We start from the raw sequence: 230,686 nt of genomic DNA, 5'->3' as shown, positions 1-230,686 counted from the left end.
TCTCCTTTATTACCTTCCCTGTTGACATTATCGGATGTCTACGGTACAGGCTACCATGCAGCATTAATGGGAGGCGTGAACGAGAATACGACAGTGACAGTGATTGGCGATGGGGCTGTGGGGCTGCTTGCTGTTCTGTCAGCCAAGAAGCTCGGCGCCAAAAAAATTATTTTGATGGGACGTCATAAAATCCGGACTGATCTGGGAATTGAATTCGGTGCCACTGATGTTGTTCCTGAACGAGGAGAAGCAGGTATCGCCAAAGTCCGGGAGTTGACGAATGGGGAAGGGACACATGTTGTTCTGGAGTGTGTAGGGCTGATGTCTGCTTACGAAATGAGTCTGGGTGCCGTTCGTGCTGGCGGAGTGATTAGCCGTGTAGGCGTTCCACAGTATGAAGAAGCTCCTGTTGGCTTTGTAAGTCTGTTTGGGCGTAACATCAAGCTTGCGGGAGGACCGGCACCAACACGTGCGTACATGGAAGAGCTATTACCGGATATTCTCGACGGCACACTGGAACCTGGCCGTGTATTTGATGTAACGGTAGATCTTGACGGAGTCCCTGAGGGTTATCGTGCAATGGATACACGTCAAGCACTTAAGGTACTGGTTAGACCTTAATTCACATGTTGAAGTAACAGATCACCAAAAACAACAGAGCGGCGACTCTCCAGTAACGGGAGAATTGCTGCTCTGTTGTTTTTTACGACAAAGAGTGAGATTACGCAAACCCAAAGGAAAAACCGACAATAAATAATGAAACTTTTAGCTACGTCTGAGCGTTAAAGGTTTAGGAAAAGAATGTAATCGTCATTCCAGGAGGGTGAATCTGTGAAGAAGTTATGGATTTCTATTTTAGTGGGCTTATTAGCTTTGCCGATGATGTTTCAAGCTCCGGTGAACGCTGCCAATGTGCCCATCAGCATTATTATTGACGGGGTTAAATTATCCACAGATCGGGCACCGGTGATGGTGAATGGAAGGACGATGGTACCGTTGCGGGCAATTTTTGAAGCCTTTAATGCCACCATCAAGTGGAATCAGAAATCCCAGACGGTAACAGCCACTAAAGATGAGACAACGATTATGTTAAAGATTGGCTCAAAGATAGCCACGATTAACAATAAAGCTGTAACTCTAGATGTGCCTGGACAGAATTTGAGCGGGAGAACGATGGTTCCTACACGATTCATCAGTGAGGCACTGGGTCATAAGGTGGGTTGGAATCAGGTTGCAAAAGTGGTGACCATAACGACTTCAGGTGGCGCAAGCGGGATTGTAACTCCGTCATCGAATGTGCAGGTAAAGGATGTTAGTGATACTGGTGACGGCCGGGATCTTCAGATCAGCTTCAACCAATCCTCTAATGAATCACTGGTGGATCATTACCGGGTAATGATTGTAAAGGCTTGGAATACCTTTAGTCTCTCGTCTGCAGAAAGGGTGCCGTCCTCCAATTACTCCACAGTATTAGCAGGCACGAATCCTACGATTAGACTGACCGCTAATTCAAGGGATGTGGATGGTGAACTTATTAGAAGCAATCAAACCTATGTAGCTTATGTCCTGGCAGTAGGTAAAGGCAGTAACACCAGTGCACTTTCGATTAGTTCGGCGGCGATAACCCTGAACAATAATACTGTAGCTGCTCCAAGCAGCTTACAAGTCTATGATGTGAGTGATTATAGTGACGGCCGGGATTTAGCTGTAAGTTTCAATAAAGTATCGGATGAGTCCAAGATAAGCTCTTACCGGATTTTTGTGGTCAAGGCTTCTAATTATTCCTCATTCACCCTGGGGGCAGCCAATGCTGTTAACAGCTCAAATTATACGCAGGTCAACAAAATGGGCGCTAATATCACCCAAATATTATCATCTGGAGCCAGGGACGTAGATGGGGCTCTGATTAAGACTGGAGTTAGTTACCGTGTGTTTGTTATGGGGGTAGACAGTGCAAGCAATGCAGCCAATAATTTGTTGTCTGCTGCATCATCTGCAATTACGCTGTCCTCGGTCAATATCACTAATTTAAGTGTAAGTGACGTTAGCGACTATGGAGATGGCCGCGATCTAAAAGTATCCTTTAACCACGCTACAGATGAAACGTATATTAGCCAGTACCGAATTCTAATTGTGCCTACCGCCTATTACAACAGCTTTAGTTTATCTGAGGCCAATAATGTCCCCAGCTCTTATTACACAACGGTGAGCACAGCAGGGTCTAGCACCAGTCAAGTGTTAGCCTCGTCAGCAAGAGACGTGCGTGGTGATGTGATTAAGAATGGAACACCATACAGAGTGTATGTGTTAGCGGTTGGAAGCGGGAAAAATTTGGGTACCAATATTCTTTCCACTGAAGCGCCATTCATTACGTTAATTCTAGACTACAGATTATCACCTGTATCGAACTTGGTTGTAAGTGATGTGAATGATTACGAAGACGGGCGTGATTTACAAGTATCCTTTAACCATGCCACAGATGAGACATACATTAACCAATATCGTATCCTGGTGGTCCCGACTTCCTATTACAGCAGCTTCAGCTTATCCCAGGCGAATAATGTTTCCAGCTCCAATTATACTTCGGTAGGCACCTCAGGAAGCAGCACCAGTCAAGTCTTGACTTCGTCAGCGCGGGACGTAAACGGTACAGTAATTAAGAGCGGCACCAGCTACAAAGTATATGTCTTAACAGTTGGAAGCGGGAAGTACTCCGGCACCAATGTGTTGTCTTCAGAGTCAAATGCAGTTACTTTATCCACTAAGCTTCCGGTGAAATCGGTCACCAATGTAACGTATAGTGTAGATGATGGAAAAATACTAATCAGATTCACCCCATCCGCTAACGAGTCCAATATTTCGGAATACCGGGTCCTTGTAGTTCCAGCCAAGCAAGGTTTTGGTTCAGCGGAAGCAATTGCGGTGAAATCCCCGTATTTTACGTCCATAACTCCTAATGGCACGAATCCTGCAATTATAGCCTCGAAAAGGGATGTTAACGGCGCATTAATTGTTAAGGGAGTTAAATATAGAGTGTACGTTCTTGCTGTAGCCAATAACAACGGTTTGCAGAATGGCGGTCTTTCAGTTTCAACGGACGAGTTTGAAATATAAAAATGTATAAGGCTAAAAAACTTCATTGAGCATAACGGCTTGATGAAGTTTTTTGGCCTGAGCTTGAGAGGTTAGCCGCTTGCCGGCGGTTCATGAAATCCAGGAAACTGCTGTTTTCTCCGTAGGCATATCATCCATACCCCTGATAACCTGAAACACAGTTCCCCTACTAAAATGCCCCCAACAATATCTACCACCAGGTGTTGTTTCACTAGCACAGTCGAGAGAATAATAAGAACCGACATGCCTGCAATCAGCCACCTATTGATTTTGCCAAATTCGCGTGCCCCCCGAAGCATTAAGTAGCTGGTTAACACGTGAATGCTTGGAAAACAATTGTAAGGTTGATCTGTACGGTACACCAATTCGATTAAGCGATAGAGAACACCTATTTCATTGTGGACGTCTGGACGCTGAATTGCCGTTTGAAATACAGCAAAGAAGAGATACGAGGCGATTAGACCGCTGCAGAGTGCAATCAAGGTCTGAAAATACATTTTCCTGTTTTTAAAAGCAAGCGCCACTAGTACACCTGTTATGAAGGGATACCATATTAGATAAGGAATTATAAAGACCGGTACAAAGGGGATCAGATGGTCAAGGCTGATTTCAAGATTATAAACATGATCTCCGGCCCGATTCAAAATACCATAGAACGTATTCAGTAGCGGAATGATTAAGAGCCATAAGAGAGATAACCATACCGATTTATAAGATGGCTTATCAAGATGTGCCAAGTCCTCAACCCCTAAAAATTATTAATGAACCCGCCTAATTTTCTTCACGATCTGAATCTGGATTTGGATTAACGCCAACTCTGGAGAGAGGGGACCTTCCCGAATAGGTGTATAGCGGCAACGTCATTTGAAACAAAAAAACATCGCCGGAATGACGGAGTGTTAGGCTGCCTTGATGCAGCTCCGCGATATTCCTTGCAATAGAAAGACCAAGACCGGAACCAACCTGAATGCCTTCACTGCTTCTTGAAAAATCGACCTTATAAAATCTATCGAACAGCTTATTTACTTGATCTTCCGTAAGTGGTGTGCCTTTATTTTGAACCTCAATAGTGATATGTGTACGATGCTTCAGCAATCGAACATGAATCGTTCCGGGCTTGAAGGAATATTTTAAGGCGTTCATCAAAAGGTTGTCGATCGCTCTGGCAATTTTTTCGCTGTCCACAAAAGTGCTTATCGGAGAGGCTCCAATCTCTTTCACAATTTGAATGCTGTTCTCTTGCGCAAGCGGTTCAAATTCAAACAACAATTGCTCTAAAAGCTGGAATAAATCAATTTTCTTCCGGTTCAGTTGGGTATCGTCGACAGAGGTAAGCCGGGTATATTCAAACAAATCGTCAAGCAGCTTTCTCAAATGTACAGCCTTGTTGTATGTGTTCTGAACAAAACGTGCATATTCATCTTGATCTTGGAAGGATTCAGATTTGAGAAGCTGGATATAGCCGATGATACTTGTAAGAGGCGTGCGCAGGTCATGTGAGAGGCCTGTGATCATTTCCATCCGGGATTGCTCAATTTTACGTTCCTTCGCGATTTGTTCTTCTAAACGCTCGGCCATTCTGTTGATGTTCCTTGCAACATTTCCAAGTTCATCTTGACGATTGACAGTTACGCGATAACCCAAATTTCCTTCAGCGATAATTTCTAGTCCATGCTCAAGTTTGATCAGGTCCTGTACAATTTTACGGGTCAAGAATAAAAAAATACTGATGAAGCTAACCATAAACAACGGTGTATTCAGGTAAGGAAAAAAACGAAGATACCAATCAGACTCCATAGCCTTACTAAGTTTAAGTGAAGTCTGAATGAAAACATTGCTGATGTTAATTGTAATTACCAGGCTGATGATCATCCGAATTAGAATATTGACTTGAATTCGTTTTTTATATTTTTGCTTTTGAGCACGCTTAGTCAATTTTATAGCCAACTCCCCATACTGTTTTAATGTATTGAGGTTCCCTTGGAGTTTCCTCTAATTTCTCCCGGAGATTGCGAATATGAACCATAACGGTATTGTCGGAATACCCGTAAGGCTCTTTCCACACGCTTTCGTAGATTTGCTCCGAGCTAAAAACTTGACCAGGCCGGCTCGCTAACAGCAGCAGAATCGCGAACTCCAACGGGGTTAACGAAATCTCATGTCCTTTCAGTTTTACGGAATGCTTATTTTTATCGACCACCAGGTCTTTGATCAGAATCAGCGACTCGAATTCTTCTTTTCCAATTAATGCTTGACGACGGAATTGAGCTTTTACACGAGCGATCAATTCCAAAGGATTAAAGGGCTTGACCATGTAATCATCCGCTCCAGTAGTCAAACCGATAATTTTATCAATATCCTCTTCTTTGGCCGACAGCATAATAATTGGAGTGTTTGAAATTTCTCTTATTTTCATGCATGCAGTGATACCATCCATACGTTGCATCATGACATCCAAAATAACAAGCTGGACAGAACTTGATCGGATGATGTTCAGCGCTTCCTCGCCATCGGCTGCCTCAATCACATGGTATCCTTCATTACGCATATATACATGAATCACATCCCGAATGTCCGGATCGTCGTCTACAACTAAGATTGTATTCATTTATTTCGTATCCTTTCTATTCTTTTTTACGACAAACATAAACGAAAGCGGAAGGAATATTGAGCGGTACAAATTTAATTTTCTCAATAATAAACTTCTCGGAAAGCTGCTTCTTCATCTGTAGCGAATATTGAAAAGCAATAAACAGTCCTTCGGGTTTCAAAGCCTGGTGAATTTGTTCAATCAATGTATCCCTTAATGTACGTTCGAAATTAAAAAAAGGCAAACCGCTAAAAATATAGTCCAATTGTTGTAAGCCTTCGTTCTTCATGGCATCCACCAAAGCAGCAGCGTTCGGGTGACAAGTGAAGTTTGGATAATCGTTTTGTAAATTGCTTCTCATGGTCTGATCCATTTCAAATAACAGCACTTTCGTATTTTCATTTGCATTTGTTTGAACGTACCGGGTAATCGCACCAGTCCCTGACCCAAGCTCTGCAACTGCAGTGCCTTCCTGCCAGATTGCTTCGTTAACCATCGCGTTGGCTAAAAAACGGGAGCTTGGGATAATACTCCCCACACTTTTAGGATTTCTCATAAAGCTTCTCAAAAATAATAGATTATTATTGGTGTTCATTGTAATTTCCTCCAGTATTGATTATTATGATCTGATTCGTTTGCTTCAAAACGCATTGCCGGCCTCCAAAACTCAAGCATGCAGCAATGATAAAATGGGGTTTCCAAAAAAAGTGCCTAAAGCAAAAAAGGTTATCGTCCAGAGCAAGGCACTCGAGTACGTAATAAGAGCAAATTTTTTATAATGAATACCGCTCAGCCCAATCAGCAAAGGCATAAAATAACGTACAACCGGGATGAACATCCCGATACACATCGCTACATCGCCTCTTTTTCTTAAGATGGATTCGGCTTCCAAGTAGTGTTTATTGTTCGACAGCTTTTTCTTAAACCCGTGACCAAATAGCTTACCTGCACAATAAGCAACCGTGACCGCAATTAGAAAACCTGACAGAATACAAATATAAGTAGCCCAGTGATTAATAACGCCTGAGCGGCTTAGAATGGCACCGGTAAGGATGGTTATTTCATTGGGGATCGGGACTCCAAATGGCCCCAAGGAAAAAGCGAGGAAAAAGAATAGATAACCATATTGATGAATAAGGTCTAGCACTGTATTAACGGTCATTCTTATCAGCTCCTCCTGTCGATAGAGGTATCATAACGAGAAAAACTAAGGAATTAAGGAGAGTATTTCTAAAGAAAATCTTAAGAAAACCTGAAGGGAGGGCAGAAGGGGATTTAGCATAAACCATTTCAATTCCTAATTTATTAAAAAAATGAACCTCACGTTCATTGTTGAAGAGACTCAACAATCATCGTGAGGTTCATAATGGATTTTCTATAAGACAATTCGGCTATCGCCCAGCATCAGACCTTCCTCTGTATTCACTTGGAGTTATGCCTACGGATTTTTTGAATTGCCGCATAAAATGTACATCGTTCTCATAACCGCAAATTTCAGAGATATGGCTGATCGTATAGGCTGTGTTCTTCAGTAAATAGGAGGCATATCCTAGTCTGTTAAGGATGATATCGTTAATTACCGATATGCCAAAGATTTGTTTGTATATATGCTGAAAGTAAGACCGGCTCATATTCATCTTGTCCGCCAAGAACTCGACAGTATACCAAGTAGAAGGGGAACTGAAAACTTCGTTTCTCAGGTTCAGGAACGGCTCATAGTATTTACTAATCTGATTATGTGGCTCCAGATGATTTCGAATATCGCTAAGCTTCATGAACAGGCAACGAAGGGTATAATCAATAATCTCATTGTGAAATGTTCCATTCTGCAGATTCTCCCAATGAATATCATTCACTTTTCTGGAGATATACAAGGGGTCATAGGCTTGGATTAATGTATCCAGAGGGAGCTTCAGCCGGTCAAAAAAAGCATCTGCATCCTCCATTTCAAAATGGAACCAGTCATGGACCAGCGGCTGTTCGGCATCCCGGTAGAAATATGGGCTGTTTTTATTAAAAATAATAAAGGTATTAGGCTCAGCAAGCACAGCTTGCGAATGAATCCTAAGCTCCATTTGGCTCCGAAAGAATAAAAAGACGTAATCGCCGGAGCCGTCCGGGCGGTCGACAGTAAAGCCTTCCGGATGAATCACATTATAGCCGCATCGCTTTAGATGTATCAGTGAAGTCCACTCCTCAAAAGGATAATAGATCAGTCTCTAGATAGAATAAATCATTTTCTTTCTCTGAACAAGATAGTAATCTGTGATATGAAATACAGAGGATACTTCAGTAATTAGAGAGAGGGATTGGTGCTAAGATGCCCACGGCAGCTACGAAATTTTATATGAAAAATTATCCGAGACCCCAATTTGTACGGAGCCAGTGGCTGGATCTGAACGGGGAGTGGGATTTCAGTTTCGATGATGAAAAAGCCGGTGTTGCGGAGCGCTGGATGGAGCATTTTCCGGCCGCACACAAAATAACTGTTCCGTTTACCTATGAGACCCGGGCGAGCGGAATCGGTGAGGAGAAATTCCATGCGCAGATCTGGTATCGCAGACAACTGACACTTTCCCCAGAGGCAGCAGGGAAACGAACGATCCTCCATTTCGAAGGTGTGGATTATCAGGCCTACTGCTATGTAAACGGCAGATATGCGGGGGAGCATGAAGGGGCGTATGCCCGGTTTTCCTTGGATATTACTGAACTGCTCAAGCAAGACGCCGAGAATGAAATTGTGCTGAGAGTGGAAGACAGCGATAGCTGTCAACAGCCTCGGGGCAAGCAGCGCTGGGCCGGACGGAATCATGATTCGTTTTATGTGCAGACGACAGGCATTTGGAAAAGCGTCTGGCTCGAGCATGTCCATGAAACCCGCTTGGATAGGGTGAAAATGACACCGGATATTGACCGGCAAATGATCCGCTTTGACTTCCGCTTTAACGGTGCGAACAACAAAAATGATCTCCGGCTGGAAACAGAAATTACATATAAGGGCGAAACGGTAAGGAAGCTTAGCCTTTCGGTGGATAAAGCCTGGCTAACGCTCGAAGCCGGCATGATGAGCGGCATCAACGGGCCTTGGCTGCAAAATCTGTGGTCTCCGGGCAATCCAAATTTGTTTGATGTGGAGTTTGTGCTGTATGAAGGAGACCGAGAGATCGACCGGGTAGGCTCTTATTTCGGTATGCGCAAAATCTCAATCAGAGACGGCCAAATCCTGCTGAACAATATTCCCCTTTACCAACGATTGATTCTGGATCAGGGCTACTGGCCCGAAAGTCATCTGACGCCTCCGTCTGAAGAAGCGCTGATCGAAGATATCGAGGCGATATTCGAGATGGGCTACAACGGTTTGCGCAAGCATATGAAAATTGAAGACGCCCGGTTTCTATACTGGTGTGATGTCAAAGGGTTGCTGGTCTGGTCCGAAATGGCGGCTGCTTATGAATATAACGATGAAGCTGTGGAGCGTTTTACCAGGGAATGGATGGAGGTTGTGCAGCAGCAGTACAATCATCCCTGCATTATTACCTGGGTGCCTTTTAATGAATCCTGGGGCATTCAGAATATTATCCATGACAAGCGGCAGCAAAAATTTACGGAAGGTATTTATGATTTGACCAAGTCTATCGACCCGTATCGTCCAGTCATCACCAATGATGGATGGGAGCACACCATTTCCGATATTCTGACTCTCCATGATTACATGGAACGGGGAGACGATCTGTACGAAACCTATAAGAATAAAGACGCGATTACGGGTAGCTGCGGAACGTACAACGAGTGGAAATTTGCGTTCGCCCAGGGCTACAGTTATAAAGGCCAGCCGATTATCATCAGCGAGTATGGAGGGATTGCTTTCCGGAGTGAGCATGGCTGGGGTTACGGCAACCAGGTGGATAATGAGGAAGCTTTCCTGGAACGCTTTGGCAGATTAACCGCGGCAATTAAAGCCATTCCGTTTATTTCCGGCTACTGTTATACGCAGATTACGGACGTGCAGCATGAGGTTAACGGCCTGCTTACCGAAGACCGAAAACCAAAAGTGGCGCCGGAAAAGATCCGGGAGATTAATTTAGGTCAACTTGTACGATGAAGAATTCCAGTGCAAGGTGCCGGTGCAGCCGGAAGTAACATGTAAGATGATCTTGACAGCGTCAAGATTAAGGGTTATCTTTACATTGTAAAGATGTGGAAAGGAGCGTTCCGGTTGCAGCCTAGACCCTATCATCATGGAGATTTACGTAACACGTTAATTGAAACAGGCATTAAGCTAATTGGCGAGGAGGGTTTAGGAGGCTTCTCCTTGCGTAAAGTTGCCGTCAAATGCGGTGTCAGTCACGCAGCCCCTTATAGTCACTTCAAGGATATACAGGAACTGTTGACGGCAATGGCAAATCATGTTACGGAACAGTTTACAACTTCCCTTCAGGAATCCATTCAAGGGCAAAGCGACCCTATGTCCGCAATGGAGAAGCTTGGAACTGCTTATATTGCCTTTTTCGAGCAGCATCCTGCTTATCTGCCATTTCTCTTTTTTCAGTCGGGTATTATCATTCAGGTGGACGAAGGGGTGGAAGATGCTCCGCCTTACCCGCCATTCGCGGTATTCCGGGCAACGGGCTACCGGCTGTTCCGCAGTTTGGGTCTTCCACCAGAGCTAGATGATAAAATGCTGATGGCCTACTGGTCGCTTGTACACGGCGTGGCATCACTGTTATCCAGCAGCGGCATTCGTTATTCAGGCAATTGGCAAAAGGTTTGGCAAATTATTCTTCAATCGGGGGGAACAGCAAATGAGACTGATTGTCCATGATCTGGCCGACCATGAGTATGATGCTTCGCTAAGCGGCTTCAGTGGGGAAACCGATGAGGTAATCGGAGAAACTGGCTCCATTCGTCCTTGCGTAGGTTGCTTTGGTTGTTGGGTTCGCACTCCGGGGACCTGTGTGATTAAAGACTCCTATATGCACATGGGCGAACGGCTCGCCGCCTGCGATGAGTTCGTACTTATCAGCCGCAACGTATATGGAGGGTACAGCCCGTTCGTCAGTAATGTTTTGAACCGGGCATTATCCTATATCCTACCCTATTTTGTAATCCAAAACGGTAAAACCCACCACCAGCAACGCTACAAACGGCAGTTCAAATTCACAGTCCATTTCTATGGAGAAGGAATAACGGAGACCGAACGCCAGACGGCACAAGCATTGATTCGGGCCAATGCAATGAATCTGGATGTTTCCGAATACAGTGTTTCTTTTCATAACACGCTTCACGGTTTGACGGAGGTGCATAGATGAAAATTGCTCTGATTAACGGCAGTCCCAAGGGTGGACCCAGCAACTCTGGACTTCTGCTGGAAAAGCTCAAGCCATTCATTACCGAAAGCAATGAGCTAACCTCATACCGGGTGAATGTACAGCAGTTGAAGCCTGAGCAATACCGGGAGCTTAACGAAGCCGATGTAATGGTATTAGCATTTCCGCTCTATTTCGATGCCATCCCTTCACATCTATTACGGATGATGGTCGAATTGGAGAATCACCGGCAGAATGAGCCGGGAAATCCGAACCTCATCGTGTATGCGCTAATTAATAATGGATTTTATGAAGGGCATCAGTGCACCATTGCAGCGGATATTGTGAGTAACTGGTGCAGCCGATGCGGCTTCCGTTTTGGAATGGCCGTTGGCAACGGAGCAGGGGAGATGCTCGACATAAAGGTTCCGCTGGGTAAAGGCCCGCTGAAGAATCTTGGCACGGCAATGACCCAGCTCTCCACTGCTATCCTTACCCAAAGTAGTGCGAAATCGCTGTTCATTCAGCCCAATTTCCCGCGTATTCTATGGCGTCTGTCCGCTACCTACTTCTTCTGGCACCGCCAGGCAAAGCAGAATGGACTACGGCCAAAGGATCTGAGGAAGCAGCCGGTTCAGCAAGACCGGTAGCACAGCTACAAGTGTAAGTGAATTGGCTTGAACTTAATATTAAAGAGATAAGAGCGAGACATGGATGAGCATTTAATTGCTTATCCTTTTTTTGATATCCGAAGCTTCAGTAGATGCTGGTCGGCATGGGCTACTTGGATTGGGAAGGGTTTTTGATATAAGATATTAGACGACTTGCAAGAATAGATAAGGAAACGGAGGTCTGACTAATGCCACGAATTTTTCTGGTTGAGGATGATAAGGCAATCGCCAGAAACCTTGAGCTTTTACTCCGTGCGGAGGGATTTACAATCACCCATGCCCCAACGCGGGGCGACGCCATTGCCTCGCTTGCCGGGAATAGATTTGACTTGGCGTTGATTGATATTTCTTTGCCTGACGGAAATGGCTTTACGGTTTGCACGGAAATCAAAGAAACGCAAGATATTCCCGTTATCTTTCTGACGGCTTCCGGCGATGAGGCCAGTGTTGTTACCGGGCTGAACATGGGCGCAGACGACTATATCACCAAGCCTTTTCGTCCCCGTGAATTGATTGCGCGAATTGGAACCGCCCTGCGAAAAAGCGGGCGCGCTCAGTCGGCTTTTGAAATCTGCGGGCTTCATGTCGATACGGCAAGCGGCGTTGTGAAAAAAAACGGCAATGAGGTTTTTCTTTCGGCATTGGAATACCGCTTGTTGCTGGTGTTTATTAACAATCCCAAAAGTATTATCACGAGGGGCAGGCTGCTTGACGAATTATGGGACGCGGCGGGCGAATTTGTTAATGATAATACATTGACCGTGTACATCAAACGCCTGCGGGAGAAGATAGAGAGCGACCCGGCAAGCCCGCAAATCATTCTGACCGTTCGCGGCACGGGATATAGATTGGGTGGCGAATATGCTTCGGAATAGAGAATTTCGGCAATTTGCCGTTTGGTTCTCCTTAATGGCCGCCGCCGCTGTAGTGCTGGGATTTGCACTCCATGCGGCAGCCGGAATTCTTGCCATCGCTTCTTCTGCCGCCTTTGGCACAGCCTTTTTCGTCTTTACCAAAGCCCGATACAAAAGCATTGCACAGATTTCTAATCAAATCGACCTTGTGCTTCATAATGCTGACCATTTGTATATTGCTGAATCGGATGAGGGCGAACTTGCCATTCTACATAGCGAGATAACAAAAATGATGCTGCGTATCCGGGAGCAAAACGGCGCACTGAAAAAAGAAAAAGAACATCTTGCCGATTCGCTGGCCGACATAGCCCACCAACTCCGGACTCCGCTCACATCTGTAAACCTGATTCTAACATTGTTAGAGAATAACCCTGATGAAAACGAGCGGAAAGCCTTTGTGCGGGAGACAGAGGAGTTGCTTGTGCGAATGGATTGGCTGATCACTTCTCTATTGAAATTATCCCGCTTGGACGCGGGCATTGTGGTGTTCCAAAGCGGGCAGATAGATGTTAACAGCTTAATATTGGCTGCGCTTCGCCCGTTCCTGATCGCAATGGAGCTGCACAATATTGATGTGCAAATAGACGCACCGACAGGGATGATGATTCAGGGCGATTCAGCTTGGCTCTCGGAAGCCATTCAGAATATCCTCAAGAATTGCATGGAAAGCGCAGGCGAGAACGGGAAGATTGAAATTGTCTGCAGTGACACCCCGCTGTTTATCGAGATTGCTATCCACGACAGCGGCGCGGGCTTTGAAAATGAAGATTTGCCCTACCTGTTTGACAGGTTTTATCGTGGGAAAAACCCAAACGCTACAGGATACGGGATTGGACTCGCTCTCTGCAGAATGATTATAACAAGGCAGGGGGGGACAATAACCGCAAAAAATCATCCACAAAGCGGTGCGATATTCACCATCCGATTTCCAAAGTGACGAATCTCTCACCTGAAAGTCACAGAGCTGTAAGCTGAAGGTTCTATGATAGGAATGAAGATGAGAAAGGGGATTCACACAATGGAATTTTTAAAAATTGAAAATCTATGCAAGTCCTACGGCAAGGGTGATAACCAAGTTGCCGCGCTTGACCATGTTTCGCTAACCGTCGAAAAAGGGGAGTTTACCGCAATCATCGGCTCCTCCGGCTCCGGCAAATCCACATTGCTGCACATCATCGGCGGAGTGGACATGCCGACAAGCGGACAGGTGTATTTGGACGGACAGGATGTATATGCCCAGAGCAATGAAAAACTCGCCATCTTCCGCCGGCGGCAGGTTGGGCTGATTTACCAGTTCCACAACCTCATTCCCACGCTGAATGTGGTGGAAAACATCACCTTGCCTATCCTGATGGATAAGCGCAAGGTTAACGGGGAACGGCTGAATGATCTTTTGGAAATGCTTGGACTGCAAGACCGCAAAACGCATTTACCCAATCAGCTTTCGGGTGGTCAGCAGCAGCGTGTCTCCATAGGGCGCGCTTTGATGAACGCCCCGGCGGTCATGCTTGCCGACGAACCCACAGGCAGTTTGGACAGCCGAAATGGACATGAAATCATCAAACTGCTGAAAGAAAGCAATAAAAAATATGGGCAGACCCTGCTCCTCGTCACCCATGATGAGAATATCGCCCTGCAAGCAGACCGCATTATCGGCATATCAGACGGCAAAGTAGTGCGGGACGAGAGGGTACGGCCATGAATATTTTCAACAAAGTTACCCTGCAAAGCATGAAAAAGAGCCGCACCCGAACGATTGTCACGATAATCGGAGTTGTGCTGTCCGCCGCCATGATTACGGGCGTAGCCACCTTTGGCGTTTCCCTGCTGAACTATATGGCAGACGGTGCGGCCCAGAAATACGGCAATTGGCACGTAGAATTTGAGGATGTAGATTCTTCTTTCGCAGCAAAACAGGCAAGTAACGACAACGTTGAAAACACCGCAACCTTTGAGAATATCGGCTACGCAACACTTGACGGCGGAGAGAATCCCAACAGACCTTATCTTTTTATTGCCGGGTTCAGCGAGAAAACCTTCGATATGCTGCCCTTCACACTGCTATCCGGCAGGCTGCCGAACAACAGCGGAGAAATTCTTATTTCGGGGAGCATCTTAACCAAGGGCGGTGTTCATTATGCAGTGGGCGATACGCTGTCCCTTGCTGTGGGAAGCCGCATGAATGGACAGGTAAAGCTCGGCCAGAATGATCTGTACACCTCCGGCGGTGAAACTCTTGTGCCGCACAGCAAGAGGACTTACACAGTGGTCGGCATCTGCCAAACGCCCCGCTTCGAGGAGGATTCCGCGCCGGGATACACCGTAATTACAACCTCGGATGCTGCAGATACGGCGGAGGATCTCAGCTTATTGGTCACGCTCAAAAACCCGCGTGAAGTTCATGCTTACGCAAAAAGTACAGCAGAAGGCCATGCCTACATCTTGAATAATGCTGTGCTGCGCTTCATGGGTCTTTCGGATGATTCAGGCGATAAAATATTCAACATGTTTCTGTACTCGGTTGGCGGCATTGTAGTCGCCATCGTCATGATAGGCTCGGTTTTTCTGATTTATAACGCATTCACCATCTCACTGAACGAACGCACACGCCAGTTCGGGATTCTCTCGTCGGTGGGAGCCACTGCGAAGCAGTTGCGAAATTCGGTGCTGTTTGAAGGGCTGTGTATCGGTGCTGTAGGCATACCGATAGGCGTTATCGTTGGCATAGGCGGGGTCGGGCTTGTGATTTCCGTTGTCGCCAGGAATTTCGGGAACATTATGTACAACAACGTCTCCTTAACCTTGACGGTGTCCACCCCTGCGATTATAGGCTCGGCGGCGGTCAGCATGATTACGATTCTGATTTCAGCCTATATCCCGGCCAGAAAGGCCGCAAGCACTTCCGTGATGGAGAGTATTCGCCAGACCAATGAGGTCAAAGTTGAATCCAGAGCCGTGAAGACGTCAAAACTGGCACAGCGGATTTACGGTTTGGAGGGAACCCTTGCGCTAAAGAATTTCAAAAGAAACAAGAAGCGCTATCGCAGCATTGTGCTATCACTTGTGTTAAGCGTAGTGCTATTTATATCGGCCAGTTCGTTTGTAACAGATATGAAACAGGCGTCAGAGCGGGCAGAGGTGTATACTGACTATGACATCGGTTTGGCCACACCGGACATGAACGATGATGAAATGCTGACACTTTATGACAAACTAAAAACCGCCGATGGTGTCTACCAAAGCTCATATCAAGCGATTATGAAGTATTCAAGCACTGTTAAAGCAAGCGATCTTTCAGACATGTACTGGAGATTAGCGGGTTCACATTCGCCGGACGAAACGGTTAATCTGTCAATGGACCTCCAGTTTCTTGATGACAGCGCTTATCTGAAATTAATCAAAGGCTTGGGCTTGTCCGCAGAGGAATATACCGGACAACATGCGAAAATGATCGCCGTGGCCAAAATGCAAGGCCAAAGCAATCAGGTGGAGGAGCCAGACCAATTTAAGGATATGTTCAAGAGTTCTTCCATGAATTTTACCATCGCTCCCGAAATAACCGGCAAGCCGAGGACAGAGCAGGGGCGAAACGTAAGCATTAAGTTTGTCAATGCCGTCCCGCCTGATACACTTCTGACCCTGGAGAAATCCGGGCCGAAGAATCCGTTTTTTTTCAGAGTGCTGGCCCCGTATTCGCTCAAAGAGAATTTTGTAACCCCCAATACCCATGCGGTGGCTAAGGGCCTCACCTTTCAGTCAAAGAACACCTCGGAATCGGTGGCTAAAATGGAAGCGATGATTAAGGGTGCTGGAATTACAGCAGAGTATACCCTGTACAATGTTCATCAAATGCTTGATGAGAGCCGTAATTATATATTTATTGCGAACGTGTTCGCTTATACATTTATCATTATGATTTCGCTTATTGCGGTTGCCAATGTATTCAACACGATTTCCACGAATATCAAGCTGCGCCGGCGGGAGCTTGCTATGCTCCGCTCTGTGGGGATGTCTGAACGCGGTTTCCAAAAGATGATGAATTTCGAGTGTGCCTTTTATGGCATGAGGGCGTTGCTCTACGGGCTTCCCATAGCGGTAATTTCTTCTTGGCTGATTTACAAAGGGATGTCCGGCGGCGGGGCGGACAATATCGGTTTTGTGTTCCCGTGGGGCAGTATCGGAATCAGCGTGTTCAGCGTGCTCTTTATCGTGTTTGTTACCATGCTGTATGCCATTAGCAAGATAAAAAAAGAAAACATCATTGATGCGCTTCGGGATGATATGACTTGATTTATGAAAAAAGCCGTTGAATAATAGTTGAATAATAATAGTATTTAACCCAGGAGCAGTGTAGGGGCTAAATCAACACAGCCGGCTCATGGGGGGCCGGCTGTGTGTTTTTTAACTTAACTTATAATTTCTTAATAAAATATTGTCAGTGCCGGGTCCTTCATAGAATGTTCCTTTTCTCCATCTTTTGATTATTGATCAGCGAGCTTAGCGAAGTGCTCCAGAGTACGAACCAATTGGGCTGTATAAGACATTTCGTTATCGTACCAAGCTGCGGTTTTCACCAATTGCTGGTCACCGACTGTCAGAACTTTCGTCTGCGTGGCGTCGAAGAGCGAACCGAATGTGATGCCTTTGATATCGGAAGATACAATTTCGTCTTCTGTGTAGCCGAAAGTTTCTGGATCGGAAGCTTCTTTCATAGCAGCGTTAACTTGCTCAACCGTTACCTTGGTATTCAGAACGGCAACGAGTTCAGTCACGGAACCTGTTGGTACAGGTACACGTTGAGATGCCCCATCCAGTTTGCCCTTCAGTTCCGGAAGAACCAGGCCAATGGCTTTTGCGGCACCGGTAGAGTAGGGAACGATGTTCTCCGCTGAGGCGCGAGCAGCCCGGAAATCGTTTTTTGGATCTGGAGCGTCAAGCGTTTTTTGGTTACCCGTGTAAGCGTGAACGGTCGTCATCAGCCCGGATTGGATACCAAACTTGTCGTGCAGAGCTTTAGCCATAGGGGCCAGGCAGTTGGTTGTGCAGGAAGCGCCGGAAATGACGGTTTCCGTTCCGTCCAGTATGTCATGGTTCACGTTGTATACGATCGTTTTCATGTCACCTGCAGCAGGGGCGGAAATGACGACCTTCTTCGCTCCGCCTTTCAGGTGAAGCTCGGCCTTTTCTTTCGTGGTAAAGAAGCCTGTACATTCGAGAACAATATCAACGCCAAGCTCTCCCCAAGGAAGCTCTTCAGGATTCCGCTTAGCCAGAACCTTAACCTCTTTTCCGTTTACTTTGAAGGCTCCGTCATAGACTTCAATGTCACCGTGAAAAGTGCCTTGCGTCGTATCATATTTAAGCAGATGTGCTAACATTTTAGCGTTCGTAAGGTCGTTAATCGCTACAACCTCAACGCCCTCCACATCTTGAATCCGGCGAAAAGCGAGTCGTCCGATTCGTCCAAAGCCGTTAATACCTACTTTTACAGTCATTATAAAATCCCCCTATTAAGTTTTATTTGTTCCCACAAGCGAATGCTTGTGATGAAATAAAATGGGCCAGCGCTATTTCATTCTAGAATGGCTTACTGTATAATATGAAAGAGACCGATCGGTATTTTTTATATTAGCATGATATTAGTGAATTGCAAGGCCGAATTGAATAATTCTTTTAAAACAAATGAAATAAAATAAGGTTCATACGGAGGAGCTCATGAAAAAAGGGGACAGAACACGGGAACATATCATTATGAAATCGGCTGAAATTTTTAACCAGAGAGGATATGCCGGTACATCGCTAAACGATATTATTGCCGACACAGGAATTAAGAAGGGGGGCATCTATCGACATTTTGCCAGTAAAGACGAGATAGCGCTTGAAGCTTACAATTATGCTGCCAGTATCGTCACCAGAAAATTTTCTGAAGCGATCGATCAAGAGCAGTTTGCTTCAGGAAAGTTGGTTGCTTTTTTTCGTGTCTATGAGAATGTCGTCAACGATCCACCATTTATTGGCGGATGTCCCATGCAGAATACGGCTGTAGAAAGTGACGATACTCATTTGGAGCTTTGTGGTCGCGCAAGGCAAGGGCTGCATACGTTCTTGGATATGATGAAAGGTATTATTCGTGACGGCATTCAAGCTGGGGAGTTTAGGGAGGATCTGGATGTGGATGCGCTAGCATCATTTGCATTTTCCTTGTTGGAGGGAGGGATTTTACTCAGCAAGTTGGATGGGGATAACAAGCACATGCTAATCAATGTAAAAATCTTCTCGTCCTATTTGCAGCAATGCTGCTTAAAGACCTGTTAATCTGGTGTACTGGAACATCGGAATGGAGCTGGGCATAACATTAGCCGGTGACGTATCCGCCCCAAATTTGGGGCTTTACAGGCAAAGGGACCAAGAACAAAAAAGGCTGAACCCAAAGTCATATCCATTACTTAGGCTCAGGCCTTTTGAAGCTATTTCAAACCCGTTAATCCGGGCAGTTATTTACAAGCATTGGGTCTATTCGGATTCAGAACGAGGAAATCACCGGGCAGCCCGGACAGCTTGGCAACCAGTTCATCCATGCCGGACTCCAGTTTGAATTCCATTTCCTCCTGGTAAATCGGAACCAGGAAATAAACCTGAACCTGATTGCCATCTTTCGTATGGACCGTGCTAACCTCTTCCGGCAAAGCAAACAGGATCACGCCGGACAGCTCAGTGTTAGGCGCATATGGCTCGTAATCCTCCGTGTTGGGGATGGTATGGCCGTATCCAAGCCACGTCTGATACATATGCGGGAACCGGGCAAGCATCTTCATCAGCCGGATCGGCCAGTAGTTCTCCTCCGCTTCAAAATCCTTCTGCGTAAGCGGCCAGTCCGCCGGCACAAACATCATCAGCTCTGCGCGTTCAAGATGCTTGTACTCTTTACGGATCTCCTGTGGGAGTGTCATCGGCAGATCGCTCATCCCATTGGTGTACAGCACTCGGTATGGCTCATCAGGTGTAGCTTCCATAATGTTCACATCAATATGTACGATGTCTGAAATCAGTTCATGGAACACGCCGGTTTCCCGGTTTGGAAAGACTTTATTAAAATGTTCGTTTAATTCTTCCATGTACAAAATTTTGGAGGGAGTCGTAACCTGCCGCTCATCCGGAGCGTCATAGCCGTAAATTGTGGTACCGTCTTCCGATTTGCCCATTTCATTGCCGCCAAACAGTTTTTTGAAAAAGTTCATGTCTTTGCGCTCCTCTGTGCGGGTTTTGAATTTACGTGCGAAATGAAGGATGCTGCGATTAAATTCCTGATTCTAGGAGGTTTGAAACCTCTCTTGGAAGTATAACAAAAGGCATAGCCCCGGAGCGATGGGTCTATAGATTCGAATTACCCGGGATATCCATGCAAAAATGGGATATCTGGACTTGAGCAGGAGACCCAAAATCTCCATTACGCGTGAACGGGAGGTCTTTAGGGCCACAACTGCAGGCTTATGCGGCTGATGAATCTCCTTTGCATCCATCTGTGCAATTTCCAGCATCCATTGACGGATGAAGCTGCTCCGAGAGAAGAAAGGAAAGCAGCAGCAGGTTTAAAAGTTGAGGTGAATGGTGAATAATGAGATGCTGGCTCACACAGGTAAAAGAGTCAGCTCAAAAAACCAGAAAAATAGTGTTTATTAGCAGCGACAAGGGATATAATCAACATATATACATATGTACAAAATACGGGTTTTGTGAATATGTACTTGGGAATAATCAAATAAGGACTTTCGTGCCGGTTGGCAAATTTGTTGTAAACCCAAGGTTCTACTCAAACACAAATCTCCCGCCAAACATTTACTGGCGGGAGATTTGTGTGACGCCCATCCTACTTTACTGTGAAAACGGGATGAGTCGGATGTAATCCAGTTCGGCATAACCTGTGCTTCCTTTGGACAGGCGGATGGTATTGGCCCCATTATTTAAATTGACCGTGGTTGACACTGTACCGAATTGTCCCCATCCCGCCGTGGCCGGATAACTGATGGTCTGTGCCGATCCATTATTAACGTTCAAACTCTGGGTCGACAACGCTCCGGTCCCGTTTGCATAGCGGATTTCCAGCTTATAAGAACCTGCCGCCGCTGCCTGAACAGCGAATTGAACGTAACTGTCCGGATAATCAATCTGACCTATATATTTGCCGGCCGAAGCTCCAGCCGCTTCATTGACGTTAGCATTATTCACTGTCGCGCTTTCCGCTTCGTACATGGCAGCCGGATTCGAAGTATCTCCCAGTTGGAGTGAAAAGGACTTATGATCAGGTGTGCTCATCTCATCATAATCCCTCAGCTTAACTGTAAAATTATAGGTAGACTGCGGCGGCGAAGCCGCAACGGTCCCGCTGATCACTCCGGTAAAGCGGTTTAGCGAAAGGCCGGGCGGCAGACTGCCGCTCTCAAGCGTCCAGTCATAGAACGGCACCCCTCCATTAGCTGTTAGCTGTGCCGCATAGCTTTTCCCTTGAGTTCCGTTCGGGATAGTGCTCGTCGTAATGGAAGGCGCCAGGAATGGAGTCAGATTCTTGTTCAGCTTCCAGCCTGCATTCTCCGCAATCAGCAGGGACAGCTTGGTCGGCAGCCATCTTCTGGTCGGAAAGAGATGGTTCCAGCCTCCGCTCTGTCCGCTAATCCGGTCCCAACTGGCCTGATCACCAGGAATATGATAGCTGGTATCCAGCTTCACTGCATGGCCCTGGTAAGCGATCACCTCCGCATCGTTGGTACCATTGCTGTTGTAGTAAGCAACCATTCCGGGCCAACTGTCGCTGTAAGCGAAGCCGTGACCAAATTCATGCATGATCAGGCCATAGACATCCGTCACCTGGCTGAGGTCCGTCTTATACCAATCGTCATCGTTGATCGAAGTAAAGACGCTGGCATTCGCGTAGAAATCAAGTGCCGTCCCCAGTGAACGGTGCAAATTGCCAGGCGCATTCACCCCATTGATTTTGTGATATTTCCCGTTGTTGGAGGACCAGCCTGTGGAGTAAGGATCATTGATCCCCCGCAGGAAGATCCACTCCCCCTTAAAAGGGGCATTGTTACTTACCGTTGTATTGCCGTTAAAATTGTCGTTCGGTACGATATTCACCTCGTCTCCGGCAGGAACCGTATCAAAGGGCGAAATGTCCAGAAAGTAGAAATAATCCTTGATTGCCCGCTCTGCCGCAGCTCGGATTCCCGGATCGTCAAAGTAATGATTGACAGTGTCATAACGGTAATCAAACACTAGCGGAAACGTGCTGTCTGTGTTGTCGTCCTGATCGAGAACCCGAATGGGCATCGTCTGGGTTCTCATGTTTCCGTTGTTTTCACGGATTTGCAGAGAAAGTGTGTAGTTTTCAATGCTTCCTGCACCCCCTATCCGGTCCGGAGCAATTTCGAGCAGGAAGTTTTTAGCTTCAGCAGCGTTTGCGAACTTCAGCGTCTTGGTCGCGCCACTTGCGGACAAGGTGCTGGGCAAATCCATCATCAGCCGGGAAGAGCCTTCAGCCTGCAGAGTTACCGTAACTGGATATACAGCGTTCGCCGGGGGCTTAACCGTGAGTTTGATATAGGGATTTGCCAGATAACCCTGCCAGTCTACCAGATCAATTCCATATCCGTTCACCTCGCGTCCGAATATATCTATGACTGACAGTTCGCTGGCAGCAGCAGCGCTAACCTTGGTTCCCGGTACTTCATTCACTAATAACAAACCAAGTACCATCGTGGAGCACAACAACAAGCCGACTCCTCTTCGCATACAGGTTACCTCCTCTTGTTTTTTTATTTCATTAATTCCATTTTTTGTTGATTGTTCATTGCTAATAATACAGATTTAATTATGAAAAAAAACAAACAATTCCAACTACATTTTTAATGATTTCAACCAGAAAAAAAACCGCCTCCAAGGACGGTTTTCTTTGCACTTATTTTACTTCTTTCATAAATTCCCGAAAGCTTTCAACGATTTCTTTTGACTTGGTATGGTGTAAATAATGATTTCCTTCAAGGGTTACCACTTTTTCATGTACAGAATTCTTTATTTGCTCTTCATGCAGCGGTATCCATCCTTTAGTTTCTGTATCATTCGCCTGTACAAATAAGATAATGGGAAGATTTTTTGGGAATGTCAAGTTTTTGACTGCTTTGAAATTAGCACTAAAATTTTTCATTTCATTCATGATAGTGGAATTATTCGAGTTTTTATTCGAAATCATTCTCATCTGATCTTTTGTTTCATCATCATAGGGCAGCCCGGCATAGGGGTCACCGCTTACTTTCTTAATTAATCTTAAGAGACCTGATTGTTCGAGAAATTCAATGGACTTTATTGGAAGTTCTTCATCCACACCGCCTTGCGTTGGAACACTGCTGTCGATCCCGGCAAATGCACTCACTTCGTTGGGATATGTATTTACATAATCCAGTCCGTAAATGCCCGCAATGGAATGGCCCATTAGAGTATAGCGATGAATATTAAGCTGCTGCAAGGCTTCATGAATTTCACTCACAATATTCTTTAAGCTTCGTTCTTTGTCGGTTCCATCACTTAATCCATAACCAAAAGGCTCAATTACGACTACCCGGTAAAATGGAGATAACTCCTCTACCAGCGGCTTAAAATCAAGCGCCGGCGCTCCTGTACCATAACCTGGAAGCAGCACGACTGTTTCTTCGCCTTTTCCTTGGATCAGAACATTCATGTTCTTCCCGTCTACAGGTACTAACTGGCCATAGGAATGTATTTTCCCTTGCTCCGATTTGTTACTGATCACATTAACTATAAAAACAGTGGCAAAAAATAATACTATCGCTATAGCTATAACTCCTATGGTTTTAAGTAAAATGGTGAACATTTTCTTCATTCTAGAGCCCGTCCTAATGTTCATTCCCTTGCTCTGTTCCACTCTCATCTTCTCCTGTCCTCATCTGTTTATGGGCTACATTAGCCGTTGATGAAAGCTTATATGAGGAAGATGTACTCCTAATGACTACAATATGAACGGAATATGAATAAGCGAAAAAATGCTACAGCACCACATGCAAGGAAGCTTGCACATAATGCCGTAGCATGGAGATGGCTAATTAATCTGCCCGCGTTGTGACCGGCAGCGTGACTATGACGGCCGTTCCCCGGCCGAGCTCGCTCTCCACTTGAATGTCGCCTTGATGAAGGGAAACAATCTGTTTGACGATAGCAAGTCCCATACCGCTACCGCTGTACTTGCGACTGTGGGAACGATCCGCCTTAAAAAACCGTTCGAATATACGCTTCTGGTCCTCGGGGGAAATACCAATGCCATTGTCGGAGATCGTGACGAGCACATTTTTGACATCCTGCTGGATGCTGACGTTAATAATGCCGCCATCCTTAGAAAATTTGATACTATTGCCGAGCAGGTTCGTCCATACCTGGTTTAATTGATCATAATCCGCCATTACCCGAACAGGCTTCAGATCGAGCTCAAAACTAATGTTGCGGGCCGACCATTGCGGCTGGATTGCAACGATGACTCGTCTGATCTGCTCATCAAGGCTGAACGGAGTGAGCCGCAGTTGCCGGGACTGTGATTCAAGCAGACTCAGCTTGAGCAGACTATCACTCAGCTTGGACATCCGGTTAGCTTCTGCAATGATAATATCGAGATAACGGCTTCGTTCATGCTCCGCAATGTCTACTTGCTTGAGTGCTTGAGCATAACCGGAGATTGAGGTAAGCGGCGACTGCACTTCATGGGATACATTCGATACAAATTCCCTGCGCATCTGCTCAAGCTGCTGCAAATCGTGCATCATTTCTTCGAAGCTGCGGGCCAAAGTCCCTAACTCACCCTTCTGTTTAATATTCAGCTTGACGCTGAAATCCCCATCTGCTATTTGTTTAGTCGCTTTTGTCAGTTTTTTGATCGGTCTTATTAAGAACACCGCAGCAACCAGAATCAGCAGGCTGCCCGCTATCAATGAATAGGTTAAAAAGTTGATAACCCACTTTACCATAAATGAGGAGGAAGAAGGGGGACGCTGCTCCACAAACATCGCTTTCGTTCCCATTTCCGTTTTCAACGGCAGCCCCAAGAGGAGCGGAGTAATTCCATTGGTCCTGACCTGAACAACTCCACCATCGAGTACTTTCTTTAATTGCTCCTTAGTCACTGTGCCAGGATTATGGCCCTTAAGCGCTCCGAAGGACTGCAACCGCCCCGTCCCGTCATACATGCGAATATAAAAGGAATTGAGCTGCTTCATCTCACCTACGAATGAGTCTGCTTCACGCGTCGGTAAAATCTCGTAAATCCGGGAGACGTCCTGGCCAAAATCCAGTAAGGTGATCTGCATATTTTCGTTCAACTGATCATAAAACACCCAAGTGGCCACATAAAAAGCAATAATCGTGCCCCCGATTACGGACACTAGAAATGTCAGGACGACCCGTATATATAAGGATCTGATCATTCATAGACCTCAAGACGATAGCCGAGCCCGCGCATAGTTTCGATACGAAAATCCGGTGTATCCGCAAACCGTTCCCGCAGACGCTTAATATGTACGTCAACCGTTCGATCATCTCCGGCGTAATCAATCCCCCAAATTTCATCAATCAACTGCTCGCGTGTATAGACTTGCCCGGGTGTTCCAGCAAGCTTATACAGCAATTCGAACTCCTTGAGCGGTAATGTGAGCGTCTCCGTCCCATTCTTGACCTTGTAGGTCTGCCGATCCAGAACAACATTGCCGAACTGGATCGACTGTGTGGAGCCAATCCGGTATCGTTTCAATAATGCTCTAACACGAGCTGTCAATTCCAACGGATCGAATGGCTTTGTTAAATAATCATCCGTCCCAAGGTCGAACCCCTTCACTTTCTCCCATGTTTCGCCTCTTGCAGTCAGCATAAGCAACGGAAGATCAGGATTGGCTCTCCGCAGCTCCTTGCATAACGTCCAGCCATCCATAACAGGCATCATAATATCGAGCACAACAAGATCGACATGTGTTGAGGTATACACGGCCAGTGCTTCCTTACCGTCCTCGGCTTCGGCTGTTGTGTATCCGTCATTCCGTAAAAATAAACAGACGAGTTCGCGAATGTTCGCATCGTCGTCAGCAACCAGTATTGTAGGCATCCGCTTCCTCTTCCCCTGTTTTCCAGTCATATTTTCTCACTTCAAAAAAAGCCAATTCTTAGCGGTTATAGGTTCGAGTTCACTTTCATCAATAAATTCATTAAGGTATCCGCTTCTTCTGCAGAAAGGCTCTTAGTAAGGCTATTCTCCACTTCCGTAAAAATCTCATTGAATTCATCGACAAGAACAACCGCCTTGTCCAATAAATAGATTTTTTTCTGCCGTTCATTGTCTTTCGGAATGACCCGTTTAATATACCCTTTTTTCTCTAATCCCTGAAGCATACTGGTGATGCTGGCTTCCTTGCGATTAAAGTGCGCTGCCAAATCCTTTTGGATCAGACCTTTATCCTGATTCTCAAAAATGTAGCCGATCATCTGCCCCTGCTGAGAATTCAGCCCCAGCTCCATTAATCTGGCGTCTCCTATTCTTTTCTGTTTCAAGCCAATCTCCCGAATCAGATTTGAATATGGAGTATTCGAAGCTGGTTTTGCCATACGACCCTCTCCCTTATAGGATTCATAGTTAGGATTCTAATTATAAGGAGATCATAAGCTTTAGGCTGCTGCTAGTCAAATTCGAAGGCATACTCTGCTTGAGAACTCATACTGGTTACGAAATTAAGCAGCAAATGGTGTAAACAAGGCGTCGCTTCGTTACGTTTCTTGATTATTTGACAAATTACATAAATCTCTTGACTCTTCCTAATTTTGTAATATAATAAAAATACTATAATTACATAAATATCCAGTTTTCTTGTCGTGGATTGAAATGTAGTTGTAAAATTCATGTGAAATGGGGGTGTCCTCTCACCTACTCTAATCAAAAGGTTGTCCGTTGCACTTGACTTTACAGCCAGATCGCAGCTTGGGTACAGGCTAGATAAAGGATGTCTACAAGAATTCGGCACAATTAAAAACCAACTATTTTGATTGGAGGAGTATTTTTTATGAAAAAAAGTTTAGCTTCCCTTCTTGCAGGTATTGTAGCATTAGGCTCATTCGCCTCCGTAGGTGCCGCAGCCGAGAGCAATGACCCCAGTAACTCCGGTGAGCTGTTCACAAGCTCTTCCCCCATTTCGCTTACGGATCAAGCCTGGAAAGCACCGGCAGGGGCAAATCCTGAGGATAAGGTATGGGGGTATCTCGAAAGTGTCAAAGGCAATCTGAGCCTGTCCGCCAAGGATAATGTACGCAGCAAATTTCAAATTACAGAACAAAAAACAAACGTCAAGACAGGCAGCCAGCACTACCGGTTAAGCCAATATATCTCCGGTATTCCGGTATACGGTGCAGATCAGACACTTCATATTGATAAAAGCGGCAACGTTACCTCTCTGCTCGGCAGCGTGGTTGAAGATGTCTACCAATCCATCCCGCAGCCGCTCATCCAGCTCAAAACCATTTCGGGAACAGAGGCCATTTCTGCTGCAACCCATGACGCAACGCTTACGTATGGACTGCTTGGGGAGTCCCAAATTGCGCCTGCAGCGCAGCTCTATTATTTTATCGTAGAAGGAGAACCTAAATTAGCGTATAAAACGGAAGTAAATGTGCTTGAGCCTGAACCGCTGCGGATACGGTACTTCATTTCGGCAGAGGATGGAAGTGTGTTGTTCAAGTATAATATTCTGGAGGACCTGACCGGTACAGGGACAGGGGTCAACGGGGATACCAAAACGTTCGAGACCCGACTCTCCGGCTCCACTTATCAGCTCTACGACAGTACCCGGGGCAAGGGAATCGCCACCTACACCGCCAAAAACCGGACCAGTCTTCCCGGAACACTCCTAACCAGCAGCAGCAACGTCTGGACGGACAAAGCCGCCGTTGATGCTCATGCCTATGCGGAGAAAACTTACGATTATTATCTCCAGCATTTTGGCCGCAACAGTCTGGATAACAACGGGCTGCAGATCCGCTCCACCGTCCACTATTACACTTCATACAACAATGCTTTCTGGAATGGAACACAAATTGTCTTCGGAGATGGAGATGGGGTTACATTTAAGGAATTATCCGGTGATTTGGATGTTGTAGGACATGAACTTACGCATGGCGTAACGGAAAATACGGCTAATCTTGAATACTATGGAGAACCTGGAGCGCTGAATGAATCCTTCTCCGATATTATCGGCAATTCGATTGAAGGCGACAACTGGCTGATTGGGGATGATGTGTATACCCCTGGAGTCGCTGGCGACGCCCTTCGTTCACTGGCCAATCCGCCCCTCTACAACCAGCCTGACAAATACAGCAACCGCTATACCGGCACCAGCGATAACGGTGGTGTGCATACGAACAGCGGCATCAATAACAAGGCCTTCTATCTGGCGGCACAAGGCGGTACGTTCAACGGTGTGACGGTCACAGGCATCGGCCGTGAAGATGCTGTACAAATCTATTACAATGCACTCGTATATTATCTCACAACTTCGTCTAACTTCTCTGCTGCGCGCACCGCAGTGATTCAATCTGCAACCGAATTGTTCGGAGCAGGCTCCGCTCAGGTTGCTGCAGTGACTCAAGCCTATAATGCGGTTGGAGTCCACTAAGAGCTGACACAACAGAACAGGCCAATGATCGGAGAAGATCATTGGCCTGTTTTTCGAATTGGCGGCCTCCGGCTTCTCCACAAGGATGAATTTTGTTCCCCCTAAGGATAGCACAGCCACCTGTCTCTGCTAGCGTATATAATTGTCGATCGCCTTGTTCAGATCCTCCAGCACCTTTTCCTCGTTGCCATGATGGACGGCTTTGACCACACAGTTCTCCAGATGGTCCTTCAGCAGCAGCTTCGCAGCCTTGTCCAGCGCTTTCTGCACGGCAGCAATCTGCAGCAATACCTCCGAGCAATCGCGGTCTTCGGCGGTCATTTCTTTGACAGCGCGGACATGGCCTTCAATACGGGCCAGCCGGTTAACGATTTGCTTGCGGTACTTGTGCTCATAATTCTCGTCATGATGATGACCACTTGCTTCCTGAACCATATATTCACACCCCGGCTTCTTTTCTATCATCTGAAGATAGCTTTAGGGGTATTATAGCAAGAATAGATTCCAAGAAACAAACAGGGCTTATTTGAGCAGCCGCAGGCCGCTTAAGATTACAGCCAGCGTACTGCCTTCGTGGCTGACCACACCGGAGGGCAGATTGATGCCGCCCGCGAAGTTGGACACAACCAGGAGCAGAATAACGGCGAGGGCGAACGCAATATTTTGCTTAATGACCCGGCTGGTACGGCTTCCCAGTGAGATGGCATAAGGAATCTTGGCAATATCGTCGGTCATCAGCACCACGCCTGCTGTCTCCAGTGCCACATCGCTCCCGGCGGCTCCCATCGCAATCCCAACGGATGCTGCCGCCAGCGCGGGTGCATCATTCACGCCATCCCCAACCATCGCAACTGCGCCATATTGCTCTGTCAGCTTACGGATCACGTCCAGCTTCCCATCCGGCAGCATCTCGGCGTATATCTCCTCCACTCCGGCTTGTCTGCCAATAGCCTCTGCCGTTGCCTTGGCATCTCCGGTAAGCATGACCACATGTTTGTTCATCGCTTTAAGCCGCAGAATTGCTTCTGAGGCATGAGAACGCAGAACATCCTGCACGGCCAGCATACCGGCATACCTTCCCTCATATTCAACGAAGACGACAGTTTTCCCCTCAGCCTCCAGTTGCTCCGCCTCGGCGATCGGTTCTTGAGCAATGTTAAGGTCCAGCAGCGCTCTTTTGCCAAGCCGGCAGGGCTTGCCGTTCACAAATCCGCTGACACCCATGCCGGTTACCGCCTGCATCGCAGCCGCCGGCTCAAGTATAAGGCTTAATTCCTCAGCCGCTTCGACTACCGCCCTGGCAATCGGATGTCGGGACAGGTTCTCCAGCGATGCCGCAAGGCGCAGCAGCTCCTCTTCCGCGAAGCCGTCCGCCGGACGGATGTCCGTCACCTGCGGCTTGCCCTGCGTGAGTGTCCCGGTTTTGTCGAAAACCACTGCGTTCACGCTCCCGATCTGCTCCAGGTGAATGCCTCCCTTGAACAGAACGCCTTTGCGGGCGGCATTGGAGATGCCGGACAGGATCGCGGGCATAATAGAAGAGACAAGTGCACATGGAGAAGCGACCACAAGGAAGATCATCGCCCGGTAAATCGTATCCTCCCAGGTCCAGCCGAACAGATACGGCGGCAGCACCATTAACAACAGCGCAAGCACAACCACACTTTTGGCATAAATGCCTTCAAACCGCTCCACAAAAAGCTGGCTCGGCGGCAGCTCATTCTTCGCCTCCTGTACCATATGTATAATCCGGGAGAGCAGCGTATCGTCCTCCGCCTTGGTCACAAGCACCCGAAGGGCGCCCTGCCCATTCATCGTCCCGGCAAATACCGCATCGTTCAGCGTTTTGTCCACGGGAATCGGCTCACCGGTAATGGTAGCCTGATCAACGGAGGAGCTGCCTTCGACAATGGTCCCGTCACAAGGGATACGCTCGCCGGGGCGCACCAGCACCAGATCTCCCTTTTGCAGCTCGGAGGCCTTGACCCGCTCTTCTGCCCCCTCACTCAGCCTTACCGCTTCTTCGGGACGGTATTTCAGAATTGCAGCGATATCCTGGTTAGTCTTCTCCATAGAGTAATCTTCCAGCGCTCCGCTAAGGCAAAAAATGAAGATCAGCACCGCACCATCCAGCCAGTAGCCGATGCTTGCCGCGCCAATGGCCGCAACGACCATAAGGAGGTCGACATCGAGATCCTTTTCTTTAAACAGGGTTTCCAGACCTTCCCACGCCTTGCGGTGCCCGCCTACAGCATACGCCATGACGAAGAAAATAATCGACAAGACCCCCTGTCCGCTCCGGTCTAGGCTCCAGGCCAATCCGATCAGCACCAGACAGGCGACAGCGATCAGGATTCCACCGTTCTTTTCCCATGCAGCCTTCCAAGAGAAAGCTTTGGTTTCCTTCGTTCGTATAATTTCTCCCATGCCATTCACTCCTCAAATATAGTGAGAACCGTTCTCATAAATATATCCCCCCTGGGGGCATATGTAAATGACTTTTCCACCTTGAGCTGTGATAAGCAGAAACCGAAGGATAATTTATAACGTGAAACAAATAAGCTTATATTTCAAAAAAAGGACCCCTGATTATAATCAGAGGCCACTTCTGGAGATTTATGGGTTATACGTCTTTCTTAATGTATATCCGCAGCGAAATCAGGTAAGAGCAATACAGAATAATTACATAAGCTAAGCCGGCAATAACCGGTATAAGTATGCTGTCAGTAGTTCCAGTAGCCAGCCACTCCGAAAACGCCGGGAAGCGGTCCTTCAAGCTGGAAAAGCCGGTGACATTGATCATGATCAGCATGATGAAAACAAAATTCACAATCTGCATTCCTTTTTGACCAAGCCAGTAATACAGCGGTAAATAAATGGCTGCAAGCATTGGGAATGTCGCGATGACCAGGAACAATTCTCTCCAGGCTACGGGCTCTGATGTCCAGCCAAGGAGGAAGGCAGTACCGTAGATTAGCAGAGTGCTGATTAGACTAATCAGGCAATAGGGCAGCAGCGCCAAATATTTAGCCAGCACCAATTGCTGCCTGCGCAGTGGAAGATTGACCAGAAACCGCTGATTATTATGCTGCACATCCAATGTGCAGGCGTTCATCATCATCAGCATGGATGGAAACAGCCCAAACATCGTGTAGTAATCTATATTCGTATAAGCCATGATCAAAAAGTAGGGAATCAGCAGCAGCATGAACTTGTGCAGCAGCATGAAATCCTTGCGGATCAAGTGCAGCGAGCTATACATGCGTTTCACTTCCTTTTACGGTAAAATACATAATTTCCTCCAGCGTCGGCGTCTCGCAAATCGCAGTATCCTTGAAATAGCGCTCTCCCTCCACCCGGTTGCCGATCAGTCCTTCAAAACCCAGTCCGCTCTCGCGGATGCCGATGAACCAGCGCCGGACATCCCGGTCAAGCAGCTCCTTCCCGCCTTTCACCAGCAAATACTTCTCCGCCAGTGTCTCCTTCATCTCATTAAAAATAATCCGCCCGTCGTTGATGAACACAATATAATCCGCAATCCGGTCCAGATCGGTAGTGTTATGGGTAGAGAACAGAATCGACTTCTTCTCATCCTGAATGTGCTCGCTGAGCAGCTCCAGCAGCTCCCTGCGGAAAATAGGGTCCAGACCCGACGTCGGCTCATCCATAATCAGCAGATCCGCATGATGCGACAGGGCAACCGCGAGCGAGAACTTGATTTTCATCCCTTTGGACAGATCCTTAATCTTCTTGCCGGGCGGAAGCTTGAACAGCTCCTGATATTTCTGGTATGTATGCTCGTCCCAGCGGCTGTAGAACGGGGCAACGACCCGCTTCATCTGTTTGACGGTAAGATTCTCATAATAGATATTCTCGTCCGATACGTAGCCAATCCGCTCTTTAATTGCCGCCTGATGGCGCAGGTGATTCTGCCCGAACAGCTCAATTTCACCCTGGTCAGGGTAGATCATCGACATCATCATTTTGATCAGGCTTGTTTTACCCGCTCCGTTCGGGCCGATCAGCCCTGTGATATACCCCTCCTTAATCCCGAGAGTAATATCCCGCAATTCAAAGCGGTCAAAGCTTTTGGTTAAGTTGTTCATGTGGATGACTTCACTCATTCCTGTTCCTCCTCATAGAGCAGCTTCAGCATTTCCGCAAGCTCATCGTACTCCATTCCCACAAGTCTGCTCTCTTCAATAATCTCCTTCAGCTTGCTCTCCATAATCCGCAGCCGTTGCTCCCGGATGAACTCCTGATCCGCTCCGGATACAAAAGACCCCTTGCCGACGATAGAGTTGATCAGCCCTTCCCGCTCAAGCTCCTCATACGCGCGTTTGGTGGTGATGACACTGATCTGCAGCTCTTTGGCGAGCAGGCGGATGGACGGCAGCGGTGTGCCGGAGACCAGCTCCCCCTGTAAAATCATTTGCCGGACCTGCCTTACAATCTGGGCATAAATCGGCTCGCCGGAGGTACTAGATATTAATATGTTCATGTTGCGGCACCAGCACCCTTTGTGATTAATGTATTTATTGTATATATGTAATATATACACCATTCCAACCCTTGTCAAGGCTATGCTTTTGTGCGAAAGGGGCAGATGAACAGGTATTACAGGAGGGCTTTAAGGGAAATGGTAATCATGAGGATTTTTATTTACCGTTCATTAACAATGTAGAGATATAATAGGTATAAAAAGGGGTTTATTCATTCCAATGCGAACAAAATGGTTCAAGCTGGGCTATGGGGTGCTGATCGCAGTGGTGGTAGCACTTATGATGCCAAAATATTCTTATAATGACCCGGACACCTTCTGGCATATTGAGCTCGGCCGCTATATGATTGACCACGGTACCATACTGCACCACGCCATACATACCTTTTATGGGGACAAGCTGCCTTATATCCCTCATGAGTTCGGCTTTCAGATATTGGTAGCTCCCTTGTATCAGAAATTCGGATGGCCGGGGATTTATCTGCTGACCGCGCTCTGTCTCTTCTTTTTGGTTATGGGTCTGCTCCGGCTGGGACGCGTTTCCCGCAAAGAGCTGGGCTATACGGAAGAGCATCCGCTGCTGCTGCCCTTCGTGCTGCTGATCACAAGCTGGATCTTCTACAACTATTTCAAAGGCAGACCGCAGATGATCTCCTCCTGGATGATCGTATGGTTCTTCGTCTATTTGCGCGAGTTCCAGCTTCAGACAAGCCTTAAATATGCTGCGGCAATGATCCTGCTCTCCTGCGCTGTAGCGAATATCCACACCGGCGTATGGCTGGTGATTGCGGTGTTCACAGGTATGGCCGCGCTGGAGTCGCTGCTGGAGCGGAAGCTTACCTGGCGGCGGGCTGCTGTGTTTGTACTGGTCTGGCTCTCCGGTCTGCTCAATCCGGGTGGACTAAAAAGCCTGCTGTTCATCTTTACCGTAACCCATAAGAACTTCAACATGCTGATCAATGAATGGCAGCCCATCCAGTATAGCCGTCTGGAGAACTTGCCGATTCTGCTGCTGCTGCTGTTTTTTGCTGTAACCTTGCCCTTTTCCCTGCAAAAGAAACCGTTCCGCTTCTTCCTCATGACCGGCATTCTGTATCTGGGCGTGTCCAATTTCAAGCAGAATTTGTTCATGTGGTTGTTCATCCCTTATTTTGCTGGCGCTTTCTTCGAAGCGGTCCCCTATCTCCGCAACACCACCTTCCGGTTCAGCCGCAGGCTGCTGATGGTTGCGCTGGCTGCCGGTCTGCTATTTAATATCGGCTATATCTTTGCTGTGCCGCCGGTAATCGACGCGAAGGCTTATCCCGTGGATGAAATGGATTATGTCCTGGAGCATTCCGCCCAAGGCACAAGACCCCGGGTCCTCTCCAGCTATGGTTCGTCGGGTTATGTCATGTTCCGTGGAGGAGATGTGCTCTGTGACGGCAGGCAGGACCCTTTTATCACCAAAGAATCTATAGGTGCAATGGGCTGGACTGCGTTTGAGCGCTCGATGTACGGCTTCTCAGAGTATCTCCCGGACATTGTAAAAGCCGATCATCCCGACTATATCATCGTCAAAGATGGAAGCTCGAGCAGGCTCTACCAGGAATGGGTGCAAGCCTTCGGCAGCCCGGTCTATAAAGGAAGCTACGGGAGCGTATTTGCACGCTGAACAGACAGAAGGCTAAGGTAGGCAGCCCTCTATCTGTTCACCCGGTTATTGGCTTAGGCCTGGCTCAGTGTGTTAATCCCGCCGCTCTCAAGAAATGAACGACAATCTCCGTCTGATACCGGACCCGCAGCGGGAAGCTCAGACTCCAGCAGGTCTCTACAGTGACTGCTCTCGCGCCAAGTATGCGCTGCATCGCCATCCGGGACGTCCCTGAACGCTCGCGCAAGTGGATATTGAAAGAATACGCAGGAACAGAAATAGACTCATTCATCCGCTTAACAATTTGCCGCGCCACAGGTGCCGCCTTGCTTCCCGGGCTGATGATCAAGGTTTGCCCCACCCGCTTGCGGTTTTTTTGCGACAGCCCGTTTGCCTCATGCAGGTCCAGGTACCACGAAGGATGATAGCGCCGCGCAAGTTCAAATAGTGCTGCGGCAAGCGGATGACTGGCACGGGACTTAGCGCTTCCCGGAAAGGTGCGGTTAAGATCCGGTACGCCTCGGATACACTTGCGGTATGCCTTCTGATTCACCAAAGGGACGATGATCAGCTTGCCCTTGCGGAGAAGCAGCTCCTTGCGTGTGAACCTTCCGGCCAGACTCTTAGCGGCGCGGATACTGGCCCGCTCGTTTCCATGAATACCGGAGACCACCATAAACACCGGTCCGGGCTGCAGGCTGTTGACTACATAATAGGGTGTGGCAAACGGCGTTCCGGGAGATAGCACACTTTTCTTAACAATCACCGAAGCTCACCTCCGTGTGTAAGCGCCGGATTGGCCCCGGCAGCTTCCGCAAATTATATCTATATGTGTATGCATTATAAGCTTCGCGGCTTGGACGAACACACAGTTGAAGACAATCGTTCATGGATAGCCCGAAAATTGCTGAAAACAGCAATGGTTACGTCAGCCGGAGCAAAAAAAAGCCCTGCATCTCTGCAGGGCATCATGTGGATTTGGAAAACACTGTAAAAGTAAATCGATCAATTTAGAACCACTTTGAATAGAACTGAAAGAAGTGAGTCTTGTAGCGCTCTTCCTGCTCTTTGTCGGCATACTCTCTGAATGATTCAAAAAGAGCTAGCAGCTTTTTGAATGCCGTATTATCTTCAAGCATAATGCTTGCTGTCAAAGCCTCCAAGTTCCTCTCTACTGCATTATGATAATCTCCCTGCTTATACAAATAGAGTGAATACAAGCACAAATATTCCGTGAAGTATCTCGCTGTAGTGGGATTTTGAGGATTGCTTTCAATTTTCTCTAATTCATCTGAAAGATCAGTTAGAACCCATTTTATAGCTAAATCGTTTTTTATTGCATATTCAAATATATTTATCATTCCAGCAATAAGTTCTCTCGGGTTTTGTTTTAAATATTGGATGTAGTCAACAAGAACTTCATGTTTCCCTTCCAATAAATCAACGGTGTATGTATTGCCTAAAGCAAATATATGAAAGTCTTCTACTATATATTGATCTTTTTCTTCAACGCCTTTTATCCTTGAAAGTTCTATATACTTTTGAATACATTCTCTTGACTCTTGATATTGTTTCATTTTTTGATAGGCCACACCCTTACATAGCTGTGAGAATCCGATGTAGTAAATTAAAGGTCTGGTATGAGGGGATATTTTGGTTGGCTGCTGTAACTGATAATAATATTGTACGCTAGACTCTTCATAGAGCCTGTCAGCAATTATAATCATATTATGCCAATCTTCACTAGAGAACACTAGTTTCAACATTTTTGTTAAAGAATCAATGTCGTCTATGTTACCCAAGTCTATTCCCTTCAACCCAAATCCTCCTTATTTGCCATTTTAATACATTATATCCCACATCTATACAATGGTCAAATAATTGATAGTCATAGTATTAGTCTGCAAAAAACGCGTCTTAGTTCATTTGCCTTCCTCGTCGGCCGAAGGACCGTAAAGACCCGGCACCGGAATATCGAGATCGAATTCCGGGTAAACAAAAATCGCAATTTGCCAGTTCAGCAGGTTGATCAGGTGCGTGGCCAGCCCGCTGAGCGTCATAGATTTCACGTGCGGCTTCCACGTCATATGGTCCTCTGGCAAGCGCTCCAGGATTCGGCGCGTAGCGGCAAGCTCAAGCATGGCGTCTCCGATAATCAGTTGTTTCACCATAGTTTTCCTCTCCTCCTTAGTTGCATTTCGGATAGGCCTGATGTAGCCTGACAATAGTGTGTTCCCATAGCAAAAAGGAGGCGTGTCCATGATTCCCGAACACTATCAATTTACTGCCGGCTTCAACCTGCTCCCGGAAGAACAGGACTTTGCCGTCCTGTTCAGCGGGGAAGGCCTTCCTTATCCCGGCCACAAAATTGGACCGTCCGTACATGATTATTATCTGATCCATACCGTTCTGACTGGGGAAGGCTGCTTTCAGAGCAGCACCGTCTCTCATCTGTGCCGCAGTGGAGACACCTTTGTCATCTTCCCCGGCTCACTGTTCAGCTATCAGGCGGACCGGCACTCCCCTTGGCATTATGCCTGGGTAGCACTCCAAGGCACAGCGGTATCCACACTGCTCGCCAGCATTGGCATTACGAAGGATCAGCCGCTGCTGCATTCGGAGAATACCGCCAGCCTTCACAGTCTGTATGAACATATCCGGCTGAGCTTCCAGCAGTCTGCTTACCCGCAGCTCGAAAGTCTTGAGGCCTCCGGCTGGGCAAGACTGCTGCTGCATCATTTCGGGCAGGACAATCTTGACCTGCTGCCTGCAAGACCGGCAGAAATGCCGGAGATTATCGACCGGCAGATTGATCAGGCCATCCGCTGGATCTCGCTGCAGTTCCATCAGCAAATCAGCATTGATCACATGGCATCCACACTCGGCTACCACCGGGCGCATTTGTCCAAGGCTTTTAAGCAGAAGACCGGGCTATCCCCGAAGCAATATCTGCTCAAGACCCGGATGGACAAAGCCAAGGGGCTGCTGAGCGGGCCGCTTACGATTGACCAGGTCGCTTCATCAGTGGGCTTCAACGATGCGCTCTATTTCTCCAGGCAGTTCCGCAAATTCAGCGGCATGTCCCCCAGTGAATACCGGTCGCTTCTGCGGCAGGAATAGGCCATACCGGGAACGGCTACATTGGATTTACCGGGAAAGAAAGGTTTACGGTCGTGCCGAGGCCAGATGTGCTGAAGACCGTAATCTCGCCGCCGTATCTTTTGACCAGCCGTTCTGCAATCGCAAGTCCCAGGCCGCTTCCGCCCTGTTCCCGGCTCCTTGATTTATCGACACGGTAAAAGCGCTGGAATACAAATGGCAAATCCTCCTGAGGTATCCCGATTCCCCGGTCCTCCACACTGATCTGTATCCTATTCGGTTGCAGGGCTCCGCTTACCGTAATAGCCCGCACGGTTCCCGAATACTTTACGGCATTATCCAGCAGTATGAGCAATATCTGTTCCAGATGATTCGGTACAATTTTGATGATCACACCGGCAATGGCATTGAGGTTCTGGGTAAACTGGAAATCGGCATGCAGGAGGGAGAAATTCCGCAGGGTGTACTGGATGGTATCCATCACGAGACAAGGAAACTCACGCTTCTCTGTAGTCTCCTCTTCAGCCCGCGTAAGCTCCAGCAGCTCGTTGACGATACCTTTTAACCGGCTCAGCTCCTGAACCGACACATTCAGCGACTCCTCCAGAATCTGCGGATCATGCTTACCCCAGCGGTTAAGCAGCGAAATATGCCCTTCGATGATGGATATCGGCGTCCGCAGTTCATGAGAGGCGTCCTCAACGAATTGCTTCTGGTTATAGAAGGATCTCTCCAACTGGTCCATCAAGTCATTGAATACTTTTGCGAGCTGCGCCAGCTCATCGTTGCTGCCCGAGATGCTTACCCGTTCCTGGAGCCCTTTTTGCTTAATGCTGATCATTGCATCACTTAAGGATTGAATCGGCCGCAGAAGCTGCCGGGACAGAAAAACCCCGCCCAATCCGCTAAGCACAATAGCCCCGATCCAACCCGCAAGCATAACAGCCAACAGCACGTCGCTCAGCTTGTCAGAGTTCTCCAGGTTATTCACAATTTCAATCGTACCGGTGAACTGTGACATTTGCAGCGGACTTCTGATCAGCAGCAGATGATCCTCCTCATGCCATACACTTTCCATCGTAGTTGTGCCGGAAACCTGCGGTTTGACCCAACCCTCTGGAAGCTGATCCGAAACGGTCAACACCGGATTGCCCTGAGAATCCAGTATCCGGATCATTTGATGACTCACATTGATGCTTTCTATAAAAGCGCGACTGCTCGCGATCCATTTGTCCTTCCCATCCTCTGTTTTGAGATACCCTTGAATTTCCCCCATATTCTTGGTGATGGAGGTTTCCTCCTGATGGAACATCCAACGGTTAATGACAAAATACTGCACACCGTTATACGCCAAAAAAAGCAAACAGAGCAGCACGGAGGCCCAGATAGCCAGCTTCCACCGGATGGAGAGCTTCGAGAACAGCAAGGCGATTCTGCTCATTTACGGATCACGTATCCCAGGCCGCGCAAGGTCTGCACGATGCTGGGCTGGTTCGGTGAATCAATTTTGCTTCTCAAATAGCTGATGTACACATCGACGACCTTCATATCCACATCCGATTCATAACCCCATACCGACTCTAGCAGCATCTCGCGCGTCATTACCCGCCCCATGTTCTGCATCAGCACCAGGAGGATATCAAATTCACGTTTTGTCAGTTCAACAGGTGTCCCATCCTTGGTCATGGTCCGGCCGAGAGCATCCAGCTTGATATCCTGGCACACCAGCAGCTCAGCGTCATTCAAGGAACCCGATCTTCGGAACAGGGATCTCATCCGGGCCAGCAATTCCTCTATTGCAAAAGGTTTGGCGAGGTAATCATCTGCACCGCTGTCCAGCCCGTCAATAGTATCCGATAACCCGTCTCTTGCCGTAATCATTATGACCGGAGTCTGCTTCACCTTGCGTATGCGCCGGCATACCTCGATGCCGTTTAGCCCCGGCAGCATAACGTCCAGCAGAATCATATCCCAGGCTTCCTCCTCCGCCAGCCTCAGACCTGTAAGCCCATCATAAGCCTGTGTCACCGAGTAAGACTCATGCTGCAGCTCAAGCTCTATGAACCGGGCCAAATTCTTCTCATCTTCAATTAACAATATTTTGTTCATAAGTGATCCTCTCGAGAGCCATTCTGATGCAGCTTCATTCATATCACTGCAAGTACAATAAAGTGTACCTCCCGTTCCTTAAAGAATCATTAATTATGGTCATTACCGGCCCGTTTCCCCGACTTTTTCAAAATGGAATTGACTATCTCAGTCTTGCCGTCACAGTAGCTGTCAATGTCATAGCGGAATTGCTCCGCCAGCCGTTGCTTCACTTCCTCATACTTCAAACGCTCCTCTGGATGAGTCCGCAGATAGTCACGGAAGGCGATATGTTCCAAATAACCCTTGCCGTCCTTGGGGCACACGTACAGATGGTATTTCATGAACGGGTCCTCCTGCTCCCGCTTGAACGCCTCCCTGCCCTCAATGCCGAGATTACCTTGATGCACATACCCGTATTGCGCCAGCCTTTCCACAATTTGCGGGAAAATATCGTAGCTCTCCATCACCAGATCAATATCAATGACGGGTTTGGCTGATAGTCCTTCCACAGAGGTACTGCCCACATGTTCAGCGGCAATGATAAGATCCCCGGCGATTTCAAGCATCCAAGCCTCAAGTCTGCTGAATTCCGTTTTCCATGCGGGATCGTAGGATACAACTTCAACAACCTTGGTTTTTTCCGGCATGATTGTCACCTGCTATGCAATATTTAGTACATATAGTATAGCAGTATCTGTCAACCCGAGGATAAATAGTGTCGTAAGCGCTCCAAGCAAGGTGAACGTGCGGAACTGTATCGGATTCTGGGATAAAATGCAAACCGGGGTCTCATACTATGTCCAGAGATGGAGGTGAATGATATGCCTAAAAATAGTGCCGATCCCAAGAAGGACCGCTCCAATAATCGTGCCGATAAGAAAAACAATCAGCGGGATCAGGCCCATTTTACGGAAGAGCCGATGATGGTCAGTAATCAAAAAGCCGCCGACTATGTGCCAAGCTTAAATGGAGTTACCAAAAATGAAACCTAATTGATCAAGCCGGCTGCACGAACGTCGCACCATGACGGGAAGGCAGCTTTTTTAACTTTTCTGAAGGCCGGTAAATAAAGGTGAGGCCATAAACGGAATTTTATAGTAAAATTGAAGAAATACAGGTGATGGGCCACTCTCAGAACAGGAGGTGAACAAGATCGGGGCATCAAGAAGGGGCCTGGACGAACTACATAGAACAGCCGATATAAAAAAGAGCACATCTCCATTTGGCAAATATTATATAATACAATGGAGCGCAGACTAATAAAACTTTTAAAGGAGCTACTACATGAGTTATCAACCCCCACCATTTGGAAATCAGGAGTATTATCCTCCACCTCCCCCGCCAGCCCGGACCAACGGCAAATCTGTTGCCGCTATGGTGCTTGGTATTCTAGCGGTAGTAACACCATATGTCGGCCTCTTATTCGGGATTGTTGCCATCATTCTCTCAGCAATTTCCCTGAAGGAGATCCGTACCCGCTATGAGCAAGGCAAAGGTATGGCGATTGCCGGACTGGTCTGCGGAATTATTGGCACGATCCTTTATGCCATTCTAATTGCTATAATCGTTCTCGCTGTGATTTTCTTTAATGATGGAAGTATTAACAGTATTGACACTTGGAATAGCTTCAACAACATCTAGCCTGATGGAGCAATTCCAATGTATACATCTTTATCCAAAAGGAAGCTGACACCGGTTTTTGAAATCGGCATCAGCTTCTTTTTTAGTTCTTCCGCCATTGCCTTAACACACCCAGCAAACCTGGAACATCCAGTCCGTCGAGTGAAAAAGCTTTGCGCAGCAGGTCATGCGGGATAAATTCGTCATATTTGCCCAGGTAAGGCGCTTCATCCGGTCCCAGCAGAGCTACGGGGTCTGACACGGTTGTTGCTTCAGCGATAATCTCTTCCTCCAGCGTCTCCCAATCCGCCTTTCCGGCGACTACCATGTAATAGGGCTCCATTGGAGTAACAGAACGCAGGCCCAGCCGGTCTTTCAAATTATTTTTGAGCAGACGCTCCAGCGTACGGAACTGCCGGCTTCCCGCCCAAGGCAGAATGAACATGGAGTCGCCGCCTGCGGGAAGGACGGAATGGGTCAGCAGCCCGCTCTCCTTCGCCAGACGGCGGGCACGCTCCAGCCTTGCTGCCGCACTTGGCGCCAGGTATGGGTACAGTGCAGTTGCTCCCAGCACCTCGCGGATTTTGGTCATAATGCGCGTATGCACATCCCCGCCTCCGCCAACCCACAAGGTATCGACCTTGCCGCGCGAGCCCTTGACGTACACTGCCTTGTGGCGGTTGTCCACCTCTTCCACCTTCCACAGCTTACCGGCCAGCGTGAAGCAGTAGCCCGGCGGCGGCACTGTGGTAATCGAACCGATCTCCTCCGTGCCGTTGTAGACCACATGCTCCTCATCGTCTTTAAATACAGCATAGAAGCGGAAGTTATTAACGATCTTCTCGCCGGCCATGCCGATCAGCAGGCCCCCTTCATCCATAACCTCAATATGCCCCATGCCAAGCATATATTCCATGAAGGCATCATAATCCGCAGGGTCGATGCTCTGGAAGGAAGGCAGACTCAGGACGGCCTCCTTCAGGTCCTCAGGTTCGGCTTCGCCCATGCTCTTCAAGATGCTCATCGTCTGATGGTACAGCAGGCCTACGGGCAGTTGCCGTACTACCAGCGGCTCCACCCATTTCTCGCGCACGTACAGCTCGATCACCGCGATTGCCCGCAGCAGCGTCCAAGGCATCCGTGCCGGAAGCTGCGCTTCCTCGTCCTCTTCCTCCGGTGTGACGAAGATCATCTCGGAGGCGGCGTCGCCCCGCCGGCCGGAGCGTCCCAGCCGCTGGACGAAGCTGGCGCAGCTATACGGCGCGCCGATCTGCAGCACCCGCTCCAGCTCGCCAAGGTCAATCCCCAGCTCCAGCGTCAGCGTCGCTGCAGCCACCGCGGGACCGGAGCCTTGCCGGAGCGCGGCCTCCGTCTCTTCACGCAGCATCGCGGAGATGCTCCCGTGATGCACGTAGAACACATCGCGCTCCCCGCGCTTCGCAGCAAGGCGGCGCATCTCCAGAATCGCCTCCTCGGCATCCGAGCGGCTGTTGGTGAAGATTAGCGCCTTCTTCAGGTGCGTGTGGTCATAAATGAAGCCGTGGTAAGCTTGCTTTGCCCGCTCCAGATGCTCCGCCTGCTGCTCGTCCCGCGCATCCGGGAAGGAAAAGTGCTCTACGCTCAGGCGCAGCTTCCGTCCGCCCTGCGGCGCGGAGACCTCCACGCTCTCGCGGGTCCCGGCGGCGAGCCACTCCGTCACGGAAGCGTAATCGCTCAGCGTAGCCGAAAGTCCGATCCGCCGGGGATGGCACCCGGCCATGCGCGAGATCCGTGCAAGCTGGCTCAGGACCTGGATGCCGCGGTCAGCGCCCATGAAGGCGTGCACCTCGTCAATGATGATGAACCGCAGATCATGGAACAGCGCCGGAATGGCGTTCGGCCGGTTCATCAGCAGCCCTTCCAGCGATTCCGGGGTGATCTGCAGCACCCCCGAAGGGTTCTGCACCAGCTTGCTCTTATCCGCCTGGGGCACATCGCCGTGCCAATGCCAGACGGGGATGTGGCCTTCGCGCAGCAGATCATTCAGCCGGGTGAATTGGTCATTGATCAGCGCCTTAAGCGGCGCAATATAGAGAATGCCCACCGAGGCGGACGGCTGTTCATACAGCTCAGTAAGCGCCGGAAAAAAAGCGGCCTCCGTCTTGCCCGAAGCCGTACCCGAGGCGATCAGCAGATGATGCGGGGTATCGAACAGCACCCGGCAGGCATCCACCTGGGCCTCCCGCAAGGTCTCCCAGCGGTTCTTATAGATGAACTCTTTTATAAATGGAGCCAGCCTGTAGAACGGATTGCTGCTCATAGGTCAAACTCCGCAAGGAAGCCGTCCAGTTCATTTGTCTCTGTCCCGGCTGGCTTCGGAGTACGCTCGCCAACGAGCTTCTCGAACGAAATCTCCGGATGCTGGTGCAGGGTATGCAGCAGATCCATGAAATCGCGAACCACCTCGCGCGCGGTGAGCAGCTCATCTGCGCCAAGCCTGCCCACAGCTTCCTCCATGAAATGCACCAGTTGTTCCTGTGTCAGTCTGGCTTCATAGCCGTAATGCAGGGCATGAATCCCCCGCAGCTTTTGCAGCAGCACCAGAATCTCCTCATGGGAGAGCATGTCCAGCGCTATAATCGGCCCGGTGAAATTGTTCAGCCCCGCTCCGCCGTAACGTCCGGCTACCAGACGCGAACGCAACGCTTCATAGCTGAACAATCCGCGCCGGCCATCTTCAACGAACTGTGGCGTTCCCCCGATGAAGATGCCCAGCCGCTCCGCTTTGCCCTGCATCGTATCATTGAACATAGTCAGCAGCTTCTCGTAATTGCTCTGGCGGGAGATGCTGTTGGTGATCTTATAGAGATTCACGCCTTCGTCAATGAACAGCAGCAGCCCTTTATAGCCGATTGCGCCGGTGAATTCGGCCCATAGCTTCATATAATCGTACCAGTTGTCATCATCAATAATGACACCCACATTCAGCGCCTTACGCGCTTCGGTACGGGTTGCGAATTCACCGCGCAGCCAGCGCAGAGAATCCTGCTTCAGATCATCATCCGCAAGCTTATGTCCATTCCAGTAGGATGCCAGCACCTTGGCAAAATCAAACCCGTGCACCAGGCCACGCATCTCCGAAGCTACCGTGTAGATTCGCTGCTCAACCTCTTCTCCGAGCTGCGGGGAGTCCGGTCCATAGCCCTTCTCCTGCATAACGGCCTGCTGAAGCGTAACAATCCACTTCTGCAGCATAATCTCCAGCGCCCCTCCGTCCGGGCGTGTGCGCGTTGACAGGTGACTCATCAGCTCACGGTAGGTGCCCAGCCCCTGGCCTTTGGTGCCCACAAGCCGCCGCTCCGGCGACAGGTCGGCATCGGCAACTACAAAATCCCGGTCCATCGCATAGTTGCGGATGATCTGCAGCAAAAAGCTTTTGCCGCTGCCGAATTTGCCGGTAATCAGCTTGAAGGCGGCTCCACCTTCGGCGATATTGTCCATATCCCGAAGGATCGCCTCCACCTCTGGACGGCGGCCGACGGCGATATGCTCCAGTCCGATACGCGGCACGACTCCCGCAGTCAGTGAGTTCACCAGCGCTGTCGTTATCCGTTTCGGTATTTTCAGTTCATTCATTTATCCTTCACCCCATTAAGTAATGCAGCATTGGCACATACTCCCCGTTCAGCTCTTCACCGTCAATCAGCAAATCCCCGAGCAGATCCATGGCAATTTCATTGATCTCATCAAACAGCAGCTCCGGCATAGTACCTCCGGCAGCAGCCAGATTATGTACTTCTGTGGAACCCTCTCCTGCGGCGAGGGCAAGCACTACAGCCCGCTGCAAGGGGGTCAGCGCAGCCGCGAGTGGCTTCCATAGCGCAGCGGCGCTGTCACCGGGGCTATGAAAATGCTCTTCTGTAGCCGGTACAGCACACTCCAATGATTCAACCGGCGGCTCCCCATCGTCTTCATCACTTACAGCGCCTGCGGCTTCGAGGGTTCCTTCTGCCGACGAACCGGCGCGGGCCCAGGTTTCAGCAGCTTCCGTTTCGTACCCGCTGTCGTCCAGCCCTGTGACCTCTTCTACCGTGAGCATTGTACGCACGATTTCTGAGTCGCTTTGCAGGCGCTCCAGCTTTTGCTGGTCGATGACCACTGCCGGCCCCTTCTCCTCCTGCTCCGCTTTGCGGAATTCGCGCTTCAGAAACCGTGTGACCAGATCCTCCATATCCGCATCGACCCGAACGTCCTTGAGTCTGCCCCGGAAGCCCAGCAGCTCACGCAGCTTATTCTCAGTCAGCCGGAACAGACGTGTGATCAGACTGCGCAGCGGAGGCGATTTGCTGATCCGCACTACTGGCACAAGTACAGAATACCCATATAATGAAATATCATAGACGGCGCTGCGGAACAGGTAACGCTCCCGGGTCACCGCCGGACCCGGCGGGAACATGCCGATCAGATTCGAACCGTGCTTCCGCGCCACATAGGCGTCAATGAGTGCAACCACCTGGGGAATATAACGTTCCGCTGCCGTTTTACCGTCACCGATATAGAATTTGGATTTGCTGATATCATAGTCCGACATTACCGTCAGCACTTCAAAGGTCAACTGCTCCGGGGCAGCCGAGAGACAGCGCATTAATTCCAGCTCGGCCAGATCGCCGGCGAGACCGCGCGTACGGGCAACAATTCCCGAGAGTGGAACCTCCAAATGATGCACAAACGAAAAATCCGCAATCCAGCCGCCAAGATATTGATCCAGACGTTTATACTGATCCCGGTACGCCTCCCAGATCAGATTCAACTGTCTATAGCCCTCCTCAGGGACGTCCCAGCCTACCCCGTTAATAAGCTCATAGACATGCAAGAAGATGTACGAAAGATCGGTCTTCAGGTATCTGCCCTGCCTAACTTCTTCCCGCCAAAAGAAATACCACCGGCTCTGCGCTCCCGTCATATGTCCATAGGTCGGCCAATAGCTTTTAAATGGAACAAATAACGCCGCAGCTTCCTTGCGGTCCACAAGCTCCCTTGCGCGCATTACAAACTCACTCTCTGTTGTCGTCACAGGCTCCTGCGTTTCTTCCATATCCCATAGCTGTAGCTGTACTGTAGTTTCTTCGGGCGCTTTCTTCTTTTCTCTGGCAGCCGGAGATTTGGGTATTGCCGCATCTGCGGAATTCCGGGCTGGAATCGGCAGATTCTGCTCTGTGCTCTCCCATACCAGCTCCGTAAAGTGCAGCCCTTCCCCGTTTCTCTTCATAGCTCTCCCCCCATTCACACGCCGGCAGACTTATTTCCAAGCTGCCGGCCAATCCGGCTTTATGAAAAAACGGTCCTGTTCACAGTTGTGAAGGAACCGTCTTGTTCGTCTCGCATTACGTTATCCAGTCTACAATTCATTACTAATATTAGCATTCTTGCCGGATGAACATCAAGTAGATGACATCTCCGCCAGCTCTTAGGTCAGCTCGGTTCCCTTCGTCTCTTTACCAAGGAAGAGCACCGCAAGCGCACCGATAATAATCGTGGCAAAAAACAGCAAAAAAATTGACCCGATGCCGATAGATTTGCCTACCAGCACACCCACCAGCGAAGGTGCGATAATCCCGCCAATCCGCCCGAAGGAGGCCGCCATGCCCGTTCCCGTCGAGCGGATCGCTGTGGGGTACAGCTCCGGTGTATAGGCGTACATTCCGCCCCAGGCACCCAGATTGAAGAACGACAAGCAGATTCCGGCTGCCATCAGCATTCCCTCGGTAGTCGCATTTCCGAACCAGGCCGCGCTGATCGCCGTAAGCAGCAGATAAATGACAAGGACGAACTTACGGCCGAACTTCTCAATGAAATAGGCGGCTGTAAAATAACCCGGAAGCTGGGCCAGCGTCATAATCAGCACATACTCAAAGCTTCTGACCAGACTGAAGCCTTTGAGGACCATTACCGTAGGCAGCCACAGAAACATGCCGTAATAGGAAAAGACCACCGTAAACCACAGAATCCAGAGCATCAACGTCGAACGGCGGTGTTCCGCTGACCAGACTGAAGCAATACGGCTGCGCAAAGGAACCGTTGTCTTCTTTTTAACCTCAGTGAACCTTGGGGAATCCTCAATAGCACGCCGCAAATATAATGCGTATAAGGCAGGAACGGCCCCGATGGCAAAAGCGATTCTCCAGCCGTAATCCGGAATAATGAAATAAGCGATCAGGGCCGATGCGATCCAGCCTGCCGCCCAGAAGCTTTCGAGCAGCACTACAGCCCGTCCTCTGTCCTTCGCCGGCATACTCTCGGATACCAGCGTCGAAGCAACCGGCAGCTCTCCGCCGAGCCCGACGCCGGCCACAAAACGCAGCACACACAGCACCGCATACCCTGCGGCAAAAGCTGACAATCCGCTTGCTATGGAGAAAATCAGCAACGTCCACAGGAGGACCGATTTACGGCCGAAGCGGTCGGCGAGAATGCCTGCTGCGGCAGCGCCTACGGCCATGCCCACAGAATTTATGCTCGTTAAATATCCTATTCTTTCGGGTCCCAGCCCCCACTCCTTGGCAAGCGCCGCCACCACAAAAGAAATCATTCCCACGTCCATTGCATCGAACATCCAGCTAAGCCCTGCGCTAAACAGCAGCTTTCTTTGCTTCGGATGCTGAAGCAGCGACAACTTATTCATCTTCATACACCTCTTCCTGGCTCTGGCTAATCAATCTGAATCAAAAATCAAGGAATAACGCCGCATTACAGTATTGCCGGGCCAGCGCCTGAAAATAACAGGTTTGCACGGAGATGGCGGCAATCATCAGCATGTTCCGTACCGCATCCCGCTGTGTTCGTGTCAGATGGCTCAAGCGCTGCATCATATTTTCCAGCGACGCCTTCAGCACTCTGTCCGCCTTGGTTGAATATTCCTGCTGGGCACTGCGGTCAGCGAGTCCCTGAACCTGGAGCACCGGAGAGCTTTTGATCTCCTCGAACAGCTCTGCATAGCCATAATATAATTGAGCCGGTTCTACCAAGTCATCATCGTCCCGTTCCGGCGCAAGGAACAGCAGCCTGAAGAGTTGACGGATGCTTTCGAAATCAAGCGCAGCCTTCAGATCATCAATCATAAAGAGCAGCGCAGCCTGATTGACTGAGTACTTCTTGCCCTCCCTGGGCGAGCCCAGATATTCCTTAAAGTCGCGTTTGACCCAGTTCTGCATGGCCGTAACCGACAGTGTAGAGTACTCAATCAAGTGGCCCAATGTGGCAATTTCCCCGAGCGACAGACCTTTAACTCTGCCGCCGTTAATGATCTTTTGCAGGAACGGAGGAATCTCTGTGGACAAAAAGGCAGGCAAAGTAGTGCCCTCCTGTACCTCTTCACGATGAAATTTCGTCCAGGCTTCTTGTAGAATATTCAGCGGTCTCCGCTCCGAAGCTCCGTGTAGGGACAATAGCAATTCGGACATCTCAATCCGGCTCAGTGTGATAGCTTCCATATATGGCACCCCTTCGCCATTTGATTTTCTATATAAAAGTTCGTACAATGAGTTCATGTGAACTCATAATATGAGTATAACCTATTTTAACAACGAAAGGGATGGTAAAGATTTTATGGGTATAGGACTTAGTTTGACGCTTGTGGCAATTTTGATTGTTTTAACCGCATTTTTTGTAGCGACGGAATTTGCATTGGTACGGCTGAGAGGCAGCCAGGTTAGCCAGATGGTGCTTGACGGGAAGAAGAACGCTTTAGCTGTACAAAAAGTGTCCGCCAACCTCGACGGTTACTTGTCTGCGTGCCAGCTTGGGATCACTATTACTGCCCTCGGTATCGGGGCTTTGGCAGAGCCTGCATTCGAGCGGCTGCTGATTCCGGTATTCGATTTGGCGAATATCAGTCACAGTGTCAGTGAGCCTATTGCTTTTGCATTGGCATTTATTATTGCCACATTCCTGCATGTTGTTGTCGGTGAACTTGCCCCGAAGACAGCCGCTATAAACATTCCGGAGAAGATCGGTCAAATTACCTCACCGCTGATTATTTGGTTCTACAGAATTCTGTACCCGCTGATTTGGATCATGAACGGTTCCGCCAATCTGCTGGTCCGCATGTTCGGAATGAAGCCGGCCAGTGAGCATGGAGATGCGCATAGCGAAGATGAGATTCGCCTGATCCTGTCGGAAAGCTATGAAAGCGGCAAAATCAACAAAGCCGAATACGGCTATGTGAACCGGATTTTTAACTTCGACGAAATGCTGGCCAAGGAAATTATGGTGCCGCGGACAGATATGGTGTGCTTATTCAAAGACCATTCTTTGAAGGAAAATATCGAGATCATCCGCAAGGAGCAGTATACCCGTTTCCCTGTAGCAGACGGAAGCAAGGACAACATTATCGGGATGATCAATACCAAGCAGCTCTATCTGAAATATGACAACAACCCGGACTTCGATTTCAAAAGCTTGATCCTGCCGCTCCTGACGGTATCGGAAGTCACTCCGGTTAAGACCCTGCTGACCCGCATGCAGATGGAGCGTGTGCATATCGCACTCCTGCTGGATGAATACGGCGGGACCTCCGGTCTGATCACCATCGAAGATATTCTAGAAGAAATTGTCGGCGAAATCCGCGATGAATTTGACGGTGATGAACGCAAGGACGTGGAGAAACTCAGTGACTCCCATTACCTATTTGACGGCAAGGTATCCGTCCTGGAGGTTAAGCAACTGACAGGTCTTGATCTTGATGACGACGAGGTCACCACCATTGGAGGATGGCTGTACAGCCATCTGGAGGAACCCGCTGTCGGCAAAAGTGTGCTTCATGAGCATGTGACGCTTACCGTCCGCGAGATGAACCGCCACCGCATCCGCAAGGTTGAGATGAAGATTGGTCAACCCAGCACTGTATAGATATGTTGGCATTCTGGCAATCTTAAATATAGCGAAAGGCGCTCCGGTTATGGAGCGCCTTTCTTGCATTTAAGATGAAAATATTCTGCACATGTAATATTCATCCACCCACTCGCCATTCACCTGAAGTGACTTCTTTTTGGTCCCTTCAATCTCAAACCCGTTTTTGCTGTATAACGCCAAAGCACGCTCATTATGTACCATAACTGTTAGCTCCAGACGGACGATTCCCGTTTCCTTTGCCCAATTCTCCATTTCCTTAAACAGGCCGCTGCCAATGCCCATGCCCTGATATTGCTCTAAGATGCCTATAACGATATAAGCGCTGTGGCGGTTGCGTCTTACACTTCCGCCTCTAACGGAAAGATAGCCCGCCAGTCTGCCATCCGTCTCGGCACCGATCAGGATGGAGGTTTCGGCATCCGCGAAGCTCCCGATCATCTCTTCCACCTGCTGAATACCCGTCTGCCGCTCATCAGGCTCGAGCAGCATGAACGAGGATTCTTCATCCAGGCGGTGCTGCAGATTAAGAAGCTCAGCGGCATCAGCCGGGACCAGCTTCCTCAGTGTAACAATCATTCCCATTCCTCCTCCCGCTCTTTTTAATCACTATTGAGGTACCTCTTAAAAAGTCTGCTTCCATCTCCATCATAACCAAGCCGCTCATAGAACCGGTGAGCCTCCGTCCGCCTCATGGCGCTGGAGAGCATCACCTTAAGCGCTCCCCTGGCTGCAGCCGTCTCTTCGGCATGCCTCATCAGTGCGGCTCCGTAACCTTTGCCGCGCGTTTCCGGCGCGGTCACTACCCGTTCAATCACAGCAAAAGGCCGTTCGCCGCTCAGCGCATCCATGCAAAAGTGAAGATGTACCGTTCCAACAACGGCTCCATCCGCTTCATATACATACAGAAAGCTCTCAGGATTGGTTGCGATTTGACCGATTCTTGCAGGCAGAACCTTAATATCCTTCTGGTCAGGCAGCAGTATCCGGTATAGCTGCTCAATGGAGGGCGCATCCTCCGGCACGGCTTCTCTAATCATAAACGAAAGTCTCCTATTTTTAGTTAACATCGTTAATTATCCGAAATAATTAATGACATGAATTATATTTTCATTTCATTTAACATCGGCAAATCATCAATATATTCCCGTCCGGGTCCTTGAAGTTGAACCAGTGATCATTCTCAATGTCTGTCAGAATTTCTGCCCCGGATGCTTTGACAAAATCGTATGCAGCGTCAATATCCTCCGTATTCAGATGGAAAGCCGGCACCTTCAGTACAGCTTCGGCTGTGAAAATTTTGCTGTCCAGCACAATTCCCGGTCCTTGCATCGGCACAACGTAGAGATGTCCGAACAATACTTCTCCGTCAAGCGGTAGCCCAAGCAAGCTGCAATACCAGTCTTTTGACCTCTCAATATCACTGACCGGAATGAAGACGGCACCAATCTGATTCAGAACCGGACTTGTCACTGTCAAAAAGCCTCCCCTATGAAACTGTAGTTAGTACCTTAACCAATTCGATAAAATCTGCTAATTTCCTGCCCCTTTCAGTGGAGGGGTGTAAAGATATGCTATAATCTTGTCAGTTAATCTTCAGACGTCAGGAGAATGAGCTTTGTCTAACTTATCTTTTGGGAACCTCAGGCTGACGCCGCCCAAAATACTATCGCTTGGATTCTTTCTACTAATAGTAGCTGGAACGATTCTGCTGTCCCTGCCTGCGGCTTCCACCGGCGAGCGCCTCTCCTTCATTGACGCTTTATTTATGGCGACCTCCGCCACCTGTGTCACCGGACTGGCGGTCATAGATACCGGAACCCAGCTTACCGAATTTGGGCAAATTGTTCTGCTGGTGCTGTTTCAGTTCGGGGGCCTGGGGTTCGTAACTATGGCTACCGTAATTACACTCGTGCTCAATAAGAGAATCTCGCTGAAAGAGCGTCTTCTGCTGCAGGAATCCATGAATCAGAATTCGATGCAAGGGATCGTTAAGCTGATCCGCAGGGTGCTCCTATACTCGCTTGTCATCCAGCTCAGCGGAGCCATTTTGCTTGCCGCCAGATTTACGGTGGATATGCCGCTTGGCAAAGCAGTATACTACGGGCTGTTCCACAGCATCTCCATTTTTAACAACGCCGGTTTTGATCTTTTCGGAGATATTCACGGTCCGTTCAGCGGGCTTACCCGATATGCGGAGGACTTTATTGTCAATATCACCTCCATGCTGCTGATCTTTCTCGGCGGTATAGGCTTTATCGTTCTATCCGATGTGGTCGATTACCCTAAGCGCAAACGGCTTACACTTCACTCCAAGGTGGTTCTCTCTACCTCCGCTGTGTTAATTGTGGTCGGCGCTGCTATATTCTTCTGGCTGGAGCTGAACTCAACACTGAAGCCCCTGCATCCTGGCGGCAAAATTATGGCCTCGCTTCTGCAGGCAATTACTCCGCGTTCCGGAGGGGTCACTACAATTGAGATTCCGCTGCTGCGGGAATCCACCCAGTTTCTGATGATTCTGCTGATGTTCATCGGAGCGGCTCCCGGCTCGACCGGCGGGGGGATTAAAATTACTACGTTCGCTATTCTGGTCGTCACTGCGTTTGCCAGGCTCCGCGGGAAAGAAGACATCGTCATGTTCCGCAACCGGATCTCCAAAGAGAATGTATACCGCGCAATCACCATGACTCTGCTCTCACTCATGCTTGTTGTCTCTGCCACCATGCTGCTGTCTGTGACAGAGCGCGCGGATTTCCTCACTGTACTGTTTGAAGCGGTTTCGGCTTTCGGTACATCCGGCATTACCATGGGGCTTACTCCAGAGCTGACAACGATAGGTAAAATCCTTGTAATTATTCTTATGTTCGTTGGCCGGACGGGTCCACTGACTCTGGCCTATGCGCTTAAGCCCAAGAACAGCAAGGAGCTCTACCGCTACCCCGAAGGGAACATTACCATCGGCTAGATCCTGACCGCTGCTGCGGTGCTAACCCTTCGCTATACCCTAACATGACAAATGCGACCCTTTTCCGGCAGTTCATGCCAAAAGCGGTCGCATTTGTTGTGTTGCTACGCTTCCTCTTCCGGAAGCTCTTGAGTATCCAGTGCCGCATCGAGCAACTGATTGTAGACATCGTCATCATTTTCCAGAAGCTGGTCGATTTCCAGGAACTGTTCTTCACTGCCCGGCTCGCCGGCGAAGCTCAAGCTATAATCCCATTCCGTGCCGCGCTTGCTGAAGAATGTGATTTCGTAAGGGAAGTTATGGTTCTCCAGCTTGAAGATTGTCCTCCCGATGAAGCTGCGGTCCTCTTCCCGTTTTATTTCCGCTTTAATAATTTCAACATTCATACTCTGATCTTCCTTTCATCTGATCATCCTTGCTTTTACATAGTATATCATTGATATGAATGCAAATCCCTCCCTTTGTACTCTAATTGACTTTTTTCATCCGGCGGTTAATAATTTAATACTAAAGACTACTAATTAGTAAATGGAGGAAATCGTAATGTCTCATTTTGAAGCGCAGCTTAGCAAATATGCGGACTTGGCCGTTCAAATCGGCGTTAACGTTCAACCTGGACAAATCCTGGTCGTAAGCGCGCCGATCTCGGCCGCTGAATTCGTGCGTCTCATTACAGCCAAGGCTTATGCCACCGGTGTAAGTCAGGTTAAGGTCAACTGGAGCGATGAGTTCATTACCCGCCAGCAGTTTGAGCACGCTGCACCGGAAGTTTTCAGCAAGACGCCTACCTGGTTCGCCGGAGAGATGACTGAGTTCGCTGAGAATGGCGCAGCTTTTCTCCATGTCATTGCAGAGGACCCGGATGCGCTTAAAGGCATTGATCCGCAGCGGATTGCCACCTATCAGAAAACCCGCGGTGCCGCACTCACGAAATACCGCGAGTATCAAATGTCCGATAAGGTTAGCTGGAGTATTGTAGCTATCCCTTCGCAGCCTTGGGCCGATAAGGTATTCCCTGATGTTCCCGCAGAAGAACGCGTAGATAAGCTCTGGGAAGCCATCTTCCACACCGTACGACTGGACCGGGAAGATCCTGTTGCCGCCTGGCAGGAGCATTTGGACACCCTTGAACAGAAAGCGAATATCCTGAATGCCAAAAAGTATAGAAGCCTCCATTACATAGCACCCGGCACTGACCTCAGCATTGAGCTGCCAGAGGGCCATTTATGGGCGCAAGGGGACAGCATCAATGCTAAAGGCCATACTTTTGTAGCCAACATGCCGACCGAAGAAGTATTCACTGCCCCACTCAAGACCGGTGTTAATGGAACCGTGAGAAGCACTAAACCTTTAAGTCACGGGGGCCACATTATTGACGGCTTCTCGATTACTTTTGAAGAGGGCCGTATTGTCAGCGTAAGTGCCGAACAAGGGCAGGAAGCGCTGGAACATCTCATTGCAATGGATGAAGGGGCAAAATATCTTGGCGAGGTTGCTCTCGTTCCGCACAAATCCCCTATCTCTGAGTCCAATATCCTCTACTTCAACACACTGTTTGACGAGAATGCTTCCAATCATCTCGCAATCGGTACAGCGTATGCCTTCTGTATTGAAGGCGGCAAGGAAATGACACAGGATGAGCTGATTGCTCATGGTCTGAACACCAGTGTTACCCATGTGGATTTCATGATCGGCTCGTCGGAGATGGACATTTACGGCATTACGGCCGATGGCTCACGGGAAGCGGTATTCCTGAAAGGAAACTGGGCGTTTTAATATTTGAACATAGACAGAGATACGGGGAGGATTAGAAACTATGCTGAGTTTCGAGCAAAAGCTGGAGAATTATGCATTGCTTGCGGTAAAGATTGGAATTAATATTCAGCCCGGGCAAACTCTTGTAGTCAATGCTGATATTGCTTCCGCCGAGCTGGTGCGTCTCGTGGTGCGCCAAGCTTATGAGGCCGGTGCTAAGCTGGTTAAGGTCAATTATTCGGATGAGCTCGTCACACGGGCGCGATATGAGCTGGCGCCTGCTCCCAGCTTTCTGGAGCCGCCAAAATGGCAGGCGGATGAGCTTGAGGATCTGGCCCGGAACGGTGCAGCCTTCCTGACCATCGTCTCGACCAATCCGGATTTGCTGAATGGAATAGATCCTGCAAGAATCGCCGATAATCAGCGCACAGTAGGTCAGGCTACAGCGCCGTACCGCGAAATGCTGATGGGCAACCATGCCAGTTGGAGTATCGTTGCCTTTCCTTCTCCGGTCTGGGCTGCTAAGGTATTCCCGGATGCTCCTTCTGAGGAGCAGGTGGAGCTACTGTGGGATGCTATATTCAAGGCTTCCCGTGCGGACCAGGAGAATCCGGTTGAAGCCTGGACGCTTCATTTGAACGGCTTGAAGCAGCGCTGTGACATCCTGAACGCCAAAAAATACCGCAAGCTGCACTATACCGCTCCAGGTACTGATCTGACAATCGAGCTGCCTGAAGGCCATATCTGGTGCCAGGCGGGTGCCGTGAACGGCCGTGGTGTGCCTTTCCTGGCGAACATTCCAACAGAAGAGGTTTTCACAGCGCCACTAAAGACCGGTGCCAACGGCAAAGTCAGCAGCACCAAGCCGCTCAGCTATAGCGGCAAGATTATTGACCGTTTCACACTTACGCTGGAGAACGGCAAGGTTACAGAATTTACGGCAGAGGAAGGCCATGACGCTTTAGCCACCCTGCTCGCTACGGACGAAGGGTCTGTATATTTTGGCGAAGTCGCTCTGGTTCCTTATCATTCTCCGATCTCGGAAAGCGGCATTCTATATTACACCACCCTTTACGATGAGAATGCCTCCTGCCACTTGGCTCTGGGTGCATCCTACGCATTCACCCTGCAGGAAGGGACCAGGATGTCCAAGGAAGAGCTTCTCGAAAGAGGCATGAACCAAAGCTTGACCCATGTGGACTTCATGATGGGCTCGCCTGAGATGAACATCGACGGAATCACGGATGATGGCATTGCAGAACCGCTTTTCCGCAACGGAAACTGGGCATAAGCTCTTGGATTGAACCTCTTGACAACCTATTAATTCATACAAAACACCCTGTATCTCTTCTGGAAATGGAGAGCTACAGGGTGTTTTTGGGTTTCACAACTATAATTAATCAAATGAATAATTATAATTTAAAGATATGTTCAAATGTTATTCACATAATCGTTGAACCGAGTTCACAATTATGTCACAATACAAATGAGGAATCCGTTTTCAAATCCCCGCAAAACTTAGGATTATGCTTCCATAGCCAGTTATGCCTGATATTGCTTCATGGATGTTCAGACTAACAATACATTTAGGAGGTAATCTGGAGATGAAAGAATCGTTATCCCAGTATACAGAGCCCCTTGAACAGGAACGATCCGAAGGAAAAGCCCCTAAAGACTTAAGTATTGTCGCCTCCAATGCCATCAAATACACTGCCTACATTATGCTAGCATTCGGTTTCTTGTATTTCCTGATCACTTACCTTGCCCCCATGCTGGAATAGCTGCTATATCCGTTGAACTATAGATTTTCATAATGGGTACGATTAGCCGTTTCTATGTTACCAGGACAGTACCTTGCTAAGCCAGGCTATTGCCGCTGGAGTCCAGTTCCCTTCCATACGGGAGCGGAGCCACGATATAGCTTCTTCCCGCGTGCCATTAAATGCTGGAACTCCATTTTCCTCCATCCAATGGCTTGCTGTTTCAAACGAAGTACTGTTCCAGCCATTTTTCTCACCTTCAGCATTATAACGCTCTTTCACACCCGAAATTACAATATCCAGTGTGCCTTGCAGCTCCGTGACGGCATTGTCAAATGCAGTCTTCTTCTCCTTCGCCTTCATCTCAGCCAGCCTGCGCAGCTCGCGTGTCTCAATGCCCTGGTTATGGCGGATGATCTGCAGCAGAGCCAGTGCTTCCCTGGTAGCCAGCCCGCTATTGTAACGCTCTTCAAGGTCCCGCTTGCTGCCCGCTGCCGCTGCATATGCCGGGAACCATTCTCTTGAAACCAGAATTGCTTTTTTCTTGATGAACTTGCCGTATGCAGCATGAGCTTCGCCGGGAAAACGTGCGCGCCACCCCCAAGGGTCTAATTCAGTATCCGTGTGCCAGTTCTCAGCTTTGGTCAAGCCGTTCACGGAAGGATGCTCCGGGATCAGTGAAGCCAGCGGCACAATCCCCAGCCTGTCGATAACAGCTTTCATTTCCTCGTAAGTTGTAACCATTCCTTGCTCTTCAACACTACTCACGTTCGTATTCCTCCCGGCGGTTTGTTATTAGTTAAATTATTCTGCAGTTGCGCTCATGCTGTGAATACCGGCAATAAACATGCTGATCAGCCGGGTTAAGCTCACATCCAGGTCCAGCGGCATACCAAAGCCTCCTTTATTCTCAAGAGCGGCAAAGCCGTGCAGTAAGCTTCGGAACCCCCGGACGGCGTGCAATTCTCCTTCTTCTCCAAGCTCATAGCTTGCGAGCGCTTCAATAATTAACGACAGCAACTGTTCACTCCTCTTCTCCAGCGCTGAATTTCCCTGCTCCGGCGCACGCAGTGTTGTCTCATACAGCCCCGGGCGTTTTCTCGCAAAGTCAACATAGGCATGTCCCATAGCATGTAGAGCTTTATCTCCCCTCAGCCCCGCTGAAGAAGCAGCCATTGCAGCGTATAGCTGCTCCAGGCCGTATACAGCAAGCAATGATCGCAGTCCTTGAAGACCGTTAACATGATTATACAACGATGGTGAACGTACGCCCAGCTTGGCCGCCAGTGCCGCCAGAGTTACTTCTTCAATCCCTTGCTCATCTGCAATTTCAGCCGCGGCGAGTACAAGTGTATGTGTATCTAGTCCAGCTCTCGGTGACATCTCAGCTTTCCACCTTCTTCTGCAGTAATTGTGCTGTGTGAATTGCCTGTTTGATTTGTTCACCTGGAGCCTTCAGCAGGTTGCCGTGACCTACTGCGAGCAGCTTAGGTGAGAGCTCCAGAACTTTTATTGCGCTGCTTAGCGCCTGAGCCTTGTTCCATGTGGCCATGGCCGGAAAAGGGAACCCAGGAACCACTGTCCCCGAAACCGCGGTTCTACGGAAGGTCTGAAAAGCATCGCCCACAATCAGCGCCCCTGTCCGCTCATCCAGAAAAGACATGGAACCCGGCGTATGGCCGGGTGTGCTGATGGCCGTTAATGAGCCGATTGAATCGCCCTCATGCAGCAATACATCAGGCTTCGAAGCTATCTTGGTCGGCACACTGCCCTTAATCGGAGTCTGCGGCTCGTCGGCTCTTAGAGAACGGTCCCCTCTCAGCAGAGCGGCATCCCTCTCGGAGATGTACAGCTTTGCTTCAGGAATCCGCTTCTTCAGCTCATCCAGCGCTCCTACATGATCGCCATGCGCATGAGTCAGAACGATGCGGGTAATCGGTTTGTTCAGCCGGGCCGCAGTATCCATAATCCCTTTAACACTGAACGGCATCGCCGCATCCACTAACGTCAAGCCATCCGCTTCTTCAACGAGGTAACAATTGACGGGGAAAAATCTTGGCATCCAGGTAAGCTGCAGCAAATGGCCTTCTTGAGTTACTCTCATCAAACATCCTCCTCAAAAACTAATATGATTAGTTATAATATAAACTAATTATATTAGTTTTACAAGAGCAACCACAAATTCTCTGCTACAATCAGAAAACCGTGGGAATTCAGCTTTTGATGCTCGGCTGTAAGGCGTTCATCTTTATAGTTCGCTCCAGCACCTTGCAGACGGCGATGCATCCGGATGGACGGATTATATTTGCCGGCCTCAATCAGCCCAATGGTCTGTCTTGTGAACCCTACCGCTTCCGCAAGCTGCTCTTGGGACAGATCCTTCTGAATCCGCGCCAGCTTCAGCTTTATATTCTTGTGCATATTATTGTACAAAAAGGCATCCCGCAGGATGCCCGTAAGTAGTACTGGAACGATAACAATGCTGTATATGTGAGTCGTAAAATCCTAGCCTAACGTCCCGTTCTCCGGGTAGCTGTCTATAACTTGCAGCAGCTTGGCGGCCTCTGTGCGCGGACGGGCGCCGGGAACGGTCTCCGGATATCCGGCATGAACCATGGCAACGATCTTTTCTCCAGGCTTCACACCGATTGCAGTGCGGAAATCCGGCGCATAAATGTATGGATCGGTCTTCCATATTGTGCCGACTCCCTGCTCCCACGCCGCAAGCTGGAAATTCTGCACCAATGCGGAGACAGCGGCGTAGTCCTCATCCCATTCTCTCTGCCGTGGATCTTCAGGCATCACGACAATCAGCGTAAGCGGAATTGAAGCGATATATTCTTTGCGCTTCACTGCGAATTCGGGATCGGAAACTATACGCTTCATTATTGAAAACACGGCATCCCCGAGAAATTTTGCCCCTTCGCCCTGGAAAGCAATGAACCTCCAGGGCTCGCGAAGGCCGTGATTCGGCGCCCAAACAGCGACATTCAGCAGTTCCTCCAGCAGCCCTTCCCGCAGTGGCTCCGGCTTGAATTGCTTGACGGAGCGGCGCTCCTTAATTACAGCGGCGATACTGCCGGAAGATGCGGAATTAGTCTGATTCATTCGTGTCCCCTCCAAAACATTATATGATAATCATTCTCAATGATTGTACATGTTTTAGGAGCTGAATTCAAATTTGATTACTGTTTAGGCATCCATCACCTGTTCCTGTAATGATCATTTACTTATTGTACTTACGAATGATTGGCATACCGCCACCAAGCCAGTGTACCTGCAATGCCAATGCCTCCGGTCAAATATGGAAGGATAAGACTAACCGGCTGCAGATGGTCCACTTCTCCTGAAGCGCCGCTGAGGAGCCCTGGGACTGCCCAAGGAATGTATTGTGCAATTCCCATTCCTCCGCCAAGCTGAGTGATTACTATGGTTAACACAATAAACCCGAGTGGCGACAGATATCCGCGCCCAACGCTGGCGATCCAGGCAACGGGGATACTTAAGCAAATGGTCATAAGAGCGAGCAAAACATACCTCTCGAAGCTCTGGACAATGATCTCAAGGCTCCAATCCTTCAGCCCGACCAACCATCCGGCCATGCCGCCAACACCGAAGAGAATCAATGCCAGAGCCACACACCAAACTGTGGCAACGATTAATTTAGCAGCAGCCACTCCGTAACGCGAAAGCGGAAGCGCCAGCAAATCTTTTACCGTGCCGTCGGAGTACTCCCGGCCAAATATCCAACTGAATACAAACCCAAATCCAATCATCCCTCCAATCGAAACTACAAAACCAAGCTCCTCCATGAACCCCATCGAATCCAATAGGCCTCCACGGTTGTTCTGGGAACCAATTGAGCCGGAAAAGACAAGCCCCAGCATAATTGGCAGCAGAATGCTTACACTCAGTGAAATCCAAAGCAGCCTGGAGCGCCGAATTTTCAAACCCTCTGCCCATATTGCCGTTATCAGCCGATTCATTGATCGTTTCTCCCTTCGTTCTCAATTCTTCTGAGAAAATAAGCTTCCAGATCCTCTTCCTCTACATTCAACTGGATAGGCGGCACATGCGCATTTACCAACAGATTGGCAATGTGGTCTGGATTCTCTATCGCATGCTGATCAGAGATCAACAGCAGCCTATCATCGGTTATCTTCGGCTGGTAGCCTTCCTGCAGCAGCTTTAAGCGGGCCGCTTCAGAATCACGGGTCTTCACAACCAAACGTTTTTGTAAGACATGCTGCAGTTCACTCATATCGCTCTCCTGCAGCAGTCTGCCCTGGTGAATAATTCCGATTCGTGTTGTCAGCTTTACAATTTCGCCCAGAATATGGCTGGAGATGAAAATCGTCACACCGTAGTTGAGCGCAAGCTCGCGTAGCAGTTGCCGGATTTCAGCAATCCCCGCAGGATCAAGTCCGTTCGTCGGCTCATCCAGAATCAGTACTTGCGGATTGTGCAGCAAAGCTTTGGCCAACCCAAGCCTCTGCCTATTGCCAAGTGACAGATTACCGGCCTTGCGGTCCCGGTAGACCGTTAGCTGGAGCTTGTCCATTGTGTTATTAACAGCACTGGGATCAGTTATTCCGCGAAGACGACGGATAATCTCCAGGTTCTCCCGAACGGTAAGTTCAGGATATGAGTAGGGTGTTTCCACCATATATCCAACATCTCCCCATAGCTTATGACTGCCAGCATCTACACGTTGCCCGAATAAATAGGAAGAGCCGGAATCCGGCCGGATCATCCCCAAAAGCATACGTATTGTTGTTGTTTTGCCCGCGCCGTTCAGCCCTAGAAATCCGTAAAGCTCCCCTTTGCCAACATGAAGGGAGAGCCCGTCAACAGCTTGATTGTTCCCATATTTCTTGGTTAGTTCTTCCGTCTGGATAACAGCACTCATCTTTATTCTCTCCTTCGATTAAACTAACTAGTTATTTATAAATGTTGAAAAAAACGGCCATCTTCTAGAGCAAAGATGGCTCCATAATACCATGAATTACGAATTTCGCCGTCTGATCAATTAGCTGATGTGATTCTAGCTTACCCAGCACATTTTCATACCGGGATAATGACTGAAGGGTCGTCGTCGTCACATTTATAATCAGCAGCGGAAAAATTGCCGGATCGAAATCCTGCCGGAGAATTCCATTCTGCTTGGCGGCTACAGCCAGCTCATGCAACTGAGTAATATCGTCTGGGCGATACGTAATCTGATTCCATGTCTTCCAATCTTCCGCAGCCTCCCAGAACATAATTTTCAGATAACGCGGGTTCTCCAAAAGAAATTCATAGGTTTCACGGGTCAGCGTTTCAAGAAACTGCTGAAATACTGCCGGGTCCGTTACCAGGCTCCGGTTCTTCAACAAATCGGCGATTGCGGCTCCTGTAACCTGATTGCTTAGCTGGTCGGCTCGTTTGACTACTTCTGTGTATAGCCCCAGCTTGTCGCCAAAATACTGATAGATCAGGCTTTTGTTATACCCGGAAGCCTTAGCGATAACATCAATCCGCGCTGCCGAGTAACCCAGCTCGGCAAATACCTCTTCCGCAGCGTCAAGGATGCTTCCTTTGGTACGGGTTGCATCGTAAGTCCTTGAACTTTTCTTATTCTCTGTGGGTGCGATTATTTCCGCCTCCTTTATAACTAAATAGTTAGATTTAATTTAGATTATATTATTCAATCCATGTGATGTCAATACGTTTGATAAATTGGATTGTCCCTTAACAAGCAAATATGGTCCCTCCCAATAGGAGGAACCATATTTATTCTGCTAATCAGCCGAAGCGGCCCATGATATACTCTTGAGTCATTTGATTCTCAGGATTGCTGAAGACCTTCTCCGTCTTATCATATTCTACAAGCGAGCCCAGGTAAAAGTATGCCGTATAATCTGAGATGCGCGCCGCTTGCTGCATGTTGTGGGTAACGATTACGATCCGCAGTTCCTCTTTGAGTTCCTTAATCAGCTCTTCAACTTTACCTGTGGATACCGGGTCCAGCGCCGAAGCCGGCTCATCCAGAAGCAGAATCTGCGGATTAACCGATAAAGCCCGTGCGATGCACAGCCGCTGCTGTTGTCCGCCGGAGAGGGCCAGCGCCGAATCCTTCAGCCGGTCCTTGACCTCATCCCACAAGGCGGCGCGGCGCAGGCTGCTCTCAACGATTTCATCCAGCGCTTTTTTGCCTTTAATGCCGTGATATTTCGGCCCAAAGGCGATATTGTCGTAGATGGACTTATAGAACGGGTTGGGCTTCTGCCAGACCATGCCGATCTTTTGCCGCAGTCTGATGACATCTGTACCGGATGCGTTAATGTCTACGCCGTCAATCCAGATGCTCCCCTTCGTTGTCGAGCCGGAGATTTCGTCGTTCATCCGGTTCAGCGAGCGGAGAAATGTCGATTTGCCGCAGCCGGAAGGCCCGATTAGCGCTGTAACCGTATTCTGGGCAAAAGGAAGGCTGATCCCCTTCACTGCCTCATATGTGCCGTAAAATATACTTAGATTCTCCGTTTGAAAAGATTCGCGCACCATTGGTTCTGCAATACCCATCTCATACTCCTCCTATTGATCTATCGTATTCTTGGTTTAGCTCATTCTTTTGGAAGCCGTGAGCTTGCGGTAGATGAATCTGCCGAAATAACGCGCCGCCAGATTGAAAATCAGTACGGTAATCACAAGCACCGCCGAAGCTCCGGCTGCGATTTGTGCGGCGTCAGGCGCCAAGCCTTCGCTGTTGACCTTCCAGATATGCACCGCCAGCGTTTCCGCCGGACGGAAAGGGTTCAGCGGCGAAGAAGGGCTGAGCGGATTCCAATTCGAGAAATCGAGGCGCGGGCTGCTCATACCCGCCGTGAACATGAGCGCAGCCGCTTCACCGAAGACACGGCCTGCGGACAGGATCGTACCGGTGATAATTGTAGGCAAGGCTACCGGAAGCAGCACGGTGGTCACGATTTTCCATTTGGACAATCCAAGGGCAAAACCCGCTTCCTTCTGCTGCTTCGGCACCGTGCGGAACGCCTGCTCCGTGATCCGCACCATCAGCGGCAGGTTGAAGAAGGTAAGCGCAAGTGCGCCGGAGATCAAGGAGAAGCCAAGATCAAAATAATTGACAATTAACAAGAGCCCGAACAAACCGACGATAATTGAAGGGAAAGATGATAATACCTCCACGATCAGACGGATGAAATTCGTAAGCTTGCCGGGACGGGCATACTCCGCCATGAAAATTCCCGCGCCAAGTCCAAGCGGTACCGTAATGATCAAAGTCAGCACCAGCAGGAAAATGGAGTTGAACAACTGCGGCCCAATCCCTCCGCCTGCACGGATCTTTTGCGGTGCTGAAGTCAGGAAATCCCAACTGATATGGCTGAAGCCGCGGATGATAATGTATCCGAGCAATCCAACGAGAATGGCTACAATAAGTAATGCGAAAAATACGATCAGGCCTGTGGCTATTTTATCTGCGGTTCTCGGCTTCATATTTTATTTCTCCTTTCGAGCATTCTTACGAGGAGGACGAATACAAAGGTCATCAACATAAGAACCAGTGCCATGCTCCACAGCGCATTATTATGCGGCGAGCCCATCGTAGTGTTCCCCATGCCCAGCGTAATGACACTGGTCAGGGTCGAGGCCGACTCAAAGAGCGACCGCGGAACGAAAGGCGCATTCCCGATAACCATCTGTACAGCAAGGGCTTCACCGAAGGCGCGGGCCATCCCCAGAACAATCCCCGTCATAATCGCCGGGAAGGTTGTCGGGAGAATCACCCGGGAGATTGTCTGCCACCGAGTGGCACCGAGCGCAAAGGAGGACTCTTTTAAGTTTTGCGGCAAAGAAGCCAGCGCGTCTGCAGCCACGCTTGTAATAGTCGGCAGAATCATAACCGACAAGACAAGCGCGCCTGCAGCAACCCCGATGCCCTGACCAGGGAACGTATTGCGCAGAAAGGGAACAATAACGCTGAGTCCCACGAAGCCGTAAACAACGGATGGAATTCCCGACAGCAATTCAATAACCGGCTGCAGCAGCTTTTTGCCCCAGCCCGGTACAATTTCGGTCATGAACAGAGCGGCGCAGAGACTAAGCGGACTTGCGATAAGCGCTGCGAGCAGCGTAACCAGAAATGACCCGGCAATAAAAGGGAAGGCTCCATAAGAAGGGGTATCTCCTTCAGGCGACCATTTTGTTCCGAACAAGAAATCTGTGATCTTGATGTCGCCGCTGGTAAAGGTCGAAATCCCCTTGGACGCTACAAAATAAACCATTGATACAATGATTACAATCAATAGCAGCACACAAAAGGACATATATGAACGTCCAATGAAATCCTCTATATGATGTTTTTCGATCCGCGTTTTCTTTGGTTTTACCGTCAACATGCTCCCTCTTTCTAAAGTGAAAAGAGAGGCAGAAGAATTCCGCCTCTAATCACATGATGTTCTAATGAATGATTTGTTTGGATGTTGCAAATGAATTACTTAGTGGTAACTTTACCTGCTACATCACGGGAAACCTGCATTTGCGAAGCTGCAATGTATCCCAGATCCACTACGTCGCCTGTTTGTACTTCATCAGTCATGAAGTAGTCAAGGAATGCTTTTACTTGTGCATTAGGTTCGCCGTTAGTGTACATGTGCTCGTAAGCCCATACTGGATATTTACCAGCGATTACATTGTCAACGGAAGGTTCAACACCGTCATACTTCAATGTTTTTACAGAAGAGTCCAGATAGGACAGTGCGAGGTAACCGATAGCTCCCGGAGTTTCGCCGATCATTTTCTTAACCGTACCGGAAGAATCCTCTTGGATGGAACCTTGCAAATCTTCTGTTTTGGTGCCAAGTGCAAAGTTTTCAAAGGTAGCGCGTGTACCGGAGCTGCTTGGACGGTTGATGATCTGGATCTTTTGGTCCTTGCCGCCAACTTCTTTCCAGTTCGTCACTTTACCAGTGAAGATGTCGATAAGCTGTTGTTTGGTCAAAGTATCTACGCCTGCATCCGGGTGAGTAACTGCTGCAATCGCTACAACCGCTACCTGGTGGTCAACGAGCGCTTTTGCTTTATCAGCATCGGCATCCTTCAGCTTTTCTTCGGCAAACACATCGGAGTTACCGATATCCACTTGCTTCTCAGCTACTTGAGTAAGACCAGTGCCGCTGCCTCCGCCTTGAACCTGAATGTCCACGCCTGAGTTCTTTTCCATGAATTTCTCAGCTACTTGCTCAACGAGCGGTTGCAGTGCTGTAGAGCCTGAAGCCAGAATAGATCCGGTTAGATCCGAGCCGCTGCTTGCTTCTGTTGGAGCAGTTGTGGCAGCCGCATTTCCTCCGTTATTGGTTGCTGCATTATTTCCCCCGTTGTTACCGCATGCTGAAAGTGCTACTACACCAGTTAACGCCAAAGCCATGACCCACGATTTTCTGAATTGCATTTTTTTGTCTCCTCCTGAGTGTTTTGTATAGCATTTGCTGCTGCATCTGCTATGTTTTGTGAGTGTCTGCTACATGTTCTCTGTTCGTACAAAACTCACCTTTGGAAGCATCAGACTGTGTTCATGTCACATCTGACTCTTCTTATTCTAGAGCCCGTTCGTCAGGGTAAATTCTTATGTTTGTAAAATAAAAGATAAAAAACATAATAGAAAATGTATATTTATATAGATATAATCTATATTGAGAATACTATTTGTTAACGATTCCCTATTTGCCGGAGGTAAAGTATGAACATTGTTAAATTACAGATCATAGTCCTGATTGAAAAATATAAAAAAGTAACCGATGTCGCCGCTGAAATGGGACTGAAACAGCCGACAGTATCGTTCCATATGAAAAGTCTGGAGGCCGAGCTGGGAACTCCCCTGTTTCAGTTCCGCAGCGGTCGGGTGCTCCTTACTGACGCCGGACGGACTCTTTATCAATACGCGGCCAAAATTGTGGCATTAACAGCCGAGGCAGAGCGCAGCATCAAGCAGTACTCCTCCCTCTCCTCAGGCAATCTGCATCTGGAGGCAAGCTATATACCCGGTACATATCTTCTGCCAAAAACATTCGCGCAATTCACCCTTCAATATCCGGACCTGGACATCTCCCTCTCGGTTCAGCCTGAGGATGTTATACGCGAACGGCTGCGGGGCAGAGAAATTCCGCTGGCGGCTTTACATAGCGCGGCTGGTCAGGACGGTTCATTCCATACACAAAGCATCCTGCGGGATGAAGCTGTACTGGTCTTCGCCCCTAGCCACCCGTTCGCAGAGATTCATGATTTAACAGCGGAGCAACTCGTCCTTGAGCCCTGGCTTCAGCATGAACCGTCCTCTTCCCTGCAGAGGCTTGCCGATCAATGGGCGCAGCGGAACGGGGTAAAAGTGTGGGGACATGCGGTGCTGAACTCGCCGGAGGCGGTGAAGAGAATACTTCGTGAAGGCGGAGGGATCGCGCTCTTCTCCAAGGCGGGAATTATGGAAGAAGTGGCAGCCGGGAGCTTATCCTATGCGGAGCTGCCGGGAGTGCAGCCGGATCATGGCGATTTTGTGCTCGCTTGGCGGAAGGATTCTGCCTTGACTCCCTTGCAGCAGGCTTTTGTGAATCTGGCGGCCCAAGGTGTGACAGAGGAATAAGCAATGGACACAAAAAAAACGGCACAGCCTCAAGTGGCCGCTGAACAAGCGCCACAGGCTATACCGTTTGATTAACAAACTACTTTTTCTCCGCCACCAGGACGAATGTCTTGGGAATTCCTTTGTCGTACACGTCGGAAGACAGATTCGGCTCCTCGGCCAATTCGCGGATCACAAGTCCGCTGCGCGCTGCTGCCGTTACGATCTCACCCAGCGTCCAGCGGCGCCAGTATACGACACTGTGTTTTACATCTTCCGCGATTGAATCTGGCAAGGGTAAATACTTCGAATATGAAACCTTCTTCTCCTCCAGCGCCGTGTCAAAATAATCACCGCTCACCTTATGCTTGCGGACTTTTGCTGTCGTTCCCTTCGAGGTGATCAGCTTGGTCGTGACCGGATGGAAATCACGCAGCACGAACCTCCCGCCGGCTGCCAGCAGCCGGTATGCGATATCCATGAACGGAGCCAGGTCCGTAAAATAATGCACAATCCCCATTTCTGCAAATACGATGTCGTATGAGCCGTCCAGCAGCTCTTGCGGCAGCTTCAAGACATCCGAGACCAGATAATCAAGCTGAACTCCCGCTGCCGCTGCCAGCTCGCCTGCATACCGGGCGTTGGCTTCCGAGAAATCAGCGACGGTTACCCGCGCTCCCAGCAGACTCAGCGCTACGGCTTTCATCCCGTTTGAACCCATGAGATTCATTATCTTTGTACCTCTGACTTCGCCAAGGTAACCGCCGAGCGGGAACAGCTTGACCACAGGCTCCTTCACAAGCTTTGCTGCAGCCTCGGAAGGTGTGCCAAAGCGGCTTGTCCAGGCAGCATATGTATCCTCGTTCCACAGCTCTTCACTGGAGGGAACTGCGCTTTGGTTGACTTCCCGATTCGGATCATGTTCATTCATTCGATTAAGCCCCTTTTTCTAGTCAAAATCTCTGTTATGATGCGTTATGAAGGGCTTCCTTTGCCCTTGCGGCTTTTTTTCTTCCAGCAAATAAATAGACGGCCAGACCGCCCATCACCAGCACGCCGCCGGTCCACTGCAGCCCGGTCAGCGCTTCACCCAGCAGTAGAAATGCCAAAATGCTTGCTCCTACAGGCTCGCCCAGAATGTTCATCGAAACTGTAGTCGCCGAAGCATACTGCAGCAGCCAATTAAACAAAATGTGGCCGAATACCGTCGGTACAACAGCGAGCAGAATAAAGATGCCCCACTCACGCGCCGGATAAACAAAAAACGGAATGCCGGACAGTAAATTGTAGATGGCAAATACCAGCACTGCCGAGATAAAGACGATTAGACTGTACAGATAGGAAGGCATACGGGACACAAGCTTTTGCCCAATCAGCATATGAACGGCCACCGCAACGGTTCCGCCAATGGACAGCAGATCGCCTTTTACATTATCCGGGGACAGTCCAATATCCCCCCAGCCTATAAAGACAACCCCGAAGATTGCGATTGCGAGGCCCAATATGGCCGCAGATGTATTCCGTTCCTTATACAGTATGTATGCGCCCAGCATAATAAATACCGGCTCCAGCGCCATAATCATCGTTGAACTGGCTACGGAGGTATACTTCAGCGAGCCCATCCACAGCAGAAAATGCAGCGCCAGCATCATTCCAGAGCATCCCAGCAGCAGCCAGTCCTTCCGGCGCAGGGCATAAGCTGCTCCACTGTAGGGACGGGCAAAAGGCAGCATCAGGAGTGAAGTAAAGAGCAGCCGGTACATGCCCTGAACCGAGGCCGGAGCCGCTGACCATTTAATAAATATAGAAGAAAAAGAAATAGCCACAATTCCAATCAGCATTAAGAGCGGGACGGGAACGGGCGGTTTTTTTGAATTCACAGCTCTGGTTCCTTTCGGCTTGGATAAAACTAACTATGTAAGCAGCGGTGAATAATAACGCTTGCCCGCGAAAAGTCTCAGCCGTGAGCGCCGGATAGGCTTCATGGCTAATCTGGCGGTCTCCATCAGAATTCCACGTCGTGCGCTTTGCGCAGCTTCGCAAATCTGCCTCCCAGCACGGAGTTATGATGCTTCACAATCTCGCCGCCGCTAAAGTTGGCATTGTTAAAGGTGCTGTGCGCATCCTCCACCAGAATACTGGAGTAGCCCATGCTGAATGCGCGTCTGGTCGTGGTATCCAGACAGAACTCGCTTTGCATTCCGCAGATGACCAGATTACTGATGCCGCGCTCCTGAAGCTCCTCATGCAGCGGTGTCCGGTGAAACGCATCCCAGGTTGGCTTTTCCACAATTAGATCTTCCTCACGCGGAGTGATGCGGCTGCTGATTTGCCAGGTAGGTGTGCCTTTGGTATATTCCTGATCCTCGGTATGCTGAATATACACGACAGGCGTTCCTGCCGAGCGGGCTTTATGCAGCAGTGAAACGATTCTGTCCATCACACCCTCTTCATCATGCAGCTTCATGTCCGGATAAGAAAACATCGCTTCTTGCACATCAATGATCACCAATGCGGTTGAATCATTTGCCACTTCACTCTCTCCCTTCGCCATTGAAAACTCTAACGGACTGTCTGTTCACCTTAAAGATTATAACAGATTTTTTTATAAAAAAACGGACCTCTGCAGCATTGCAGAAGCCCGGCTATAAAGTCCAATCATTTCCCCCGTTTATTATGCCAAATAAGGGCATGTAGCTGCGGGAGCACCCGCGCCCGGTTCATCTCAGGATCGGCAATCACCTGATTGAACAGCCACTCCAGCCGTCCCAGCAGGCGGGCCGAGATGTCCCCCTCTTCCGTCACATTCTCATTACCCGGCTGCAGGAAGAGCGGCACTTCCGGGTATCTTTGATGGATGTTTTTGGCGTACAGGTAATCTTCGTCGTTAAAGACGACAACCTTCAGGCTATGGGCAGATCCGCCCTGCGCCTTCATTTTGCCCATTATACTATCAAGCATTTCCCAATCGGTCTTCATCCCTGAGCTTGGCGGCTTGGGGCTGACTGTAAGCACATCTATGTCGTAGAACCAATCCTGCCACCGGCTGCCCTGGGTCTCAATCGCCGCCTGAATGCCGCGTTCATGCAGCAGCCGGATGAAGGTTCCCATGCCTTCGCCAATCAGAGCGGGGTTCCCCCCTGAAATCGTCACACAGTCATAATTATTCTCGGCAATCGCGTGCAGCTCCGCCAGAATCTCCTCTGGTGCAAGCATCCGCACCTTGTCCTTCGCCGACCCGTCCCAAGTAAAAGCAGAGTCACACCAGCCGCAGCGGTAGTCGCAGCCGTAGGTGCGGACGAACATCGTTTTGACGCCGATGACCGCACCTTCACCCTGAATCGTCGGTCCAAATATTTCAATTACCGGCAGCTTACTCACAGTCACATCCCCCGTGCAGGCGGTAAGACGGCCCTTCTTCTGGGATGTCTGCCGCCAGCACCTCCGCCCAGGAGGTTGGCGTTTCCCACAGCTTGACGGAATACAGCGGCAATGAGGCCAGCTTCAGCTTATATGCTATATATGCCGACATGTTCTCTACCGTTGTGCGGAAAGACAGGTGCGCCACCTTGGAACCCGTATTTACCAGCGTCTCCAGTACAGGCTCATTGCCCATTGCCAGAAAGGCATGATCCAGATGGTCCACCAGACTCTCCTGCACCGTTATTTTAATGTCGCTGAAATCTACTACAAATCCTTCGTCGGAGTGGCCCTCTGCTACCAGCGGCTTGCCCTTTAATACCACTTCCAGCTTATAGGTATGACCATGCAGGTTGCTGCACTTCCCTTTATGCCCGACCAGTTGATGCGCCGCGTCAAAGGTGAAGATTTTACAGACAGATACCTCGCCCAGCATCAGGAACCCACCTCATTTCGTTCTGCTTCGTATTGGTCCAGGCCGCGTTTACGCAGCAGACAAGCCGGGCACGTGCCGCAGCCGCTGCCGACAATCCCGTTATAGCAGGTCAGCGTATGCTCGCGGATATATTCAAAGCAGCCGAGCTCGTCGGCCATTTTCCAGGTTTCTTTTTTATCCAGCCACATCAGCGGTGTATGAATGACGAACTCGTAGTCCATCGACAGATTGAGGGTCACATTCAGTGATTTGACGAACACATCCCGGCAGTCGGGGTATCCGCTGAAGTCGGTCTGGCAGACTCCGGTGATCATATTCGCATACCCAAGCTGCTTCGCCAGAATTGCCGCAAAGGACAAGAACAGCAAATTGCGTCCATCCACGAACGTGCTGGGCAATTCCTCTCCTTCACCCGCAACAATCTCAATATCATCGCGTGTTAATGCATTCGGCGCGAGCTGATTCAGCAGGCCCAGATCGAGAATATGCTGCTTCACCTTGAACTTCTCGGCGATCTCCTTGGCGACTTCAATTTCAGCCGCATGGCGCTGATTATAATTGAAGGTCACCACCTGAACCTCCTCAAATTGCTGCAGCGCCCATACCAGGCATGTTGTGCTGTCTTGGCCGCCGCTGAAGACGACCAGTGCTTTTTTATTCATGATCAGGTTCCTCCTTTTCCTTGCCCCGGATTAACGGTTGTCCACTTTCTCAGGGTACAGGTCATGATTCATTAGCCGATGCTCCGCCATCGCTTCATATTTGCTCCCCGGACGCCCCCAGTTGCAGTAAGGATCAATGGAAATGCCGCCGCGCGGGGTGAATTTGCCCCAGACCTCAATATAACGCGGCTTCATCAGCGAGATCAGATCGTTCATAATAATGTTCACACAGTCCTCATGGAAATCGCCATGATTGCGGAAGCTGAACAAATAGAGCTTCAGTGATTTCGATTCGACCATTTTTTGCTCGGGAATGTACGAGATGTACATCGCCCCGAAATCCGGCTGCCCGGTAACAGGACACAGGCTTGTGAACTCCGGACAGTTGAATTTGACAAAATAATCACGGCCCGGATGCTTGTTGTCGAACACCTCAAGAATATCCGGGTCATAACCGAATTTGTACGTTGTGCCTTGGTTGCCCAGCAGGGTAACCTCCTGCATTTCCTCTTTCATTCTGCCTTCTGACATGACAAAAAACCCCTCTCTTTTCCCCCGGCTGTCCGCCGGAACAGGAAAGAAGAATGAGCTTCGAAAACCTGGCTCTACTAAGAAGCTTAGTTTTTTATAGAGGGAGTTTGCGAACCTCTCCTGCGGGTTCTCCGCAGAATTCTTCTTTATGCATAGTACTGCGAATTGAACTATACCATGTCCGGCCTTCGCTTGACAACCCTCACAGAGGCTCCGAAATCCGTGAACTATGGATTCAATTTCGACGAACAGGGTAACTTAACTTCTATAATCTCCTTGATAAGGATGGGATCATCTGATGGATCAAAACGTACAGAACCTTTTGGATTGGCTGGCCGCCCAGGCGGGCGCAACCATTGTGATTAAGAAACAGGAGATGAACGACCTCGACACCGTCCACTTTAGTCTGGAAACCGTGGCTTACCGCAATGCCGATGATGTTATTGACGATTATTTGGACAGCGCGTTGATCTTGCGGGGCACTGGCAACACCTTGAACAGGGATGGCGAGCCAGTCCCTCTTCCCCAGCAGAATTATGAGATTGCCGTCAGCGGGCTCCGCTTGGATACCGTGGAGGACAGTCAGGTTGAACTGCGGACAGACAGAGGGAAATATTCGATCTCACTGGTTGAATGAAAGCTTGAATACCCGGACAACTCCTGCCCCTTACGCAAAAAAACAGGACGCGGCATTTCTGCCTGCGTCCTATGTCAGCTACTCTTCTCCAATAATTTCGACTTCCGTCTCCAGTTCTACACCAAACTTATCCTTCACCGTTGCCTGAACATGCCGGATCAGCCCGATGTAGTCCTTAGCCGTCGCATGAGCTGTGTTCACAATGAATCCTGCATGCTTGCGCGACACTTCAGCACCGCCAATTCTTGTTCCCTGAAGTCCGCTTTCTTGAATCAACTGCCCGGCAAATCTGCCAGGAGGGCGCTTGAAGACACTTCCGCAGGATGGATACTCCAATGGCTGCTTCGATTCACGCTGATAGGTCAAATCGTCCATTACAGCTTTGATATTCGCTGAATCCCCCGGCTGCAATGCAAAACGGGCTTCCACCACAATGAAATCCCCGCTCGCGAAGACGCTTTTACGGTAGCCCCATTCCAGTTCATCTCCCTGCAAAGTCACCAGCCGCCCAGCTTTGTCAATGGCCAGTGCGCTATGCAGCACATCCTTAACCTCACCGCCGTATGCGCCGGCATTCATGTACAGCGCTCCGCCTACGGTGCCGGGAATTCCACAGGCGAACTCAAGCCCCGCAAGCTGCTTCTCCAAGGCAAATCTGGAGACATCAATAATCCTTGCGCCGCACTGGGCATAGAGCAAATCGTCCCTCAGCCCCATTCCGGTTAATTCAGAGGTCAGCAGAACAATTCCGCGGATACCTCCGTCACGGATAATAACATTCGAACCGTTACCCAGAACTGTAAGCGGAAGTTCATTTACGCGGGCATATGTAACAATGGACTGAAGCTCCTCATATGTCGCTGGCGCCGCCAGGATGTCAGCCTGACCGCCCATACGGGTGAACACATGGCTCTCCAGCACTTCATCGCGCTTAACCACTCCAGCCGGAACCAACTGCTGCAGATCCTCATGTATTTTGCTGATATTCATCTTCTTTGCTCCTTTGACTCTATAAAAATAACCAGGGCAACCACAACTTTAACAACGAACAGGCTCCCTTGTCAATGACGGGAGCCAGGGTCTACTGCATATATAATCATTATGAGTCAGATTTCACGTTTATAACCTATCCATGGGCGTGGGCCGCCTTTTTGCCAAATTCCACCCGCCGTGCCGCCCTCTCCTCTTCTTTCAAGCGGGGGCAGGTGTAGCAGTAGCTTCCACCTTCAGTCCGGTAATAGAGACAGCAGCGGTTACGCATCTGCACGGTCCGCTCCGGGTCGTCCAGCGCTTCTATTCTGCGAACCGTGACATCAAACGGATTTCGTTTCATCCCGAGAATGTCTGCCGGCAGATTGTGCTTCAGATAACGGTAATCGTCCTGCACAGTATCCAGCAGCTTGGAATCCTGAAGACCATCTGCAAACAGCTCTATATAGTAGTTGAATTTGGTTGGCAGTTGTCCCCATAGATCACTCAGGCTCAGACCGCTTGCCTCATGCAGGCTGTGCAGCAACGGAGCTGCGGTATCACGGTAGAATCGGACCAGCACCTCATTGCGCCAAGCCTCGCGCATTTCTTCCTTCGGGCCATTCTCCATCTCCCAGTCCTGCAGGGAAAATGCAATCCGGCAATACCCGCTGGCCGGAATGAGATGGATGGATAAACAAGACAAGCTAATTACCGGAATTGTGGAATACACGGAGAGCGAATATTGCACCGCAAGCGCCAGACTCGAGAACCAGCTTCCCAAATATGCCGCAGCCGCTTTGTCATCCAGCCCCTTCATAAGAGGGCGGTAACAGTCGAGGAAAGCGCGCATTCCCTGTTCATGGACAAGCTCCAGCGCCTTAAAAGAATGCTGAGCCTCGGCAGGTTGTGCGGGATGAAGGTCAAACTTGCTGATCAGCTCTTGACTGAGCGCTTCGTTCATGCTCCTGCCTCCTTACATTCCTGCCGCTTTGTATGCCGCCAATTCATAAGGCAGGCAGAGAGGGACACCTGTACGCGGATCAGGTACAATATCCGCTTCGATGCCGAACACCTCACGCAGCACAGCCGGCGTCATTACCTCGACCGGAGTGCCTTCGCTGATCACACTGCCCGATTTGATCGCCACCATATGCTGGGCATAGCGGGAGGCATGGTTCAAATCATGCACAACCATAATGATCGTGCGGCCTTCCTCCTCATTCAGCTTCTGCAGCAGTTGCAGCACCTCTAATTGGTGTGCCATATCAAGAAAGGTAGTCGGCTCATCGAGGAAAAGAATATCCGTCTGCTGGGCCAAAGCCATAGCAATCCAGGCCCGCTGACGCTGCCCCCCGGAGAGCCGGTCAATCGGGCGGTCATGGAATGCTTCCATCCCGGTAACCGAGATCGCCTTAGCGATAATATCACGGTCTTCCGAAGTCAGGGTACCGAAGCCCTTCTGATGCGGATAGCGTCCATAACCAACCAGCTCAGAGACGGTCAGACCATCCGGAGCGGTAGGGTTCTGCGGCAGAATCGCAAGCTGCCGGGCTACCTCCTTCGTGGACAGATTGTGGATCGACTTGCCGTCCAGCATCACACTGCCGCTCTTGGGCTTCATGATACGCGCCATAGTCTTGAGAATCGTAGATTTCCCGGAGCCGTTGGCTCCAACCAGCGCTGTGATCTTCCCTGTTGGAAGAGACAGGTTCAATCCCTTGACAATCATCGCCTCAGCATATCCTATACTTAATTGTTCTGTGTTTAAACGTTCTGACATGATCTTCACTCCTCAATAACATTCGCTTAAGCTGCATCTTAGTCCCACTCCATTAAATGATATTGATTCTCATTATCTATGTCAATATTATTGTTTAGTTCTTAGCAAAATTCAGATGTTCTATATGGTTCTCAATTGAGATTTTCCACTCTCCATCCCCATATTCCACTTTATGAATACTGGTATGGGCAGCCGGAAATGCTTTGCTGCTTTTGTTTGTCCAATCTAGTAAAAAACTCAAGAGGACTTTCTCCGCCGGGATATCTCTCCTCCATCTGTAAACTTGCGAAATACAAACCAGGATAACGTTCATCTACGATCTCATTGGGCATACCGGCTATGACACCATTGTTTGTCTCTCTCCAATGACCGCTGCTTTCAACCGGCAGTTCCAGAACACTGGCAATCTCATTTGCCGTATCCAAGGCCCGTTGCAAATCGCTGCTAACGATACGATGGATCTTAAAGGCGGATTGATTTTCCTTGAGATAATTGCCAAGCTTCTCCGATTGTCTGTAACCCTGGACTACAAGCCCCCGCTGACTCCACCCGCCGCGAAATCCTTCGTCATCTATGCCATGTCTTATAAAATAAATAGCCATTTCCCATCTCCCCCCTAAATTAATCGTAATACATATAATACCATATTGATGAATTCATTTTTTTCCACAAAAAAAGGCCGCTTCCGAACTTCTCGGAAAACAGCCATGATCATGATGTCCATCTGTCTATTTGTGCAAATGAAAAGGCACGGTTGCTACAACGATGTCTTTTTGATTCATGAGATAAGAACGGATGAACAAGCTGGTCTGATTATGCAGGATGGCCTGCCACCAGTGCTTGGTAATAAACTGCGGAATCAAGACGGTGATATGGTCGGTTGAAGCCGTCTTCCACTCTACGGTATCAATAAACTTGACAAGCGGACGGATAATGCTGCGGTAACGGGAACGGAGCACAATCAGGCGTACCCCCGGATTCCATTCCTCCCATTTCTGCTCCATCTTGTGAATTTCTTCTTCATCAAAACCGACGTACACAGCCACCACATTGTCTGTCAGAGACTTGGCGTAACTGATCGAATGCAGCACCGCACGGGTTACACCCGCGACAGGAACGACCACTGTGCTTCCTTTAATAAGAGGCTTATCCGTTGCCGGGCAAATCCGCAATTGATCTGCTATATTCAGATAATGGCGGTGAATGCGGTGGAACACGAACATAACAACAGGCAGGAAGATAAAAGCCATCCACACACTGGAGAATTTCGTAATAATGAAAATCAGCGTAATTGTCAGAGTTGTGAGCATCCCCACCGTGTTCACAGCAAATTTATTTTGCCAGCCTTTGGGCTTAGTCTTGAACCAGTGCACCATCATGCCGAGCTGAGACAGTGTAAACGGAATAAATACACCTACCGCATACAAAGGAATTAGGCCGCCAGTATCGCCGTGGAATGCGGCTACAAGCAAAGCTGACAGGACCCCGAGAAAAATGATGCCGTTGGAGAAGCCCAGGCGGTCACCGCGGACCATAAATGCATGCGGCAGATACTTATCCTTAGCGAACATGAAGGCGAGCAGCGGAAACGCCGAGTAAGCCGTATTGGCAGCCAGGAACAGGATCACGGCTGTGATGCCTTGAATGAAATAGTACAAAGCGCCGCGGCCAAAGGTGGATTCGGCAATTTGTGAAACAACGGTTGCTTTTTCATCCGGTGTAATTCCATACCAGTAAGCAAGCAGCGTAATTCCCGTAAACATAATCCCGAGGATAATCCCCATCATCATCAAGGTTTTGGCGGCATTTTTCTCTGCCGGGGCTTTGAAGTTCGGAATGGCATTGGATACAGCCTCGACACCCGTCAGCGCAGAACAACCGGAGCTAAAAGCCTTAAGCAGCAGAAACAGGCTGACGTTGGAGACGGCCGATCCAATCTCAGGAACACTCGCATGGGCGCCGCCGGTTATATATTTGAATACTCCGGATATTATCAGCACAAAAATCGAGATCACGAACAGATATACCGGAATGGCAATGAATGAGGCAGACTCCGTAACTCCCCGCAAATTGACAATGGTCAAGAGCGTAATTACGGTAACAGCGATAAGTACACTATGATTATGCAGACTTGGAAAAGCGGATGTGATCGCATCCGTACCCGCCGAGGCGCTTACCGCAACGGTCAAAATGTAATCCACCAACAAAGAGCCCCCTGCGAGCAATCCGGTTGGAATCCCGAGGTTGCTTTTGGCTACGATATACGCGCCGCCGCCTTGAGGATAGGCAAAAATGGTCTGGCGATAGGATAAAATTAAAATAGCCAGCAGGCCCAATACGGCTAATGCAATTGGCAGTGAATACCAGATGGCTGTGAAACCTGCGGCCACCAAGACAATCAGGATCTGTTCCGTCCCATAGGCTACAGACGAGAGCGCATCAGAAGATAGGACAGCCAATGCTTTTACCTTGGATAACTTTTCATGATCGAGTTCGTTCGACTTCATCGGACGCCCGATCAATAGTCGTTTTACCTTGCTTACCATTGTAGTAACAGTTCCTCTCTTTGTTAAGCTGAATCGGTAGTACCGTGCGCTGTTTTCATTGGCGGGTTTCATAAATGCAGGCACAAAAATAAGCATACGGAAATGATCCGCATGCTTATAGCATCGTCATTATCCCACCATTGCTTACGAGGTTAGCTGGCGGATTCGGACTGTGGTAGCCCTACGGTTGAGGTCATTTGACCCGCTCCCGATTCACCCCTTTGGCACATCTGCCAATAATGGTTCCCCCGTTTTCCCTTACGGAAAATTCAGCGCGTATTCAACTTCTCACAAGGTCTAATGATAATCTACAACGCGCCTTCCGTAAAGCGGTGAAAAAAATGAAAAAATAATGAAAAAACATTCAAAAAACGCAAATCCAAGATGAGGGATAACCTGATCTTTCATTCTCTTCAATTATCCCTTCAACACGTGATTTTACAGGATTTCGAATAATAATTGTGTCCAAAAGATCGCTTATTCCGCCTCTTCTTCTTTATGCCCGTTCCAGAGCAGAATTGCGATCAGGGCAAAAGCAATCAGGGCGAGCAGCGGAATGGTAATAAACCCGAAATAATTCAGGTAATCCTTGTTGCAGGGAACACCGATTGTGCAAGGAAGCACCTTGCTGAGGGCGGGAATCTTCTGCTCGGCATAATGATAGAGCGAGATCGAGCCGCCAATCAGGCTTAAGGGAAGCACATAGGGAATAATGCTTTTATCATTCCGGTAGGTGGCAATTCCGAGCAGGATGAGCTGCGGATACATAAAGATGCGCTGGAACCAGCACAGCTTGCAGGGCTCATATTTCAGCACCTCGCTGAGATACAAGCTCCCTGCTACGGCAATTATAGATACGAACCAGGCCAGATAGAGGCAATGGCGGCGGCAGAACCTGGAGAACTTCATCACTGCGCACTCACTGCTGTGGCGGCGGCTTTAACCTGTGCGTCGATCGCTTTCATATTGAAAGGCTCATCCACCTTTACACCATTAACAAAAACTGTAGGTGTGGAGGTTACCCCTGCATCTTTGGCGATCTTAATGTCGCTTTGCAGTTCACTTTCATAGGTGCGGTTCTCAATGTCTTTACGCAGAAGATCAAAGTCGATCGGGAGCTTCTCCTTCTGCGCCAGGCTTACGAGAAAGTCTGCGGTTGCCCATTCCTTGTTCTCGTCACCTTGATTAGCGTACATAGCATCGTAGTAGGTCCAGAAAGCGTCACTGTTCTGATGGTAGACAGACAATGCGGCCAAAGAGGCCGTTACCGAATCCGGGCCGATAAAGGCCATATTTACAAAATAAAGTGCTGCCTTGTCCTGATTCACATAATCCTGAACAATCTGCGGTTTGATTGTACCCGAGAACTGAGCGCACGCCGGACATTTGAAATCACCGAACTCTACGATTTTTACCGGGGCGTCCTCTTTGCCGAGTCTCGGCAGCTCACTGTAATTGAAGTTGAATGTAGAACCTGCTGTTGACGAGGAACTGTCCTTTGAAGCTAACATGAATAACCCTACAAAGATAATAACAACCAATGCTACAGTACTAATAATCAGAATTCTCGTCTTCTGCTTCTGCTTCTCAAGCTCTGCCCTGCGTTTTTCCTGTTTGTTCAATTGGGGAGCCATGACCTTGTTATTTTTCGTTTTGCTCAAAAGAGAGTTCCTTTCCGTCCTATTGCGGACTGGTGTGATGAAGTTCATATGCTTTAAAATTATATAATTAAAACTCTTGCTTTGGCAAACTCTCATTCACAAGTTACGGCAAAAAGGCACAGCGCCGGTACTGAACGCCATGCCTCAAAAGCTTCCTTATGTGATTGCTGTATTAAGCTCCCGCCTCTTCGGATAGGATCTGCATCTTTAACACCTTAATGCGGGAAATTCTTTTGTTATCGGTCTCCTCCACCACGAACAAGTGGCTGTCGAATTCAACCGTCTGGCCATTATGCGGCGGATTCACCTCAAGCTTGGAGTACAGCCAGCCGCCAATGGTGTCATAATCATCGGTCTCCATGTTCAGTCCAAGCCGGTCGTTGATTTCTTCAATCAGCATCAGGCCGTCTATGGAGTATTCATCCTCCCCCAGCTTCTCAACGCCGGGACGCTCTTCATCAAATTCATCCTGAATCTCACCGACAATTTCCTCCATGATGTCTTCCAGCGTTACCATCCCCGACGTGCCGCCATATTCATCAATCAGGATGGCAATCTGCGTCTTGGCGCGCTGCATTACTTTCAGAAGGGCACTGATTTGGATCGACTCCGGTACGGTAAGAATCGGACGGATCAGCTCATCATACTTGAGCGCATTGTCCCGGATCAGATCCTTAATATGAATGAAGCCAAGGATATGATCCTTATCGCCGTCACAGACAGGATAACGCGTCCGCATGCCGTCGAAGGCAACCTCCAGATTGTCTTCTATTGAAAGATGATTGTTCAGACAGATCATTTCGGTGCGGGGGATCATAATCTCCCGGGCCATCGTGTCGGCAAATTCAAAAATATTGTCCACCAAAGTCATTTCCGTATTATCTATAAGTCCGCTCTTGTTGCTCTCCTGCATAATGATGCGAATTTCTTCCTCCGTATGGGCTGTTGCGAGCTCTGAAGCCGGCGCCAGCCGAAAAATACTTAGCAGCCCGCGCGCCATACCGTTGACAACCCAAATAAATGGATACATGATACGGTAAAAAACATTCATCGCACCAGCGGCTAACAGCAGCACAGCTTCGGCTTTATTCACCGCAATCGTCTTGGGAGCAAGCTCACCCAGCACAATATGCAGAACCGTAATGAACAGAAAAGCAATGATTAAAGAGATCACAAAAACGGATGTTTCGCCAAATCCTAGGCTTGTTACAATTGGTCCCACAATCGTTGCAATTGCCGGCTCCCCCAGCCAGCCGAGTGCCAGCGAGGCAAGGGTGATCCCGAGTTGGCAGGCGGACAGAAAGCCGTCGAGATTGTGTACAATTTTACCTGCTGCCACTGCTCTTTTGCTGCCTTCCTCAATCAGAGAATCAATACGGCCGCTGCGTACCTTCACCATCGCATATTCAACCGAAACAAAAAAGCCATTGCACAGCACCAGCAAAATAATAAGACCTACATGTAATATACCGGGTAAAGGGTCGCTCAATTTATACTCCTATCCACCGTGTCCACGAGTCAGGCGGATAGGCCCACCTCCTTCGTTTGTTCAAAATGTCAGCCTGGGCAGCGCCCGTTGTTCCTTTCAGTATCAATTTCCCAAGGTCTTCATCTCCTGACTGAAATCACGGATATAAATATATACATTATTATATTATTACTCGGAGCATAAAAACAGGTATCTATTGGTGTAAAAATATGATCTATTATTACTTGTCACAAAACGCATGGCGAAAATTGTTATATAGACGAGTAGCAAAGGAGGTGATCACTTGGAAGAAGGGAGAACCCTATGAAGAAGGCTGCTGCACAAGGAAGCATACTTAAGAAAACGTCAATCGCCGCCGCACTTGGTCTGGGAATTGTTAGTACCGGCTATATCTCACCCGTAATGGCAGATGCCCTGAGCCAGATTCCTGTAGTCGGCAGTCTCTTCCATGATTCAGTCAATAACGAATTGAGATCCGCTGCCGGCAACGATCAGATTACGAAGCTTGGAATCAGTGATACTCATGAGGGAGCAACCCTGACCGTTGCAGAGGCTTACCACGATGGAAAAAGCCTGTCCATTGCCCTAACGCGCGAAGGATTGATTACAAACGAAGATCGTTTAGTCGGTGAGCCTGTTAAGGGGCAAATGAACCTGCAGCCTATTATCAACTCCGATTACGGTGTGCAAAAAAATGCAGCTCTTCTGCAAATTTCAAGTATTGAAGGTACACAATTGCCGGATCAATTCGAATTGACCATCAAGGCCAAATTGTCCGGAATCAGCAATCCTTTTGAATTTCAGGTTCCGGTAAGCAAGCAATAAATTCATCAGCTTTCATGGCCTCTTCGTGCAAAAACGTAAGGGGCTTGTTCTTAAATAGAACAAACCCTCAGGCCAAAAGCGTCCGGCGGTTCCCGCCAAAAAAAGAAACGACCGCCACCCCACATAGGGCAACTGCCGTCTCTTAAATAGGAATACAGCTTACCGCCAAATGATTAACGACAGTTGCGGGTGGTTGGGGGATTGCCGATTACACCTGGATATTGGTAAATAAGCGGTTCGTCGAAGGTGGCATAATCGAAATTGACCATCAGCAGCACTATCCGCTGTCCGGTAGCTTTGTCGCTGATAATAATATGGTCGCGGCCCGCAGCTTCGAGCACACCTGTATAGATCTTGGCGTTCCAATCTTTGTTGTTTTCGTATGTGAAATAAAAAGTGCCTACTTTGCCAAGATTCAGCCGGAAAATGTTTTCGATGTATGATTGCTCAAATACTGGAGCGGTCGTGGGCACAACAGTTCCGCTGGGAGTCATTGGGCTGCCGCTGGTAACCGGGGGAGGCGTTGAGGGCATAGTGGTCCCCATACCGCCCATTGTTCCCATTGTTCCCATCATTCCCATAGAACCCTTACCACTCATGGGGCTGATGTTGCTCATAGGACCCATGTTATTCATATTGTTCATGTTGTTCATATTACTCATTCCACCTGGTGGCATACTCCCAATCGAATAAGTAACTGGACGGTAGGGTTGAGTTATCATTTTTCAAATACCTCCTAATTGTATTGTTGCTTCAAAATTACCTTTCTTAAAGGGCATTCCTGCATCCTAGAATAATGAAGGACAATCCTCACTGGTTGGCGTAAAGAAGCAGTGCGCTTTGTACCGGCCGGTATTCTGCTGGTTGTACCAGGTCGCCGGGCATTCTCCGACGGGCCGGAAAAACCAGAGCGCGTTCGACGCAGGCCATATTCTCTCTCCCCCAATAACACGTCTGGCCAGGCGGACATCAGCGTCACGGGCACGCTGGTAGAAATACCCCTTCTGCGGTGCTTCGAAGCCGCCCGGGCTTTGAAATACCATATCATCCACACTGCGGATGTTTCTAAAATCCAGGCAGTTGCCAAGTATCCGGTTGACCCCCACGTTGCCGACCATTAGCATGCCTGAATCCCCATCCTCCTCGGCTTCTGCCCTCATCAGCCTTGCAAGCACTCTAGCATCCTGCGAGTTTGCCTTAATAACAGCCACACCTTCTCCTCCTTAGCTGCACTTTTCTCTACTGCTCGCTGTATTGTATGTGCATCCGCCCAAGAGGTGACAGTCCAAACCCAAATTCAGCCTAGTTCTTGTATCGCAGAACACAAACATCCCCTTGCTCCGTTACCCGGAAACAAGGGGATGTTACATGCTGGTATATGCATAAGCAAGCTTACATCTGTACTATTCTGCAGTTGAATAGTGGGGCTGCCGCTGGAATCGGTGGTATCTTGTACCTTGATAAGTCAGTATCCCCCTATCTCCTTCTGCGCTCATGCCGTATTCGCTGCCTTCCACCTTGAACTCCATCCGAGCCCCATTCTCCAACTCATAGGTTAAATAATAGGTTGTGCTGGTGCGGCTGGTTGTACTCTCTTCCTGAAGCTGCTGCTGCCGGACCTCGCTGCGTTTGCTGACAATGCGTGCGGGGAGGGTCAGTATGGGCGAGCTGTTGTTCCGGCCCCACTGTAGCAAACCTCTGCCTGCAGATACAGCGATAATGCCAATCACCAGGGCGATAAAGATTGGTATTACCGTCCCTGTCAGATCAAACATCCAAGATGAATCCGGGCCCATTCCCATGACTTCTTCCCCCTTATTCCCCATGTTATCCTGCTTACAGCATGGATACAGGTGCTTCTGTACATGTATATGCCCCTGCTATTCCATAAAGCATTACAAAAACATTAAATTGGAGTAAACGGCAGTGGTGTTCAAAGAAAATCAACCAACAGGCAGGATAGTTTAATTATGTTTGTTCTATCCTTATTATGATGCCTGCCCATCGTGGTATTATTGAACGTAATAAACATTATATACTTCTGATGGGTCGTGTATCTGAATATGAAAGATTCCTTTAAGCTGAGTAACCTTGATGTAGAAGAAGCAAGTATATGCGAGTTACAAAACGCGATGGAACAAGGTACATTTACTTCAAAAGAGCTTGTGTTCTGCTATTTATCGCGTATCGCGAGATATGATCAGGATGGTCCTCACATAAATTCCATCATGGAAATTAACCCCGACGCCATCTTCATTGCAGAAGCACTCGACTTAGAACGTCAGCGCAAGGGGTGTAGAGGACCTCTTCATGGCATTCCGGTTCTCGTGAAGGATAATATCGAAACCGGTGACAAGATGCGTACTAGTGCAGGAGCTCTAGCACTGGCGCAGCATGTAAGTACGAAGGATGCTTTCCTGATACGTCAACTAAGAGAATCCGGGGCCATCATATTGGGTAAGACGACTTTGACGGAATGGGCGAACGGTGTTTCCTCGACGATGTGGGCAGGTTATAGTTCAAAAGGGGGGCAGGTCGCGCACCCGTACGGTAATTTTTTTGTAGGCGGTTCAAGTACTGGATCGGCAGCGGCGGTTAGCATGAGCTTTGCAGCGGCGGCAGTAGGCACAGAGACCTCCGCTTCAATTCTAAGTCCGGCCATACAAATGTCTATCGTTGGCATTAAACCGACCGTCGGCTTAATCAGCCGCTCAGGAATGATTCCTTTTTCCTATTCACAAGATACAGCAGGGCCGATGGCAAGGACAGTTTCAGATGCGGCAGCTCTGCTTAGCGCATTGGTTGGGAGGGATGAGCACGATCCAGCAACCTGGCGTAATGACCATGCTATACAAGACTACACTGCATTCTTGGACAAGGATGGACTACAGGGAGCGAGAATTGGAGTCTTTGGTGAAGTACCCGATTACGTACGTGAATCTGGTGAATATAATGAGGAGCTATTTCATCAAGTAGTCTCCGAATTGATCAAAGCTGGAGCCACGGTGGTAGAAAATATCGAGATCCCTTCGTTCTATGGGCCATGGAAGTGGAACAAAATGAATTTAGAATTCAATCATGGGGTGGAAAATTATTTACAGCGTCTCCCGGCACACCTGCCGATTCATTCATTGTCCGAACTCATCAATTGGAATGAAGAGCATGCTGATGAAGCCCTAAAATACGGTCAAGATCTGTTGAAATTCCGCGAGGGGTTAACCGATCCCTTGAAAAATAGGGACTATATCTTGGAATCTATTACGGATTTATATCTAGCCCAGAACGAAGGAATTGATTATGCAATACATTGTTATCAGTTGGATGCGATAATGTTTCCTGCTTATATTGGAGCAGATATATGTGCCAAAGCTGGTTACCCGTCAATTGCTGTCCCCGCAGGGTATGGAGCGAACGGCAGACCATTTGGCATTACTTTTGCCGGAAAAGCATTTACCGAACCTGCCTTAATTCGCATAGCTTATTCTTTTGAACAAACAACAAAACATCGCAAAAAGCCTGTATTTAACTAACGAATACATAATTTATTTCTTCGGACAAATGCTACCTGTAACGGTTCAAAGGAGAAGCGATACGCAGACATGTCAAAAAGGCCACAACCGTTCTCTATAATCAGAGATTGGTGTGGCCTTCATTAATATTAATCCGTCCGTTAGATTAAGCGTGTACGAGATCTAATAATTGCTTGGTTTCGTCATTGTCTACAGGAAGCATTCCGCTGTCGGCCCAGCATGCTCTGCATTGTTCTTCTGTCTCACAGAGGTGAGCGTCATCACAGTTATAGCACAATTGCAGCAGGTTTCTAGTTACATAATCCGTTTCGAAAGTTTTCATTAGAATCTCTCCTATTCGGGATGAAAGTTTGTGAAAAAATGAACTTGTTCTCTATGTGTTAAATATATCACACGTTTATTTATTTGTCATGTGATTTTTTTCACACTCATAAATAAAATTTTTATAAAGATTTTTTTGTTTCATTTTTTTATAAAACTGATATCCGTTCAGCCCGCAGAGCCTTACGGATATAAATTCTCCAAGTCCCTGCCATTCAAGCTCTACATCACACGCCAGTTAATTCCGCCATTTGTAGTCTGCAGCAGGATAGATCTGCGGTCTTCTTTCTTCTCAATTAACAGCCAGCCCACTTCACTTGAGATAAACTGCAGCTTCACAATCTCCGGGTACTCCTCAAGCTTCGATTGCAGCACTCTGCTGACCGGAAGCGCAGTCCACGTCTGTCCTTGATTCGTTGTCTTGTACAGCAGGTTCTGCTTCAAAATCCAGCCAAACTGCGAATTGAAAAAGGTTGGAGCGATGTGGCGGTTAATTCCTGTCTGACTGCCCAGTCCAAACGACACAAACTTCCAGTTTTCTCCCCCGTTAGCTGTGAAATAACCATTGTAGGTAATGGCGCTATCTTTTTCCTTTTGGCATCCTGCCGGCATCCATCCGTTCTGATTGCCCTTGTCAAAGAAAACCGGCTCCCCGGTAATCACACGGTCACAGCCCGCTAATTGGTCATTCACCAGAAATTCGGAACCTTGACTCCAGGTTGCTGCGCCGTCTTTGGTCATGTAGATTTTCGGGAGCGCACCGGTCTGCAGGGTTACAAAGCCATGTATGCTGTCCTTAAAAATCATTCCTGTAGTGACCCCGGATATCGGGATCGTATTATTCGGCAGATTGGGATTGTACTGCTCATTTTGCATCACCATACTCCACGTCGCTCCGCCATCGACCGTTGCATAAAGCGCTTTGCTCTCTTTAGTGGCACTGGCATCCCAGGAGGTCATCAGCCAGCCATGAGATGGCGAGTTGAAATAGATGGATGAAATTGTATTCGCATCGGGAAAAGAAGAAACCTTCCAACTGTTTCCCCCATCTGTAGTCCGCAGCACAACTGTTTCCGTAAGCCCGGCGGCACTTCGCAGAATCCAGCCATTGCTCGGGTCCGTGAAGAAGATATCTTTACCGTACACAGGGTTAGCCAAAAACTGCACGTTGGTTGAAGGCGAGATGTTGCTCCACGTCTTGCCGTTATTCTTCGTCATGTAGATACGCAGCTCGTTTTTGGTTACACCCCAGGCCAGCCCCACCGCATCATTCAGCAGCCTGAAATCGGTCAGCCGGGTCTGGATCTGATATTTCGGGGTATTCTCATTGTCGATGTTCTTGGCATCGGGGGTAATCAGTGTAATCGTCTGCCCTACTTCCGGCGCTTCCGTCGGCTGTGGGGGCTGGGAAGGCTCTGGTGGAGGAGAAGAGCAGGCCGAGAGTATAAGCAGGGTCAGGATTACCGTAATTACGGCTGCCGGAACCTTGAAGCCAGGCATTTTAGATGACAATCTTCTCTCTCCTCTTCCTTGTCTATATAAACTGAACGAAAATCTAACAAATCGGCTATGGTCGTGACTGCGGGCAATGTCTGGACTTCCCGTCCGCCACTTCTGTCTTCTGTAATTTTTCTGTTCAGTTTATATCGTTATTTTTTCTTATTCAGGTTACTGCTCTTGTAGCCGTAAAATCCATAGATCACGAGTCCAAAGATCAGCCAGACAATAAAGCCCGTCCAAGTCTCTTTTCCCAAATTATACATCAAATAACCACAGGCCGCCGCACTGAGTAATGGAATTAGCGGAACCCAGGGAACCTTAAAACTTCTTTTCAGGTTAGGATGAGTGTACCGCAGTACAATTACACCAAGGGAAACGACCAGAAAAGCAAACAGTGTGCCGATGCTGGTCAGGTTGGCCAGACGGTCTAGTGGAACAAATCCGGTAAGCAGAGCGATAATGCCGCCTACCATCCAAGTGCTGCGAACTGGAGTATGCGTCTTGGCGTTTACCTTGGACAAGGCCTGTGGCAAAAGCCCATCCCGTGATATGGCGAACAGCAGACGGGACTGGCCGAACAGCAATACCAGCAGAACCGTGGTCATCCCCGCGATAGCCCCCACAGAGATGAGACCGGCAATCATGTTCTGATCCACAAACCGCAGAGCAAATGAAACCGGATCACTGACATTCAGCTTCTGGTAAGGAACAATGCCGGTGAGAACCAGTGAGACAACGATATACAGCACAGTGCAAATCGCAAGGGAAGAGATAATCCCGATCGGCAGATCGCGCTGGGGATTCTTCACTTCTTCCGCTGCGGTGGAGAGTGCATCAAAGCCGATATAGGCAAAGAATACAGTAGCCGCGCCATTCACAACACCATGAAAGCCAAAGGGCATGAAAGGTGTCCAGTTCTCCGGTTTCACATAGAAGATGCCCGTAACTATAAATAAAAGCACCACCGACAGCTTAATTACGACCATAATCGCATTGAAACGGGCCGTTTCCTTGGCCCCCCGGCTCAGCAGGAAGGAAATCAGCAATATGATCACAATTGCGGGCAGGTTGATAAAAGTCCCTTTGTCCGCATTATACGCCCCGGACAGCGCCGTGGGCAAATGCAGGCCAAAGCCGTCAAGCAGACCTTGGAAGTAACCCGACCAGCCGCTGCTCACGGCCGCCGCCGCAACGCCATATTCCAGCACCAAATCCCAGCCGAGAATCCAGGCCAGCAATTCGCCAAAGGCTACGTAGCTGTAAGCATAAGCGCTGCCGGATACCGGGAGTGTGGAAGCGAATTCAGAATAACATAGTGCAGACAGCACACAGGCAATACCCGCCAGTACGAAGGACAGGACCAGGGCCGGTCCCGCATGCTCCGCGGCAGCAACGCCTGTCATTACAAATATTCCAGTGCCGATGATCGCTCCCACACCCAATGTGGTTAGATCCAGAGCACCCAGAGTCTTGCTTAGCTTGTCCGCTTCGGCGATTGCAGGTGCAGCCAGCGGCTTTTTGCGGAATAATTCCATACTTAAGTTCTCTCCTGTCAGTAGATATGACTTCCAATAAATAATAAAATCATGGAAATACTAAACCTTGCAGTTTCAGTTTGTTCCAGCTTCGTTGTCAGCATGCTTGAAAACAATACCCTTTGATATTATGATGGATAAGATTGGACACAGAAAATTCAAAATCAGGAGGAGATGTAGTCATGGCCCCCCCATTCAAACCAAATCGCGTCGTAGTTATCGGCACCGGTGCCGTCGGCACTACAGCCGCCTATACTCTGCTGCTGCGCAGACGCATGCAAGAACTGGTCCTTATCGACGTCAATCATCAGAAAGCGCTCGGTGAAGCGCTTGATATGAACCACGGCATGCCTTTTGTCGGCGGTGTGAAGCTCTGGGCCGGTACCTATGAAGATTGCCGGGAAGCGGACATCATTATTGTGACCGCCGGCGCCTCCCAGAAGCCCGGTGAGACCCGGATTGATCTGCTGCGCAAGAACATTTCGATTTTCAAGGATATTATCCAGAAAATCACGAAATACAACCATCACGCCATTCTGCTGATCGCAACGAACCCCGTGGATATCCTAGCTTATGCCACATTGAAGATCAGCGGCTTCGACCGCAGACGGGTCATCGGCTCCGGTACTGTGCTTGACAGCGCAAGATTCCGTTACCTGATTGGCCGTCATAAGGAGATTGATCCCCGCAGCATTCACGGACAAATCATCGGTGAACACGGCGACTCCGAGCTGCCAGTCTGGAGCCTGGCCAATGTTGCCGGGATTGATCTTGGGTTCGATGATGCGGAACGCAAGGAAATCTTCGAAGATACCAAGAATGCCGCCTACGAAATCATCGACGCCAAGGGTTCTACCTCCTATGCCATTGCCCTTGCCCTGGACCGCATCGTGGCTGCGATTCTGCAGAATGAAGGCGCTGTGCTGAATGTCTCCACGCTGCTGAACAATTACAATGGAGTATCGGATGTATTCCTCGGCGCACCGTGCGTCGTTGACCGCTCCGGTGTTCGCGAAGTGCTGGGCCTTTCGCTCAGCGAAGAAGAACAAGCGCTCTTTCAGAAATCCGCAGAAAAGCTGAAGAGTGAAATCTCCAAGCTGGAGCTATAAGCCGGACCGCATCACTGAACGGACTATCTCGATCTCCCTGCTAAGGGTGTGGGATAGTCCTTTTTGGGCATGCCCTGGCACACCGAAAACAAAAAAACGCCCTTCCGGTGATGGAGAATAACCCCCACTCACTGAAAGGACGGAGCTTCTTGTATCAACAAATATAACATGAATCGTCATGTCTGCCAATGAAATTACTCTTTAACCCCGCCCAGAGTCAGGCCGGTGATAAAGTACTTTTGCAGGAAGGGATAGACGATCACAATTGGTACGGTTGCCACAACAGTAATCGCTGCACGGATGGATGCCGGGGTGACGATGTTGGCCTGAATATTTTTGCTGCTGGCGAAAGCCGATTCGGCTGTGCCGCCGACACTCATATTGGCAGATTGCAGTTTTTTCATCAGCTCGTACTGCAAGGTGCTCAGCTTGATATTCGATGAGTTATACAAAAAAGTATCAAACCAGCTATTCCACTGTCCTACCGCCACGAATAACGCCACAGTAGCAATTACAGGCAAGCTGAGCGGCAGAATAATACGCATGAAGATTGAAAAGTGATTGGCCCCGTCGATCTGTGCCGATTCCACCAGACTCTCCGGCAGTCCCTCCATAAATGAACGCATTACGATTAGATTGAAGGCCCCCACCAGTCCGGGGATGATATACACCCAGAAGGTTCCGTATAAGTGAAGGTTCTTAATCAGCATATAGGCCGGAATCAGCCCTCCGCTGAAATACATGGTGAAGATGAAGATAAATGAAATGAAGCGGCGCAGTAAATATTCCTTACGGCTGATCGTGTAAGCCAGCATCGCTGTGCAAAAGACACTCGTAACCGTCCCCAGTAGGGTTCGGGCCACTGAGATGAAAAAAGCATGATAAATCATCCCGTCCTCAAACAAGGTGCTGTAATTCAGCGTCGAAAATTTGCGCGGCCACAGAAACGTACTGTCCCGCACCGTGTCGGAGGCCTGATTAAAGGAAACCGCCAGCGTATTGATTACCGGGTACAAGGTCACCAACAACAGGAAAACTAACAAGGTTATGTTCGCTATATCAAAAACTAAATCCCCTGCGGAACGTTTCGTTTTGCCGGATGTCATCGTAGTCATAAATTCCCTCCTAGAACAGGCGCTCTTGTCCCAAACGCTTCGACATCCGGTTCGCCGCCAGCAGCAGAATAACGCTGATGACAGTCTTGAAGATACCGGCGGCCGTGGCGAAGGAGAACCGCGACAGGTTAATCCCGTATTTGAGCACAAAAATATCTATCGTTTCCGCATAATCCACCACCATCGGCGTCTGCAGCAAATACTGCTGCTCAAAGCCCGCATCCAGAATATGGCCAATGTTCATGATCAGCAGAATGACGATAATGGAGCTGATGCCAGGAAGCGTGATGTGCCTGATCTTGCGAAACCGTCCCGCCCCATCAATGCTGGCCGCTTCATACAGGGAAGGATCTATCATTGTCATAGCCGCCAGATAGATGATCGCGCTCCAGCCAATCTCTTTCCAGACGTTCGATGCCCCGATGATCCACCAGAAATAATGCTGCTCCGAGAGCCACATCACCGGTTCCTTGACCAGATGAAGACTGACCAGCACCTTATTCACTACCCCGTCAATGGAGAGCACATTCATAATCAGGTTCGCCGCTACGACCCAGGACAGAAAATGCGGCAAATAGCTGATGGTCTGCACCACTCTTTTGAATAGCAGCTTGCGCACTTCATTCAGCATGATCGCCAGCGTAATGGAGCTGACAAAGCCGAATACAAGATTAATCGTGCTCATCGCCAGCGTATTGCGGATCACCCGCAAAAAGTTGTCATCCTGGAACAATTCCCGGAAGTTAGCTAGTCCGACCCACTCATTGTGCAGCATGGAAGAGCCCAGCTTGTAATTCTGAAAGGCCATGATCCAGCCATAGAGCGGCACATAGGCAAAAATAATGACATATATCAGAAAAGGTATTGACATCACCATCAGCGCTTTTTGGCTTCGCAGCTTTCGCCATTTGGATGGTTTTTTGCGCAGCACAGGTTGATTGTTTGCCAGTTCAGCAGTTGCAGACATGGAATTCTCCTTCCTTCTCTAAGAAAAGAAAAGCACCGGCCCCCTGACAGCAAGGCGGCGCTTTCCCGGGTGCCGGATTTACCAATTCGCCTGCCGGTCCTTGACCTTAGTGGTCAGCTCATCCAGCCAGCTCTTCACATCCAGCTTATTCACGGCAGTTGTGTATTCCTTCCAATATTTCTCGAACTCCTCTGCATTCTTGGCTACAACCATTTGGGGCGGATATTTCTTATTAATATCATCCAGCTTCTGATTGAAAACCTTGTTCTTCTCCGTCAGCTCGATACTCCAGAGCGGGAAGTATTTGCGTTTCATATTAGGTCCGTCGAACAGCTCTTCATAGGTAGTAACTCCATAGGCTTTCAGCAGCTCCTTGTCCATGTCATCATAACCGGCGGCGATTTCTTCCGGCTGCTGATACTGCTGGTAGCTGTTGCCGTCAGCCATCGTACCTGAAGAGCCCGGCCAGTACCAGAGAATGTTGCCGCTCGTTTTCAGGCCATTTTTCGGATCGGCGAAGAATGCGCGCTGCTCGTCATTCCGATAGAAGCGTCCGGTGTCGCTGACCGTGTAATCCTCCCCTTTTACCCCCCAGTTGCGCAGCAGTTGCCCTTCATCGCTGGCCATGTAATCGGCATATTTAATCGCGCCTTCAGGGTCCTTGCAGTTCACTGTGATGGAGAAGCCCATGTTGTAGTTCATGGAAGGCACGTCCAGATAGTCCGGCTGAATGCTGTCATCGAAGGTAAGCTGCAGCGGCACGAACATCCGGTTGGCTTTGCCCTGCTGCTTGAGCGAATCGAGTGCGGTCTGGAATTGCCACTTCTGATCGAACATTCCGAGCACACGCCCGCTGGACAGCTTAGCCAGATATTGCTCGTAGTTGCTGACAAAAGCCTCCTTGTCGATCATGCCTGCCCCGAACATTTCATTCAGCTTGGCGTAATAGCGCTTGGTGATATTTTCATCCGTCTGATAAAAGGTCAGCTTGTTCTCCACCGGGTCCACCAGCGCCCGCGAATCATTAGGCCCGCCCGCAAGGAACTGCATCGCTGTAGTCAGCGTAAAGTTGCGGTTGTCATACGTCAGGATTTCAAAGGGAATCGTATCCGCACCGTCGATCTGAGGATGTTTTTGATAATACGCCTTCAGAACATCCACGTACTGGTCAAAGGTTGTGATCTTCGGATAACCGGCCTCTTTCAGCACTTCCTTCTGAATCCAGAAGGCTGCACTGATTCCCTTGATCGGTGTTCCAGTGGGGGCAACCTGCGGCAGCGCATAGATATGTCCATCGGCCGCCTTCAAGCGCTCCCAATACGGGCCATAAATCCGCTTGATGTTCGGCGCATTTTTCTCAATCAGATCCTCCAGCGGCAGCAGCGCCTTGGCATCCTCGAACTTCACGGTCTGATCCGTATTGATCAGGTCCGGATAATCGCCGCCGGCGATCATTACGCCTACCTTCTGCTCCTTCTCACCGACAAGACGTTCATAGACGATCTTTACGCCCGTCTTTTCTTCGATGATGTCCCCAATCTTCGTATGCTCAGGAACGTTATCGCCGGGATCGAATACAAAATAGCTGAAGCTCGTCTGCGCTTTTTGCCCCCCGGAATCGGATTTGCCAGCATCGGCTGGAGTATTGGCGTTATTGCCTGAACTGCAGCCTCCCAGCATCATCGACAGGAGCAGTGTTGTCGAAGCCACTATTGTAAGCGCTCTTTTTTTATTCAAAATGTCTACCACCCTTTCGCTAATGTAATCTAACTGTATCAAACCGTAAGCAGGCTATGTACCCGGTGAACCTTAACATCGTACCCGGCAAATCAAAGGAATTGCTGTAAAAAATAACTATTGTAAACGCTTAATAACTGTTAGAATAAAAGAAGCGAGTCATAATAACAAATTAGATTTGTTATCAACCGTAAGGGGAAATCCAGATGAAGGACAATCTGCATCCGTTCCGCTGGAACGATCTCAGGCTTAGAAACAAGCTGATGATTCTGTATTTTGCAGCGGTCTTTGTTCCAGTACTCTTGACGAACATTTTTTTCTATACAATCACCGCTGATAATGTAAGATCAGACAAGGTGAAGGATCTCAAGCAATCGCTGGAGCGCAACAAGGATAACTTCCGCAAAATGGTTGAGGGAATCATCAGCTTTTCTTCTGTCATTTACAATGACGGGGTGCTGTACAGTGCGCTTGATCAGTCCTACAGCAGCGAGAGTGAAGTACTCTCCGTGTACAGCGAAGTGCTGAACAATTCGATCAACCGGTTTGTACCGCTGAACAAACAATTCTACAATGCTTACCTGTACACGGACAATGACACGCTGATCCATTCAGGCCCGGTGCAATTTATCGACGCGGCAACCAGAGAACAGGGCTGGTATCGGGCAACCACACGCTCAGGCGGCAACCGGAAATGGCTGCTCTACACGAACACTTCGAATGCAACTTGTGAGAATGCCGCTAAGCAGACGCCTGATCGCGACTGTACCTCCTCCTATCTGAGTGTGATTCGCGAGCTGGATTTCTACAAAGCCTACTCCCGTTATCATAAAATCCTGAAGGTGGATATTTTACCGGAGTATTTGGAAAGCACCCTGTTCGACCGCTCCTTTCCAGGGCAGATTTATTTGATCAACCCGGAGGGAAAAGTGATTTATTCGTCAGAGGCGCAGCCTTCGCTGAGGCCGGATGTAACCGTATCCAATAATACAACCCAGATCAGCAGCACTTTTGACGACGTGGATTACCTGAAGGGCTGGCAAATGACCGGGGTGTACCCGAGCCGTATTGTGGATCAAAGTCTGCTGAAATCCCGGAGACTCATCGTGTATCTGACCTGTGCCAATCTGCTTTTTCCCAGTATCATCATCCTCCTGATCTCCCGTTCGCTTAATTCAAGATTGGGTCTCTTGCTTAGCGGGATTAAGCGGGTGAAGAATCAGCGGTTTGAAATTCTGAAAGCAAAACCCGCGAGTGACGAGATCGGCCAGCTTACAGAGGAATTCAACCGGATGACCGAACAGATTGACGGACTGATTCAGGATGTCTATATCGCGGAGCTGGACCGGAGACAGGCACAATTTAATGCACTGCAGAGCCAGATCAACCCGCACTATTTGTTCAATACCCTGGAAGCGATAAGGATGAATTGTCTGATCAAAGGTGAAGATGAAACCGCCTCAGTGATCAAGCTGCTCGGCAGAGGGTTTCGGAGATCGCTTAGCTGGGGGCAGGATTTGATTCCGCTCTATGAGGAGATGGATTTTGTCACCGATTACCTGGATATTCAGCAGTTCCGCTTCGGGCATCGCCTGTCTTACGAGCTTGATCTCGATGATGCGGTGCTGGAGGTTCTGCTTCCGAAGATGAGCATCCTGCCTTTGGTGGAGAATGCCTGCATCCACGGGATTGAACATTCCGAGTGCCCGGGAGCTATCCTAGTCACAGCCAAATGCCCACAAGATCGCGTCATCATCCGTGTGCACAATAATGGGCTTGCCATCGAACCCGGGCAATTGCAGCAGCTAACCGGGAGCCTGGAGAGCCAGGCTATGCAGGGGAAGCACGTCGGACTGAAAAATGTCTACAACCGGCTAAAATGGCATTTTGGCAGCGAATTCGCGTTTTCCATACTGTCCGGCCAAGAAGAAGGAACTACGGTAGAAATCCAAATTCCAGCCATGTTCAGCCCGGAACCGGCACTCTGGAAGGAGAATAGATAATGCTCAAGACGTTGATCGTAGAGGATGAGCCCCGCATGCGGGAAGGTCTGAAACGAATTATATATTGGGAGAAATACGGATTCAATGTGTGTGGTGACGCGGAGAATGGCCAGCAGGCGCTTGAGATGATTGAACGGGAGAATCCGGCGCTGGTGATTACAGACATCCGTCTGCCCGGAATTACCGGACTTGATCTTATGAAGAATGTGACCGGCAGAATGGATACGAGCTTTATCGTGATTTCCGGTTATGATGAATTTGAATATGTAAAAACAGCGCTGGTCTGCGGGGCCGTAGACTATATTCTGAAGCCTGTGGAGGAGGACCAACTGATCGGCGCACTCCTGCGGGCCAAGAAAAGAATGCTAAAGGACGCTCTGCAGGACCTGAGTGAGCTGGATAAGCCTCCAAGCGATCCTGTTGGATTTGTAAAAGAGTATGTGGCTACACATTACCGGGAGCAGATGACGATGAAGGATATCGCAGGCAAAACATATCTTCATCCGATCTATCTGGGACAGTTGTTCCGAAAATCAAGCGGGATGTATTTCAACGATTACGTGCATCAAGTGCGGATCGAAAAAGCCCGGCTGCTGCTGGACGCTACCAGCTTCAAGGTTGCCGAAATTGCCGCAAGCGTCGGCTATCAGGACACAGATTATTTCGTGCAGCAATTCAAGAAAATTGCCGGCTGCACCCCCTCCTGCTACCGGAAGAATCTCCAGGCAACCTGAAGGCCTGAAGGCGGGAGGCCGCAATCTCCATCGTCCGCAGTTATTCCCCGATTCCCGGCAGCCTCTATATAGGAGGCGTATTCATCCGCCCGGCGAAGACCAGAAACGACTCGGACTGGAGCAGCTTTGCATCGTTAGTTAACATAATATAAGTTATGTTATTCTGTGGCGGCTGTCTCTCGTTCGGGCATGCTAATCTGCAGCCGTGACATCGCCTCTTCCTTCTCCCGGCTCGTGATATGCGTGTAGACGGTCGTGGTCTGAATCGACGAGTGGCCCAGCAGCTCCTGCACTGTGCGTAAATCCGCACCCTTGCGCAGCAGCATTGTGGCGAAGGAGTGACGCAGCTTGTGGCTGGAGTACGGACGGCGGTGGGCGGCGGGAACCCCGCTCTGAAAACGCCCGAAGGTATCGGCAGCGATGCCCTGAATTCCGCGGATGGAGAGTCTCCGTCCCTTTTGCGAGATGAACATGGCTTCCTCTTTGGAGCGCCAAGGGTCAAGACGGTCCGTCAGCGCCTGCTCCAAAAAGGGAGCAACATCCGCCGGCACCGGCACATTGCGCCATTTGCGGCCTTTCCCGAAGACACGGAGCGAGCGACGTTCTGCGCTATAATCACTCAGATTCAGGGTATGCACCTCCCCCACCCGCAGCCCCATGTAGGACATGAGCAGAAAAACAGCCAGATTGCGGCTCCGGTATTTTCCTTCTATGGCTGACAAAAACCGCTGCAGATCCTTTTCATCCAGAAACACCGGCTCACGGTTCTTTTCGGTTCTGGACTTCTTGATTCCGGCGGCAGGATTTGCGGACAGCAGCTCCAGCTCCATCAGGGCTTTGAATAAGCAGTTTACCGAAGCATGCTTCCGGTTCCGGGTTGCATCGCTTACTCCGCGTTCCCGGACAGAGGTCAAATAAGAAACGACATGCAGCTTTTTGACCGTCTCCAGCTTTTTCCCGTTCAGACTCGCCAGGAACTCCCGCACATCAGCAAGATAGGATTTCTGTGTGTAGGCGGTAAAACCGGCGTCCTTCATCCAAATGAGAAAGGCATCCAGCTCTTCTTCATAGTCAGGCTCCCAGTCGTTCATGACCTCCAGCTCCCCCTGTATTAATGACAATCTATTGTACCATAGATTAGCTTCATAGAATCAAGTGGTTAAGGCTCTCCATTCCGCCGCATGCTGCTGGACGATTGACAGGAATTCGGCAAGTGCCGGCGATTTCCACTTCTTGCTGTGGTACGCCAGTTGTGTAGCGACCCGCTGCGATTCGTCGTTCCAGTTCAGCCTGGCCAGTTTCCCTTCCGCAAGCTCATTTCTGACTGTAATCAGCGGCAAAAAGGAAATGCCCAGCCCGGCCATAACGCATTGCTTAATCGCCTCAATGCTCCAGAATTCCAGCTTCGGATCGGGAAAGACACCGTGGCTGTTCAAATGACGCTCGAACAATGTCCGGTAGGTGCAGCCGGTTTCCGTATGGAGAATCGTTTCGTTCTTCAGATGAAGCGGCAGCACCTCGTCCAGCTCCAGGAGCGGATGTCCCAGAGGTGCAACCAGCGTCATCGGTTCATGGATCAGCGTCTCGCTGTACATGTCCTTATACTCGGTCTCCGGCTGGAGCAGGAAAACCAAATCCAGCTCCCCGGAGCGCACAAGCTCGGTTAGCTCCCAGCAAATCCCCGGTTTCAGGGTAATCTGCACCTGCGGATATCTCCCGCGGAATTCTTTAATAATCCCCGGCAACCGGAAGGCGGCCAGGGATTCAGGCGCGCCGATCCGCAAAGCTCCTGACAGCCCGGTCTCCGAACGCAGCGCATCCTCCGCCATTGTATGCATTCTGGAAATTTCCTGAGCATAGGGGAGCAAGCGGCGTCCGGCGTCGGTGAGAATGATTTTTTTGCTGATGCGGTCAAACAAAGGCTGGCCCAGCTCGGCTTCGAGCGCCTGAATTTGGGCGGTAATACTCGACTGGGCGTAGTCCAGCTTCAGGGCGGCACGTGTAAAGCTGCCTGCTTCCACCACGGCCAGAAACGTAAATAAGTGCCTTGATTCCATCGAAACATCCCCTTTACAGAGGTATCATCGGTTTTTTGAATGGATACCATTTGATATTTCTGTTTTTCCAATGGGTCTATTATCTGATACTCTATACTTAATTACAAGGAAAGCGGGATTGTTATATGAAGGAAACGAATCATCTTAAGCGAAATATCGGCATGCCGCAGGCCATTGCCCTGTACATTGGGGCTGTACTCGGATCTGGAGTCCTCATTGTGCCCGGTCTTGCTGCGGAAATGGCTGGTCCGGCATCACTATTGGCCTGGGGGTTTATGACACTGCTGATTCTGCCCCTGGCTCTGTCCATGGGCCTGCTTTCCGCCAAATATCCAAATGCCGGCGGTGTCTCCCATTTTGTCACTTTGGCTTTTGGACCTAAGGCCGGAGCATTGGTCGGCTGGTTCTTCCTGATGTCGGTACCCATTGGCGGACCTGTAGCCGCATTAACGGGAGCAGGCTATATGACCGCCGCGATGGGCTGGAATGATACTGCCAGAATTGCTATGGCTGCTGCCATGCTGGGAATCGGGCTGGTTACGAACTGGATCGGCATGCAGGTGGCCGGCAAAGTGCAAATTGCCGTTGTTATCGCAATTATTGCCGTCTTGGTCTTTTCGTTTGCCGCAGCGCTTCCCCGGATGGAAAGTGCGCATTTCACCCCTTTTGTCCCGCATGGATGGATGAGCATCGGTCAGGCCGCTGCGATTCTATTCTGGTGTTTTATCGGCTGGGAGGCTGTGTCCCATCTCTCTGAAGAGTTCAAAGACCCGCAGCGGGCGGCGGTCAAAGGCGTTACCATTGCCGCAATTATCGTGGGTGTGCTGTACTTCCTCTCTGCACTCGCCACCGTTGGAACGCAAAGCTACTTCCGGGGCGGAGCAGACTCTTCTCTGGTCTGGATCATCAGCCAGCCGCTTGGCTCCTGGGGCGGATTCATTGCCGGACTTACCGGATTGTTCATCTGTACGGCGACGATTATCGCTTACACCGGAGCTGCATCACGCGTAGCCTTTGCTCTATCCCGGCAGGGCTATGCTCCAAGCTGGATGGGCCGCTTATCCAGCCGCTTTCAGACTCCGACCGGAGCGATCGGCTTCCTGCTGTTGTGTTTTACCGCTGTATTGTTTCTGTATGGCAGCGGCCTGCTCTCCATTACGACACTGATTCAGTTCCCCAATGCCACCTTCATTCTGACCTACATCGGGGGCTGTGCGGCGGGAATCCGGCTCCTGAAGGGTCATCGGCTAGGCGTAACGATCAGTTGGATCTCCTTCGCAGCCACTGCTGCCGTATTTCCTTTTACCGGCTGGGCTATTGGCTATCCGCTGCTGATCACCGCCCTCTTCTTCCTGATCGTCTACGCGAGACGAAGCCGCAAGAGTCCTCTGCTTGAGCCTGCACCTGGCGAAGCACAGGAGGTTCATCGCAAAGCGCTGTAAAAAGCATCATTCTTCGATCACAGCAGACGGCAACGGCCTTGAGACAAGGGCACTGCCGTCTGATTTTTAGCATTTAGTTAACATAATATTAATTATGTATACCATACTGTGTTTTTTTTCCTCAAAAGTGAAACTTATCTTGCATATAGCGGGTCTAACTAATAAGGACATTTTTCAAGGAGCTGAATCTAATGACAAAACCAGTAGCGATAGCAACCACTCTTCTCTTGGCCTCCCTCCTCACCAGCGGAGCCGCCTTCCCAACTGAAGTTATACAAGCATCCGCAGCAACGGTCAGCAATAGCACAACTGCTGTTAGTTCTCCCTACCTAACGCCCTTATGGCAAGTGAATAAGGATGCTCAGGGATTGTATTCAGAGGGACAACAAACGTCGCAGGGGCGCACCTTTTACACCACAAGGAACGGTCTGATTGCCGCGGACATCACAAGCGGGCGCACCAAATGGACTTATAAGGACGGGACAGCCCCGCAGATCATTACGAACAATTCCGTGTTCTTCATTACCAACCAAGGTGAGCTTGTAAAAGTTGCTGCGGACAGCGGCAAGCTGCTCTGGAAGGTAAAAGCGGCAAAGGCTCCCATTGAAATAGGAGCGCAGGCGAAGCTGATTGATGGAGTGGTGTACTTTGCCAATGAGAGCGGCGGAATGGCAGCTTACAACCCGGCTACAGGAAAAAAAATATGGGCAAACCAGACGATCCCCATGTATGTGGGCAGTCTGATCGGCACATACCAAAATACATTGCTCGTATCCAGCACAGTCAATAACATCCGGTCCCAGTTCTTCGGACTCGATCCTGCTTCAGGCAAGCAGCGTTGGCGAGTCGAGGGACAGTACGCTTACGCCGGCTACAGAGATGGACAGCTAATCCTGCGTGAAAGCAAATACGCTGCGGGTACCGCTTCTTCAACTCCATCCGCACCGGCCTACTTAATGACCCTTACCAGCATAGATGTCAAATCAGGTAAAATCACTTCCCGCAAACAATATCAGCCGCTTGCGGGTGCCGCCGATATTTACAATATCCGCACAATCCTCCAAGGCTCTTCTGTGTATTCTATGGACGAATATACGGAGCAGGGCGGGCCGTTGTTAACCCGGTTTACTATGGGACAACAGGCCGAACAGAGCTCCAAGAGCTACGCTTCCTATGGAGGCTGGCTGGCAGGGCCTGTTGACGGGAGAGTATTCTTCCAGAAAGATCAGCAGATCACAAGTGTTAACCTTACAGACAATACAACCATCTTATTCAAGAATCCCGCAAGTCCAGTGATTCATCTGCAAAAAATCGGCAAAGCCGTCTACGCCGGGTTTGGGAATGGAAAATTTTCAATTATGAACGCAGACACTGGAACGCTGCTTGGCACAATGCAAACGGATGCCGGCGAATACGGGAGCATCTCTGTAGTGAACGGAATTGTGCTAATCCCTACGGAACACAAATTGTTCGCGGTATCACTGCCGAAGGAGCTGAGATAACGCAGCCAGCTAACGCTGTATGGAGCGTATTTCGTGACAACCCCAGCTCCAAGTGGAAACTGAAGGATAATTTATAGCGTGAAACATACAAATTCTGCCCTGAAAATAAAGTTGCTCTAAGGAACCAAAAGTGCGCATACCAAAACAAACCCCATGTTTTTATTTTTTTGAAATTGGCCGTTAGGCCGATTGTTCACTCAGGTTTACTTGATACCCGAGCGATTCCAAGCGTTTTATGGATCGGTTCATTACCATCTCGCGGTTTCGTTGGTCGAAGTAGTCAAACCCTAATTCTTTATATGCTTGTCTTCGCGTTAACAAGACATAGACTATCGCTAAAATGCTGTGCCCGACGGCTACGGCTGCTCTGTTTTTCCCTCGCCTGCCTGCGATCCGGTGATATTGGGCCGACAGGTAGGTGTTCTTTTTTCGTCCTGCCGCTCGCGCCGATTCCACCAGTGCACTTCGCAGCTTTTTATTCCCTTTTCGTGTCCTTGCTGATCGTTTTTTCCCCGCGCTTTCATTGTGACCTGGAGTCATACCTGCCCAAGAGCATAAATGCCCTGCGCTCGGAAACCGTGTCATGTCGGTCCCAATTTCCGCCAGAATTTGTTCGGCGGTTCGTTTACCGACACCGGGAATGGTATCCACTAACTTCAGGTCCTCTGCAAAAGGGGCCATTCGGCGCTCAATCTCTTCATCCAGTTCAGTGATCAACCCATTCAACTGGTCAATATGTCCTAATTGTTTCTCCAGCATGAGCAACTGATGAGGACCTAGGCTTCCCTCTAGTGCCAGCTTTAATTGTTCTTTCTTGGCTTTCAGCTTCTTTTGCGCAAAGTCCGCTAGAATCGAAGGATCCGTTTCGCCCTGAATCATCGCTTCCAACATGTTTCGTCCTGACACTCCAAGCACATTGGATGCCACGGACGAGAGCTTGATATTGCCTCCTTCCAGCACCTTTTGCAATCGGTTCACTTCCCGGCTTCGCTCTTCGATGATACTTCGCCGATACCGGATCACTTCCCGAAGTTCCCGCTGCTCCCGATTCGGAATATAGCTCCCTTGCACCAGCCCATGCCGGAGTAATTTCGCAATCCATTCCGCATCTTTCACATCTGTTTTGCGTCCGGGCACGGCTTTGATATGCTGCGCATTCACGACAACCGGCTTGACGTCTTCCAGTTCAAGCAGGTTATAAATCGGTTTCCAGTAATCTCCGGTGCTCTCCATCGCGACATGGGTGCACCGCTCGCTTTTAATCCAATCCACTAAATCGACTAGCCGGCGAGTCAGCGTTTCAAAGCTTCGAATCTCCTTTCCTTTCGGGGTGATGATACAGGCTGTGATACTCTTCTTGTGTACATCTAATCCACAACAACGTTCAATGAGGATCTCCATCTTTTCTGTCTCCTGCCTGCTGGCGCTTATTAAGGCTGGTGCAAAGACCAATGCTAAGGTTATTCTGCCCTGCGTGCTTCCCCGGAGGGAGCAACAATCTGTGATGCACCGGGTCGTTGGGGTCCGTCTTATATTCGGGTTCGTAACACCAAGAAGTTCCGACCTACCTTCGCCAGCCCAGTAACCAGTATAGACAATATTTTCATTCCTCAGTGATGCCGCGCAGCGGCATGGGTGTCTTATATTTCAAAAAAACACCTGGGCAGCAGTAGCTGCCCAGGAATTGCATACCTTGTTGCGCCCGGCTTACAGCCTCCGCAAATACTCCCCGATTCTCCGCGCAGCTTCCAGCAGCCGCTCCTCGCCCTGTACCAGAGCGATGCGGACAAAGCCTTCGCCCTGCTCTCCAAATGCATCCCCCGGTATTACCGCTACCCCGGTCTTCAGCAGCAGATCACGGGCAAAGGCGCGCGAGCCGCCGCCTTTGCTATTCAGGGTCCATTGCTGCGGCAGCGCGGCCCAGATGAACATCGTCGCCTTCGGCGCCGGCACGCTCCAGCCTTCGCGGGCAAGCTCCGCCACGAATAGATCACGCCTGCGTTCATACAGGGACGCGATCCCACCGCTCTCCAGATCGTCCATCGCCAGCTCCAAAGCAAGTACCGCCGCCTCCTGAATCGGCTCGAACACGCCGAAGTCCATATTGCCCTTCAGCTCGCGCAGCGCTCCCAAAGCTTCGCGGTTGCCGGTCAGGAAGCCGATGCGGCAGCCTGCCATGTTGAAGCTTTTGGAGAAGGAATGGAATTCCACAGCCGTCTCTATCGCACCCGAAATCTCCAGGATGCTCAGCGGCTTGTACCCGTCGAAGCCCATCTCGGAATAGGCCAGATCGTGGATAATCAGCACACCCCATTTGCGGGCCAAGGCCACCAGCTTTTCGAAGAAAACGGCATCCACCGCGGTGGAAATCGGATTCCCCGGAAAGTTCAGCAGAATGAACACCGCATCTCTCCATATATGATCCGGTACTTGATCCAGGTCTGGTACAAAATCATTCTGTTGCAGCAATGGAATATACCACGGCTGCACCCCGGCAATCGCCAGTGATCCGGAATAAATCGGATATCCGGGGTCCGGTACAATGGCCAAATCTCCAGGATTGCAAATCGCGAGCGCCAAATGGGCAAGTCCGTCCTGGGACCCCATTAATGCGAGCACCTCATCCTCTGCATCCACTTTGACTCCAAACCGCTTGTCCATCCAGGCAGCCGCTTGCTTACGGAAAGCCAGGCTTCCCTTGGAGGACGGATACGAATAACAATCTTCGCGCAGTACTGCCGAGCTTAACGCTTCGCGGATTTCAGGCCTTGGCGCACCGTCGGGACTTCCAATTCCCAAATCTATAACCGTTAAGCCCGAACCGTAGGCTTCCGCTTTCCATTCTGCCACTTCAGCGAAAATGGAGGAGCCAAGCTGCGATAGCTTCTCCGCTCTCCAGCTTTTTTTGATGTTACCATGCGTCACCGAAATTCCACCCCGCCTATTTTTGCTTCATTATACCATGAGCTGCCCGAATAGAAGGGACATCATCTGGAATCCCCCAAAACTGCCTCATTTCAAGCTGTCCAATTACCCATTTTCACTTATAAAAATCCATCAGAACAGAAACAGCGTATAATTTATGTTATACGCTGTTTTTTCGAGGTATAATTCCCTTTCTTATCCCCTCTTTTTATTCCACTTTCGTTGTGATTAGCTTTTACTTTTCAATAATAATGAAATTAGATAGAACCCTACGCCGATACCTACTAGAGCAATAGTCGGGATACTTGCCGCAGGTCCAAAATCCGGAGTCCAGACAATGACTGCTACGAATAAGCCAATATGCAGCATACACATCACCCACATTTGCAAGAACTCACGCCATATACTTGTCTTCGCCTTCCTGAAAGTCGATGCCTTGAGCCAATGCATCACGGCCAGGATGAATACATACAGAATTAGTACATCCACGATGAAAATGACGGTGGTTGAGCCTGCTGAGAATTCGGTGGTGCCGCTCCCCAAATCAAACAGATAGTACATTCCAGCCCCTAGTATTCCACTGAAGAAGTTGGTAACCGAGAGGAAAATCAGCGTCATGCGTGCAGCAAACAACATTCGCTTCTTCAGCTTCTCCCGTGGAATCTCCCCGATCAGCTCATCGCAATACGCTTTCGGATTCGCTCCAAATACTTGCTCCGCCGAACGCCCATCTTCCTGAGCCTCCATAACATGGTCCAGCAGCTCCAGCAGCAGCTCTTCTGTCTGCTGCTCCGATCTGCCCGAGCTTAACCGGATATAGAGCAGCATCTCTTCATAATATTCCCGGTTCTTGCCGGTCAGCTTGCTTCGTTTCTCCAGATTCCACTGAATCAGCTCTTGCGCAGTTGCCATTGCCTCATCCCTCTTCTCTCCTAATAATACGGTCTACCGGTTCCTTGACAGACGCCCACTGCTGCTTGAAATCCGCCAGCGCCGCCCGGCCTTGAGCCGTTAAGCTGTAATACTTCCGTTTTGGTCCCGATTCCGATTCCCGCATTTCTCCTGCAATCCAGTCCTCCTTCTGCAGACGCAGCAAAATGGGATAAATCGACCCTTCGCTGATGTCCGACAGACCAAACGCCTGCAGCTTCATCGACAGCTCATATCCATAGGTCGGCTCCTGCCCGATCACCGATAAGATGCATCCTTCCAAAATTCCTTTTAACAATTGACTGCGAAGCGACATTAGATCATCTACCTTGTATAACAATATAGTGAGGCAAGTGCAAGTAGAAACGGCTACGCCGTCCTTATAAGGACGGTATCACTACCTTGCATTACAAATTAGCTTGAGTTCAGTATAGCTTTTTCCAGAAATAATTCAAGTCTTTATGACAAAAATCTTCCTGCAGGAATCCTGCCTTCTCCCTGGGCATAGGATAGCGTATCAAAGGTGAAGGTGGGATCTGCATGTCTAAAAACAAGCGCGGCAAAGCACTATGGCGTACTCCGTCCCGGAGCAGGGGAACTTGCCCGATCTGCGGCAGCACGCGAATCAAGCTTTTGTATTTCGGTAAAAGCTCCTCTGGCGAGAAGCTCACCGTCTGTAAAAAATGCGATGGTAAGCAAGCCGTTTAACAAGGTTCATCCTGGGGCAATCAGCGCAAAAAAGGGAATGCCGCAAACCGCAGCACTCCCTTTTTTCGTATTAACGGCTTTCCTATACTTTTGGAGTACCGAGAGTATAGCAGACTGGATAGAATCAGCATACTCTCAGTGTGCGGGCTTGATCCATAGCTTGGAGATATCCAGGAAACCAAATGAGCCGGCATGCAGACCGAGCAGACTCTGGTTAAGCTGGGCTCTTTTGTTAACATGACAACCAAACAGCAGCCAGCATTGATCCCGGATGATGCCCTCCACTTGATCCAGCAGCTCAGCCCGGCCCTCTCCTGGCAATTGTGCAAAGTCCTCCAGTTCACGGTCCAGCATGGCGCTTTGCTCAGGCTCCAGATAGGCATGCAAATAATTGGCTTCATTCCTAAAATAATTAATCAATCCCCACTGCCAATCATCCTCCAGAATCTCCTCCGCCATGATCAGATCGGCTGAGCTGATGGAGTCATCTTCGTGGGATTGAATGTAGGTCTGCAGTTCAATATTCAGCCCGATCTCTGCTCCGCGCTGCTTAAGCCAGCCTGCTTCTTCCAGGTCTTTAAATATCGTGTATGCAAGAATGATGCGCTCTCCTTGATAACCACTGCTGGCCAGCAGCTCGCGCGCCATTTCCAATGAAGGCTCCTCCCAATCCCTAAGACTGCTCTTCCAAGGCAGGAAGCTGTCTGCCGGTGTAATGCGGTTGCCGCCCAGTTCCCTTACGAGCGCCACTTGATTGTACAGGATTCGTATTGCTTGCCGGAAAGCCAGCTCATGATGTACTCCCTTTTTACGAAAATTAACCAGCATGTACTTGCATCCCCAGGCCGGATAGTCAATGCTGTTCGTCCCGCAGCGATCCGCGGGGAGCTTCATCCGGTCTGCGCCCGGCAGCTCGTAATGACGTTCATTCGCGCCAGAGTCCGGCACAAACCAAATATCCACCCGGTCCAGATGCGGACGGATTCCGTAATACTGGTCAAATGCGCTGAGCACCAGCACATCTTCACTTAAATTACTGATACGGTAGGGCCCTGTCCCGATCAGTTCCGTACGGCTGTCCACATCATAGGGCAGAATACTCATATATATGCAACTGAACAAATGCAGGAAGAATAGATTCGGACGGCGCAGATAGAAGCGGATACAGTGCTCCCCCTCTACGCAAACCTGATCAATATCCTCGTAACTCCGGATAGCCGGGCTGTTCAGATCAAATAACCGCTGCACGGTTTCTTTTACATCCCGGGAAGTCATCACTCTGCCGTGATGGAACCGCACGCTTTTGCGCAAATAGAAAACCCACATTGTATGATCCTCGCTGCTTTCCCACGTGTGAGCCAGCCCCGGAAGAAAAGATTCGGTTGAGGCATCATAGGTGACCAGCGTGCTGCAAATTTGCCCCAGCAAATAGGCTTCAAACGCCGTAAAAATAAAAGCCGGGTCCAGCTTCTCTGGACGGCGTCCACGCATCATGCGCAGCACATCCTGTCCAGAGGCGGTCTCCGCTTCAGTATGAAAGCCCATTTGGATATTCAGCGAGCTGAGCAGCCGTTCCCTTAGTGTTTCGTTGGCTTCGGTGACACCAATCAGCTCAATGGCTTCCTTGATCTTGCCTTTTCCCATCAGCTCCTGAAAGCTGGCCTCAAGAGCCTCATCAATTCCCCTTAAAAAAGTCAATGCCGAAGTATGCCCTCTCCCCCGCCCCGGCTTCCACTGAATGAACCCGTTCTCTTCAAGCCTGCGCAAAATAAATTTCACATTACGGGGAGTACAGCACAGGGCGGCGGATAAGCGGTCAATCGTAACGGGAATAGGCTCCTGAATTCTAAAAGGATGATTAATCGCTCTTGCCAAATCTATATAATGTGCAGTGTTGGTATCCATTGCGGGTGCTCCTTTTTAAAGGTGAAATACATCGGATAATTCTTACACTTTTATTTCCCCCTTTTATCATTACAATTATACACAAGCCGTTTTTAATTTCATAGCAGCTTACATATGCAGTCCCACAAATTCAGCAGTCAGATTAGGAGAACCACAATCACATGAAACAGCATCTGCGGCAAATTCATCCTTTGGCCTGGACCATCATTATCGGCACGATGTTCGGGCGGTTAGTGACCTCAATGAGCATTCCTTTTTTATCCATTTATTTAACGCAAGTCCTTGGCGCTTCACATTCTCAGACTGGTCTAACTGTAGCTGTCAGCTCCTTGGCCGGTGTGCTGATCAGCTTCTACGGGGGATACATATCCGATATCTTTGGCCGCAAAATTGTCATGCTGGTCTCCGTGTTCGGCTGGGCCTGTGTATTCTTCGGCTTCTCGTCAGCCCAGCATCTTTGGGTGTTCTTCCTGGTCAATACACTGAACGGCCTATGCCGTGCTGTATTCGAACCAACCTCGCGCGCGCTGCTCTCGGATATAACGCCGCCCGACCATAAGCTGCTCGTGTTTAATCTGCGGTATGCGGCGGTGAACCTGGGTGTAGTCTTCGGTCCGATCATCGGCCTGCAGCTTGGTTCGGCCAAGTCAACCTTTCCGTTCCTGATTGCAGGAATCGTGTACATTGCTTACGGAGTTGTGCTGTTCATGCAGTTCTCCGCTCACCGCGCCAGCCTGCCCGTTCGTGCGAAAGCCCACGCTCCGCAATTGCGTGAAGCTCTGGCTACAACCGGACGCGACCGCGTCTTTCTCCCGGTACTGCTGGGAACGATCTTCTGTGTGCTGGGCTACGGGCATTTCAGCTCCACGCTGGCGCAATATTTGGCGGTGAACCCTCACTTCTCGAACGGGGGGCGGATTTTTTCCTACATGCTATCGCTTAACGCAGTCACAGTACTGGTCGTCCAGTACCCGATTGTCCGCACGGCCAGCAAATTTCCGCCGCTTGTTCCTTTGATTCTGGGGAATATTTGTGTAGCACTTAGCATGCTGCTGTTCGGGTTAAATGGAGGAGTGGCCCTGCTGATGTTCAGTGTTGTGCTGTTTACGATTGGCGAAGTGCTGCTCTTCACGATGATGGATATGCTGATCGACCGGATTGCCAAACCTGAATGGAAAGGCACTTATTTCGGCACAATCGGCTTCAATAACCTTGGCAATGTCATGGCTCCGATCCTTGGCGGTGTGCTGCTCGATCAGTTCGGCGCCAGCAATGGTCCGGCCGTGTTCGTGCCGCTCGCGCTTACGACTGCGCTTGGACTGCCGTTCCTCATTACCGCGCACCGAAGACTGAAGATACGGGAATCCGCAGAAGCAGCAATTACTTCACAAAGCGCTTAGCTCACGCGGCATATAGCATATGAATTAGAGCCGTAGACGAATGCGGCTCTTTTTATTAGTGGCTTCAGCCAATTGTGTCTGTCCTTTCCTCATTCAAACAATTGCTTATGCTTATTGAAAAACCGGTAAAAAAATTGTACATTGTCCAGCTCAAACCATTCTGCTGTTTGGAGAGGCTTGGCATCCAGATTATAAATCTTTGCATGTAACGTGCCTAAAACAAAGGGAGAATGAGTAGCAATAATAAATTGACTATCAAAATATCGTGCCAGCTCATTGATTTGTTCTGCCATTCTGATTTGATTGACAGGAGAAAGTGACGTTTCCGGCTCGTCCAATAAATACAATTGCCCAGGCAGCAGATATTCCTCAAAAAACTGCATGGACGTTTCTCCATTTGAGTATTTTTCCTGTGAAAATTGGATGTCCTCCAGCTTCTTCTTAAACGCATATGTAGACTCATATTCTGCCGCCTGAGCCTCGCTCATCCCGTTGTTAATCTGCTCATTGATGATTCCCTCACGCAGTACAGAAGATTGCTGTATCTTCTTGATCTCATATAAAATATCCTCAGATTTCATATATCGGCTTCCTTCTGGAAGCTGCCTGATTGCACACTCTCGCTCATCATGTCCAAGCTGATAGCTGCTCAAATCAAGGAACCGCTGAGCATAAACACTTTGCCCGTAGCTTGTCATTCTTTCAGCCCCGGAGATTCCCAGCTTATTGGAGATTACATTGAGTAAAGTGGATTTTCCGCTGCCGTTACTGCCATACAGTACCGTAATCCGGTCAAACAAAAGCACCTCTCCAGCCACATGCTTAAAAACATAATCAGGGTATATGTTGGGATTTCGATCCGTATAATCAGAAAGCTTAAAGCTTCTCAAGTAAATCATTGCCGCACTCCCCTTTCTTTTTTTGCTTCACAAGTAAACCTCCCGCAAGTGCCCAAGCCGCCCCTTAATATACTCTCTAAGCTCCGGGGGATGCAGAATTTCTGCTACATCCAGCAGCTTCATCGCCTGCTCGCAGGCAGATTCATAGCTGTGCAAGTTCACCGTCCAGTCGGTATGCTTATCCGTTTCCCGCATTTCGACAACCTCAAGCTTCTTAATGGGCTCCTGCCGGCCTTTGGCCGTCCGTACAACTGCAGCATAGAACTCTTCTTTCTTGCAGCTTTGCTTGAACGCCTCATTCCCCTCCAGCCAATATTCCTCCAGGGAGAAAGCTGCTGGAATCTCATATGCTCCCTCCGCAGGCATGACTGAAAGTATCCGCTCGCACTTAAAGGTACGCAGTTCTTCCGCCGCCTCGCAATATGCTGCCAGGTACCAGTCCCCTTGCTTCACAATCAGCCCATAGGGATGCAGAATTCGGGTGGTCAGATCCCCGCTCACCTTGCGGTATTTAATCTGAATTGCACGGCATCTCCAGACCGCAGAGCGAAGCTCCTCCAGACAGGGCAGCTCGGCACGTTCATTCCACCACGGCGTATCATCGTAATAGAACCGGGTTTTGGCCTTGCGGATATCCTCCTGATAGGCTGCGGGCAAGGTCTTTTCCAGCTTGAGCAGTGCATTCTTCAGCTTCAGGCCCGATTCGGTTTGACCGCCAAAAGGGATACCCATCCCCGTTAAATACAGGTTGATTACCTCTTCCCCGTGCAGCTTCTGGAGATTCAAGGTATAGCCCTCCATTAGAGATATCCCGCCCTTAGGCCCTGGTGTTGTCACCATAGGAATGCCGGATTCCGCCAGCACATCAATGTCCCTGTAAATGGAACGCACCGAGGTTTCAAGCGCCTCTGCCAGCTCGCTCGCCCTAATTCTCCCCCGGGATTCAATCAGTAACAGTATAGCAATCAAGCGGTGCAGCCTCATGAAAAGCCCTCAATTCTATCATTAGTAGTCATCATTAATTTTGAAAAAACATCTTCCGACACTTCATGATTCTCGCCACTCTGTTGTCAACAATTCCTGTGTATGATGAATGTATCAGAGAGAGGAGCTGCTGTAAATGAATATTGGCATATTGGGAACAGGCTTTGGGGCTTATCATGCAAGCCTATTTGCATCTATGGAGGAGGTCAACCGGATTGTTGTTTTTGGACGAAATGAAGCCAAGCTGCAGGAGCTGAAGGCGGATTTGGGAGTTGATATCACAACGTCCATAGATGAGGTGATAACGGATAGCTCGCTGGACCTGATCGACATCTGTCTGCCTTCCACCCTGCACAGCAAATACGCAGCCGAAGCGCTTAAGGCCGGGAAAAATGTATTTTGTGAAACTCCGGTTTGTCTGAACAGTGAGGATGCCCAGGCGATGCGGCAAGCGGAGAAAACCTACGGAAAACGTATATTTGTCAACCAATTCATCAAACTGGATCATGCTTATTCCTACCTGTACGAGGCGGTACATAGCGGGCAATATGGCAAGCTTCTCCGTGTATGTCTCAAAAGAGAAACCGCACCGTTATGGGGGGACCTCGGACTCAGTAAAATCGCTGCGAATCTCATGATTCACGATTTGGATTTTGTGACCTGGCTGCTGGGTAATCCCTCACTGTCTGCAGTCTGGGGAACAGGCGGCGGGAAAGACGGCCAAGCGCTGGTTGTTGCCGGTTTTAACACATCGGACGTGTCTGCCGAGATCATCGTCTCTTCACAAATGCCCGGGAATTACCCGTTCACCGTCGGCTATGAAGCTTATTTTGAGCAGGCCAAGCTGGTATTTGAGGAGAGCGATTATGCAGACGGCAGTATAGATGCCACGCTGTATGAATACGGGGCTTCCGGCAAACAAGAGATTACGCTGGATAAGCTCAACCCTTATGAAAAAAGCCTGCGCTACGCGCTCCAAACCTTCCACAGCGGCGGGGAGTCCATCATTTCACTGGAGCATGCGGCGAATGCCGCTGAAGCGGCTTTTGAGATTACCCGAAGATTAACTTGATTATGCATAGTCTGTTTACGAGCCGCGCACCTCCATCCTTTTTCCGGGTTATAGTGTCAAAGGATCGGATAAGGGATGGATTGGTTGTGTGGTTGCAGGGGAGCTGGATAGGTTTAGTTTTTCTATTGTGAATTTTTCATATGTTGAAATAAAATGAATAATGTGCAGATTTTTCTCGATTTTCATAGAGCAAATCGTAGCGAAGGTTACATATTAAATATTATGTTAACTTATGCTATTTAGTTAGCTGAATCTTTTAGGATTAAAGGTAGTTATTTGATTAAAATGGGCCTCCTTCATTTCACTGAATAAGAGGAGAAAGAAACCCGTGTCGGCGGATTCTCCGCCTACAGGCTGTCGATCCAGTCAGGTAAGTTATCTATGGATTTTGCCAACGGTTCTTCCATTTCGATTTAAACCTATGGTGCGGATGAACAACAAAATTTTGGCCGCACCGACGCCTAATGACAAAATACTCAATATTAAGGCCAAATGTCCAAGCCCCGGCAAAAACGATAAGACGACGCTCCATGGTGCAAATTGGCTCAGGACATATAAGACGGCAGCAGGCACCGCCAGAATCTTTTATTCCACCGGAACAGGTTGTATACCGACAAACCCAGTAAAATAACGGCCGCCGTGCCGGCAAGGTTGATGATCATGTGAGTTCTGATGACACCGTCCTCCCATTCCGTAGTAACCGCTGGTCGTCGGATCAGGGACAGCAGGCTTGTGCATTTGGGCGATATTGTCGGCGGTTGCCACCCTGGTTACCTAGAACCGATCTTTATTGATTTGCACGAGCAAATAATTCGACATATCCTCGGCTGTGGAGATCAGATAGGCGGAGGCAAGCATGGACGGGTTATCCGTCTGCTCCGTCGTCGTCATAAAACCAAATACAGACTGATAACCCGATGCCAATCCCTTTTTCTTCGCCTCCGCCGTAGAGGTAAAGCTGTTCTTCATACCCAGCGAGTCATAAACATGTTTCTGAATATAATCCGCATATGACACCCCGGTAACGGCCTGAATGATTTCGCCCAATATATTGAAGTTAATGAGAAATGTATAGGTTTTTTTTGATTTTCTAGCTCAAAAGTTCTTCGCTCGCGCTCTAATACATCGGTTTATATATATTCTTTTCCAGAGGGAAGATTTATTACCGTATTATGTGAAAATAATAAAACCTAAACTTAGGCATCTCGTTTACAGTAAAATACAATAGCTACTGTAATAAAGATCAGTGTCCATATCATTGAAATACCTGTCCCTTGCATTGGTGTAAGGACATTTATTTCATCTGAGAAAGGTGGCATATACATATAATATCCTGCCGTATCCGGAAAATAATTTTTAATACTAGGTAGAAAATCTCTAGACAATGGACTGACAATGAAATAATAACCCAGCAATACCACTAAAGCAGGAGTGGTTCGTCTTATTAAAGCACCTATAGCTGCACTGAGAAGTGTGGTTAATGTTAGATAGCCTGTTGCACTTATTAATGTTTCTATCATTGTGTCTATTTCTATCCTTTGTGCTGTGTCTCTCATCATAATAAAAGTATATACTACACCTGATGCAGCAATAATAAATGCCACGGGAACGGTTATAATTGCCAATGCCAAATGCTTCGTGGATAATTGAAACCCACGCCAAGGTATCGTAGTTAAAGTAGATCGAATCTGTCCACCCGTATACTCCGAACAAGTAGCTAAGATACCAAGAATAATAAACCCTGCTTGAAGATATCCCATAGACTCAAGTCCAATCTTCAATATGCTTTGCGTTCCTGCTGTCCCTTGTAGACCAGCAGAAGTAAAAGCTGCGGTTAAAACTAAATTAAGAATGAATGTACCCATAAGAGTGCGCCATATCAATGGTAATGTAACTAATTTATCCAGTTCAGCGCCAAGGATGTGTGTTTTCTTTCCACTAGATGAGACCCTCATGATGCAACGTCCCTCCTATGGAATACAATAGCCGCAAAAATGAAAAGAACGGCTATCCAGCCAAACATGATTAAACCGCCTGTGAACGGAGTATGAATTCTGTCGCTCATTATCATAAACATATCAGTGCCAGCCCGATCTGGTAAGTAAAACGCCAACTTTGTAACCTTAGAAAGCAGGACACTAAATGATACAACGGATGAATTGATCATGAGCACAGCAAGCGGGATCATGGCATTCCTTGTTAGGACAGTAAACCCTAATGCTAAAAGAGCAGTGAATATCCAGTAACAAACTGCACCGATAAGTCTGGACCATTCAATTGCTGGGGCATATTCACCAAGAATAAGATGCGTTGCCGACACAGTTGTTATAATAGCAACTATACAAAGCAGTATGCTGATTACTGTCACAGCGCCTACTTTTGCCAGCAAAACATGAAGCCGGGATGAAACAACAGTTAAACTGGTTGTAATCTGTTGTCCTCCAGCGGATCCAGATTCACTGCTCTCGGCCAAATATTCACTGCTGACAGCAAGCACACCAAGAATAATGACACCTTGCACACCAAGGCTTAATCCAATATAGCCAACTTCGGATAGCCGTGTGCTAACTCCAGCTATAATATCCTCTTTTTGTGCAATACAGTCCAAGGTAGCAATGAATGCCGGGGCAACTGCTCCAATCATGAAGGCCAGCCAAATGCTCGGCAGAGAGAACAATTTAGATAGTTCGGCTTGGAATGCCCTCATATAATATCACCTGCACGTTCAGAGGTCAGGGCAAAAAAGGCTTCCTCCAGTGTGAAATGGTTACCTATGACTTCTGCCAATGTTCCATCCGCCACGACTTTGCCGTGATGAATAATCACCACATCATCCACAGTCTCTGCAAGCTCCCCCATTAGATGACTGGATAGCAACACCGTATTACCGGACGCAGCACGTTCACGTAAAAATGTCCGGATCCAGCGAATTCCTTCCGGGTCGAGCCCGTTTACGGGTTCATCTAAAATCAATATTTCGGGATCCCCAAGCAGTGCAGCCGCCATTCCAAGCCTTTTGCCCATGCCGAGGGAGTAACTCCCAACTCTTTTACCAGCCGCATTAGTAAGACCTACAATCCCCAGTACTTCCTCGACACGTGAGCGGGACAATCCTGCGGCACGGGCCATCCAGCGCAAATGTGCCCGTCCTGTCCGCATCCGATGTGCTCCAGATCCATCAAGTGCGGCTCCTACGGTTGTTAGAGGATTATGTAATTCTGCGAAAGGCTTTCCATTAATTAGCGCACTCCCTGAGGTGGCACGATCTAATCCAAGCAGGATGCGGAGTGTAGAGCTCTTCCCTGCCCCATTCGGACCTAAAAAACCGGTTACTCTACCGGGTCTGGCTGTAAAACTGATCCCTGATAAGATTTCTTGATCTCCGCGACATTTGACTAAGTTATGAATGGTAAGCAACCATAACACTTCCTTTCTGTTATGGTTCTAAGTATAGAGAAGCAAAGTTACATCTCCACTATCCGCCTGTTTAATTCTTGGTTAACTTTAGGTTAATTTTGGCCAATGGCTACGCTTGTGCCATTTTCATTGAATGTAAATTCAGCTTTCAGCTTCATTTTATTCAGCATATAATTTGAAGCCGCTAAACCAATCCCCGCCCCGCGTTCATAAAAAGAGTTATCCATACCCGGACCTCTGTCTGCAACAATGATCAGTTCTTTTTTTAGATCAACCACAATGTTTGCATATTTCCCCTCTGCCGCATGGCGGAGAATATTCTGAAATAAATTATCCAGAACCCGTGTCAACCATTTAGGATCTGCTTCCCAATAAAAAGTTTTCTCTGCCGGTAAATCAACATCGATCTGAAACTCTTGTTCTTCAAATACAGGATACCACGCTGCAACAGATGCTCTTACTAAACGTCCAATATCTGTTGAAGCAGGCTCAAAAGGAAACTTCCCTGATGTAAGCAATGTATAGGAAAGTAAATCATCCATCAGCTCTCCGACTCTTGTAATCGTATGGTCCATCTCTGCTAGTGAGTGTTGTCCTTCTAAACTCATGGATTCTTTATTTAATCGGGTGGCATGTCCTCTCAAAATGGTAAGCGGCGTTCGTAAATCGTGAGATAAATTCGCAATGAGCCGATGCCGTAATAATTCTTCTTCGTATTCCCGCTTGCGGCTGTCTTCAAGCTGCTGAATCATCCAATTAAAAGAACTTCCTAACTGGTCTAATTCATCCATGCGGTCATTTTGAACAGATATGGGTTTAGGGAAGGAATGTTGTTTAGCTGAAAATGACATGATTTCCTGTAAGCGGGTAAGACGTTTGCGAAGCCTCAAGAAGAACAGCCAAGATATTACAACAAATGCAACCATAATAAAACTAAACAAAAGCAGTGTAAAGTAAAATAGATTTAACGTATTCAGATCTTCTTCATGGTTACCCTCAAACTCAAAAAACGTAGAGAAGAAGATAAGCACAATCGGAGGCAAAAAGATAAATAGAAAATGCACTTTTAGAAAACGGCGAAATAATGATCTGGTCTGTTTCATAGCTTCACCCGATAGCCTATTCCCTTCAACGTTTCAATAATCTCCGGGGAATCCGGGTTGCGTTCCAGCTTTTGACGCAGTCTACGGATATGCACCATTAGTGTTTTATCACCAGTGATATAGGCTTCATCCCAAATGGCTTCATAGATTTGCTCTTTGGCTAAAACCTGATTAGGGTGGCGTAAGAAGTACATTAAGATTTGATGTTGCTTCCCAGTCAAAATAATTTCTTCTCCTGTGCGTTTATCAAATACCATTTGGACTTCTGAATCAACTTCAATATGATTTCCTAATGAAATGCGTCCGGGATGTGTTACACCCCTTCGACGGATTAATACTTCTAATCTTGCAACTAATTCATCCGTGTGGAATGGCTTCGTTAAATAGTCATCAGCAAACTGTAAACCATCTACCTTATCATCTATCGATGTCCGGGCAGATAACAGCAAAATCGGAATAGCAGGGGCTGCCTTTTTTAATCGTTTACCCACAGTAAAACCGTCTAAACCAGGTAACATGATATCCAAAATAACGATTTCATGCTGATTTACTACTTTTTCCGCTCCTTCACCAGATAGCAGCCACTGAACTGAAAATCCTCGCTGTTCCAATTCTTCTTTTACCCAACTGCCTATTTTTTCATTATCTTCAATATATAATACGTTTCTTTTCAAATTACATCCCTCTCTCTGAATTGAGTTCACTATTAGACAAATTAACACAATCTAAAAACCAGTAGCACGTTGAATTCTAAACTCCATTTGATTGGTCTTGAATCTCTTATAGAACAAGAACTTCTCACATCGTACTGATTGAGCCGGTCGTTCTACACTCCCGAAAGAACATTACGGAAATCCGCGAGTTCTTTCGAGAACAGTATAGATGAAAGTAAGAAAATCCCATAGTATAAATATGGGAAATGAGAAATGTTGTATTTGACGTTGATATACTTTGACGATAAGAATCAGGTGTGAAAATCTTTTTTGCACCCGTTCTCGCCTTGTCACGAAGATGTTTTACTATAATAATACAAATAAGGAATTGAAGTGGGTCAATATGCAAGATATAGCCTGGTACACAGAAACCATGAACGTAGACACTTTTCACGAAGCATTCGAATGGGTAACAAGCAGTCCTTACAATGAAATTGGCCACCTTTACACCGGTTACAAGACAACGAACTGGATGCTGGCTCATGTTTTGCTATACGGGCTGATACGGAAGAATACGATTTCTCCACCCAGTTTTCATGTGCATACAGATTACGACTTTATTAGCAACGGGCTATTATTCAAAATCTGGGTAACCCCGCTGGCTGCAGACGCTAAAACCGAAACAAAGCCCGGAGGTACCCACCCTTAAACCGGGGATCTCCAGGCTTCTATTGATGCTCGGTAGATTAACATAATAATAGTTATGTCACCCTCCATGAAACCATCCTCTTCCTACTCTTAAAATTAGCAGTATCCTGCCCGTTCGCCTAATCCCGCTCGACCATGAATCCTACGTTTTCCGGCTAGCTTTTACATGTTTTAGCTGGGCAACAATAATAACGCTAATGATTACCAGCAGGAACCATGAGCTGATCTTACTGATGCTGACCAGATGCCAGGCGTGGTGCTGGTTAGGATATTTCCATGCATTAAAGAATGTAGCTATATTTTCAGCTAACCAGATGAAGAAGCCTACGATGAAAAAAGCCAGCGTCAAGGGCATCCGATAAGTAGTAGTCCGCACCCGATATATAATCCAAGTTCTCCAAAAAACAATGAGCACAAGCCCTGTCAGCAACCAACGGAAATCAGGAATGAAATGATGTGTGAAAAAGTTCAGATAGATGGCTCCCCCTAATAAACCCGCAGAAGTCAGCCCCGGCCAGCCGGTCATGTCCATCCTCAGTCTGCGCCATATTTGACACATAAAGCTTGCGACACTCGCATACATAAATCCGCTATAGAGCGGCACACCAAATAACTTCGTAAGTCCAGGCTCAGGGTATGACCATGATCCCATTCTGACCTTATAGATTTCCAGCAGCAGACCAATACCATGAAAGATACAGATTACTTTAATCTCATCGAGTGTTTCTAATCCGCTGCGGTACATAAGGTACTGCACTGCAAGCAGGATAATAAGAACGGCATCATAACGGTAAATAAATGGTAGCTTGATTAAGCTGGAAAGAGCCAAAGTCCCAAAAATCGCAACAGGAAAAATACAGCTCACCGCCTGATGATAGCCAAAATGCAGTAGCTGTACTAATGGTTTCAAGGTTGTTGTCGTGTTAATCAATATTGGCAACCTTCCATTCCCCCTGCTTATTGCGCAGCAAAGAAATGGTATTGCTTCTATCCGCCAGATAGCCTTCATCCGTCATAGATTGATAGGCAACGTTAAAATCCGCCCTCTGCGTGCCTTTGGCAGGGATTCCGGCATAAGTGATCTCATTGAAACGGTAAGCAACCCTATTGTCAAAATAAAAACCCAAATATTCCCCCGTTTCCGGTGAGTACATCGTTTTCATAAACTTTTGCTTATCTTGAGTGGCAATGGCTTCCAGACAGTTCATTACCTCCTGCAGCATCTGCTTGTTCTCTTTGCCCTTTCCGACATCCGGCTTCTGAACAAAAACTCCGGCAACTAGCGGTGGCTGCTTCTTCATGTATTGAACTTCCCTCAGCATATCGACAAACAGCGGCAATAGCTTTTCCCTCTGCTCAGCAGTGGTCCGGATTTGCGCGTGGTACTCTTGTCCCTTTGCTGTAAAAAGGAACACGTCCACCCTGCCATCGTTCTCTGAGTAGCTGCCCTGATATTCCTTGTACTGAAGCAATGCGGTTTTGCTCCCGTCTGAATCTGTCTTATCCACTTTTGGTTCGGCTGTATTCTCATTGCTTACTGGTTTAAAAACAATCCAGTTTTGCTTATCCGGAGTTCCCCAGGCGGTTCTGGCATTCTGCTCAAAACGAATCATCTGCTCCGGCATAAACAACGCCAGCGGCTGATGTTGATCCGCAGAATAATTCGCCTGCAGCTCCGTTCCTCCCGTCAAATACGCCCGTCCTGAACCGTCGTATTCAGGTACTCCGCCTGCAAACAACGATACCGGTTGTGCGGAAGGGCGTGGAGTCACCTCAACAATAGCTGGAGTGAGTACAGCCGATGAAGAGACAACCGCCTCTGCAGTTGGACGGGCTGACGCGTCTGTGTTCTTGGAATCTGCACCATTAGTGCAGCCTGAAGCAAGTACTGCCAGTGCGGATAGACAACCAATCCAGACTATTTTTTGAATGCCCAGCATGTAGAATCACCTCAACTAACAGACGCTGGAAATCCTTACAAGTTGCGCCCGGTAGATCATATTTTCTTTTTTACGAAGGATTCTGTCTTGTCCATTCCGCTTCTGACAGGCTTTTTACTTATTAACCCTATTAATGCTTAATGTGCTGAAGTACTGACTGGGATTTCCCTGCTTGGGATTGAAGCGTTCCTGGAACGCCCCGCCAGTGTAATCGCCAATCACCCGGTGCCAGAAAGTGCGTGCAGGTGTATTGGCCCGGATCTGCGACACCTTCCAATCACCGGGAAACATATCGAATAGCCGGTGTGCAGCCCACGTGCCTACTCCGCTGCGGCGGTATTTTTGCATCACAAAAAACTCTGTCATATAGAACTGTCCCTCCGGGCTGCGCAGCAGACGGTCCACCAGCGCGAATCCGGCGATATTGTCGTCCACGGTAAATAGATAGGCAAATTTATTGGTACCGCTGTTCCAGTAAGCCTCAAGTCCGGGATAGGACGGAAAAGCGCCGTCCCGGTCCACCTCAAGCTCCAGGTAACGGGTAAAGTCATATAAATAAAACTGCATCAGCCTGCTGATGGTATGGCGCTGCTCTTTGGGAACCAGCTCAATTCCAAGTTCCATAGGTCACCTCTATGATTCACTTTTTATTACACATTCTATATCTTTGTCACCACAGGAGCAAGGCAAGCCCCCCGAGGCTACTTCGAAATCCGGCCAAGATTCACAAAACATGGTAAAATGGAAAGAGAACTCCGCAAGTAAACAGCAATCCAAAAGGCAGGTGAGCAACACATTGAGCATCCAAAAAATGAATGACCGCATACATCTCGATCAAAGAGTGCTGCATATGCCATGGTTTGTACAGCAGTTCATCGACTATAAACGTCCGGATCTGTCGCCCTCTACTCTGTTGGAATACATTCGGGATTACGAATCATTCTTTGGCTGGCTGCGGGCAGAGGGGCTCTCTCAAGCTGCAAGTCTCTCCGAAATAACCTTGCTTGATCTGGAGACGCTCCACATGGACAGTATTGTCGGATTCCGCCTGCATTTGACTACCCGTGCCGAGGGCACGAATTCCAAAGTTACTGTGTCGCGCAAGCTGTCTGCGCTCCGTTCTCTCTTCCACTATTTAAGTCAAATCGCCGAAGACGAGAACTTCTATCCTTTGCTGAAACGCAATGTCATGGCCAAGGTGGAGATCAAACGCATTCACAAGCCGAAGGACACTGCCGCCAAGCTCAAAGGCAAAATACTGGAGGAAGACGAGCTGCTGGAGTTCATTGGCTATATTTATGAAGGCTATGGGCGCGACGTTGAAGCCAACAAGCAGGCCTATTACTCCTTTCAGCTCAATCGTGAGCGCGATGCCTGTATCGCCAGCCTCATTCTCAATTCCGGCCTCCGCGTCTCTGAAGTCGTCAATCTGAACGTGGATGATCTGGATGTGAACAACAAGCTGCTGTACGTCTACCGCAAAGGTAATAACGATGAAACGTTCAAAACTCCGGTCTACTTCCGTGAACAGGCCAAAGATGACCTCTCGCTCTATCTGGGGCTGCGGCAGTCCCGCTACAAAACGCCCAAACGGGAAAAAGCTCTGTTCATCGCGCTGCCGAACGGCACTCAGGAAGGCAAACGGATGACCAAACGGGCGATTCAGGAAATGATCATCAAATACGCCAAGCGGTTCGGCAAGCCTTATCTGACTGTACATAAGCTGCGCCATTCGTTTGCCACGGATTATTATCTGCAAAATGATATTTATAAAACGAAGGAACAGCTCGGACACGCCTCAACGGAAACGACTGAGGTCTACGCCCACCTTACGGACAAAACGATGTCCGAGGCGATTGAACGGCGTCTGGAGAACTGATTCCCCATCTGGAAGGAGTCCATTGCCTCAAATGCCTCAACAACCTCACCAACATGAACTTCTATCTTCGTCACCGGATCTTAGCCACACCGCTCTGCAGTCAAGCTGTGAGGAGTGCTTCGGCCTATGCTGCGCCGCATTGCCTTTTGCTGCTTCATCGGATTTTGCCATTCATAAAAACGCCGGACAGCCTTGTCCCAATCTGCGGTCTGATTTCCGCTGCGGCATCCACACGGAGCTAAGGTCCAAAGGATTCCGGGGTTGCACCGTCTACGAATGCTTCGGAGCCGGTCCCAAGGTCTCTCATGTGACCTTTGGCGGGCAAGACTGGCGTCAGGCTCCGCATACCGCTTCACAAATGTTCGAGGTCTTCCCGGTTATGCGCCATCTTCATGAGCTGCTAAGATATCTGACCGAAGCTCTATCCCTTCAGTCTGCGGCAACGATTCACAGCCAGCTCCGCTCACTACTAGAGGAGACTGAACGGCTGACCCTGCTGCCGCCTGAAGCGCTGCTGCAGGTGGACGTGCCGGCACACCGGGGAGAGATTAATGAGCTGCTTCTGCGGACCAGCGAGCTTGCACGTGAGGCCGCGCGGCGTCAGCTCAAAAATGCTCCCAAACGCCCCAAGAACTATGGACGGGGAGCAGATCTGATCGGAGCCAAGCTCAAAAAAGCCGATTTACGCTGTGTCAGCCTGCGCGGCGCCTATCTGATTGCGGCGGATCTCAGCGGGGCTGACCTGAGGGAAGCGGATCTCATCGGAGCGGATTTCCGCGATACGAATTTATGCGGCGCCGACCTTACAGACACTCTCTTTCTGACCCAATCGCAGCTCAATGCGGCGAAGGGCGATGCTTCAACTAAGCTTCCAGCCGCATTGACATACCCTGCGCACTGGACCGGCTTGTAAATTTGCTTTCTCAATTAGTATTGGCTTGCTTCCTGCATACATGCCAGGACAGTAGAACAGCGGCCCATCTCCTTCATTGGGAGAATGGGCCGCTGTTCTTTGTGACAAAGCTTTTAGGAAACGTATTGTTAGAGGTTCGGGGTAGCTTTTTGGATTTTCTATTGTGAATTTTTCATATGTTGAAATTTTGAAAGAAATGGCGTTGCTGCCACAAAAATTCGGCAATTCCCACGCTGTCGTTAACGCTGAATTGGCTGATATGCGGCGTCTGCGGGAGCGAGGCGGCATCCGCTGCCGTGCTCCAGAACGCAATTGCCGACAAATTGCTCACCTCGTTCAGCAGTGAGACATCCGCTTCACGGCGGATCAGTCCGATCTTGGGATACGGTTCCTGCTTGAAGCCCTCCACAAGCACATAATCGTAATCTGCAAAAGCGGCAATCAGCTCAGCCAGGCTGCTGGCGCGTTCCTCAATTGTTGCAGTACGCTTACCGCTTGTAATAGCCACTGCCGAAGCTCCGGCCTGCCGCTGCTTCCAGGTATCCGTTCCCTCATGATCCATATCAAAATCGTGGCCGTCATGCTTGATCACAGCAACCGTACAGCCCTTCCTCCGCAAAAGCGGAATCAGCCCGCAGATCAGCGTAGTTTTGCCGCTGTTCTTGTAGCCGACAATCTGGCACACGGCGGGCGAAGCAGTATCGCCTTCTGTTGGCTGCAGGCTCACGGGTTGGGCAGCAAAGCCTGCTGTAGAATTCATCGCTTGCATCGAACATCTATCCACGTTGCTTCGGGCAATACGGTGAACCACTCTGCTTCCACTGTTCTCGCTACCTGAAATAACGCGGCCTCTCCCCACGCTGATTCTAACGTCTCCAGTGTTTAATGTCTTCAAGCTGCTCTTTATAGGCTCTTGCCTCCGCCGCCTCATTCCCGGCTTCTCCACCTTTCACTTGATCCGGTTCCGTCTGTTCAGCCGCGAATGTCGCCGGGCAGCTTCAGCAACTTCACCCGGGCCCCTGCCTTCAACCCCCGTTCTTCCGGGGGAACGATTACCAGGCAATCGCTGTCCTTGATCGTAACCATTACTGAAGATTCATCAATGACGGCCGGATAAGCGTATATTTGCCCTTCTTGAATCTCCAGACGGGAACGGACAAACCGGGTATAGTTGTTCACTTTGGCATAATCCGCTCCAAGCACCGCCGTCCATTCCGGCAGGAAGGGCTTCCCGGCTCCCTGCATTCCCCCGATAACGGGCCGGGCGAACAAGTGAAAGCCGACAAAGCAGGCTCCCGGGTTGCCTGACAAGGCCAGCAGCAGCTTGCCGCTGCGTACAGCAGCGGTTGTCACGCTTCCCGGGCGCATCGTTACTTTGTTGAACAGCATGTCTCCGCTGTTCTCGCGGACCAGATCCCCCATAATATCATAATCTCCAACGGATACACCGCCAGTGGTAATCACCAGATCATAGCACTCCAGCGCCAGTTGCACCTTGCTCCGCGCCAGCTCAATATCGTCAACGATTGCACCGAGCATGACCGGCTCCGCGCCGCTTTCCCGTACCAGTGCTTCCAGCATGGGAGAGTTGCTGTTGCGGATTTTGCCGGGAGCTAACGGTTCATGCACCTCCAGCAGCTCGGTCCCGGTTGCAAAAATCCCCACTCTAGGTCTGCGCCGCACCTTCACAACAGGCATGCCAAAGGCGGCCAGAACAGCAATATCCCCCGCCGTTATGATCTTTCCGGCCGGCAGCACAAGCTCCCCCTGCTTCAATTCAAAGCCGCTCAGAGTAATATTACACCCGGCCTCCTGCATTTTGCGGATTCCCACTTGAGTTATGCCCCCGGCTTCCCTGCTCTCCGTTGCTTCAAGCATAACAACGGTGTCTGCACCCGCCGGCACCTGAGCCCCGGTCATAATCCGCGCAGCCGTCCCGCTCCGGATATCGGCACTAGGCACCGCCCCGCATGGGATGTCGTCCACGACGTCCAGCCAGATTGGACCATCTTCCCCGATTTTCTCTGTATCTGCCGCGATGAGCGCATACCCGTCCATCCCCGAGCGGTTAAACGCCGGAAACGGATGAGGTGCATACACTGGCTCGGCCAAATAACGACCGGTACTGTCATTGAGCGGTACCTCTTCCATTTCCATCAGTTGCGCATACTTCATAACCCGTGACTGGGCTTCTTCAACGTGAAGTGCTTTTCGGCGAAATCTAGCATCCATTGCTTCTTCTTTGCTGTTCATATGTCAACCTACCTCTTCTGTCTCGTATCCCGTTATAAAGCCGCGTCAATCATGGAGAACCGGAAAGTCATATTTCAATTACTGAATTCAACGGGCAGTTCTTAATATTGTACCATCAGCAGATCAATCCACCGCAATATTGCAGTGAATAGATCTCCGTCCCCTGCCGTAATATCTTCTCTTTCCCCGAGAAACGCTCCATATCCCCCTCATTTACGTCAAAATATTGATACACTCCTGCACTGAAGGTGTGCGGGCCTCTGTATGGATGATCTTCCGCTACCCGGCGCATCGCCTGTCTCAAAAAAGCATATGTATCCTTAACCTCATCAAGGCTCAGTTCCTTTAGTGTTCCCCCACCGTATGTCATTGACCAGATGGGCTGTCCATGGAAGTATATCGTTTCCTGTCCGGCAAAATAGGCCATCCCCACATATACATCCCGGTAGAAATAATCTCCTTCCACGTATTCCAATTGCCGGTATCCTTCAAGCAATGGCGGAACCGAAGCCTCGTCACCTTGAGCGGCATACGTCGCATTTTTAGCCTTCAGCAAAAATTCCACAAGTGGTTTCTTCTCTATTTCCATTCTATTTCACTCCCTTCTGCCATTATGTTCTCATCTTAGCACAAGGAACACACGTTCTCAATTCATACAATAAAAAAGAAACGGCCGATTCGTCCTCTACATGGACCATACAGCCGTTTCGGTAAGTAACCCTCTTAATTCGCCCGGATCACCCTTACATCACCCGGGATGACTTTTTCACCTTCGTACAGCATAAAGCGGCCGTTCTGCCACTCCACGCGCAGCAGCCGGGAATCATCGGACTGGTACTGCCAGACATGCTGCTGTCCGCCGTTCATATAAGGAGTCTGACCCTTCACTTCGGAGTATCCCTCGTATTCTTCCTCCAAATAGTAGGTGTAATCATCCAGTTCCAGAGTTGCCGGGACCTCAGCGGGATTATCCAATCGCCCGTCAATCGGCTGGTACAGCCCGTATTGCAGTTGCTCCCGCTCCTCAATATGCAGATAGGCAATACGGCTGCCGTCACGCAAGGTCAACACCACGGCATTGCGGCCACTGGTCTGGGTCCGGCCCGTTACCTCGTAGGTAACCAGCGAGATCTCGCAGATGTCACCCGGAGACAGGTTCAGCATGCTTTTCGGTGCGGGCGGAGCCTCCGGCTTCGAGAATAGATTACCAATACGCTTCCATATACTCAAACTCCATCATTCCTTTTACAGGTTTAGTATAAATGCCGCTATAATCAAGGCCCCGGTCAAATGCAGCGAGCCTGCCAGCAGCCCATAGCCTATTTTGCCCAATTGGGTGCCATAGTCAAGATCGAGCTTGCCCCAGCGGCTCAGCAGCATTTCGACTGTTTTTTCCAGAGAGAATAAAAGAATAAAGGAGACTATGGAGATTACAATTGCATCTCCCAAACTGTTCGAAGCGGCAATGGAGGACGATAAGATGCAGCCTTGTGCCAAAAGCTTCAGCACGAATCTGGTAGTAACCGCCATATTGCCTGCCTTGAGCTCCTCTACATCGTTGTAACGGGTAAACAGCGAATCCACGAACATCAGCACACACAGCAGTACTGCGCCGCACACCGTCCATACCACCATTGACGCCAGAGTATGGAAATCCATTGCTTTAGCCCCCGATTGTCAGTTTGCCTGCCCTCCCCGGGCAGCATAGAGAAGGCGAAGGAGAAACCGCTCTTTCTCTCCTTCGCCTGTGAACATCAGCTTTGCTTCCGGCTTATGCCGGGTATGTCATTGTTTGTCGTATTGCTTCATCAGCGCGGCCAGCTCATCTTCCACAGCCTGATCCTTGCCCAGCTTCTCGAATTCGTCATCCAGCGATCTGTTGCCGGAGCTCATCTCGTTGCTGGCTTCAGCCTGAGCTTCAGCCTGCAGCATCTTCTCTTCCATCCGCTTGAGACCCGCAGAAGCCGAATCGGAGCTGAATCCGCTCATCGCTTTGTTGATTTCCGTTTGCGCCTTGGCCGCATTATAGCGCGCAACCAACGTTTCGCGTTTATTCTTCATTTCTGTAAGCTGTTTGCGCATTTCTTCAAGCTTGTCGCGCAGGTTGTCTGCCGATGCCTTATTCTGATCGAAGCTGACCTTGTATTCTGCAAGCTTGGCTTCAGCGGCCTTCTTCTCTTCCAGTGCGCGGCGGGCCAGATCCACATTGCCGGCTTGGGCAGCGGTGTGCGCCTGCTGGTTGCGTTTGTTCACCAGCGCTTCCTGCTCTTCATAGAGCTGCTTGAATTTCTTCTCGATGGCGATCTGGGCGGCTACCGCTTTCTCGGCATCCTCCAGATCCTCGGTCATATCCCGGATGTATTGATCCGTCATTTTCACAGGATCTTCCGCTTTATCAATAATCGCATTCACATTGGACATCGTCAGATCACGCAATCTTTTAAATATAGACATGGTTCATTCCTCCAAAATTAAGTTAAATGCTTATTTGTTATCTATTACGCAGGAAGATTCATTAACGTTTCAAATTTTACCAAGATAAATATTGATCTATTTTGCGGTTCACGGTTTCCACAACCTGCGCTATGCCCTCTTTGCTCAAATTGTCATAGTGAATGCCCATCACTACCGTAACTGTTCTGTTCAGTACAGCAGCCGCTTTGAGCGCAGCGGATTCGCTGATCGTGTGCTCCTTGTGATGGGGGACTGCCGAAGTGGATACCTTGGCTACGCCATCTTCTAGATAAGCCGTGCTGGCAGCGCCAATATGGCGGACGCCTCCGGTAATGAGCAGCAGCAGATCACGGCCAACCTCCACAGCAGTCAGCTCAATATCGTCCGGATGAAACGCTGGTGCAGTCATGCAGAATCTCCCCTTTCCCATGATATGAACCTTGGATAGATAAAGACATCTTAAGGTGGAGGAATTAATTGGATTATCTTATATGATGCCGCGGATTTCGTCCAGCGATGAAATATTCTCCTCAATCATGAATTGCTGCAATTCATCGACAAGCGTACTGCCTGCCCGCAGATTCATGAAGTTATAGGTTCCCACCTGAATGACCGTTGCCCCGGCCATGATGAATTCAATGATATCTGTAGCTGAAGTGATTCCGCCCATGCCGATGACCGGAATGGATACCCGCTTCGCCACCTGATGCACCATACGCAGCGCTACCGGCTTGATCGCAGGACCGGACAATCCGGCATATAAGTTATTGAACACACTGCGGCGGCGGCGGACATCTATCTTCATCCCGGAGATCGTATTGATCAGTGAGACGGCATCTGCCCCCTCCTCCTGGCACATCTCGGCCATTTCAGCGATGTCTTCGGCGTTCGGGGACAGCTTCACAGCCAGCGGCAGCCGGGTAGCAGCTCTTACCGCACGTACAACCTCCTGCGCTGCCGGAGTCTTGACTCCAAAGGCGATACCGCCTTCTTTGACATTGGGGCAGGAAATGTTCAGTTCAATCATATCTACAGCAGGCTTGCCGGCAGCGCTGCGGGCATCGGCATCACGCTGGATCAGCTCGGCGCCAAGCACATAATCCGGCAGCGTGTTGCCGCCAAGATTTACAATACGCGCGGTATCCAGAGTCTCCCAGTAAGGAAGCTCCTTGGCCAGAAATGCTTCCACCCCCGGATTCTCAAGGCCCACGCTGTTCAGCATGCCGGACGCCGTCTCATATACGCGAATTCCGGGATTTCCCGCTTTGGCGTTGAGCGTAAGCCCTTTGCCGGAGATGCCCCCCAGGAGCGACACATCATACAGCTTGCCATATTCCCGGCCGAAGCCAAAGGTACCTGAAGCCATAACAACCGGGTTCTTAAAATGAACACCTGCAATATTTGCTGTCATATTAATCATGGAAGACCACCTCTTCCGCCAGGAATACCGGACCGTCGGCACAAGCCTTGCGCTGTCCGTCACGACAGGAAACGCTGCAGACGAGACAAGCGCCGATTCCGCATGCCATGCGGTTCTCAAGCGACAAGTACACATTAGGTCTCTTGCCGGCAGCTTCAGCGGCGATGCTTTTTTGCTGTGCGGCTTTCAGCATCGGCTGCGGACCGCAGACGAAAATATGATCGTAGCTGGTGAAGTCGACACTGTCCAGCACCAGACCGCCGACGTTCACCGTCAATTCGGCAGCCAGAGGACGGAATGCCTCCACACGGAAGGGTTCACGGCTGAAGCCCAGGTAAATGTCGCTTTGCGGAAGCTCCTGCGCAGAGTAATACAGCGGAGCAATTCCGATCCCTCCACCTATTAAGGCTACCTTTCCTTCCACAGCAGGAAATCCGTTACCGAACGGACCTTCAAGTTCAAGCGCGGCCCCAGGCTCAAGCTCTGCCAGAATCTTCGTGCCTTCACCTACCACATGATAAAGAAATTCGACACCATTGTCATTTACTTGATGTATGCTAAGCGGTCTGGACAGCAATGGATAGGCTCCCCATGCCCGCAGCATGTAGAATTGCCCCATTGTACCGCCGTAATTCCCTTCAACCCGAAGGTGATACACTCCATCTGTCAGCCGCTCGTTACTAATCACCGTCGCCACGTTATCAAGCTCCTTCAAATTTTATCTTATTAACCATGCCTTAGAAGGGGCTTAAAATCTGTGACTTAGTTCACATTCTCAGGGTTCATTTTCTTTTCCAAACTCCGCGTTCGTACGCTGCAGGCACGCTCGACTTCTCCACACCGCCAAGCGCTTCCTCCGCATGCAGCGCCCAGTAAGGATCACTGAGCATTCCTCTGCCTACCGCCACCAGCTCTGCCCTCTCCTCGGAGACAATAGACTGTGCGTCCTCATAGGATTCAAGACGTCCTACAGCAATTACCGGAATTTGCAGGCCGCTGCGGATGTGCTCAGCGAGATCGACCTGATAAGCAGGACCAGCGTTGGGACCGCCGTTCGAGCCAATAGGACCCTCACCGCCTGACGATACATGGAACATATCCACTCCGGCAGCCTTATAGCGGCGGCAAACATCCAGTGCATAGTCCTCATCATAGCCCCCTTCTACATATTCCTTAGCGGAGACTCTCATCAGCAGCGGCATTTCAGCCGGCAGTACATCCCTAACGGCTTGCACAACCTGTTCTCCGAACAATACCGGGTCACTGCCATATTCATCCTCTCTGACATTGGTCAGCGGCGAGTGAAACTGGTGAATCAGGTAGCCATGCGCTCCATGAATCTCCACTGTATCAAAGCCGGCTTCAACCGCACGGCGGGCGCCTTCACGGTAAGCCTCGATCAGTTCAGCGATCTCAGGCTTGCTGAGCGCCCGCGGAGTTTTGGACTGGGCATCAAACGGGATTGCCGAGGGAGCCACCGGAGGCTCCGCATCCAGAGCTTTCCTTCCGGCATGGCCCAGTTGAATTCCGATTTTGGCTCCCCCGGCATGAACGGCTTCTGTGAGCTTGCGGTAGGCTTCAATCTGGTGGTCTCCCCAGATCCCGGTATCCTTGTTCGTAATCCGTCCATCGGGATGGATACCTGTCATTTCAACAATAATGAAGCCTGTGCCTCCGACGGCGCGGCTGACATAATGCACGAAATGCCAATCATTTGGCATGCCATCCTGCTTTTCTACAGCATATTGGCACATTGGGGGCATAACTACACGATTTTTTAAGGTTAGGCCCTTTAATTCATAGGGTGCAAATAAATCCGGCATTGAACGTTCCTTCCTTCCCGTGATTAGCGAATTGTGGCCGGGGACAATCTCCCGTTTCATTTTAGTATACACGTATTTTCCGCCTCGATAAATCTTAATCAGAGCTCTTGGAATTACAGCATAAATCCGGCTTTTATTGGAGATAACAAGATAAGACAATAACGGATTGCAGGATCACAAAAAAGGAGGCGCTGCTTGTGAATGGTCTGAAGCTAAGCCGAAAACTGCCCATTCTGGCAATTGTGTTATTATTCCTGCTCAGTCCGGCCTCTGAAGCGGAGCTGGCTGCCGCGATTCCGGCGGATTCGAACCCAATCCCTCAGCTAAGCAACATCAATGCCACCAATGGAAAGTCCGGGGAGGATCAGGTTCTCCCGGCAGGCTCCTCTTCTGCGTCGGCGCAATCACATAAACGGGAGCGGGTCAAAGGCTTGACCCTCAGCCAACTGATCCGCAAATACCCTGAAACGATCAAAACCCAGGGGCCGCGCCGCAAACATATTGCGCTTACATTCGATGATGTGCCTGATCCGAGGTTCACCCCCCAGGTGCTGAACGTTCTGCGCAAGCATCATGTAAAAGCCACCTTTTTCATAGTCGGCAGCCGTGCGGCGAAACATCCTGATCTCGTGAAGCGGATCATCCAGGAAGGTCATGCGGTGGGCAACCATTCCTACAACCACCCTCAGTTCGGAAAGATCAGCGTAAATGAATTCCGGTCGCAAATTATCCGTACGGAAAATATTATTGATGCTCTGGCAGGCTATAAACCGCGGCTTATCCGGCCTCCCTATGGCGACATCAATGAGCAGCAGCTACAATGGGCGAAGGCCCACGGCTACAAGCTGGTGAACTGGAATGTGGATTCCCTTGACTGGAGAGGGCTCTCAAAGTCCCAGGTCAGAAACAATATCGTATCCCATGCGGGCAAAGGGGCGATCATTCTCCAGCACGGCGGCGGCGGCCGGGGCAGCAATCTGCGCGGAACCATTCAGGCGCTGCCGGAGGTGATCAGCATCATGCGCAATAGGGGCTACACCTTCGTAACCGTCCCCCAGATGCTTCAGGTGAAAAAAGAAAAGTAGACCGTTGTTATCAAAAAAAAGGAAACGATTCCTGCCCTTGCGGGATTCCTCGTTTCCTTTTGTATCTGTAGCTCTTGCCCGGTCCTATTATTCGATAAAAAACAACTGTACATATTGAAATCCAAAATCCGATACAAAACTTTGGCTGCCGGGAATAAAGATATCAATGCGGTTGCCTTTGATTGCGCTGCCTGTATCCATAGCGGTAGCCAGAAATGCCTGCTTAGGCAGACCCGGATGCGAATAGCCGGTTACGAGCACTTTAGTGCCAAGCGGGATTATACTTGGATCGACCGCAATAGTTCCAAGCTTGAGCGGATTGCCGAAATAATCTACGGCCCCCCAACTGCCATTCTCGCTGATGGCTGAGGAATAGGCAGTAGCCTTGACCTGCATTACTTTGCCATAGTTGAATTCCTTGCCCCATGCTTGAACCGTATTGGACTTTGGCTCTACACTCAAGATAGAAGCCTCTGAAGAGGATTTGGCAGATGGCTCAGCGGCAACCATCTTGGCATTTGTAATGCCCGGGACGGTGAGTCTGAGACCGGGATAAATATTCGAGGCTGCAATGCTCGGATTGGCGTTCATAAGTTTATCAACACTTATGCCATAATGATTAGATAGGGTATAATAGGTTGTAGTTTCTCCCGCGATATGTACGCTGTCGGCCTGAGCGGGGGCTGTGTAGAGCAGTGCGCTGACTCCGAGGGCTGCAGCCAAGGCTGTAATCTTTCTAAATTTGATCTTCATAAAATGCCTCCTTCGTGAATAGCAGGGCAAGATTGACGTGCTGCCCCTCTTCTTTGCAACTCCGGACTTATGTACCTTGTTGTGCCTTGCGTCCAAAATGCAGATATTTGTTAACTAACAGGATTGAATATATCACAATTTTGTAACCAATGCGCAAGTAATTGTTACCAATTTGATAATTTTGGAGCTTTTACTCAGGATTAAAGGAAGTAATTTTACATAATTTTAATAAAATCGGCAAAAAACCGTACTTTTCAGCATATGGGGAATAATTTCGCGAATATTTTACACAGATTTAACATTTCCCCTTGTAGCAGATAGTAAAATGATAGAATACGACAAAGATATTGAAGCACTTGGAGGGTCCGCGAACGTGAACGAAGAAGAGAAAAAAAACAACTACAACAGTCCATCTACCGCTTATCTTAACCGTGATTTAAGCTGGATCGAATTCAACCGCCGTGTATTGCAGGAGGCGCAGGACCCCGATAATCCGCTTATGGAGCGGGCCAAGTTCCTGGCGATTGTGTCGAGCAACCTGGATGAATTCATCAGCGTCCGCGTAGCCGGAATTCAGGATCAGATCCGCGCAGGTTACACGAAAAAGGATTTCACCGGCTATACCCCATCCGGGCTGTACAAGCGTCTGATCAAGCGGGTGAGCAAAATTATCACCGACCAGTACCGGACGTTCCGGGATATTTCAAGACTTCTGCACAAGGAAGGGATTGTCTTCGTGAATTACGAGGACCTGACTCCGGCACAAGAGATGTCGATCGAGCAGTATTACCGTGATATTATTTTTCCCGTTCTGACGCCTATGGCTGTTGACCAGAGCCGCCCGTTTCCGCTTGTGCACAGCCTGTTCATTTATCTCGCGGTTGTGCTGACACGCAAGAACAGCCAGGAAGAAGAGCCCTATTTCGCAATTCTGCAGATTCCTTCCAATCTGCCGAGATGCATCCCTCTCCCCCACCGCTCCAACAGCAAGAAACGGCAATTTGTCTTTATTGAAGATGTCATCCGCCATCATATTCAAACGTTGTTCAGCGGTTATGAGCCCGTAGCGGTCAGCGAGTTCCGGTTAACGCGCAATTCTGACCTTACAATTGACGAGGAAGGCGCGGAGGATTTGCTGGAGGAGATTGAAAAGGAGCTGCGTAAACGCCGGCGCGGTGTTCCCGCCCGTCTGGAGGTGCAGAAGGGGATTCACCCGTATGCGCTTGAGCAGCTTCAAGCCGAGTTTGAGCTTGAGGATTCCGTCTTTGAAATTGACGGGCCGCTCGATCTCGGGTTTCTGCGCGGCTTCGCCGGCAGCCTCAAGGGCTTCAGCTATCTGCATGAAGTGCCGATTGAGCCGCTCTATCCGGTGGAATTCGATGAGAACGAGGATTTCTTCGAGGTGCTGCGCGAACGCGATGTGCTGGTCTATCATCCTTATGAATCCTTTGACGCGATGACCGACTTCATCACTCAGGCTTCTGAAGACGAACAGGTTAGAGCGATCAAGATGACGCTGTACCGGGTCAGCGGCAATTCTCCGCTGATTGCCGCACTGGCCCATGCCGCAGAATCCGGCAAACAGGTCACCGTTGTCGTCGAGCTGAAGGCAAGGTTCGACGAGGAACGCAATATCGCCTGGGCCCGCAAGCTGGAGCAGTCCGGGTGCCATGTGGTCTATGGTCTGGTTGGCCTCAAAACCCATGCCAAGATTACGCTGATTGTCCGCCAGGAAGGCCCGGATCTGCGCCGCTACGTGCATGTGGGCACAGGCAACTACAATGACAGCACCGCCAAGGCCTACACCGACCTCAGCTTGTTCACCGCAAACAACGAGATCGGGCTGGATGCTTCGGAGCTGTTCAACCAGATGACAGGCTATTCCGCGAGCTATGACTGGAATTCCTTCATTGTGGCGCCAACCAATATGAGCCTTTCCCTGGAGAAGCTCATCGCGCGCGAAGCCGAGCATGCGGCTGCAGGCCGGCCGGCCCGGATTATCGCCAAGATGAACTCGCTCTCCAATCAGGAGGTTATTGATTACCTGTACAGTGCGGCCCAAGCCGGCGTCTCCATTGATCTGATTGTCCGCGGAGTCTGCTGCCTGCGGCCCGGCATTGAAGGCCTCAGCGAGCGCATCACTGTGCGCAGCATTGTGGACCGCTTCCTGGAGCACTCGCGGATCTATTATTTCGAGAACGGCGGCAATCCCGAGGTCTACTTGTCCAGCGCGGACTGGATGACACGCAACCTGACCCGGCGCATTGAGCTGATGTGCCCGGTGAAGGACAAGGAAATCCGCAGGCAGATTGTCAAGATTCTGGACATCACGCTTAGTGACAATGTCAAATCGAGCTTCCTCCAGCCCAACGGATATTACGAGCGTGCGGACGACAAAAAGGCCCCGTTCCGGAGCCAGTTCGCCGCTATGGATGTTACACGCTGGAAGGGAACCCGAGCTTTACCTTCACCGCCCAAACATTCCTGAAGGCTTTGAGGGCAGTCTCAATGTCCTCCAGCCCAATGAGCAGCTCGCCTGCGCCTTGCAGGGCAAGATCAAGGGTATTGCCGTGCAGGCGGGCGTGCAGCCCGCTCACAATGCCAATCTCGGTGCTATCCAGAGCAATGCTCAGTTGAACCAGCGTTCCAAGCTTATGAATCCACTCTTCGTCGGAAGCCAGCAAAATGTCCTTGTGTGTCAGGGACAATTTCTGCTTCCGGCTTTTTGTGCTGTACGAGGCGATTAGGGCGCTGAGGATCAACTGCCGGTGCGTCAGCCCGCGAATCGGTGAATTCATCAGCCAGTAACGCGTATGCCGCTTGGACTGGTAATAGTTAATATTAGAGCCGGTGCGGTGCAGCATGACCGCGACATAAATCAGCATTCTCTGTTCCGTCCGGTCGGTCTCGTCCTCAAAAGCGTCAAACAGGCTGAGGGCCAGCTTGTAAATATGGTCCAAATGCCGTTTGGACGAATGAATGTCAAAGCGGACGATGGTGTTCAGACTGAACTCCAGCGCACTCTCGCGCACAGGCTGCTCCGGCTTAAGCAGATCATGCAGCATGCCTTCTCTAAGGCCTTCCCCGCTGATCAATGCCTGGCTGGCGCCGATATACTGATATACTGTATGAAAAATAATCAGACCCGAAACAATGATATCCCCCCGGCTCTTGGACAGCCCATCCAAATCCTTGCGTTTCTCATACGGAATCAAGGGCAGCGTCTCCATGAAATGTCCGATGGTTTCGCTCGACAAGGTGTACCCGTGCGAATTGGGCAACGAATAATTCCGGCTCTTCTGGTCCAGCTTGCCAAGAGAACGAAGGGTTCCGCCAAGCCCGTAGAGAGGCAGCCCTTGACCGCTGTTCAGCCAATCATGCTCCACCAGCCTTCCGGTGACAAAGGCCTGAAGCTTGCGCACCTGATCGTTGTTCCAATTCCCGTGCTGACTGAACATAAGATTCGTATTCACCGCGCCAAAAGGGAAGGAAATGCTGTTCTGGTAACGCCGTCCCCGGAATAGAGTAACCTCCGTGCTGCCGCCGCCGATGTCGATAACAAATCCGTCCTGAACATCAAAGGCGTTAATTACACCCAAGAAGCCAAAGTAAGCCTCCTGATGGCCGCTGATGACTTCAATATTAATCTCCGAGGCCTCCGACAGATAGGAGATAATCTCGGAGGAATTCGCCGCGTTGCGGATGGCCGCTGTGGCTCCGGCGCGGATTTTATCAACTTCAAAGGCGCTGCATATCTCCTTGAACTGGTGCAGAACGGGCACGATGGTGTCCATGTCCTTCCGCTCCAGCCTCCCGTCCCTTGTGATCTTCTCACTCAGACGAGCGGAGTATTTGCACTCCTTGATGATTTTATAGCCTCCCTCCAGCGTCGTATCATAGATCACAAGGCGAATGGAGTTGGAACCAATATCAATGATGCCAATCCGGCATAGGTCATCTCTCATCTGTATGTACTCCTTTTCAAGTTGATTGGCCATCTATATACTATAGCATCCATTTGCCCTCAGCAAAAAGCAAAACGGCCACTGAAAAAGTTTTCAGGGCCGTTTTGTGCATATTTATAGAACTTTGCTTAAAAAATCCTTGGTGCGCGCATGCTTCGGATTGCCGAATACTTCCGAGGGCGTGCCTTCTTCCACAATCACTCCGCCGTCCATGAAGAGGATGCGGTCGCCCACTTCACGGGCGAAGCCCATTTCATGCGTGACAATAACCATTGTCATGCCCTCTTCGGCCAGCTTCTTCATAACCTCCAGCACCTCTCCGACCATTTCGGGATCAAGCGCCGAGGTCGGCTCGTCAAAAAGCATTACATGCGGCTGCATGGCGAGTGCGCGGGCGATGGCAATGCGCTGCTTCTGCCCGCCGGAGAGCTGAACCGGATAGGCATCCCGCTTGTCTTCCAGACCGACGGTGCGCAGCAGCTCCAGCGCAATTTTTTCCGCTTCCTCAGGCTTCTGCTTTTTCACTTTCAGCGGGGCGAGCATAATGTTCTGCAGCACGGTTTTGTGCGGGAACAGGTTGAACTGCTGGAACACCATGCCCATTTTCTCTCTGGTCACGTTAATATCATGCTTCTTGTCTGTAATGGACTGGCCTTCAAAGGTAATCTCTCCGCCTGTTGGCTGCTCCAGAAGATTCAGACAGCGCAGAAAAGTGCTTTTGCCCGAACCGCTGGGGCCGATAACAACCACAACCTCACCCTTGTGGATCTCCAGATCAATGCCTTTGAGAATTTCGAGCTTGCCAAAATGCTTTTGCAGTTTGTTAACGGCGATCATCTGTATTGAGCCTCCTTTCCAGGATGCCAAGTGCCTTGGACAACGTAAATGTCAGAACAAAATACATAAGTGCAATAATGATATACGGATTCAGACCCTGGTAGGTAATCGTGCTGACGCTGCCGGCCTGAAACATAAGGTCCATAACACCTATCATAGATACAATCGACGACTCCTTAATGATGGTGATGAACTCGTTCCCAATGGCCGGAAGCACATTCTTAAGCGCCTGGGGAAGTACGATATAGCGCATCGTCATTCCCTGCCTCATCCCCAGTGAACGCGCTGCTTCTACCTGTCCACGGTCGACATTTTGAATACCGGCGCGGAAAATCTCTGCCAGGTAAGCCGAGCTGTTGATAGTCAGCGTAATAGCGCCTGATTGAATCGGTGTGAACTCAAGGCCAAGCTCCGGCAAGCCGTAATGGATGATGAACAGTTGCACAAGCATCGGTGTACCGCGCAGAAATTCCACCCAGGCCGATGCGATAAAACGCAGAATCCGCCATTTGGACATCCGCAGCAGGGAAACTACAATCCCAAGTGCAAATCCAAATACCACACCAAGCACTGCCAGCAGCAGGGTATATTTTAGACCGGAAAGAAAAAAATCGCGGTAATTCATAATCATATCGAATATATTCATTGTGGGCATTACCTCCTGTCTCCAAAAAAATAGAAAACAGCGGATCACCGCCATTTTCTGTAATGTAACCTCAAGCTGCAGGCCAGCATGTAGCTGCTTTAGCCGGAAAAACCCGCTGTACCTTATTCGCTCTCTGCCAGCTCGCTTGCTGCCGTTACAAATTGGTCAATTTTCCCTTCGGAATTCAGACGAGTCAAAGTCTTATTGACCTGGTCGAGCAATTCCGTGTTGCCCTTCTTGACACCGACAACATAACCGTCGTCTTCCACTTCAGGTTTGGCATCTGTAATCGCCAGGCCTTTAACCTTCTTAACGAAAGCCTTCGCTACAGGCCCTTCCATAATGGAAGCATCCACACGGTTGGACTGAAGCTGCATCACAATCTCGGAAATTTTGGCGAGTGAGGTTAACTTTGCACCTTCAATGCCTTTTGCGATATCCTCCTGAATTGAACCGGTCTGAATCCCAAGTTTGGTTCCTTTCAGGGAATCCATAGTTGCGAATTTATCCTTGTCCGCTTCACGCACAACTACGGCTTGCTCCGCTTTGTAGTAGATGTCGGATAATCCAACGGCCTTTTCCCGTTCCGGTGTAGGGCTCAGACCCGAGATCACCATGTCCACTCTGCCGCTCGACAGCTCATTCAGCAGGGACTTAAAGGGCATATCCTTGATCACCAGCTCAGCGCCCATATCCGCTGCAATATTCTTGGCAATTTCGATATCAAAGCCTACGACAGTATCCTTGCCGTCCACAACCTTGTGGAACTCATACGGAGGAAAATCCGCGCTGGTTCCCAGTGTAAGCGTCTTGGCTGCCGCTGTTGTATTCGTAGTTGCTCCGCTGCCCTCGGCTGTAGTATTTTCTTTGTTATTGTTGCCGCAGCCGGTCATAAGGCCTGCTACAAGCAGCATCCCTAATGAAAGTTTACCCCATTTGTTCATCTCTAGATTCTCCCCTATTCTCTCTCAATTCTGCTAATTTCTCTAAGTTGTTGTCCCATTGACCGATTTATTATAAATCAGCGCGTATGAATATGCAAAGACAAATTTGTGACAAAGTCTGTTATTAATATGGAAATCGTATATACTGAGTACTATCTCCAAATACTCCCGGAATAACCGGAGTTGATTCATCCGTTCCTGGCTGGTGGTAATAACTCGCAAACCTTAAGCGTAGGCTTCCGAAGCAGGCTGCGCGGGGCGGGCTGACGGAAGACGATGCTGCAAAACTTTCAGGAGGTGTCTGCATGCTTGTGGAAGCTATGTACCATGTGCCGCGGGACAAGTGGGCTTATGCCTATGATGCAAAAACTATACATTTGCGTGTCCGAACCAAAAGAGACGATGTGGATTGTGTAGCAGTGCTCACCGGAGACAAGTACAACTGGGCTCATACCTCTTATGACATAAAAATGGAAAAAGCCGCCTCGGACGATAAGTTTGACTATTGGGAAGCCGCGGTTCGCCCCAAATATAAACGCCTCAGCTACACGATCCGCGTCAGCAAAGGCCAAGAAAACGTGTATATGCTCGACAACGGCATCCGTTCCGAATGTCCTCCCCCGCCGAATCACTTCTACGAATTTCCTTATATACACCAAATCGACCTGTTTCAGGTGCCCAACTGGGCCAAGGATGCCGTATTTTACCAGATTATGACCGAGCGGTTCGCCAAGGGTGACCCATCCATTGATCCTGCGGGAACTGAGGCATGGGGCGGAACGCCGAAGCTGGATAATTTTTTTGGCGGAGACCTGCAAGGGGTACTGGACCATCTGGGCGATCTGCAGGAGCTGGGGATTAGCGCTATCTACTTCACTCCCCTGTTCGTCTCCCCCTCCAACCATAAATACGATATTGTCGATTATAAAAGAGTTGACCCTCATTTCGGGGATAATGCTCTGCTCAAAACCGTAGTCGAAGAGTGTCACAGAAGAGGTATCCGTGTCATGCTCGATGCCGTGTTCAATCATTGCAGCGACAAGTTCCCGCCTTTTCAGGATGTGCTGGAAAAAGGGGAGTATTCTGTATATAAAGACTGGTTCCACATCAACGCCTTCCCGGCCGAAATTGTCGACGGTATTCCTACGTATGACACTTTCGGTTTTTTTGGCAATATGCCGAAGTTCAACACCGCCAACCACGAAGTCAAATCCTATTTGCTGGGAATTGCCGAATACTGGATCAAGGAGATCAAGGTGGACGGCTGGCGGCTGGACGTAGCCAATGAAGTGGATCACCATTTCTGGCGCGATTTCCGCAAAGTGGTGAAAGCCGCCAACCCGGAGGCGTATATCGTTGGTGAAGTATGGAGCGATTCGCTTACCTGGCTGCTGGGGGATCAGTTCGATTCTGTAATGAATTACCCGTTCTCCGGTACGGTGCTTGAATTCTTTGGCGGGGGGATGGACGCGGTCACCTTCGGTCACCGGATCGGCAGTTTACTGATGCGCTACCCGCAGCAGACCAATGAAGTGGTCTTCAATCTGCTCGGCAGCCATGATACGCCGCGTCTGCTGACGGTGGTAGGCGAAGATAAGCGGCGTCTGAAGCTGGCGGTCGTCTTTTTGTTCACCTTTATGGGCACCCCGTGCATTTATTATGGAGATGAAATCGGTCTTACCGGCAAGCAAGATCCCGACTGCCGCAAATGCATGGAGTGGGATAAAAACAAGCAGGACCGTGAGCTGTATGACTTTTACCGGATGATGATCGCTCTGCGCAAAACCAACAAGGCGCTGCGCGAAGGCCGCTTCCGCATCCTGCAGGCTTATCAGAATGACCCGTGCATCGTGTATGAACGATCGGATGATCGGCTTCATTTTACCGTGTGGATGAATAACTCGCCGCAGCCCCGTACCCTCAGCCATCCGATGGAAACTGATGATTGGCAGGATGCGCTCACCGGCGACGCTGTAGCTCCAGTACATGGGATGATGCATGTTTCACTCGACCCTTACGGTTACCGGATTCTAAGCCGGAGGTTAAGGTAGATACAAGGAACAGAAAAAGAGACGCTCCAAAGGTCAGGAATGATGACCAGCGAGACGTCTCTTTTCTTTATTACGGATGCACGGTGAGTCCAGCACTATCCGGTGATGTGGTTGTAGATGTCAATGTACTGCTGCGCGGATACGCTCCAGCTATAGTCACCGACAAAAGCGTTTTTGGTTATTTTTTTCCAGTGCTCCGGCTTGTGGTAAAAGGACACCGCCCGGCGGAGCGTGTACATCATGTCGTGGGCGTTGTAATCCTTGAAGGTGAACCCGTTGCCTTCGCCGGTCTCCTCATTATAAGCATGCACCGTATCGTTCAGTCCGCCGGTCTCGCGTACAACCGGAATGCTTCCATAGCGCAGAGCAATAAGCTGGCTAATGCCGCAGGGCTCAAATTTGGAGGGCATCAGGAACAGATCGCTGGCAGCGTATATTTTGCGGGAAAGCGCATCATTGAATAGAATCTGCGAGGACAGCTTGGCCGGATAACGCCATGCCGCTTCACGGAACCACCGCTCGTAAGACTCATCGCCCGTTCCCAGCAGCACAAATTGAATGTCATCATAATACAGCAGCTCATCAAGTACGCGGGTCAGGAGATCCAGACCTTTGGAATCCACCAGACGTGTAACCATGGCTACCAGCGGAATCTCAGGGGCCACAGGCAGACCCAGCTCCTGCTGGAGAGCGGTCTTGTTCTCTGCTTTTTTGCCGAGATTGGAGCGATAGCGGGTGTAGATTTGTTGGTCGCTGGCCGGATTATAGCTTTTGGTGTCAATGCCGTTCACAATTCCGCTCAGGTGATCCGCCCGCGACGACAGCAGTCCATCCAGGCCATAGCCGTAATACGCAGTGCGGATTTCCCCAGCATAGGTAGGGCTGACCGTCGTCACATGATCACTGTATACGATGCCGCCTTTCATAAAGTTCACGTTGCCGTAATACTCCACCGCGAGGAAGTAGTTGTCGCTAAGCCCCAGCAGCTCGCCCAGTACTGAATAAGGGAACACCCCCTGATACAGCAAATTGTGAATAGTGAACACAGTGCGCATGCCGCTGTAAAATGGGTTGTGGCGGTAATGGCCCTGCAGCAGCAGAGGAATAACCGCAGCATGCCAGTCATGGCAGTGCAGCACATCGGGCTGGAAATCAATCGCCGGCAGACATTCCAGCACCGCACGGTTGAAGAAGGCAAAACGTTCGCCATCGTCCATGTAACCGTATATTCCATCGCGCCCAAAGTAATATTCGTTGTCAATAAAATAGACCGGAATGCCGTCATGGACAATCCGCTTGATTCCGCAATATTGATTGCGCCAGCCGACAGGCACATCCAGATCAGCCACATGCTCCATTTGTGAGGAGAATTTCTCCGGTATCCCGCGGTATTTTGGCAAAATCACCCGTACGTCTACTCCCGCACCCTTCAGCGCTTTGGGCAAAGCTCCAATGACATCGGCCAAGCCGCCTGTTTTGATGAACGGATCAGCTTCGGCTGCGGCAAATAATACCTTCATATCACGATATCCCCCTTAAGTAGTTCGGATTGTCTGCCAAGCTTATTTAGCTGCCTTGCGCCCTGATTTCTTCAGCACCAGGAAGCTAAGCGGCGGAACGGTCAGTTCAATGCTGTCCGGCTGGTTATGCCATGTTTTTTTGATGCTCTTCATTGGCGGATTATGCAGACCGGAGCCGCCGTAACCGGTGCTCTCCGAGCTGAATATCTCTTCATAGGTCCCCGGACGCGGCACTCCGATCCGGTACGACCGCCGCTCCACCGGCTGAAAATTAATCATAATCACGAGTGTATCCACGGGTTTCTTGCCTCTGCGGATGCAGGAGATCACGCTTTGGCCGCTGTCATCGGCATCAATCCATTGATAACCTTCCATCTCATGATCCAGCTCCCACAGTGCCCGCTCCGACAGGTAGAGCTTGTTCAGTGCAGCGGTATAAGCCAGCATATGACGGTGGCTCTCATAATCCAGCAGCAGCCAGTCGAGCTGGTCCTGATCCTTCCATTCGATGAATTGGCCAAATTCGCCGCCCATGAACAGCAGCTTTTTGCCGGGATGACTGATCTGGTAACCCAGGAGCTGCCGGAGGCCGGCAAATTTCTGCACGTAGGAGCCAGGCATTTTGTCCAGCAAAGACTTCTTGCCATGAACCACCTCATCATGCGACAGAGGCAGCGTGTAATTCTCGCTATATGCATAACAAATCGGAAAGGTCAGCAAATTATGATGATGGGGCCGGGCTTCGAAATGATGTTCTATGTAACCCAGCGTGTCGTTCATCCAGCCCATGTTCCATTTGTAGCTAAAGCCTAGTCCTCCCTCATGCACAGGTGCTGTAACCCCCGGCCAGGCGCTGGATTCCTCCGCCATCATCAAGGCTTTTGGGTAGTAGTGGAAGACGGCCTTGTTGAGCTGCTGAATGAACCGGATGGCCTCCAGATTTTCCAGCCCGCCGTTCGCATTTCTTTTATACTGGTGATCCTTCTTCTCGAAATCCAGTCTCAGCATGCTGGTTACCGCATCCACGCGCATACCGTCAATATGATACAGCTCGAACCAGAACAGCGCATTGGAGATCAGAAACGAGGAGATTTCCCGCTTGCTGAAATCAAAGGAAAGTGTGCCCCAGCCGGGTCTCTCCGCCAGGAGCGGATCGGAATATTCATACAGCGGCGTGCCGTCGAACATTCTTAATCCATGGGCATCTTTGGCAAAATGGGCCGGAACCCAGTCCAGCAGCACACCGATCCCCGCCTGATGGAGCTGGTCGATCAGATACATGAGCTCCTGCGGTTCACCGTACCGGCTGGTCGCCGCGAAATAACCGGTGCCCTGATATCCCCAGGACAAGTCATACGGATGCTCAGCCAGCGGCATAAACTCTACATGGGTGTAGCCCATCTCCAGCAAATAAGGAATCAGGAGACCGCTCATCTCCCGGTAGGTGAAATATTCTCCGTCTTCTTTCTGCCGCCATGTGCCAAAATGCATTTCATAAATGTTCATCGGTGCCTGATATGGAGCCTTGCTTCGCCGCCGCCAAGCGGCATCTCCCCAGGTGTAGCCCCCAAGGTCTGCTACCACCGAAGCTGTGGCCGGACGCACCTCTGCCTTGAATGCGTAGGGGTCTGCTTTGAGAAAGCTTGCCCCCTTTGGGCCTACAATCCTGTATTTGTAAAAAGTTCCCGCTTCCATACCCGGAAAAAAACGACTCCAAAATCCTGAATCGGGTATCTTATATAACGAGTCCACATTCTCAGTTCCATCCCAGCCGTTATGATTACCAGCCAGTCCTACATATGTCGCATGAGGAGCCCACACGGTAAAGCGTACACCAGGTATTCCTTCTTCAGCGGCAATGTGCGCGCCAAGCATCGTATAGCTGCGATAATTCGTGCCTTCATGAAAAAGGTAAATATCCTCAGATGACGGGAGGTTGTCTGCTTTTGGAAGATCGGCCAAATCATCACCACCTTTTTATATAGGATGCACCTACTACATTACCCGAATCTGCGTGATTTGAAAATGACTTCCTGGCTGAAAACGGAATAACTGAAAAGAAAATTATTAATGTAATTTTTTCAGGAATACAGCAATATAATTCACCTATGCGTTCAAGCGGTTGGTGCGAGTGAACATTACAAGCATTGACAAAAAAATGGGAGTGATAACAAATGAGTAAAAAAGAATGCATCGCGATGCTCCTGGCAGGCGGGGAGGGCCGCAGACTGGCCCCTTTGACCACCACTATGGCGAAACCTGCTGTTCCTTTTGGAGGACAGTATAGAATCATTGATTTCCCTCTCAGCAACTGTGTAAATTCCAATATTGATACCATAGGAGTGCTGACGCAATATGAAGCGGACTCCCTGCACCAGCATATCGGCGAGGGCGAACCCTGGGGGCTCCACACCCGTACGGATAAAGGCGTAAAGCTGCTTCCTTCCGGCGTAGAAGGCAGAGACCATTACTCGGGTACAGCCGATGCCATTTATAAAAATATTGCATACATCGACAGCCATAACCCGCAGCATGTGCTGATTCTTTCGGCGGATCACATTTATCACATGAATTACCGTAAAATGCTGGACCATCATATCAGCAAGAATGCAAAAGCAACAATTTCGGTGATGGAGGTGCCTTGGGAAGAAGCCAGCCGCTTCGGTGTAATGAACGTGGACCAGGAGCTTCAGATATCCGGGTTCGTCGAAAAACCGCAGGTTCCCAAGAGCAACCTGGCTTCCATGGGCATTTACCTGTTCGAATGGAGTTATCTGAAGGCCCATCTGCAGCGCGATGCCGCCGATCCGGCATCCAGCCACGACTTTGGCAAGGATGTTATTCCAGCAATGCTGGGCGGAAGTGATGCCTTGTTCGCCTATCGCTTCCAGGGTTACTGGCGCGATGTGGGCACAGTTGACAGCCTGTGGGAGGCCCATATGGATCTGCTGCAGGAGGACAATGGCTTCAAGCTGGATAATTCCCGCTGGCCGATGTACAGCCGGATTCGCCGCACGAAGCCCGCTGTACCCAAGACGCGCGTTCAGCTCCCCATTCCGGATAGCCTTGTAAATGAATCATGCCTGCTGGAAGGCAGCCTGCAGCGCTCGGTTGTCTTCGGCGGTGTTGAGGTCGGCAAGCTTAGCCTGATCAAGGACAGTGTGATCATGCCGGGTGTGCATATTGGCCGGGGAGTGCTGATTGAGAATGCCATTATCGGCGAAGGGGCAGTGATTAAGGATGGGGCAGTCGTCAAGGGCAGCGGGGAGAATATCGTCGTTGTAGGTCCTCAAGAGATCATAGCCGCCAAACCCGTCATTCGGACCCAGCCCACCCGCCTTCTGCAGGAGGTCTATGAGAAGACCGGCCGTCTTCGTGCCGAGGGGCTGCCTTCTTGAGTAAAGCTGCCTTTTCAGTGGGGAAATATAAGAATAATGGATGACGTACAACTCTTTATATTTTAAATAAAGGGATGCCCGGCTGAGGACATAGCAACAGCCGGCCATCCCTTATTTACTGTAGCCCAGCGACCGCCATTCCCGGTTCAATAGGCCAAACTCGATACAATCTGTGTATTGTCCATTGAATAACGCCGCTTCACGCGAGGCTCCTTCACGGACAAAACCCGCATTCTCGTAGCATCTAATGGCAGCAGTATTGAAAGCAAACGCCCCAAGCGACAGCCGGTGCAGCCCCAGCCCCTGGAACCCGATCCGCAGCGCCTCCTGAATCATCCCCCGCCCGATTCCCCGTCCTTGAAGCTGCGGGTCCACTATCACGCGGCCGATTCGGGCCGAGCTGTTAATCCGGTCAATGCGCGCAAGGCTCAGATGCCCCACAACCCGGCCGCCTGCTCGCTCAACTGCACAGTAGATCAGCTTATCGGAGCTTGCAGGATGATTCGCTCCCTGCATATACTCCATAAGCTGTCCATTATCCAGAGGATAGTCAAAGGAGGGCCCGGCCCATTGCTTGAGGAATTCCGGCGATACGCTCCAGCGCTGCATATGCTGAAAATCCGACTCGTCCATATACCGTAAAAGAATAGGATTGTCGCCGCTGGCCCCGTGCTCATAAAGATTGACCAGCCGCCCTTCTCCCATATCCCGGGTTCCCATATAACCAAAACCCAGACTCTGATAATACCGGTTCAGCTTAACATTATGTGCCACCGTATCCAGCCGCAGCGCACGGCTGCCAAGCTCCTGTGCCTGATGCAGAGCGAAATCAATCAGTTGCCGGCCAAGGCCGCCGCCCCTGTAGGCTTGGGCTACAGCAAGCCTGTGCAGATATGCGCAGGTCTCATCATTGCGTTCTCCCCAATACTGCGGGTCGCTGAACTGCAGGGTGAACATTCCGGCAACCGTTTCGCCGTCTAGTGCCAGATATACTTCCCTATCTGTAAAATAAGCGGCAATATCCTGATCATTGAACTGTCCGGGTGTCCATTGCCGGATGCCCTTGCTCTCCATCCAGCCTGCCGCCTCGCTCAGCAGCTTCAGCACATCCCCGCTCCGCTCAGCACCGGCACGGATCATGGTGAAGCGTGAGCGTGAATATGAGGATGGCTGTACCTTGTGTTCATCCATTCGTTCCCCTCCTCACAACTCGCTAAATCTTAAACCTATAGCTAAATCTGGCTCTCCACCTGGGAAGCTACGGGCGGAAGCTCTTCGGTCATAGGCAAAATCACAGTAACCTGTGTGCCCTTGCCAAGCTCGCTGTCCATCTCCAGCTTGCCGCCATGAAGCTCGACAATCTGCTGGGAAATGGCAAGTCCCAGCCCCGTACCTCCGTTCAGCGAATCGACCTGGAAGAACCGGTCGCGCACTCTGGCGAGATGCGCTTCGCTGATGCCAATCCCGCTGTCCCGCACCGCTACAGCCATTTCACTGCCCGGTAACCGGTGTGCAGACAGGACAATGCTGGAATCCTCGGGGGAGAACTTGACGGCGTTATCCACCAGATTGAGGAACACCTGCTTCAGCCGGTTAGCATCCGCTGTGATAAAGATGGTCTCTTCACATTCAAGCAGCAGATGAATCCGTTTCTTCTCTGCCTTGGCCCATATGTTCAGGATCGTCTCCTGCAGCAGCACCTTGACATCTACATGGCCCATCGAGAGCTTCATTTCATTCTGCTGCAGCTTGGAGAAGTCAAGAATCTCTTCCACCAGCCCGATCAAACGGTCGCTCTCCTTGGAAATGATGCTCATGCCAAGCCTGGTCTCTTCAGGATCATAGCCGCCGGAGATCAGCGTTTCACTCCAGCCCTTGATGCTGGTCAGCGGAGTCCGCAGCTCATGCGAGATGGAGGAGATAAAATCATCCTTGATCTGATTGCTGCGGATGATTTCATCCGCCATATAATTCAATGTGGACGCCAAATCGCCGATTTCATATTTGTAATCGCCTTTGATCCGCGTGTTGAATCTTCCCTTGGCCATCTGGGCGGAGACGGCAGTAATGTTGTTGAGCGGCTTCACGATGGAGTTGGCCAGGCCGAAGCTGAACAGGACAACTATAGCCATAACCGCCCCACCGATGCCGATGGATACCAGCGTCAGGTTCAGCAGGTCACTGTCAATTCTCTCCATTGAGGTAACATATCTGATCACGTACGTCTCTCGTCCATTGATATGCATGAGCTTGGATACAGCCATGACACTCTCATTCGTCCCCGCCTGGCGGCCGACCCACCGGCCGACACTTCCGCCTACCGCCTCAGGAACATCGCTTGTGGTGATGGTACGGTCCGGCTGGAAACCGGTGGAGCTGATAAGCATATTGCCGTCCGGCGTCAGCACCTGCAGTTCGGTGTACTCCATTTCGAAGAAATCGAGCAGCTTTTGCATTTGATTAGGCGATCGCTCACCCGAAATTTCATATTTCAGGAAATCCTCCGCCGTGCCGATATGCGTCGTAATTTTGCTGTAGACACTGTCGTAATAATACGTCCGGATCGCCAGGAGGAATATAACCTCTACAAGGAGAAGCGCCACAAATACGACAAAAATATAGTGCAATACAATCTGTCTGCGCATCCCCTTCTTGATCATTGTCCTTGGCCTTTCCACTTATAGCCGTGGCCCCATACCGTCTGCAGATATTCGGGCTCCGAAGGATTATTCTCAATTTTCTGGCGCAAACGGCGGATGTTCACATCTACAATTTTGGGGTCCCCCATGTATTCCTTACCCCAGACATGATCAAGAAGCGAATCACGGCTGAGCGGAGTGTTCTCCTTCTCAAGGAAAAATTGCACCAGCGAAAATTCGGTTGGCGTCAGCTCAATGGCCTCTCCGCTGCGTTTGAATTGCTTGGAAATCAGATCAAGCGTAAACGGACCGGATTGAAAAGACACCTTCGCGGACTGCTCGCGGTGTACATTGACCCGGCGCAGCAATGACTGGATGCGGGCAATCAGCTCAGTCGGGCTGAACGGCTTGCTGACGTGGTCATCCGCCCCCACAGAGAGGGCGTACACCTTATCCTGCTCCTGAACCTTGGCGGTCAGAAAAATAATGCCGAGCCGTTCATTGGTCTCTCTGATCCGCCGGCATACCTCAAAACCGTCAATTCCCGGCACCATCACGTCAAGCAGTGCGATATCAATATCCTGAATCGTCGTCAGCTTGTGCAGCGCTTCATTTCCATCTGCCGCCTCAAGCACTTCAAATCCGTTGCGCTTGAGATTAATTACAATAAAACTCCGGATGGACTCCTCGTCCTCCAGGATCAGTACTTTACTCATTGATTCCCTTCCTTTCAATTGGCGAGGTGATTTTGGTATGATCTCCACCGCTTGTGCTTTGTTCCAGTTCTCCCCGGTAGCCGATTATTTTGTCCATATCGGTTCCCAGCATCTCCCACCCGGAATTTTTGTTGCGGTCCCATTCAGCCTGGGAGAAGAAGGATACCTCGGCAACCGTCTCTCCGGTATCCGCCATGATGAACTTCAGGGATTTATCCAGAACGGACTTGGTGTCCACTGTAACCTTCTCATACCATTCGGGCGAGAAATTAATGATAAACCGGTCCGACGGGTCGCGGTACTGCTGGGACGAAAAGGTCAATCCGCTCTTGCCGTCCCATTTGTAGTAAGAGTTAAAATAAGGGATCGTCTGCGGATCGAAATATTCCCAGCCCTTCGGCGGCTCCAGCAGCCCAATCTCGATAATACCGTCGCCATCAATGTCTTCGCTGACAATTTTTCTTTCCTTGAAGGTACGGGCATCTCCAGGAATTACTACACGCAGCTTGTTATTCTCCATTACAACCACTGTTGTATAAGCCGAACGGGAATCCACCGCCGCATCCAGGACTATACCTTCTTTATTTTCGGCCACTTTTCCTGAGACAATATTGTAATAATTATAAAAGTAAGGGTCCAGATCATCGAGTTCATCCAGAACCTTGAACCCGTCGCTATACTGATAGGTTGTAATTGTGGCAAATTCATTGCGCTTGAAATTAATCACCGTAATGTCCGGGGTCCCGTCTTCATTCATGTCGTCCACGATATATTTCGTATATGGCTGAGTGAACAATTCCTCCAGCACTCCGGCCGAATAGCGGTAGACCACCATGCCTTTTTCTTCGCCCCGCGAATAGCCGACAATGATGTCCAGCTTGCCGTCGCCTGTCACATCCTTGATATCCACAGAGTCCAGCTCTGTCCCGTTGCCGTCAAACACAAGCTTCTTGACCCAGGCATCCTCCTGCTTCGCCAGTATCATCCCGTGGATCTGCACCGTTTCATTCTTCGTCAAATAAAAGACTAGCGTCTCCATTGTTCCATCCTTGTCCAGATCCACAGTAAAAATAGAGCTGTCATCATCATTGGCCGGACGGATCAGCGTAGAAGCGGCCGGCTTCAGCGAGTTGATCGCGGTCATAAGTGAAGCCTTGTCGGCGGAGAGCTGCGGCGCCTTCATCCGCGAAACAGGATCGCTGATGAAGGTGCAGCCCGACAGCACGGACAGTGACAAGGATACCGCCGCCAGACGCTTCAGAATCCGTATATTCAACTTCATCCCTCTTCCCTTGTTCCGTGGTTCGGATCTTAACAAATTTTATAAATGTGCCCGCTCCTGAGAAGTCAGGCGCCGGCCCTTCACGTCAAATTTGATTCTGCCGTCTTCCAGCACCCAGAGCCGGGTCGCATACCGTTCCGCAAGCTCAAGCGGGATCACGGTCAGCACCGTCAGCCCTGTTTCCTTGCACAGCTTGCGCAGCGTTTCCAGCACGCTCTCCGCAGTTTTCGGGTCTAGTCCGGTTACAGGCTCATCCGCCAGAATAACCTTGGCTCCATGCACTAATGCGCGGGCGATTGCCACCCGCTGACGCTCACCGCCGCTGAGCTGGCTGGTCTTCATCTTGGCTTTGTCGAGCAGACCGAGCATGTCCAGCTCGTCCATCGCCCCCATGTAATCATCCGACCGCACCATCCCGGTTGCCATCCGCCACAGCGGAGTCTGCGAGGACTGGCCGATCAGCACATTCTTCAGCGCGGTACGGTTCGGATTCAGCTCCGCGTTCTGCTCCAGATAGGCCCATTCGCGGCGAATCTTGCGTTTGCCGGCAAATGCGCTCTTCATGATGTCGGTTCCATCCACTCTGAAGTTGCCTCTATCCCATTTCTCCTTAAGGGCCAGGCAGCGCAGCAGTGTTGATTTGCCGCTTCCGCTGGCTCCCAGCAGCACCACCAGCTCACCTGCTTCTAATTGAAAGCCAATATCCTGCAGAACCGGGGTTTTCCCTTCCCCGACTGCTTTGGCCAAGTGTTCAACTGTGATCATAATTCAGCCTCTCCCTGTCTTCATCTCTACTCTCTAGTGTACTCTGAAAGCGGGATCAAATTCCATGCGAGCACTCGTTCCTATTTTACCTCAAATCGGCTTCCGTGGCGAGAATAATAACCCTGTCAATCCGAATAAAATATATAAAGCGCCAAGGAGAGCAAATATACCGCCGGCCCAGCCGAATTGCAGCAGCAGCCCGCCGATTCCCGGGCCGATAATACTGCCTAAGCTATAGTGAAAAGACGAGACCACATTTGCGGCCGGGAGCAGATTGCGCGGGAGAATATCTGCTGCAAAGCTTAGCCCCAGCGAAAAGAAGGAGCCAACCAGCCCGCCTGCCACCGTCAGGAGAAGCATTGTCACCAGGAAACTGTCCCCCGCAAGCGGCAGCAGCGCAAAAGCCAGACCGCCGCCTGCACCGGAGCCGATCAGGATTTTTTTTCGCCCGTAGCGGTCACTCCACATGCCCAGCGGCAGTTGCAGAATCAGTCCGCCAATGCCTACGAACGGCAGCAGAGCCGCAATTTGATTGGCGCTGAAGCCGATCCGCAGTCCGTACACGGGGAAGTTGCTGTTCAGGCTTGCTTCCATATAGCCGTATAATAGAGCCGGTATCAGCGCATACCATGCAAATCTGTAGCTTCGGGCAAAGCGGCGGGCCTGCCCCTCTCCATGCGCTGCTGTATCCGGATGGGAATCGGGCAGCTTGAGCAGCACCAGGATCAGGATGGAGAGAAACAGCAGGGCGATGGCTGCAAAAGGTGCCGCCTGGCCGAAGCGCAGCAGATTGATTCCAAGCGGACCCAGGCTGAAGCCCAGCCCGTAGGACATGCCGTAAAAAGACAGATTACGCCCCCGGTGCGCAGCAGGCGTCATCAGCAGCACCCAGAGCTGAGCAGCATAATTGATGGCTGCATCTCCCACCCCTACCAAGAGGCGCAGCAGAAACCAGGCCTTGGCCCCAGGCAGCAGCGGAAATAAAATGAGCGACACCAGTACAAGACTGATCCCCGCCGCAATCAGCTTTTTGAAGCCGATCGCACCGAGAACCCTTTCCGCGGCCAGTGTCATAGCGAACGAGCCTACATACAGCGCAGCGGCATTCAGGCCGTTGAGCGAAGAGGAGACTCCCCGTTGCTCCAGCAGAATGGACAGCACGGGAAGCAGCAGGCCTTGGCTGAGCCCCGCCGCAATAATGACGGTAATAAGTATGATGTAGTTCAATTTACTGCTCTTGCTTACTGTTAGGGTCTGACGGTCTGACACGGATAAATCCTCCTATGTAATCCTGTGGTTATCGAGCTGCCGCTTCCCCCGGCAAACACCGAACATTATAGTGGACAACCCTCTTCTAAACAAGAGATAATATATAGAAGTGACCGATTTTCTGGGGGTGCAGGGTTCATGAACTATAAATTAGAAATTGACGTTTCTCCGGTATACGAACTGCTGGACAGTTTTATGTTATATGTAACTAGAAAATGGATTTCCAATCTGGATATCGGCCCGGACTGGATACGCGATGTCGATGCCCGCCTTGCCCCGCAGCAGATTTCCGCCTTCCGGCAGGCTGCTGAATGGCCTTTTGAAGATTATGATGTGCTCTATGCCTGGGCGTACAGCAGGGGCACGGCCTCCAAGGTGACACAATTCCTGGATGAGCTGGAGTCCTCCGGGCTTGAGGATTGCTTCGAGCGCACCCAACCTTTTTTCCACCAATTCACGATGGAGGAATGTGCCCGGATCAAATATAACTATACTCCGCTGCTGCGTCTGTGGTATGCAGAGTACTTCCGCCATGAGGAGCAGAGGATTCTGCCGCTGCTGATCGAGGACGCCTCGGAGAAAAAAATGCTGGAGAGTAAAATGGACATGGTGCCGCTTATTGAATATGCCTCGGGTGGAATAGTGATTGAGGACGTGCCGGATCTGCAGACCATCGTCCTGCTGCCCACCGTTCACAACCGGCCCATCAACACTTATTGCTTCTTTAAGACGATGATGCTTGTGCAATATCCTGTGGATGTACCTTTTGACAGCGAGGATGAGCCGCCTACTGTGCTGCTGCGCCTAACCAAAGCGCTCTCCGATCCGACACGGCTGCGTATGCTGCGCTTCATTGCCCACGAGCCTAAGACACTCTGGGAGATGCAATCAGAGCTTAACCAGTCCAGAGAAATGCTGATGCATCATCTGCTAAGCCTCCGGGTTGCCGGGCTGCTGCGCGTACATCTTCGCGGGGAAGGCACCGAGCGCTACAGCATCAGACCTGATGGAGCCTCGGAGCTTCAGATGTTCCTTGAATCCTACATTCGTATATAATAGCTTTACAAATACAGAGATAGATACAGGAGTGAGCACATTGAAGTATTTAACACAACAAGTCATTTTCGATCTCGACGATACCCTGGTGCATTGCAACAAGTATTTTGACCTCATTTTGGGGCAATATTTCGAGCTTATGTCACAGTGGTTTGGTGAATATGGTCCGACAACCGCCGAATTCCGCAGCAAACAGATAGAAATTGATGTGGCAACCGTGAGTACAAGCGGCCTCTCCAGTGAGAATTTTCCGAAGTCGCTGATCGCTACCTACCGTTTCTTTTGCGACAAATACAATCATCCGGCAGATCCTTACCAGGAGCAGCAGTTGATGAAGCTCGGACTCAGCGTGTACGACCAGGAGATTGAAGCATATCCGGGTATGGTGGAAACACTCGATACCTTGAAGCAGGACGGACACTCGTTATACCTCTACACCGGAGGAGACGACACCATTCAGCAGCGCAAAATCGAGCAGATGAAGCTTGACGCTTATTTCGATGACCGGATCTACATCCGCCAGCACAAAAATGTGGAAGCCCTGGAGGATATTCTGCGCACACACAGCTTTGACCGCACAAAAACCTGGATGATCGGCAATTCCCTGCGTACGGATGTGCTTCCGGCCCTTACTGCAGGCATTAACAGCATTTATCTGAAGCAGCAAAATGAATGGCTCTACAATCTCATTGAATTGCAGCGTGAAATGCAGCAGTCCGTGCTGACCATCTCCTCGATCATCGAGGTTCCGCCGGTTATCCGTTCCGCCGCCCTGCACAAAAACCACGGCTAATGCTTCCCTTGGGTCTGTGTTACAAATGGCATATGCAGCCTGCGGCGGTATGATTATACTATTTGAGTATTTTCATACCATGCAGGAGGTTCACAATGAACAAGAAAGCAAGCCGCAGAAACAGCCCGAACAACAACCGCTTAGTACCGATGCTGCTCGGAGTCGTTGTTGTTCTGCTGATAGGAGTTATTGTCTATATGGCGACGGAGAACAAAGACAATGACGCCGCTGAACTGGGTAATCTGCCGAACTATACGGATGTGAAGGGAAAGATTGTTGTCGACGGGCTGAAATATGAGAAGCAGCCGCATCTGGGCAGTGAGAACGCCAAGGTGAAGGTCATCGAGTTCGCCGATTTTAAATGCCCCGCCTGCAAAAAATGGACCGAAACCTACCTGGACACATTCATCAAAGATTACGTGGACACAGGCAAAGTGCAGTTCTACTTCATGAACTTCGCTTTTATCGACCGGGACTCTTATCTCGCTGCCAGTGCAGGTGAAGCCATTTACAAGCAGAGCAACGAGAAATTCTGGGAATACGTTCATAAGCTGTATGCCAATCAGGGGGATGAGAGCAAGATTTGGGCAACTCAGAAATTCATCCTTAATTTCGTGAAAAACAATATCGAAGGCATCGACTACGGCCAGTTCGAGCAGGATCTCAAGAACCAGACCTATATGTACGATGTGAAGGAAGACTTTAAAATCGCCGGCTCCTATGGAGTAAACGGCACGCCGAAATTTATGGTGAATGGTGTTCTGCTGCCGGACTCCTCCTACGAGGGCTTGACTGCCGCGATTGAAGCTGATCTGAAGGATGGACAGTAAGGATAAGGAATCGGCATAGTCATTGTAAAACAAAGAGGATGCGCCCCAGCCGGGAATCTTTTAAAGGCGGGGCGCATCCTCTTTGTTTGCCGGAATCTGCTGGAATCTTCCTGAATCTACAGCAGCTCTGCGGGTAATAAGCATTCATTGGGGTCGTATTCACTCTATATTCATTCACTCTATAATCAACTGTCCCGTTTCTTTATTGCTCAGCACCAGTTTGCCCTCTATCGGAGAACCGTCCTCGCCGGTAAGCTTCAGCTTGCCGGTCCGGCCCTTCTCGATCAGCGCCTTCACCTGGGCATCGGTCAGATTCCGGCCGTGGGTTTCCTTCCAGATCACGAACTTGCAGCCTTCCTTGTAATGAGAGCAGCCGTAGCCTTTGCGGCCCATAAAGATCATGCCGCCGCAGCCCGGACGCGGGCATTGTCCGATCACCTTCGGCCCGTCTTCCGCAGCGGCATCCGCAGACGCCTGCCGGGTCCTGGAAGACTGCGCAGCAGACCCTGTGCCGGATTCGCCGCCGCGCTTTCTCGCTGGGGCCGGTTTGCGCGTGCCTGCGGCGCTGCGGCTTTTGCCGCCGCCGTTCAGCGAAGGAGTCTCCCCTTCGAAGGAGGTTTTATCCGCCCGGGACTGCACCCGGACCTTGTCTACAATCATGGAGGCGAACCGTTTGACGTTCTCCATGAATTGCCCGTCCGCTGCCGTTCCTCTGGCAATCTCGTTCAGACGCCGTTCCCATTGTCCGGTCATTTCCGGCGAGGTCAGCAGCTCAATGCCCGCACCGCGGATCAGTTCAATCGCCGTCCGGCCCTTTTGGGTGATGGCGATCTTTTTACCCTGCATTTCCACATAGCCGACATTCTTCAGCCGCTCAATCGTTGCCGCCCGGGTCGCCGGTGTGCCCAACCCAGAGTCTTTCATGGCATCGCGCAGTTCCTCGTCTTCAATCTGCTTCCCTGCGCTTTCCATCGCCTTCAATAGCGTCCCTTCGGTGTAGTGCTTTGGCGGCTGGGTATCCTTCTCCTTGACGAGGGCATCGCTGCAGAACACCCCGGCATTCGGATCTATCGAGAAAGGCTCATTGACCTCAATCTCCTCTTCCTCTTCATCCTCTTTGCCCTTGCCTTTAACGGACTTGGTCTTGTCTTTCTTCTGATCGCCATAGATCACCTTCCAGCCCAGGCTCAGCAGCTCCTTGACCGTAGTTTTGAAGTTTTCGCCTTCGACCTCGGTAATCACGGTATGAACCTTGTACTCGGCAGCCGGGTAGAACTGCGAGAGAAACCGGCGGACGATCAGATCGTACAGCTTGGCCTCATCGGTACTCAGACCTGTTGCCTTGCGGTTCGTCGGCAGAATGGCATGGTGATCCTCCACCTTCGCCGGGTTGCAAATGAATTTGTTGCCCTTATGGACCAGGCTCCGGTTCGCCCCCTTAGCCCATTCGTCATACGCTGTCCCCTGCAGTGCAGACAGTGTCTTATGCATTTCCGGTACATTCTGCTCGGTTACGTAGTTCGAGTTCGTACGCGGATACGAAATCACCTTATGCTTCTCGTAGAGCGCCTGGGCGATGTCGAGCGTTTTTTTGGCGGAAAAAGCATGCTTGCCATTCGCTTCACGCTGCAACAGCGTCAGATCATACAGTTTGTTAGGATATTCTTTCGTTTCCTTAACCTCATAAGAGGCGACCCGTGCCGGCTTGCCCTTGACCTTGGCTGCGAGTGCCTCGGCCTTGGCTCCGTCGGTCATTCGCTCTCCCTGCCACATACCTTTGTAGCTCATCTCATTCTGGGCAAAATGCCCCTCCACTTCAAAAAACTTCAGGGAGGAGAACGCCTCAATCGTCTTCTGCCGGTCATAGATCAGCGCAAGCACCGGGGTCTGCACCCGGCCCACTGACAGCAGCACATTATGCTTGGTGGTAAAAGCGCGCGAGCCGTTCATCCCGATCAGCCAATCGGCCTCACTCCGGGCTCTGGCAGCTTTGGTCAGATTCTCGTATTCCGCTCCATCCTTCAGCTCCTGAAAGCCTTTGCGGATCGTCTCCGGAGTCAAATCGGATATCCACAGCCGCTTCACCGGCTGGCTGAGCTGCAAATGCCGCTGAATCAGCGAAAAGATATGCTGCCCTTCGCGCCCGGCATCACAGGAATTAACCAGCAGATCACTACGCTTCGCCAAATCTCCAATCACCTTGAGCTGATCAAGCGTGCGGGCATTCGGCACCAGCTTGAACTGCTGGGGAATAATCGGCAAATCGTTAATATTCCATTTCTTGTACTTCGAATCATACGCTTCCGGCTCCGCCAGGCCGATGAGATGCCCGATGGCCCAGGTAATGATGTACTGCTCACCTTCCAGATAGGACCGGTAATTTTTGGCCTTCGGTTCTATTGCGGCGGCGATATTCCGCCCCATGTCCGGTTTCTCCGCAATAATGAGTGTCTTCAAAAAATATCGCTCCTTAGCCTTGTTCTTCCAAAATACGTCCAGTAGTCTATTATACCATTATGTTTAATGCATTACCTGCTATAAATCAGAGTAAATGGAGCAGTAATTTGGGCTTGAAGCAAGTGCATGTACCACTACAAATCTTTTAGATAAGGCTGTCAAGCCTAAATTTGATTTATCTGAAAGAGATAAAACACGGTCATTTACTCGCTTTTTGCCTACCTTTGCGAACAATTGGTAGATGAAATGCTACTGGAGAAGGATCTAGCGAGGGTTGCTGTTTATCCACCCGATGTCCAAGTATGTTGAACAGTTCCGCCCGATTCAGAAGAATATACCGGCTGCGAAACTGGAGATATGGGGTATTGAAGATTACGCCATGGATCGCGGGTTTGAAGATACTGTCACTGCTGCGACTGCCAAGCCAACTGCAAAACCTACTGCTAAGCCAGTAGCTACTAAGAAGCCTACATCTGCTCCAGCCAAGAAACCTGCTGTCGCCAAGTAACCACCACTCCTGAACCAGGAGTGGAATATCTGTACTATAAAAATTGCTTAACGGTAAGATCTGCAGGCACCGCTCCGATTTACGAACCTGGGTACTCAAGGAAGCTCGATCAACGGTGGCGGAGTCGGATGCGAATAAAATTAACCCCAGGAGAGTATCCGGGAGCTTTGTTGAAAAAGAAATTTATTCTTTATTTAGGATAAAAAAGAATTTTATTATGTTCACTCACTTTATTGCAGATATAGGCATATATGTTTAGACAATACTTTTCTTTATATTCTACAATATTAACTATTATCATAAAAAAGGGGATGCTTTCTTGAAAAAGTTACTTGGTTTCTCTTCAATTTTTTTTGTATTGTTTTTATTCTCTTTCATTTTTTCAGTTAATACTTCATTGGCTGAAGAACGATATTCTGAGAACCTTATTCCCAGAATGACTTCGGCTACAACTCCATCAGGGAAAGTAACCTCAAGCGAACAATGGGATGGTGGAACGTTTAATTGGAAGGCTTTTGATGGAATTGTGCATTATTCAACAGCTCCAGGTGTGTACACTGCCTGGGGAACCAATAAAACAACCGGCTGGTTGGCATATGAATTTCCAACCCCGAAGACTGTATCAAAATACGTTATAGGTTATGGAGGGTTTGTCGGAACTTCTGAATTTGGTTCACAACCTACAAACTGGACTTTTGAAGGATCAATTGACGGGACAGCTTGGACGATTCTCGATACCCAGAAGAATGTGACTGTTTGGGTTAAAAACACACCTAAATCTTATATGTTTGAAAATAATACAGCTTATAAATTCTATCGTATCAATATATCTGCAAATAATGGTTCTACGAGTAATACAGTAAATTTAACAATTCACGAGCTTCAAATGATGGAAAAAATAGTTGATACACCGAATTCTCCAACCAAACTCACCGCTACCGGCGGCGATGCAAAGATAGATCTTGCTTGGGCTTCTGTTTCAGGTGCTACTTCTTATACTATAAAAAGATCTTTGACTACAGGTGGACCGTACATGACAATCGTTTCTAATGTAACTGATATTACTTATGTAGATCATTCAGTTGTAAATGGAACAACCTACTATTACGTCGTTACGGCTCTGAGAAATAATATTGAAAGCCCAAGTTCAAATGAAGTATCAGCTACTCCTAAAAAAGTTGTTCAGCCTGATCCAGAACCAACAGGAGACCGGGCTATCCTTACTATTATACTGATTAACGGGATCGAAAAGGAATATGATCTTTCTTCGTCCGAGGTTGAAGCATTCGTAAAATGGTACGATGCCCGCGATGCCGGTAGAGGCCCTGGAATGTATGCAATAGACAAACATACAAATAACAAAGGTCCGTTCAGCAAACGTAAAGATTATATTGTATTCGATAAAATTTTGACCTTTGAAGTAAGTGAGTATTCAGCTTAATAAGCAAAAACAAACCCGTCAGGCTTATTATTCCCGGCGGGTTATTTTTTGTATGCTCTAAATTGAAACCGGCTAGTTACCTTTGATTGAGCCAAGACTGCCGTAAGAAAGTCTGTATCACTCTCCAAAACTTTGTATGTAGTGCTCAGGCAAACCACTCCTAAAAAGGGGATGTGAACAGCGTCACAACCAAAATGATTACTCCAACAACTAACATCATGACAGCATTTTTATTTTTTAAATAGTAATATCCCCCATTAAATATAAGCGTTCCACTTACTAATACCATTGACCAAGTCCGTAATGCCTGATCATTAACGCTATAATCCTTTATTAATAAGAATATATTTATGGCAATGGTTGCCATTGCAAACAGAATGCCAAGAACTCTAAAGAATAATTTCATTAATCGCCCCCTATAATAAATACCCCACCATTTCTGGCAGGGTACGGCGCTTCCGTTGGATCTATTTTATCGTTACTGGAACAATGTGTAAATGCTATTTTGCAGAATTTTCGTCTAAGCTGAAGAATTTTATTTTATCAAAAATCACATAATCTTTCCAGTTTGTAAATAGGACTTGTTATTGCCGTGCTTATTAATTGCATAGGATGTCGCCCTGTTCCAGGGCCCGCTACCTTCTTGCCTACACGGCACAGTTTGCTGTAAAGGTCATATGTAATCCTTCCCTTCCCTTGATCCTGGGCTCATAACAGCGCAGTGCGGAGTGTCTTTCCATTCGCCCCCTGTTAAAAAGAAGTATGGTCCTCCGCAGCTTGACACTGATCCCGCACCTCCTGCACCCAATATATTGCATAGACCTTGTTTTAGGACTGCTCTCTCCACAGACAATAACCCAATTAATGCCTCTCCCCGTTTCCCGTGGATCAGATCCCTTATAGGAGATTAACCCGTGAGCTATGGCACATGCCCTAATCTGCTGGAATGTTATAATTTTCTAATGGAGGTGTTAATTTGTCTAGTACTACATGGATAGCAATTATGATCATAGTCATAACTAGTGAGGTGATCATAATTGTACATAAGCAACGTAAAAAATAATTCTAAGTTTAGAACAAAAACCCTTATAGAGACTGATTCTATAAGGGTCTTGAAATGAAACGTAGTCAATTATTTCATTACCTCCGCCCCGCAGTAACCCGCGATACGGCTTCAGTGATATCAATGACCTCTTTAGTATTTAACTTCCGATCCAGGTACTCCACTTTTTGCTCCGCTGCATCCTTGCCGACAACAAGAGTAACCGGTATGCCGATCAGCAGGGAATCCTTGAACTTCACCCCTGCCCGTTCATCTCTGTCATCCAGCAGGGTCTCAATGCCGAGCCGGGTGAGCTGTTCATACAGCGCTTCGGCTGCCGCAGCCTGGGCTTCATTTTTGACAGACATCAAGAGGATATGAACCCCATATGGAGCCAGAGCCGCAGGCCAGGTGATTCCCTGCTCATCGTGATGCTGTTCAGCCACCGCCGCAAGCATCCGCGAAATTCCAATCCCGTAGCAGCCCATAATCATTGGTTTGCTTCTACCCGCTGAGTCCAGAAATGCCGCTCCGAGCTTCTCGCTGTATTTCGTCCCCAGTTTGAAGACATGGCCGATCTCGATTCCCTGCTCTAAATGAAGATTTCCTTCACCGCAATGCGGACAGGTCTCGCCTTCGGAGGTTGTACGGAAATCCCCCACATGCTCCAGACTGAAATCCCGGCCTGGCACCACCCCCCGCAGGTGATAGTCCCGCTCCCCGGCTCCGGCAATCCCCTCTGTCATTGCGGCCACCGCTGCGTCAACCAAGAGGGTCAGGGAGAGTCCAACTGGTCCGACAAAACCGCTCTCCACACCGGCTGCAGCCTGCACAGCATGAGAATCGGCCAGAGCAATATCGCTGGCTCCGATATAGTTCCGCACCTTGATCTCGTTGACTTCATGATCGCCCCGGACTAATACCGCGAAGGTTCTGCCGCCGCCTTCGTAGATCAAGGTCTTGATCACTTGCTCTGGAGGAATTTGCAATTCCTGCTCCAATTGATCAATGGTGCGGATGCCAGGAGTGTGGAACCTCTCTGCGGCAGGCTGATTGCCGGAATCTACCCGGGCTCCGCCCTCTCCGGTACGAACCTCGGCCTGTTCCAGATTTGCGGCATAGCCACAGGCAGAGCAGACCGCGATTGTATCCTCGCCAATGCCCGACAGCGCCATGAATTCATGCGTCTCCCCTTCACCGCCTATCGCTCCGGCATCCGCTTGAACTGCCCGGTAAGCCAATCCGCAGCGCTCGAAAATTCTCTGATATGCCTTATACATCCGCACATAATTCTCGTCCAGCCCTTCCCAGCCGGTGTCAAACGAATAAGCATCCTTCATCAGAAATTCCCTGCCCCGCAGCAGCCCGGAACGCGGACGCCGTTCGTCGCGGAACTTGGTCTGAATCTGGTATACGGTAACCGGCAGCTTCCGGTACGAGCTGATCTCTCCCCGTACCAGCGCCGTCACCACCTCCTCATGCGTAGGTCCAAGCACAAATTCTCGTGCATGTCGGTCCTCAAGCTTCATCAGCTCCTTGCCGTACACATCATATCTCTCCGACTCTTTCCACAGCTCCGCAGGCTGCATGGAGGGCATCAGCACTTCCTGTGCTCCTGCGGCATCCATTTCCTCACGCACAATATTTTCTATTTTGCGCAGGACCCGGCGGCCGAGCGGCAGATACGTATAGATTCCGGCCGCGAGCTGCCGGATATATCCGGCACGCAGCAGCAACTGGTGATTCATCGTTTCAGCTTCTGCAGGAGCTTCGCGGAGAGTACTAGCTAGTAGTTTACTTTGACGCATAAATATTCATCCTCTCTTGTCTGTATGAAGTGCAGCTTCAGTTCCTGAAGGCAAGCACAAAAAGACACATCCGTCAGGGACGAATGTGTCGTGATACCACCCTAGTTCAACCGCCTGCTTATAGCTTGACGGTCCTCAACACGGATAACGGCCGGGTCCGGCAGCATTGTTCATGCTGCAGCTACCAAGGCAGGGTATGATTCAATCGTTCTATGAGGGACCTTTCAGCCGGTGAATCCCCTCTCTGTTCTAACGATCATAGAAGCACAGATCCTTGGTCAACGCTGTTCAATATCGAGAATGTTTTTAATCTATACGATATCCCAAATCATGTCAAGTCCCTGAAAGATGACGCTGTATTGGTAATGCATAACTAATTATTTTACATAAGTCGACATAGGTATGAAATTATCCTGCCGCTTAACCGAATATATCATTAGAGTTATTCAAAGACCATTTCTACCTAGTCCAAGGGGGAGCTACCATGAACACTATCAAACGACTATTCCACAAAGCCTCGTCCAAATCATTGCAAAAAAGAATGATGCTGTTGTTCACTATCATGCTGGTTATCCCTATCCTCCTTGTCAGCTACTTCTCCTATTCCAATTCCAGTAAGCAATTGGAGCTTAAAATGCAGGAGTCAACCCGATCAAGTGTGGAATTGCTGCATGGCACCATCAATGAAACCGTTGAGTCCGCCATGCGAAACGTGCAGCAGCTCAGCCAGCAGTTCACCTCCAGTGAGATTGATGCCCAAAAACCGGAGGCCCGCGCATTGATGGATTTATTCATGAAGGAGCACCCGGAGCTTGAAATCCTTATTCTCGGCAACAATAATGGTGCCTGGATGAAGTCTCCAAATGGCGGCAACCAGGACTATGACCCGCGTACCAGAGATTGGTACAAGGCTGCAATGACAAATACGGGCAAAATTACGATTATAAATCCGTTCAAATCGGCTACAACAGGCAATTACAACCTGTATATCTCCGAAACACTTAAGGATGGTAAGGGTTCCATCACCAGCAGCCTCAGCCTTAAGCATTTGAGCGAAATGGTGAACAAAATCAAGCTTGGCAAAGACGGCTATATTTACATAGTCGACGGCAACAATAAATTTGTCTCCCATCCGGTTAAAAAAGCCGGAGAAGATGTAGCTGCCGATGTAGTCAATTTGTTTAAGGACGACAGCGGCACAGTATCCTACACCAGTCCAGATACAGGCCTGCAGATGCGGGGATATTACATGACGGATAAGATCACTGGTTTTAAAATTGTCGGCGTGCTCTCTACAAAAGAGTTCTCTGAGGCTTCATTGCCGATTCTCTATAACGGCCTCACAATTCTGGGAATAGCGCTGGTTTTCGCCTTGATCCTGATGTACTTTATCATCCGGGCAATCACCAAGCCAATCGTCAGCCTGAATCGTTCCGCCCGCCGTGTAAGCGAAGGTTATCTGAACGAGCAGATCAAAATTGACCGTAAAGATGAAATCGGCCAGCTCGCCCAGAACTATAACCTGATGGTAGAGTCGCTTCGCAATATCGTCGTAGACATATCGGATACCTCCGGTATGCTTGCCTCGTCAAGCCAGCAGTTGACCGCCACCACGGAGGAAAATTCCAAGGCTACGAGTTATGTTGCTGAGCTTGTCCAGGATTCTTCAGCAGGAGCCGAGACTCAAACTGCAGCCATGTCGGAGACTTCACGGTCGATGGAGGAAATGTCTTCAGGGATTCAAAGAATTGCCGAAGCCGCCGCTTCTATCGTCGATTCCTCGACTGCTACCGAAGCCGATGTGCAGGCGGGAAGCCATAAAATTGAAGAGATGAGCCGCCAGATGGAGGCCATCCGGCAATCTACTCTTCATTCCTCCGAGCTGATTAGCCAGCTTAACGGGTTGAACAGTCAAGTCTCGGCCATGAGCAGCGCCATTTCCAATATCGCGGTACAGACCAATCTGCTCTCGCTGAACGCAGGGATTGAGGCTGCCCGTGCCGGAGAGCATGGCCGCGGGTTCGCAGTCGTGGCCACTGAGGTACGCAAGCTGGCCGATCAATCCAAGTCAACCGCCGGTAACATTCAAGATACCATTGTGCAGATGACAGAATTAATTGACCGGACTTTTGAGGCTATCCATGATAAGGTGTCGGCCGATGTGGAAATGGGCTTGCAAGTGACGCAGGAAGCTAAGGAGGCCTTCTCGAGCATCGAACAATCCACCGCCAAAATCAACGGCCAGATTCATGACATCTCGGCCATCACCCAAGAAATGTCGGCCGGTGCGGAAGAAGTCGCCGCCTCCGTACAGGAGATTTCCAATATTTCGCGTTCGACATCAGACGCCTTCCAGAACGTCACAGCGGCTACTGAACAGCAGCTTGCCTCCATGGAGCAAATCTCAGCTTCCTCAACCGAGCTGTCCAAAATGGCCTCAGACCTGCAGCACAAAATCGAACGCTTCAAGCTAGAGGAGTAGGCTCACGCCTCTCCTGCCTCTTCCTTTGAACAACAGCAAAAAGCCGTATCACCCGCGTATGGCAGGTGATACGGCTTTTTGCTGTGACTGCCCGGCCTATGCCAGAACTGTCGAGCCCATCAAATATTTGTCTACTTCACGTGCAGCTTCGCGTCCTTCGTTGATCGCCCAGACCACAAGGCTCTGACCACGGCGCATATCGCCGGCAGCGAATACTTTATCTACATTTGTGTTGAACTTGCCATAACGGGCCTTCACATTGCTGCGGCGGTCCGTCTCCAGCTTAAGCTCGTCAATGATCTCCTGCTCCGGTCCATCGAAGCCGATGGCGACCAGCGCAAGCTGAGCGGGGTATACGGCCTCTGTTCCCGGAATAGGCTCATAAATCTTGCGGCCGGTTTCATCCACGATACGGCGGATTTGCACCGTGTGCAGCTCCTTCAGGTTGCCTTCCTCATCGCCTACGAACTTGGTGGTCATGATGGAGAATTCACGCGGATCATCACCGAATACCGCTTTGGCTTCCTGCTGCGCATAATCCAGAGTGTAGACATTCGGGAATTGCGGCCAAGGGTTCGCAATTGGGTCACGCGTAAGCGGTGCCTTCTCATGCGTGCCGAACTGGGTGATGCTGCTGCAGCCATGACGCAGCGCAGTGGCTACACAGTCAGAGCCGGTATCGCCGCCGCCAAGCACGATAACATCCTTGCCCGCCGCAGATACATAGTTTCCATCTTCCAGATTGGAGCTCAAATAGCTCTTGATCGTTCCGTTCAAGTAATCCATGGCATACATAACGCCATTCAGCTCGCTGCCTTCTACATTGAACCGGCGGGCCTTCGTTGCACCGCCGCACAGAACAACCGCATCATATTCGTCAACCAATTGCTGGGTAGGAATATCCTTGCCTATCTCTGTATTAACTACAAAGTTTACACCCTCGGCAGCCAGCAGATCCACACGGCGCTGAACCACACGTTTGTCGAGCTTCATGGTCGGAATGCCATAGGTCAGCAGGCCGCCGATACGGTCGCTGCGCTCGAAGACGGTTACGGTATGTCCAGCTTTGTTAAGCTGTGCCGCTGCGGCGAGACCAGCCGGTCCTGAGCCAACGATGGCAACCTTTTTACCCGTGCGTTTCTCTGGAGGATTCGGTACAACCCAGCCTTCCTCAAAGCCTTTATCAATAATCGCCAGCTCAATTGTCTTGATGGTAACCGGCTGCCCGATCAGTCCGACGGTACAGGAGCCTTCGCAAGGCGCAGGACAGATGCTCCCGGTGAACTCTGGAAAATTATTCGTCTTATGCAGCCGTTCCAGCGCTTCTTTCCATAGTCCCCGGTACACCAGATTGTTCCACTCAGGGATGAGATTGTGCACCGGACAACCCGAAGTGCCGCCGCTCATATCAATGCCGGTATGGCAGTAAGGAGTCCCGCAATCCATACAGCGCGCACCCTGTGTCCGAAGCTCGTCCTCGCTTAAATGATGATGGAACTCTTCCCAGTCCTTAACGCGCTGCTCAGGATCACGATCACCCGGGAGCTGGCGCTTATACTCCATGAATCCAGTAGGTGTAGACATATTTACGATTCCCCCATCCGATCTCTTCGTGTTGATGTATAGTACATTGTAGCATGCGGCATCCATCTAATTTTCAGCGCAATGCAGTACCTGCACATTCTATAATACTTAAACCTTGAGATTTTGTAATTTTAATAATTATAGTAGCATTCAACACTTTTGCACTGTAATGGACTAATCTGCTGATTATTTGTACTATTTCACATGTTGTGTCAGAGAAAACGCTTTTTCCTTAAACCGAACGTTCATAGACGTAAAATCGGTAATCATACGGATTCTTTTCATCCCGAATTCCTTGGATCTTGGAGGTTTCTCTCCACTCACTCCAGTCGACTTCAGGGAACCATGTATCCCCTGCAATCTCCTCTTCAATCCGCGTGACCAGCAGCTTATCGGCAAAAGGAAGCATCAGCTTGTAAATTTCCGCACCGCCGATAATCATCAGCTCATCCGCTTTGCGTCCCTCAGCCACTGCTTCTTCCAGCGAATGCACAACTGAGGCTCCCTCAGGAGCAAAGCTGAGATCGCGTGTCAGGACCATGCTCGTTCTGCCTTTTAAAGGCTTGCCGCCAAGCGATTCCCAGGTTTTGCGCCCCATCAGCATTCTCTTCCCAAGCGTCTCTGCCTTGAAGTAGGCAAAATCCCGCGGCAAATGCCAGGGCATATCATTATCCTTGCCGATCACATTATTTGCGGCCATGGCCCAAATCATGCTAATGCTCATCCTGAATCCCTCATTCCACGTATAAATAGCTTGCCGTCAGCAAGAATTTAGATAGCCACCGGAGCTTTGATGGACGGATGATGCACATAATCGGCGAACTCGAAATCATCAAAGGTATAGTCAAAAATACTCTCCGGCTGTCTGCGGATCACGAGCTTCGGAAGCGCATATGGCTGTCTCTCCAGTTGCGTAGCCACCTGCTCCAGATGATTTGCATAAATGTGCACATCTCCACCGGACCAGATGAACTCCCCGGCTTCAAGCCCGGTCTGCTGGGCAACCATATGCGTCAGCAGTGCGTAGCTGGCTATATTGAACGGCAGTCCAAGGAAGGTATCTACAGAACGCATCGTCAGCATGCAGGAGAGCTTGCCGTCCGCTACGTAGAACTGAAATACAAAATGGCAAGGCGGCAGCTTCATCTGGTCAATTTCCCCTACATTCCACGCGCTAACAATATGACGGCGTGAGTCCGGGTTGTTCTTGATCGAATCAATCACCGCGGCAATCTGGTCGATATGGCGTCCATCCGCACTTTCCCAGGCCCGCCATTGTGATCCGTATACCGGTCCAAGCTCTCCATTCTCATCCGCCCATTCATCCCAGATAGAGACTCCATTCTCCTTCAAATAGGAAATGTTAGTCTCACCCTTCAAGAACCAGAGGAGTTCGTGTACCACTGATTTCAAATGAATGCGCTTGGTAGTCACCAGCGGAAATCCTTCCGCCAGATCGAACCTGAGCTGACGTCCAAAAACGGATATCGTACCTGTTCCAGTCCGATCACTCTTGGCCGTGCCATGGTCTAATATGTCCTGTAGTAAATCCAAATAATTACGCAAGCAGCGCACACCCCTCTCCTCTTTTTATCTTCTATCAGTTTACCATGAGCTGACCGCCCTTGTAACTTGTTATAGCGCAGAAAATGCAATTTCCAGCATCCTCCGATCCTACCCGCAGCGCAGATTTCCCTATTCCTGAGAGTCCGGATGATATTCCGGCTGCCCCAGCCACACTTCCGTGCTGTATTTCACTGTAATCTGCCCATCAGTCTGAAGTCCTGCAAAACGCCCCAGATGCGCCTCACGGAAGTCCTTGAACCATTCCTCCTGCTCGCCGGGGGCTTCCATGCCGGAGGCTGCCGCGCCCCAATACTCGCCCCAGCTTTCTTGAAGCTCCTGCGGGAATAAGTATCTCACCGGCTCCTGACTCCCGTAAAAATATTGCAGCGGCATCGTATGTCTGGTCTCACTCAACCTTGCTGCATATTGTTGTATATTTCTGCCCACATTCATATTGCTCAATCACGAAGCTTACAGCCTCAGCCGAATATGGCAAGCGGTATTTGGCATATTGTACAGCTTTGGCGTATGACATGGTATTCATAGGTTGGCCCCCTTTTCTAAATATTAACACATTAAGGGTATCAACTTTTGCGGATGTAAAAAAAGGATGCCCCATCAGCCACCTTAAGGCTTCTGAGGGCATCCTTATGAATAGCCTGCTACGCAAGCCGCTTAACTATTATTTCATAACGTGAATCGGGTGGCCTTCCACAAGCTCAGCCGCTTCCATGACGATTTCGCCAAGGGTCGGGTGTGCATGGATGGTCAATGCGATGTCTTCGAGTGTAGCGCCCATTTCAATCGCCAGACCCAGCTCAGCAATCAGGTTGGAAGCTTCCAGGCCCACGATTTGTGCACCCAGAACGAGATTGTTCTCGCTGTTAGCCACAATCTTGATGAAGCCGTCCGGAGCGTTCAAGGATACCGCACGGCCATTGCCCGCGAACGGGAATTTGCCGGCTTTTACTTTGTAGCCCTTGTCCTTGGCTTCTTTTTCGGTAAGACCAACACTGGAGCATTCAGGATCAGTGAATACAACTGCCGGAATCACTTTGTAATCAACAACCGATTTGTGGCCGGAAATTGCTTCAGCCGCGATTTTACCTTCGTAGGAAGCTTTGTGCGCCAAAGCCAGGCCAGGCACAATATCGCCGATGGCATAAATGTTAGGGATGTTGGTGCGGCCCTGGTGGTCAACCTTGATCAGTCCGCGTTCATCCAGCTCAATACCGATCAGATCCAGTCCCAGCTCACCATCCGTGTTCGGACGGCGGCCAACGGTAACAAGCAGGTAATCCGCAGTAACTTCCTTGGACTCGCCGCCCACGGAATATTTCACGGTAACTTCCTTGTCGTTCTGAACCGCACTTTCAGCTTTGGCATTAGTTACGATCTCGATGCCGGTCTTCGCCATGTTCTTGGCAACCAGACGGGTCATATCTTTATCGAAGCCTGGCAGAACTGTATCCATTCCTTCGATAATCGTTACCTTAGTTCCGAACTTGGAGTACATTTGACCAAGCTCTGCACCGATGTAGCCGCCGCCGATGACGATCAGGCTCTTCGGAATTTCCGGCAGATCAAGCGCTTCGGTGGAAGACAGAATGCGTCCGCCGAATGGGAAAGGCTTCAGTTCAATCGGGCGCGAGCCTGTTGCAATGATGCAGTTATTGAACTTATAACGTGGAGATTCGTGTTCGTTGAACAAGCGGGCTTCATTCGCATTGATGAACATAGCCTCACCGCTGAACACTTCAATTTTGTTGCCTTTCATCAGGCTGGTTACGCCGGTTGTCATTCTTTTAACAACGCCGTTTTTGAACTCCTGGGTTTTAGCCCAGTCCACCTTGACATTTTCAGCGGTAACACCGAAAACTTCGCCGTGTTGTGCAGCTTCATATTGATGTGCTGCAGAGATCAGAGCTTTGGAAGGAATACAGCCGCGGTTCAAGCATACGCCGCCGAGTTCCGATTTATCCACGATCAGGACTTTCTGGCCGAGCTGGGCGGCACGAATTGCCGCCACATACCCGCCGGGACCTGCACCAATTACCAATGTGTCGATTTCAATTGAAGCGTCTCCGACTACCATTTATTACACCTCCATAACTAACATATCAGGATTTGCAAGCAGGGTCTTGATATAGTTCATAAAGTTCTGAGCTGTCGCGCCGTCAATAATGCGGTGGTCAAAGCTCAAGGAGAGAGCCATTACCGGAGCAGCTACGATTTCACCATTCTTAACAACAGGTTTCTCGGTGATGCGTCCAGTACCCAGGATCGCCACTTCAGGGAAGTTGATGATCGGAGTGAAGAACATGCCGCCGGCAGAACCGATGTTGCTGATCGAGATCGTGCTGCCTTTCATTTCGTGAGGAGCCAGCTTGCCGTCACGTCCACGCAGAGCCAGGTCACTAATCGCGCTTGCGATCATCCAGATGCTCTTACGGTCAGCATCCTTAATAACAGGAACGATCAGACCGTTGTCTGTATCTGTAGCGATACCGATGTTGTAGTATTTCTTATAGACAATCTCATTGGACTCTTCGTCAATCATGGCGTTAAGCGCCGGGAATTGACGGGAAGCTGCAACAAGTGCCTTGACGATGAATGGAAGGTAAGTTACCTTCACGCCTTTCTTCTCAGCTACAGGTTTCATGCGGGCACGGAAAGCTACCAGTTCGGTAACATCCACTTCGTCCATGATGGTAACGTGAGGCGCAGTGTATGCCGATTTAACCATAGCGTTGGCAATGGCTTTGCGGATACCCTTGAACGGTACGCGTTCTTCTTCCAGGCTTACATTGCCGGAAGCTGCTGCCGGTGCTGCTGTAGCCTTGGCTTTTGGAGCTTCTGCTGCTGGTGCTGCCGCTTGAGCCGCTGCTGCTGGTGCTGCCGCAGGTGCTGCGGAGCCGCCCTTCAGGAAGGCCGCAACATCTTCATGGGTGATTTTGCCGTTCTTGCCGCTGCCGTTGACCAATGCGAGATCAACGCCTTGTTCACGGGCAGACTTGCGGACGCTTGGTGTTGCCAGTACATCGCGGTTAGGAGCCGGAACTGCTGCTGGAGCCGCGCTTGCTGCCGGTGCAGCCGCCCCAGTAGCCGGAGCTTCAGCATGGCCGCCTTCCTGATGAGGAACATCGCCTTCTGCAGCAATGATTGCCACAACTTCACCCACGCGGCATACCTGTCCGTCTTTGGCGAACACTTCAAGCACTGTACCGTTGACCGGAGAAGGAACCTCTACTACCGCCTTGTCGTTCTGAACTTCCATGATGATATCGTCATCGGTAATTTTGTCGCCGACTTTGATATGCATTTTGATAATTTCACCTTCGTGCAGACCTTCGCCCAGTTCAGGGAACTTGTATTCAAAGTTAGCCGCGCCGCTTGCTGCAGGAGAAGAAGCTGTATCTGCTCCGCCCTTGGCTGCATCCACTTCTTGAGTTGCTTGCGCTTCAGCATGGCCGCCTTCTTGTTCAGGCACATCGCCTTCTGCATCAATGATTGCCACAACTTCGCCTACGCGGCACACTTGACCGTCTTTGGTGAAGACTTCAAGCACTGTGCCGTTGACTGGACAAGGAACCTCTACTACCGCCTTGTCATTCTGAACTTCCATTACGATATCGTCATCGGTTACTTTATCGCCGGCTTTGATGTGCATTTTGATAATTTCGCCTTCATGCAAACCTTCGCCCAGCTCAGGGAACCGGTACTCAAATTTTGCCACCTTAATAACCTCCTAAAAGTTTTGTTAGTGTAACTACAATGAATTATCCTCGTACAAAATTTGCTTCGAGAGCTTGCGCTTAGTTGTATGAAGCCTAACTTCCTGCAACTCTCGCAAACTCACTTCGAAAGCAGCCGCTTCGTTTGCAGAAACGGGTGCCGCCCTTATTCAAGGACGGCAGGATGCTGCATTATTAGAATTCCAAAACTTTCTTCACGGCTGCAATAACGCGTGCCGGTGTAGGAATCCAAGTATCCTCGATTTGCGCGAATGGATAGATGGTATCCGGACCCGCTACACGAAGTACAGGTGCTTCAAGATGGAGAATAGCTTTTTCATTAATTTGTGCGATCACTTCAGCAGCAACACCTGAGCTCTTCTGCGCTTCTTGGACTACAATTGCATGGTTGGTCTTCTTCACAGAAGCTACAATTGTATCAATATCAATCGGGCTAACCGTACGCAGATCAATAATCTCAGCCTTGATGCCTTCCTTCTCAAGCTGATCGGCCGCTTTGGTAGCAGTATGTACCATCAGACCGTAAGAGATAATTGTTACATCTGAACCTTCGCGGACAACATTTGCTTTACCCAGCTCGACGGTGTATTCGCCTTCCGGCACTTCATCACGGAATGCATGATAGAGGTTCAAATGCTCCATAAAGAACACAGGGTCATTATCACGGATGGACGCAATCAACAGTCCCTTGGCATCGTATGGATTGGAAGGAATTACAACCTTGATCCCCGGGCTTTGGGCAATCAGGCCTTCCAGGGAATCTGTATGAAGCTCGGCCGCTTTTACGCCGCCGCCAAATGGTGTACGGAACACTACAGGAGCATTGAATCTGCCCCCGGAACGCCAACGCAGGCGGGCAGCCTGAACGACGATTTGGTCAAGTGCTTCGAAGATGAAGCCAACAAACTGGATTTCAGCGATTGGACGGAAGCCTTGTACCCCAAGACCAAAAGCCAGACCGCCGATTGCGGATTCAGCAAGTGGAGTATCAAATACGCGATCTTCGCCAAATTCCTTTTGGAGCCCTTCCGTTACACGGAATACGCCCCCTACATTACCTACGTCTTCTCCGAAGATAAGAACATTAGGGTCACGATTCAGTTCAACGCGCATTGCGTCACGGATTGCTTCTTTCATATTCATTTGTGCCATTGCCTGATATCCCCCTTATTCAAAATCGGCTTTTTGCTCTTCCAGATGTTTCGGTGTTACCTCGAACATGCTGTCGATCAAGCCGGGAACGGTCATTTTTTCGGTTTGCTCCGCTTTTTTAATCTGCTCGTTTACAGTCGCTTTCGCTTCTTCTCTTACGCGCAATGTATCTTCTTCGGTCCACAGACCCTTCTTCTCCAAATACTTGGCAAGACGGGCAATCGGGTCCTTCTCGTTCCATTGTCCTTCTTCTTCTTTGGAACGGTACTTGCTGGCGTCGTCGGAAAGGGAATGCGGACGGAAACGGTAAGTAACAGCTTCAATCAGCGTAGCTCCTTCGCCTTTGCGGGCACGCTCGGCAGCTTCCTGCACTGCGGAAATTACCGCGAAGACATCCATACCGTCGATCTTGATGCCGGGAATACCCGCAGCAATCGCTTTATGGGCGATGGATTTGGCTGCCGTCTGTTTTGCGAACGGAGTCGTAATAGCATAGCCGTTATTTTGCACGAAGAAGATTACCGGCAATTTGAAGCGTCCGGCATAGTTCAGACCTTCGTAGAAGTCACCTTCGGAAGAACCGCCGTCACCTGTGTAAGTAATTGCGAGATTTGGCTGCTTCTTCAGCTTGAAGCCCATTGCAATACCTGTAGCATGCAGGATTTGAGCGCCGATGATGATCTGAGGCATCAATACATTTACACCCTCAGGTATCTGCCCGCCATGTTGATGTCCACGCGAATATAGAAAAGCCTGGTATAATGGAAGTCCATGCCATACAAGCTGTGGAATATCACGGTAGCCTGGGCATACGAAATCTTCTTTCTGCAGGGCGAACTCGCTGCCTACCATTGTGGCTTCCTGACCGGATACCGGTGCGTAGAAACCAAGGCGGCCTTGACGGCCCAGATTGACGGCCCGGTCATCCCAGGTCCGGGTAAATACCATACGGTACATGATTTCTTTCAGTTGATCGTCGGTAAGTGCAGGCATCTTATCCTTATTGATAACTTCTCCATCAGGAGAAAGCACCGAAAGGGCCTCCACGTCCTCTGTATACACTTCGTAAGGAACTTTAGTCATCATCTTCACCTCAATAAAAAAATTTGAATATCAGTGGCCTCTGTTATAGAATTATTATACACCTGTTTTATCTATTTCGTCAAAGAAATACGCATAAAATTTATGTTTCCATAAACTTTGTATGTATAACAGGTCATTCAAAATCCTATAACAGATAAACTTTTATTTGGCAAGTAAATGATATTTAACACATTTACCGCGTGGATAATTTTAACGCAACACCGCGACTAATGCAAAATTTCGACAAGAAAGGTGAGAATTCAGCCATGAGTGAGCCTGTTTTTCTGAAACGTACAATTTTGAAGCAAACCATATGGAGCGAGCATCTTCAGGAGGAGCGCAAGCTGCGCATCTACCTGCCTCCCGGTTATAACGAGGTCCTCAGCTACCCTGTAGTCTACTGCCAGGATGGGGAGGAATTCTTCAACTTCGGCCGAATTGCCACCCTTGCCGGGCAACTGATTCTGGAGCAGGATATCGAACCGTTCATCATCGTCGGGGTCGAAGTCAATGTTGCCGTCCGTACGCAGGAGTATGCTCCCTTTGGCAGCAGGTTCAAGGAGTACCTGTCTTGCTTTGCCGAAGAGATTATTCCCTTCATTGAACATAATTATCCGGTCCGCCGGACACCGGATGAACGCATCATCGCAGGCGATTCGCTGGGCGGCAGTGTCTCGCTGCATCTCGCCCTGGCATATCCGGGCCTGTTCAGCCGTGTTCTGAGCCTTTCCGGCGCGTATTACCCGCAGACCCGCGAGATTCTGGCAATGGAGGAGGATCTCTCCTGGCTGGATATCAACATGGTAGTTGGGCTTCAGGAAACCAACTATAAGACGGATACCGGCGTATACGATTTTGTAGAGATGAACCGGGAAACAAAGGCATTGCTTGAATCACGCGGGGCAACCGTATCCTACCGGGAAAAAGACGGACGCCATCTCTGGGGATTCTGGCAAAAGGAGCTGCCGGAATCGCTACTCTATTTTTTAAACAAATAACCCCGCTTTGAACGAAACAAATAATGAACATCTCAAGAACATATGTATTCTATCTGCGTGTTTACGCTTTCATTACGAGACGGGCACCACGGTGCCCGTCCTTACTTATAAGGACGGCAACCAAAGTCTGCGAAACATCATTTCAGTTATCAGCTATAGCTTGTCCTTGATGATTCCCGCGAGCAGCACATCACAGCCTGCATCAACCAGATCATAGACCTGTTCGAAATTCCCCGTAAAATAAGGGTCCGGCACTTCCCGCAGCTCTTCCTCCGGCAATAGATCCATGAAGAACAGCAGCTTCGCCTTCTCACCGCCAGGGATTTTGCGGACATTGTCGCCATTGGACTTATCCATGCAGATGATATATTGAAACTCTTCAAAATCACCGCTCTTTACAAGCCGGGCCTTCATGTTCTCATAACTGATGCCGTGCTGGTCGAGAATAGACCGCGTTCCTTCATGCGGCCCTTTGCCAATATGCCAGTCACCGGTACCCGCAGAGTCAACTGAAATTTGCGCTGACAGCTTCCGCTCCATAATTTTGTGGCGAAGAACAGCCTCAGCCATCGGCGAGCGGCAAATATTACCCAGACATACGAACAGTACCTTTATGATCCCACTCACCCTCCTATGCAATTATCATTATATTCATTTTATCGCGGACCACAGCATTTGTACAACCTTTCGATCTGCATTATACTTGGTCAGGATGAGTGACCATTAAGCTATATTAAGGAGGGGGACCATGCCACCCAAACGGGTTGTTATATTTGCCGGAGGCGAGCTGTCCGCACAATATTTGTCTCTATTAGATGAAGAAGATTATATCATCGGTGCCGATAAAGGAGCTTTCTTTCTAGTATCTCATGGAATTACACCCGATATTGCCGTAGGCGATTTCGATTCGGTCACCCAGGAGGACTTTCGGCAAATCGAAGCAGGCAGCAAAAGAACGATCGCTGTTGATCCGGTAGACAAGGATTTGACAGATAGTGAGATGGCCTTTGATCTTGCACTGGACACGCAGCCTGACTCCATACTGCTGTTTGGTGTAACCGGAACGCGTTTTGACCACACGCTGGCCAGCATTCAGATGATGACAAGAGCGGCGCAGCGCCAGGTGCTCTGTTCCGTTGTCGATTCAAATAATTACATAACCCTGACTGGTTCACAAGCGGTTGTTCAAAATCTGGGATATACCTATGTCTCGCTGCTGCCGTTGACACCCGAGGTAACTGGCATTACGCTTGAAGGCTTCCAGTATCCGCTGACTCGCGCCACCTTGAAGCTGGGACAATCTCTCGGCGTTAGCAATGTCCTGACTGCGGCTTCCGGAACCGTGACCATTGAGAGCGGTCTGCTGCTAATTATTCAGAGCAAGGACTAAGTACATAGGGAATTTAGAAACATCGCTGTAACTTTTAGCTTCGAACGCCCAAAGCCGGTAACCCCCTGCCATTCAAGGGATTACCGGCTTTTTCAAGTGCTGGAGATAGATAAAAATTAATTTTTTGTAACTTTTAATGAACTTTTAATAAAACGCTTCCAACACATACCCAGCTTGGGTTAGCGGCACCTTCTCCAGAATTTAGGACATGGATAACCTGCTATACTACGAACAGAGCAAGAAGCTAGAGACTTTCAACAACATAACCTGGGAGGTATTACAACATGAAAAAACATCAATGGTTTAAGCAAGCTATAGTCGTAGGTATGTGCACCACGATTGGCCTGAGCACTCTGATGGCAACCAGCGCCGGAACAGCACCCGCTGCTGCCGCGTCTGTAACATCTTCTACCGGACAGAACATTGTCAACTTCGGCAGTAAATACATGGGCGTTCGTTATGAGTTCGGCGCTTCCACGACTTCGACCAGAACCTTTGACTGCTCGTCCTTCACCAAATACATTTTCGCTAAATACGGAATTAACCTGCCCCGCACCTCTGCGGCGCAATCCACAGTAGGCACACCTGTATCCAAAGCAAACCTGCGGGTAGGCGATCTGTTGTTCTTCTCCAGCGGAAGCAGAGCAAACGGCCATAATGTAACCCACGTGGCTGTCTATATGGGGAACGGTAAAATGCTTCACACCTATGGTGCTCCGGGTGTCACGATTTCTGATGTGAACTCCAGCCACTGGACAAAAACCTACCTGAAAGCACGCCGTGTACTGTAACAGCCCTTATATCGGAATTGAAGTCTAGTTAAGGGTTGTACATGATCATTTTGTGATTGTCAGGATGTGGCGCCGTATTCCGGCGCCCGCAACACATATCCGATTCCGCGAACGGTATGAATCAATTTGTTCTTGTAGCCTTTGTCCATTTTCAAACGGATATGTCTGATATACACATCGACCACATTGGTGTCAGCTTGAAAGTGATATCCCCAAACCTGCTTAAGAATTTCGTCGCGGGGACAAATCACCCCCAGATTTTGAGCAAGATAATAGAGCAGATCGAACTCTTTGGGCGTCATTTTCAGTTCCGTTCCATTCCGGCTGGCCAGCCGGCGGCTGGGATCAAGGATCAGGCCATCTATCCTAAGCAGCGCTGAATGGTCGTGACGGCGGCCCGTAAGCTTTAATAAATTCTCGACTCTGCATTTGAACTCACCGATATGTACCGGCTTCACCATGTAGTCATTGCCACCCGCATCAAATGCCGCTACAGCCTCTTCACCGTACTCTCCGCCGGAAATGACCATCACCGGCAGTATTCTCCCCTGCTCTCTCAGGTCGGTAATTAACCCCCACCCTTCCCACTCTGCAGCATGGTGCAGCTCTGTAAGCAGCAATACAGGGTCCAGACTGGACAGCAATGAGCGAAGATCCCCCAGATCTTCGCTCATTGTCGTTTGCAGACCCAGCTCTTGCAGCGCATGTTCCAGAGTCAAGCGTTCTTCTCTGCTCCGCTTACCCTGTTCTGCAGTTTCATAGGCATCAGGGGGATGCCCGACCGCAAACCAGATAATTCTCTCATTCACAATGTATCCCCCGTATGAAGTCAGCCTTGCAACGGCAGCACCGCTGCAGATTATTTATAGAGTTCCCGCAAAGCAAAGAGACCATTCCAGGCGAACGGTCTCTTTGCTTAATTATTGTGAAGCGGCTAACCGAAATACCGGTGGTAAAAGCTGCGGGCGGCGGCAACATCATTTGTTCCATGAATCAACGCCCGCCCGTCGGCAAAGATAACCATGCGGTATGGCTCCTCTGTGAAGGAAACCAGGTACGGGTTGCTTTCCACCTTGCCGGCAGCCAGCCTGGAGAGGCGGCTGGCCGTTTCCTGCAGGTCCAGCCTCCGGCGCTGCGCCGGGCGGATCTGCACGGTATCTCTGCCGCACAGCACATCACTGCGCTCGGTGTTCGCTGCCGTCAGGTAAGGATAGATTGGATGGCTGCCGCAGGAAGGACAATCCGCCTTCTTGGCGGCTTTTACACCAATCTCCTGGTGCTCGTTGCGCCATACATCGAACGACAGAAGCTTACTCCGCAGTTGTTCGCGGCGTCCGCCCAGCAGCTTCAGCGCCTCAGCGGTGCCGTTCGCGGTAACCAGTTGCACAGCCTGCGGGAGTATTCCCGCTGTGTCGCAGGTGTCCCCGCCAAGCGGAACAGCCCCCAGCAGACAGTTCAGGCACGGGGTTTCCCCCGGCAGAATCGTGTATGTAATCCCGTAGCCTCCCACACAAGCTCCATAAATCCAGGGAATGCCATGCTTCTGGGCCATATCGTTGATGATTAGCCGGGTATCGAAATTATCAGTTCCATCCATAATCAGATCTACACCCGTGAGCAGATTCTCCAGCTCTTCGGCGCGTACATCCAGAACATGTGCCTCTATTATAATCTCCGAGTTGATCTGCTCAAGCCGCGCCTTGGCGGCGGCAGCTTTGGGTGTGCGCTGGCGGGCATCCTCCTCGGTATAGAGCTGCTGGCGCTGCAGATTGCTCCATTCCACATAATCGCGGTCAGCCAGAATAATCCGCCCGACTCCGCAGCGCGCCAGGGTCTCTGCAATCCCTGTACCAAGCGCGCCCACACCGACGACAAGTACGGTTGAGCGGGCAAGTCCCTCCTGCCCCTCCGCACCGAAAGGGCTGAACCTCACCTGGCGCGAGTAGCGCCCGTTCCGTCCGTACTCCTGCGCAGAAGTGTTTTTATCTTTTGCGTTATGACTCATTTCAGAGACCCCCTATGACCGAACCAAGCATACAACGATTTATTGTAGCATAAGTAAGCGCACGCCTGAAATAGGAAATTGGCCAAAGGTCTTGAAGCTGGCTGATGTCAGATGGTGATTTTACGATTTTTTCTGAAAAATTCCGCCACGCTTGGCATATTTCCGTCCCGGTAGCTGGTCTTTCAATAACTCGTCAAGCGTATCAATCAGCTTGCCCCGCTGCTGAAAAGGGTCCTGCTGATACGGCAGAGCATGGACCCGCTTGCCGCCAAGTGCAGAGCCCAGCAGATCAGCCGATGCGCGGCTGGCAAGCGGCAGACAAATCCTCCAGCCGGGCTCTGGCACCAGCCCGTTTCGAGCGAGCCAGTGCAGCGTTTCCTCCAGCCGCCAGTCGGCGCCGGAAGCCACGAGGAGCGGGATTTCACTGGCTGCAAATTCCTGCAGCACACCGGGATTTCCCACTGTCCCTAGATCGAGTACTACATGCGAATAGTCATGATTCAGCAGTTCTGTGAAATTACCCTTTGGAGCTTTTCTCCAATAGTGAACCCCCTTCCATATCAATGGGGATTCTGTATCGCCCTTTGGTGCTTCAAACAGACTGCAAATCCGGTCGTAGACCGCCAAATCAGGACTGGCGTCCACCCAGGCCGTAGACCCGCTTCGCGCAAGACAACTGCTTACAGCCAGAGAGGTATGGGTTGTGCCCAATCCGGGAGCAACGCCAAGCAGGGCTACAACTGTGGTTGCTCTTCCTTGGCGGAGCATCGCTGCCGGACTGCTTAGACCCCTTCTCTCCTGAGCATGCTCCACCTCAGCCTCAATAGGCTCCAAGGCCAGCATGACCTCCTCAGCGCTCTGGTATCTGTCTTCGGGATGATGGCGCAGCAGACGCCGTATTACTGGAATTAAGGCAGCCGGCAGCCGGGAACGCAGCTTATCCTCCATTCCCGGCTGCCAGCGGCTGTATTGTCCGCCGGAAGCCATATAAAGCAGCAATGCGCCTAATCCGTACAAATCCGAAACGGGATGGCTTTGGCCTCCGCCGTATTGCTCCGGGGCAGCAAAGCCAACCGTACCCAGCTTCTCGGTATCCTCACCGGCCCCGCTTCTTAGCCTGCGTGCGATGCCGAAGTCGATCAGCAGCAGCTCATCACGCCTGGTCAGCATAATATTTCCCGGCTTCATATCCCGGTGAACAATCGGCGGATGATGCCCATGCAAATATTTCAGCACTTCCAGCAGTTGCCCGGCATATCGGAGGATGCTTCTCGCCGGCAAAGGTCCGGAATTTGCCGAAATATATTGCCCCAGCGTCACACCTTCAATATAGTCCATCACCAGATAACAGTAGCCCTCCTGATCAGGAGAAAAAAAATCGGCAACCCTCGGCAGCAGCGGGTGACTCAGCGAGATCAGCAGCGCAGCTTCGGCCTCAATATCGCCATAAGCCCCTTCTAGGCTTACACTCTCCTTCACTGCCCAGTGCTTGCCCTGAAGACGCACATCTTCCGCCAGAAACACCCGGCTCATCCCGCCAGTCCCTATAGCTCTGACAATTCTGTATCTGTCGCCCAGCACCTCTCCGGCTCTAAGCTTTGATTCAAAAATCATGATATCTCCTCCGTTTCTTCACCTTAAGTCCGCACAAAAAAGAGGGAAAACCTCCGTTTATTTACGCTTAAAATGGCGTATAGCCGCCAGCGTAGCAACGGGATGCTTTCCCTCTTAGTTATTTTCTTTAAAATCTGCCGCTTAATACTTAATCATATAAAGTGTTATTTCATCACGGTTATGGAACAACTGCTTTGCCCGCTGAACCTGCATCCGCTCGTCCTCGAACATGGCGATAATCTCCTTAATCACAGCCATCGGTTTCTTATGCATTAGCTTTACAGTGACAATGGCTGTTCCCCCGGGTGACAGACTGTGCAGCAGTCCGGTAACCAGCTTGGCCATCAGCTTGGGACTCCAGCTCATATCACAGACCAGCAGATCAAACTCATTGTCCTGGAACTTGACTTCCCCGGCATTTTTGCGCAGAATCTTCAGCGCCGGATTTTTGCGTAGCGACTCGTGCATGAGAGCCGGATCAACGGCAGTCACCTTGAGACCCCGTTCCAGCAGGAACGAGGTCCAGCCACCCGGGGATGCGCCAATATCCACCGCATTCCGGAAGCTCTGGAATGGAATCGAGAATTCCTTCTCCGCCTCCATCAGCTTGAACTTGGCCCGGGAAATCTGACCGTCCTCCTTGCGGAAGCGGATCATTCCGCCGTTCCAGCTTGACAGGTTATCCTCGGGACGGGAGACACCGGCATAGAGCGCATCGCCAGCGGCATAGACCGAAATTACATAGGCAGGCTCATGTACGGTGAATTCAGCTCCAAGCTCCTGCAAGTGCCCCTGCAGCCATTCCCGCAGTTCTCCCGGACTGTCGGGCCAGAAGGAGCTGCCGCCCTTGCGGACATGCAGTGACACCTTCTCTCCCGCAAGCTCACTGCGGCGGCTCAAATAGACGGACAACCGTTCCAATGCAGACATCTCGCCCTGATCCTGGAACTGCACAGGCTGAATATGCCGCAGAAAGATCGGCAGATGGCCCGCAAGTACGCGTGACACCTCCTCCGGCTCAGCCTCCAGCGTAGCCAGGAAAATCTCTCCCGGCAGCAGCAGTGTGCTCTTAACCGCCCCGAACAGGCGGCGCAGCTCCTCCTGGGCATACGGGGCGAACCCGTGGTTGGCGGTGCAGATATATCTTGAATGAATTTTTGCTTCCGGAGCAGAGGTCTGCTCTTCGTCTTTTTCTATAAAATCGCTCAAATGGCTTTGCCTCCAGGTCTTATTTTAATCCAGGGACGACCGCTATCCCATTCAATATCAGCAGGAATATCATAGGTGGCCATAATCATTTCCTTAGTCAATACTTCTTCCTTGAGGCCGGAGCCGGCCAGCTTGCCGCTGCGGATCAGCGCAACATGCGTGAAGAGCGGTACAATTTCCTCCACATGATGCGTAACGTACACCACGGATACATCGCGCTGCTTCAGCTTGTCGATCTCCGCAAGCATTTTCTCCCGTTCATACAGGTCAAGTCCGGCACAGGGCTCGTCCAGGATCAACAGCTTCGGCTCAGCCATCAGACAGCGGGCGAGCATAGCTTTTTTGCGCTCTCCTTGCGACAAAGTTCCAAAAGGATGATTGGCCATCTCGCCAAGGTTCATATCCTCCAGCAGCCGGAGCGCCTGCTCATGTACAGTGCGGGGAATTTGCTGGTAGAAGCGAAGATACGCATAAGCTCCTGTGGCTACAACCTCCCATACAGGATCATTCAGCGACAGCTTTTCCATTAATGAGGGACCGATATAGCCGATCTCCTTGCGCACCTCCCGTAAATCGCACTCGCCATATTTATAACCCAGCACTTCTACCGAACCTTTGCTTGGAAACAAATAGCCGGTCATCATTTCCAGCAGCGTTGTTTTGCCCGAGCCGTTGCGTCCGAGGATCACCCAGTTTTCGCCTTGCTTCATTTCGAGTGACACATCATCCAGAATCAGGCTATTTTCCCGGCGCAGGGTAAGATGTTGTAAAGAAATCATTATGAGATCACACTCCTTATGTAGTCCAGCACCCGTTCCACAGAGCCCATCGAATAATAGATTGCCGGAGCTGATCGGCGGTCTGCGGATGTAACAAGCAATGCAGGCACGCTGGAAATTCGGTACTGCATCACAAGCTCCGGCAGCATGTTCACATTTCCCGCAGCAATCAGGAGATTCTCCGGCAGCAGATGCTCCGCCACCTCAAGCATGCGCCTAGCAGCTTTACAGGTCCCGCATAGCGGAGTATAGAAGAACACAACCAAGGGTTCCCCCTTCTGCTCCAGCCTTTCCAGCAGCTCCATTTGATTCATTTCCTTCATCAGTGCTCCGCCCTCTCCGCAATCTCTGCCAGCCTGCCAGGGTCCAGCGGGCCGTTATGCAGCAGATGAGCATCAGATATAGCGGGGTACAAGGTTTCGTACATTTCCTTCCGGCCCCGGTGACTGGACGTATGCAGATAAATTTCCCGGGGGAACAGCCCCTCCAGCACGATCCGCCTTGCAACCTCGCCACCGCTGAAATCCCCAGGACCCATATCATAATCCAGCGACAAAATACGGACCTCGCACTCGCGCAGCAGCAGCAGGCATTCTTCGGTAGTCCGTGCCAGCACGAATCCCTTAGGCTGTTTTCTGTAATCGTCCATAAAAACGTTGATCACGCCTGTTCCTCCGCTTCATACCATTTCCGTACAAGGGCAATCTCCTCACGGTGGCTGCCATCCGGCCCCTTCCCCGTTTCCATGACAATTGCCGCATTGCGAAAAGGGTCCGTAAGCAGCAGACTCTGCAGCCCCGCTTCACCGATAAGTCCTTTCCCTATGGACGCATGCCTGTCGCGGCGCGAGCCAAAAGCAAACTGCGAATCATTCAGATGTACAGCTACGAGCTGCTCCCAGTAGCCCAGTAGGGCTCCACGCTGCATAAATTCGTCCGTATGCTGCGGATTCCAGATTCCCGAGGCAAAAGCATGGCAGGTGTCTAAACAAAACCCGATCTTCTCAGGAAACCGGCTTAGCTCGCGCACCTTGACCAGTTCCTCCACAGCCATACCCTCACTCCCGTGATTGCCCGCCTGATTCTCAATTAGCAGCTTGGCCTGTCCATGCCAGCTCTCTAGCGTATCATTCATACATTGTATAATATTTCGATAACCCTGTAACGGCTCTATACCGCCAAAATGTCCAAAATGAACCACAATGCCCAGCGAACCGCAAGCCTCGGCAAGCTCCAGATCATTTAGCAGAGATGCTACCATAACCGCTCTTGACGCCGCTCCGCCTGTGCCTGCCGCCATATTCGTGGGGTAAGGAGTGTGGGCAATGGACACCATCCCTTTGTCCCGGCAAAAGGCAGCGCAGCCCTCCGCATCACGCCTGTCCAGCGCTTTCAGCCGCAAGCTCCGCGGATTCTTCGGAAAATATTGAAAGCATGCCGCACCGCTCTCCCAGGCGAACCGGGCTGCCCGCCCAAATCCGCCGCGAGTGCTGACATGCGCCCCAATTTTGGGGCTACTCGGCATGCTGGCAATCCGGGCAATAAAACACTTTGCGTCCGGACAGCTCTGTTTTGACAATCGTTCCCCCGCCGCGCAGACAAGGCTCGCCTTCACGGTCATAAACCTTGCAATGGTCGTTATAAGTACCGGTAACGGTATCACCGGTCATAAAAGGCATTTCCATATAGCCGCCGATTTGGGTCGCCTCCGTCAACACCTTGCAGATACTGCCGTACAGCCGTGTTACCGCTTCAGGCGGCAGATTCTGCACCAGCGCCGTTGGCAGCAACCCGGCGTCAAAAGCAATTTCGTCGGCATAGCAATTGCCGATGCCAGCCATCACGTGCTGGTTCACCAGCAGGCTCTTGAGCGAACCCCGCCGGCCCTTCAGCAGCCCGGCAAAACGTTCTGCATTCATCCGCCGGTCCAACAGCTCAGGACCCAGCTTGCCCATCGCCGCCTCGCTTTCCTTCACTGACAGCAGATGCAGATAGCCCAGCCGCAGCCCCATGAAGTAGAGGATATGATCGCCAAAAGCCAATTCTACCTGTGTAGTACGCTCCGGCCGCTCCTCCTCGGTGCCGTAGAACAGCAATCCCCCCAGCATCAAATGCAGCAGCAGCCTGCGGCCATCGTGAAGGTGGAAAAGAATATGCTTCGCCCGCCGCTCCACAAATACTACCCGTGCGCCGAGTAGGGTCTTGGCGAACTCGTCCGCCGCCAGGTTAATCGTCTTCTCACGATTTACGGTTACACCTGTAATTGGAACATTTATGATATGCTGGCTCAGCAGCTTTCTGTAATTCTCCATTTCCGGCAGTTCCGGCATCATTACATCGTCCCTTCGTATGTAGGTAAAAGCACACTCTTGACATTATACACCGAGCGTCCCCATAAGTTCAGCTAAATCAGCACAAATTTCATCAGGGGCGACACCGGTAACGCTCTGGTATTGCGCCAGATTGTCCTGTGTCGTCAGTCCGGTCAGCACCAGAATCGTCCGGCAGCCTGCCCGGGCTCCCGCCGAAATATCCGTACGCATGTTGTCTCCAACCACAACCGCTGCATCCGGCTTGATGCCGAGCAGAGCTGTGGCGTAGGTAATCAGGTGGGATTCCGGTTTGCCGATCACCACAGGCGCCACTCCGCTTGCCGCTTCAATGGAGGCTCCAAGTGTACCCGCTCCCGGCATCACTCCGTTATCGGAGGGCAGCATCAAATCGGGATTCGTCAGCACGAACTTTGCGCCCTCGCGGATCCAGCGTGAAGCCCGGGCCAGCGATTCATATGTAAAAGACCGGTCAATTCCCTGCACAACGTATTGCGGGGCTTCGGATACCAGCGTTAAGCCTGCCTCGCTGCATGCCTGGATCAATCCCTCTTCTCCAAGTATCGCCACTGTTGCCCCGGGCGATTCCTCGGCGATATAGCGGGCCGCCGCCATAGAAGAAGTGCAGACCTCCTCCGCCTTTGCTTCGATGCCCATTCCGCGCAGATGTGCCGCGACACCAGCCGGAGTCCGTGACGAGTTATTCGTAACGAACAGGAAGGGGAGCTCAGCACGGCGCAACGCAGCTATAAGGAGGTCAGCTCCGTGAATCATCCGCCCTCCGTGATACAAGGTTCCATCCAGATCTATCAATAGCCCTCCGACATCCTTCATGGCGATCTCAACTCTCCCATAAATATAATTAATACTATTAATAATTAATGATGTGTACCACCCAAAATCCAACATCCTCCGTCGAATGCTAGCGAAGCGCCGCCACTGCGGGATCTTTTTGGCACAGCCCTGTCATTTCCTGCGCTTTCCCGGAAAATAATTCATTTCCCCAAGGCATTTCACGGGGTGTTGGCAGAGGTTCTCCGGTGCACCGGAAAGGCGCAAAATTCCTCAGCCAGCAGTGTTTTCGGGAAAATGGCCTGCGCCTCCTCAAGGAGCGGAACGAGCTCTTCCCGAGAGCTGTAGCGTGAGCTGAAGTGAGTCAGCAGCAACTCCCGCCCTCCTGCCGCGAGCGCCAGCTCAGCCGCCTGACGGGCTGTGCTGTGATGATATTGAAAAGCCATGTCCGCCAGATCATGGGCAAACGTCGCCTCATGCATGATCAGATCTGCGTCCTGCGCAAGCGGCAAGACTCCCGGACAAGGTCTGGTGTCACCGAGAATAGTTACGATGCGGCCGCGCTTTGGTGCATTCAGTACCTCCGCTGCCCGGATTAGAACTCCATCCTCTGTGGTTATATCTTCACCTTTTTTTAGCTTGCCGAAAAGCGGTCCCGGTTTGAGCCCGTAGCTGAGCAGCAGCTCTGTATTCAGGTTGCCCGGGCTGTCCTTCTCCGTGATACGGTAGCCATAGCTGTCAATCCGGTGCTCCAGCAGCCCTGCTTCAACTTTAAAGCCGTCATCCTCAAATACAAGCCCGCCGTTATGCTCAACAATCTCCAGCTTATAGGGAATGCGGGACTGGCTTACCGACAAAGAGATATCCAGGTATGCCTTCAGGCCCGGCGGGCCATAGACGGTCAGCGGAGCGGTCCCCCCCTGATAGCCGCGGCTGGAGATTAGGCCGGGTAATCCGAACAGGTGGTCACCGTGAAGATGGGTGATAAACAGTTTTTCCAGCTTGCCGAGCCGCAGTGGTGAACGGAGAACCTGATGCTGCGTGCCTTCTCCACAGTCGAACATCCAGAAGCTGCGCCGTTCTTCAAGCAATCTGAGCACAACGGAAGTTACATTCCGCTGCAGCGTGGGGACCCCGGCATTCGTTCCCAAAAAATATATTTCCATCGAAATCCTCCTTTCTTCATTCTTACAAAAAAGCAACTGCTCTTGTCAGAATCCCATGCAGTGAATTCTACCCTTTTTGAGACAAAAAATCATCCTTCGGTAAAACACCGGCTCCAGCAAAAAACCTCCCGGTTACGGGAGGTTCCGCTGTTATGAGGGATAATCCCAAGCAGACGAGTGTATGTTATGGCGGTTACTGCTTCTCCACATTGAAATACTGCGCTTCAGGATGGGCGAAGACCATCGCTGACACCGAAGCTTCCGGCTCCATCATAAAGCCTTCGGTGAGATGCACGCCGATGTCCTCCGGAGAGAGCAGCTTGAAGAGCGGCCCCTGATCCTCCAGATCCGGGCAAGCCGGATAACCGAACGATACGCGAATCCCCTGATAGCGGGCACCGTGTCTTTGCTTCATGGTCATATCCGCCGGATCAGGGAAACCCCAAGTATCCCGCATCATATGGTGGACGCGCTCCGCAAGTCCCTCTGCCACCTCCAGCGCCACCGCCTGAAGAGCGTGGGAACGGAGATAATCCCCCTTCTCCTTCATCTCTGCCGACATCTCACGTACCCCATGACCGGCAGTAACGACCAGGAAGCCTACATAATCCATAATCCCACTGTCCACCGGCTTCAGGAAGTCGGACAGGCAAAGATATGGCTCGACATTCTGTCGCGGAAAGGTGAAGGTATGGAGAATTTGGGACGTATCCTGCGGGTTATACACCAGAATATCATTCCCCTGCGATTGTGCCGGGAAAAATTGATACATGGCATGCGGCGTAATCGTCCCTTCCAGCATTGCCTGATGGAGAAGCTCATCCACTGTATCCTTCAGCTCCACAGTGCGCGGATCGCCGGAAGCAAGCTGGGCTTCAACTGAACCGCGGAGGCCCAAATGGTGGCCCAGCAGCATCTGCATGTTCACATAAGGAATAATATGCCCAAGCGGGTAGCTGCGCATGACATGGCGCTCCAGATCCGGCGGAGTAAAGACCGGCGCATCTGCTGAAATTTTGGAACGGACCGCCCGGGTCAATGCCGGCATGTCCTGCTGTGGAGCTACGGCTACAGCCGTCTCCGCTTCGAGGCGCACTTCTTCCTCGATTCTGGCCCGCTCTTCCGGGTTCATCAGCCGGTTCGCGATGTCCAGACCATCCATGGCATCCTTGGCGTATAACACCAGTCCATCATATTCAGGCCGGATACGCGTCTTGGTGAATTTACGTGTCAGTGCGGCGCCGCCCACCAGGATCGGAACGTCAATCCCCGCATTGCGAAGGTCCTGAGCGGTCAGCACCATTTGCTGTGCAGATTTCACAAGCAGACCGGACAGCCCGATCGCGTCGGCCTTCTCCCGCCGGAAAGCTTCGATGATGTTCTCTGGTGGGACCTTAATCCCCAGATTAATAATCTCATATCCATTGTTGGAAAGGATAATCTCCACAAGGTTTTTACCGATATCATGCACATCGCCTTTAACGGTGGCCAGCATAATTTTACCTTTCACCGAGGTTTCATCCTTCTGCATGAACTGCTCCAGATGTCCCACAGATGCCTTCATGACTTCAGCACTTTGCAGCACTTCAGCTACGATCAGCTCATTGTTGTTGAAAAGCCTGCCGACTTCCGACATTCCCGCCATCAGCGGCCCGTTGATGATCTCCAGCGGACCCGAATTAGTCAAAGCTTCATCCAGATCAGGAATCAAGCCTTCCTTTGTCCCCTCCACCACATAAGAAGCCAGACGCTCCTCCAGCGACAGATTGGAGATTTTCTCTTTCTTCTCCACCTTTTTACCGCGAAAAGCAGCAACAAAGGCGGATAAAGTATCATCATTCGTATTGTAGATCAGTTGCTCAGCAAGCTTCCGTTCCTCTTCGGGAATGGACGCATAGCGCTCCACCTTTTCCGTATTTACAATCGCATAATCCAGTCCGGCTTTGGTGCATTCATAGAGGAACACCGAGTTCAGCACCTCGCGTCCCGCCTCCGGCAGACCGAACGAGACGTTGCTGATCCCCAGAATGGTGTGCACGCCCGGAAGGGCTTCTTTGATTAGACGGATACCTTCAATCGTCTCTTTGGCAGAGCCGATATACTGCTCATCTCCCGTACCTACCGGGAATACAAGCGTGTCAAAAATCAAATCCTCGGGAGCCAGCCCATATTTATTCACCAGCAGATCGTAGGAGCGTTTGGCCACCTGCAGCTTGTCCGAAGCCTGGATCGCCTGCCCCGACTCGTCAATGGTGCCCACAACAATCGCTGCGCCATATTTATGAATCAATGGAGTGACCCGTTCAAACTTTTCTTCACCATCTTCAAGGTTAATGGAGTTAATTATTCCTTTGCCCTGGCAATACTGAAGCGCCAGATCAATAACCTGGGGATCGGTGGTATCAATCATCAATGGCACTTTAACCTTTTTGACCACAAGCTCCAAGAACTGCTTGATATCTTCGCTTTCATCACGGTCAGGGTCCTGCACGCAGACGTCGATAACCTGTGCACCGCTCTTTACCTGGGCTCGGGCAATCTCTGAAGCTTCTTCATATTTGCCTTCGACAATCAGGCGCTTGAATTTTCGCGAGCCGAGCACATTCGTACGTTCACCCACCATATAAGGGCGGTTGTCGTTCTCAATATATACTGGCTCTATTCCCGACAGTGCCGGCGGATGCTGGCCTTCCAGCGCACGCGGCGGATATGCCGACAGCGTCTCTGCCATCGCCCGGATATGATCCGGTGTCGTTCCGCAGCAGCCTCCGGCGATGTTCAGCCACCCCTTCTCGGCAAAACCCGCAAGCTTGCGGGCAAGCGAATCCGGCGATTCGTGATAATTCCCGTTCTCGTCCGGCAGCCCGGCATTCGGATAACAGCTCACCGCCGCCGAAGAAATTGCCGACAGGGACCGGATGTGATCGCGCATGAACTCCGGTCCGGTCGCACAGTTCAGACCAACGGAAATCGGCTTCAAATGCTCCAGCGAGATATAGAAGGCTTCAATGTTCTGACCAGCCAGTGTAGTACCCATAGGCTCAATCGTCCCCGAGATCATCACAGGCAGTGTAACACCAGTCTGTTCAAAGGCATTGCGGATGCCGATGCTTCCAGCCTTCACGTTCAGCGTATCCTGGGATGTTTCGAGCAGCAGCGCATCCACCTTGCCGTCAATCAGCGCGACCGCCTGCTCCTCATAGCTCTGGACCAGCTCCTGGAACGTAACGCCACCAGTGACTGAGAGCGTCTTCGTGGTTGGCCCCATAGCTCCGATGACATAGCGCGGATGTTCCGCCGTATCATATTTATCCACCGCATTTCTGGCAAGCCTGGCGGCTGCAAGATTAATCTCGCGCGCCCGCTGCGGAATGTCATATTCGGCAAGCACCACAGAGGTTGCCCCGAAGGTATTGGTCTCGATCAAATCGGCGCCGGCTTCAAGATATTTCTCATGAATGTTCTGTATAACCTCTGGCCGGGTAAGCACCAGCATTTCATTACAGCCGTCCAGCTCTTCCCCGCCAAAATCTTCACCGGTAAGCGGCACCTGTTGAATCATTGTGCCCATTGCTCCATCAAGAATCAATATTCGCTGCTGTAAGCTATCAGCAAGTGTGAATTTAGCCACTTTCTATCCCCCCAGAAAAACATTAGAGTAAGTTTAGCAGAATAACAGGAATTCGAAAAGCCTTCCTTTCCTCTCTGCATTATACGTAATTGCCGGCAGCAGCCTCAGCCGCTGAAAAATAATAATTTACGGCTTCACCAAAAGCTCTTTACTTGGCATAGAGTGCTGCGTTCTCGCAGATACATGGGAAGTAACAGTAACTCCCCTTCTTCTTCAATAGCTCCTTCAGCCTTATATTCACCATTTTCCGATCATTCGCCTGTGAACTCATATGTCCGGCTGCCCGGCTGCTCCCGAATTCCCCGAGCAGCCTGTGCTAAAGCTACTGTAATAAGTATTGCCGCAATTGCCGCCAGTCTTTTATGAATGATCATGCGGAGTCCTCCCGGATAAGTGGTAGGCTTCATAATGATACTGACATCTTGCGCGGTACTTCTGTGCTCATTATACACATAATATTCATATTTCCGGAAATAAAACTCACATTTCCTTTCACCGTAATGAGCTTAGTCATATACTTGGCATTTCCCTTCAGATAATTCACCTTATAAATCTGATATCAGACGCAAAAAAAGCCGGCCTCCCGCATGAGGATACCCGGCTTGATCAAAGTTCACTATAAAGATTCAACCAGCGGAAGAAGCTCCGCAAGATGGCCGATCTGGTAATCCGGCTGAATTGCCGGGTCCGGTGCTTTGCCGTTCCGGTTAATCCAGACGGTAGTCAGGCCAGCGCCAAGCCCGCCAAGAATATCCGTTGTCAGCTTGTCACCGACCATCACCCCCTGCTCAGGGGAGATTTCCAGCAGGTCCAGTGCATGCGTGAAGATGCTCTTGTCCGGTTTCCCTTTGCCGAAGCTGCCCGAAATAACAATGTGGTCAAAATAAGGGGTCAGCTCAGGCACACCGTCCAGCTTCTCCTGCTGCAGTGCCGGACAGCCGTTCGTAAGCAGCAGCAGCTTGACTTTGCCGCGCAGCTTATCCAGCACCTGCAGCGTCTCTTCATACATGTACGGCCGGCTGCGGCGTTCAGCGGCAAACCGGGCCGCCAGTGTTTCGGCCAGCGCCTCATCGTCAATTCCAAGCGCGGCCAAGCCGCGGCGCCATGATTCCTTGCGGTAGACGGGCGCAAGCTGCTCCATCCGGCGGAATTCCGGCTGCTCTCCGGCAGTAAAATTCCCCCACAGCGCTTCAAAAGGATTGATCCCGATCAGCTTGGTGAACGGGAAGGTGTCATACGACTCGTAAAGGCTTCTCGCCTCCCGGCGCACAGCGGCCTCCAGCTCCTGCGGATTAACGCCATTCCCCGCCGCTTCAGCGGCAGTGCGGAAAGCTTCCTCAACGCTCCGCTCATCCCAGAGCAACGTGTCATCAAGGTCAAAGAGTACAGCGGAAATCGGCATTATTTTCTCCCTCTCCCTATGCTGGCATATCTTTCTACTCGTTAACGATTTCTACATGATTCTGCTTGGCAAATTGCTCCAGACGTTCTCCCATAGCCTGAATATCATAACGGTTGAGCAGCTTCGAGAAAACCCATTGTGTTCGTTTACCCTTATACTTGATGGAGACTGCGCTGCGGGTCACGATGATCCGCTCAATATCGGCTGCCGGCAGCCAACGTTCACGGTTGAATTTGATCGTGGAAAGTCTGGCGCGTTCAACCTTCAAATAAGGGCGCCGGAAGAACAAGAGGGCCGCCAGCAAGAAATACAGCACTACTCCCAGCCAGTTGGTCAGCATGCCGCTACCCCTGGTTTGGTCTATAGAACCAACTACCCAGAACATAATTCCAAGCAGCAGCAAAACTACAGGAAACACAATGTTGCGGCCTTTAAAAATATCACTGCTCTTTGCAGCGGCAGAGCTGGTTGAAGCATAGATGGACTCTTTCCCTTGCTTCTTGCGTTGCTTGTTGATCTGCTTGGTGTTGCGTTGAACCATTCTTTCCCAAGAACGGGCCATGTAAGTTCCCCCTAGTCATCCTGTAATATCTATGAAAAGGAACAGGCACAGTCTATAGATGCCATGTAGCCTTGTTCATGCTCTTATTTATCGACAATTTCAATGTTATTGAGCTGAGCCCGGAAGTTGTTGCGGATGTTGCCCAGATAGATCTCACGGAGCTTGGCTCTTTCCGCCAGCTCTTCTTCATTCAGGCCGTCACTCTTCTGTTTGCGCGCCAATTCGTTAATACGTGCGACCAATTGATCAATATTCAATGTGTTCCCCTCCCTTTAAATTCATTCTAACTGTGCCATGAGAAAAAGAGCTTGTCAAGGTCTACTCCCTGAAAGCTCTTTGCATGGAATTATGAGGTATGAATTTCAGTTAATATACCGGTAATGTAAGCACGTCACCGGCCTTGATGCTGCTGTTATCCAAGCCGCTTGTTCGTTTGATTCCTTCTATATATACAGCAGTTTTCATATTAGCCGGCTTATTCTTCAAAGCAATGCTCCAAAGAGTATCCCCGCGTTCGACAACCACCCGTTTCTCTTGCTTCAATAATGACACCGATCCAGCAAAAACATTTCCAACCACGGTAAACCCGGAAACAACTAAAAGAAGAACCAAAGCCAGCTTCACAAAATTGTCTTGGCGGAACACCCCCCTACATGCTGTAAACACAGCCAGGAGAAGCTCTTTAACATTGGGTCTATGAATAGAAGCAGAATGGTTATCCGCTGTATGAACTTCGCGAACCTCGTCGTAGATGCTGCGGTATGTGCTGTACTTTAACATATTTACCGACCTCCAAACACTTGTTCTTACTTTCGAAAATAATATAGCACGAACATGTGTTTTGCACAATACCCTTTTCGAACAATTGTTCCCTTTATTTTTGATGACGTTATTTCCATATTTTTTAGAACTTATGTTTGTACGAACGGAGGTTCTATGTTATAATTTTCCCAAACATAGTATATGGGGTTGATTCCGATGTCAAAGATTTCGAGTCGTCAACTGGCGATCCTGGAATTTATACGTAATGAAGTCCGCAGCAAGGGTTATCCGCCGTCCGTCCGGGAAATCGGTGAAGCAGTTGGACTGGCCTCCAGTTCCACCGTACACGGCCATCTGGACCGCCTTGAGAAGAAAGGCCTTATCCGCCGCGATCCTACAAAACCGCGTGCAATCGAATTGCTCGGCCAGGAGGATTCCGAGAATGTTCACCAGTTCGTCCAGACGGTTACCCGTATTCCAGTAGTGGGCAAGGTTACCGCCGGGGTTCCTATCACAGCTACAGAGAATATTGAGGATTACTTTCCATTGCCTAGCCATTATGTAGGCGACAACAAAGTTTTTATGCTGTCAGTACTCGGTGACAGTATGGTTGACGCTGGCATCATGAACGGCGATTATGTTATCGTCCGCCAGCAGCAAACAGCGGATAACGGTGATATCGTTGTCGCTATGACCGAAGAAGACGAAGCAACGGTCAAGACCTTTTACAAAGAACGTGATCATATTCGCCTGCAGCCGGAGAACCCGGCTTATGAGCCGCTACGCCTTAACCGCGTTACTATTTTGGGCAGAGTCATTGGACTTTTCCGCGACATCCATTAATAACTCCATTCCCCTCGAAGACTGTTCTGCTGCCAAGCAGAGCAGTCTTTTTCATTATGAACATCCTCTCTCTCCACACATATCCTGATAGCAAAGGAGATCTGATAACTATGCCCAATTACCGTATTATCGTTGATCTGTCACAGCGGATGCTTTATCTGCTGGATGACAACACCATGATCAGAGGATTTCCCGTCGGCATCGGCAAAATACTGACCGTTACACCGGCAGGTGAATACACGATCATCAACAAACAGCCCAATCCCGGAGGACCTTTCGGGGCCTTCTGGATGGGACTCTCCAAACCGCACTATGGCATTCATGGAACGAATGATCCCTCCTCGATCGGCAAAATGGTCTCCCACGGCTGTATTCGCATGTACAATGAGGACGTTCTCTCCCTGGCAGCAATTGTGCCTATCGGAACCCGGGTCACCATACGCGAATAATCTGGATGCTGCAAAAAACACCAGCGTCAGGCGATAATCAGCAGCCCGGCGTTGGTGTTCTACATGTTCAAGCAGTTTTTTTCACATTCGTACAGGAATTTTGCAGCTATATGTCGAATCTTGTACATTGGAAGATTAACTCTCGAAAGGAAGTGCCTGGTTTGAATAATTCAAAGATTAGAACCCATATTGATTTTAAGGTGGATGCTTTGGGGAAGCTCTCCAATCTCCTGCTGAACAATGATCATGGGGAACGCAGAGTGAACATCCTGACCAGCTTTGGCAGCATTCAAGGAAAAGTGTCCAGCTATAACAGCAGACAAGATGAGGATGTATTTAATCTGAAATCATTAATGGATGACGTCATTGTAGATGAGTACATTTCCTACTTGGGCGCAGAGCATCCTGAGAAGAACTATAATTATAACTTTGTAGTACTGGATAATGTGGTTGTAAGACCTTTCTCCAGCTACGGCACTGAGATTGAATATAAGCAGCTCATCGTGTATGCCGATCAAATCGCTGCCTTCAATTTCGTATAATTACAATACGTCATTCCAACTGTGCCTCCAGGAAAAACCGCCGTGCTGCTGCAAAGCTTTTCCCGGAGGCATTTCTATAAGCTATTCGATGGTCTGATCGTACCCCAGTTCCTCCACAATCCCCTCAGCAAGAGCAAACTGCGCTTCCGCCGGCTCTTTAAGCTTTCTGGAGTAGACTACAGCGCTCTTGACAACCTTTTCAATCAGCCGCCGGCCCTGCTCCTTCGTAATAGATACTTCCAGACCCGCCCGGCCCACCACTTCCGATAAACAAAAGAAAGCAATGCGCATACTGTAATTCTCCCGGCTCAAAAAGTAAAACAGATGGGGGATATTCTTCATCAGACGATCTATCCAATTCGTAATCTCCCGGATCTGATAAATCTCTCTAGGGTCCTGCCCATAACCGTCGAAGATCAGTGTAACTTTTCCGCGAAGCCTTTTCTTCTCATATTTCTTGAACTCCCGAAGATATCGCTCCAGCCGGCCTTGCTCCACATCCTCCCTGGAAACATTCAGCACAGTTATGCCGTCCGCATCCGTAGTCAGAGTCTCGTTCAATGGTGATCCGCTTGCTTCCTCCTGCTGTGGCAATCCTAAACGCTGCCGTAGCCCATCTTCCACTCTCTTCACCTTCCGTATATGTAATTTGCACACTAAGAAGAAACGGATACCTTCTCTATTAAGAGGAAATGTCCGTTTCTCCGCAGAATACCTCACACCTTTAGTTTACAATCCCTGACCAGTAGAATCTACAGCAGCACTCTCCGCAAAAGTCTGATCGCATCAGCATTCAAACGCAATGCTTCCCGGATGGAGACTCTCGCAGCCAGCAGTTCCCGTCTAGCCCGGCTCGGGTTCGGCACCCGCCGTAAATTCTCGTTGATTTCTTCAAGTCTTTCCAGCAGGATCGCTCTTTGTTTCCGAAGCAAATTAATCGCTCTGCGAATTCGTTCACGGTCTGTCATCATTACACCTCTTTTACGTTTGATAGTATAAGAGATGCAATATATTCAGAGTCTGCCTGTGTTAACAGGAAAGAAAACATCCGGTAGCTATTGTCCGGCAGGTGACCCTCTATTCCTTCTGCGGCAACCTTACCCTAAATTCAAACCCCTCACGGCTGTAGCACATTCCGGCCACCAATACATCATCAGGAGTATATCTCTGCACCGGGCCGGCGTAGTCTGCAATTACATGCGGCTTGCCCTCCATCAATTGGACCACGTATACCTTTACCTGAGCGAGAGCTGCAGCAAACAAATCCGCATCGCTGGAAAGGACTTTATATGTCGATTTCAAAAAGCTACCTCCTTATATGTGGTTCGTACTTAATTGTCAGCTTATAGTCACTCTGTAAAAATAGTATACAGCGGCTTGGAACAATATGTAAACGCAATCTTTGGCGTAACATCGCAAAAAAGACCCCGCCCGCGTTGAAGCCCCTTCGGCAAGGTCATGCCCCTCTATCATAAGGTCCAATAAACACAAAGAAAAAAGCTCCACTATCTGTGGACCTTCACATTACTTCTCTTCAATATGCTTCAAAGCTGTTTCGATGCTCTCTTTCAAATAAACATGGTTTTCGGGTAAAACAACTTTATGCGCTCCAGACACTTCAACCCCTTGCGATCTCGCCTCAGTCTCTACAGCCTCGACAAAAGTCATTTGCTTGTCTTCAACATTCACTCGGATATTATGAACATCCAGCAAATCAAGAATCAGCGTCGAATTCGCTTGTTCCATTGCAGATAGCTCCTTTCGTATTTTCCTCCATTGTGTCACATTACGTCAGATTTGGCTATGCAATAATTAACAGGAACTAGATTTTATATGGGATCAGCTTGCCTTTCCGTTCAGGATTTGATAAGACTAAGTTAGTTGTTCCCTAAGAGATAAAGAGGAGGATGCACCGTGGAAGAAGTACGAATTCAGAAAAAAGACCGCACTGTAAGCTTTAGAGTGATTGAGGAGGAAGGTGAATTTATAGTTTTTGATATGTCGCTCTCAAGTCCGACAAGCAATAGAACGAATTACAGCGGGAACCAGTTCCAAGAGGCTTGGAAAGCTGTTGAAGCCATTCTTGGTCAAACCGAAGTCCCTCATGAATTTTTAAAATATACAAATTCCTGATCCACAGCAGGCGGTCCCGTACGCGGGGCCGTTAATTATTTTCTCACAAAATCTGCGTAACTAGAAAAGCCCTCAACGCCTGGAGCGTCAAGGGCTGCTTCTCCTAGTAAAGAGTCATGTACTGATCTCTTTCCCATTCGTGAACTTGCGTCCGATAGATATCCCACTCAATTTCTTTCAGTTCGTAGAAGTGAGCCAGCGCATGTTCGCCGAGAGCTTCAGTAATAACATGGCTGCGGATCATTTCATTCAGCGCTTCCTTCAGATCAGACGGCAGGCTTGGAATGCCTTCTTCGATCCGTTCTTCCTCAGACATCACATAGATGTTGCGGTCGATTGGAGCCGGAAGATCAAGCTGACGTTTGATGCCGTCAAGACCTGCCTTCAACATTACAGCAAGTGCAAGGTACGGGTTAGCTGCCGGGTCCGGGTTGCGGACCTCGATGCGGGTGCTGAGCCCTCTCGATGCCGGAATACGGATCATTGGGCTGCGGTTGCTGGCAGACCAGGCTACGTAACAAGGTGCTTCATAACCAGGTACCAGACGTTTATACGAATTCACTGTCGGGTTCGTAATCGCCGCAAAAGCACGTGCGTGCTTCAGAATGCCGGCCATGTAGTAACGCGCAGTTTTGCTTAGGCCAAGAGTGTCGCTCTCATCGTAGAAGACATTCTCACTGCCTTTGAACAAGGACTGGTGTGCGTGCATCCCGGAACCGTTCATGCCAAAGAGAGGCTTAGGCATAAAGGTTGCATGCAGGCCATGCTGGCGGGCTACCGTCTTCACGACAAGCTTAAAGGTCTGGATTTGGTCAGCCGCCTTGATGGCGTCAGCATATTTAAAGTCAATCTCATGCTGGCCGGAAGCGACTTCATGGTGGGATGCTTCAATTTCGAAGCCCATTTCTTCAAGAGTCAACACGATTTCGCGGCGGCAGTTCTCCCCAAGATCCATCGGCGCCAAATCGAAATATCCGCCTTGGTCGTTCAGCTCTGTAGTTGGATTGCCCTTCTCATCGGTTCTGAACAGGAAGAATTCCGGCTCAGGTCCAACGTTCATTGCGGTAAAGCCCATTTCTTCAGCTTCCTCAAGGCAGCGTTTGAGAATACCGCGAGGGTCGCCGGCAAAAGGCGTTCCGTCAGGCATGTACACATCACAAATCAGACGTGCAACCTTGCTGTCCGTAACCCAAGGGAAAATAACCCATGTGCTAAGATCAGGGTAGAGGTACATGTCGGATTCTTCGATACGAACATAACCTTCGATAGAAGAGCCATCAAACATCATCTTGTTGTCGAGCGCCTTTTCGAGCTGACTAACGGGAATTTCCACGTTTTTGATCGTACCGAGCAAATCGGTAAATTGCAGGCGAATAAAACGGACGTTCTCTTCCTTGGCGATACGCATAATATCCTCTTTTGAAAAGCTCACTGTACCCTCTCCCTTTCAAGTCTCTGTGTATTATTTATTAAAAAACCGGGATAGCTCGCCTTGAATGAGAGACACTTGTCCCGGTCTTTTACCGGAAACCAGTTCCTGCTTCAATAAACGGTGAAGCTGTGAGTCAGACAACTCTCTACGTCTTACCTCTGTATCAGGGGTAATAACCGTAGCTTCTTCAGATTCCTTCGAAACGGGGTTCATCACCTGCTTGATGCCGGCAATATTAACCCCCTTCTCAATCAATGCCTTGATCTCCAATAAACGTTCTACATCATTGAATGAGAACAAACGCTGGTTGCCGGATGTGCGCGCGGGCACGATCAGGCTGTGCTGCTCATAATAACGAATTTGTCTTGCAGATAAATCAGTTAGCTTCATTACGATTCCTATAGGGAATAATGCCATATTTCTGCGGATTTCATCACCCATGACTCATCCAACCTTCCAATGATCTTTTTCTCATCTCATTGTACATTTCTTAATTTGGCGTGTCAATGGTATGTAAGTTTACTTTACAATAGTCCGCGATCTCTCATGCTTTGTAAAGCCATTAAAACTCCATATTTTACGTGAGAATACGTTAATCCGCCTTGCATATAGCCAATATAAGGCGCACGGATCGGCGCATCTGCAGATAACTCCAAGCTGCCACCCTGGATGAATGTACCTGCCGCCATAATGACAGGATGCTCATAACCAGGCATATCCCACGGCTCGGGAACGACATGACTGTCAACGGCAGCGGCACGCTGAATGCCCTGTACAAAGGCGATCAGATGCTCCGGTCCGTCAAAAGCCACCGCCTGAATCAGATCCGTACGCGGCTCATTCCAGGACGGCTTGGTCGTAAAGCCGCAGCGCTGGAATACAGCAGCAGCAAAGATACTGCCCTTAACGGCCTGTCCCACTGTATGCGGAGCCATGAACAGCCCCTGGTACAGCCCTCTCGTTGTCCCCAGCATCGCTCCCACTTCCCCGCCAATCCCCGGCGCCGTCAGCCGGTAGGACGCAAGCTCCACAAGCTCGCGGCGTCCGCAAATATACCCGCCCGTCTCGGCGATTCCGCCGCCCGGATTCTTAATCAGCGAGCCGGCAACAAGATCCGCTCCCACCTGCGGCGGCTCCAGCTTTTCCGTAAATTCGCCATAGCAATTATCTACGAATACGATTACATCAGGTTTCAGCTCTTTAACCTTTGCCACCATCCCGCCGATTTCTTCAACGGTAAAGGAGGAGCGCCAGTCATAGCCGCGGGACCGCTGAATTCCGATCACCTTGGTCTTGTCGTTAATAGCCAGCGCTACCTCTGCCCAGTCAATTTTCCCTTCAGCCGTCAATGCCGTTTCACGATAACCGATTCCGAAATCAGCCAGGGAGCCGGTGCCGTCCCCCGGTTTGCCGACTACCTTATGCAGCGTATCGTAGGGACGTCCTGTAATGTACAGCAGCTCATCTCCGGGGCGCAGCACGCCAAAGAGCGCTGTGGATATCGTATGTGTGCCGGAGGCGAAATGCGGGCGTACCAGCGCCGCTTCTGCGCCGAAGACCTCCGCATAGACAAGGTCCAGCACCTCACGGCCCCGGTCGTTATAGGCATACCCTGTGGAGCCGGCAAAATGAAAATCGCTCACCTGCTGCCGCTGAAAAGCCTCAATTACCTTCCATTGATTGTGATCGACTATCCGGTCCAGCGACTTCACTGCACCTTCGATTTCCTGCTCAGCGGCCTCTGCCGCCTGTAAAATATCCTCTGCAAAAACTGCCATTCCCCTAGTTCTCTCCTTACATTACATTTACTTGCCATGAAAAGTCAGAGCTGCGTCGCATTCTCCGGTTAAGTCTATTCCTGCTCCACATACTCAGCGAGCTTATAGCTCCATTTTCCGTAATCCTCTTTATTCAGGCGGACGTTGTACAGAACGTCATTCTCGTCAAAATGCTGTTCAAGCACCTCGCCCACCCGGTAGAGCAGCGAAGACAGGTCCCCGCGGTCTCCGGGAATCCGAAAAGTCAATGTGTCTCCGGCCAGCTCATCAGCGATAATCTCCGTGATCCGGGTCAGGTCCTCAGGATTAAATGCGCTGACCTTCAGATGCCCCGGTCCTGCAGGCAGCATCTCCAACTGGTCAAGCCGGCAGGCATCGCTTTTGTTGAACAATACAATTTGCGGTTTCCCCGCTGCGCCCAGATCCTGCAGGATGGACTGCACCACATCCATTTGCTCCTCCCGCATCGGAGAAGAAGCATCGACCACATGCAGCACCAGATTGGCTTCATTGACTTCCTCCAGTGTAGCCCGGAAGGAGGCCACCAGATCATGCGGCAGGTTCTGGATGAAGCCTACCGTATCGGTAAGCACTACTTCCTTCCCTCCGGGAAGCTGCAGCACACGCGATGTCGGGTCAAGTGTCGCGAATAACTGGTTTTCAATATAAACATCGGCATTCGTTAGCTGTTTGAGCAGCGTAGATTTGCCGGCATTCGTATATCCAACCAGCGCCACCTGTACTGCCCCGCTCTTTCTGCGGCGTTCACGATGCAGCTCACGCGTCTTGACAACTTCATCCAGTTGGCGCTTCAGCTCAGAAATACGGTCGCGGATGTGCCGGCGGTCCGTTTCCAGCTTGCTTTCCCCCGGGCCTCTGGTGCCGATACCGCCGCCCAGTCTGGACAGATTCTTGCCGTGCCCGGACAAACGCGGCAGCAAATAAGAGAGCTGTGCCAGTTCAACCTGGATAATACCCTCTCGCGTTTTGGCACGCCCTGCAAAAATATCCAGAATAAGCTGGGTCCGGTCAATAATCTTCAGGTCCAGAGTCTCCTCAAGGTTGCGTACCTGTGCCCCGGACAGCTCCTGGTCAAAGATAGCCGTATTGGCCCCAAGACCGTCAGCGGCCATCCGCAGCTCTTCCACCTTGCCTTTGCCGATGAACCACTTGGAGTCGGGAGTCTCTTTGTTCTGGCGTATAACTTCCAGCACCTCCACCCCTGCGGTCTCCGCAAGTTGAACCAATTCCTGCAGCGAGAGCTCGGGGTCAATGCCGGAGCGTTTGATTTTGTCCGTCACCAGACTGACTAAGATTGCCCGGTCCTGTACTTCTGTTTCTGTATCATGTGTCGTGATTGCCATTAATTACATACTCCTTATCTATATACCTGAAGAGGCATACCTTCGTATACCTTTCGCCTATGAACAGCTTGCTGTCTACAGCTTAAAGTCTTCGGTGCGCAGGGTCATTAGCTCCTGCTTGCCCGGGCTTGTGCTCTCGTATTGATTCAGGAGGCGCACGGCTTGGGAACGCAGGGCCTTCTCAATGGAGTTGCGCACATAACGCGCATTGCTGAAGGCATGCAGACTTTCCGTCTTCTCCATCAGCAGATGCTGCTTCAGTTTGAGTATGGCCTGCGGCATCAAAATATAATCGCGCTCCTTGGCCATCAGCTCGGCAATTTGCAGTAGCTGGTCAATCGTATAATCTGGAAACTCCACCTGAATCGGAAACCGTGAGGGCAGTCCCGGATTGCTCATAAGAAAATAATCAATTTCGCTGGAATACCCGGCCAGAATCAGCACGAATTGACTTCGGTGGTCTTCCATGGATTTTACCAGAGTGTCTATTGCTTCTTTCCCGAAATCCTTATCTCCGCCACGGGCAAGACTGTAAGCCTCATCAATAAAAAGAATGCCGCCGAGCGCCTTTTTTACTAAATCGCGTGTCTTTTGGGCGGTATGGCCGATATATTCTCCAACAAGATCCGCTCTCTCCACTTCGATCAGATGGCCTTTGCTGAGGACGCCCATCCGCTGGAAAAGCTTCGCTACGATCCTAGCCACTGTTGTTTTGCCGGTGCCGGGGTTGCCCTTGAACACCATATGATAGGCCTGACTGCCGCAGGCAAGTCCTGCTTCGCTGCGCATCTGTGCAACCTGCAGCAGAGCATATATCTCAAAGACAAGCTCCTTGATATTTTCCAATCCCACAAGTGCATCAAGTTCCTTGCTTAACTCCTGGAACAGCCCGCTATGCCCATGATTCTTGGAAGGTATAGCCTGAACCAGGCTGTCTGCAGCCGCATTATTTACTGCCGGCGCTTCTTGATTCCGCAGTACAATATTAATTTGTCGTGACGGTCTGCCTTCCTCCCGCCCGCTTGCCGCCGCTACGCGTCCGTTCACCTTGTTCACCTCATTGTCCAGGACTGACATTAACTATATTATATTTCAAGTCTATTCCGAATCATGAGGTGTTATTAGCAGTTTCAGGAACTTGCTTGTTTTTAGGAGATTAGCTCACAGAGAAAGCTCCTGCAGCTTCCATTTGGTGTACGCCAGAATCTCGCGGGTTTTGTACTTGAACATGGACATCACCTGTGAGCTGGTCAGCCCCAGCTCCGGCTGGGCATAATCCAGCTTCTCGGCAATTTCCAGCGCCCGCCGTCCATGAAAGGTATGCGTTATAATAACCGCTGTGGACAAACCTTCAGAACGCATGATCCGCTGGCTGAACAGGAGATTCTCATAGGTGTTGGTAGATTTGTTCTCGAGAAGGATTGCGTTCTCCGGCACACCCTTCCCAACCAGATAATTCTTCATGCCTTCAGCTTCGGTGTATTTGTAGTCCGCATGATCCAGACCGCCTGAAACAATAAACCGGGTAAAAACACCTTCCTTGTAGAGCTTCAGCCCGTAGTCAAGCCTTTCTTTTAACCCAGGACTAGGTTCGTCGCCCCACATTGACATTCCTAGAATAATACCCGCATCCGCTTTCATCATCGGCGTGGTAGTAGCTGCGCTGTTGATATTATTTAGAGCCGCCCCGGACCATACCAGTCCCGCTACAACACAGACGATTACAGCAATCCCTAGCTTTCGCTTGAAGCGGAAACGTCTTTTTCGGGACATTTTGCGGATCGGGGATGAACCCCTCTGATAGACGTACCATTCCATTCTATTTCCTCCTGAATTCTCCGTGATGGAACAATTCGGCGCGATGCTTGAGCGAGAGGGCGAAGTAAGGAAAAGCATGAGCGTCTATGCTGCGTAAAATATTGTTCGCTGTTGCCCAGGCCAAATTGTAGTCGCTGTCCGTAATGTCTTCACGCTCCAGCGCTTCTTCCAGCTCATCCTCATCCAGTAAAAAGACCTCTCCGTTCCACAGCACCACAACATCCAGATACAGATCATCAAACCACGGAACCCCCTGATCTGTGACCCCCTGGACCTTGCAGGTGTCAATGTACCATTGTACGATATTCTGCCGTTCGTCGAACATCGCCGTTACAATGTAGTGGCTGTCTTTGGGAAAATATTGCAGCCACGAATATCCTTTGTCCGCAATGCGGTATGTATGCCTGCCATAGCTTTTCCACAGTGGTTCCTTCAGCCCATAAATCGTATAAAGTGTAATGTATCCGCTGAATTCCCGGCTTTCCACATAGCGGCAAGCAAAATGGCGGCGCGTAATCCGGCGCCAGTTGGCCCGGTCTCCGAATTTACGTTTCATATGAATGACCCTCTCAAGAAATGGTGTCTTCAGCTTAACACATTTAGGAGGCACACTCAAAACATCCCTTACAAAATGCGACAGAGGAAGTTCAACTCCGGCAAAAAAAACATCAGCCCGGCATTCTCCCTATTGGTTGGAGGGAGTGCCGGGCTGACGGAGGTTAAAAATATCCTTATCTTTGGACTTCAGTTAGCCTATTGAGGGGCATTGCCTTGATCTACCACACCGGCAGCCGGATCTGCGCTGGCGGCCCCGCCGTTCTCTGTTCCGCCCGCACCAGTACCTGCTCCAGTGGTCGCAGCCGGAACATCCGTAGCCAGCGGTGTTGCTGAAGGCGGTGGTAGCGTGGCTTCCGGTGTATTTAGCGGACTGCCGCCGCTATTGCCACCCTGGTTGCCGTTATTGCCGCCATTCCCTTGACCATTCCCGTTGCCGTCACCAGGATTTCCGTTACCTTGACCGTTATCCACGCCGTTTCCGGTTGAATCTGTCGGAGGATTCGGATCAATCGTCGGCTCCGATGTCGGCTGCTCGTCTTGGACCTCGACGGTAACCGAAGCTGAAGGCTCGCTTTCAACATCCAGTTCAGGATAGTAAGCCGTCACATAATATTCGTATGTCAGTCCAGGCATAGCGCTGATATCGCCTACACCGGTTGAAGGCGTGTTAAGCAGCGGACTGAAATTAGACTCAGACGTTTCTTTACGGTAGATTCTGTATTCCACACCTGCGGTCGGCACAGCCGCCCAGCTTAGGTTAACCGTCATTGTCGATGGATCATAAGCTGCATTCAACCCCGTAACAGGCTGTGCCATGTCCGCAGTTGGCGATGGAGACGGCTGGCTTATTCCCTCCGGCTGCGGGAAGGCCTTGGACGGAACACCCTTCAGCGCTTCCTCCATCACCTTGCCCCAGAACGCCGCCGCAAGCGGACTGCTGTTCTTGAGCAAGTGGGTTCTGCTTGGCTTGTCGTACCCCATCCAGACCGCAGCGGTCCATTCAGGCGTGTATCCGACAAACCATACATCCCGGTTAGAGCTGATGCCTTCGTACCCGCTTTGCGTAGTACCTGTTTTACCGGCTACAGGACGGTCGATTTTTGCTTTTTTACCTGTACCGTCTTGTACAACCTTCTGCATCATTTCTGTCATCTGGTAAGCCGTATTCTCGGTCATTACCCGTTTAGGTGTTGTGTTGGCTTTGTAGACGGTATCACCGTCGCTATTCGTAATTGATTTAATCGAATAAGCTTCACGCAGCTCTCCGCCGTTGGCAAAAGCACTGTAGGCCTGGGCCATCTCCAGTGTGTTCGTGCCTTCGCTCATCCCTCCAAGCGCAAGCGAAAGGTTCTTGTCCTCATCCTTGAGGTTAATCCCCAGATTTTTGGCGAACTGGAAGCCGGTGTTTACACCGATCTCGTTCAGCAGCCACACAGCCGGTATATTCTCAGACTTTGTCAGAGCATCTCCCATGCTGATCGTTTTGGAATAACCGTGCAGATTGTTCGGGCAATATTTGCCGAAGCACTGTTTTTCATTGCTGAGCAGCGAGTTGCTTGTGAACTTGCCTGACTCCAGCGCAGGTGCATAAGCAACCAGCGGCTTAAATGAGGAGCCTGGCGAGCGGCGGCTGCCGTCTACACGGCTGTAGCCTTTCTTCTCATAATTACGTCCGCCAAGAAGCGCCACAATACTGCCGTTCTCCTGATTGATGATTGTCATCGAGCCTTGCACCAGTTGATCATCGACGCTTTTCTCAAAGTTGGAGCTGTCCGCAAATGCATCTTCCACCGTTTCCTGGGCATGTTTGTCCATGGTCGTGTAGATTTTGTACCCGCCGATATTCAGATCATCCTCGGACAATCCGAATTTATCTTCAGCCTCTCCGACAGCATAATCAATAAATGCCTGATAACGCTGCTTGGTTTCCGGCGGTTTGTAGTTGTAGTCAACCACCTTGGCTTCGTCCATCTGATCCTTGGTAATATACCCTTGCTCATACATCAGTTGGAGCACCACGCCACGCCGTTCCTTAGACAGCTCGGGATTGCGCAGCGGGTTGTAACGGGACGGCCCCTTAGGCATAGCTGCCAGTGTGGCTATCTGCCAAACCTTGAGATCATTCAGATTGCTTACTCCGAAATAGCGGATGGATGCCGCTTTGATGCCGTATATCGTGCCGCCAAAGTTGATGCGGTTGAGGTATTTGGTGATGATATCTTCTTTGGTGTACTTGTTCTCCAGCGCCACCGCGATTGACACCTCAGTCGCCTTACGGAAAAAAGTCTTATCCCGGGTCAGGAATATATTCTTCGCGAGCTGCTGGGTGATCGTACTCCCGCCCTCAACCATGCTGCGCGCCGCAATATCCTTCACCGCCGCACGGCCGATTGACCAAAGATCTACACCGCTGTGTTCAAAGAACCGTCGATCCTCGGTGGCAACAAAAGCATTAACAAGCAGCTTAGGAATCGCCTCATACTCCACCGGCTCACTTTTCTCCAGCGCCAGCTCGCCGATCAAATTCGCATTCCGGTCATAAATCTTCGTAGTCTCGTTCACCGTCAGCTTATCAATGTTCGCATCCAGCAGCTTCTGACCATTCACCATAATGAACAGGTAACCGCCCAGCGCGCAAAAAATCGCCAGTGCCGTAGCAAAAAACAATGTCCACAGCACACGCTTTTTCGTTAAAAAGCTTTTCTTTTTCTTGGGCTTGTTGCCCTTCGAGCTAGAATTCGATACATTTGAGCTCCTGTCTCTATTACGGTTCGTCCTGGATATTTCGTCTCTGGACATGGTACCTCCTGACTCCCTCTCGGAAAAACATGTAGTTGAGTGCACGAATGAAAAGAACAACCCTCACAGGTTGCTCTCTCGCACTCTATTCAAACGATTTATAAACAAAAAGGTTTCGCTCTAAGACTGTAAAAACTTATTCTTCGCTTCCGCTGTCCTGCATGAGCGATACGCTGCGCTGCGGTGTAAACGTGGAAATTGCATGCTTGTACACCATCTGCTGGCGCCCGTCGCTGTCAATGACAATCGTGAAGTTATCGAAGGCTTTGATGATTCCACGGATTTGAAAGCCGTTGGTCAGATATACTGTGGCAGGGATATTTTCTTTACGCAACTGGTTCAAGAACGTATCTTGGATGTTAATGGACTTGTTCATATGACGTACCCCCAATGGTTCAATTAGATTGTTCAGAAGTATATTCAAGACCTGAGAGAAACTTTCCTGCTATTATAGCACGGATTTTGGCAAAATTCTCTGAAAAGTTTTGGCTCTCGTTGACGTCGATCCACTGAATATCCTTCATGTGGCGAAACCATGACAACTGTCGCTTGGCGAATCGGCGGGTATCGCGCTTTAAAAGAGTCACAGCCTCTTCCAGCGTCATTTCGCCTGCGAGGCAGGCGGCAATTTCCTTGTAGCCCAGACCCTGCATGGACACAAGGCTTCTGCTGTAGCCACGTTGCAGCAGTCCTTCCACCTCGGCGACGAGCCCGTTCGCCAGCATCTGATCAATTCGGTCTTCAATACGTTTATATAGTATTTTCCGGTCCATTGTCAAACCTATGAGACACAGCTCGTAAGGAGATTCCTTTTTTTGCCCTTCGTGCGACTCGGACTGCGTGACCTTGGTCTGATGCTGTATTTCCAGCGCCCGGATGATCCGGCGGCGGTCATTAGGGTGCAGTCTGGCTGCGCTTGCCGGGTCTACGGCGGCCAGCCGGGCATGCAGCGCCTCTGCCCCGTGCGTCTCCGCATAGGCATCCATCTCACTGCGGAATGCTTCATCCGCCACCGCTTCCGAGAAACGGAAGCCATAGCACAGCGACTCAATATAGAGGCCAGTACCGCCTACGATAAATGGCAGCTTTCCTTTGGCGCTGATCTCTTCAATGAGCTTGACGCCCTGCTCCTGAAATTCAGCAGCCGAATAAGACTCCTGCGGATCATGGATATCAATCAGATGATGAGGAATACCCTGCATTTCCGCAGGCGTTATCTTGGCGGTGCCGATATCCATGCCGCGGTAGACCTGCATCGAATCCCCGGAGATAATCTCGGCATTATAAGCCTCTGCCAGCTCAAGGCTAAGCCTTGTCTTGCCGACTGCAGTCGGGCCAAGCAGCACCAGAACCCTGCGTTTAGTCTCAGTTGTCAATGGATATCACCCCGTACGATGTTTTGGCGCTGGCCCGCAGCAGCTCGGTGAAGCCAAGGCGGGAGAATTCGCCGCTTAAGGCTTTTTCTTTCAAAAGAACGGTTTTGCGCGCGACTCTGACCGCCTCCGCAACACTCTCCGGCGACAAAGCCGCCGCATTAGCAAACTGGCGCAGCGGGGAAATCGCCGCTGAATTCGTTAGGGGCACACGGAACATAGGGTCAAAATAGACGATGTCCACACTCTTGTCGGGCTGGGCCTGCAAGTAGGCCAGATGATCGCTGTGCACAACATGCACCCGGCGCAGCGCCTCGTTTACCTTCTTCTGTCCTGAAATATAATGGCTCATTCCTTCAAAGAGCAGGGCATACAGCGGCAAAGAGCTTTCCAGGGCAGTTACCACAGAATTCCCGCCGCCATGCACGGCAAACAGCAGGGAATCTCCGCCAAGGCCTGCCGTGCAGTCCAGCACGCTGTCACCAGGCACCATTCCGGCAGCCTCCAGCATGGGATCAACCTCGCCCCGGATAATCCGTTTCGCCCGGACAAAACCCATGCTGGGATGAAATTCCATTAGCGGCATGTCCGGCGTAATCAACCGCACAGCCTCCTGCAGCACCACCAGAATCTCTTCGTCTCTGTAGTGCTCCACCAGTTTGGTCATGGAAAATTTGCCTCTAGGCGCATATTCAGTGCCGGTTCGCTCTGCAAGGCTCTGAGCCCGCAGTACAATTTCCGGTATCGGGTCAAAACCCGTTGTTATAATCATGTTGCCTCCGATCTTGCCGACTTCAATTTTACGGTGTTGCTATTACATGACGCGTTTGAACAGCTTCTCCAGATCATAGGCGGAGAATGAAATTACAATCGGCCGTCCGTGAGGGCAGGTATACGGCTGGCGACACGCGGCCAGCCGCGACAGGAGAGATTCCACTTCATGTTCGGTAAGCTTCTGATTGGCCTTGATGGAGGCCTTGCAGGAGCAGAGAATCGAAGATTTCTCGCGCAGCTTCGCCAGGTCAATCGACCGCTCGCTCAGCACCCACTCGGCCATCTCTTCAATGACTGCCTTCTCGTCCCCTTCCGGGAACCAGTAAGGTAGGGAACGGACCAAAAAGGTCTGTCCGCCAAAGTGCTCAAGATACACACCCGCCTGCTGGAACCAGTGCAGCCGTTCGCTAAGCTGACGGCTCTCGGAAGGGGTGAACTCCAGCGTAATCGGCAGCAGCAGCTCCTGGGAAGCCTCCTCGGGACGTCCGAATTTCTCATAATAATATTCATAATTAACCCGTTCATGCGCAGCGTGCTGATCAATGAGATATAGGCCGCTATCATTCTGGGCGATGATATAAGTACCGTGATGCTGACCGATATAGTTCAGCTCCGGGAACTGGGGAAGAGCCGCCTCTTCACTGCCGGGAGGAGCATACAGCTCCTCCGCAGACGGCATCTGGCCCCGCGCAGCGTTGACTGAAGCGGGCTGGCGGTAGCTGCTGCCGGCGGTATAGCCTTCCCGCCCGCTGCCAGCGTTACCGTCCTGCGGGCGCCAGCCTGCTTGCGGAACGCTCCCGCCATAGGCCGCTGCCGTTTCCCGCGCCTGGATGGTTCCAGGCGGCGAAACGAAGCTTGCGGTATTGGCATACTGCCCGGCACCTCCACCAATGAGCGGCGCATCGCTGCCGCTCTGCAGGCCACTGGATGGCTGTGCCAACTGGCCGCTGCGCGCTCCTTCTGAACGGGACTGCTCCGTGCCGGATGCAGGTGCCATTCCGCTGCCGGGAGCAGCGGACCCGGACTCCCGTCCGTTCCGTGAGTCAGGCCCCTCCTGAGGAGGCGGGGGAACCGCTCCCTTTGGAAATGCAAACTGCTCCTGGATAAAAGAGCTGCTGCCCTTGCCGCCGATCATTTCTTTGCCTGGACGGAGAATCAGGCTCTGTCCGAGCAGAACCTTGCGGATCTCCTGCTCCACAAAAGCATACAGCTCGGCCTCCTTGCTGAAGCGGACCTCCAGCTTCGCCGGATGCACATTGACGTCGACCAGCGACGGATGCATATCAAGCTGCAGCACCAGCAGCGGGTAGCGGTTAATCGGCAGCAGCGTGTGATAGGCGCGCATAACTGCCGCGTTCAGCCCGTTGCTGCGGATGTAGCGCCCGCCTACAATCGTAGTGATAGCATTACGGTTCGAGCGGGTCCACTCCGGGCGGCTGACATAGCCGGATATCCGGTAATCCGGGTCTTCGGCAGCTATCGGCAGCATTGCCTTGGCCGCTGAGGTGCCGTAAACGGCCGCAATAACCTGCAGCAGATCACCATTGCCAAGTGAATGCAGCAGTTGATTGCCGTTATGATGCAGCGTAAAGGAAATGGAGGGATGCGCCAGCGCCATCCGGTACATTGCATCGGAGATATGCCCCAGCTCCGTCTGAATGCTTTTCATATATTTCAGCCTTGCCGGAGTGTTGTAAAATAACTCCCTTACCGCAAGTTCACTCCCCTTGCCAGAGGGCTCATCTTCATTCCGTATCAGCTTGCCTCCCTCTATATCAAGGCCTCTGCCCTTGCCGTCATCATTATTCGCGGTAAGGAGTGACACCTTGGAGACGGCGGCAATACTGGGCAAAGCCTCTCCCCGGAAGCCCAGGCTCGTAATCTGAAATAGATCACGCCCATTCGTCAGCTTGCTGGTCGCATGGCGGTAAAAGGCCGTCTCACAATCCTCGGGATCAATCCCGGCACCGTTGTCTTTGACCCGTATGCTCTGAAGCCCGCCCTCTTCCACCGACACTTCAATCCGGGTGCTCCCGGCGTCGATGGCATTCTCTACAAGCTCCTTCACGACGGAAGCGGGCCGCTCCACAACTTCCCCTGCGGCTATCTGGTTGGCAATATGCTCGTCCAGCACGTGAATTTTGGCCATCTTCATTTCACCTCGCAATTAAGCTGTTATAGATTTCTTGCATTATTGAACGCATACCCGATAACTGTACATGCTGCAATTAAAAGGGGGAATAAACTCTTGTTTTTAGCTACAGTTGCATTCTGTACGGACTGAGCAGCTTTTATTTCTACTGAAAGTCACTTTTCCGCAGGTGAACGGACTCCAGAGCCTTTGCGGGCAGACTTTTAACCCAAATATACCTGCCGAAAAGGCGATAAGTGCGTTACGGTCCGTTAACTCGGCTAAATGTATCCCATTCGGTAGATAAAGGCTTTACGGTCCGAAAGGAACAGGAGATGGATACAACGAATCCCTCTCCACCCCGAACCACAAAGGCTCCGTCATAAGCCACAGATTTTGATCTGATGCTGTACAAGAGCATAAATGAACCTCCGCACTCAAAAGATTCGCTTCTTCTCAAAAGCACAGCAGCCGCTCCTAAAGCTCCTTGGCCTTCATCTTCAGCTCATTGAGCAAACCCATCGCCTGCAGCGGGGTCATGTTCATCAGGTCAGCGCCTTGAACGGTGGAGATCAGCTCTTTAACAAGCGGATTCTCTTTTGCCGCCGGAGCTGCAAGCGCGCCTTTGCGGTTTTTGCGCGGCTCTTCCTCGCCAAAGATAGAGAGCTGTACAACCTCATTGTCCTCCTCTGCCGGAGAAGAAGCAATCGAGGCCGCGGCTTCGGCAACAGCCGATGCGGCGGACGCAGTCGCCTCAAAGACAGAACCCGGCGGCATACTTGAGGAAGACACACTGCTTACAATAGCCGCATGAGCCGCAGCCATATTGTAACCGCCTGATACCGGGCTGCCTGTAGACTGTTCACCCGTCCCCAACTGAGGCTGAAGCGGCAATACCGGGTTTTCTTTGATTAACGATTCCGCCTGACTATCATAACCGGTGCCATAGTTAAGTGCTGCAGCCTTCGGAGCCGCCGCCTGCTCAATACTCTGGAGCAATCCATAGGCACGGTCTATGATGCCTTCCGGCAGACCTGCCAGCCGGGCACAATAAATCCCGTAGCTGCTGTCTGCCGCTCCCGGCACCAGCTTGCGCAGGAAGTTGACTTTATCGCCGCTTTCTTGCACAGCCATCGAGTAATTGCGCAGTCCCGTCAGACTCTGCTCCAGATGGGCCAGCTCATGGAAATGCGTCGAGACCAGGGCTTTGCAGGCAATGGTATCGTGCACGTATTCAATCACCGCCTGGGCGATGGCCATCCCTTCGCTAGTTGAGGTCCCCCGGCCCAGTTCGTCGATAATGATCAGACTGCGCGCTGTTGCTTTTTCGGTCATGACCTGGATGTCGGCCATTTCCACCATGAACGTGCTCTGTCCGCCGATAAGATCATCCGCCGCTCCAATCCGCGTAAAGATCCGGTCAATCAGCGGAACCTCCGCACTTCCCGCAGGGACGAAGCAGCCGATCTGGGCCAGAATACAAATCAGGGCAACCTGACGCATATAAGTGCTCTTACCCGCCATATTCGGGCCGGTAATCAGCAGAATATTCCCTTCATCCTTGCTGAGTGTGCTGCCGTTCGCAATGAACGCCGCATCCTTCAGCACCGCCTCCACCACCGGATGACGTCCTCCCTCCAGCCGCAAATCATAGCCTTCGGAAAGCTTAGGCTTCACGAAACGGTGCTCCGCGCTGACAGCCGCCAGGCACTGATACACATCAATTTCCGCCACCTTCTCGGCCAGTGCCTGGAGGCGGGGAATCTGCGCACTGATCCGGTCGCGAAGCTGGATAAACAGGCTGTATTCCAGGTCGGTCATTTTATCCTGGGCTTCAAGAATCAGCGCTTCCTTCTCCTTCAGCTCCGGTGTAACAAAACGCTCAGCGTTCGCCAGCGTCTGCTTGCGTTCATATCTTCCTTCCGGCAGAGCTGACAGGTTGGAGCGGGTAATTTCAATATAATAGCCGAATATTTTGTTGTAGCCGATCTTCAGCGACTTGATGCCTGTCGCCTGCCGTTCCTTCGCTTCCAGCTCCGCAATCCAGCGTTTGCCGCTGCTGCTGGCTTCGCGCAGCTCATCCAGACGCTCGTGATAGCCTGCACGGATAATGCCTCCATCACGCACGGACACAGGCGCATCCTCAACGATTGCATGGTCGATATCCTCGCGCAGCTCCGCGCAATCATCCATGCTGGCTCCTATCTCCCGCAGCGTAGCTGAGCCAGAGGCCAGACACATTTCCTTCAGCGCCGGAATCTGGGCAAGCGACAGCTTCAGCGCATTCATGTCGCGTCCATTGGCACTGCCATAGGCAATCCGCCCGACCAGCCGCTCCAGATCGTAAATCTCCTTCAGCGCCCCGCGAAGATCCTCGCGGACAATGAACTGGTTGTACAGATAATCGACAGCCTCCAGCCGCCGCTCAATCGGCGCCCGCTGAAGCAGCGGTTTGTCGATTCGGCGCCGCAGGAGCCGCCCGCCCATCGAGGTTTCGGTGCGGTCAAGAAGCCAGAGCAGCGAGCCTTTTTTGGAACGCTCACGCACAGTCTCGGTCAGCTCCAGATTGCGGCGGGTAAACGGATCGAGAATCATATAGTTGCCAGGCTCATATGGGGAAATCTGACTGAGCTGTCCCAGGGAACGGCGCTGGGTCTCGTTCAAGTAAGAAATCAGCAGCGCGAGGCAGTGCCCGCGTTCCTTCTCCAGCCGCACCCAGGCCGCTTCGCCGAATTGGCGGCGGGCCAGCTCCTCTTCGCTTTTTTCCCAAGGCGTATAGACTACAGGCTTCGCCAGAAGCGATGCCTCTGCCCTCAGCATGTCCAAAAGCGCCGCATCCCCGATAATTTCGGCCGGCTCATAAATGCCAATCTCGTCACGCAGCCACTCTGCGCCCGAGAGAACAGAGGTTACATACAGCTCACCCGTGGTCAAATCACACGCAGCCAGCGCCATCATCCCGTCCTCTTCAGTCACACAAACGAGGTAGTTGTTGTTTTTGTCGCTGATGATCTTGCCGTCCATGACCGTACCCGGTGTGACCACGCGGACAATGTCGCGGCGAACCATTCCCTTGGTGACCGCCGGATCATCGAGCTGTTCGCAGATCGCGACTTTATAGCCTTTTTCGATCAGGCGCTGTATGTACCCCTCGGCAGCATGGTAGGGCACTCCGCACATAGGAATGCGCTCTTCGCCACCGCCCTCGCGGCCTGTTAAAGTAATCTCAAGCTCCTTGGAGGCCAGAATTGCATCCTCAAAGAACATTTCGTAAAAATCGCCCAAACGGAAGAAAAGGAAAGCGTCCTTTGCCCCTTCCTTTACTTTTAAATATTGCTGTATCATCGGCGTATAATTTGCCATCTTTTACCTCCATGCCTGCTTCATACTGTCCTCTATTATAACAGAAAGTTGCAAGTCAAAGTTACCCCGTAAGTCCTCAGAATGTTTTGAAGAGCCTCCTTCAGGACAAAGCGTTCGAAATCATTGCTGCCTGGGGTGCAGGTAAATGCAGGGAACCTGTCAATGGAGGGGCTGCTGGCTGAAAGAAAGACGTGCTTTTCATTCCATATGCTGTAAAATAAAGAGTAGACATTATTAGATACATAGGGAGGTAGCAACATTGATTCGCAAACTGAGCGAGGCAGACAGAGAGCCGCTGATGGCGCTGCTGCGCAAGGACCCGGCTATCAATTTATTCATTATCGGGGATATCGAAAATTTTGGGTTTGAGCAGGATTTTATGGAGCTGTGGGGTGAGCTGGATGATAGGAACGGGCAGCTAAAAGCAGTTCTCCTGCGCTTCTATGGAAGCTATTTGCCGTATGCGGATGGTCCCTATAACGCGGCGGGATTTGCCGAAGTGATTCGCGAAGGCGGAAAAAGCGAGATGATCTCCGGCTCTGCCCAGGTGGCGCAGGCTTTAACTGAACACTTGAGCTTCAGGACGGAAAAACAATTACTGTTCGCCGAGCTCACAGAGATGAATGAGGAAATCCGCACAGCGGCAGCTTCTCCGGGAGATATTAAGAAGGCAACTGTTCACGATGTGGAAGCTATATGCTCGCTTACAGATCAAATCGGGGAATTTCTAAGCAGCCGGAAGGAATCACGGAAAAGCCTGCTGAAGACGCTGGACAGCGGCACCGGACGAACCTATTTCATGGAAATGGACGGCAAAGTGATCGTTACGGCTTCCACCACTGCGGAAAATTCGATGTCGGCGATGGTCGTCGCTGTAGCCACACATCCGGATTACAGAGGTAAAGGCTTGGCCAAACACGTCGTAGCCCGGCTATGCGGCGATTTGCTTGCGGAAGGCAGATCGCTTTGTCTTTTCTACGATAACCCCAACGCAGGCTTGATTTACAAAAAGCTCGGCTTCAAGGATGTCGGTTTCTGGTCGATGTATTATTTGTAATCTGGATTTGAGGAGTTACATAGTGGTTACATTGTGAAAAGTTAAGCCGCCGGATACGATTGGCTGACGGCAACAAATCGTATCCGGCGGCTCTTGGTTCAGTCCCGCTGCCACGGCTCCAACCTTCTTAATGGGATACCTCTAACAACGGTAAATCTGCTGTTGTTTTTGTACAAATCCGAAGTGATATCTCTAGCAACGGTATTTTTGCTGTTGTTTCTGTACAAATCTGATTTAATACCTCTAACAACGGCATTTCTGCTGTTGTTTCTGCACAAATCTGATGTAATACTTCTAACAACGGTATTTCTGCTGTTGTTTCTAGTTACCCCAACTGCTGTTTTAGTTTCTTAAGCGTTCGTCTTAAATAGGCCGCCCTTAAGGCCAGTATTGGCGCTTGGGGCAGAGCAATTCCATCTTGTGCCAAGTTAAGCCCGTGTAAAAAAATACATACCGCACGGGCAGGCCAATCATGGTTGATTATCGCTGCACCACAGTTCCCGGATGTCGCGGGATTCATCCCAGGTCTGTCCCGCGGCGATGCCGCGAAGCAGCGGCTCTATGTAGCGCTCTGCCTGCGCATAGCCAGGCAGAGCTCGGAGCTGCGCCGCCAGCGGGAGGAACGCGGCGCGCAGCGGGGGCTTATCGCCGCTATAGTAGGCGGCGTGCAGGTCTTCCCGGTCAAGCGGGCGCAGGGTCAGGTCTTCATAGCGGCTCACAATCAGGTGAGCCAGGAAGACCGCCCCTTTCGCAATGACCGGGGACACCAGGAAGCTCGGCAGGGTCCGGTATTCAAAGCCGCCATGCGGCTGAATACGGAAATCGCCGAGCACCCCGTATCTCGGACGCCGGGCCGAGGCCCTCGCGTCCTCCAGCAGCAGCAGCGGCAGCGCGAGATAATTGTCGAGCGCGCGCAACAGCGGCGCCGTCAGCGTCACGCCGCTGAAGTGCAGGTGGCCGCCGAGGGCCCAGCCCCGCAGCGGCATGCCTCCCGCCCGCCAGCGTAGCGAGCGGTCGGCAATAAGCCGGTCCGCCGTGCGCGCGGCGGACATTAGCTGCGCCAGCAGCGCGCGCGGTTCCCCGCGCGGCGCAGGGCGCAGCTCGGCGACCGGGAACGCGCCGCGCGTTCCCGGAGGTCCGGCGTCGCAGCCGGCGACGCCGTCCAGGGGCAGGTACCGCGACGCCGGCACGACGCGGCCCGTGGACTCCCGGAGCAGGAGGAACTCCGGGTCCATGCCCATGAGCAGCCCGGTGCGGCCGGGCTGCTCCAATGCAAGGTCGCGGCCTAGCGCCAGCGCAGCCGCCTGATAAGGCGCGGGCAGCGGTTGTCCAGCCGCTGCCCGCAGCGGAGTGAGCGCCAGCACAATGTAGCGCCGCTCCCCCATCGCCTTGAGCAGTACATCACCGCTGTCCAGGCCCAGGCTGTACAGCGCACGAACAGCTATTCCTTGCATAATCTTTGCCACGCCTCGCCGCTCACGGACATCCCCGGCTCTCATCGTCCCCGGCTCCACTTCTCCCCCTCCACTTACCCTGGAACCGTTCTCTACCGCAGCTCCTTCGCAAGCTTTTATCTTTACTGTCCCTCGCCGCTCACCGGCATCCCCGGCTCTCTCCGTCCCCCTTACACTCTCCCTTACGCCGTTCTGTACCTCAGCCCTTGCTCGCTCCCCGCCTTCGCTTAGGGCGCTGCGGGCTGTCAAAGCTGCGGCTTCCATGGCCGCACCGGTTCCCAGCGGCAGAATCTCAAGCACAGCAAGCCCGAAAACACGAATGCGATAGCATTGTCTATAGTTATCCGCAGCCCGATGACTTCCATATGTAGCGGTCTCATTTACACCTTTACCAGCCGGAGTCAATGAAGCTTCCAGTCCGCTGCGACGCAATCTATGCTCGCGCTGCTTTATTGATAGCTGTCTGTATGTCTCATATCCCTCATTCATTAACCCGCCTCCTCCCGGCTGGAGCACTGCAAGCTGGCTGCCCGCGCGCTCTTAAGCTTTTTAATTCATTTTAGACAAACACAGCATCTGCTCTGCTTATTCCCATTCTGCGTTGCCCCGTGCCAGATCAGCATCCCCGCGCCTATTTTTTCCAAAAAAATAAAAAAGGAGGGCATTCGCCCTCTCACCGCCGCCCCCGCTACATATAATGGACTATAACCCACACGATATTCAGCCGGCGGCGGTGCATCCCTTCCTTACAGCTCATCATCCAGGGCGTCGGGGTCGAGATCATCGTAATCGAAGCTTTCACCGTCAAAATCATAATCCTTGTCTTCCGGATCATCGCTTTGATCAGTGACATACACACGGACTTTGGTCTCAGCCACCAATTCCGCCTCGAATTCCCGTTCTACGCGGAGTGTCACACTGCCGCCGCCCGGCGATACGCCGGCTTCCACACAATTGGGCTCCTGCGTTGCCTCCGCAGAGACCTCAACCGTGGAGGCACGGTGTCTCGGGTCCAGATACGACAGCGGAATAAGCTCCACATAGGAGACCGTTTCCTTGGCTACCTCGGTCTGCTTGTTTTTGTCGTACGAGTACCAGATGTTTACATCATAAGTACCAATTACTTCGATTCCGTTCCCGGCGGCAACCGCTTCATACTGGTGGTTGATAATCCAAGCCCCCAGAATACTCGTCGGATGGTGTGGCGGAGTCACGGTATGAGTTGCTGTAGAGAACTTACGACCTTTGCCGCAAATTGCCTTCGTAATGATCTCCCTTGTCTGACGTTTATGGCTTAATGACATCTTTGAACCTCCTCCATACAATCATTCACTATCAAGTGTATGCACGTTCTGGGCATTTGTTGATTGTTAGAGTAGAAATAAATTTGGGTAAGCCCTCCAAGAGCCTGAGCATCAGATTCAGTGGTACAATATGATATGCGCCAAAAAGCCCCCGCAGAATCTGCAGGGGCCTGAAGTGTTAAGTTATTGCGGCAGCACCCGCACAATTCCCAGCTTTCTATGCTTGCTGAGATCAATGAAATCCTCGCCGATATTCACCAGCGGATGAAGCGGATCGTGAGCCAGGATCATAATGATTTTCCCGACCCTGCCGTCCGTCAGCACCACATCGTTGCCTATCATTGACTGCATTAGCTTATTGATAAAGACCCTGCAAATATATGGATCAAGCTTGCCGTAGACATTTTCCTCCATCTGAGTAAGCACCTCATAGAGAGGTGCGGCCGAACGGTAATACCGGTCCGAGGTCATCGCATGAAAAATATCCGCGACGGCAACAATTTTACTGAAATCGGTAATCCGGTGTCCCAGCACGCCGAACGGATATCCGCTGCCGTCCAGTCTTTCGTGATGCTGCAGTGCAACGAGCGCTTGCATATGGGTTGTACCTACCGTATCCCTGATCATCTCATAGCCCAGGGTGGTATGCTTCTTCATTACCTCAAACTCTTCTGTGTCCAGCGGCCCCGGCTTGGTCAGGATTTCTGCCGGTATCATTATCTTCCCGATGTCGTGCAGCGTTGCGGCAGTGGTCAGCATGCTGAGCTCTTCCGGCTTCATCTTGAGCCACTTGCCGAGAAGCGTTGACAATATTCCCACCGCGACATTATGTCTGTATGTATAATCATCTTTTGTCTGCAGCGCAGCCAGGATTCCATAGAAATCGTTCTTCTCGCTTACCTGCTGGATGAAGGGGATTACTTCATTTCTTAGCTCAAGCATCGGCAGCCGTTTGCTCTTGGTATAACGGAATTCTTCGAAAATATGCTCCATTGCCTCTGTACATTCATCTACGGCAAGCTGATAGAAGGCAGCACTGTCAAGCTGGATCACGTCATGAGGCTCCAGAATAATCCGGTGCTGGGTAATTAACCGGACATGCTCCGAGTTCAGTAAAGTCATTGCCGGCAGCACAAATACACCGCTGCGGTTGAAGAGGTTGTCTGCGAGCTGTTTGCCTATATATTGTTCATTGCCGTTGTTCACTGATTTCACCTGCCAGTGCAGAATTCACAGCTTGTGAATTAGCTGCTGTAATTGGAATATGGCCCGTCCATTTATAATGATAATACAGAGTACACCTGTGTACCTGAACATAAAATGAACGCAGCGTTAATAAACCGTTCACTTTTTGTACATACATATCATATCGTGATTTCTCACTTAAATGTTAATACCTGCTCCTTATTTACAACCACGCTTATGAATTCCCTTTTGTCGTTAAGGACCGCGTCGCCAGCTTACTATCGACCGGCATTTTATACCTTTTGGCGATATTCAGATACAGTGAGAGCTCGCGGCATAGCTGCAGAATTGCGGAACGGACCTCGAATTCCTCCCGGGTTTCCGGCAGCTCCATTCTCTGAAATTCCTGCTCAAGCCCGTCCAGCAGCCTCTCCGTCCGGCCCGTATATTCTTCGGCAAGCACATCGTTGCTAAGCTGGTCGAACAGGTCTGCAACCATATCACCATGCGGCAATTGGCGGTAGACCTGCGAAAGAAGCTGCATCATATTCTGAATCGACTCCAGTTGCTCCTTGCGCATATAGAAGTAGACATTCCAGGCTTCATCCGGGTGAATGACATGATTCTCCATTTCCCTTGAAGCCGCCGTTAGACCACGCTGCACCGCCTGATTTGCGCCAATCAGCTCCTTGCCGTCCCATAAATACCCCGGATCACGCAGAGTCAACGCCATTTGCGTAAAAATCACGGAAAAATAGCCGTCCACCTCTTTGCGTATTGCCGCAATAACCCCGCCTGTCTGCGGCATATAGATCAGATTGACTAGTCCTGCCGACCCGAGTCCGATAAGCAGCAGCTCAATCTGCTGCAGCAGAACATGCACCGACAGCTCAGCTTGTCCAAACACACGGAACACAATAACCGAGCTGGTGACAATACCCTCCTTATAGCCGGATTTTACGATCATGGGGAATCCGATCAGCACATACAGACCCAGCACCCAGTAATGGAAGCCAAGAGCAAAGAACAGAATACAGCCGAAAAAGAGTCCCACAAGCGAAGCGAGAAAACGCGCCGTAATCGTACGGAGACTCCTTTTGCGGGTGGTTTCCACACCCAGAATCGCCAGCAGCCCGGCACTTTGCGCGTTGGGAATGCCCACAGCGGCTGCCAGCAGGATGGACAGCAGCGTAGCGGCCGCTGTTTTGATAACCCGAAATCCCATGTAAATACCTCTCCTTGCAAGCTTTGTACATCGTTTCAGACATAATGACTGTATTGTTCAAATGAAGCTATAGTCATGGTACAGGATTTTGCGGGAGTGCACAATATGACATCATTCTCATCTTCTCGACAAAAGCAGCTTCTCCACATACACCACCAGTTGATACATGCCGGTAGCCACTGCAGCGATAATTAACAGGCTGGACATGACGAGCGTGAAATTGAACACCTGAAAGCCATATATAATTAAATATCCCAGTCCCGTTTTTGCGGCTAAAAATTCACCTACAATTACGCCCACCCAGGACATTCCAACATTTACTTTCAGTGTGGAGACAATGGCCGGAAAAGAAGCCGGCAGAATCACCTTGCTGAATTCCTGTACCCGCGAGGCTCCAAAGGACCTGACTACTTTCACAAGATTCGGGTCTACGCTGCAGAAGCTGTTATAGACTACAAGCGTTGTAATGATAACCGTAATGGACAAGGTTGTCACAACAATCGCCGTAAAACCCGCGCCAAACATCACGATAAAAATCGGACCCAGCGCCACCTTCGGCATACTATTAAATACAACCATGTAGGGGTCAAGCACCGCGGATAAAAAAGGCGACCACCAAATGATGACAGCCAGCAGCGTGCCAAGCAATGTACCAAGCACAAATCCGACCACCGTCTCGCCAACCGTCATCCCCAGATGCGGCCACAGACTTCCGCTGACCATGTCTCCCCAAATCTGGCGGAAGACCTTCGTCGGATAGCTGAACAGCAGTTCGTCCAGCCAGCCCAGCCTGGCCCCTGCTTCCCACAAAACAAAAAACAGCACCAGCAGACTGCCCCGTACAGCATTAACGCTGCTTCGCCAGCGCCGCTTCTTTTTCCGGTATTCTCCGTGCTTCTCTTCCAGCCATAACGCACGGGAGGCTGCCAACTCAATTTGCTCGACGGATTTCATAAGCCTTCCCTCCCTGCCAGCTCCATTTCCTTCCATACTTCATGAAAAAGCTCCGCGAACCCCGGCAGGTCACGTGCATACAATGGGGGCGTACGGCGAATCGCTTCGGGAACCGTAAAAACCTTGCGGATCTTCCCCGGATTCGGCTGCAGCAGGATCACCCGGCTGCTGACCGCAATCGCCTCGGACAAATCATGGGTGACAAGAATCGCCGTAGTCCCGCGGCTGCGTAAAGTCTCCGATACCAGATCCTCAAGCTGCAGCTTGATCTGATAATCCAGTGCGGAGAAGGGCTCATCCAGCAGCAGCAGCCCCGGATTTGTGGCAAGTGTCCGCACCAGGGCCACCCGTTGGCGCATACCGCCCGACAACTGGGACGGGAGGGCTTGCTCCTTGCCCGCAAGTCCCATCTCCTCCAGCAGCTTCACAGTTCTCTGCCTTGAGGCTTCGTTCAAACTGCCGGTCAGCTCAAGTCCCAGCAGGGCATTATCCAAGATCGTCCGCCAAGGAAAAAGATAATCCTGCTGCAGCATGTACCCCACCTCTGGAGAGGGGCCATGCGTCGCGTGTCCGTTCACAAGCACTTCACCTCGCGACGGCCGCAGCAGTCCGGCAATGATTGACAGGAGCGTGGTTTTGCCGCAGCCGCTGGGTCCGACCAAGCTGACGAACTCGCCCTTTTCAACGTTTAGACTGAAGTTCTCAATGGCAAGCGACGCCTCGCGGTCCCCCAGATAGGCATGCGTCACTTCCTTTAACTGCACAATGGGAAGCATATCGCCCCTCCTAAAAGTTTTGTTAGCATAGGCTTCCGTGAACTGCTTCGGCAAAACTCACTTCGTAAGCATTCACTTAAGTTTTATGGAGCATAACATCAATGAGATTCTTCGCAATAAAACTCGCTTCGAAAGCATCCGCCTAGTTTTGTTAGCATAGGGTTCTATGAATTACTTCGTAACAAAGCTCGCTTCAGAAGCATGCCGCTCACTTTACGCTGGCTTCGGCTTTTTCGGCAAAGCTGTTGTTGACAATCTTCCCTTCGGGAATACGTTCCTTCAGTTCACCTGCGTTCTCGATAACATCCAGAAGATTGTTCCACTCTTTATCGTCCACAACCGGATTGACCGCATACGTATCCTGTTCCTTATATCGTTTTACCGAAGAGATTACGATCTCCCGGTCCGTCTTCTCAAAATAAGGAAGAATCGCATCAGCAATCTCCTCCGGGCTGTGCTCCTTTACCCAGAGCTGCGCCCGCTGGATCGCATTGGTGAATTTCTGCACGGTATTCCCGTTTTTACTAATGTAGCTATTCTTCGACATAAAGACCGTATAAGGCAGATAGCCGCTCTCTACACCGAAGGAAGCAACCACCCGGCCGCGTCCCTCACGTTCAAAGATAGAGGCCGTCGGTTCAAAGAGCTGCACATAGTCGCCTGTTCCAGAAGCAAAGGCTCCGGCAATATTGGCAAAGTCGATATTTTGAATCAGGGTAAGATCCTTTTGCGTATCAATGCCTTTTTGCAGTAAGGTGAACGCACCTGCCATTTGCGGCATTCCGCCTTTTCTTTGGCCGAGGAAGGTACTCCCCTTCAATTTGTCCCAATCAAAACTGGCATCCGCTTTGCGTGCGAACAGGAATGTGCCGTCCCGCTGCGTGAGCTGGGCAAAATTAATGACTGGATCATCCGTCCCCTGCTGGTAGACATAAATGGAAGTTTCCGAGCCGACAAGCGCCACGTCAATCGCTCCCGAGAGCAGTGCCGTCATCGTTTTATCGCCGCCCGGAATCGTCTGCAGCTCCACTTCCAGCCCCTCATCCTTGAAGAAATTCTGCGTAAGTGCCACATATTCGGGCGCATAAAAGACGGAACGGGTAACTTCACCGACTTTCACCTTCACCGCAGCCGAATCTCCGCCGCAGCCGGCGAGCACCGAAAAACACAAGGTGAGGAGCATGAGCGGCAACAACATTTTTTTTCTGGACTTCATCCTTCATTCTCCTTTCTTCCGGGTCTTTCGCCCTTGCTTAAAGCATATGCGAATGCCTAAAGAATGGTTAATTGACATGCACGCCAAAATGGCCGCGTCAATGCTGCTGACCCTGCCCGGACATCCTTTTATTCTATTAAGGCGAAGAGATTGGAATGCTTGGCACGAAGCCGGAGGAAGGCATCCGTGAACCCATGCGCTGGAGTGCGGACATAACCGCTGCGGGTCAGACCGCCTGGGAGCCCGGCAGCAATAATGCAGGACAGCCAGGCATCAATGCGGAGATTAACTGCACAGCAGCGAAATACTGCTACCGCTATGGCTTACGGACAGCTCACAGCCGCACTCTATTCCACGGTTCTGAACTAGGCTACCGCTACGTAAGCAATACCCAATTATAAAAGATGGAGCACAACTGCGCTCTAGTGAGCGGGACGGCAATGATCCAATCCTCAGATGCCTCGGGGCTGACACGCACCAGCCAGCCGCCGGAGGCATCTTCCATAAAAGAAGCCTGCTGCAGCTTCCACACTCCCTCATGGCGTGAGCATAACCTCAGCTCTCCATCGGCAGTATGGCTCTTCAGCACTTTGGCCAGCTTTGCGGAGTATTCCTGATCCCCCGTTTCGGCAGTGAGGCATTGAGACAAAAAAAACAAAGTATAAGAGCTGGCTTTATCCCTTAGTTCCTCATATTTTCGTTTCGGCATTAGTAAAGCGGGAGCGTCTGTAAGAGCTTCGTCCGTAAGATCAAAGCAATTCAGCAAGTAATAACAGGCACGCCGAACCTCATCGGGCTCCTTCAGCTTATAACTGAAGGTGTCCGCTTCTTTTATACTGGTAATCTGCAGTTTATCCTTGTACACTTGTAGGCAAATATCCTGAGCGTAATCACCCTCACTAAATTTCACCCGGCATATCCGTTCTGGGGCAGCCCTTTTCAGCACATCTCTTATTTTCTTATCCCCCGATAGTTCAGGAAATAAAAAATGCGCTAAATATCCCTCATCTTTATTGTTCACATCAAAGTTTCCTTCCCGGAAAGAGGCTTCAAGCTATAAAACTTGTAATCTTTATGTTATCATAAGCTAATTTTAAGGTAAAATTAAGAAAGAAGAGGTAAGATCAATAGCATGAAAGACTTGTAGCGAGGTGATTGTTAAATGAGAATGCTCATTACATTTCAGAACAAGACAGTACCTGTGTACATCACTACAGAAAATAAACAGCCTACCCAAAAAGTACTTCGATTGCTTAACAGCACGCTGGAGCTCAAAATTCAAAAAGGCAAAAGCGCCCTGCAAAAATGTCTGAATTCTCTGATTAGTATCGAAATAAAAGGCTCTGAAGCTATATTGCACAGTTACAGTGAAAATGATTCATTGGCGCTATCCCTCTACTAGAGGGATAGTTTTTTTGTGGGCAGCACCCATACATCAAAAAAATTAAGCAAAGGATATTTACAAACAAAAAAGCTAATGCTATATTATTTATAGTTAATAAATATTATACACCTAAGGAGAATTTATAATGTCTAATGTTCTTTTTATCAAAGCAAATAACCGTCCAGCAGAACAAGCAGTAAGTGTTCAGTTGTACAATGAATTTTTGGCAAGCTACAAGGCATCCCATCCTCAAGATCAAGTTACAGAATTGGACCTGTTCGCTGAACAGCTTCCTTACTATGACAACACACTGATTACCGGCATGTACAAAGCGGCTCAAGGCTACGAAGCTACTCCTGAGGAAGCTGCCGGCGCTGCAACTGTTAAAAAATATTTGGATCAGTTCCTGGCTGCCGACAAAGTAGTGTTTGCATTCCCGCTGTGGAACTTGACTGTTCCGGCTGTACTGCACACTTACATTGACTACTTGAGCCAAGCAGGAACTACTTTTAAATACACTGCTGAGGGCCCAGTGGGTCTGGTAACTGACAAAAAAGCAGTTATCCTGAATGCCAGAGGCGGCGTTTATTCCGAAGGTCCAGCGGCAAGTATAGAAATGGCCGTTAACTATGTTGCCGGTATGCTGAACTTCTGGGGCTTCAAGAATGTTGAACAGGTAATCATCGAAGGCCACAATGCCAATCCGCAGCAATCTGCTGAGATCATTGCAAATGGCCTGCAACTGGCAAAAACTACAGCAGCATCGTTCTAAAACACAACCCGTGTTAAAAGTCCGGTAATTTATTTAGACATCCGCACTTTTATATAGACATCTGCTACCAAGCATTATCCGGACTTTTATTTATATATAGGCAGCGGCCTCTCCCGGAAGCCGTTGCCAGACAGCAAAGAGGGTCTCCTACAGCCATTTACAGGCTGTAAGGAAACCCTCTTTGTGCTTTTCATGCTAGTTCGCTGTTAATATTCTTCCAAATCCCTGCGCCAGCTTGTATCCCTGGTTCGGGAGCCTCCTGATTTTGTTGCAGATGAGGCGGCTTTACGCTTCTGCTTCTCCTCTTTGCTGCTCTGGTACAGCAGTTCCTTCTGGGTTTTGCGGTAATTCAGCAGCCGCTTCTCATCCAGCACCCCGGCAGCTACCGCCTCCAGAACAGCGCAGCCTTCTTCACGCACATGGCTGCAGTCGCTGAACCGGCATTCGGCTGCAAGACGGCTGATATCGCCGAAGGCCAGGTCGAGACCGCCTTCGTCTTCCCATAGCTGCAGCTCACGCATCCCTGGAGTATCCACAATTATGCCGCCGTCCGGCAGAACGAACAGCTCCCGGTGCGTGGTGGTATGCCGTCCCCGGCTATCCCCTTCCCTGACATCCTGGGTAAGCTGAAGGTTCTGCCCGCTGAGCCAGTTGACCATCGTCGATTTGCCGCAGCCTGAGGAGCCGGTCAGCGCCACCGTCTGTCCGTAGCCGATGTAAGGCAGCAGCTCTTCCCTCCCGTCGCCAAGCAGTGCGCTGACTGCGTGTATGGCAACCCCCGGAGCGACCCGTTCCATCTCGGAGATTTTGTCCTCAGCATCGGAGCATAAATCCGCTTTGGTCAGCAGAATTACCGGGTTCGCCCCGCTGTTCCACGCCATGATCAGATATCTCTCCATCCGCCGGACATTAAAATCATCGTTCAGCGCACTCACAAGAAACAGGGTATCCACATTGGAGGCAACGATCTGTTCATCCCATTTATCCCCGGCCACTTTCCGCGAAATCACGCTCTGCCGGGGCAGCACACCGTGAATGACAGCGTGCTCACCTCCATCCTGCATCGCCAGCACAACCCAGTCCCCTATTGCCGGATATTCACCGGAATCGGACATGGTATGCCGGAGCTTGCCTGCCAGCTCTCCCCAAGTCTCTCCCGTCTGTGCCATCACGCGGTATTTGCTGCCAAAATCGCCGACAATTCTGCCAGGGACAAGCTCCTTGCCTTTCTCATTCTGGAGCTGTTCATTCCATTTGTTTTGCCATTTCTGATTCCAGCCATATTGTTCAATCGTCATTTAGATCCTCCTGAAAAGTTGTCTTCTCAAATTCTGCCGTTCCATTCTTCCGCTACACGTATTTCCGGGAACACAAAAAACCGCCGGAACAATTCGTTCCGGCGGCATAAAACAATACGGAATAGCACAATCTCTCCAGCCGAAGAGATCAGGTTACCCGTGCGCGATACAGGCACAGCAAAAGCTGACGCTGAAATACAAGTGTGCTGTTCACGCAAAAAAGCCGCCGGAACCGATACGGTTCCCGGCGGCTCTAAAAGGCATCATAGAGCTTACCTGCTAAGCTGCATTCATTCTTACTCTACAGCCGCTGTTCCCGGAAGACACGTATCATGATCAGTAATTACAGATAACGAAATAACCGTATAAACTGCCATTAACATCGTCTCCTTCCGAACTAATATGCTGTAATGATAAACGGAGCTGCGGCAGAATGTCAACCAGAAATTAGAAACCGGTTATACAATCCCCTTCAGCTCGTCCAGCTCATGAATCGTTTTCCACGGGTGTGCGTCCAGACTGTCATCCCATGAGTGCTTGCGTTCCAGCCAGATGGTTTCCATCCCTGCTTTGGCCGCTCCCCAAATATCGTTTACGGGATGATCGCCGATAAACAGCGTCTCCTCCGCAGTTGTACCGAGGCGTTTAAGCGCAAGGCGGTAGATTGCCGGATCAGGCTTGCTGATGCCGACTTCCCCGGAAATAACAATGGTATTGAAGTAGGCGCGCAGCTTCAGGCGGTCAATTTTGCCGTATTGAATCTCCGTCTTGCCGTTGGTTACAAGCCCGAGCAGATAGCCGCGTTCCCGGCAATAGCCCAGTATGTCCTCGGCATGCTTCATGAGTGCTCCGTGCCCGTTGTAGGTGTCATCATAATATGCCCGGATTTCCGCCGGAGAGACCGCTGTCTTCCATGGCAGCACCTCGCTCAGCTCAGCGAAAAAGCCATCCTTGTCGCGGTATCCGTCCGCATCCCTGACAATGATATCCTCAACCAGATGCTGAGTCTCATCCGGCCCCAAATGCCCGAAGAAATCCGCGGCAAATTTCATGCAGAAGCTGCGAAAGGTATGGTCGCGGTCCATTAGCGTGTTATCCAGATCAAACAGCAAAGCTTGTACGTTTTTCATTCCAAATTCCCCTCATACACTGGTATTCGTTCCGACATTCATCAGGAATTCATTGTACTATGAGGGGTTGCATAAAGAAAAGGGTTATCCCAGGCAACAAGTAGAAACGGCTACACTGTCCCTAAAAGGACGGTACCCGTTTCAGCGGGAAATATAAGGATAACGTCTAGTCTGAAACAATTACGTTCTTACTCGAAATGCTCTGCCCGATGCGTCAGCATCATTTCCTCCTCTGTGATATACAGGGGAAAAGGCGGCATTTCCTTCAAGTACCGCTCGCTGGCCAGCAGACGGTAATGCACCTCCGGCAGCCAGGCATCCTCAACCAGCGGGAGCTTGCCCGTATCTTGAATATAATTGTCTACGGCCGATTGAACGATATCCAGATAATAAGGGACCAGCTTATCAGCTTCCTCGAATATTTCAAACGTTTCACGGGACATGTAGAACTTCTCTGTTGGTACACCGCCTAAATAACGTTTCAGCCGGCTTAGATCTATGCTTTTATCCTCCAAGATCAGAGCTGTGCGGTTGATGGGAGCGGGCATATCTTCTTCAAATTGCCTAACAGCCTGCTTGATCTGCGGCAAGGTAACGGTGGGAGTAGTTGACGACGTATTTTTTTTGGCGCGCTTGAATATCATACTGAAAGTCTCCTTTCGAAGTATATGTCAGATAACGCTTACAATTCCATTTTATTCGTTATTCAGACATTTAATCAGCTTGCCTTCCATTTGTCACAGAAAATTCCCATTTTTAAGACTATTATTTGACATTTTCCCAGTGAGTCCATATCTCCGGCGGATTCAGTTCATATTTATCATTCTGCCGGTACATAAATTGGTGCATAATGAATTCACGGCGGATGGTGGCAAAATCCTCATGAAACTGCTTAATAAATTCGTTGATTTCTTTTTCCGTGTACACAACACCCGGTTCGAGCTTCTCCACCATAAATTGCAGCGCAATCAGCTTCTTCTTATATTGTGCAGGGATTTGCCGCAGCCGCCCGTCTTTAGCAAAAAAGTTCCGCAGCACCGACTCCTTCAGACCCTGTTCAGGCGATTCTTGGTCCATATTCTCTGCCCCCTTGGCAAAAATAAATTTAAGCGATGCCTCCGAGGAAGCCTCGATAAACTCAGGATTAAGCGTGAAATAGACCGTATTCTTGTCTCTTCGCTCTTTAATCAGCGCGGCTTCGCGCAATTTGGCGGCATGATGCGTTACAGTCGGCTGGGACAAATTCAGTTTCTCGGCCAAGACCTGTCCGTGCATCTCTCCTTTGGATAACAGCAGCAGCATACGCATGCGCGTCGGATCGGACAAAGCTTTATGGTAATTGACAATTTTCTCGAGCTGCACCGGGGTCACTCTCCTATACATGATCAAACGGAATATACGGCTTCACAATGTTTAGATATATATCTAATTATATACCATTCAATGAACATGAGCAATAGGCTTCACCCCGATTCACCGGATGAATGGCGCAAATTTAAAATTTAGGGTACGCTTTAGAGAAAATGCAGATTATTTCAGGAGGTTGCAAGCTGTATGAAAGACGTCATCATCATCGGGGCGGGTCCCTGTGGGCTGTCG

General features: G+C 50.1%; 224 protein-coding genes, 3 pseudogenes and 2 riboswitches (2 of these 229 running past the window's edge). Of the genes and pseudogenes, 57 read left to right on the top strand and 170 right to left on the bottom strand.

All coding sequences use genetic code 11. The features are described from left to right. Positions 1–621, top strand: partial view of a zinc-binding dehydrogenase gene (locus B212_RS0111570; protein WP_019910924.1) — the 3' portion only. Its footprint begins 408 nt before the window's first position; only the last 621 of its 1,029 coding nucleotides appear in the window; its start codon lies beyond the left edge, outside the window; its stop codon occupies positions 619–621. A 210-nt stretch (positions 622–831) separates the two neighbouring features. After that, on the top strand, positions 832–3,114 hold the full coding sequence (locus B212_RS31290) for a copper amine oxidase N-terminal domain-containing protein (protein ID WP_019910923.1): 2,283 nt from the start codon (positions 832–834) through the stop codon (positions 3,112–3,114). A gap of 71 nt (positions 3,115–3,185) precedes the next feature. Here B212_RS31290 and B212_RS0111560 read toward each other — a convergent pair whose 3' ends face one another. The 6 genes from B212_RS0111560 to B212_RS0111535 form a co-directional block, all read right to left on the bottom strand. Further along, entirely contained in the window at positions 3,186–3,851 is a 666-nt protein-coding gene (locus B212_RS0111560; RefSeq protein ID WP_019910922.1) for a phosphatase PAP2 family protein, read from the bottom strand. A 34-nt stretch (positions 3,852–3,885) separates the two neighbouring features. After that, positions 3,886–5,049 (bottom strand): sensor histidine kinase, encoded by a 1,164-nt coding sequence (locus B212_RS0111555; protein WP_019910921.1) that lies wholly within the window; start codon positions 5,047–5,049, stop codon positions 3,886–3,888. Further along, positions 5,042–5,722 (bottom strand): response regulator transcription factor, encoded by a 681-nt coding sequence (locus B212_RS0111550; RefSeq protein WP_019910920.1) that lies wholly within the window; start codon positions 5,720–5,722, stop codon positions 5,042–5,044. The genes B212_RS0111555 and B212_RS0111550 overlap by 8 nt, the downstream gene beginning before the upstream one ends. Positions 5,723–5,738: 16 nt before the next feature. Beyond that, on the bottom strand, positions 5,739–6,299 hold the full coding sequence (locus B212_RS0111545; RefSeq protein WP_019910918.1) for a class I SAM-dependent methyltransferase: 561 nt from the start codon (positions 6,297–6,299) through the stop codon (positions 5,739–5,741). Between the two features lie 72 nt (positions 6,300–6,371). Beyond that, positions 6,372–6,866, bottom strand: a complete 495-nt coding sequence (locus B212_RS0111540; protein ID WP_019910917.1) for a DedA family protein — start codon at positions 6,864–6,866, stop codon at positions 6,372–6,374. 229 nt (positions 6,867–7,095) lie between these two features. Further along, the gene (locus B212_RS0111535; RefSeq protein ID WP_019910915.1) at positions 7,096–7,857 is read right to left on the bottom strand and encodes a helix-turn-helix domain-containing protein; all 762 of its coding nucleotides are present in this window, start codon (positions 7,855–7,857) and stop codon (positions 7,096–7,098) included. 167 nt (positions 7,858–8,024) lie between these two features. Here B212_RS0111535 and B212_RS0111530 point away from each other — a divergent pair, with 167 nt between their 5' ends. From B212_RS0111530 to B212_RS0111495, 8 genes are all read left to right on the top strand, one after another. Further along, the gene (locus tag B212_RS0111530; RefSeq protein WP_019910914.1) at positions 8,025–9,806 is read left to right on the top strand and encodes a glycoside hydrolase family 2 protein; all 1,782 of its coding nucleotides are present in this window, start codon (positions 8,025–8,027) and stop codon (positions 9,804–9,806) included. A 93-nt stretch (positions 9,807–9,899) separates the two neighbouring features. Then, a complete protein-coding gene (locus B212_RS0111525; RefSeq protein ID WP_084673276.1) occupies positions 9,900–10,526 on the top strand; it encodes a TetR/AcrR family transcriptional regulator in 627 nt (208 codons plus the stop codon). Continuing rightward, entirely contained in the window at positions 10,507–11,013 is a 507-nt protein-coding gene (locus B212_RS0111520) for a flavodoxin family protein (protein WP_019910912.1), read from the top strand. The genes B212_RS0111525 and B212_RS0111520 overlap by 20 nt, the downstream gene beginning before the upstream one ends. After that, positions 11,010–11,660, top strand: coding sequence for a hypothetical protein (locus B212_RS0111515; protein WP_019910911.1), 651 nt, complete (start codon positions 11,010–11,012; stop codon positions 11,658–11,660). The genes B212_RS0111520 and B212_RS0111515 overlap by 4 nt, the downstream gene beginning before the upstream one ends. 209 nt (positions 11,661–11,869) lie before the next feature. Next, positions 11,870–12,556: a response regulator transcription factor gene (locus B212_RS0111510; RefSeq protein ID WP_019910910.1), complete on the top strand. Its 687-nt coding sequence runs from the start codon at positions 11,870–11,872 to the stop codon at positions 12,554–12,556. Beyond that, positions 12,543–13,532, top strand: coding sequence for a sensor histidine kinase (locus tag B212_RS0111505; protein ID WP_019910909.1), 990 nt, complete (start codon positions 12,543–12,545; stop codon positions 13,530–13,532). Before B212_RS0111510 ends, B212_RS0111505 begins: the two co-directional genes overlap by 14 nt. 81 nt (positions 13,533–13,613) lie before the next feature. Then, the gene (locus B212_RS0111500) at positions 13,614–14,297 is read left to right on the top strand and encodes an ABC transporter ATP-binding protein (protein ID WP_019910908.1); all 684 of its coding nucleotides are present in this window, start codon (positions 13,614–13,616) and stop codon (positions 14,295–14,297) included. Continuing rightward, entirely contained in the window at positions 14,294–16,885 is a 2,592-nt protein-coding gene (locus B212_RS0111495; RefSeq protein WP_019910907.1) for an ABC transporter permease, read from the top strand. The genes B212_RS0111500 and B212_RS0111495 overlap by 4 nt, the downstream gene beginning before the upstream one ends. Positions 16,886–17,076: 191 nt before the next feature. Here the strand turns inward: B212_RS0111495 and gap are convergent, their stop codons facing one another. Further along, positions 17,077–18,090 (bottom strand): type I glyceraldehyde-3-phosphate dehydrogenase, encoded by a 1,014-nt coding sequence (gene gap / locus B212_RS0111490; protein ID WP_019910906.1) that lies wholly within the window; start codon positions 18,088–18,090, stop codon positions 17,077–17,079. Between the two features lie 220 nt (positions 18,091–18,310). Here gap and B212_RS0111485 point away from each other — a divergent pair, with 220 nt between their 5' ends. Beyond that, on the top strand, positions 18,311–18,910 hold the full coding sequence (locus tag B212_RS0111485) for a TetR/AcrR family transcriptional regulator (protein ID WP_019910905.1): 600 nt from the start codon (positions 18,311–18,313) through the stop codon (positions 18,908–18,910). A 179-nt stretch (positions 18,911–19,089) separates the two neighbouring features. On the opposite strand, the gene B212_RS0111480 is transcribed toward B212_RS0111485, so the two are convergent. The 6 genes from B212_RS0111480 to B212_RS0111455 form a co-directional block, all read right to left on the bottom strand. Beyond that, complete coding sequence (locus B212_RS0111480) at positions 19,090–19,833, bottom strand: suppressor of fused domain protein (RefSeq protein ID WP_019910904.1); 744 nt, start codon at positions 19,831–19,833, stop codon at positions 19,090–19,092. Between the two features lie 634 nt (positions 19,834–20,467). Continuing rightward, on the bottom strand, positions 20,468–22,381 hold the full coding sequence (locus B212_RS31285) for a putative Ig domain-containing protein (protein ID WP_019910903.1): 1,914 nt from the start codon (positions 22,379–22,381) through the stop codon (positions 20,468–20,470). 166 nt (positions 22,382–22,547) lie between these two features. Further along, positions 22,548–23,528: an alpha/beta fold hydrolase gene (locus tag B212_RS0111470; RefSeq protein ID WP_019910900.1), complete on the bottom strand. Its 981-nt coding sequence runs from the start codon at positions 23,526–23,528 to the stop codon at positions 22,548–22,550. A gap of 178 nt (positions 23,529–23,706) precedes the next feature. Beyond that, positions 23,707–25,074, bottom strand: coding sequence for a sensor histidine kinase (locus B212_RS0111465; RefSeq protein WP_019910899.1), 1,368 nt, complete (start codon positions 25,072–25,074; stop codon positions 23,707–23,709). Beyond that, the gene (locus tag B212_RS0111460) at positions 25,071–25,745 is read right to left on the bottom strand and encodes a response regulator transcription factor (protein ID WP_019910897.1); all 675 of its coding nucleotides are present in this window, start codon (positions 25,743–25,745) and stop codon (positions 25,071–25,073) included. The genes B212_RS0111465 and B212_RS0111460 overlap by 4 nt, the downstream gene beginning before the upstream one ends. A gap of 65 nt (positions 25,746–25,810) precedes the next feature. Beyond that, the gene (locus tag B212_RS0111455) at positions 25,811–26,242 is read right to left on the bottom strand and encodes a MarR family winged helix-turn-helix transcriptional regulator (RefSeq protein ID WP_028530759.1); all 432 of its coding nucleotides are present in this window, start codon (positions 26,240–26,242) and stop codon (positions 25,811–25,813) included. A 452-nt stretch (positions 26,243–26,694) separates the two neighbouring features. On the opposite strand from B212_RS0111455, the gene B212_RS0111450 reads away from it, so the two are divergent. After that, positions 26,695–28,299 carry a M4 family metallopeptidase gene (locus B212_RS0111450; protein WP_019910895.1) on the top strand — a complete coding sequence of 535 codons (1,605 nt, stop codon included), beginning with the start codon at positions 26,695–26,697 and terminating at the stop codon, positions 28,297–28,299. Positions 28,300–28,428: 129 nt separating this feature from the next. Here B212_RS0111450 and B212_RS0111445 read toward each other — a convergent pair whose 3' ends face one another. The 5 genes from B212_RS0111445 to B212_RS0111425 all read right to left on the bottom strand — a co-directional run bounded on the left by B212_RS0111445 (position 28,429) and on the right by B212_RS0111425 (position 32,800). Continuing rightward, positions 28,429–28,734 carry a metal-sensing transcriptional repressor gene (locus B212_RS0111445; protein WP_019910892.1) on the bottom strand — a complete coding sequence of 102 codons (306 nt, stop codon included), beginning with the start codon at positions 28,732–28,734 and terminating at the stop codon, positions 28,429–28,431. An 87-nt stretch (positions 28,735–28,821) separates the two neighbouring features. Next, the gene (locus B212_RS0111440; RefSeq protein ID WP_019910891.1) at positions 28,822–30,726 is read right to left on the bottom strand and encodes a heavy metal translocating P-type ATPase; all 1,905 of its coding nucleotides are present in this window, start codon (positions 30,724–30,726) and stop codon (positions 28,822–28,824) included. Between the two features lie 196 nt (positions 30,727–30,922). Next, a complete protein-coding gene (locus tag B212_RS0111435; RefSeq protein ID WP_019910890.1) occupies positions 30,923–31,561 on the bottom strand; it encodes an ABC-2 transporter permease in 639 nt (212 codons plus the stop codon). Continuing rightward, a complete protein-coding gene (locus tag B212_RS0111430; RefSeq protein ID WP_019910889.1) occupies positions 31,554–32,423 on the bottom strand; it encodes an ABC transporter ATP-binding protein in 870 nt (289 codons plus the stop codon). Before B212_RS0111430 ends, B212_RS0111435 begins: the two co-directional genes overlap by 8 nt. Then, positions 32,420–32,800 (bottom strand): GntR family transcriptional regulator, encoded by a 381-nt coding sequence (locus tag B212_RS0111425; protein WP_019910888.1) that lies wholly within the window; start codon positions 32,798–32,800, stop codon positions 32,420–32,422. Before B212_RS0111425 ends, B212_RS0111430 begins: the two co-directional genes overlap by 4 nt. A 220-nt stretch (positions 32,801–33,020) precedes the next feature. On the opposite strand from B212_RS0111425, the gene B212_RS0111420 reads away from it, so the two are divergent. Next, positions 33,021–34,454: a hypothetical protein gene (locus B212_RS0111420; RefSeq protein ID WP_019910887.1), complete on the top strand. Its 1,434-nt coding sequence runs from the start codon at positions 33,021–33,023 to the stop codon at positions 34,452–34,454. A 64-nt stretch (positions 34,455–34,518) separates the two neighbouring features. On the opposite strand, the gene B212_RS0111415 is transcribed toward B212_RS0111420, so the two are convergent. The 3 genes and pseudogenes from B212_RS0111415 to B212_RS31280 all read right to left on the bottom strand — a co-directional run. Beyond that, positions 34,519–35,199 carry a succinylglutamate desuccinylase/aspartoacylase domain-containing protein gene (locus B212_RS0111415; RefSeq protein ID WP_019910884.1) on the bottom strand — a complete coding sequence of 227 codons (681 nt, stop codon included), beginning with the start codon at positions 35,197–35,199 and terminating at the stop codon, positions 34,519–34,521. A 244-nt stretch (positions 35,200–35,443) separates the two neighbouring features. Then, the gene (locus B212_RS0111410; RefSeq protein ID WP_019910883.1) at positions 35,444–36,250 is read right to left on the bottom strand and encodes a hypothetical protein; all 807 of its coding nucleotides are present in this window, start codon (positions 36,248–36,250) and stop codon (positions 35,444–35,446) included. Between the two features lie 159 nt (positions 36,251–36,409). Next, positions 36,410–36,604 (bottom strand): annotated as a pseudogene (locus B212_RS31280) (DinB family protein); the annotation flags it as partial. A gap of 88 nt (positions 36,605–36,692) precedes the next feature. On the opposite strand from B212_RS31280, the gene B212_RS0111400 reads away from it, so the two are divergent. Then, a complete protein-coding gene (locus B212_RS0111400) occupies positions 36,693–37,553 on the top strand; it encodes an AraC family transcriptional regulator (protein WP_019910881.1) in 861 nt (286 codons plus the stop codon). Between the two features lie 16 nt (positions 37,554–37,569). On the opposite strand, the gene B212_RS0111395 is transcribed toward B212_RS0111400, so the two are convergent. The 3 genes from B212_RS0111395 to B212_RS0111385 form a co-directional block, all read right to left on the bottom strand. Further along, positions 37,570–38,973: a HAMP domain-containing sensor histidine kinase gene (locus tag B212_RS0111395; RefSeq protein WP_019910880.1), complete on the bottom strand. Its 1,404-nt coding sequence runs from the start codon at positions 38,971–38,973 to the stop codon at positions 37,570–37,572. Then, a complete protein-coding gene (locus B212_RS0111390; protein WP_019910879.1) occupies positions 38,970–39,641 on the bottom strand; it encodes a response regulator transcription factor in 672 nt (223 codons plus the stop codon). Before B212_RS0111390 ends, B212_RS0111395 begins: the two co-directional genes overlap by 4 nt. 89 nt (positions 39,642–39,730) lie before the next feature. Continuing rightward, on the bottom strand, positions 39,731–40,270 hold the full coding sequence (locus B212_RS0111385; RefSeq protein WP_019910878.1) for a GrpB family protein: 540 nt from the start codon (positions 40,268–40,270) through the stop codon (positions 39,731–39,733). 174 nt (positions 40,271–40,444) lie between these two features. On the opposite strand from B212_RS0111385, the gene B212_RS34470 reads away from it, so the two are divergent. Together B212_RS34470 and B212_RS0111375 are read left to right on the top strand one after the other, a co-directional pair. Next, positions 40,445–40,615 (top strand): hypothetical protein, encoded by a 171-nt coding sequence (locus tag B212_RS34470; RefSeq protein WP_019910876.1) that lies wholly within the window; start codon positions 40,445–40,447, stop codon positions 40,613–40,615. Positions 40,616–40,907: 292 nt separating this feature from the next. Further along, the gene (locus B212_RS0111375) at positions 40,908–41,264 is read left to right on the top strand and encodes a DUF4190 domain-containing protein (RefSeq protein ID WP_019910875.1); all 357 of its coding nucleotides are present in this window, start codon (positions 40,908–40,910) and stop codon (positions 41,262–41,264) included. Positions 41,265–41,346: 82 nt separating this feature from the next. Here the strand turns inward: B212_RS0111375 and B212_RS0111365 are convergent, their stop codons facing one another. From B212_RS0111365 to B212_RS0111345, 5 genes are all read right to left on the bottom strand, one after another. Further along, positions 41,347–43,542 carry a DEAD/DEAH box helicase gene (locus B212_RS0111365; RefSeq protein ID WP_019910873.1) on the bottom strand — a complete coding sequence of 732 codons (2,196 nt, stop codon included), beginning with the start codon at positions 43,540–43,542 and terminating at the stop codon, positions 41,347–41,349. After that, positions 43,539–44,858, bottom strand: coding sequence for an ATP-binding protein (locus B212_RS0111360; RefSeq protein ID WP_019910872.1), 1,320 nt, complete (start codon positions 44,856–44,858; stop codon positions 43,539–43,541). Before B212_RS0111360 ends, B212_RS0111365 begins: the two co-directional genes overlap by 4 nt. Positions 44,859–44,865: 7 nt before the next feature. After that, positions 44,866–46,491 (bottom strand): TerB N-terminal domain-containing protein, encoded by a 1,626-nt coding sequence (locus tag B212_RS31275; RefSeq protein ID WP_019910871.1) that lies wholly within the window; start codon positions 46,489–46,491, stop codon positions 44,866–44,868. 198 nt (positions 46,492–46,689) lie between these two features. Next, the gene (locus tag B212_RS0111350) at positions 46,690–47,904 is read right to left on the bottom strand and encodes an MFS transporter (RefSeq protein WP_028530757.1); all 1,215 of its coding nucleotides are present in this window, start codon (positions 47,902–47,904) and stop codon (positions 46,690–46,692) included. Positions 47,905–47,944: 40 nt separating this feature from the next. Further along, positions 47,945–48,712 (bottom strand): DUF1836 domain-containing protein, encoded by a 768-nt coding sequence (locus B212_RS0111345; RefSeq protein WP_019910867.1) that lies wholly within the window; start codon positions 48,710–48,712, stop codon positions 47,945–47,947. 115 nt (positions 48,713–48,827) lie between these two features. Between B212_RS0111345 and B212_RS0111340 the strand changes: the two genes are divergently transcribed. Next, positions 48,828–50,129, top strand: coding sequence for a hemolysin family protein (locus tag B212_RS0111340; RefSeq protein ID WP_019910866.1), 1,302 nt, complete (start codon positions 48,828–48,830; stop codon positions 50,127–50,129). Positions 50,130–50,198: 69 nt separating this feature from the next. On the opposite strand, the gene B212_RS0111335 is transcribed toward B212_RS0111340, so the two are convergent. The 3 genes from B212_RS0111335 to B212_RS0111325 form a co-directional block, all read right to left on the bottom strand. After that, positions 50,199–50,708, bottom strand: a complete 510-nt coding sequence (locus tag B212_RS0111335; RefSeq protein ID WP_019910865.1) for a GNAT family N-acetyltransferase — start codon at positions 50,706–50,708, stop codon at positions 50,199–50,201. A gap of 23 nt (positions 50,709–50,731) precedes the next feature. After that, the gene (locus B212_RS0111330; protein WP_019910864.1) at positions 50,732–51,169 is read right to left on the bottom strand and encodes a GNAT family N-acetyltransferase; all 438 of its coding nucleotides are present in this window, start codon (positions 51,167–51,169) and stop codon (positions 50,732–50,734) included. Between the two features lie 79 nt (positions 51,170–51,248). After that, positions 51,249–51,602, bottom strand: coding sequence for a VOC family protein (locus tag B212_RS0111325; RefSeq protein ID WP_019910863.1), 354 nt, complete (start codon positions 51,600–51,602; stop codon positions 51,249–51,251). A gap of 145 nt (positions 51,603–51,747) precedes the next feature. Between B212_RS0111325 and B212_RS0111320 the strand changes: the two genes are divergently transcribed. After that, positions 51,748–53,094 (top strand): TrkH family potassium uptake protein, encoded by a 1,347-nt coding sequence (locus B212_RS0111320; RefSeq protein WP_019910862.1) that lies wholly within the window; start codon positions 51,748–51,750, stop codon positions 53,092–53,094. Positions 53,095–53,198: 104 nt separating this feature from the next. On the opposite strand, the gene B212_RS0111315 is transcribed toward B212_RS0111320, so the two are convergent. Then, entirely contained in the window at positions 53,199–53,480 is a 282-nt protein-coding gene (locus tag B212_RS0111315; protein ID WP_019910861.1) for a hypothetical protein, read from the bottom strand. 157 nt (positions 53,481–53,637) lie between these two features. On the opposite strand from B212_RS0111315, the gene B212_RS0111310 reads away from it, so the two are divergent. From B212_RS0111310 to B212_RS35000, 3 genes are all read left to right on the top strand, one after another. After that, entirely contained in the window at positions 53,638–54,870 is a 1,233-nt protein-coding gene (locus tag B212_RS0111310; protein ID WP_019910860.1) for an aminopeptidase, read from the top strand. A 40-nt stretch (positions 54,871–54,910) separates the two neighbouring features. Next, on the top strand, positions 54,911–56,140 hold the full coding sequence (locus B212_RS0111305) for an aminopeptidase (protein WP_019910858.1): 1,230 nt from the start codon (positions 54,911–54,913) through the stop codon (positions 56,138–56,140). A gap of 313 nt (positions 56,141–56,453) precedes the next feature. Next, entirely contained in the window at positions 56,454–56,630 is a 177-nt protein-coding gene (locus B212_RS35000) for a hypothetical protein (protein WP_019910857.1), read from the top strand. Positions 56,631–56,687: 57 nt separating this feature from the next. Here the strand turns inward: B212_RS35000 and B212_RS0111295 are convergent, their stop codons facing one another. From B212_RS0111295 to B212_RS0111240, 13 genes and pseudogenes are all read right to left on the bottom strand, one after another. After that, entirely contained in the window at positions 56,688–57,377 is a 690-nt protein-coding gene (locus B212_RS0111295) for an AlkZ-related protein (protein ID WP_019910856.1), read from the bottom strand. A gap of 36 nt (positions 57,378–57,413) precedes the next feature. Then, positions 57,414–57,992, bottom strand: coding sequence for a TetR/AcrR family transcriptional regulator (locus B212_RS0111290; protein ID WP_019910855.1), 579 nt, complete (start codon positions 57,990–57,992; stop codon positions 57,414–57,416). A gap of 1 nt (position 57,993) precedes the next feature. Continuing rightward, entirely contained in the window at positions 57,994–58,713 is a 720-nt protein-coding gene (locus tag B212_RS0111285; protein WP_019910854.1) for an MBL fold metallo-hydrolase, read from the bottom strand. Between the two features lie 109 nt (positions 58,714–58,822). After that, positions 58,823–59,030, bottom strand: a pseudogene (locus B212_RS31270) (helix-turn-helix transcriptional regulator). A gap of 84 nt (positions 59,031–59,114) precedes the next feature. Further along, the gene (locus B212_RS0111275) at positions 59,115–59,717 is read right to left on the bottom strand and encodes a nitroreductase family protein (protein WP_019910853.1); all 603 of its coding nucleotides are present in this window, start codon (positions 59,715–59,717) and stop codon (positions 59,115–59,117) included. 131 nt (positions 59,718–59,848) lie between these two features. After that, positions 59,849–60,595 (bottom strand): ABC transporter permease, encoded by a 747-nt coding sequence (locus B212_RS31265; RefSeq protein WP_019910851.1) that lies wholly within the window; start codon positions 60,593–60,595, stop codon positions 59,849–59,851. Continuing rightward, a complete protein-coding gene (locus B212_RS0111265; RefSeq protein WP_019910849.1) occupies positions 60,592–61,518 on the bottom strand; it encodes an ABC transporter ATP-binding protein in 927 nt (308 codons plus the stop codon). Before B212_RS0111265 ends, B212_RS31265 begins: the two co-directional genes overlap by 4 nt. 64 nt (positions 61,519–61,582) lie before the next feature. After that, positions 61,583–61,984: a hypothetical protein gene (locus B212_RS35330; RefSeq protein ID WP_019910848.1), complete on the bottom strand. Its 402-nt coding sequence runs from the start codon at positions 61,982–61,984 to the stop codon at positions 61,583–61,585. A 66-nt stretch (positions 61,985–62,050) separates the two neighbouring features. Continuing rightward, positions 62,051–62,179, bottom strand: a pseudogene (locus B212_RS35925) (TetR/AcrR family transcriptional regulator); the annotation flags it as partial. 214 nt (positions 62,180–62,393) lie between these two features. Then, positions 62,394–63,170 (bottom strand): phosphate ABC transporter ATP-binding protein PstB, encoded by a 777-nt coding sequence (gene pstB, locus B212_RS0111255; protein ID WP_019910847.1) that lies wholly within the window; start codon positions 63,168–63,170, stop codon positions 62,394–62,396. 36 nt (positions 63,171–63,206) lie between these two features. Next, complete coding sequence (gene pstA / locus B212_RS0111250) at positions 63,207–64,103, bottom strand: phosphate ABC transporter permease PstA (RefSeq protein WP_019910846.1); 897 nt, start codon at positions 64,101–64,103, stop codon at positions 63,207–63,209. Beyond that, entirely contained in the window at positions 64,100–65,005 is a 906-nt protein-coding gene (gene pstC, locus B212_RS0111245) for a phosphate ABC transporter permease subunit PstC (RefSeq protein WP_036668101.1), read from the bottom strand. The genes pstA and pstC overlap by 4 nt, the downstream gene beginning before the upstream one ends. 95 nt (positions 65,006–65,100) lie before the next feature. Continuing rightward, on the bottom strand, positions 65,101–66,057 hold the full coding sequence (locus tag B212_RS0111240) for a phosphate ABC transporter substrate-binding protein (RefSeq protein ID WP_019910844.1): 957 nt from the start codon (positions 66,055–66,057) through the stop codon (positions 65,101–65,103). Positions 66,058–66,345: 288 nt separating this feature from the next. Here B212_RS0111240 and B212_RS31260 point away from each other — a divergent pair, with 288 nt between their 5' ends. Further along, positions 66,346–67,242: a LysR family transcriptional regulator gene (locus B212_RS31260; RefSeq protein ID WP_019910843.1), complete on the top strand. Its 897-nt coding sequence runs from the start codon at positions 66,346–66,348 to the stop codon at positions 67,240–67,242. A 79-nt stretch (positions 67,243–67,321) separates the two neighbouring features. Here the strand turns inward: B212_RS31260 and B212_RS0111230 are convergent, their stop codons facing one another. The 7 genes from B212_RS0111230 to queF form a co-directional block, all read right to left on the bottom strand. Next, on the bottom strand, positions 67,322–68,152 hold the full coding sequence (locus B212_RS0111230; RefSeq protein ID WP_019910841.1) for a class I SAM-dependent methyltransferase: 831 nt from the start codon (positions 68,150–68,152) through the stop codon (positions 67,322–67,324). Positions 68,153–68,186: 34 nt separating this feature from the next. Next, positions 68,187–69,101, bottom strand: a complete 915-nt coding sequence (locus tag B212_RS0111225; protein WP_019910840.1) for a DMT family transporter — start codon at positions 69,099–69,101, stop codon at positions 68,187–68,189. Positions 69,102–69,226: 125 nt separating this feature from the next. Next, positions 69,227–69,754 (bottom strand): cysteine hydrolase family protein, encoded by a 528-nt coding sequence (locus tag B212_RS0111220; RefSeq protein WP_019910839.1) that lies wholly within the window; start codon positions 69,752–69,754, stop codon positions 69,227–69,229. 125 nt (positions 69,755–69,879) lie between these two features. After that, positions 69,880–70,602 carry a 7-carboxy-7-deazaguanine synthase QueE gene (gene queE / locus B212_RS0111215; RefSeq protein ID WP_019910838.1) on the bottom strand — a complete coding sequence of 241 codons (723 nt, stop codon included), beginning with the start codon at positions 70,600–70,602 and terminating at the stop codon, positions 69,880–69,882. Then, entirely contained in the window at positions 70,595–71,077 is a 483-nt protein-coding gene (locus tag B212_RS0111210; RefSeq protein WP_019910837.1) for a 6-pyruvoyl trahydropterin synthase family protein, read from the bottom strand. The genes queE and B212_RS0111210 overlap by 8 nt, the downstream gene beginning before the upstream one ends. Continuing rightward, positions 71,077–71,742 carry a 7-cyano-7-deazaguanine synthase QueC gene (gene queC / locus B212_RS0111205; protein WP_198015921.1) on the bottom strand — a complete coding sequence of 222 codons (666 nt, stop codon included), beginning with the start codon at positions 71,740–71,742 and terminating at the stop codon, positions 71,077–71,079. Before queC ends, B212_RS0111210 begins: the two co-directional genes overlap by 1 nt. A 27-nt stretch (positions 71,743–71,769) precedes the next feature. Next, a complete protein-coding gene (queF, locus tag B212_RS0111200; protein WP_019910835.1) occupies positions 71,770–72,270 on the bottom strand; it encodes a preQ(1) synthase in 501 nt (166 codons plus the stop codon). 85 nt (positions 72,271–72,355) lie between these two features. Continuing rightward, positions 72,356–72,394, bottom strand: a riboswitch (PreQ1 riboswitch). Between the two features lie 174 nt (positions 72,395–72,568). On the opposite strand from queF, the gene B212_RS31255 reads away from it, so the two are divergent. Next, entirely contained in the window at positions 72,569–72,907 is a 339-nt protein-coding gene (locus B212_RS31255; RefSeq protein ID WP_019910834.1) for a hypothetical protein, read from the top strand. Positions 72,908–72,985: 78 nt separating this feature from the next. On the opposite strand, the gene murB is transcribed toward B212_RS31255, so the two are convergent. From murB to B212_RS0111155, 8 genes are all read right to left on the bottom strand, one after another. Further along, positions 72,986–73,897, bottom strand: coding sequence for a UDP-N-acetylmuramate dehydrogenase (gene murB, locus B212_RS0111190; RefSeq protein WP_019910833.1), 912 nt, complete (start codon positions 73,895–73,897; stop codon positions 72,986–72,988). A gap of 136 nt (positions 73,898–74,033) precedes the next feature. Beyond that, entirely contained in the window at positions 74,034–74,840 is an 807-nt protein-coding gene (locus B212_RS0111185) for a (2Fe-2S)-binding protein (RefSeq protein WP_019910832.1), read from the bottom strand. Between the two features lie 12 nt (positions 74,841–74,852). Further along, the gene (locus B212_RS0111180; protein WP_019910831.1) at positions 74,853–75,659 is read right to left on the bottom strand and encodes an ABC transporter ATP-binding protein; all 807 of its coding nucleotides are present in this window, start codon (positions 75,657–75,659) and stop codon (positions 74,853–74,855) included. 170 nt (positions 75,660–75,829) lie between these two features. Further along, positions 75,830–76,261: a histidine phosphatase family protein gene (locus tag B212_RS31250; RefSeq protein ID WP_019910830.1), complete on the bottom strand. Its 432-nt coding sequence runs from the start codon at positions 76,259–76,261 to the stop codon at positions 75,830–75,832. A 126-nt stretch (positions 76,262–76,387) separates the two neighbouring features. Beyond that, entirely contained in the window at positions 76,388–78,205 is a 1,818-nt protein-coding gene (locus B212_RS0111170; RefSeq protein ID WP_019910829.1) for an APC family permease, read from the bottom strand. A gap of 126 nt (positions 78,206–78,331) precedes the next feature. Further along, positions 78,332–78,490, bottom strand: a riboswitch (cyclic di-AMP (ydaO/yuaA leader). Positions 78,491–78,682: 192 nt separating this feature from the next. Then, the gene (locus B212_RS0111165; protein WP_019910828.1) at positions 78,683–79,114 is read right to left on the bottom strand and encodes a disulfide oxidoreductase; all 432 of its coding nucleotides are present in this window, start codon (positions 79,112–79,114) and stop codon (positions 78,683–78,685) included. Then, entirely contained in the window at positions 79,114–79,866 is a 753-nt protein-coding gene (locus B212_RS0111160; RefSeq protein ID WP_019910826.1) for a DsbA family protein, read from the bottom strand. Before B212_RS0111160 ends, B212_RS0111165 begins: the two co-directional genes overlap by 1 nt. A 172-nt stretch (positions 79,867–80,038) precedes the next feature. Beyond that, positions 80,039–81,355 (bottom strand): hemolysin family protein, encoded by a 1,317-nt coding sequence (locus B212_RS0111155; protein WP_019910825.1) that lies wholly within the window; start codon positions 81,353–81,355, stop codon positions 80,039–80,041. A gap of 303 nt (positions 81,356–81,658) precedes the next feature. On the opposite strand from B212_RS0111155, the gene B212_RS0111150 reads away from it, so the two are divergent. Continuing rightward, positions 81,659–82,180 carry a DUF4179 domain-containing protein gene (locus B212_RS0111150; RefSeq protein WP_019910823.1) on the top strand — a complete coding sequence of 174 codons (522 nt, stop codon included), beginning with the start codon at positions 81,659–81,661 and terminating at the stop codon, positions 82,178–82,180. A gap of 173 nt (positions 82,181–82,353) precedes the next feature. Here the strand turns inward: B212_RS0111150 and gerQ are convergent, their stop codons facing one another. The 3 genes from gerQ to B212_RS0111135 form a co-directional block, all read right to left on the bottom strand. Then, the gene (gene gerQ / locus B212_RS0111145) at positions 82,354–82,902 is read right to left on the bottom strand and encodes a spore coat protein GerQ (RefSeq protein WP_028530752.1); all 549 of its coding nucleotides are present in this window, start codon (positions 82,900–82,902) and stop codon (positions 82,354–82,356) included. Between the two features lie 66 nt (positions 82,903–82,968). After that, complete coding sequence (locus B212_RS0111140) at positions 82,969–83,391, bottom strand: cell wall hydrolase (protein ID WP_019910820.1); 423 nt, start codon at positions 83,389–83,391, stop codon at positions 82,969–82,971. Positions 83,392–83,583: 192 nt separating this feature from the next. Beyond that, the gene (locus B212_RS0111135) at positions 83,584–83,982 is read right to left on the bottom strand and encodes a DUF2500 domain-containing protein (RefSeq protein WP_019910819.1); all 399 of its coding nucleotides are present in this window, start codon (positions 83,980–83,982) and stop codon (positions 83,584–83,586) included. A gap of 261 nt (positions 83,983–84,243) precedes the next feature. Between B212_RS0111135 and B212_RS0111130 the strand changes: the two genes are divergently transcribed. Continuing rightward, entirely contained in the window at positions 84,244–85,710 is a 1,467-nt protein-coding gene (locus tag B212_RS0111130; protein ID WP_019910817.1) for an amidase family protein, read from the top strand. Between the two features lie 145 nt (positions 85,711–85,855). Here B212_RS0111130 and B212_RS34995 read toward each other — a convergent pair whose 3' ends face one another. The 3 genes from B212_RS34995 to B212_RS0111115 all read right to left on the bottom strand — a co-directional run bounded on the left by B212_RS34995 (position 85,856) and on the right by B212_RS0111115 (position 89,066). Next, positions 85,856–86,032, bottom strand: coding sequence for a hypothetical protein (locus B212_RS34995; protein ID WP_019910816.1), 177 nt, complete (start codon positions 86,030–86,032; stop codon positions 85,856–85,858). A 221-nt stretch (positions 86,033–86,253) separates the two neighbouring features. Then, positions 86,254–87,543: a WD40/YVTN/BNR-like repeat-containing protein gene (locus B212_RS0111120; RefSeq protein ID WP_156830111.1), complete on the bottom strand. Its 1,290-nt coding sequence runs from the start codon at positions 87,541–87,543 to the stop codon at positions 86,254–86,256. 137 nt (positions 87,544–87,680) lie between these two features. After that, positions 87,681–89,066: an amino acid permease gene (locus B212_RS0111115; protein ID WP_019910814.1), complete on the bottom strand. Its 1,386-nt coding sequence runs from the start codon at positions 89,064–89,066 to the stop codon at positions 87,681–87,683. A 182-nt stretch (positions 89,067–89,248) separates the two neighbouring features. Between B212_RS0111115 and B212_RS0111110 the strand changes: the two genes are divergently transcribed. Beyond that, entirely contained in the window at positions 89,249–90,175 is a 927-nt protein-coding gene (locus B212_RS0111110; RefSeq protein ID WP_019910813.1) for an L-lactate dehydrogenase, read from the top strand. A 194-nt stretch (positions 90,176–90,369) separates the two neighbouring features. On the opposite strand, the gene B212_RS0111105 is transcribed toward B212_RS0111110, so the two are convergent. The 3 genes from B212_RS0111105 to B212_RS0111095 form a co-directional block, all read right to left on the bottom strand. Next, positions 90,370–91,290 (bottom strand): carbohydrate ABC transporter permease, encoded by a 921-nt coding sequence (locus B212_RS0111105; RefSeq protein WP_019910812.1) that lies wholly within the window; start codon positions 91,288–91,290, stop codon positions 90,370–90,372. A gap of 10 nt (positions 91,291–91,300) precedes the next feature. After that, positions 91,301–92,257 (bottom strand): ABC transporter permease, encoded by a 957-nt coding sequence (locus tag B212_RS0111100; protein ID WP_019910811.1) that lies wholly within the window; start codon positions 92,255–92,257, stop codon positions 91,301–91,303. A gap of 78 nt (positions 92,258–92,335) precedes the next feature. Continuing rightward, a complete protein-coding gene (locus tag B212_RS0111095; protein ID WP_019910810.1) occupies positions 92,336–93,994 on the bottom strand; it encodes an extracellular solute-binding protein in 1,659 nt (552 codons plus the stop codon). A gap of 206 nt (positions 93,995–94,200) precedes the next feature. Here B212_RS0111095 and B212_RS0111090 point away from each other — a divergent pair, with 206 nt between their 5' ends. Both B212_RS0111090 and B212_RS0111085 read left to right on the top strand, forming a co-directional pair. Continuing rightward, positions 94,201–95,997 carry a sensor histidine kinase gene (locus tag B212_RS0111090; protein WP_019910809.1) on the top strand — a complete coding sequence of 599 codons (1,797 nt, stop codon included), beginning with the start codon at positions 94,201–94,203 and terminating at the stop codon, positions 95,995–95,997. Further along, the gene (locus tag B212_RS0111085) at positions 95,997–96,731 is read left to right on the top strand and encodes a response regulator transcription factor (RefSeq protein ID WP_019910807.1); all 735 of its coding nucleotides are present in this window, start codon (positions 95,997–95,999) and stop codon (positions 96,729–96,731) included. Before B212_RS0111090 ends, B212_RS0111085 begins: the two co-directional genes overlap by 1 nt. A gap of 158 nt (positions 96,732–96,889) precedes the next feature. Here the strand turns inward: B212_RS0111085 and B212_RS0111080 are convergent, their stop codons facing one another. Both B212_RS0111080 and B212_RS0111075 read right to left on the bottom strand, forming a co-directional pair. Further along, positions 96,890–97,822: a tyrosine-type recombinase/integrase gene (locus B212_RS0111080; protein WP_019910806.1), complete on the bottom strand. Its 933-nt coding sequence runs from the start codon at positions 97,820–97,822 to the stop codon at positions 96,890–96,892. 60 nt (positions 97,823–97,882) lie between these two features. Continuing rightward, the gene (locus tag B212_RS0111075; RefSeq protein WP_019910804.1) at positions 97,883–98,788 is read right to left on the bottom strand and encodes a LysR family transcriptional regulator; all 906 of its coding nucleotides are present in this window, start codon (positions 98,786–98,788) and stop codon (positions 97,883–97,885) included. 125 nt (positions 98,789–98,913) lie between these two features. On the opposite strand from B212_RS0111075, the gene B212_RS0111070 reads away from it, so the two are divergent. Then, complete coding sequence (locus B212_RS0111070; RefSeq protein ID WP_019910803.1) at positions 98,914–100,230, top strand: APC family permease; 1,317 nt, start codon at positions 98,914–98,916, stop codon at positions 100,228–100,230. A gap of 191 nt (positions 100,231–100,421) precedes the next feature. Continuing rightward, positions 100,422–101,732, top strand: coding sequence for an outer membrane protein assembly factor BamB family protein (locus B212_RS0111065; protein ID WP_084673275.1), 1,311 nt, complete (start codon positions 100,422–100,424; stop codon positions 101,730–101,732). A 180-nt stretch (positions 101,733–101,912) separates the two neighbouring features. On the opposite strand, the gene B212_RS0111060 is transcribed toward B212_RS0111065, so the two are convergent. The 4 genes from B212_RS0111060 to B212_RS0111045 form a co-directional block, all read right to left on the bottom strand. Continuing rightward, a complete protein-coding gene (locus B212_RS0111060) occupies positions 101,913–103,133 on the bottom strand; it encodes an IS110 family transposase (protein ID WP_019909933.1) in 1,221 nt (406 codons plus the stop codon). A 306-nt stretch (positions 103,134–103,439) separates the two neighbouring features. Continuing rightward, complete coding sequence (locus B212_RS0111055; protein WP_019910801.1) at positions 103,440–104,657, bottom strand: aminotransferase class I/II-fold pyridoxal phosphate-dependent enzyme; 1,218 nt, start codon at positions 104,655–104,657, stop codon at positions 103,440–103,442. A 228-nt stretch (positions 104,658–104,885) separates the two neighbouring features. Next, entirely contained in the window at positions 104,886–105,569 is a 684-nt protein-coding gene (locus B212_RS0111050; protein WP_019910800.1) for a DUF1129 family protein, read from the bottom strand. A gap of 4 nt (positions 105,570–105,573) precedes the next feature. Then, positions 105,574–105,903, bottom strand: coding sequence for a PadR family transcriptional regulator (locus tag B212_RS0111045; protein WP_019910799.1), 330 nt, complete (start codon positions 105,901–105,903; stop codon positions 105,574–105,576). Positions 105,904–106,127: 224 nt separating this feature from the next. On the opposite strand from B212_RS0111045, the gene B212_RS34990 reads away from it, so the two are divergent. Next, positions 106,128–106,295 (top strand): hypothetical protein, encoded by a 168-nt coding sequence (locus B212_RS34990; protein ID WP_198015850.1) that lies wholly within the window; start codon positions 106,128–106,130, stop codon positions 106,293–106,295. Positions 106,296–106,430: 135 nt separating this feature from the next. Here B212_RS34990 and B212_RS0111040 read toward each other — a convergent pair whose 3' ends face one another. Beyond that, on the bottom strand, positions 106,431–108,200 hold the full coding sequence (locus tag B212_RS0111040; protein WP_019910798.1) for an ABC transporter substrate-binding protein: 1,770 nt from the start codon (positions 108,198–108,200) through the stop codon (positions 106,431–106,433). Positions 108,201–108,361: 161 nt separating this feature from the next. On the opposite strand from B212_RS0111040, the gene B212_RS0111035 reads away from it, so the two are divergent. Beyond that, positions 108,362–109,600: an MDR family MFS transporter gene (locus B212_RS0111035; RefSeq protein ID WP_019910797.1), complete on the top strand. Its 1,239-nt coding sequence runs from the start codon at positions 108,362–108,364 to the stop codon at positions 109,598–109,600. An 89-nt stretch (positions 109,601–109,689) separates the two neighbouring features. Here the strand turns inward: B212_RS0111035 and B212_RS0111030 are convergent, their stop codons facing one another. Together B212_RS0111030 and B212_RS0111025 are read right to left on the bottom strand one after the other, a co-directional pair. Next, a complete protein-coding gene (locus tag B212_RS0111030) occupies positions 109,690–110,499 on the bottom strand; it encodes an AAA family ATPase (protein WP_019910796.1) in 810 nt (269 codons plus the stop codon). Between the two features lie 27 nt (positions 110,500–110,526). After that, positions 110,527–111,483 carry a WYL domain-containing protein gene (locus B212_RS0111025; RefSeq protein ID WP_019910794.1) on the bottom strand — a complete coding sequence of 319 codons (957 nt, stop codon included), beginning with the start codon at positions 111,481–111,483 and terminating at the stop codon, positions 110,527–110,529. Positions 111,484–111,619: 136 nt separating this feature from the next. On the opposite strand from B212_RS0111025, the gene B212_RS0111020 reads away from it, so the two are divergent. Then, positions 111,620–112,555: a Gfo/Idh/MocA family protein gene (locus B212_RS0111020; protein ID WP_019910793.1), complete on the top strand. Its 936-nt coding sequence runs from the start codon at positions 111,620–111,622 to the stop codon at positions 112,553–112,555. Positions 112,556–113,329: 774 nt separating this feature from the next. On the opposite strand, the gene B212_RS0111010 is transcribed toward B212_RS0111020, so the two are convergent. The 9 genes from B212_RS0111010 to B212_RS0110965 form a co-directional block, all read right to left on the bottom strand. Next, a complete protein-coding gene (locus B212_RS0111010; protein ID WP_269637008.1) occupies positions 113,330–113,605 on the bottom strand; it encodes a serine hydrolase in 276 nt (91 codons plus the stop codon). A 146-nt stretch (positions 113,606–113,751) separates the two neighbouring features. Continuing rightward, positions 113,752–114,510 (bottom strand): ABC transporter permease, encoded by a 759-nt coding sequence (locus B212_RS0111005; RefSeq protein ID WP_019910790.1) that lies wholly within the window; start codon positions 114,508–114,510, stop codon positions 113,752–113,754. Next, positions 114,507–115,262, bottom strand: a complete 756-nt coding sequence (locus tag B212_RS0111000) for an ABC transporter permease (protein ID WP_019910789.1) — start codon at positions 115,260–115,262, stop codon at positions 114,507–114,509. Before B212_RS0111000 ends, B212_RS0111005 begins: the two co-directional genes overlap by 4 nt. Beyond that, the gene (locus tag B212_RS0110995; protein WP_442950102.1) at positions 115,259–115,981 is read right to left on the bottom strand and encodes an ABC transporter ATP-binding protein; all 723 of its coding nucleotides are present in this window, start codon (positions 115,979–115,981) and stop codon (positions 115,259–115,261) included. Before B212_RS0110995 ends, B212_RS0111000 begins: the two co-directional genes overlap by 4 nt. A gap of 83 nt (positions 115,982–116,064) precedes the next feature. Next, positions 116,065–117,075: a sensor histidine kinase gene (locus tag B212_RS0110990; RefSeq protein WP_028530744.1), complete on the bottom strand. Its 1,011-nt coding sequence runs from the start codon at positions 117,073–117,075 to the stop codon at positions 116,065–116,067. Next, positions 117,072–117,749 (bottom strand): response regulator transcription factor, encoded by a 678-nt coding sequence (locus B212_RS0110985; RefSeq protein ID WP_019910786.1) that lies wholly within the window; start codon positions 117,747–117,749, stop codon positions 117,072–117,074. The genes B212_RS0110990 and B212_RS0110985 overlap by 4 nt, the downstream gene beginning before the upstream one ends. A gap of 829 nt (positions 117,750–118,578) precedes the next feature. Next, on the bottom strand, positions 118,579–119,376 hold the full coding sequence (locus B212_RS0110975; RefSeq protein ID WP_019910783.1) for a DUF817 family protein: 798 nt from the start codon (positions 119,374–119,376) through the stop codon (positions 118,579–118,581). Then, entirely contained in the window at positions 119,360–120,376 is a 1,017-nt protein-coding gene (locus B212_RS0110970) for a hypothetical protein (RefSeq protein WP_019910782.1), read from the bottom strand. Before B212_RS0110970 ends, B212_RS0110975 begins: the two co-directional genes overlap by 17 nt. Before the next feature lie 114 nt (positions 120,377–120,490). Further along, complete coding sequence (locus tag B212_RS0110965) at positions 120,491–121,000, bottom strand: GNAT family N-acetyltransferase (protein ID WP_019910781.1); 510 nt, start codon at positions 120,998–121,000, stop codon at positions 120,491–120,493. 172 nt (positions 121,001–121,172) lie between these two features. Here B212_RS0110965 and xerS point away from each other — a divergent pair, with 172 nt between their 5' ends. Together xerS and B212_RS0110955 are read left to right on the top strand one after the other, a co-directional pair. Then, positions 121,173–122,255, top strand: coding sequence for a tyrosine recombinase XerS (gene xerS, locus B212_RS0110960; RefSeq protein WP_019910780.1), 1,083 nt, complete (start codon positions 121,173–121,175; stop codon positions 122,253–122,255). Between the two features lie 31 nt (positions 122,256–122,286). Further along, positions 122,287–123,168 (top strand): pentapeptide repeat-containing protein, encoded by an 882-nt coding sequence (locus B212_RS0110955; RefSeq protein WP_028530742.1) that lies wholly within the window; start codon positions 122,287–122,289, stop codon positions 123,166–123,168. Between the two features lie 172 nt (positions 123,169–123,340). On the opposite strand, the gene mobB is transcribed toward B212_RS0110955, so the two are convergent. The 10 genes from mobB to B212_RS0110905 all read right to left on the bottom strand — a co-directional run bounded on the left by mobB (position 123,341) and on the right by B212_RS0110905 (position 131,118). Further along, positions 123,341–123,937: a molybdopterin-guanine dinucleotide biosynthesis protein B gene (mobB, locus tag B212_RS31245; protein WP_019910778.1), complete on the bottom strand. Its 597-nt coding sequence runs from the start codon at positions 123,935–123,937 to the stop codon at positions 123,341–123,343. Between the two features lie 203 nt (positions 123,938–124,140). After that, entirely contained in the window at positions 124,141–125,421 is a 1,281-nt protein-coding gene (locus tag B212_RS0110945) for a molybdopterin molybdotransferase MoeA (protein ID WP_019910777.1), read from the bottom strand. Positions 125,422–125,536: 115 nt separating this feature from the next. Then, on the bottom strand, positions 125,537–126,010 hold the full coding sequence (locus B212_RS0110940) for a DUF5680 domain-containing protein (RefSeq protein WP_019910776.1): 474 nt from the start codon (positions 126,008–126,010) through the stop codon (positions 125,537–125,539). A 134-nt stretch (positions 126,011–126,144) separates the two neighbouring features. Next, positions 126,145–126,651, bottom strand: a complete 507-nt coding sequence (locus tag B212_RS0110935) for a DUF4178 domain-containing protein (protein WP_019910775.1) — start codon at positions 126,649–126,651, stop codon at positions 126,145–126,147. A gap of 15 nt (positions 126,652–126,666) precedes the next feature. Then, positions 126,667–127,080, bottom strand: a complete 414-nt coding sequence (locus B212_RS0110930) for a DUF350 domain-containing protein (RefSeq protein WP_019910774.1) — start codon at positions 127,078–127,080, stop codon at positions 126,667–126,669. A gap of 126 nt (positions 127,081–127,206) precedes the next feature. After that, the gene (locus tag B212_RS0110925; RefSeq protein ID WP_019910771.1) at positions 127,207–127,875 is read right to left on the bottom strand and encodes a PspA/IM30 family protein; all 669 of its coding nucleotides are present in this window, start codon (positions 127,873–127,875) and stop codon (positions 127,207–127,209) included. A 76-nt stretch (positions 127,876–127,951) separates the two neighbouring features. After that, positions 127,952–128,284 carry a prenylated flavin chaperone LpdD gene (locus B212_RS0110920; protein ID WP_019910770.1) on the bottom strand — a complete coding sequence of 111 codons (333 nt, stop codon included), beginning with the start codon at positions 128,282–128,284 and terminating at the stop codon, positions 127,952–127,954. Positions 128,285–128,362: 78 nt separating this feature from the next. Then, positions 128,363–129,295 (bottom strand): dihydroorotate dehydrogenase, encoded by a 933-nt coding sequence (locus B212_RS0110915; protein WP_019910769.1) that lies wholly within the window; start codon positions 129,293–129,295, stop codon positions 128,363–128,365. After that, positions 129,288–129,992 carry a dihydroorotate dehydrogenase electron transfer subunit gene (locus tag B212_RS0110910; RefSeq protein WP_019910768.1) on the bottom strand — a complete coding sequence of 235 codons (705 nt, stop codon included), beginning with the start codon at positions 129,990–129,992 and terminating at the stop codon, positions 129,288–129,290. Before B212_RS0110910 ends, B212_RS0110915 begins: the two co-directional genes overlap by 8 nt. An 85-nt stretch (positions 129,993–130,077) precedes the next feature. After that, positions 130,078–131,118, bottom strand: a complete 1,041-nt coding sequence (locus B212_RS0110905; protein ID WP_019910767.1) for an NADH:flavin oxidoreductase/NADH oxidase — start codon at positions 131,116–131,118, stop codon at positions 130,078–130,080. A gap of 197 nt (positions 131,119–131,315) precedes the next feature. Here B212_RS0110905 and B212_RS0110900 point away from each other — a divergent pair, with 197 nt between their 5' ends. Further along, positions 131,316–132,203 (top strand): polysaccharide deacetylase family protein, encoded by an 888-nt coding sequence (locus tag B212_RS0110900; RefSeq protein WP_019910765.1) that lies wholly within the window; start codon positions 131,316–131,318, stop codon positions 132,201–132,203. 87 nt (positions 132,204–132,290) lie between these two features. On the opposite strand, the gene B212_RS0110895 is transcribed toward B212_RS0110900, so the two are convergent. Then, on the bottom strand, positions 132,291–132,956 hold the full coding sequence (locus tag B212_RS0110895) for a 3D domain-containing protein (RefSeq protein ID WP_019910763.1): 666 nt from the start codon (positions 132,954–132,956) through the stop codon (positions 132,291–132,293). Between the two features lie 325 nt (positions 132,957–133,281). On the opposite strand from B212_RS0110895, the gene ppk1 reads away from it, so the two are divergent. Further along, the gene (ppk1, locus tag B212_RS0110890; protein WP_019910762.1) at positions 133,282–135,444 is read left to right on the top strand and encodes a polyphosphate kinase 1; all 2,163 of its coding nucleotides are present in this window, start codon (positions 133,282–133,284) and stop codon (positions 135,442–135,444) included. Here the strand turns inward: ppk1 and B212_RS0110885 are convergent. The 4 genes from B212_RS0110885 to B212_RS0110870 form a co-directional block, all read right to left on the bottom strand. Continuing rightward, a complete protein-coding gene (locus B212_RS0110885; protein ID WP_019910761.1) occupies positions 135,392–136,921 on the bottom strand; it encodes a Ppx/GppA phosphatase family protein in 1,530 nt (509 codons plus the stop codon). The two genes, ppk1 and B212_RS0110885, sit on opposite strands and share 53 nt — an antisense overlap. Positions 136,922–137,035: 114 nt before the next feature. Continuing rightward, positions 137,036–137,758, bottom strand: a complete 723-nt coding sequence (locus B212_RS0110880; RefSeq protein ID WP_019910760.1) for an amino acid ABC transporter ATP-binding protein — start codon at positions 137,756–137,758, stop codon at positions 137,036–137,038. Beyond that, a complete protein-coding gene (locus tag B212_RS0110875; RefSeq protein WP_019910759.1) occupies positions 137,745–138,404 on the bottom strand; it encodes an amino acid ABC transporter permease in 660 nt (219 codons plus the stop codon). The genes B212_RS0110880 and B212_RS0110875 overlap by 14 nt, the downstream gene beginning before the upstream one ends. A gap of 122 nt (positions 138,405–138,526) precedes the next feature. After that, positions 138,527–139,348: a transporter substrate-binding domain-containing protein gene (locus B212_RS0110870; RefSeq protein WP_019910758.1), complete on the bottom strand. Its 822-nt coding sequence runs from the start codon at positions 139,346–139,348 to the stop codon at positions 138,527–138,529. Between the two features lie 305 nt (positions 139,349–139,653). Between B212_RS0110870 and B212_RS0110865 the strand changes: the two genes are divergently transcribed. Beyond that, positions 139,654–141,399 carry an alpha-glycosidase gene (locus B212_RS0110865; RefSeq protein WP_019910757.1) on the top strand — a complete coding sequence of 582 codons (1,746 nt, stop codon included), beginning with the start codon at positions 139,654–139,656 and terminating at the stop codon, positions 141,397–141,399. 95 nt (positions 141,400–141,494) lie between these two features. Here the strand turns inward: B212_RS0110865 and glgA are convergent, their stop codons facing one another. Next, positions 141,495–142,919, bottom strand: a complete 1,425-nt coding sequence (gene glgA / locus B212_RS0110860) for a glycogen synthase GlgA (protein WP_019910755.1) — start codon at positions 142,917–142,919, stop codon at positions 141,495–141,497. 42 nt (positions 142,920–142,961) lie between these two features. Further along, positions 142,962–144,881, bottom strand: coding sequence for a 1,4-alpha-glucan branching protein GlgB (gene glgB, locus B212_RS0110855; RefSeq protein WP_019910753.1), 1,920 nt, complete (start codon positions 144,879–144,881; stop codon positions 142,962–142,964). Between the two features lie 212 nt (positions 144,882–145,093). Between glgB and B212_RS0110850 the strand changes: the two genes are divergently transcribed. Then, positions 145,094–146,317 carry a glucose-1-phosphate adenylyltransferase gene (locus B212_RS0110850; RefSeq protein ID WP_019910752.1) on the top strand — a complete coding sequence of 408 codons (1,224 nt, stop codon included), beginning with the start codon at positions 145,094–145,096 and terminating at the stop codon, positions 146,315–146,317. A gap of 111 nt (positions 146,318–146,428) precedes the next feature. On the opposite strand, the gene B212_RS33130 is transcribed toward B212_RS0110850, so the two are convergent. From B212_RS33130 to B212_RS0110820, 6 genes are all read right to left on the bottom strand, one after another. Continuing rightward, positions 146,429–147,508, bottom strand: coding sequence for a GNAT family N-acetyltransferase (locus B212_RS33130; RefSeq protein ID WP_019910751.1), 1,080 nt, complete (start codon positions 147,506–147,508; stop codon positions 146,429–146,431). Positions 147,509–147,549: 41 nt separating this feature from the next. Beyond that, complete coding sequence (locus B212_RS0110840) at positions 147,550–148,977, bottom strand: sensor histidine kinase (RefSeq protein ID WP_019910750.1); 1,428 nt, start codon at positions 148,975–148,977, stop codon at positions 147,550–147,552. Then, positions 148,974–149,672, bottom strand: coding sequence for a response regulator transcription factor (locus tag B212_RS0110835; protein WP_019910749.1), 699 nt, complete (start codon positions 149,670–149,672; stop codon positions 148,974–148,976). The genes B212_RS0110840 and B212_RS0110835 overlap by 4 nt, the downstream gene beginning before the upstream one ends. Beyond that, the gene (locus B212_RS31240; RefSeq protein WP_019910748.1) at positions 149,665–150,948 is read right to left on the bottom strand and encodes a hypothetical protein; all 1,284 of its coding nucleotides are present in this window, start codon (positions 150,946–150,948) and stop codon (positions 149,665–149,667) included. The genes B212_RS0110835 and B212_RS31240 overlap by 8 nt, the downstream gene beginning before the upstream one ends. 45 nt (positions 150,949–150,993) lie before the next feature. Next, positions 150,994–151,719, bottom strand: coding sequence for a phosphonate ABC transporter ATP-binding protein (locus B212_RS0110825; protein WP_019910747.1), 726 nt, complete (start codon positions 151,717–151,719; stop codon positions 150,994–150,996). 90 nt (positions 151,720–151,809) lie between these two features. Next, positions 151,810–152,988, bottom strand: a complete 1,179-nt coding sequence (locus tag B212_RS0110820) for an MFS transporter (RefSeq protein ID WP_019910746.1) — start codon at positions 152,986–152,988, stop codon at positions 151,810–151,812. A 138-nt stretch (positions 152,989–153,126) separates the two neighbouring features. Between B212_RS0110820 and B212_RS0110815 the strand changes: the two genes are divergently transcribed. From B212_RS0110815 to B212_RS0110805, 3 genes are all read left to right on the top strand, one after another. Next, positions 153,127–154,044 carry an ArsR/SmtB family transcription factor gene (locus tag B212_RS0110815; protein WP_019910745.1) on the top strand — a complete coding sequence of 306 codons (918 nt, stop codon included), beginning with the start codon at positions 153,127–153,129 and terminating at the stop codon, positions 154,042–154,044. A 40-nt stretch (positions 154,045–154,084) separates the two neighbouring features. Next, positions 154,085–154,837, top strand: coding sequence for an HAD family hydrolase (locus B212_RS0110810; RefSeq protein WP_019910743.1), 753 nt, complete (start codon positions 154,085–154,087; stop codon positions 154,835–154,837). 95 nt (positions 154,838–154,932) lie between these two features. After that, complete coding sequence (locus B212_RS0110805; RefSeq protein ID WP_019910742.1) at positions 154,933–155,667, top strand: DsbA family protein; 735 nt, start codon at positions 154,933–154,935, stop codon at positions 155,665–155,667. A gap of 174 nt (positions 155,668–155,841) precedes the next feature. On the opposite strand, the gene B212_RS0110800 is transcribed toward B212_RS0110805, so the two are convergent. Then, positions 155,842–158,124: a type IA DNA topoisomerase gene (locus B212_RS0110800; RefSeq protein ID WP_019910740.1), complete on the bottom strand. Its 2,283-nt coding sequence runs from the start codon at positions 158,122–158,124 to the stop codon at positions 155,842–155,844. Between the two features lie 274 nt (positions 158,125–158,398). Here B212_RS0110800 and B212_RS0110795 point away from each other — a divergent pair, with 274 nt between their 5' ends. Together B212_RS0110795 and B212_RS34985 are read left to right on the top strand one after the other, a co-directional pair. Continuing rightward, positions 158,399–158,632, top strand: coding sequence for a hypothetical protein (locus B212_RS0110795; RefSeq protein WP_019910738.1), 234 nt, complete (start codon positions 158,399–158,401; stop codon positions 158,630–158,632). 319 nt (positions 158,633–158,951) lie between these two features. Further along, positions 158,952–160,073: a hypothetical protein gene (locus B212_RS34985; RefSeq protein WP_019910736.1), complete on the top strand. Its 1,122-nt coding sequence runs from the start codon at positions 158,952–158,954 to the stop codon at positions 160,071–160,073. Positions 160,074–160,233: 160 nt separating this feature from the next. On the opposite strand, the gene B212_RS0110780 is transcribed toward B212_RS34985, so the two are convergent. After that, a complete protein-coding gene (locus tag B212_RS0110780) occupies positions 160,234–160,479 on the bottom strand; it encodes a hypothetical protein (protein ID WP_019910735.1) in 246 nt (81 codons plus the stop codon). 734 nt (positions 160,480–161,213) lie between these two features. Further along, entirely contained in the window at positions 161,214–162,923 is a 1,710-nt protein-coding gene (locus B212_RS0110775) for a proline--tRNA ligase (RefSeq protein WP_028530739.1), read from the bottom strand. A 484-nt stretch (positions 162,924–163,407) separates the two neighbouring features. On the opposite strand from B212_RS0110775, the gene B212_RS0110770 reads away from it, so the two are divergent. Continuing rightward, on the top strand, positions 163,408–165,405 hold the full coding sequence (locus B212_RS0110770) for a methyl-accepting chemotaxis protein (protein ID WP_019910731.1): 1,998 nt from the start codon (positions 163,408–163,410) through the stop codon (positions 165,403–165,405). A 96-nt stretch (positions 165,406–165,501) separates the two neighbouring features. On the opposite strand, the gene B212_RS0110765 is transcribed toward B212_RS0110770, so the two are convergent. From B212_RS0110765 to pdhA, 9 genes are all read right to left on the bottom strand, one after another. After that, on the bottom strand, positions 165,502–166,989 hold the full coding sequence (locus B212_RS0110765) for a glutamate synthase subunit beta (RefSeq protein ID WP_019910730.1): 1,488 nt from the start codon (positions 166,987–166,989) through the stop codon (positions 165,502–165,504). A 232-nt stretch (positions 166,990–167,221) separates the two neighbouring features. Continuing rightward, positions 167,222–167,713: a dihydrofolate reductase gene (locus tag B212_RS0110760; protein WP_019910729.1), complete on the bottom strand. Its 492-nt coding sequence runs from the start codon at positions 167,711–167,713 to the stop codon at positions 167,222–167,224. 47 nt (positions 167,714–167,760) lie between these two features. Continuing rightward, positions 167,761–168,555 (bottom strand): thymidylate synthase, encoded by a 795-nt coding sequence (gene thyA / locus B212_RS0110755; protein WP_028530737.1) that lies wholly within the window; start codon positions 168,553–168,555, stop codon positions 167,761–167,763. 129 nt (positions 168,556–168,684) lie between these two features. After that, positions 168,685–168,912 (bottom strand): hypothetical protein, encoded by a 228-nt coding sequence (locus B212_RS0110750; protein WP_198015849.1) that lies wholly within the window; start codon positions 168,910–168,912, stop codon positions 168,685–168,687. Between the two features lie 49 nt (positions 168,913–168,961). Then, entirely contained in the window at positions 168,962–169,099 is a 138-nt protein-coding gene (locus B212_RS34460) for a hypothetical protein (RefSeq protein WP_019910726.1), read from the bottom strand. Positions 169,100–169,237: 138 nt separating this feature from the next. Then, the gene (gene lpdA / locus B212_RS0110740; RefSeq protein WP_019910724.1) at positions 169,238–170,650 is read right to left on the bottom strand and encodes a dihydrolipoyl dehydrogenase; all 1,413 of its coding nucleotides are present in this window, start codon (positions 170,648–170,650) and stop codon (positions 169,238–169,240) included. Positions 170,651–170,653: 3 nt separating this feature from the next. After that, positions 170,654–172,291 carry a 2-oxo acid dehydrogenase subunit E2 gene (locus tag B212_RS0110735; RefSeq protein ID WP_019910723.1) on the bottom strand — a complete coding sequence of 546 codons (1,638 nt, stop codon included), beginning with the start codon at positions 172,289–172,291 and terminating at the stop codon, positions 170,654–170,656. A gap of 193 nt (positions 172,292–172,484) precedes the next feature. Continuing rightward, on the bottom strand, positions 172,485–173,462 hold the full coding sequence (locus tag B212_RS0110730; protein WP_019910722.1) for an alpha-ketoacid dehydrogenase subunit beta: 978 nt from the start codon (positions 173,460–173,462) through the stop codon (positions 172,485–172,487). A 15-nt stretch (positions 173,463–173,477) separates the two neighbouring features. Beyond that, positions 173,478–174,545 (bottom strand): pyruvate dehydrogenase (acetyl-transferring) E1 component subunit alpha, encoded by a 1,068-nt coding sequence (gene pdhA, locus B212_RS0110725; protein WP_019910721.1) that lies wholly within the window; start codon positions 174,543–174,545, stop codon positions 173,478–173,480. A 266-nt stretch (positions 174,546–174,811) separates the two neighbouring features. On the opposite strand from pdhA, the gene B212_RS0110720 reads away from it, so the two are divergent. Beyond that, on the top strand, positions 174,812–175,543 hold the full coding sequence (locus B212_RS0110720; RefSeq protein ID WP_019910720.1) for an alpha/beta hydrolase: 732 nt from the start codon (positions 174,812–174,814) through the stop codon (positions 175,541–175,543). 153 nt (positions 175,544–175,696) lie between these two features. Here B212_RS0110720 and B212_RS0110715 read toward each other — a convergent pair whose 3' ends face one another. Further along, entirely contained in the window at positions 175,697–176,161 is a 465-nt protein-coding gene (locus B212_RS0110715) for a low molecular weight protein-tyrosine-phosphatase (RefSeq protein ID WP_028530736.1), read from the bottom strand. 130 nt (positions 176,162–176,291) lie between these two features. On the opposite strand from B212_RS0110715, the gene B212_RS0110710 reads away from it, so the two are divergent. Together B212_RS0110710 and B212_RS0110705 are read left to right on the top strand one after the other, a co-directional pair. Continuing rightward, on the top strand, positions 176,292–176,933 hold the full coding sequence (locus B212_RS0110710) for a thiamine diphosphokinase (protein ID WP_019910718.1): 642 nt from the start codon (positions 176,292–176,294) through the stop codon (positions 176,931–176,933). A gap of 284 nt (positions 176,934–177,217) precedes the next feature. Continuing rightward, positions 177,218–177,724, top strand: coding sequence for a C40 family peptidase (locus B212_RS0110705; RefSeq protein ID WP_019910716.1), 507 nt, complete (start codon positions 177,218–177,220; stop codon positions 177,722–177,724). A 59-nt stretch (positions 177,725–177,783) separates the two neighbouring features. On the opposite strand, the gene B212_RS31230 is transcribed toward B212_RS0110705, so the two are convergent. The 17 genes from B212_RS31230 to B212_RS0110620 form a co-directional block, all read right to left on the bottom strand. Beyond that, the gene (locus tag B212_RS31230) at positions 177,784–178,533 is read right to left on the bottom strand and encodes a response regulator (protein WP_019910715.1); all 750 of its coding nucleotides are present in this window, start codon (positions 178,531–178,533) and stop codon (positions 177,784–177,786) included. 125 nt (positions 178,534–178,658) lie between these two features. Further along, positions 178,659–179,729, bottom strand: a complete 1,071-nt coding sequence (locus B212_RS0110695; RefSeq protein ID WP_019910714.1) for a ThiF family adenylyltransferase — start codon at positions 179,727–179,729, stop codon at positions 178,659–178,661. A 120-nt stretch (positions 179,730–179,849) separates the two neighbouring features. Beyond that, entirely contained in the window at positions 179,850–181,343 is a 1,494-nt protein-coding gene (locus B212_RS0110690) for a serine/threonine protein kinase (RefSeq protein ID WP_019910713.1), read from the bottom strand. 141 nt (positions 181,344–181,484) lie between these two features. After that, a complete protein-coding gene (locus B212_RS0110685; protein WP_019910712.1) occupies positions 181,485–182,552 on the bottom strand; it encodes an SAM-dependent methyltransferase in 1,068 nt (355 codons plus the stop codon). Further along, positions 182,549–183,331 carry an ABC transporter ATP-binding protein gene (locus B212_RS0110680; protein WP_019910711.1) on the bottom strand — a complete coding sequence of 261 codons (783 nt, stop codon included), beginning with the start codon at positions 183,329–183,331 and terminating at the stop codon, positions 182,549–182,551. The genes B212_RS0110685 and B212_RS0110680 overlap by 4 nt, the downstream gene beginning before the upstream one ends. Next, positions 183,331–183,654: a thioredoxin family protein gene (locus B212_RS0110675; RefSeq protein ID WP_019910710.1), complete on the bottom strand. Its 324-nt coding sequence runs from the start codon at positions 183,652–183,654 to the stop codon at positions 183,331–183,333. Before B212_RS0110675 ends, B212_RS0110680 begins: the two co-directional genes overlap by 1 nt. Beyond that, positions 183,654–183,995: a cyclic-phosphate processing receiver domain-containing protein gene (locus tag B212_RS0110670; protein ID WP_019910709.1), complete on the bottom strand. Its 342-nt coding sequence runs from the start codon at positions 183,993–183,995 to the stop codon at positions 183,654–183,656. Before B212_RS0110670 ends, B212_RS0110675 begins: the two co-directional genes overlap by 1 nt. Then, a complete protein-coding gene (locus B212_RS0110665; protein ID WP_019910708.1) occupies positions 183,992–184,855 on the bottom strand; it encodes a deoxyribonuclease IV in 864 nt (287 codons plus the stop codon). The genes B212_RS0110670 and B212_RS0110665 overlap by 4 nt, the downstream gene beginning before the upstream one ends. After that, on the bottom strand, positions 184,845–185,660 hold the full coding sequence (locus B212_RS0110660) for an Fpg/Nei family DNA glycosylase (RefSeq protein WP_028530733.1): 816 nt from the start codon (positions 185,658–185,660) through the stop codon (positions 184,845–184,847). The genes B212_RS0110665 and B212_RS0110660 overlap by 11 nt, the downstream gene beginning before the upstream one ends. 45 nt (positions 185,661–185,705) lie before the next feature. After that, the gene (locus B212_RS0110655; protein WP_019910706.1) at positions 185,706–186,494 is read right to left on the bottom strand and encodes a TIGR01457 family HAD-type hydrolase; all 789 of its coding nucleotides are present in this window, start codon (positions 186,492–186,494) and stop codon (positions 185,706–185,708) included. Positions 186,495–186,673: 179 nt separating this feature from the next. Next, on the bottom strand, positions 186,674–187,618 hold the full coding sequence (gene rnz / locus B212_RS0110650) for a ribonuclease Z (protein ID WP_019910705.1): 945 nt from the start codon (positions 187,616–187,618) through the stop codon (positions 186,674–186,676). 193 nt (positions 187,619–187,811) lie between these two features. Then, a complete protein-coding gene (metH, locus tag B212_RS0110645) occupies positions 187,812–191,189 on the bottom strand; it encodes a methionine synthase (RefSeq protein WP_442950112.1) in 3,378 nt (1,125 codons plus the stop codon). Between the two features lie 311 nt (positions 191,190–191,500). Then, a complete protein-coding gene (locus B212_RS35685) occupies positions 191,501–191,623 on the bottom strand; it encodes a hypothetical protein (RefSeq protein ID WP_019910702.1) in 123 nt (40 codons plus the stop codon). A 242-nt stretch (positions 191,624–191,865) separates the two neighbouring features. Further along, positions 191,866–192,651, bottom strand: coding sequence for an HAD family hydrolase (locus tag B212_RS0110635; RefSeq protein ID WP_019910701.1), 786 nt, complete (start codon positions 192,649–192,651; stop codon positions 191,866–191,868). Between the two features lie 34 nt (positions 192,652–192,685). Next, positions 192,686–193,213 (bottom strand): hypothetical protein, encoded by a 528-nt coding sequence (locus B212_RS0110630; RefSeq protein WP_019910700.1) that lies wholly within the window; start codon positions 193,211–193,213, stop codon positions 192,686–192,688. A gap of 83 nt (positions 193,214–193,296) precedes the next feature. Continuing rightward, positions 193,297–193,470 carry a DUF896 domain-containing protein gene (locus B212_RS33810; RefSeq protein ID WP_019910699.1) on the bottom strand — a complete coding sequence of 58 codons (174 nt, stop codon included), beginning with the start codon at positions 193,468–193,470 and terminating at the stop codon, positions 193,297–193,299. Between the two features lie 109 nt (positions 193,471–193,579). Next, entirely contained in the window at positions 193,580–193,993 is a 414-nt protein-coding gene (locus B212_RS0110620) for a LysM peptidoglycan-binding domain-containing protein (protein WP_019910698.1), read from the bottom strand. 198 nt (positions 193,994–194,191) lie between these two features. On the opposite strand from B212_RS0110620, the gene lexA reads away from it, so the two are divergent. From lexA to B212_RS0110605, 3 genes are all read left to right on the top strand, one after another. Further along, the gene (gene lexA / locus B212_RS0110615; RefSeq protein WP_028530732.1) at positions 194,192–194,818 is read left to right on the top strand and encodes a transcriptional repressor LexA; all 627 of its coding nucleotides are present in this window, start codon (positions 194,192–194,194) and stop codon (positions 194,816–194,818) included. Between the two features lie 110 nt (positions 194,819–194,928). Continuing rightward, a complete protein-coding gene (locus B212_RS0110610; protein WP_019910695.1) occupies positions 194,929–195,267 on the top strand; it encodes a L,D-transpeptidase in 339 nt (112 codons plus the stop codon). A 161-nt stretch (positions 195,268–195,428) separates the two neighbouring features. Next, complete coding sequence (locus tag B212_RS0110605) at positions 195,429–195,809, top strand: hypothetical protein (RefSeq protein WP_019910692.1); 381 nt, start codon at positions 195,429–195,431, stop codon at positions 195,807–195,809. 81 nt (positions 195,810–195,890) lie between these two features. On the opposite strand, the gene B212_RS0110600 is transcribed toward B212_RS0110605, so the two are convergent. The 4 genes from B212_RS0110600 to B212_RS0110585 all read right to left on the bottom strand — a co-directional run bounded on the left by B212_RS0110600 (position 195,891) and on the right by B212_RS0110585 (position 197,555). Then, positions 195,891–196,433, bottom strand: a complete 543-nt coding sequence (locus B212_RS0110600) for a hypothetical protein (protein WP_198015848.1) — start codon at positions 196,431–196,433, stop codon at positions 195,891–195,893. A gap of 128 nt (positions 196,434–196,561) precedes the next feature. Then, entirely contained in the window at positions 196,562–196,780 is a 219-nt protein-coding gene (locus tag B212_RS0110595; protein ID WP_198015847.1) for a hypothetical protein, read from the bottom strand. A 106-nt stretch (positions 196,781–196,886) separates the two neighbouring features. Then, positions 196,887–197,111, bottom strand: coding sequence for a hypothetical protein (locus B212_RS0110590; protein ID WP_019910689.1), 225 nt, complete (start codon positions 197,109–197,111; stop codon positions 196,887–196,889). Between the two features lie 222 nt (positions 197,112–197,333). After that, the gene (locus B212_RS0110585; RefSeq protein ID WP_019910688.1) at positions 197,334–197,555 is read right to left on the bottom strand and encodes a hypothetical protein; all 222 of its coding nucleotides are present in this window, start codon (positions 197,553–197,555) and stop codon (positions 197,334–197,336) included. A gap of 168 nt (positions 197,556–197,723) precedes the next feature. On the opposite strand from B212_RS0110585, the gene B212_RS0110580 reads away from it, so the two are divergent. Further along, a complete protein-coding gene (locus B212_RS0110580) occupies positions 197,724–197,942 on the top strand; it encodes a hypothetical protein (protein ID WP_019910687.1) in 219 nt (72 codons plus the stop codon). A 103-nt stretch (positions 197,943–198,045) separates the two neighbouring features. On the opposite strand, the gene glnA is transcribed toward B212_RS0110580, so the two are convergent. The 13 genes from glnA to mutS all read right to left on the bottom strand — a co-directional run bounded on the left by glnA (position 198,046) and on the right by mutS (position 215,332). After that, complete coding sequence (gene glnA, locus B212_RS0110575; protein WP_019910685.1) at positions 198,046–199,374, bottom strand: type I glutamate--ammonia ligase; 1,329 nt, start codon at positions 199,372–199,374, stop codon at positions 198,046–198,048. Positions 199,375–199,404: 30 nt separating this feature from the next. Then, positions 199,405–199,815 carry a MerR family transcriptional regulator gene (locus B212_RS0110570; RefSeq protein WP_019910684.1) on the bottom strand — a complete coding sequence of 137 codons (411 nt, stop codon included), beginning with the start codon at positions 199,813–199,815 and terminating at the stop codon, positions 199,405–199,407. Between the two features lie 83 nt (positions 199,816–199,898). Continuing rightward, the gene (locus B212_RS0110565; protein ID WP_019910683.1) at positions 199,899–201,152 is read right to left on the bottom strand and encodes a methionine gamma-lyase family protein; all 1,254 of its coding nucleotides are present in this window, start codon (positions 201,150–201,152) and stop codon (positions 199,899–199,901) included. A gap of 74 nt (positions 201,153–201,226) precedes the next feature. Then, positions 201,227–202,516 carry a GTPase HflX gene (gene hflX, locus B212_RS0110560; protein WP_019910681.1) on the bottom strand — a complete coding sequence of 430 codons (1,290 nt, stop codon included), beginning with the start codon at positions 202,514–202,516 and terminating at the stop codon, positions 201,227–201,229. A gap of 75 nt (positions 202,517–202,591) precedes the next feature. After that, positions 202,592–203,563, bottom strand: coding sequence for an AAA family ATPase (locus tag B212_RS0110555; RefSeq protein ID WP_019910680.1), 972 nt, complete (start codon positions 203,561–203,563; stop codon positions 202,592–202,594). 114 nt (positions 203,564–203,677) lie between these two features. Then, on the bottom strand, positions 203,678–204,334 hold the full coding sequence (locus B212_RS0110550; protein ID WP_019910679.1) for a YdcF family protein: 657 nt from the start codon (positions 204,332–204,334) through the stop codon (positions 203,678–203,680). A gap of 1 nt (position 204,335) precedes the next feature. Next, complete coding sequence (locus B212_RS0110545; protein ID WP_019910677.1) at positions 204,336–204,890, bottom strand: DUF402 domain-containing protein; 555 nt, start codon at positions 204,888–204,890, stop codon at positions 204,336–204,338. A gap of 197 nt (positions 204,891–205,087) precedes the next feature. Next, entirely contained in the window at positions 205,088–207,691 is a 2,604-nt protein-coding gene (locus B212_RS0110535; protein ID WP_019910674.1) for a transglycosylase domain-containing protein, read from the bottom strand. A 136-nt stretch (positions 207,692–207,827) separates the two neighbouring features. Then, the gene (gene hfq / locus B212_RS0110530) at positions 207,828–208,067 is read right to left on the bottom strand and encodes an RNA chaperone Hfq (RefSeq protein ID WP_019910673.1); all 240 of its coding nucleotides are present in this window, start codon (positions 208,065–208,067) and stop codon (positions 207,828–207,830) included. Between the two features lie 19 nt (positions 208,068–208,086). Then, positions 208,087–209,067 carry a tRNA (adenosine(37)-N6)-dimethylallyltransferase MiaA gene (miaA, locus tag B212_RS0110525; RefSeq protein ID WP_019910672.1) on the bottom strand — a complete coding sequence of 327 codons (981 nt, stop codon included), beginning with the start codon at positions 209,065–209,067 and terminating at the stop codon, positions 208,087–208,089. Then, positions 209,057–209,836, bottom strand: a complete 780-nt coding sequence (locus B212_RS0110520; RefSeq protein ID WP_019910671.1) for a class I SAM-dependent methyltransferase — start codon at positions 209,834–209,836, stop codon at positions 209,057–209,059. The genes miaA and B212_RS0110520 overlap by 11 nt, the downstream gene beginning before the upstream one ends. Before the next feature lie 42 nt (positions 209,837–209,878). Next, on the bottom strand, positions 209,879–211,987 hold the full coding sequence (mutL, locus tag B212_RS0110515) for a DNA mismatch repair endonuclease MutL (protein WP_019910670.1): 2,109 nt from the start codon (positions 211,985–211,987) through the stop codon (positions 209,879–209,881). A 459-nt stretch (positions 211,988–212,446) separates the two neighbouring features. Further along, entirely contained in the window at positions 212,447–215,332 is a 2,886-nt protein-coding gene (gene mutS, locus B212_RS0110510; RefSeq protein ID WP_019910669.1) for a DNA mismatch repair protein MutS, read from the bottom strand. A 259-nt stretch (positions 215,333–215,591) separates the two neighbouring features. Here mutS and B212_RS0110505 point away from each other — a divergent pair, with 259 nt between their 5' ends. Then, positions 215,592–216,389 carry a GNAT family N-acetyltransferase gene (locus B212_RS0110505; protein ID WP_019910668.1) on the top strand — a complete coding sequence of 266 codons (798 nt, stop codon included), beginning with the start codon at positions 215,592–215,594 and terminating at the stop codon, positions 216,387–216,389. A gap of 470 nt (positions 216,390–216,859) precedes the next feature. Here the strand turns inward: B212_RS0110505 and B212_RS35680 are convergent, their stop codons facing one another. The 7 genes from B212_RS35680 to B212_RS0110470 all read right to left on the bottom strand — a co-directional run bounded on the left by B212_RS35680 (position 216,860) and on the right by B212_RS0110470 (position 224,503). Then, positions 216,860–218,332, bottom strand: a complete 1,473-nt coding sequence (locus tag B212_RS35680) for a putative amidoligase domain-containing protein (RefSeq protein ID WP_019910666.1) — start codon at positions 218,330–218,332, stop codon at positions 216,860–216,862. Between the two features lie 257 nt (positions 218,333–218,589). Beyond that, positions 218,590–219,147 (bottom strand): outer spore coat protein CotE, encoded by a 558-nt coding sequence (locus tag B212_RS0110495; protein ID WP_019910664.1) that lies wholly within the window; start codon positions 219,145–219,147, stop codon positions 218,590–218,592. A gap of 183 nt (positions 219,148–219,330) precedes the next feature. Next, on the bottom strand, positions 219,331–220,353 hold the full coding sequence (locus B212_RS0110490) for an HD-GYP domain-containing protein (RefSeq protein ID WP_019910663.1): 1,023 nt from the start codon (positions 220,351–220,353) through the stop codon (positions 219,331–219,333). A 214-nt stretch (positions 220,354–220,567) separates the two neighbouring features. After that, positions 220,568–221,557, bottom strand: coding sequence for an aromatic acid exporter family protein (locus B212_RS31220; RefSeq protein WP_019910661.1), 990 nt, complete (start codon positions 221,555–221,557; stop codon positions 220,568–220,570). Between the two features lie 117 nt (positions 221,558–221,674). After that, positions 221,675–222,511: an ABC transporter permease gene (locus B212_RS0110480; protein WP_019910659.1), complete on the bottom strand. Its 837-nt coding sequence runs from the start codon at positions 222,509–222,511 to the stop codon at positions 221,675–221,677. Further along, on the bottom strand, positions 222,508–223,287 hold the full coding sequence (locus B212_RS0110475; RefSeq protein ID WP_019910658.1) for an ABC transporter ATP-binding protein: 780 nt from the start codon (positions 223,285–223,287) through the stop codon (positions 222,508–222,510). The genes B212_RS0110480 and B212_RS0110475 overlap by 4 nt, the downstream gene beginning before the upstream one ends. Before the next feature lie 208 nt (positions 223,288–223,495). Beyond that, positions 223,496–224,503 carry an ABC transporter substrate-binding protein gene (locus B212_RS0110470; RefSeq protein WP_019910657.1) on the bottom strand — a complete coding sequence of 336 codons (1,008 nt, stop codon included), beginning with the start codon at positions 224,501–224,503 and terminating at the stop codon, positions 223,496–223,498. A gap of 155 nt (positions 224,504–224,658) precedes the next feature. On the opposite strand from B212_RS0110470, the gene B212_RS35920 reads away from it, so the two are divergent. Then, positions 224,659–224,904, top strand: a complete 246-nt coding sequence (locus B212_RS35920) for a hypothetical protein (protein WP_019910656.1) — start codon at positions 224,659–224,661, stop codon at positions 224,902–224,904. Here the strand turns inward: B212_RS35920 and B212_RS0110460 are convergent. Next, positions 224,880–225,368 (bottom strand): hypothetical protein, encoded by a 489-nt coding sequence (locus tag B212_RS0110460; protein ID WP_156830108.1) that lies wholly within the window; start codon positions 225,366–225,368, stop codon positions 224,880–224,882. The genes B212_RS35920 and B212_RS0110460 overlap by 25 nt on opposite strands. Positions 225,369–225,665: 297 nt before the next feature. Between B212_RS0110460 and B212_RS0110455 the strand changes: the two genes are divergently transcribed. Further along, on the top strand, positions 225,666–225,905 hold the full coding sequence (locus tag B212_RS0110455) for a hypothetical protein (protein ID WP_019910652.1): 240 nt from the start codon (positions 225,666–225,668) through the stop codon (positions 225,903–225,905). Between the two features lie 127 nt (positions 225,906–226,032). Continuing rightward, on the top strand, positions 226,033–226,659 hold the full coding sequence (locus B212_RS0110450; protein ID WP_019910651.1) for an FMN-dependent NADH-azoreductase: 627 nt from the start codon (positions 226,033–226,035) through the stop codon (positions 226,657–226,659). Between the two features lie 206 nt (positions 226,660–226,865). On the opposite strand, the gene rsgA is transcribed toward B212_RS0110450, so the two are convergent. The 4 genes from rsgA to B212_RS0110430 all read right to left on the bottom strand — a co-directional run bounded on the left by rsgA (position 226,866) and on the right by B212_RS0110430 (position 230,449). Further along, positions 226,866–227,957: a ribosome small subunit-dependent GTPase A gene (gene rsgA / locus B212_RS0110445; RefSeq protein WP_019910650.1), complete on the bottom strand. Its 1,092-nt coding sequence runs from the start codon at positions 227,955–227,957 to the stop codon at positions 226,866–226,868. Between the two features lie 458 nt (positions 227,958–228,415). Further along, the gene (locus tag B212_RS0110440) at positions 228,416–229,087 is read right to left on the bottom strand and encodes an HAD family hydrolase (RefSeq protein WP_019910649.1); all 672 of its coding nucleotides are present in this window, start codon (positions 229,085–229,087) and stop codon (positions 228,416–228,418) included. A 188-nt stretch (positions 229,088–229,275) separates the two neighbouring features. After that, positions 229,276–229,731, bottom strand: a complete 456-nt coding sequence (locus B212_RS0110435; protein ID WP_019910648.1) for a DUF3939 domain-containing protein — start codon at positions 229,729–229,731, stop codon at positions 229,276–229,278. A gap of 121 nt (positions 229,732–229,852) precedes the next feature. Next, entirely contained in the window at positions 229,853–230,449 is a 597-nt protein-coding gene (locus tag B212_RS0110430; protein WP_019910646.1) for a DUF2087 domain-containing protein, read from the bottom strand. Between the two features lie 192 nt (positions 230,450–230,641). On the opposite strand from B212_RS0110430, the gene B212_RS0110425 reads away from it, so the two are divergent. Next, positions 230,642–230,686, top strand: partial view of a YpdA family putative bacillithiol disulfide reductase gene (locus tag B212_RS0110425; RefSeq protein WP_019910645.1) — the start only. It continues 942 nt past the right edge of the window; the window shows 45 of its 987 coding nt (coding positions 1–45); the start codon lies at positions 230,642–230,644; the stop codon falls past the right edge of the window.

The organism is Paenibacillus sp. HW567 (assembly GCF_000374185.1).
Lineage (GTDB): Bacteria > Bacillota > Bacilli > Paenibacillales > Paenibacillaceae > Paenibacillus_AQ.
Note: the sequence above shows the minus strand (reverse complement) of the source record. Positions and strands in the feature narration are given on the sequence as shown.

What these genes read in the sequence shown, in the direction of transcription:
- B212_RS0110690 (WP_019910713.1), bottom strand. Translation starts at nt 181,343, where the DNA reads ATGATTTTTGAATCAAAGCTTAGAGCCGGAGAGGTGCTGGGCGACAGA.
- B212_RS0111450 (WP_019910895.1), top strand. Translation starts at nt 26,695, where the DNA reads ATGAAAAAAAGTTTAGCTTCCCTTCTTGCAGGTATTGTAGCATTAGGC.
- B212_RS0111515 (WP_019910911.1), top strand. Translation starts at nt 11,010, where the DNA reads ATGAAAATTGCTCTGATTAACGGCAGTCCCAAGGGTGGACCCAGCAAC.
- B212_RS0111075 (WP_019910804.1), bottom strand. Translation starts at nt 98,788, where the DNA reads ATGGAATCAAGGCACTTATTTACGTTTCTGGCCGTGGTGGAAGCAGGC.
- B212_RS0111315 (WP_019910861.1), bottom strand. Translation starts at nt 53,480, where the DNA reads ATGAATGTTGAAATTATTAAAGCGGAAATAAAACGGGAAGAGGACCGC.
- B212_RS0110765 (WP_019910730.1), bottom strand. Translation starts at nt 166,989, where the DNA reads ATGTCTACACCTACTGGATTCATGGAGTATAAGCGCCAGCTCCCGGGT.
- B212_RS31255 (WP_019910834.1), top strand. Translation starts at nt 72,569, where the DNA reads ATGGATCAAAACGTACAGAACCTTTTGGATTGGCTGGCCGCCCAGGCG.
- B212_RS0110990 (WP_028530744.1), bottom strand. Translation starts at nt 117,075, where the DNA reads ATGAAACAGACCAGATCATTATTTCGCCGTTTTCTAAAAGTGCATTTT.
- rnz (WP_019910705.1), bottom strand. Translation starts at nt 187,618, where the DNA reads ATGGAAATATATTTTTTGGGAACGAATGCCGGGGTCCCCACGCTGCAG.
- B212_RS0110825 (WP_019910747.1), bottom strand. Translation starts at nt 151,719, where the DNA reads ATGATCACAGTTGAACACTTGGCCAAAGCAGTCGGGGAAGGGAAAACC.
- B212_RS0111070 (WP_019910803.1), top strand. Translation starts at nt 98,914, where the DNA reads ATGAAGGAAACGAATCATCTTAAGCGAAATATCGGCATGCCGCAGGCC.
- B212_RS33130 (WP_019910751.1), bottom strand. Translation starts at nt 147,508, where the DNA reads ATGGATGAACACAAGGTACAGCCATCCTCATATTCACGCTCACGCTTC.
- B212_RS0110840 (WP_019910750.1), bottom strand. Translation starts at nt 148,977, where the DNA reads ATGATCAAGAAGGGGATGCGCAGACAGATTGTATTGCACTATATTTTT.
- B212_RS0110545 (WP_019910677.1), bottom strand. Translation starts at nt 204,890, where the DNA reads ATGAAACGTAAATTCGGAGACCGGGCCAACTGGCGCCGGATTACGCGC.
- B212_RS0110570 (WP_019910684.1), bottom strand. Translation starts at nt 199,815, where the DNA reads ATGGGTGATGAAATCCGCAGAAATATGGCATTATTCCCTATAGGAATC.
- B212_RS0111510 (WP_019910910.1), top strand. Translation starts at nt 11,870, where the DNA reads ATGCCACGAATTTTTCTGGTTGAGGATGATAAGGCAATCGCCAGAAAC.
- B212_RS0111540 (WP_019910917.1), bottom strand. Translation starts at nt 6,866, where the DNA reads ATGACCGTTAATACAGTGCTAGACCTTATTCATCAATATGGTTATCTA.
- B212_RS0110835 (WP_019910749.1), bottom strand. Translation starts at nt 149,672, where the DNA reads ATGAGTAAAGTACTGATCCTGGAGGACGAGGAGTCCATCCGGAGTTTT.
- murB (WP_019910833.1), bottom strand. Translation starts at nt 73,897, where the DNA reads ATGAATATCAGCAAAATACATGAGGATCTGCAGCAGTTGGTTCCGGCT.
- B212_RS0110565 (WP_019910683.1), bottom strand. Translation starts at nt 201,152, where the DNA reads ATGGCAGTTTTTGCAGAGGATATTTTACAGGCGGCAGAGGCCGCTGAG.
- B212_RS31250 (WP_019910830.1), bottom strand. Translation starts at nt 76,261, where the DNA reads ATGGCTATTTATTTTATAAGACATGGCATAGATGACGAAGGATTTCGC.
- B212_RS0110450 (WP_019910651.1), top strand. Translation starts at nt 226,033, where the DNA reads ATGTCTAATGTTCTTTTTATCAAAGCAAATAACCGTCCAGCAGAACAA.
- B212_RS0111385 (WP_019910878.1), bottom strand. Translation starts at nt 40,270, where the DNA reads ATGCCGGAAAAAACCAAGGTTGTTGAAGTTGTATCCTACGATCCCGCA.
- B212_RS0110660 (WP_028530733.1), bottom strand. Translation starts at nt 185,660, where the DNA reads ATGCCGGAACTGCCGGAAATGGAGAATTACAGAAAGCTGCTGAGCCAG.
- B212_RS0111110 (WP_019910813.1), top strand. Translation starts at nt 89,249, where the DNA reads ATGGCCCCCCCATTCAAACCAAATCGCGTCGTAGTTATCGGCACCGGT.
- B212_RS0110635 (WP_019910701.1), bottom strand. Translation starts at nt 192,651, where the DNA reads ATGCCGATTTCCGCTGTACTCTTTGACCTTGATGACACGTTGCTCTGG.
- B212_RS0111440 (WP_019910891.1), bottom strand. Translation starts at nt 30,726, where the DNA reads ATGGGAGAAATTATACGAACGAAGGAAACCAAAGCTTTCTCTTGGAAG.
- B212_RS0111335 (WP_019910865.1), bottom strand. Translation starts at nt 50,708, where the DNA reads ATGATTGTTACACTGAGGAAGCTGGTCCCGGCTGATGCCGCTGAGCTT.
- B212_RS0111230 (WP_019910841.1), bottom strand. Translation starts at nt 68,152, where the DNA reads ATGAATGAACATGATCCGAATCGGGAAGTCAACCAAAGCGCAGTTCCC.
- B212_RS0111080 (WP_019910806.1), bottom strand. Translation starts at nt 97,822, where the DNA reads ATGAACGACTGGGAGCCTGACTATGAAGAAGAGCTGGATGCCTTTCTC.
- B212_RS0111465 (WP_019910899.1), bottom strand. Translation starts at nt 25,074, where the DNA reads ATGATCAGATCCTTATATATACGGGTCGTCCTGACATTTCTAGTGTCC.
- B212_RS0110655 (WP_019910706.1), bottom strand. Translation starts at nt 186,494, where the DNA reads ATGAAGGATGTCGGAGGGCTATTGATAGATCTGGATGGAACCTTGTAT.
- B212_RS0110880 (WP_019910760.1), bottom strand. Translation starts at nt 137,758, where the DNA reads ATGATCGCCGTTAACAAACTGCAAAAGCATTTTGGCAAGCTCGAAATT.
- B212_RS0110665 (WP_019910708.1), bottom strand. Translation starts at nt 184,855, where the DNA reads ATGCCGAGTAGCCCCAAAATTGGGGCGCATGTCAGCACTCGCGGCGGA.
- B212_RS35685 (WP_019910702.1), bottom strand. Translation starts at nt 191,623, where the DNA reads ATGATCATTCATAAAAGACTGGCGGCAATTGCGGCAATACTTATTACA.
- B212_RS0111265 (WP_019910849.1), bottom strand. Translation starts at nt 61,518, where the DNA reads ATGAGTGCTGTTATCCAGACGGAAGAACTAACCAAGAAATATGGGAAC.
- gerQ (WP_028530752.1), bottom strand. Translation starts at nt 82,902, where the DNA reads ATGATAACTCAACCCTACCGTCCAGTTACTTATTCGATTGGGAGTATG.
- B212_RS0111035 (WP_019910797.1), top strand. Translation starts at nt 108,362, where the DNA reads ATGAAACAGCATCTGCGGCAAATTCATCCTTTGGCCTGGACCATCATT.
- B212_RS0111185 (WP_019910832.1), bottom strand. Translation starts at nt 74,840, where the DNA reads ATGAACGAAGCGCTCAGTCAAGAGCTGATCAGCAAGTTTGACCTTCAT.
- B212_RS0110815 (WP_019910745.1), top strand. Translation starts at nt 153,127, where the DNA reads ATGAACTATAAATTAGAAATTGACGTTTCTCCGGTATACGAACTGCTG.
- B212_RS0111485 (WP_019910905.1), top strand. Translation starts at nt 18,311, where the DNA reads ATGAAAAAAGGGGACAGAACACGGGAACATATCATTATGAAATCGGCT.
- B212_RS0111395 (WP_019910880.1), bottom strand. Translation starts at nt 38,973, where the DNA reads ATGAGCAGAATCGCCTTGCTGTTCTCGAAGCTCTCCATCCGGTGGAAG.
- B212_RS0110895 (WP_019910763.1), bottom strand. Translation starts at nt 132,956, where the DNA reads ATGAAGATCAAATTTAGAAAGATTACAGCCTTGGCTGCAGCCCTCGGA.
- B212_RS0110470 (WP_019910657.1), bottom strand. Translation starts at nt 224,503, where the DNA reads ATGAAGTCCAGAAAAAAAATGTTGTTGCCGCTCATGCTCCTCACCTTG.
- B212_RS0111495 (WP_019910907.1), top strand. Translation starts at nt 14,294, where the DNA reads ATGAATATTTTCAACAAAGTTACCCTGCAAAGCATGAAAAAGAGCCGC.
- B212_RS0111350 (WP_028530757.1), bottom strand. Translation starts at nt 47,904, where the DNA reads ATGAATAAGTTGTCGCTGCTTCAGCATCCGAAGCAAAGAAAGCTGCTG.
- B212_RS0111425 (WP_019910888.1), bottom strand. Translation starts at nt 32,800, where the DNA reads ATGAACATATTAATATCTAGTACCTCCGGCGAGCCGATTTATGCCCAG.
- B212_RS0110780 (WP_019910735.1), bottom strand. Translation starts at nt 160,479, where the DNA reads ATGAAATTATTCTTTAGAGTTCTTGGCATTCTGTTTGCAATGGCAACC.
- B212_RS0110620 (WP_019910698.1), bottom strand. Translation starts at nt 193,993, where the DNA reads ATGTTAAAGTACAGCACATACCGCAGCATCTACGACGAGGTTCGCGAA.
- B212_RS0110680 (WP_019910711.1), bottom strand. Translation starts at nt 183,331, where the DNA reads ATGATTTCTTTACAACATCTTACCCTGCGCCGGGAAAATAGCCTGATT.
- B212_RS0111005 (WP_019910790.1), bottom strand. Translation starts at nt 114,510, where the DNA reads ATGAGGGTCTCATCTAGTGGAAAGAAAACACACATCCTTGGCGCTGAA.
- rsgA (WP_019910650.1), bottom strand. Translation starts at nt 227,957, where the DNA reads ATGACGATTGAACAATATGGCTGGAATCAGAAATGGCAAAACAAATGG.
- pdhA (WP_019910721.1), bottom strand. Translation starts at nt 174,545, where the DNA reads ATGACTAAAGTTCCTTACGAAGTGTATACAGAGGACGTGGAGGCCCTT.
- B212_RS0111050 (WP_019910800.1), bottom strand. Translation starts at nt 105,569, where the DNA reads ATGGCAACTGCGCAAGAGCTGATTCAGTGGAATCTGGAGAAACGAAGC.
- queF (WP_019910835.1), bottom strand. Translation starts at nt 72,270, where the DNA reads ATGTCAGAAGGCAGAATGAAAGAGGAAATGCAGGAGGTTACCCTGCTG.
- glgA (WP_019910755.1), bottom strand. Translation starts at nt 142,919, where the DNA reads ATGAAGGTATTATTTGCCGCAGCCGAAGCTGATCCGTTCATCAAAACA.
- B212_RS0111530 (WP_019910914.1), top strand. Translation starts at nt 8,025, where the DNA reads ATGCCCACGGCAGCTACGAAATTTTATATGAAAAATTATCCGAGACCC.
- B212_RS0110610 (WP_019910695.1), top strand. Translation starts at nt 194,929, where the DNA reads ATGCCCAATTACCGTATTATCGTTGATCTGTCACAGCGGATGCTTTAT.
- B212_RS0110945 (WP_019910777.1), bottom strand. Translation starts at nt 125,421, where the DNA reads ATGAACAGCAAAGAAGAAGCAATGGATGCTAGATTTCGCCGAAAAGCA.
- B212_RS0111085 (WP_019910807.1), top strand. Translation starts at nt 95,997, where the DNA reads ATGCTCAAGACGTTGATCGTAGAGGATGAGCCCCGCATGCGGGAAGGT.
- B212_RS0110705 (WP_019910716.1), top strand. Translation starts at nt 177,218, where the DNA reads ATGAAAAAACATCAATGGTTTAAGCAAGCTATAGTCGTAGGTATGTGC.
- B212_RS0110480 (WP_019910659.1), bottom strand. Translation starts at nt 222,511, where the DNA reads ATGAAATCCGTCGAGCAAATTGAGTTGGCAGCCTCCCGTGCGTTATGG.
- B212_RS0111480 (WP_019910904.1), bottom strand. Translation starts at nt 19,833, where the DNA reads ATGAACTTTTTCAAAAAACTGTTTGGCGGCAATGAAATGGGCAAATCG.
- B212_RS31260 (WP_019910843.1), top strand. Translation starts at nt 66,346, where the DNA reads ATGAACATTGTTAAATTACAGATCATAGTCCTGATTGAAAAATATAAA.
- B212_RS0111375 (WP_019910875.1), top strand. Translation starts at nt 40,908, where the DNA reads ATGAGTTATCAACCCCCACCATTTGGAAATCAGGAGTATTATCCTCCA.
- B212_RS0111045 (WP_019910799.1), bottom strand. Translation starts at nt 105,903, where the DNA reads ATGTCGCTTCGCAGTCAATTGTTAAAAGGAATTTTGGAAGGATGCATC.
- B212_RS0110870 (WP_019910758.1), bottom strand. Translation starts at nt 139,348, where the DNA reads ATGAACAAATGGGGTAAACTTTCATTAGGGATGCTGCTTGTAGCAGGC.
- B212_RS0110695 (WP_019910714.1), bottom strand. Translation starts at nt 179,729, where the DNA reads ATGAGTCATAACGCAAAAGATAAAAACACTTCTGCGCAGGAGTACGGA.
- pstA (WP_019910846.1), bottom strand. Translation starts at nt 64,103, where the DNA reads ATGAAGCCGAGAACCGCAGATAAAATAGCCACAGGCCTGATCGTATTT.
- hfq (WP_019910673.1), bottom strand. Translation starts at nt 208,067, where the DNA reads ATGAACAAGTCCATTAACATCCAAGATACGTTCTTGAACCAGTTGCGT.
- B212_RS0110475 (WP_019910658.1), bottom strand. Translation starts at nt 223,287, where the DNA reads ATGCTTCCCATTGTGCAGTTAAAGGAAGTGACGCATGCCTATCTGGGG.
- B212_RS0111400 (WP_019910881.1), top strand. Translation starts at nt 36,693, where the DNA reads ATGATTCCCGAACACTATCAATTTACTGCCGGCTTCAACCTGCTCCCG.
- B212_RS0111290 (WP_019910855.1), bottom strand. Translation starts at nt 57,992, where the DNA reads ATGTCACCGAGAGCTGGACTAGATACACATACACTTGTACTCGCCGCG.
- B212_RS0110520 (WP_019910671.1), bottom strand. Translation starts at nt 209,836, where the DNA reads ATGATTATAACAACGGGTTTTGACCCGATACCGGAAATTGTACTGCGG.
- B212_RS0110720 (WP_019910720.1), top strand. Translation starts at nt 174,812, where the DNA reads ATGAGTGAGCCTGTTTTTCTGAAACGTACAATTTTGAAGCAAACCATA.
- B212_RS0111135 (WP_019910819.1), bottom strand. Translation starts at nt 83,982, where the DNA reads ATGGGAATGGGCCCGGATTCATCTTGGATGTTTGATCTGACAGGGACG.
- B212_RS0111030 (WP_019910796.1), bottom strand. Translation starts at nt 110,499, where the DNA reads ATGATTTACTTGAGAAGCTTTAAGCTTTCTGATTATACGGATCGAAAT.
- mutL (WP_019910670.1), bottom strand. Translation starts at nt 211,987, where the DNA reads ATGGCCAAAATTCACGTGCTGGACGAGCATATTGCCAACCAGATAGCC.
- lpdA (WP_019910724.1), bottom strand. Translation starts at nt 170,650, where the DNA reads ATGGTAGTCGGAGACGCTTCAATTGAAATCGACACATTGGTAATTGGT.
- B212_RS0110435 (WP_019910648.1), bottom strand. Translation starts at nt 229,731, where the DNA reads ATGATATTCAAGCGCGCCAAAAAAAATACGTCGTCAACTACTCCCACC.
- B212_RS34995 (WP_019910816.1), bottom strand. Translation starts at nt 86,032, where the DNA reads ATGAAAACTTTCGAAACGGATTATGTAACTAGAAACCTGCTGCAATTG.
- B212_RS0110730 (WP_019910722.1), bottom strand. Translation starts at nt 173,462, where the DNA reads ATGGCACAAATGAATATGAAAGAAGCAATCCGTGACGCAATGCGCGTT.
- B212_RS0111090 (WP_019910809.1), top strand. Translation starts at nt 94,201, where the DNA reads ATGAAGGACAATCTGCATCCGTTCCGCTGGAACGATCTCAGGCTTAGA.
- B212_RS0110710 (WP_019910718.1), top strand. Translation starts at nt 176,292, where the DNA reads ATGCCACCCAAACGGGTTGTTATATTTGCCGGAGGCGAGCTGTCCGCA.
- B212_RS0110865 (WP_019910757.1), top strand. Translation starts at nt 139,654, where the DNA reads ATGCTTGTGGAAGCTATGTACCATGTGCCGCGGGACAAGTGGGCTTAT.
- B212_RS0111275 (WP_019910853.1), bottom strand. Translation starts at nt 59,717, where the DNA reads ATGAATCAGACTAATTCCGCATCTTCCGGCAGTATCGCCGCTGTAATT.
- B212_RS0111505 (WP_019910909.1), top strand. Translation starts at nt 12,543, where the DNA reads ATGCTTCGGAATAGAGAATTTCGGCAATTTGCCGTTTGGTTCTCCTTA.
- B212_RS0110770 (WP_019910731.1), top strand. Translation starts at nt 163,408, where the DNA reads ATGAACACTATCAAACGACTATTCCACAAAGCCTCGTCCAAATCATTG.
- B212_RS0111285 (WP_019910854.1), bottom strand. Translation starts at nt 58,713, where the DNA reads ATGAGAGTAACTCAAGAAGGCCATTTGCTGCAGCTTACCTGGATGCCA.
- gap (WP_019910906.1), bottom strand. Translation starts at nt 18,090, where the DNA reads ATGACTGTAAAAGTAGGTATTAACGGCTTTGGACGAATCGGACGACTC.
- B212_RS31265 (WP_019910851.1), bottom strand. Translation starts at nt 60,595, where the DNA reads ATGAATCGGCTGATAACGGCAATATGGGCAGAGGGTTTGAAAATTCGG.
- B212_RS0110595 (WP_198015847.1), bottom strand. Translation starts at nt 196,780, where the DNA reads ATGATGACAGACCGTGAACGAATTCGCAGAGCGATTAATTTGCTTCGG.
- B212_RS0110920 (WP_019910770.1), bottom strand. Translation starts at nt 128,284, where the DNA reads ATGACTGCACCAGCGTTTCATCCGGACGATATTGAGCTGACTGCTGTG.
- B212_RS0111165 (WP_019910828.1), bottom strand. Translation starts at nt 79,114, where the DNA reads ATGAAGTTCTCCAGGTTCTGCCGCCGCCATTGCCTCTATCTGGCCTGG.
- metH (WP_442950112.1), bottom strand. Translation starts at nt 191,189, where the DNA reads ATGGGCACAATGATTCAACAGGTGCCGCTTACCGGTGAAGATTTTGGC.
- B212_RS0110775 (WP_028530739.1), bottom strand. Translation starts at nt 162,923, where the DNA reads ATGCGTCAAAGTAAACTACTAGCTAGTACTCTCCGCGAAGCTCCTGCA.
- B212_RS0111025 (WP_019910794.1), bottom strand. Translation starts at nt 111,483, where the DNA reads ATGAGGCTGCACCGCTTGATTGCTATACTGTTACTGATTGAATCCCGG.
- B212_RS0111420 (WP_019910887.1), top strand. Translation starts at nt 33,021, where the DNA reads ATGCGAACAAAATGGTTCAAGCTGGGCTATGGGGTGCTGATCGCAGTG.
- B212_RS0111500 (WP_019910908.1), top strand. Translation starts at nt 13,614, where the DNA reads ATGGAATTTTTAAAAATTGAAAATCTATGCAAGTCCTACGGCAAGGGT.
- B212_RS0110440 (WP_019910649.1), bottom strand. Translation starts at nt 229,087, where the DNA reads ATGAAAAACGTACAAGCTTTGCTGTTTGATCTGGATAACACGCTAATG.
- ppk1 (WP_019910762.1), top strand. Translation starts at nt 133,282, where the DNA reads ATGATAGAATACGACAAAGATATTGAAGCACTTGGAGGGTCCGCGAAC.
- B212_RS0110925 (WP_019910771.1), bottom strand. Translation starts at nt 127,875, where the DNA reads ATGTCTATATTTAAAAGATTGCGTGATCTGACGATGTCCAATGTGAAT.
- B212_RS0111310 (WP_019910860.1), top strand. Translation starts at nt 53,638, where the DNA reads ATGTCTCATTTTGAAGCGCAGCTTAGCAAATATGCGGACTTGGCCGTT.
- B212_RS0110585 (WP_019910688.1), bottom strand. Translation starts at nt 197,555, where the DNA reads ATGGAACAAGCGAATTCGACGCTGATTCTTGATTTGCTGGATGTTCAT.
- B212_RS0111105 (WP_019910812.1), bottom strand. Translation starts at nt 91,290, where the DNA reads ATGACTACGATGACATCCGGCAAAACGAAACGTTCCGCAGGGGATTTA.
- B212_RS0111435 (WP_019910890.1), bottom strand. Translation starts at nt 31,561, where the DNA reads ATGTATAGCTCGCTGCACTTGATCCGCAAGGATTTCATGCTGCTGCAC.
- B212_RS0111545 (WP_019910918.1), bottom strand. Translation starts at nt 6,299, where the DNA reads ATGAACACCAATAATAATCTATTATTTTTGAGAAGCTTTATGAGAAAT.
- B212_RS0111020 (WP_019910793.1), top strand. Translation starts at nt 111,620, where the DNA reads ATGAATATTGGCATATTGGGAACAGGCTTTGGGGCTTATCATGCAAGC.
- pstB (WP_019910847.1), bottom strand. Translation starts at nt 63,170, where the DNA reads ATGGGTATTGCAGAACCAATGGTGCGCGAATCTTTTCAAACGGAGAAT.
- B212_RS0111170 (WP_019910829.1), bottom strand. Translation starts at nt 78,205, where the DNA reads ATGGTAAGCAAGGTAAAACGACTATTGATCGGGCGTCCGATGAAGTCG.
- B212_RS34460 (WP_019910726.1), bottom strand. Translation starts at nt 169,099, where the DNA reads ATGAATACCATGTCATACGCCAAAGCTGTACAATATGCCAAATACCGC.
- B212_RS0111150 (WP_019910823.1), top strand. Translation starts at nt 81,659, where the DNA reads ATGAAGAAGGCTGCTGCACAAGGAAGCATACTTAAGAAAACGTCAATC.
- B212_RS0111060 (WP_019909933.1), bottom strand. Translation starts at nt 103,133, where the DNA reads ATGGAGATCCTCATTGAACGTTGTTGTGGATTAGATGTACACAAGAAG.
- B212_RS0111100 (WP_019910811.1), bottom strand. Translation starts at nt 92,257, where the DNA reads ATGTCTGCAACTGCTGAACTGGCAAACAATCAACCTGTGCTGCGCAAA.
- B212_RS0110955 (WP_028530742.1), top strand. Translation starts at nt 122,287, where the DNA reads ATGCCTCAACAACCTCACCAACATGAACTTCTATCTTCGTCACCGGAT.
- B212_RS0111130 (WP_019910817.1), top strand. Translation starts at nt 84,244, where the DNA reads ATGAAAGATTCCTTTAAGCTGAGTAACCTTGATGTAGAAGAAGCAAGT.
- B212_RS0111330 (WP_019910864.1), bottom strand. Translation starts at nt 51,169, where the DNA reads ATGATTAGAGAAGCCGTGCCGGAGGATGCGCCCTCCATTGAGCAGCTA.
- B212_RS0111455 (WP_028530759.1), bottom strand. Translation starts at nt 26,242, where the DNA reads ATGGCAAAACCAGCTTCGAATACTCCATATTCAAATCTGATTCGGGAG.
- B212_RS0110805 (WP_019910742.1), top strand. Translation starts at nt 154,933, where the DNA reads ATGAACAAGAAAGCAAGCCGCAGAAACAGCCCGAACAACAACCGCTTA.
- B212_RS0110970 (WP_019910782.1), bottom strand. Translation starts at nt 120,376, where the DNA reads ATGCTGGGCATTCAAAAAATAGTCTGGATTGGTTGTCTATCCGCACTG.
- B212_RS0110455 (WP_019910652.1), top strand. Translation starts at nt 225,666, where the DNA reads ATGAGAATGCTCATTACATTTCAGAACAAGACAGTACCTGTGTACATC.
- B212_RS0110940 (WP_019910776.1), bottom strand. Translation starts at nt 126,010, where the DNA reads ATGGAAATAGAGAAGAAACCACTTGTGGAATTTTTGCTGAAGGCTAAA.
- B212_RS0111550 (WP_019910920.1), bottom strand. Translation starts at nt 5,722, where the DNA reads ATGAATACAATCTTAGTTGTAGACGACGATCCGGACATTCGGGATGTG.
- B212_RS0111445 (WP_019910892.1), bottom strand. Translation starts at nt 28,734, where the DNA reads ATGGTTCAGGAAGCAAGTGGTCATCATCATGACGAGAATTATGAGCAC.
- B212_RS34990 (WP_198015850.1), top strand. Translation starts at nt 106,128, where the DNA reads ATGTCTAAAAACAAGCGCGGCAAAGCACTATGGCGTACTCCGTCCCGG.
- B212_RS31275 (WP_019910871.1), bottom strand. Translation starts at nt 46,491, where the DNA reads ATGAAGAGAAACGGGGAAGGGCTGCACTTTACGGAGCTGGTATGGGAG.
- B212_RS0110875 (WP_019910759.1), bottom strand. Translation starts at nt 138,404, where the DNA reads ATGAATATATTCGATATGATTATGAATTACCGCGATTTTTTTCTTTCC.
- B212_RS0111240 (WP_019910844.1), bottom strand. Translation starts at nt 66,057, where the DNA reads ATGCAATTCAGAAAATCGTGGGTCATGGCTTTGGCGTTAACTGGTGTA.
- B212_RS35920 (WP_019910656.1), top strand. Translation starts at nt 224,659, where the DNA reads ATGCTTGGCACGAAGCCGGAGGAAGGCATCCGTGAACCCATGCGCTGG.
- B212_RS35680 (WP_019910666.1), bottom strand. Translation starts at nt 218,332, where the DNA reads ATGAATGAGGGATATGAGACATACAGACAGCTATCAATAAAGCAGCGC.
- B212_RS0110850 (WP_019910752.1), top strand. Translation starts at nt 145,094, where the DNA reads ATGAGTAAAAAAGAATGCATCGCGATGCTCCTGGCAGGCGGGGAGGGC.
- B212_RS34470 (WP_019910876.1), top strand. Translation starts at nt 40,445, where the DNA reads ATGCCTAAAAATAGTGCCGATCCCAAGAAGGACCGCTCCAATAATCGT.
- B212_RS0110535 (WP_019910674.1), bottom strand. Translation starts at nt 207,691, where the DNA reads ATGTCCAGAGACGAAATATCCAGGACGAACCGTAATAGAGACAGGAGC.
- B212_RS0111390 (WP_019910879.1), bottom strand. Translation starts at nt 39,641, where the DNA reads ATGAACAAAATATTGTTAATTGAAGATGAGAAGAATTTGGCCCGGTTC.
- B212_RS0111430 (WP_019910889.1), bottom strand. Translation starts at nt 32,423, where the DNA reads ATGAGTGAAGTCATCCACATGAACAACTTAACCAAAAGCTTTGACCGC.
- B212_RS0111520 (WP_019910912.1), top strand. Translation starts at nt 10,507, where the DNA reads ATGAGACTGATTGTCCATGATCTGGCCGACCATGAGTATGATGCTTCG.
- B212_RS0111365 (WP_019910873.1), bottom strand. Translation starts at nt 43,542, where the DNA reads ATGAGCAGCAATCCGTTCTACAGGCTGGCTCCATTTATAAAAGAGTTC.
- B212_RS0111115 (WP_019910814.1), bottom strand. Translation starts at nt 89,066, where the DNA reads ATGGAATTATTCCGCAAAAAGCCGCTGGCTGCACCTGCAATCGCCGAA.
- B212_RS31285 (WP_019910903.1), bottom strand. Translation starts at nt 22,381, where the DNA reads ATGCGAAGAGGAGTCGGCTTGTTGTTGTGCTCCACGATGGTACTTGGT.
- B212_RS0110760 (WP_019910729.1), bottom strand. Translation starts at nt 167,713, where the DNA reads ATGAGCATTAGCATGATTTGGGCCATGGCCGCAAATAATGTGATCGGC.
- B212_RS0111345 (WP_019910867.1), bottom strand. Translation starts at nt 48,712, where the DNA reads ATGGAAGCTATCACACTGAGCCGGATTGAGATGTCCGAATTGCTATTG.
- mobB (WP_019910778.1), bottom strand. Translation starts at nt 123,937, where the DNA reads ATGCAAGCGATGAATTCTACAGCAGGCTTTGCTGCCCAACCCGTGAGC.
- B212_RS0110965 (WP_019910781.1), bottom strand. Translation starts at nt 121,000, where the DNA reads ATGGAACTTGGAATTGAGCTGGTTCCCAAAGAGCAGCGCCATACCATC.
- B212_RS0111180 (WP_019910831.1), bottom strand. Translation starts at nt 75,659, where the DNA reads ATGTCAGAACGTTTAAACACAGAACAATTAAGTATAGGATATGCTGAG.
- hflX (WP_019910681.1), bottom strand. Translation starts at nt 202,516, where the DNA reads ATGGCAATCACGACACATGATACAGAAACAGAAGTACAGGACCGGGCA.
- B212_RS0110495 (WP_019910664.1), bottom strand. Translation starts at nt 219,147, where the DNA reads ATGTCATTAAGCCATAAACGTCAGACAAGGGAGATCATTACGAAGGCA.
- B212_RS31220 (WP_019910661.1), bottom strand. Translation starts at nt 221,557, where the DNA reads ATGGGATTTCGGGTTATCAAAACAGCGGCCGCTACGCTGCTGTCCATC.
- pstC (WP_036668101.1), bottom strand. Translation starts at nt 65,005, where the DNA reads ATGTTGACGGTAAAACCAAAGAAAACGCGGATCGAAAAACATCATATA.
- B212_RS0110885 (WP_019910761.1), bottom strand. Translation starts at nt 136,921, where the DNA reads ATGAGAGATGACCTATGCCGGATTGGCATCATTGATATTGGTTCCAAC.
- B212_RS0111525 (WP_084673276.1), top strand. Translation starts at nt 9,900, where the DNA reads ATGTGGAAAGGAGCGTTCCGGTTGCAGCCTAGACCCTATCATCATGGA.
- B212_RS0111460 (WP_019910897.1), bottom strand. Translation starts at nt 25,745, where the DNA reads ATGCCTACAATACTGGTTGCTGACGACGATGCGAACATTCGCGAACTC.
- B212_RS0111065 (WP_084673275.1), top strand. Translation starts at nt 100,422, where the DNA reads ATGACAAAACCAGTAGCGATAGCAACCACTCTTCTCTTGGCCTCCCTC.
- B212_RS0111305 (WP_019910858.1), top strand. Translation starts at nt 54,911, where the DNA reads ATGCTGAGTTTCGAGCAAAAGCTGGAGAATTATGCATTGCTTGCGGTA.
- B212_RS0111040 (WP_019910798.1), bottom strand. Translation starts at nt 108,200, where the DNA reads ATGGATACCAACACTGCACATTATATAGATTTGGCAAGAGCGATTAAT.
- B212_RS0110905 (WP_019910767.1), bottom strand. Translation starts at nt 131,118, where the DNA reads ATGCCGGATTTATTTGCACCCTATGAATTAAAGGGCCTAACCTTAAAA.
- B212_RS0110930 (WP_019910774.1), bottom strand. Translation starts at nt 127,080, where the DNA reads ATGGATTTCCATACTCTGGCGTCAATGGTGGTATGGACGGTGTGCGGC.
- lexA (WP_028530732.1), top strand. Translation starts at nt 194,192, where the DNA reads ATGTCAAAGATTTCGAGTCGTCAACTGGCGATCCTGGAATTTATACGT.
- B212_RS0111340 (WP_019910866.1), top strand. Translation starts at nt 48,828, where the DNA reads ATGGGTATAGGACTTAGTTTGACGCTTGTGGCAATTTTGATTGTTTTA.
- B212_RS0110630 (WP_019910700.1), bottom strand. Translation starts at nt 193,213, where the DNA reads ATGGCCCGTTCTTGGGAAAGAATGGTTCAACGCAACACCAAGCAGATC.
- B212_RS0111210 (WP_019910837.1), bottom strand. Translation starts at nt 71,077, where the DNA reads ATGCTGGGCGAGGTATCTGTCTGTAAAATCTTCACCTTTGACGCGGCG.
- mutS (WP_019910669.1), bottom strand. Translation starts at nt 215,332, where the DNA reads ATGGCAAATTATACGCCGATGATACAGCAATATTTAAAAGTAAAGGAA.
- B212_RS0110550 (WP_019910679.1), bottom strand. Translation starts at nt 204,334, where the DNA reads ATGGAATGGTACGTCTATCAGAGGGGTTCATCCCCGATCCGCAAAATG.
- B212_RS0111000 (WP_019910789.1), bottom strand. Translation starts at nt 115,262, where the DNA reads ATGAGGGCATTCCAAGCCGAACTATCTAAATTGTTCTCTCTGCCGAGC.
- B212_RS0111360 (WP_019910872.1), bottom strand. Translation starts at nt 44,858, where the DNA reads ATGAATGAACTGAAAATACCGAAACGGATAACGACAGCGCTGGTGAAC.
- B212_RS0110675 (WP_019910710.1), bottom strand. Translation starts at nt 183,654, where the DNA reads ATGAAGGAAATGAATCAAATGGAGCTGCTGGAAAGGCTGGAGCAGAAG.
- B212_RS35000 (WP_019910857.1), top strand. Translation starts at nt 56,454, where the DNA reads ATGAAAGAATCGTTATCCCAGTATACAGAGCCCCTTGAACAGGAACGA.
- B212_RS0110915 (WP_019910769.1), bottom strand. Translation starts at nt 129,295, where the DNA reads ATGATTAATATGACAGCAAATATTGCAGGTGTTCATTTTAAGAACCCG.